Origin of the sequence: Sorangium sp. So ce381 (assembly GCF_051473845.1) — a bacterium.
GTDB classification, from domain to species: domain Bacteria; phylum Myxococcota_A; class Polyangia; order Polyangiales; family Polyangiaceae; genus Sorangium; species Sorangium atrum.
In genome coordinates, this window is sequence record NZ_CP150336.1 from 10492501 (window position 1) to 10723186 (window position 230686).

The window sequence follows — 230686 nt, forward strand, 5'->3', positions numbered from 1 at the left end:
ACGACCCCAGCCGCTCAGCTCGTTGAACGAGCTGGCCTCCTGGGGCTTCGCCGTCGGGCCACCGCCGAAGCGGCGCGTCCCGAACAGGGCGCGCTTTCTACGTCCCATCGCCGGGATGCGCAAGAACTTTTTTTAGGGAGCGCTCGGGTTGCCTGGAGAGTCGCCTCGGAGGCCGGGCAGCCCAGGCTCGCCGCCCACGGCGCCTGGGGCGAGCGGCGACGCTCGCCTCCCCGTCCGCGCCGTCAGTCCAGGAACTGCACGCCGGTCGCTTCGAGCTCGATCTTCGCGACCCGGCCCGTCTGCTTCTCGGCTTCGCCGCGGCAGTTGTCCTTGGCGCCGCACGCGGCGCCTTCCTCGGCCTCGCCCGCGACCATCTTGCCCTGGACGACCGCCCGGTGACCGGAGGCGTCCTTCGGGACGAAGAAGCTGTGGCCCGCCATCTTGATGTGGGCGCTGCCCGATTCGTCGGCGATCTCCATCCAGCAGCCCATCGACTTGCACACGGCCGAGACGACCCCCTCGGTCCGGACTGTCTTTCCGCTGAACTTGCCCGGCTCCTGCAGGAGCGCCGGCAGCGGCGTGGTCGAGCTCTCCGTGATGGGCGCGCCAAACTGCTTCTTCTCGAGCCGCGCGATCCCGGAGGCCGACGCCTGCATCGGCGATGCGCCCTCGGCGGTCGCGGGAGGCGCAGCCCCGGGAGCCGGCTCGGCGTCGGGCCTGCGCTCGGCGGAACAGCCGAGCTGCGCAAGGACCAGGAAGAACAGGGAGGCGATGGGCTTTGCTCGCATGGGGACGAGTTTGCCCGACCCGACGGGCCCCTGCCACCGGCCCAGGGAGGAGCACCCCGGCGGCGGCGGAGCGCGCCCGGCGGCCCCGCAGCAGCCGGCGGGGGCGCGAGCGCAGCTGGCGGCTCGGCCGCTCCCCAAAGCCTGCTACAAGGGCGGGCATGCGAACCGCTCGCGCCCGCGTGGGACGAGGCACGGCGGCGTGCACGGTCGCGCTCGCCTTCGCCTCGACCGCGCACGCCGAGGAGCCCTCGAGCGCCGCGACCTCCGAGGATGCCGCTCCGGCCGAGCAGCCACCGGGACCTCCGCGGCCGCCGCTGCCGCCCGCGCCACCCCGGACCCGCTTGCCGTGGGCCAGGCACATCGAGATCGGCCCGGACATCGCCCTCGTCAACCGGTTCGGCTCGAACGACGCCGCGGGCCAGCCGACGGGGATTCGCCTGAAGCCCGCGGTCGGCGTCGGGGTCCACGCGCGCTGGGAGATCTTCGACTACCTGCGCTTCTCCGCCTTCTTCGTGCACGCCGAGCACGATCTCGCGCTCCAGACAGGCGCGCTCGCGCAGCCCGGCCCGATCACGGCGGAGCCACGCGAGGACGGCGCGCCCACGGTGCGCTCCCTCGCGCTGGGCGCCCGCCTCGCGCCCACGCTCCCGCTCGGCGAGCGCGGCCGCTCGTGGCTGTCGGTCGGCGTCGGCTACGACCGGTTCGACTTCGACCGCATGCGGGTCTCCGACCCCGGGGGGGAGTTCACCGTCCGCGAGCGCGGCGCCTCGTACGTCGAGATCCCGCTGGGGCTCGGGGTGTCGTTCGACGTCATTCCCCGCTGGCTCACGATCGAGCTGGAGACCTCGGGCGCCTTCGTGCTCGGCCGGGGCGGCGACGCCACCCGGGAAGGCCAGGCCATCGACGCCCAGGGGCGGCGGCGCACCATCGGCGCGCTGCCGCAGACCCGAGGCTCGTTCGTCCAGACCCTCGGGCTCTCCCTCGTGCTGTGATCGCCGCGCCGCGCGGCGAGCTCAGCTGAGCGCCAGCATGCGATCGATCGGGACGCGCGCGCGCTCGCGCAGCTCGGGCGCCATCTCGAGGCGCGGGGCGAGATCGCGCAGCGCGAGATAGACCTTCTCGAGCGTGTTGAGCCGCATGAAGGGGCACTCGTTGCAGGCGCAGTTGCCCTCGGGCGGCCCCTCGATGAACTCCTTCTGCGGCGACGCCTTGCGCATCTGGTGCACGATGCCGCTCTCGGTCGCGACGATGTACTTCCGGGCGTCGTCCGCGGTGGTGTACTTGAGCAGCGCGGTCGTCGAGCCGATGTAATCGGACATCCGCAGGATCGGCTCCTCGCACTCCGGGTGCGCGATGAGCTTCGCGTCCGGGTGGCGCTCGCGCAGCGCGACGATCTTGCGCAGGCTGAAGGTCTCGTGAACGACGCAGCTGCCCTGCCACAGGCGCATCGGGCGGCCCGTCCGCTCGACGAGCCAGCGCCCGAGGTTCTTGTCGGGCGCGAAGAGGATCTCCTGCCCCTCGGGGATCGCGCGGACGATCTTCTCCGCGTTCGACGACGTGCAGATGTAGTCGCTCTCCGCCTTCACCTCGGCGGAGCAGTTGATGTACGAGATCGCGACCGCGCCGGGGTACCGGGCGCGCCAGGCGCGGAAGCGGTCGACAGGGCAGCCGTCGGCGAGCGAGCAGCCCGCCGCGAGGTCGGGGACGACGACGATGCGCTCGGGGTTCAGGATCTTCGCCGTCTCGGCCATGAAATGCACGCCGGCGAACAGGATGACGTCCGCGGTCGTCTTCTTCGCCTGCTGGGCCAGCTGCAGCGAGTCTCCGAGGAAGTCTGCGAGATCCTGGATGTCGCCGTCCTGGTAGTAGTGGGCCAGGAGGACGGCGTTCCTCTCCCGCTTCAGGCGGCTGATCTCGTCGTGCAGATCCAGGCGCGGATCGATGGCGGCAGGCTGGGGCGCGGCGCTCGTCATGGCTACCTAAGGTAGGCACCGCGCGGCGCGCTGACCAGGGCCCCGAGCCGCGCGGAGCTCGCGGGCGCTCCACGTCGCATCGCGCATCTCGCGTATCTTGCGCATCTCGCGCAGCCCGCGCGGCGCTCGGCGCCCGCCGGCACCCCAGAGCCCGCCGCGTCCGTCGTTGACAACGGCCGGCACCGGTTCACGATCGAGGCCCGCGGTGGGCCTGGGGAGGAGCTCTCGTCGTGGGCGGCCACCCATGTCCCTCCTGATCCCCGTCGCCCTGCTCGCCCTCGTCGTGCCGCTCGTCGTGGCGCTCCTGCGCGCAAATGAGCTATTTTGCGTGCGCGTCGAGGGGCGCAACGTCCGGCTGCTCCGGGGCCGGATGCCGCAGCGGCTGCTCGACGACATCACGGACGTCCTCCGCGCAGCGCCGGTCGGGCGGGGCGCGGTGCGGGTCGTCGTCGAGGACCGGCGCGCCCGGGTCCACGTGGAAGGGGATATCTCTCCCGAGCAGGCTCAGCAGCTGAGGAACACCGTCTCCATGTGGCCGGTTCCGAAGATCCGCGCGGCCCCGAAGCGCCGCGCGGGCGCATGACCCCTCCGCGCCGACATTTCCACCCTAGCGAGTCAGTCCCGCATGGCCGACGACAAACCCCGAGACAATCCGCCGACCTCCAAGCTGGGGCGCCTCGCGCGCCTCGCCGGCCTCGCGCCCCGCACGATCCCGTTCGCCATCGAGGGCGCGAAGCGCGTCCTCGGCGCGACCCGGACCGAGGAGGAGGAGGCCGAAGCGCGGCGGAGGATGGCCCAGGAGGTCAAGAAGACCGCCGAGGCGATGCTGAAGACGCTGGGCGAGATGAAGGGCCTGCCGCTCAAGTTCGGCCAGATGGCGAGCTACATCGACGGGCTCGCGCCGCCGGGATACGAGGAGAAGTTCCAGGCCACGCTGAAGAAGCTGCTCGACAAGGCGCCGCCCCTGTCGCCGGAGGCCGCGGAGCAGATGATCCGCGAGGAGCTCGGCGCCCCGCCCGAGCACGTGTTCGCGGCGTGGGAGCGGGAGCCGTTCGCGGCGGCGAGCATCGGACAGGTGCACCGGGCCACGACGAGGTCGGGGGAGCGGGTCGCGGTGAAGGTGCAGTACCCCGGCATGGACAGGGCCATCGAGAACGACCTGAAGAGCGTCTCGATGCTCGAGGCGATGATGGCGCCCCTCGCCAAGAAGCTGCACGCCCGGCAGACCGTCGACGAGCTCCGCAAGGTCTTCCTGTCCGAGCTCGACTATGCGCGCGAGGCCGAGATGGCGGACCTGTTCCGGCGCATGAACGCCGGGGACGAGGACGTCTACATCCCTCGCATCCACCACAGCCTCACCACGAGGCGCGTCCTCACGCTCGAGCTCGTCGACGGCATGAGCTACGCCGAGTTCTGCGAGCGCGGCAGCCAGGAGGCGAAGAACCGCGCGGGCCTCTCCATCTGGCGCTTCACCTTCCGCTCGATGCTCCGGTACGGCTGGCTCTACGCCGACCCGCACCCGGGCAACTACCGCTTCCACGAGGATGGCCGCGTCACGATCCTCGATTTCGGCTGCGTGAAGCAGCTCCCGCCCGACCTCGTGGAGGGCATGAAGCGCTACATGCGCGCGGCCATGGACGCGGACTGGAAGGAGTTCGACCGGGCGTGCGTGGAGGTGCTCGGCTACGACCCGGCCGACGAGAGCTGGGATCTCTACCGGAGCTACACGATGGAGCTCATGGTCCCGCTGTGCACGCACGGGACCTGGAAGTGCTCCCCGGAGAAGGCGCGCGAGACCGTGGCGTACCTGACCCGCGGCATCCGGGGGCTCGCCCTCAAGGAGGGAGAGAAGATGCCCACCATCCCCCACGTGCCGAAGATGCCGCAGGACTTCACGTTCGTGAATCGCCTGCAGTGGGGGCTCGCGTCCGTGCTGGCGGGGCTCCGGACCGAGGCGGCGTTCCGGCGGACCATCGATCCCTGGGTGCGCGACGGGGTGCACCCTGTCCCCGATTGAGCGAGGATCGCTGGTAGGCTCGTCGGCGCGGAGAGGCGCGCCGAGGTCGCTTCCGCCGCGGCTCTCACCTTGACCTCGATCCCGCACGCTGTGACATTCGATCGGGGCATGGACGACGAGAGGGCGGCCTGCGAAAGGCGCGTAGGAACGACCCTGCGGGGCAAATGGACGATCGATCGCCTCGTCGGGATCGGCGGGATGGCCGCCGTCTATGCCGCGACCCACAAGATCGGGCGGCGCGAGGCGATCAAGATCCTCCACCCCGAGGTGGCGCGCTCGAAGGACCTGCGCGCCCGGTTCGAGCGCGAGGCGCAGGCCGTCAATCGGTTCCAGCACCCCGGCGTCGTCGAGATCCGCGACATCGACGTGACCGAGGACGGCGCGCCGTTCCTCGTGATGGAGCTCCTGGACGGCGAGTCGCTCGCCGACCGGCTCCAGCGGCTCGGCAACATCGAGATGGGGGAGATGCTGCGGCTCATGGATGAGCTGCTCGACGTGCTCGGAGCCGCGCACGGGCAGGGGATCATCCACCGCGACATCAAGCTCGACAACCTCTTCGTCGAGAAGACAGGGCGCCTCAAGGTGCTCGACTTCGGCATCGCGCGCATGCGCGACGGCGTGAAGACGGCGATGCGAACCCGGACGGGCGCGACGCTCGGGACGGTCTCGTACATGGCCCCGGAGCAGGTGCGCGGCATCTCGGTCGACCACAGGGCGGACCTCTTCGCCGTCGGCGCGACCATGTTCCGGGTGATCGCGAAGCGGCGCATCCACGAGGCGCGCACGGAGTCCGAGCTGCTCGTGAAGATGGCGACCATGGCGGCGCCGCCGCTCGCGAGCGTCGCGCCGGAGACGCCGCACGGGCTGTGCCTCGTCGTGGACCGGGCGCTCGCGTTCGATCGCGACCGGCGCTACCCGGACGCCCGCACGATGCAGGCCGACGTGCGCGCGCTCCTGCATGGAGCGGCGCCGCCGCACGCGTCGGCGCGCCTCGCAGCGGGCGACGTGCCGTCGGCGGGCGCGCCGCAGCTCTCCCCGATGCTCCTGGCGGCGGCCGCCTCGTCGGACGCGCAGGCCGAGCCTCCGCCGCGGCCCGCGGCCCCGTCGGGCGCGAGGTGGAACGAGATGGGCTCGGCGCCCGCGATCGGATCGGAGCTCGGCCCAGGCAACAGCGGGGCGTCCTCGTGGGAGGCCGCCACGATGGCGGCGCCCGGAGCTCCGCGCGGGAGCGCCATGGATGCGGCCCAGGCGCACGGAGGCCACCCCGGCATGGCGCAGGCCGTCCCCGGCGCTCCGAATGGACCGCCGTCGGCCCTGTACAACACCGGAGCCGGCCACGCCGGAGCGCACGGCGCGCCCCACAGCGCGCCCGTCTCGCTCCACAGCACTGGCTCGGGCCTGCACAACGCCGGCCCGGCTTACGGCGCGCCCGCCCCGGCGCACGGCGCCAGCGCTCCCCACAGCGCGCCTGCCTCGCTCCACAACACAGGCTCGGGTCTGCACAACGTCGGCCCGGCCTACGGCGCGCCCGCCCCGGCGCACGGCGCCAGCGCGCCCCACAGCGCAGCGGTCTCGCTCCACAACACAGGCTCGGGCCTGCACAACACCGGACCGGCCTACGGCGCGCTCGCCCCGGCGCACGGCGCCAGCGCGCCCCACGGCCCGCCTGCCTCGCTCCACAACACAGGCTCCGGCCTGCACAACACCGGACCGGCCTACGGCGCGCCCGCCTCGCGGCACAGCGCCGGCGTGCCGCACGGCGCGCCCGCCTCGCTCCACAACACAGGCTCGTCGCTGCACAACACCGGCTCGGCCTACGGCGCGCCCGCGCCGCAGCACAGCGCCAGCGCGCCCTACGGCGAGCAGCCGGCCGCCGCGTGGGCGCCGCGCCACGCTCAGCCGAGGCTGCCGCCGAAGCTCGTGATCCCGCTCGCGCTCGGCGGCGTGGCGCTCGTGATCGTGAGCGTGCTCGCGGTCTGGATGGCGCTCCGCGACGAATCCCAGAACGACGCGGTCCGGCACGATCTGCTGCCGGCCCAGAGCGCGAGCGCCGGGCCGACCCAGCTCTCCCCGTCGTCGGAGAGCACCGACGAATCGCGGAGCAACGCGAACGAGCCAGGAGCGCGGAGCAACGTGAACGAGCCAGAGACGATGCGCCCGGACGCGCCGAACGCTCCGGCGAGCGCGCCGCCCGCGAGCACGTTCATCATCGACTTGACCAAGAAGAAGCAGCGGACGAGAAAATCACGCCAGGACTGAAGCCAGATCGCCGAACATGGAGCTCCGCCCCCTCATGGTGACGAGGACAACCCCGCGCGCGCGATCGATGCTCGTCGGGTCTGCGCTGGTGCTCACGCTCTCGGGAGCGTGCTCGGACCCGGTGCCGATCGGCCCACGTCCCGACGCCGGCGGCGACGGTGGAGGCGGCGACGGTGGAGGCGCGCCGCTCTGCAGCGTCGGCGACGTGCAGCCCTGCTATCCCGGCCCGGCAGACACCGAGGGTGTCGGCGTGTGCGCGGCGGGCGTGCGGAGGTGCCAGCCAGACGGCCAGAGCTTCGGCGAGTGCGAAGGCGCCGTGGTCCCGAGGCCCGAGGACTGCAGCACCACCGTGGACGACGACTGCGACGGCGCGACGAACGAGCCCGACGCAGGGTGCGTGTGCACCCCGGGCCAGATCAAGACTTGCTACAGCGGCCCCGAGGGGACGAGCGGCGTGGGGCTCTGCGCGGTGGGGCTGCAGATGTGCGACCTCTCGGGCACGTCATGGCGGCCATGCGGCGGCCAGGTCACCCCGCAACGAGAGACGTGCACGGACGACACCGACGAGGACTGCGACGGCTTCGCCTGCAGCACGCCGCTCTGGGCCGCCCTCTACGGTGACCAGAACACCCAGAGCGCGACCAGCGTCGGCGTCGACGCGCAGGGAAACATCTATATCGGCGGCACCTTCTCGGGGACCATCAACCTGACCGGCAAGGAGACGGGCGCCCTCGTCAGCATCGGCACCTCCGACGTGTACGTCGCGAGCTTCGACCCCTCCGGACAGCACCGCTGGAGCGTGAGGTTCGGCGGCAGCGGCGCCGAGACGCTCAACGCGCTCGCGGTCACGCCCGAGGGCAACCTCGTGCTCGGCGGGACGTTCTACGGCTCGTTCACGTTCGGCGGGACGACGCTGAGCAGCGTCAACGCGCTCGACACCTTCGTGGTCACGATGAGCGGAGAGAAGGGCGAGCAAGGCTGGGCTCGCCAGCTCGGCGACGCGGCGGATCAGACGCTGCGCTCGATCGCGGTGGACCCCGCCGGAAACATCGTGATCGCCGGCTACTTCAGCGGATCGTTGCTCTGCGCGGCGTCGCCCGTCCCGGGCGGCGACCCGATCTGCGCCACCAGCAAAGGCGGCACCGACATCTTCGTGCGGAAGTACGATCCGCTCGGCGCCGTCGTGTGGACGAGGATCTATGGAGACGACAAGAACCAGTTCGCGACCAGCGCCGCCGTCGGCAACGACGGCAGCGTGTTCGTCACGGGCCGGTACAACGGCACCCTGACCGTCGGCTCCCGGCAGGTGAAGAACACCGGGCTCGGGCCGAACCTGTTCGTCCTGAAGCTCGACAGCGGCGGGAACGGCGCCTGGCTCTCGGACTATGGAGACACGGCGTCGCAGGCGGGCACCGGGATCGCCGTCGCTCCCTCGGGCGCGGTGCTCGTGACCGGGACGTACATGGGCGAGCTCAACTTCGGACCGGCCGGCACGCTCCCCGCCAACGATGTGCAGACGGCGTTCGTGGCGTCGCTCGCCCCCGACGGCGTGCCCGTGTGGGCGCGGTGGTTCGCCGGAGACGGCACGCAGGACAGCACGTCGATCGCCACGGACACGGAGAACGGCGTGGTGGTGACCGGCTCGGTCCAGGGCGTCGTCGACCTCGGCGGCGGGCCGCTGCCCGGCGGCGGCGGCTTCGACGCCTTCGTGGCGAAGCTCGACGCCGATGGCAACCATCTCTGGGGGAAGGTGCTCGGCGCCGCCGGCAACCAGAAGTCGAACGCGGCGGCCATCGCGCCGAGCACGAAGGTCATCGCGCTCTGCGGCACCGCCGAGGGGAAGATCGACTTCGGCCTCGGCGAGCACACGGCGAACGGCACCGACGCGTTCGTCGTGCTCCTGTCGCCGTAGACCGGAGCCGGCGCCCCGGTCACGGGGCGCCGCGAGCGCCCGCAGGGACGAGGTCGACGCGGCCGAGCTCCTCGTTGGTCGCCGCGATCGCGGCGCGGATCGGCTCGCCGACGCCGTAGCGACGGCTCGCGCCGACCAGCGCCTGGGCGGCGACGTCGATCCGATAAGGGCCGCCCGGCAGCGCCTCCAGCGCGATCGTGCCCGTCGCGCCGGACTCGAGCATCTGGACGACGAGGCCGAACGGCTTGATGGAGACGATGTTGCCCTCGATCTCCTCGCCGACGCGGGAGGCGAACAGGCGCGCGACGAGCATGCGGTGCCGCTCCGTCTCGGCCTTGGCGGCGCTGCGCGCGCGCGCGTTCAGGTGGTGGGCGAGCGACGCGAGCGCCTCGGCGTCGACGCGCTGGTCGCGGTGGCCCTGGAGGTAGCGCTTGACCACGCGGTGCACGGCGAGGTCGGCGTAACGGCGGATCGGGGACGTGAAGTGCAGGTACAGCGGGGCGCCGAGGCCGAAATGCAGGCCTCCGGCGGCCGTGTACCGGGCAGGGCCGAGCGCCTTGCCGAGCACGGTGCGGATGCCCGGCGCGAGCTCGGAGCCCCTGTACTGCGCCTCGAACGCCGCGAGGCCGAGGGGGCTCAGGCGCGCGCCGAAGCCGGCCTCGACGCCGAAGTTGTGCGCGAACTGCTCGAGCGCGCGGATGCGATCCTCGGTCGGCTCGTCATGGACACGAAAGATGCAGGGGAGCCCGCGCGCCACGAGCCAGCTGGCCACGGCCTCGTTCGCCGCCACCATCAGCCGCTCGATGAGGCGGTGCGCGCCCGTGTCGGAGCGCGGCGAGACGCCGGTCGGCTCGCGCGTCTCGGCGTCCAGCGTCACGTACGCCTCCTCGCGATCGAGCTCGACGCCGCCGCGCGCCGCGCGGACCGTCGACAGCCGCGCGGCCGCGGTGCGGAGCCAGCGCACGACCGGCCGGGCCGCCTCGGGGATGCCGGCGGAGCGGCCCGTCGTCAGGAACTCCTCGACGGCGTCGTACGAGAGGCGGGCGTGCGAGCGGATCACGCTCTCGTGGAGATCGATCGACCGGATGCCCCCCTCGGGGTCGATGCGCAGCTCGACCGTGACCGCGAGCCGGTCGACCCCCGGGAGCAGGCTCGCCGCCTCGCTGGAGATCGCGTCGGGGAGCATCGGGATGACGCGGCCGGCCAGGTAGACGCTCGTGCCCCGGGCGCGGGCCTCGAGATCGAGCGGCGAGCCCTCGGGGACGAACGCGTCCACGTCGGCGATCGAGACGAGGACGCGGAGCGCCCCGTCGGGCCCGGCGGGCAGCACGGAGACGGCGTCGTCGATGTCCGTGGTGACGGGCGCGTCGATCGTGACGGTGATGACGTCGCGCAGATCGCGGCGGCCGCGCGCGAGCTCGCGCTCGACCGACACCGCCGCCACCGCCGCGCGCGACGCCTCGAGGACCTCGCCCGGGAACACGGCGCGCACGCCGTTGCGGGCGAGGCAACGCTCGATGCCGAGGTCGGCGCTCGACGAGACGACGCGCGCCGGGACGACCGCCGCGCCCTCGATGACGGCGACCACCGCGGCGCCCTCGGGGAGGTCGTCGGCGCTGCCCGGCTTGAACGGCCAGTCCGTGTTGGAGACGAGGCGATCGACCCGGAGGTGCGGCCGCTTCGCGTGCGATACGACCGTCCCGAAGAGCTCGGCGCGATCGCGCTGGACGAGGGCGAGCTGCGACGCGCTGAAGCGGCCCGGCTCCGCCTCGACGACGACCGCGTCGACGACGTCGCCGTCGAGGAACGGGTTCAGATCGGGCGGCGCGATGAAGGCGGTCGCCGAGCCGAGGGCAGCCCAGCCCGGCCTGCCCGGCCCCCCCGCCTTCTCCGGAGAGGCCTCGATGTTCAGGAACCCGAAGCCACGGGGGTTGACCGAGATGCGTCCACGAACGGGTGCGTGCATAGGCGCGGAAGGTACGCCAGATCCCGGCGCTTTCGAGCACAAGCTGCCCGCCGAGCCCGCATTGATGTCACAGAATTATTGCAACACGGTAAACAAGCAGCGGCGCGACGCCGTTGCCTCGCGCGCTGCATGCGGAGATGCACTCGGGGCCCAGGGTGCCTCGCGCGGCGCTGCGACGACGTGCGGGCGGCATCGCGGTTCCACGTGCGCCGGGACCCCGTGCGTGGGCGCGACGCCAAGGCAAAAGTGCCTCCGTGGACGGTCCGCGGCGCCGGATCGGCTTATACTCGGCACATCGTGGAAGACGCAGGGGACATCATCGAGCTAGCGCGTGTGATGCCTCGGGACCGCTTCGTCCGCCAGGTGACGAACCTGCTCCTCGTGGTGTCCGAGGCTGGTCCGGACAACCAGCAGATCGCATTCCGGACGGTCGCCGCATCGCCGGCGGCGCACCGGAAACCGCCGCCTCCGCCCGGTCCAGCGAGCGAGGTGTTCCAGCTCGTCAAGGCGAAGGGCAATCCCTATCTCGACCAGATCTCGGTGGGCCGCACGCGCAATTGCGACGTGGTGCTGCGCCACCCCTCGGTGTCCAAGCTGCACGCGCACTTCCGGCGGAACGAGCAGGGGCAGCTCGTGCTCATCGACAACGGCTCGCAGAACGGGACCCGCGTGAACGGCAAGGTGCTCTCCGAGAGCGAGCCGCAGGAGGTCGCGGTGGGCGACGTGATCCAGTTCGGCCGGCTCACGACGTCGCTGCTCGATGCGGCGGCCCTCTTCGACCTCGTGCGCGAGCAGGCGCGCCTCGCGAGGGATCAGGCGAACCGGTGAGCGCCGCGCGCGGCGGCGCTCAGAACCGGTACCCCACGGAGACGTTCGGAAAGAACATCGTGAACGTGCCGTGGGCGAGCTCTTCGAACACGACCTTCTTGCCCGGCGCGCAGTCGACCGTGGGGTGCGCCGCGTCGCACTCGGCGGCCCCGACCACGTAGGTGTTGCCGGTCTCGAGCGGCGGGCCGTCGACGAGGAAGAAGCCGACGCCGAGGCCCGCGCTGGCGCTGAGGCGCCCGAGCTTCAGCCGCAGCCTCAGCTCGGGCATCGCGAACGGGGCGGCGGCGCGGACGGCCCTGCCCGCGTTCTGCACGGCCACGCCGACGGTCCTCTCCGCGTCGGATGCCGTGCCGGTCACCTCGTCGCTCATCTCGGCCAGCACCACGCCGAGCCCGAGCGCGCCGCCGACGTCGAGCCACGACGACAGCCCGTAATAATAGCTGCCGCCGACGATCACCGTCACGCCGGCCATGCCGATGTCGTCGTGAAAGCTGTAGCGGATGGGGAGCCTGCCGTTGCCCCCGCCCGGAGCGGCGTACGTCGCGTCGAGCGAGCGATCGAGCGTCGTGCGGAGGCTCAGGTACCCGGCCGTGAGCTCGATGGCGGCGCCGATCGGGAACTGGTAGCTGCCGCGCACGCCGGCCAGGACGCCAGACGGGCGCGAGATGCCCGAGCAGCTGTAGCTCTCGCAGCTCCGCTCGGCGTCGCTCTCGAGCGACGAGGCGAAGGCATAACCACCGGTCGCCTCCAGCCGGAAGATGCCGACCCTCCGACCCCAGCGCGGGTGCGCGTCGTCGATGGCGAGCGGCAGGACGATGTCGCCCGTCGTCGTCCTGTCGACGGTCGCGCGGAGCGTGCGCGCGAAATAGCCCGGCTCATGCGCCTCGAAGGTGTGGCGCCCGAGCGGCAGGGCCCCGCGCCACTGCCCCTTGCCGACCGGGACGCCGTTGATGGTCAGCTCCGCGCTCAGCGGCTGGGCGACGACGCGGACCTCCTCGCCGAGCGGCCCCGCCTCGACCGTGGCGACGGCGAGCTGCCCAGCGATGACGCTCGCCTCGCGGGGCGCAGAGCCGAAATTGCCCTTGCGCACCGAGTAGAAATGCGGGCCAGGCGCGAGCGCGCCCTCCCACGGCAGCTGGCCGATCAGCGCGCCGTCGATGGTGAGATCGGCGCCGACGAGCCGCTCGTCCTCGATCTTCAGCCGGCCCGTGCTCGCGAGAGGATCGAGCTTCGCGTCCACCGACGTGGTCTCGGCGACGCGGACGGTCAGGATCCGCTCGAACGTGTGCCAGCCGTCCTTGACCACGCGGAGCGTGTGATCCCCGGGGAGCAGCCGGACCGGGCCAGCGAGGGGGAGCCGGCCGCGCGACCTCCCGTCGATGAGCACCAGGCCGTCGACGTTCGACGAGACGACGACGCTGCCGATCCGCGCTCGCAGCGTGGCGATCGCGGACGCGACGCTCCGGCGCTCCGGCTCGCCGAGCTCCGCGCGGAGCTCCGTGAGCAGCGTCTCGTAGAGCTCGAGCGCCTCGTCGTAACGCCCGAGCTGATCGAGACAGAACGCGGCGTTGAGGGTGTTGGGCACCGACGCGACGACCTGGCGCGATCTCAGGTAGAGCTCGAGCGCGCGCTGGAAGTCGCCGATCTTGCGCAGCTCGTTCCCTTCTTGAAAGAGCGCCTTGGCCCGGGCGAGCGCCTCGTCGGTCGACGTGGGCGACGCGGGCGACGCGGGCGCTGTGGCAGGCGGCTCGGGTGGCGCGCCCGGGACAGCCGCTGGCGGGGGCTGCGCGCGGGCCGGAGACGCAGGCGCCGCGCTCGCCACGACGAGCGCGTACGCCGCAAGGCAGCGCCGCAGGGCGCGATGGGCGCGCGACATCGGTCTCACCACCGGTCGACCGGCACCACCGCGGTCGGAGCCGGCGGAGCCGCAGGCGCCCCCGTGGCGGAGGGCGTGGCAGGGTTTGCCACGGGAAGAGCGCCGCGCGGAGCGCGGGTCTTCCTGTCACGGCGCGGGGCAGGCTCGGAGGCCGCGACCGACGCAGAGGCCGGCGCGGGCGGCTGGAGATCGATGCGATCGGGGCGGATCGTGCCGTCGCTCAGCATGAACACCGTCCCCTTCGTGGTCGCTTCGCCTCGGGTCACCTCGATCTCGAACGTGTCGCCGGCGTTGCCCGTCAGGTCGAGCCGGCCATCGCTCACCGAGCGCGCCGCGCCGTTGACCCGCGCCGTCGCATCCTTCGGGAGCGTCACGACGGCGGTGAAGGACGCGGGCGCCGGCGCAGGCGCGGGCGCCACCGCGACGGGCAGCGCGGGCTCGCTCGGCGCGGCTGGCGACGCGCCCCGCTCGTCGCCCGTCGAGGCGCGAAGCGCGAGGCCGCCGCCGATCGCGGCCAGGGCGATCATCGTGACCGCCGCCCCGACGAAGCGCCGCCGTGTCGCGCCGGAAGGCGCGTTCACCGCGGTGAAGGAGCTGCCGCCGATGGAGCGCTCCTCCCCGTCGACCGATCGCGAGAGCCTGGACTCGCGCAGCGCGGAGATCGGGGTGGCGCCGGCGCGCCGCTCGGGGTCGATGCCCCGCAGCTGCTCCAGCGTGACGGCGCCGGAGCCCTCCGCGTGCGGCTCGAGCGCGGCGATGAGCTCCTCCATGCTCTGCCAGCGCTCCGCAGGATCCCGCTGGAGGCCGCGGTGCACGACGGCCGCGAGCGCCGGGGAGACCCACGGCGCGGCCCCGGAGAGCGGCGGCACGCGCTCGGTGCAGATCGCGAGCAGGAGCTCGGCGAGCGAGGCGTCGGGATCCCAGGGGCAGCTCCCGCAGAGCGCCTGGTAGAGCGAGACCGAGAGGCTCCAGATGTCGGAGCGGTGATCGACGTCCTTCGCCATCTTCGCCTGCTCGGGAGACATGTAGATGGGCGACCCGAGCACGCCGCCGGCGCGCGTGAGCTCGTGCGAGACGCCGTCCCCCGTGCGCTTCGCGATGCCGAAATCGCACACCTTGACCACGATCCTGCGATCGCTCGACGACGGCGGGCGGATGGATCCGGACGGGCGCCGGCCCGACGGCGGCGGGCGGACCGAGCCGGACGAGCGCCGGACCGACGGCGGCCCCGCAGCGAGCGAGCCGCGCTGGGTGGACGGCGGCGCCGACGCGAGCGGGCCGCGCCGGGTCGACGGCGGCGCGATCGAGGTCGACGGGCGCTGGGCCGCGCCCTCGAACGGCGCGTGCAGGAAGAGGTTCGCCGGCTTGATGTCCCGGTGCACGATCCCCTCGGCGTGCGCGGCCGCGAGCCCGCGCGCGGCCTGGATGAACACGCGCACGACGGGCTCCGGCTCCAGCGGCCCGCGCATCCTGAGGAGCTTGGCGAGGTCGACGCCGTGCAGGAGCTCCATGACGATGAACGGCGTCGCGAGCGTGAGGTCCATGCCGAGCTCGAACGTCTTGACCACGTGCGGGCTCTGGATCGCGGTCACCGCGCGCGCCTCGCGGATGAAGCGGCGCACGGCGTGGTCGTCCTGCCCGACGGCGCTCTTGAAGATGACCTTGGCCGCCACCCGCCGCCCTTCGGGCGACTCCGCCTCGTAGACGGCGCCCATCCCGCCGCGCCCGATCAGCCGGCGCACCGCGTACCGGCCGCCGAGCTCGCGGCCGACCAGCGGATCGGTCTCGGCGCCGGCGCGCTCGGCGATGGCCTCGCGCAGCTCGGGATCGAGCGGCGTCAGCATGTCGATGGTGATGCGCTCCTCGCTGCCCGACGCGGCGCGCAGCGCCTCGGCGAACGCCTCGATCGACGGGTAGCGCCGGTCCACGTCGCTGTGCAGCGCGAGCGAGAGCGCGGTCGCGAGGCGCGCCTCGATCCACGGGGCGCGGTCCTGGATCGACGGGAACTGCGCCAGGGACGGCGCCGGCGCGTCCGCCGCCGTGTCCGCCGGGCCGAGCTCGGCGGTGTCCGCCGTGACGTCGAGCTCGGCCCACGGCGAGACGCCGCAGAGCATCTCGTAGAGCGTCGCCGCGAGGCCGAACACGTCGCCCCGCACGTCCGCGGAGCGGTCCCGCGGCCCCGACTCCTCGCGCAGAGGACCGGTGCTCCTCGCCGCCTTGCCGGGGGCGGAGGTGGCCGTGTCACAGCCCTTCGAGAGCCCGAAGCCGAAGACGCGGACGAGGATCTCTCCGCTCGCGAGGTGCTCCAGGAAGATGCGCGGCGGCCGCACGTCGCGGTAGACGAGGCCCGCGGCGTGCCCCGCCGAGAGCCCCGCGGCGGCCTGGAGCGCGATCCGCACGGCGACCTCGGGCGCGAGCGGCCCCGTCTCGGCGAGCAGGGCGGCGACGTCGGTCCCGTCGAGCAGCGGCATCACGAGGTAGGCGAGATCGCGCTCGAGGTCGTGGCCGGCATCGACGATCGGGACGACATGCGCGTTGTCGAGCTTCGCGGTGACGCTCGCCTCGCGGGTGAGCCGTGAGAGCGTGTCCTCGGTGACGACCTCGGGCCGCAAGACCTTCAGCGCGACGCGGCGACCCGAGGGGCCCCGGGCCTCGAACACGACACCGAAGCCCTGCGCGGAGAGGACGCGGACGATCCGATATCCGCCGGTGAGCGCGCCCCCCACGAGCGCCGTCGGATCCGCCAGAGGTGCTGTCCGGCCCATGTCCTCAAGCATACGACGGCCCATCGCGCCCCACAAAGCATGAGTGCCACGCGACCTCGGAGGCGCGCTGCGCGAGGGCGCCGCACCGCCGCGGAGCGCCGGCCACGCACCTACAACGACGCCACGCGCGCCGCGCCGCGGCGCGACCGCCGAATGTAGGCGCGACAACCGCAGATAATGCGATGAACGGACCGCCGTATACGCAAGAACACGGGGGGACACGCGAGGACACGCAAGAACACGGGGGGATACGCGGGTATACGCAAGAACACGCGGGGACACGCAAGAACACGGGGGGATACGCGAGGACACGGGAGGTCACGCAGTAAGCCCTTTGAATCATGGAATATTTATCTAATTTGTCTTGCCGATCGAAAGCTCGCGAGTTTAGATTCCCATCATCCGATTCACAGCCGCTCGGTCAGGATCTGAGCAGGACTGGTTGATCTCAAGCGCGCACCCCGATGTGCGCCTCCCCCGCCGGGGGAGCTGGAGGCACCATGACCCTGCGATCCCTCGGGCGCGCGCTCGCCGCCCTGACGGCCTTTCTCGTCCTCACGCTCGTCCTGGCGCGGCCGGCGCACGCCAAGGGCCCTTCCGTCGATGAGCGGCTCGCCAAGGTGCTCGCCCGGCACGGCTTCACCGGAGAGATCGAGTCGACGCTGGAGTCGCGGCTCGGGCGGAAGCTCGACAAGAAGCTCGCGAAGCTCGGGCGTGACCTGTTCTTCGACAGCCTCCTCGGCCTGAACGACGACAACTCGTGCTCAGGATGCCACGCGCCGACTGCGGGCTTCGCCGACACGCAGTCGATCGCCATCGGCATCGACAATAACGGCGTCGTCGGGCCGCACCGCACAGGGCCGCGCAACCAGCGCCGTGCCCCCACCATCATCAACACGGCCTTCTATCCCACGCTGATGTGGAACTCTCGGTTCTTCGCCGTGTCCGGCGACCCCTTCGACAACAGCCAGGGGTTCTCGTTCACCGCGCCGGAGGGGACGTCGCTCTCTTCCCTGCCGCACCTGCTCAACGCCCAGGCGTTCATCCCGCCGACCGAGGTCACCGAGATGACCGGGTACGAGGCGCCGCCGTCGCACGATGTCGTGCGCGAAGAGGTCACGGAGCGCGTGAACGACGTGAAGGCGTACCGCAAGCGGTTCGCCAAGAGCTTCCCGGCGGTGAAGCGAGGGCACGACGTCACCTACGAGATGATCGCGGCCGCCATCGCCGAGTTCGAGATGTCGCTCACGTTCGCCGACGCGCCCATCGACAGGTTCGCCCGCGGCCGCCGGAGCGCGATGACGCTGGAGCAGAAGCGCGGCGCGCTGCTCTTCTTCGGCGAGGCGGGGTGCGTCCGGTGCCACGCGGTGTCGGGGGAGTCGAACGAGATGTTCAGCGACTTCCAGCAGCACGCGATCGGCGTGCCGCAGATCGCGCCGACCGACGATCCGGCGCACTCGAACGTGGTCTTCGACGGCCCGAACGCCGATGAGGACTTCGGCCTGGAGCAGGTCACGGGCAATCCGGCCGATCGGTACAAGTTCAGGACCGCGCCGCTGCGCAACGTCGCCCTCCAGCCCACGTTCTTCCACAACGGCTCGTTCACGTCGCTGGAAGGCGCCATCCGCCACCACCTCGACGTCTACACGTCGGCCACGGAGTACACGAACAAGCACCTCGACCGCGATCTGCGGGGCCAGATGGGCCCGCTCGCCCCGGTCCTCGCCGCCGTCGACCCGCTGCTGGAGCAGCCGATCGACCTCACGGAGGAGGAGATCAGCTGGCTCTGCGCCTTCGTGGGAGAAGCGCTGCTCGACCCGCGCGCCACGCCGAAGCGGCTCGAGGCGCTCATCCCGGAGGAGCTCCCGAGCGGGCGCGAGGTCCACCGCTTCGAGTGACCGCGGGCCCGGCAGGCGGCGCTCACCCGGTCGAGCGCCCGCCGGCACCTCGGCTCAGCTGCGGTCGAGGCAGCTGCTCAGCGACTCCTTCTGGATGCTGCACTCCTCGTCGTATTTCGCGGGATCGCAGCTGTCCTCGGCGTGGTTGCGACACTCGAGGTACGACTCCCAGGCGTCGTGACAACCAGCCTCCTCGGCGGCCTCCGTATCGGCGCTGCACATCGCGAGGCAGCTCTGCTCCGTCGTGGCGTCCCCCGGGCACTCCACGGCTTGCTCGCAGAGCTCAGGGCAACCCTCCTCCTCGCCGTGCTCGTCGCTGCAGCCCAGGGCGATAAGGGAGAGCACCATCATTGTCATTACCTTCATCTGCCCAACGTATCACGAGAGCGACGCCGCGCGCCGGCGGGGCCCAGGTGGGCGCCAGTAGGCGGCCGCCTGGGCGGCGCGCCGGCTCGCTCCGGCGACAGCTCCCGGGAGGGCGCAGATCAAGGCAGCAGCCGGGAGAGGAGGCTCCACTTCGCCGAACGACCGGACTTCATGGCGAGGACCGTGGTCACGCCGATCACGCCCGCCGTGAGGGCGATGTTGAGCGGCCCCATGACGCCGAGGAGCCGCTGCCGCGCCGTGGCCTTCGCGGGCGAGCGCGGCGCCGGCGCTTCGTCTTCCTTGAGGAGGGGCACCGCGCGGTCGGGCGCCTCTTCGCGCATCTGCTGTCCGCCCACCATGCTGGCGATGCTCGTGGCGAGCGTCGCGCCCAGGAGGATGTCCTTCAAGCGCACGAGATCGCGGGTCTCACGGTCGATCGATCGCCCCGAGATCACCGTCCGCCCGATGAACCACGTGGCCGCGGCGGTGCCGAGCGAGATCGCATTGACGAGGTTGTACCGCTGCCAGGCGTCAGAGAGCACCTTGCCCCGCTCGGCCTCGGAATGGATATCCTTGACCGCCTGGCGCAACGCCAGCCGACCGAAGAGGGGACCGCCGAACCCCGCGGCCAGACCGAGCTCATGAAGCACCCATGCAGACGTCGAGAGAGTAGCCATGTCGTTCCACCTCATCGCGACGCACCAAGCAAGATCGTGCCCAGGGCTTGACTGCGCGCCATGATCCACGTCGTCGCAGGCGCGCCGTCTCGGCAGCGCGCCGGCGTCCGCGAGGTCGGGCCTGGCTCGGCCCTCACGAGAACGGCGTTTGCCCGGCGGGAGCTCAGGTCGACAGGTACGTCGCGCCGCCGCGCAGCACGGCATTCCCGCGAGCGCCGCTGAACTCTCGTCCGGCGGATGAACCACGCTCGTCGACGAGCGCGGCGGCGGCGGGACGGAGCACGTCGGCCACGGCCTGCTGCCGCAGCCGGTGGAGCTCGTCGGCGGCGAGGAACCCGTGGGAGGGCGGGAGATCGCTGTCTGCGATGCCCGGCGCTCCGGCGCTCACTTGATCGAGCGCGCGCGAGAAGGCCCCGGCGACGCGCTCTCGAAGGCGCGCGCCGCCCGTCGTGACGGCCCAGCGGACGAACGCCCAGGCGAGCTCTGCGTGGCGCGCCTCGTCGCGCGCGATCGCCTGGAGCGCCATGCGCACCGCCGGCGGCTGCGCCGCCTGCGCCGCGATCTCCGCCTCGATGGCCGAGAGGGTCTCTCCGACGCAGCCCTCCACGACGGTCGCCAGGGTGAGGGCCTCGAGCGAGCCGAGGTCGTCGAGCGCGCCGTGCAGGGGCAGCGGGCCGACGCCCACCGGCTCCCCCGCGTACGCCGACGCGATCGCGAGCGCGAGGCGCGCGTGCCGCACCTCGTCGAGCGCCGCGCGGTGCGCCGCTTCGAGCAGCTGGGGAGGGGCGCCCTGCGCCATCAGCGCGAGCGCGAAGCGGCCGAAGGAGGCGACCGAGGCGTGCTCGTTCTGACCGCGCTCGGCCCAGCGCCGGGCGAGCTCGCGGCGCTCCGCGGGCGCGAGCTCGCTCAGGTCGGTGTCGGCGAGCGCGCGCTCGAAGCGCCGCACGTCGGTCTGCGACCACGCGCTCGGGGCGTGCGCGAGCGGCGCGACGCGGGGCTCGCCCCGGACGAGGAGAGGTCGCCCTTCACACGAGATGGAACCGACCAGGTAGCAGCAGCTCGCCGGATCCGACGCGGTTCGGTTCGCGTAGGGGCCCTGGATCCACCCGGCCGCGCCCTCTCCCTCGGCGCTGCACGTGCACGTCCCCGAGCCGGGCGGCAGGTCGTCGAGGTGCGGCGCAGCCTCGGTGGCCGCAGGGCAGGCGCCGCCGACCGGCGCCGTGCAGTGCACCTCGTAACAGCACTGGCCGTAATAGCCACCATCGTGAAACGGCCCAACGCAGGTCGGATCCGGATAGGGATCGAGCGGCGCCGAGGCGTCGGGAGGATCGACTTCGCCACCTCCGCCGGCCCCCGATGTCACGCCTCCCGTCGAGCTCGAGCTGGAGCTCACCCCCGATGCCGCGCCTCCCGTCGAGCTCGAGCTGGAGCTCACCCCCGACGTCGCGCCTTCAGGCGCGCTGGAGCTGGAGCCGGACTCGACATGCGTGCCGCAGCCCGACACCAGCGCGAGGCTCGCGCCCCACTGGGACGCGACCAGGATTCGAAGCAGGAAGTTTCGCATGGACGGCGACAAGCAAGGCATGTACCGGGCGAACATACGTGATTTCGGCCGCCGAGCGAGCCCGCCGTGCCAGCGTGTGCCATCGCCCCGCCGTCAGGCATGCGGCCTCGGCCCTCGCCGCCGGTCGACTTTCCATCTGGTCGTGGTCCTGGATACCGGGTCTCGATGTCACCAAACCACCCGGTCCGCCGGGCAGATCTGGAGCGGTGCGAGGGCACGTCCATACCGATGAGGCCTCATGCGGATCGTTCTCGATAGCTCCGTCGCCATCGCCTCGATGAAGCCCGCAGAGCCCGGGCACGCGGACGCGCTCGCCTTTCTCGAGCGCGCCCGCGCCGCCGTGGCCGCGGACACGGCGCGCGTGCTCGCGCCGCCCGAGCTATGGCTCGAGGTGTACGTCGCCGAGCAACGGCTCGCGGCGTCGCGGCGGGCCGCGCCCGCGGCCACGAGCCCGCTGGGAGGCCTCGCGATCGAGCTGGTCGCGCCCGAGGACGCGGGCGCCATCACGGAGTTCCTCGCCCAGCTGACGAGGCGCATGCGCGGCCGCAGGCCCTTCGCCAACGCGACCGACCTCGTGTATCTGTGGGCCGCCCGCCGCGCGGATGCGACCGTGGTGACGCTCGACGAAGGGCTCCTCAAGTACCACGGTGTCGTCTGCGATGTGACAAGGCCGCAGCACGTTCGGCTCGGATTCGGATAACGCGTTGCAGCGAGCGGCAATGCGCTTCGCGACACCCGCTGTCCTCGAAAACGTCAAAAAAAACAGCCGTGCCGGATGACCGGATGGCAATGGCGCAAGTTTACACTCCGCGCATATGCACTTGTCGCACCCGGCGAGGGCAGCTATCCCTGAGCGTCGCAGCGGAGCGCGCGGAGCTCGCGAGCCTGAGCTGCGCGGCGAGGCGCATGCGAAGTACATCGCTTATTTCACCGGTCCTCTCGGTGAGCTTGGCCCTCTTGACCACCCTGGCTGCGCCGCAGGCCCACGCCCGCCGCGCCGGGCTTGCGGTGGAGGGGTGCAACGGCTGCCACACCGGCGGCGCGGAGCCAAATATCACCATCGACTATAGCCCCAAGAACCCGGCGGCCGGCGAGACGGTGACTCTGCAGGTGCAGATCCGGTCTGCCAACATCAACGCCGGGGGCATCTATCTCCTCACCGAAACAGGCCGGCTCTCCCCCATCAACGGTCAAGGCACCAAGCTCATCGACGAGCACCAGCTCGTCCACGACGCGCCGAAGCGAGCGAGCGGAGGGGTCGTCCGCTTCGACGCGCAGTGGATCGCGCCGGGCGCGCCGGGCGGGGTCGTCGTCAAGGTGTGGGCCCTCGCTGCCAACGGCGACAACGGCCCGCGCGGAGACGGCGCTTCGTCCGCCGACACAGCGTTTGCCTACGGATGCGCCGGGACGACGTATTACCTCGATCGCGACGCCGACGGCTACGGCGACTCCAGCGCGCCCAGGGTCGATTGCACCCGGCCGGCCGATCACGCCGAGCGCGGCGGCGATTGCGACGACTACAGCGTCAACATCCATCCCGGTCAGGAAGAGGCGTGCAACGAGATCGACGACGACTGCGACGGAGAGATCGACGAGGAGCTCGAGGTCACGACGCAGTATGAAGACGCCGACGGCGACGGTTACGGCTCGTTCTTCGGCGCGACCGTCACGGCGAAGTGCCCCCCCGAGGGGTACGCGCCGAGCTCCAACGACTGCAACGACAGATCCCCCGACGTCCACCCGGACGCGCCCGAGATATGCAATCTCGCCGACGACGACTGCGATGGCCGGATCGACGAGGGCGTGCGCGAGGTGTGCGGCGTCGGGATGTGCGCGCGGGAAGCGAGCGCGTGCACCCCTGGGTCGTGCACGCCCGGCGAACCGACCGCCGAGGTGTGCAACGCGCTCGACGACGACTGCGACGGCGAGGTCGACGAGGACCCAGGCCTCTGCGCGCCCGGCGAGGGCTGCCCGAGCGGCACGTGCAGCAGCGGGACCGGCGGCGGCACGGCCGGGAGCGGCGGCAGCACCGGCAGCGCGGGAGGCGCCGGCAGCGCCGTTGCCTCCGCGGGCTCCGCGGGCGGCGGCGCGCCGGACGAGGGAGGAGCGGAGAGCGGCGGTTGCGCCGTCGACGCCGGCGCCCCCGGCGGCGGGTCTCCGTGGCGGCTGCTCACGCTCGCCTCGCCGTTCGCCCTCCTCGCGTTGCGGCGCCTGCGGAAGAGTGGCACCCTACGGTAAGCCTTCCTTCCGAGCCTGAGGTCGACACGCATGCTCTACCGCCGCTTCGGTCGCACCGAGATCAAGATACCTGTCCTCTCGTGCGGAGGGATGCGGTACCAGCAATCCTGGAACGACAAGGACCCCATCTCGCCCGCGAGCCAGCGCAACATCGAGGCGTGCATCGAGCGGGCGATCGAGCTTGGAATCAATCATATCGAGACCGCGCGAGGGTACGGCACGAGCGAGGAGCAGCTCGGGAAGATCCTGCCGACCCTGCCGCGCGAGCGGATCATCGTCCAGACGAAGGTCAGCCCCGAGGCGGATCCAGCGAAGTTCCTTGCGACGTTCGAGCGGTCGATGAAGCTCCTCCGGCTCGATCACGTCGACCTGTTCGCGCTCCACGGCGTGAACGACGAGACGCGCCTCTCGTGGTCGCTGCGCAAAGGCGGCTGCCTGGACGCTGCGCTCGAGCTGAAGCGGCAAGGCCGCGTGCGCGCGGTGGGGTTCTCGACGCACGCGGCGCCGCGCGTGATCACCGCCATGGTGCAGGACGGCCGATGCGATTACGTCAACCTGCACTGGTACTACGTGAATCAGCTCGCCTGGCCGGCCATCCAGGCTGCGGCCGAGCAGGACATGGGGGTCTTCATCATCAGCCCCACCGACAAGGGAGGCAGGCTGTACGAGCCGAGCGACAAGCTCGTGCGGCTCTGCGACCCGCTCTCGCCGATCGTGTTCAATGACCTCTTCTGCCTCGCTCGTCCCGAGGTCCACACGATCAGCGTCGGGGCGGCGCGCCCGTCCGACTTCGACGAGCACATGAAGGCCTTGCCGCTGCTCGACGGCGAGGGCGCCGCGCAGGCCGCGCTGGCGCCGATCCTGCGCCGGATCGACGAAGAGCTCGAGCGGGTGCTCGGCCGGGCGTGGCTCGAGACATGGCACGTCGGCCTCCCCGACTGGGAAGCCGTCCCCGGGCAAGTCAACATCCGCGAGATCCTGCGGCTGTACAACTTCGCCCGCGCGCTCGACATGACGGCCTACGGCAAGATGCGGTACAACCTCCTCGGCGGCGGCGGCCACTGGTTCCCGGGGAACCGCGCCGATCGCGTGCGGGAGCTCGACCTCGCGCAGGCCCTCGCGGGCGCGCCGCAGCGGCACCGCATCCCCGAGGTCCTGGCGGAGGCGCACGCGCTGCTCGCAGGGCAAGAGGTGAGGCGCCTCGGCAAACACTGAGCCTGAGCTTCGCGCGAGCGCGGCGAGCGGCTCCGCGGCGGGTGAGCCCGGCGCGCGCCTGCGTCGGCCACGGAGGCGAGCCCCCGCGTTGCAAAAGCGGGAACGGCCGACAGCGCACGGTTCTTGCCGCGTCCTGTCCTTGTTCGACATCCTCCCCTGGTGGGTCGGGGACAGTCGTTCCAAGGAGGTCTCTCATGCGCATTCACGGTACGGGGACGATGGCGCTCCTCTGCGCGCTCGCGTTCGCGGCAGGGGCGGGCTGCAATTCCGGCGGAGGGGACAGCGGAAGCGGCGGAGCGAGCGCAGGCACCGGCGGTGCGGGTGCCGGCACCGGCGGCGCGAGCGCGGGCACCGGCGGCGCGGGTGCTGGCAGCGGCGGCGCGGACGCCGGCAGCGGCGGCGCGGGTGGTGGCACGGGCGGCGCTGGCACCGGCGGCGGGGCGGAGGAGCTGAGGTGGTATCTCACATGCGGCGATCCGGTATGCAGCGGGCACCGGCCTCGCGACGGGGTGAAGCCGTGCACCGACGAGAAGGAGGGGGCCCCGTGCGCCGAGCCGGACGCGACATGCGATCCCGCGAACGACTGCAACGCGCAGCTGCTCTGCACCGGCGACGATCCTACGCAGCGTCCTGGGGGTTGCCCCAGATCCCGCGCCCGGTACAAACACGATATCCGGTACCTGCCGGAGACCGAGCTCGCGCGCGTGCGCGACGAGCTCGTCGCCACGCCGCTCGCGACCTGGCGTTACAACCACGAGGGCGGGCACGGCCGGGAGCATCTCGGGTTCATCATCGACGACAATCCGGCGAGCCCGGCGGTCGCGAGCGACGGCGACCACGTCGACCTGTACGGATACACGAGCATGGCCGTGGCAGCGATCCAGATGCAGCAGAAGCAGATCGCCGCCCTCCAGCGCGAGCTCGCGGCGCTCCGCAAGGAGCTCGACTCGACGCGGCAGGCGGCACGCCCGCCGGCGTCCAAGGCGGCCGGCCGGGCCCCACGATAGAACAGCTGGAGGCGCCGGGCGCTGGGGTCAGTCGTCTTCGAACGCGTGCCGCCGGAGCTCCGCGTCGATCCGCACCACCGACCGGGCGTGCGCGCGGCGCGCGTCGGCGAACACGGCCGGGTGAGCGCAGGCCGCGAGGATCTCGAGCGACTCCACGATGCGGGGACCAGGGCGATTGAAGAAGGCGTTGCCGTCGGCGACGTACACGCGGCCTTGCGCCACGGCCCGATACGTCGCCCAGGGCAGCACGCGGGGGAGGAGGTCGAGCTCATCGAGCGTGCGCTCGAGGGTGAAGCCGCACGGCTTGATCATCACCACGTCGGGATCGAGCGCGGCGAGAGCGGCCGGCGAGAGCGTCGGCGCGTGCTCACCGGGTCGCGTCACGAGGGGTTCCCCGCCTGCAAGGGCGATGAGCTCCGGCATCCACGTGCCGCCGATCATGACAGGATCGATCCACTCGACCGCGAGCACGCGCGGCCTGCCCGGCGCCGCGGCCGCGCGCGCGGCGGTGGCGGCGACGCGCGCGCGCAGCCGGTCGACGAGCGCCTCGCCGCCTGCCGCGCGGCCGATCCCCTCGGCGACGCGGCGAACGTCGGCCCAGATGTCGTCGAGCCGCGTCGGGTGCAGGTTGATGATGCGCACGTCCTGACGCGCAAGGCGCGCGACGGCCGCGCGGACGTCGTCGAACGAGACCGCGCAGACGTCGCAGAGGTCCTGCGTCACGATCACGTCCGGCCGCGCCTCGCGGAGGGCGTCCAGATCGATGTCATAGACCGCGAGCGCGTCCCGGAGGACGTCGCGGACCGCGGCGTCGATCTCCCGGCTGGAGCGCGCCGGCCTGAGCCGTGGGCGCGTGAGCACGGGGAGGCCGGTCAGCCCCTCGGGGAAGTCGCACTCGTGAGAGACACCGACGAGCTCGCTCTGCGCGCCCAGCGCGCAGACGATCTCGGTCGCGGACGGCAGCAGGGAGGCGATGCGCATGCGCGGTATTCTATCTCCTGGCGATCCCCGCGGGGCGCGGCGGGCACAATGCTCGTGAAGACAGGAGGTCCCCATGAGACTGCAAGGCAAGATCGCGCTGGTCACAGGGAGCAGCCGGGGCATTGGCCGCAGCATCGCTGTCCGGTTCGCCCGGGAAGGCGCCGACGTGGCGCTCACGTACCACAAGAGCAAGGAGGGCGCCGAGGAGGCCCTCGCCGAGGTCGAGGCCGCTGGGAGGCGAGGTCATCTGTTCGCCGTCGACGTCGCCTCCGTCCAGAGCGTGCAAGGGCTCATCCAGGAGGTCGTCGCGCGCTTCGGCCGGCTGGACGTGCTTGTCAACAATGCTGGGATGGAGAAGCGGGCGCCGTTCTGGGAGGTGACCGAGGAGGACTACGATGCGGTCATGAACACCAACCTCAAAGCGGTGTTCTTCGGGAGCCAGGCGATGGTCCGTCACCTGCGCGAGGCGGGGCGCCCCGGCAAGATCATCAACATCAGCTCGGTTCATGAGGATCTTCCATTTCCCCACTTCGCTTCGTACTGCGCCAGCAAGGGCGGCGTCCGCATGCTCACGCGCACGCTCGCCGTGGAGCTGCGCGGCACCGGGATCACCGTGAATGCCATCGCGCCGGGCGCGATCGAGACGGCGATCAACGCCGCTCTGCTCAAGGATCGCGACAAGCTGAGCGCGCTGCTCGCTCAGATCCCGCTGGGCCGCCTGGGAAAGCCAGAGGACGTGGCCGGGCTCGCCGTGTTCCTCGCCTCGGCGGACGCCGATTACGTGACCGGCTCGACGTACTTCGTCGATGGCGGGCTGACGTGGAACTACGAGGAGCAGTAGGCGAGGCACAGCCCCTCGCCGAGGAGCGGCGTCGTTAGACCGCCTGAGTCGAGAAAAGTTTCCGACAGGATGCAATGCAGCGAGGCCGAGGCCGGCGCATGCCGCTGCGATGCCTCGGCGCGGAACGTCTTTTGCCCAGGTGGAGAGGTGTAGCCCGCCACGACACATCGCATTTTTGCGTCACGCGGCCAGCTCCTTGTGGCACCATGCGCGCATGACGGAGATCAAGACCTATACAGGTGGCTGTCACTGCGGGAAGGTTCGTTATGAGGTCAAGGTGGACCTGAGCAATCCCGTGGTCATGTGCAACTGCTCGCGCTGTTCGAAGCTGGGCGCGATGCTGGCCTTCGCGCCGGTGGACCAGCTCACGCTCAAGGAGGGTGGCGACGTCCTCACCGACTACCAGTTCAACAAGAAGGTCATTCACCACGTGTTCTGCTCGGTCTGCGGCGTCGAGTCGTTCGCGCGGGGAGTCGGTCCCAACGGACAGGAGATGTGCGCCATCAACGTCCGCTGCCTGGACGACGTCGATATCGACGCGCTCAAGACGATGAAATTCGACGGGAAGAGCCTGTAGTCGCGCCCCTGTTCCGCCCGAATTCATCCCCGGTTCGGGGAACGACCCGTCCGGTAGCTGAGCCGGAGAAGGTTACTCGGCCGGCTCCTCTTCCCCCAACCGATCGAGCTCGCCCCAGAGCTCGTCCAGGTCGACCACCAGCCCGTCGCACCCTGGCACCGCCTCGACGCGCCCGACCGCGGCTGCCTGCGCCCACACGTAGCGCCCGTCCGGCCCGAGCTCGTAGATCTCCAGCATCCTCGTCGCCGGATCGAGCAGCCAGTACCAGCGCACGCCGAACGCCGCATACTCGCGCAGCTTCTCGATGCGATCGCGGTGGACATCGCGCGGCCGCGGCGAGACCACCTCGATCATCACGTCCGGCGGGCGCCGCATGGGCCCGCGCCGCGGCGGGGGCCTCTGCCCGGGCAGCACCATGGAGACGTCCGGCTTGCGCCCGCTGCCCTTGCGGAGGAGGTACTTGAGCTCCGAGCCGGCCACGAAGCCCCCGCGGGCCGCAGCCCACGCGCCGAGCACCCGGATGAGCCACATGACGGCGGTCTCGTGGATCCAGTCCGGCACCTCTTCCTCCACGAGCACGCCATCGACGAGCTCGCCCGGCTCGTCCTCGGCGAGCTCCAGCCACGCCTCATCGCTGAGGCTGTCCGAGCTGTCCCGAGCAACGGCGGCGCCAGCCATCACGGCTCATGAGGATAGCACGCTTGCCCCCGCCGACGGCAGCAGCGCTCCCCTCCCCGGCTGCCCGCTTCCACCCCGTCACCCCGGCTCCGCCGCCGCCCCCGGCGGCGCGGTCGGCTCGGCCTTCTTCGGCTGCTTCTTCCGGCGGCTCTCCAGCCACGCCCTGCGCTTCTCGACCCACTTGGCGAGATCCTTCGCCAGCCAGCCGCCCTTCTGCCGCCCCACGATCTCCCGCAGCAGCAGCGCGGCCTGGCCGTGGCCGATGCGCATCGCGAACAGATCGTCCATCACGATCTTCGCCCACCGCGTCCGGCGCACCGAGTCCATGTGATCGACGAACTGCTCTATCCGGAGCAGCACCTTCGTCCCGACCCCCGTCTTGCCCGTCACCACGAGCGCCGCCGTCTTCTCCTTGTCGAGCGCCTCGAGCCTGCGGATCGCCCCGTCGATCAGGTTCGCGTGCTCCGCCCACCCGGCGCCGCCCTGCTCCTTCGCCGCGCGCGTCGCGGCGAGCGCCTCGCGCAGATCGATCAGGCCGAAGTCCGAGTACGAAAGGAAGAACGTCAGCACCTCGCGCCGCGCCGACGCGTTGCTCTGCATCCGCTCGATCGCGGTCCTCACGCGATCCATCGAGAGCCACCGGTAGACGAAGTCGAGCCCGGTCCCCTTGATGTTCTGCGACCCCATCAGCCGCGCGTCGAACCCCGGCGGGATCTCGCGCGTGATGAAGTCGATCACCTTGTCCCCCTTCGCGTCGGCGTTCCACAGGACCGCGATGCGCTCGAGGCACAGCTCGCGGAACGCCACCCGGAACGCCTGGTTGGCCTCGGCGTCCGCGCCCCGCGAAAGCGCCGCCTCCACCTCCGCGCGCGCCTTGTCGCGGCGGGCGAGCCGCCGCGACAGCCGCGCCGCGTGGTGGATGATGTCCGGGCGGATGTCGTCCTCCCCCGCCGGCGGCGCGTGCGCCTCCAGGGCCTGCTTCACCGCCGCCTCGATCGCCTCGGGCTCCCCCTTCTTCCCGGCCACCCCGGGGCCGCCCACGATCGCCGCCGCCGCCGCCTCGTCGATCGCCGGCAGCGCGCGCAGCATCCGGGTGAGATCCTCCTCGAAGGCGCCCGCCCGCGCCGGGATGCCGACCTTCTTCATCTGCTCGTCGAAGCGCTCGAGCGCGCGCTCCTTGCCCCCGTCGCCCGTGATCACCATGTCCCGGAGCCGCGCGTCGAGCCCCTCCGTGATGAACTGCATCATCCCGCCGAGGTTCGAGTTGATCAGCACCACGTGATCGACCCCGATGTCCTCCACGATGATCTGCGCGAACACGCGCGACCGCGCGACCCGGTCCGCGCGGTTGTTCACCACCATCACCGTCGCCTTGCCGGGCGTCGCGTCCATGTCGTGCTTGTCGAACGCGAGACGCGTCCAGTTCGACATGAACCCGGCGCGCTCGTTCGCGCTCATCCCGTTCGAGAACGTGAGCTTCCGCCCCCGGTACTGCACCGTCGGGTACGTCTTCAGGACGCCGAGATCGAGGATCACGTGATCCGCGATCTCGACGAGCGCGAACTCGCGATCGACGCCGAAATGGTCCGCGAGCGCCAGCACCAGCGCCACGTTGCGCGGGTGCTCCTGGTACGGGAGCCGATCCAGGAGGTCGACCGGCAGCAGGTCCGCGTCGATCGGCGGGATCGCGACGAGGTTCGTCCCCTTCCGCTGCGCCTGGTCCTTGAGCAGCGGGAGCATCTGCTCCTCCGTCGTGAACGACAGCCCGTCCGTGGGCATGAAGCGCGCGATCACCCGGGCGACGTCCTCGCCCCCGGGGCCCTGGATGTCCTCGTGATCCGGGTAGGCGTTCGTCAGCGTCGTGATCTCGTCGCGCATCCACTCGGAGCAGAGCGTGTCCACGAAGAGCGGCTGGAGCGCCATGCACTCCCACAGGAACACCTGGGCGCGGAGGTTCCGCCCGGCCGTGAGGATGTTCCGCTGCTCCCAGATCGTCGCCTTGTCGTACGGGCGGTAGATGAAGATCTCCTGCGCCGGCAGGTCGCGCATGGCGTGGATGAACATCGCCTCGCAGCCGGTCGTCTTCACGACGACGTCGTAGCGGAGCGCGTGGAACAGCGCGGCCTTGAGCCGCTCCGAGCCGCTCTTGCCGCGCGTCCCCCAGCCGCCGATCGTGAGCGGGATGCCCCGGCGGGCGCGCTCGATCTGCGCCGCGATCCACGCGGCACGCAGCACCATGTACGCGAGGACGAGGAACACGATCCACGCGAGCTGCGTCGGGACGTTGCCCGCCGGCGAGACGAGGTACGAGAAGAAGCCGTCGATCCAGACGGGCACCGACGGACCGGCGAGCCAGTCGCGGCCGCTCTGGAGCGCTGAAGGCAGCGCGACCGCGAGGTACTTGACCGGCAGGTGCGGCTCGATCGCGTAGGGGCGCCCCTCGACCTCGCCCCCGGTGTCGCCGAGCGCGACCGTGAAGCCGAGCTCGCCCGTCATCAGCGTGAACTTCTTCTGCTCGGCCGGCTCCTGCGCCACGAGCGCGCGCATGCGGGCCTGGGCGTAGCGGTCGTAGCGCAGCGTGAGCAGGGCGCGGGCGCGCAGCCGGTGCGCGAGCTTGGCCGGGCCGCGCACCGTGACCGTGCCGCGCGCCGTGATGAGGCGGATCTCGCGCTGGGTCAGGCTGGCGGCGGAGAGCAGGTCGTCGATGCGCGGGACGAACGGCCCCCAGCCGCCGACGGGCGGGTACACGTGGCGCTCGCCCGGCACGCGCGTCGGCGTGACCTCCGCCATGCCGACCGGCGGCGCGACGAGCTCGCCCGCGAACAGGCGGCCGCTCGTGTGGATCCACCCCTTGCGCTTGTCCGGCATCGGCGTGCGCATCTCGTGGACGAGCCGCCAGAGGCGGAAGCCGCGCGGCTCGCCGCGCGTCAGCAGGTACCGTCCCCGGCCGCGGCGCCGCAGCGTGTACGTCATGTCGCCGCGCGACGCGACCGCGAGCGCGCGCTCGACGTCCCTGGGCTCGGCGTCGGCCGGGAGCTCGACCGGCGCGCTCTCGCCCTCCAGGAGCTCCGACGCCGCGGCGAGGAGCGTCTGGCGGATGTGCTCGGCGACCGGGCGGCTCTCGACCTCGAGCAGCCGCAGCGCGGCGGCGGCCTCGTCCGACAGGTCCGGCGAGATCGCCGGGCGGCTCGCGAACTCGGCGAGCAGCTCGACGAACGTCCCCGGAGGCAGCGGGGCATAGGGCCCGGCGCAGAGCGTGCGCACCGCCTCGAGGGCCGCGCGGGACGCGAGCGGCGGACCGGGCTTCGCGAGGGCGAACCGGACGGCGCGCTCGGCGAACGGGGCGGCGTCCGCGTGGTCGGTCGCGTGCCGCGAGAGCTCCCGCAGCGCGTACCCGCGGACGCGAGGCGACCCGTCGCCCTCGGCGAGCTCGACGAGCGCCGTGAGGGCCTCCGCGCCGCCGAGCTCGACGAGTTGGCGCACGAGCTCCTGGCGGACGTGCTCGCTCGGGTCGTCGCGGGCGAGCAGCGCGATGGCGAGCGGGTCCACGCTCGCGGGCGCCACGCGGGCAGGCGGCGCGCCGGCCGCGGGATCGGCGCTGAGCCGGGGCGCCGAGTCGGGCGCGGGCGCGTCGGGCGGCTCGGCACCCTCGGAGCCCTCGCGGGCGCCTCCGGAGGCGGCGGCGGTCTCCGGCGCGATGCTCGACCGGCTGGCGCGGCTGGCCTGCGCGCCGCTCCAGCGGCGCGGGTCCCGCGCGGCGCCGGCGATGCGCCCCGCGCGGTCGAGCGGGATCACCGGGGCGGACGGGCGCGCCGCCGCGCCGAGCAGGCGCAGGGCGTTGCGGCGGAGGATGGGGCCGTCCTTGTCGGCGGCGTCCCGCGCGCGCAGGCGCTCGGCCAGCAGGGAGAACGCCTCGTCGGGGAACAGGAGGACGCCGATCTCGAGGGCGGCGATCTGCACCCAGCGGGACGCGTTGACCCCGCGCGACCACGCGAGCACGGAGCGGGCCGCGTCGAGCCCGAGGTGTCCGAGCCGCTCGCGCGCCGGGAGGCGGTGCAGCAGGGCGACGGCGGCGAGCAGCGCGGCCCGGCGGACGGGCGCGGGGCGGCTCGGCTCGGCGTGCGCCATGGCGAGCCGGAGGACGCCGCCGTCGCGGGCCACGTGCAGCGCGTCGGACGGGTCGTCGAGGTGCTGCGCGAGGTGGGTGAGGGCATGGTAAGCGACCTCGATCTCGTCGAGGCGGTCGGCGATGGCGGTGGCGAAGCGCTCCTGGGCCGCCTCGAGGTCGAGGTTGCGGCCGAGCGCCGAGAGATCGCCGGCCTGCTCGACGCGCGCCACGGCCCAGCCGAGCAGGGAGGCCGCGCCGCTCCTCTCGCTCTGCTTGCGCTCTCGCGCCCAGACGCGGAGCTGCCGGGCGAGGAGCTCGCGCCGCTCGGCGGGGGTGGCGGCCGACTGGTAGGCGAGCACGAGCGCGGACTCGGCGCTGCGCAGCCGATCGACCTCGGCGGCCGCGCCGTCCGCGCACCGGGCGAGCGCTGCGAGCAGCGCGGGCCTCGGGTACTCCTCGTCGCCCAGGTCGGCCGTGACGCGGGCGACGACCGTGGCGATGGCGCGCGGGCGCAGGCGCACCTCGATCTGAGGGAGGCTGTCCTCGATGACCTCCGGGATCGACCGCGGCGCGGAGGTCCAGGAGTCAGGCGCCTCGCGCGAGCTCACGGCGCCTCCGGGGTCGGGGCGGAGCCCCGAGGGAACTGGAGCGCGCGCCGCCTGTTCAGGGCGTGCCCTCCGCGAACGTGTCGCAGTCCTCGACGCGGCCGCCCTGCATGCCGCGCTTGAACCAGGTGACCCGCTGCGCCGACGAGCCGTGCGTCCACGTCTCCGGGTTGACCCTGCCGGTCGCGGCCTTCTGCAGCCGGTCGTCGCCGATCGCGGACGCGGCCCGGAGGGCCTCCTCGACGTCGCCCGCCTCGAGCAGGTCGCGCTTCGCCGTGGAGTGGGCCCACACGCCGGCGAAGCAGTCCGCCTGGAGCTCCATCTTCACGGAGAGCGCGTTCTTCTCGCCCGGGCGCGCGGCCTGCAGCTGGCGCAGGCGGCGCTCGGTCCCGAGCACGTTCTGCACGTGGTGGCCGATCTCGTGGGCGAGCACGTAGGCCTGGGCGAAGTCGCCTGGCGCGCCGAACCGCGCCTTGAGCTCGCGGTAGAAGCCGAGGTCGATGTACGCCGTCCGATCCGCCGGGCAGTAGAACGGGCCCATCGCCGCCTCGCCGATACCGCAGCCCGACCTCACGGAGTCGGTGAACACCGTCAGCTGGGGCGCCGGATAGCGCTGCCCCATCTGGCTGAACACCTGCGTCCACACGGCCTCGGTGTCATCGAGGACGAAGGAGACGAAGTCGACGAGCCGCTCCTCCTCGGGCGAGCTAGCGCGCCCGCTCTGCGCGCCGGGGGTCGCGGCCCCCTGACCGAGCCCCGACAGGAGATCCTTGCCGAAGACCAGCGAGAGCACGAGCAGGATCACCGTCCCGCCGACACCGAGCTTCGCTCCGCCGGATGCGCCGCGGAGGTCTCGGAGGTTCGCACTGCGTTTCCCAGGTGTCCAGCGCATGACCAGCGCATGTATAGCGTGGACTGCGCATCGGGTGGTACCTTAGCTTTCGGTCAGGACGTGAGGGTATTGCTCGCCTGGCGGTGCCGGCCTGGTCTCGCGGCGCGCGAGCGAGCGAATCGCCCCCTGCGCCTTGACACGAAGAACACGAGGCCTCTCTCGGCGTCTCCCGAGAAGACACCTCTCTGCGCCTTCAGGCGTCCTGGCGGTATCTCTCCTCGACTCGCCCGGTGCTCCGGGCAGCGCTCCGCTCCCAGAGCCCCAGCGCGCGCGCACACGGCAGCACCACCTGGGCGAGCGCCGCGCCCTGCAGCGCGCGCACGTCGGCCCCGCCGAGGTGGCCGTGCGCCGCGAGCGCCGCGGCGCGGCCGCCGCCCGGCTCGGCCCCCGGCGGGGGCGGACGCTGCAGCGACGCCGCGGCGGCCTCGAACACCTCGGCCACGGCGCGGCGGACCGGCTCGCCGCCGGCCCCGATCGCCCACGCCACCGTCAGCCAGGCGAGCTCGGCGTGCCGGGACTCGTCCTCCGCGATCACCTGGAGCGCCGCCCGCACCGCAGAATCCTCGGCGCGGGCGCGCTTCTCCGCCGCGATCACCGCGGCCACGGTCTCGCCAACGCAGCCCTCCTCCGCGGCGGCGCGCGCCAGCGCCGCGAGATCCGCGGCGATCGGCACCGCCGGCGGCATGGGGAACGCCGATGGTCCGACGGGGGCGCCCCGGTAGGCGGCCGCGAGCGAGAACCCGAGGCGGGCGTGGCCGACCTCGTCGAGCGCGGCGATGTGGGCGGCCTCGACCAGCGACGACGGCGCGCCGTGCGCCATGAGATCCAGCGCGAAGCGCGCGAACGACGCCACCGACGCGTGCTCCTCGAGCGCGCTCCGGAGCCAGCCGCCGGCGAGCGTCTCCCGCTCCTCGTCCGTCAGCTCCGCCAGCGAAGGCTGCTGCCCCCCCGCGCCGCTCGCCGTCGCACGGCCGAGCCATCCGGCCTCCGCCTCCCGCGGCGCCGCGGTCACCCGGTGCCCCTCGAGCGTGAACGGCCGGCCCTCCGCGATGCAGGTATCGCTCAGATCCTCGGCTTTCACCTCGTAGCAGCACGCGCCGTCGCGCAGCTCTCCGTCGCTCTCCACCGACACGATCCTGTCTTCGCATTTCCAGTAGACGAGCTGGAGCTCCTCCCACGCCTGCCGGCGGTCCAGGCATGCTCCGAGGTCCTCGGACCACTCGAAGCACCGGATGTCGGCGGGCTCGGCTTCGGGCTCCCCGCAGCCCGCAGCTGCGACGAAGAGGGCAGCGGCCGTCGAGGGGCCGGCGCACAGGAGGAGACGAGCGATGAGCGTTCGTCGAAAGGATCGGTCGAGCAGCATGGCGTGCACCTCCAGCCCATGCCTGCTGCCTCATGAGCGCTGCGAGGAGCCTGGAACAGGGCGGCTTGTGCGGGCCTCTATCGCAAGCCATGTACCACCGCCGGTCGCAGCGCGATCGCGTCGAGACCGGCGGTTTCTGCGGGAAGCGCGGCACACCTCCCCTCGATCGTCGCGCCGCAGCGCTGACACACTCCGGCACTCCCCGGCCCGGGCGCGGGCGTGACCGCGCCCGGACCTGCGCGACGGCGCCGCCTACCGGGGGCTCACGTTGGTCGTGAACGACGCGTTCCGCAGGAGGCGCCGCTGGCCGAGCGGCGTCGTGAAGCCGTTTTCCTTGTGGAAGGTCGAGCCGACCCCGCCGCAGCTCGGATCGTCCCCGGCCCACCGCTCCGGGCAATGCGCCATGATGTAGTCGCGATCCGGATTGCTGCCGCCGGGGCCCTTCCACCGGGTGTGCTTGACGCAGGCGGCGCCGTCCGCCGTCCACTCGGCCTCGAGGCTCATGCCGGAGCCCACCGTCTCGGTCTGGATGCCGAGCGCATCCCAGACGTCGATCGCCGTCCCGGTCTGCGTGTGCGGCACGCCGTCGCCGCAGTAGTCCGCGCGCACCATGCGGATGCACGCTTGATGGAAGTACGAGAGATCCCTGTCCTCGCAGCCGCTCGCATTGCACTCCGCCTCGGCCACCCATTCCCTGTAGCCCCACTCGGCGCACTTCCCGATCGCGGCGCCCTGACAGGCGAACGTGAACATGCCCCCGTCGTCCGAGTGAGCCCCCGTCACCGCGTCCCACGTCCCCTTCACCGGGATCGCGTCGAGGCCCTCGCCGCAGATGTTCACCCAGACCCCGGGGCCGGCGTTGTACTTCACCGTGTAGTACAGGAGCCCGTCGCGCTCGACGACGTTCGTGATGCGGACGGCGACCGACGACCCATCGTCCAGGACCGCCTCGATGTCCGCGCCGATGAAGTCGGCCCCGGCGACCGGCGCGCCGTCGCCATCGCGCGTCCCGACCAGCGTCGTCGCGTCCAGCGAGACCCCGTTGAAGCGGACCCCGTTGAAGCGGACCCCGTTGAACCGAACCCCGTTGAAGCGGACCCCGTTGAGGTTCATGCCGTTGAGCCTGCTCATCGCGAACGAGCTCTCCGCCAACATTTCCTCGTCCTCGCCGCCGTCGATCTCCGCGACGCAGCCGGCGCCGACCGACAGGAGCAAGACCATCGACCCTGCCAGGAACCCTCGCTTCAACATGATCGCCTCCGAGCGCTGCCGCTAAAGCCGTGACGCCTTGCGCATCGACGGTCTTCCCTCCGGCGGTCGAGCCCGATCGCGCGAGCGATGAACCCCGCGGCGGTCCGAGCGCCGCGGGCCTCGTCGCCTTCACGGTGGTGGAGGGAACGAGGCACAGATGCGGAGCCCGATCACCGGGTCGAGGAAGGTGCCATCAACGACGGTCCGGTTGTCACTTCGGACCGAGGTTTGATCATAGATATAAGCACCACCTCGCAACAGCACTTTGTCGGTCTCGATCGAAGAGATGGCCCACTCCAGCACGTTTCCCGCCATATCATCGACCCCGAACGGACTACGTGAGGCAGGGTGCGAGCCCACCTCATCCGGCCCCATCGTGGAGCTCTCCTTGCCGTAGGTCTCATCGAAGTTGGCGTCGCCGGGAGACAGCCTGTCCCCGTGCGGGAAGATGCGGCTGTCGGCGCCCCGCGCCGCGCGCTCCCACTCGTAGTCGGTGCAGAGGCGGGCTCCGCGGACGCGGCCTGTCCTGTGGAGCCACGCGGCATACTCGGTGGCCTGAGCGAAGGAGATGCCCGTGACGGGGAAACGAAGCCAGTCCTGCTGCGCGCGGACCGCCCGCGATGGATACACGAGCGGCTCTCCTGCCCGCGCGGTATACGCCTGCACCGTGGGCTGGATCGTGAGCTGCCACACACCATTTGGCAGACGGCGCAGCCCCAGGGCGCCAGTCATGGCGCCATTGCCCGCCTGGATGGACGAGCTGCCGCGGGACTCCTTCGGGAGCGCCTGGATGTAGTCGAGCCACTCCTGGAACGTCGTCTCGTGTCGCGCGATGAGGTACGCGCCTGTGCGGATCTCGTGGAGAGGGACGGTGGAGAGGAACGCCCACCGGTACATGTCGTCGAGGGCGGCGCCGAAGAGGAACCGCCCCGGCGGGATGTAGATGTACCCGGGAGGAACGTCCCCGGCGTGCGGCAGCGGGATGGAGAGCTTCAATGACTCTCCGCGTTGGACCAGGAACGGATAACGCACGATGGTGCGATTCCGCGCCTCGCAGGTGAGCAGGTAGGAGCCCTGCGCGAGCGCGATGCTCGCGAAGGGCGTCGTCCCGAGGAGGCGCTGTCCGACCAGCTGCCGGCGCCCCTCCGCGTCGCTCTCGTACCGCTCCAGCGTGATGTCCGCGCCCGTGGGATCGGTCTCGATGGCGACCTCCGCGGGCGCGTTCCATCGCTGCCGGCGCTCGCCGTCGGGATCGTACGTCGTCATGCGCTGGAGCAGCTCGTCGCGCAGCGAGGCGTGGCCGCGCGCGTCCGCGGCGAGCGCGCGCTCGTAGAGCACGTCGCCGAGCCGCGCGCGCGCGTCGTTGCGGGCGCCGTCGAGCGTGAGCGCCGCCTCCAGCTTCTGGCTCACCTGCAGCTGCAGCCGCTCGGCCTCGGCGGCGCGCCGCTGCGCGCGCTCCCAGAGCGCCTCCCCCTCGTCACGGAGCCGGCGATCGAACGCGGAGAGCGCCTCCGTGCGGAGCGCATCGGCCTCGGCGCGCTCGATCGCCGCGGCGGACGAGGTGAGCGCGGCCTCGTGGATCTTCCTGTCCGCCCGCGCGGCGAGCTGGCGCGCCGCCCTGAGCTCCAGCGTGCCATAGAGCATCGCGGCGACGAGCGGGACGCCCACGACGAGGGCCCACCGGACCGCGCGCTGCGTCAGGACGGCGCGCCGCGACGCCCTCAGGAACGCCGCCTCGCGCGGCGGCAGGTCGGCCGGGTCGAGGCCCCTCGCCTCCTTGAGCTGGCGCGCGCTGAAGAGCGCGTCGCGGCGCCGGCCGAGCCGCTCCCACTCGGCGGCCGAGGCCTCGAGGCGCTGGCGCGTCGCGCGCTGCTCGCGCTGCTCCTCGAGCCAGTGGCGCAGCGTCCCCCAGCCGTGGATCAGGGCCTCGTGGGCGATCTCGTAGACCGTCCCCTGCTCGCCTTCGCGGGCGAACAGGAGGCGGCCCTGGACGAGCGCGTCGAGCGCCGCCCGCGCCGCCCCGTCGCCGCCCTTCTCCGCGAGCTCGCCCTCGGCGCGCCGCGCCCGCGTGCCCTGCGGGGTGATGAGCGCGCCGAGCAGCCGCCGCGCGGCCGCGTGGACCTCGGGCGGCATGCGGCCGAGCACGCGATCGGCGTGGCGGGCGAGCGCGCCCTCGACCCCGCCGATCTGCGCGAGATCGGCGCTGCTGAGCGGCGCGTCGGGCGCGGCGCGGGCGTCCCAGAGCTCGGCGAGCGCGAACTGGAGGAGCGGCAGCCCGCCCTCGGCGCGCGCGGTGGACTCGACGAGCGCGTCGACGACCGCGTCGGACTCGAACGCGACGCCCTTGGCCCGCGCCGGCCCGGTGATGGCCTCGCGGAGCTTGTCCGCCGACATCGGGCGGAGCAGGTAGAGCGCGCGCTCGATGTCGTCGCCCAGGCCGGAGATGCCGGCGACGCGCGCGAGGAAGTCGCCGCGCACCGTGGCGAGCAGGCGCAGGGAGGGCGAGCGCGCCGCGAAGGCGCTGAGCACCTCGCCGACGAGCGCCGCCTCTCCCGGGCTGCTCAGCGTCGCGAGCTCCTCCATCTGGTCGATGAACAGCACGAGCCCGCCGCGCTCCCCGAGCCGCGCGCGGAGGTCCCGTGCGAGGGAGCCCGGCGCGGCGCGCACGGCCTCGGCGATGCGCTCGGCGGGGGCGCCGAGGACCGGCTCGAGCGCGGCGGCCAGCGCGGCGAGCGGGTGCCGGCCCGGCACCATCATGGCCGTCTGGAAGGCGCGCCCGCCGCCGAGGGCGCCCTCGAGCACGAGCGAGAGCACGCCGGCCCGGCAGAGCGAGGACTTGCCCGAGCCCGAGTCGCCGGCCACGACGATCATGGGCTCGGAGCGGAGCCGGTCGAGGATCGTCCCCGTCTCGGAGCTGCGCCCGTAGAACACGGCGCGGTGCTCGAGATCGAAGACGAGGAGCCCGCGGTAGGGGTTGCCCTCCGGGGCGACGGAGGCGTGGCGGCTCCTGGCGAGCAGCTGTTCGAGCGCGTCGCGCAGCTCGTCGCCCGAGGCGAAGCGGTCGGCCGGGTCGATCTCGAGGCACCGCTCGATGACGGCCGCGAGCCGCGGGTCGACGCCCGGCGCGAGGGCGGCGAGGGGCCGGGGCGCCTCGCTCTGGACGACGAGCGGGAGCTCGCCCATCGGCACGTCGTGGTGCGGCGGGACGCCGGCGCAGAGCTCGAAGAGCAGCGCGCCGAGCGAGTACACGTCCGAGCGGCGCGTCGCGAGCTCGTCGCGCCACAGCTCGGGCGGCAGGTAGTGGGGCGTGCCGCCGCCGACGCTCGTCGTCGCGTCGAGCAGCCGCGCCGCCATCTCGGCCGCCTCGCGGAACTCGCCCTCGAGCGGCTCGTCGCCGGGCGCGATCACCGCGTCCGTATCGCCCTGCGCCCCTCCCAGGGCCTCGCCGCCAGAGAGCGCATCCGCGCCGAGCGAGTCGGATCGCCCTCCGGGGCTGTCGGATCGGGCCCCGGGCATGTCCGATCGCCCTCCGGGCATGTCGGATCGCCCTCCAGGGATGTCGGATCGCCCTCCAGGGACGTCGAATCGCGCTCCAGGGACGTCGAATCGCGCTCCAGGGACGTCGAATCGCGCTCCAGGGATGTCGGATCGCCCTCCAGGGATGTCGGATCGCGCCCCGCGCGTGTCGGGCCGCGCGGCCGGCTCGAGGAGCTTGGCGAGGCCGAAGTCGAGGAGCTTCGCCTCGCCCTCCGCGGTGAGCACGGCGTTGGCCGGCTTGATGTCGAGGTGCAGCACGCCCCGGCGGTGGGCGGCGGCGAGGCCCCGCGCGAGGCCCGCCCCGAGCTCGAGCACGCGGCGCGAGGGCATCGGCACGTCGACGCGGTCGAGGCTCTGGCCGCGGACGAACTCCGAGACGACGAACAGCCGCCCCCGGAGCTCGCCCACGCGGAAGACGGCGACGACGTTCGGGTGGTGGATGCGGGCGGCCGCGCGCGCCTCGGCGAGCAGCCGCGCGCGCACCTCGGCGTCCGCGGTCGCCGCGCGGATGAACTTCACCGCGACCATGCGGTCGAGCAGCGTGTCGTGCGCGAGGTAGACATCGCCCATGCCGCCGCTGCCGAGCTTCTGGAGGAGCCGGTACTCCTCGAACCGGCTCGGCGGGTGGAAGCTCGACGGGCCGGGGCTCTCCGGGCCGAAGCTCGACGGGCCGAGGCTCTCCGGGCCGAAGCTCGACGGCGGCAGGACGTCGCCCGCCCGCGACTGCGTCTCTACGCCGCCGGGGCCCAGGATCGCCTGCGAGAGGGTTGGAGCAATCTTCTCTTTCACGAGGGTCCGCCCCGCGCCGGGCGCGCGGCGAATATACTCGAGCTGAGCGTTCCCCGTGTGGTCTGCCCGACGCCACGCTGCGCGGCGGCTGCCGGACCTTCCCCGAGAAGACCACCGGGCAGTTCGTGACCGAGGTGCTGACCGGCGCGGGCATCCCCACCGCGGCAAGCGCGCCTGTCAGGCGTCGTGGACCAGGTCGGCTCTGTCGCTCGCCATCAGTGCCCTCGGACCAATAACCACTCTGGTCGGCAGAAATAGAGAGTTCATTCCGGCAGGACACGCGTAATTGCGCGAGCCTGGGTGCGCCGAGGCTCCGGAGACTCACCACGACCGGCGCGCTTTCGGGCGGCTCAGCGCAATCCATGACGGCGTGGAAGCGCGGCGGCGAGACGCTCGCGACCAGCCGGCCCCCTGGGCACGGCTCGACGGGCTGGCCAACGGGTACGGAGATCTGCTCTGTTACGGTGTTGCGGCTGTTGTCTACACCGGCCACGGCGACCTCGCATGGCCAGGAGCGATCTCGGGGTGGCAGCGAACATGCGCAGATCTCCGTGGAATGACGCCGGGCTCCCCCGCGGAGCCCGGGCCTGGGGGCCATGAGCGACGTCGACGTCCGGCTCGCCTGCGAGCCGCTGGGGGAGTGCGTCGTGCTGGAGCTCGCGGGGCGCGAGGCCATGGATGCCCTCTCGTCGTGGGAAGTGCGCGTCGCCGTCCCCGACGAGGTGGATCTGGCGGCGCTCCTCCGCGCCCCGGCGACGCTCGCGCTCGTCGACCCTGCCGAGGGCTCCGAGCGGCTCGTCCGCCTCCTCGTCGTCGAGGCGAGCTGCGATCTCCGCCGCGGCCGGGAGCGGATCTACGCGCTCCGCCTCTCGGATCCCCCATGGCTCCTCACGCTGCGCGGCGGCTACCGGGTCTTCCTCGAGAAGACCACCGAGCAGGTCGTGACCGAGGTGCTGGCGGGCGCGGGCATCCCCGCGGCGGCGATCGAGCCGCGGCTCGCGGGCGCGTACCCGGTGCGGCCCCAGTGCGTCCAGTACGCCGAGGCGGAGTGGGCGTTCATCGAGCGCCTGCTCGCCGACGAGGGGATCTCGTACTGGTTCGACACCACGGCCGAGGGCGAGCACCGCGTCGTCCTCGGCGACGGCGACGGCTCGCACGACGGGATCGAGGGCGGCGCGGCGCTCCCCTACGCCGGGCCCCGCGGGGCGAAGCTCGGCGCGCGCGCCCTCTCGTCGCTCGAGTGGGAGGAGCGGGCCGTGGCCGATCGGGTCACCGTGCGGGACTTCGACGTGCGGCACCCGGACGTTTACATCGACGGCCACGCCGGCGAGGGCGAGCTCGCGTGGCTCGAGGTCCCGGCCGGCGTCCCCACGGCCGAGGCCGCGAAGGCGCGGGCCAGGCGGCGGCTGGAGCAGCTGCAGCGCGACAAGGTCGCCGTCACGGGGGAGAGCGACTGCATCCGCCTCGGGCCAGGGCGCCTCGTGGAGATCACGGGCGCGGGCGCGGACCTCTTCGAGCAGCGGATGCTCGTCGCCGAGCTCTCCCACCGCTACGCGCGGCCGAGCCGCGACGGCGGCGCGGCCACGCCCTACGGAAACCGGATCGCGCTCAGGCCGACGAAGGCCGCGGACGGCGGAGCTCACCCGCCCTTCCGGCCCGCGATCCGCCCGGCGCCCGCGGTGGAGCACATCGACGGCGCGGTGATCACGGGGCCGCCGGGCGAGGAGATCCACGTCGACGATCTCGGCCGGATCAAGCTCCGCTTCCTCTGGGATCGCTCCGGGATCACGGACGACCGCGCCTCGCACTGGATCCGCTGCCTCCAGCACCCGCTCGGCGCCTCGATGTTCCTGCCCCGCGTCGGCTGGGAGGTCCACGTCGGCTACCTCGACGGCTCGCCGGATCGCCCCTTCGTCCTCGGCCGCGCCTACAACGCGACCGCGGTCGCGCCGTTCCCGCTCCCCGCGGCGTCGGCGACGACCGCGCTCCAGTCCTGGACCACGCCGAGGAGCGGCGAGACCCAGGGGATCACGATGGTCGACGACGCGGGCGCGGAGGCGCTCTCGATCCACGCCTCGCGGGATCTCTCGGTCAAGGTCGGCGGCCCGGAGACGACGCGGATCGACGGCGACGACGCGCAGGTCGTCGGCCTGTCGCTCACCAGCAACGTGCTCGGGAGCCACGCCGCGCGCGTCGGGGCGACCCAGCGCGTCGACGTGGGGCAGGAGATGCTGCTCTCGGTCGACGGGGCGAGCTCCGAGCTCGTCGGCGGGGCGGAGCTCGTCGACGTCACCGGCAACCGCGCCGTGCTGGCCAGCGGATCGTGCGTCGAGGTCGTGGGCGGCGGCTACGCGCTGCTCTGCAACCAGTCCAACGTCAACGTCAGCGGCGGCTGCGCCCGGGTGGTGCTCGGGACGACGTCGATCGCGAGCGGCCTCGGCGTCACCGAGTCCGTCGCGGCGGCGCGCACCTACGCCTGCCGCGGGTCCCGGACGATCCGCTGCAGCAGCTACGCCGAGTCGATCAACGGCGGCAAGCGGAGCCAGGCGGGCGCGGTGCACGAGCGGGCCGCGGGGAACGTCGGCGTCAAGGCGTCGATGGGCACGATCACGGCCGGGAAGGTCTCGATCGGCGCGGGCGGGAAGGTCTCGATCAGCGCGCCGGTGGTGACGATCCAGGCCAGCGGCAGCATCGCGGCGGGCACGATGACGCTGGGCGGCGGCAAGCTGAAGACGACCGGCGGCGTCACCCACGTGGACGGCGGCACGACCCGGCGCGCCAGCGGAAAGGCGGGCAAGTGAGCGAGCGACCCATCCTGCTCGAGATCCCCGGCGTGGACGCCGAGCTCCGCGTCCACGCGTGCCAGGTCGAGGAGCGCGCCTGCGCCCCGACGGTGGCCCACGCGCGCTGCGCCGCCTTCGTGGGCGGCGAGCCCGCCGAGCTCGCGGCGCTCGATCTGATCGGCCGCGCAGCGACGCTCACGCTGCGCTTCCACGGCGTCGAGCGGCGCTTCGCGCTCGCTGTGGAGGCCGTCGAGGAGCGCGACGCCCACGCGCGCGTGACCCTCGCCTCGCCGGTCGCCCGGCTCGACGAGACGCGCGACTACCGGATCTTCGTCGACGAGAGCGCCACCGAGATCGCGGCGCGCGTCCTCGGCGATCACGGCGTCCGCCTCGACCTCCGCGCCCGCCGCGCGGCGGCGAAGCGGCCCCACTGCGCGCAGGTCTTCGAGAGCGACCTCGGCTTCTGCGCCCGCCTCCTCGCCGAGGAGGGCATGAGCTGGTTCCCGGACGACGGCGATCCCGCGCTCCTCCACGTCGCCGACGCGCCCGAGACGTTCCTCGACACGGGCGCGGCGATCCCGTGGCGCGACGAGGCGGGGCTCGTCCCCGGGCGAGCCCTCTACGCGGCGCGGGTCCGGAAGCGGGTGGCGGTCGAGAAGGTCGCGCTCAAGGCGTACGACTTCACGCGGCCGATGCTCGATCTGAGCGGCGCGTCGGGCGAGGGCGCGCTCGAGTGGTACGAGGTCCCGGGCGCCCTCGACGATCCGGACGCGGGCCGCGAGCTCGCGGCGATCCGCCTCGCCGAGCGCCGGGCCGGGGCGACCTCGCTCGAGGGCGAGGCCACGGCGCCGGAGCTCCGCGCCGGCGAGATCGTCGAGGTGACAAGCCCGCCCGAGGAGCTCGGCGACGCGCGCTGGCTCGTGCTCGCCGTCGTGCACGAGGCGAGGGCGGAGGGGGGTCCGGAGGAGCTCGCTTACCGCGCTCGCTTCGAGGCGGTCCCGGCGCGCGACGGCTTCCGCCCGGCGCGCCGCGCCCCCGCGCCTCGCGGCGGCGCCGGGACCGCGGTGGTCACCGGGCCGCCGGGCAAGGAGATCGCCCTCGACGAGCACGGCCGCAGCCGCCTCCGGCTCCGCTGGGATCGCCAGGGCACGCGCGACACGCGCGACACGCGCGACACGTCGGACGACCGGAGCTCCGGCTTCGCCCGCGTGATCCAGCCGCAGCTCTCGGGCGCGATGCTGAACCCGCGGGTCGGCTGGGAGGAGCTCGTCGGCTTCAGCGACCGGGGCGGGGAGATCCCCGTGATCCTCGGCCGGATGGTCAACGCAGTCCAGGCGCCGCCCGCCCCGCTGCCCGCGAAGAAGGTCGAGACCCGCCTCGGCACGCGGGCGACCCCGGGCGGCTCGGGCGGCAGCGGCGTCGGGATCAGCGACGAGGCCGGGAACGAGCGCCTCGGGCTCGACACGTCGGGCGACTACCGGGAGCGGACCGAGAACGACAAGCGGACCGAGATCGCCGGGCGATCCGAGCGCGTGGTCGGCGGCGCACGGACGGTCGAGGTCAAGGAGCGGCGGGTCGAGAAGGTGGCGGGCGCGCTGTCGCTCGAGGTGGGCGGCGAGCGCAAGGTGGCGGTCGACTCGAACTACGGGCTGAAGGCGGCCTCCGAGGCGATCACCGTGGGGGGCGCCCGCGTGATCCGCGCCGGCGGCGACTACCTCACCGTGACGCCGAGCTTCGTCCGGATGGTGGGCGGCGCGAAGGAGGAGGTCGGCGTCGAGCACCAGAGCGTGTTCGTCAAGGGCGCTTCGACGCTGCTCGTCGGCGGCTCGGTGAGCACCACCGCCGGCCCGTCGGAGTCGGTGGGCGTGGCCGGCGCGGCGATCGTGAAGGTCTCGGGCGCGCAGACGATCGACGCCGGCTCCTACGGCCTCACCGTGCGGGGGCTCTACGCCGAGAGCTTCGGCTCGCGCAGCGTCGCCGCGGGAGGCGACGTCGCGGAGAGCTTCGGCAAGGTGACGACCACCTCGCGGGGCGCCGCCGACATCGCCGGCGCCGAGGTCGCCGTCGAGGCGGCCGCGAAGCTCACGATCAAGGCGCAGGGGGTGACGATCACGATGACCCCTGGATCCATCACCATCTCGGGCAAGCTCGAGGGTCCGACGTCGAGCGTGGAGGAAGGGGTTCATCACTATGGCTAGGTCGCGCACGGTCCAGCAATCGACCGCCCGCCCCGCGCGGGGCGAGGCGAAGCCCCTCGGCCCCGGGCTCCACCCGGGGGTCGTGGAGATGATCGCCGCGCGCGGCGAGGAGGAGAGCGGCGCGCGCCCCGCGTTCCAGGTGCGCTCGAGCGACGGGCGCCGGCTCCTCGCGACGCTCGCCGCCGGCGTCTCGCCCGCGTTCATCGAGGAGTGCATGCGCGAGGGCCGCACCGTCGTGCTCGCGGACGCGCCCGGGGGCGTCGCCATCCTGGGCGCGCTCCAGACGGCCTCGGCGCCGGCGCCGGACGCGCACGGGACGCTGGCGCTCGACGCCCGCCACCTCCGGCTCCGCGCCAGGGAGACGCTGGAGCTCGAGGTGCCGGGATCGAGCCTCCGGATCGAGCCCGGCGGCGCGGTGCGGATCGAGGGCGACCGGCTGGTGATCGACATGGCGGCGCTCGTGCGGATCTTCTCGGCGCGGGTGGAGCTGCCGTGAGCGGCGTCGCGCTGACGATCGAGGGCGATCCGGATCTCTCGCCGTCGCGCGTCCGCGGCGTGGAGCGGCTCGGGGAGGCCTCGACGTTCGAGATCGATCTCCACGGCCCGAGGGACGCGCTCGTCGCCCCCGGGAGCGTGCTCCGCAAGGCAGGGCGGCTCGCCCTCGACGCCTCCGCGGGGAGCAGGACGTTCCTCGGCGTCGTCGCCCGGTTCGCCGTGATCGCGAGCGATCACGAGCACCTGCGTGCTTACCGGCTCACGCTCGCGTCGCGCTTCGCCCTGCTCGGGCTCACCCGGAGGGCGCGCACGTTCCAGGAGATGACGGCGCCGGAGATCGTCGAGCAGGTGGTGCGAGGGGGCGGCTACAGGACCGTGCGCAAGCGGCTCGCGGCGTCCTACCCGAAGCGCCGCTACGTCGTGCAGTACCAGGAGAGCGACGCGGCGTTCGTCCGGCGGATCTGCGAGGAGCACGGGCTGTATTTCCGGTTCGAGGACGACGGCGAGGGCGAGGTGTTCGTCCTCGAGGACGACTCCGCCTCCGCCGAGGACGCCTACCCGGGCGGGGTCGCGCTGGTCACGCGCAGCACGCTGGACGAGCCGGGGCCCGTCGCGGTGGACGCGGCGCGGCGGCTCCGGCGCGCGGCCGGCAAGGTCGTCCTCCGCGATCACAGCCCCGATCAGCCCCGGCTCGCGCTCGAGGCCGAGGCCTCGGGGGGCGTCGAGGCGGAGCGGGACGTGGAGGTCTACGAGGCGCCCGGCGGCTTCGCTTCGCCGGCGGAGGGCGCGGAGCGCGCGCGGATCCGGCTCGAGTCGCTGCGGGCCGAGGCCGCGCGCCTGTCGTTCGACAGCAACGCGCTGGCGCTCTCGCCCGGCGCGCGCTGCCGCCTCGTGGAGGCGCCGGACCACCACGGCGTCGTCCAGGCCGGGGGCGACTTCGTGGTGACCGACGTGGCGCTGCGCTGGGACGCGGGCGACGGGGTCTTCCGCGCCAGCGTCGGGGCGATCCCGGCCAGCGTGCCCTTCCGCCTGCCGAAGGTCACGCCGAGGCCGCGCATCGCCGGGGTGCAGTCGGCCTGGGTCACCGGGGAGCGCGGGCAGGAGATCCACCCCGACGCGCTCGGCCGCGTCCACCTCCGCTTCCACTGGGATCTGCACGGCGAGGACGACCAGCGGAGCAGCCTGCCCGTGCGGGTGGCGCAGCCGCACCTGCCGGATCCGATGCTCCTGCCGCGCGTGGGCTGGGAGGTCTTCGTGATGTTCGAGGACGGCGATCCGGATCGCCCCGTGGTGCTCGGGCGCTCGTACAACGAGAAGCAGCGGCCGCCGCTCGCGCTGCCCGCGAACAAGACGGTGACCTCGATCGCGACCGACAGCTCCCCCGGCGCGGGGGCGAGGACGGCGATCCAGATGGACGACGCCGCCGGCCGCGAGCACGTCCTCGTGCACGCGCCCTTCGCCAAGGAGACGACGGTCGGGGGCGATCACGAGGCGCAGACGCTGAAGAACGAAGATCTCCAGGTCGGCGCTGCCCTGCAGGCCGAGGTCGGGGGCGACGAGTCGACCTCGGTGCACCTCGGGTACATCGGCGGCTACGGCTCCCGCAGCGTGACGGTGGGCGCCGCGCAGCGCCAGAGCGCGGGGGGCAACTTCGTGAGCGAGGTCGGCGCCGAGACGGCCGTGGTGGGGGGGATGCTCGTGGAGCAGGCCGGCGACCCCGTGAAGGGCGCGGCCAACCTCGCCGCGTCCGCGCTGCTGTCGAAGGTGAGCGCGCGGGGCGTCGCCGGGCAGATCGCGGCGTCCGCGATGGGCGCGTCGCGCGCGGCCTACGAGGGCTACCAGGCGAAGGGCGCGGAGGGCGCGCTCGCCGCGATCAAGGACAGCGCGGCGGGCAGCGCGATGTCGCTGCTGCCGGGGGGCGAGGCGATCCTGGCGGCGGTGAAGGGGTCGTCGAGCCCGATGCCGTGGGATCATGGCCGGCCCGCGCAGGGCGAGGCGGCGCCGGGCGGCGGGGCCGCGGGCGCGAGCGGCGCAGGCGGCGGCCCGGCGGGCCCCGGCCCGGGCCACCGCAGCGTCGTCGCGAGCGGGTCGTACACCGAGGCGGTGGGCGCCCTCTACGCGCTGACCACGCCGGGCCCCGTCTCGTGGGTGACCGCCGGCCCCGCGACGACCGTGATCAACGGGAGCCACACGAGCAGCGCCGCGAGCGCCGGCCTCACGGTGGGCGGCGGCCTCGGCGAGTGGCTCGGATCGCTGAACATCGGCAGCCGGGGGGCGATCACCCGGAGCGTCGCGGGGGCCATGACCTCGGACGTGAAGGGCGCGCTGAGGATCAGCGCGGGCGGCTCGTACACGCTCACCGCGAAGAGCGCGCTCACGCTCGAGGTGAGCGGGAACCTGAAGCTCGGCGGCAGCCCGATCACCTTCCGGTGCGGGGCGTCCGAGATCTCGGCGACGCCGGCGGGCGTCACGATCAAGTCCCCCTCGATCACCATCACCGGGAGCTCGAAGCAGTCGGGCTCGCTCACGCACCGATGAAGCTCACCGTGCTCGGCCTCGGCCTGGTCTCGCCCGCCGGCGCCTCGGCGCGCGATCACGTCTTCTTCCCGCGCGCCGGAGCGCCGCCGCCCCCGCCGTCGCCGTTCATCGGGCCCGACGGGCGCCGGATCGACGCGCGCTACTGCCCGTGGATCAGGCCCTCGCAGGCCGACGGGGGCCGCCTCCTCGCGCTCGCGCGGGGCGCCGTCGCCGAGGCCCTCGCGGCGCTGCCGGGGGGCGACAGCGCGGGGATCCCGCGCTTCGTCGTGACGCCGGCGCCACGGCCGGGGCTGCCCGAGGGAGCGCTGTCGGAGCTGGCCCGCGCGCTCGGCCCCGCGGCGCAGCGCTTCACCGGGGCGGCGGGCGCGTTCGCGGCGCTGGCGCGGATCGCGGAGCTGCTCGCGGGCGGCGCGGGCGGCGCCGCGCTCCTCGTGGGCGTCGACTCGTTCGCCGGGGTGGACGCGCTCGCCGAGCGGCGGCGGAGGCCGGAGAGCCCGTGGCTGCTCGCGCCGCCGCCGCCGTCCGAGGGCGCGGGGGCGCTGCTCGTGGCCTCCGCGGAGCAGGCGTCGCGGTGGGGGGTGGCGGGCGTGGGAGAGATCGTGGCGAGCCGGCACGCGCCGGGGCGCGCGACCGACGAGGACGACGAGCCCGTCGACGCGGCGGCGATGACGGCGCTCCTGCGCGGCTTGCCCGCCGCTGCCGGGCCGATCCAGGCCGTCTTCGGGCAGGGACGTGTCGGCGCGCTCCGGTGCCGCGAGTGGCAGTTCACGACGGCGCGGTGCGCGGAGCGGCTGTCGCCGAGCTATTTCGATCGCTGCCTCGAAGCGGAGATCGGCGAGCTCGGGGCCGCGGCGGGCGTGATGGGGCTCGCGTGCGCGTTCGCGACGCTCCGGCACGGCGCGGCGCCGGCCGAGGCCGGGAGGTCGTTCGTGGCTTGGGCGATCTCCCGCGATGGCACCCGCGGGATCGCGCTCGGGGCCGCGCCGCGCACGGGAGCGGGCAAGGTCGCGGCGGGAGCGGAGGGGGCGCTTCCGGTGATGATGCCGCTCTCGGGGGCGGTGATCGCGCGGGGGGTCGAGCGCGAGGCGTTCGTCCCGCCGCCGGCTGAGGTGGAGGAGCCGGGAGACGAGGCGTGGATCGAGGAGGGCGCCGGGGGGGCGGGCGCGGCGAGCAGCGGGGCGGCGAACGACGTGGCACCGGCGCTCCCGGAGCTGCCGCGCGAGAGCGCCCCCGCGCCGGCGGTGCGGCTCGACGCGGGGCGCGTGATCGAGGTCACGCTGGCGGGGTTCTACTCGTCGATCGTGGATCACTGCGCGGAGCTCGTGGCCGCGCTCGCTCGGGATCGCGTCGAGGGGCGGCGCTCGTGGCTTCCGGAGACGGAGGCGCGGATGCTCCGGCAGATCGACGCGATCGTGGCCGCGGGGCCTCGGGCGCTGATCGAGGTTGCGGCCTTCTGGGAGCGCTGGGTGGACGACCCGTGGAAGTCGTTCGCGGGCGCGATCTCGCTCGCCGCCTTCGCGGGCGACGACGCGCTCGCCGCGATCCACCGGGCGGCGCACCTGCTTCCGCAGGACGCCGAGGACCATGCGATCGCCGTGGCCGAGGCGCTCGCGCTGGTCGAGCGGCCTGGGCTCGCGGGGCTGGCGCGGGCGCTGTCGGCGTCGGCGCACCCGATCGCGCGGGCTGCCGGCGTGAACCTGCGCTCGATGCGCGGCGAGCTGCCGGCCGAGGCGCTCGGCGCCGCGCTCGCCGACGAGCACGACGCGGTGGTCCGCGCCGGGATCTGGGGCTGTGAGCGGCTACCTCAGGCGCAGCGTGCGCGCTTCGTCGAGCGCTTGCGGGGGCTGTGTGGAAGGGCATCCCCCGACGTGGCCTGGTCGGCGGCGCGGCTGCTCGTGCTCGGCGGCGAGGTGGAGCTGGTGCGCGACGAGGCGCTGTGCGCACGGGTCGGCCTGCGCGCAGCAGAGCTGTTCGCGCTGGCCGGTGAGCCGGGCGACTGGCCCCGGCTTGAGAGCCTGCTCGGCCGCCACCGGGCGACGCGCGGGGCGCTCTCCGCCGTGGCGCGCTTCGGCTGCCCGGCGAGCGCCGGGTGGATGATCCAGCAGCTCGACGACGAGGCGCTCGCGGATGATGCGGCGGAGGCGCTGCGCACGCTGTTCGGGCCGATCGTTGCAGAGACGCGGGAGCTGGAGGCCGGGGCCTGGCGGGATGCGATCGCGGCGCTGCGGCTCGATCCGAGGGGGCGTTACCGCGGGGGGCGCGAGTTCTCGATCGCAGAGGCCGTGGAGGAGTGCGCGTCGGGGAGGCTGTCGCGCCTCGCCGTGGAGACGCGGGTCGACGAGCTGCGCGCGCGGCTGAGGCTGCCGCACGCGGTCGACATGAGCGGGTTCTGGGCGAGGGCGGAGGCGAACCTGGTGGCGTTTCTGAAGGTGGCGCGGAGCCGGGGCTGAGGACCGGGGCGAGCGGGAGAGGAGAGAGAGCGCCATGGCGACGATCAATTACAAATATATTGCGACGACACGGAGCAATCATTTCTGTCCCGGCTTCGTGCCCGCCCTGAGCCATGCGCCGCCGGTGCCTCCCGTCGGTCCGGTTCCAACCCCGTTCCCGTACGTCGCGCTCTCGTCGAGCGCGACGGATACAGGCGAGCGGATCGAGATTGGCGGCGCGCCGGTGCTCCTGGATGGCAGCACGATGAATGTCCAGGCGCCAGGTAACGCCCCTTGCCAGGGGACCGGGGGAGACGCCGTGACGCACGTCGTGAACAAGGCGTGCAATGTCTTCACCTCGTCAACGACGGTAGTATCGGGCGATCGTGGGATTGCCTGTACCGGCGACCATGTGTGGCTCAACGCAGCTGGCGCATCCTCAGACATCGCTCAGATCAGCGGGGTGCTCCTGGCGGCGGACATCATCCAGGCCACCACTCACTCCGGCGCCACCGTGAACGTGATGGTGGTGCTCGATCCGATCTCCGTTGCATCCGGCGCGATGGTCGACGAGAGCATCGACATCTCGATTCCGGGGCTGATCCCCATCGAATGGAAGCGCCTCTACAGTTCCGCGTGCATCGGCGAGCACACGCCGCTCGGGCGCGGCGGCTGGACGCATTCGTATCACCAGTGGATCGAGCTCGCCGGTGATACGTTACACCTTCGTGACGCCGACGGCGCGACGATCACGGTGCGCGATACGAAGCCACGCGAGCCAGCCTTCCACCGCGGCAAACGCCTCGTGTTCACCCGCGACAGCCGGGGCGGAGCCACGGTCTTCTCGCTCGACACGCGGCTCACCCGCACCTTTCGCCCGAGCGGCGGCGGACGCGCAGTCCTCCATGAGATCACCAACGAATCCGGGCACAAGGTTATACTCGAGTACGAGGTGGAGCGGCTCGCGCGGGTCGTCGACACCGCGCGCCGCACGATCACCCTCAAGCACGATGGCAACGGCCACCTCGTGCGTCTCGATGTCTTCCCGCCTGGCGGCGAAGGGCGCGCACCGATCCACGCGGTCTCGTTCGCATACAACGATGCAGGCGAGCTCGCGCAGGTGACCGATGCGTTAGGCCATACCGAGACGTACGGCTATGACGAGCAGCGCCGCCTCACTCGGAAGACGCTTCCGACCGGTCTCTCTTTCCACTACCTCTACGATGCCGAGACAGGTCGCTGCATCCGCTCCTGGGGCGACGGCGATCTCCATGCCGGCGATCTCACCTACGATCTCGACCAGGGGATCACGCACTTCACCGGCAACCCCGAACCCCGCGTCTTCAAGTGGCAGCCCGAAGACGGCTCGGTGGTGCGGGAGGCCTCGACCGACGGCCTCTCCGTGCGCGATCTCGAGTTCGATGCCGATGGTCTGCTCCTCAAGGCCAAAAACGCGGCAGGTGACACGCTGACGCTCACCCGTGACCCGCGAGGAAACATCACGCGGATGGCTGACCCACTCGGCCCGCTCGTCGAGCTTGACTATGCGGAGGATCTGCTCGTGCAGCGCCGCGTGGGTGGCGTGCGCACCGATTTCGGCTATGACCACCGGAATCGGCTTATCTCGATAAAGTACGCTTCCGGCGCCTTTCTCGCGCTGAAGTACGATGAACAGGGGCGCCTCGCCGAGGTGCACGGACCGGACGGGCTTCGCGGCGCCTTCATCTACGACGAGCAGCACAACGCCATTGAGGAGCACACGCCTCGCGGAGGGATCCGCCGCTGGCGCCACGACGCGCTCGGGCGCCCGGTCGCCTACGTCGATCCTTTGGGAAGGGTGACTCGCCGTGAGCTCGACGCCCTCGGCCGGCCGGTCGCGCTGCACTTACCGGACGGGACCTCCCTGCGCTTCGAGCACGATGCGCTCGGCCGCCTGACCCGCCGCACGGATGCGCTCGGGCGCGTCGAAGCGTTCCGCTACGCCGGCCTGAAATCTCCCATCGAGGCGATCCTGCCCGATGGCTCGGTCTGGTCCTTATCGTATGACCTCAACGAGCGCCTGCAGCAGGTGATGAATCCGAAGGGCGAGACCTTCGATTTCCGCTACGATCGCGCCGGCAACCTCCGCGAACACCGTTCATATGACGGCCGCGTCTCCCGCGCGCAGCACGGCAAGAACGGCCGCCTCGTGCGCGTGGAGAACCCTGACGGCACCTTCCGCGCGCTCCGGTATGACGGGGCAGGCAGGCTCGTCGCGGAGGAGACGCCGCACGGAGCGATCAGGGTCGAGACGCCCGAGGACCGCGTCGTCGAATACATCGTCGACGATCCGAGCGGCGAGATCCGTCTCTCCGTCGAGCACGACACGCTCGGCCGCGTGGTAGGAGAGACTCAAAATGGCCGGACGATCCGCTACGAATACGACAGTCAGAACCGCTGCGTCGCTCGCCACCTCCCGACGGGGCACGTGACCCGTTATGCCTACGATGAGGAAGGCAACGTCTCGTCGCTCGATCACGACGGCTATCGCGTGGAGATCCAGCGCGATCTCGCCGGTTCGGTGGTCCGCAAGGTCTTCGTTGGTGCGGGCGTGGAGGCGCGGCGCGAGCTCGACCCGATGGCGCGCCCCATCCGAGACTGGGTCGGCGTCGCCGAGCGCACGCTCGTGGATCGCCGCTACGCTTACGATCCCTGCGGCGCGCTCGTCGAGCGCAACGATCGGCGCTGGGGGCTCACACGCTACGGCTACGATCGGCTCGGGATGCTGCTCGAGGTGAGCTCTCCGAAGGGGCGCGAGTCCTTCGTGTACGACGCGGGAGGCTCGCTGAAGCCCGCGAGCTCGGCCTGGGAGACGGGGCCGGGCGGACTCTTGTTACGCACCGAGGAGGCCACCTACGCCTACGACAGCGCGAACCGGCGAATTCGCGAGGCACGATCGGACGGCGAGACGCAGTACCTTTGGGACTGTCGCGGCCAGCTCCGCGAAGCCCAGCTCTGCGACGGCACGCGTGTGCTCTTCAGCTACGATGCGTTCAGCCGCAGGATCAGGAAGGAGATCATCCCGCCCTCCTCACCGGGCGCGCTGGCGATGGCGGAGGCGCCGAAACCCCGCGTGGTCGAGTACCTATGGGACGGCCTCTGCCTCGCTGCAGAGCTCGACTCCGAGCGCGGCGTGCGCATCTTCGTGCATGAGCCGGGGACGATGTGCCCGCTTCTCCAGCAGGAGGGCGCCGCGGTCCATGCGGTCATCACCGATCATCTCGGCACCCCGACCGAGCTCATCGGCGTGAAGGGTGACGTCGCGTGGTCAGCGCGCCACGCGGCCTTCGGCCTCATCGTCGAGACCGCGCGACGTGAGGGCGACTCATCCGTGGCGTCTCCCTTCCGGCTGCTCGGCCAATACCACGACGAGGAGACCGGGCTCTGTTATGTCCGCTACCGCTACTTCGACCCGAAGACCGCGCGCTTCTTGACGCCGGATCCGCTCGAGCTGCTCGGAAGCCGCAACCTGTTCGCCTTCGACGGCAGCCCCACCACCCATGTCGATCCGCTGGGACTCTCCTGCGTCATCATCGGCAACCCGGCGCATGACAAGTTCATCGCCGTGTGCATGACCGAGGTCAAGCCGGACCCGAGCAAGTACGTGATCGCGGTGCACGGGACCGCCCACCACGTGGCGGTGCGAGACGCGAACGGGATGACGACCCACCATACGCCGCGCCAGCTCTTGGAGATGATCGGCGCTGTCGGGAACTACAACAGCGCAGGAAACATCGTCCTCAACTCGTGCAACGTGGGTCGCATGCCAGACGGCGTGGCCCAGCAGATATCCCTCTCCTTTCCGAACCGGTACGTTTACGGTCCGAGTGATGTCGTCTGGAACCTCGGCCTCTACATCGGACCTCCAGTCGGAGTCGCCAATAGCGCGACCTATGTACCCAAGCCTGGCAAGCCTGAACCTCCGCCAGACTACACGCGCCCCGGACAGTGGAACTCGTTCTACAATGGCATGCCCCGTCAGGGCAACCGACACGACCAATACACGACGCTGCCGCGCCCGATCAACCCGGGCTCAAGAACGCAGCCGCTCGACATCAAGCCAGGCTCGAACACGCAGCCGCTCGACGTTGCGCGGCCGGACAATGGACTGCCCTTTCGACGCCCTCCGTCGGGCTAATGGGTTTTCAATGAATCTGTGAGCATATCCATCATCAATCCTGCGTCATCCGCGGAGCAAATCACAGATACCGCGGAGCTCGCTCGCGGACATGTCCGAGAGCCATCTCAACGCCCGCGAGCTAGACAGATGCATGGTAAAGGACGGCGCGATGCACGTCGTCAATAGCGAAGTCGGCGGCGAGCCACAGCTCATCGTTCTCGCTGGCCATAAGCTGATACGGAGGACAGCCACCGACCCTCGCAGCATCAAGCTCAAACAGAGAAGTGCCGCTGTACCTCGTATGAAACGGCACCGAAACACTCTCCCAGTCCCCTCCCGCCGCCAGACGATAAATGCGCACTGGCATGGAGTGCGCCAGCGCGCACAGAAAGACTTGCCCCGAGGATGTGGTCAAGATGCCTCGCACGTTGTGGCTCTCACGGAAGGGCGGCAGCAACTTCCATTCCCCCTGAACACGATGTGCGATAAATTTCTCCGACGACGTCAGCATACCTGAGGCGAAGAGCCCGTTCGACCGATAGTCGATGAAGATCGCCGCGCTCTGCTCATCCACTCCGGGTGGCCACTCGAACCGCTCCGGCTCGTGCTCTCCTCGCCGAAAGATCCACCAGCCAGGCTCATACTGCGGGGATTTTATGATGCGAAGGATGACCTCGCCGGCCCTGGTCACATAAGGACTGTATGCAAAAATACCCTGAGTGAGCACGGGATCGATCGGCGTGTCCGCGCCGTCCGCCCATCTGAACCTGCCGTCGGATCCCGTGACGATCACCCCGTCAGCCCACTCACCAACCCACTCGTTCTCGGGGTGTTCCACCCAGCAGCCAGAGGCGTCGTCCCAACGAACCACCACATTCCTGCTGACTTGGATCCAGAGCGTGGCACCAGGCATCGGCCCCTCGATGGCGCGCATCCCCGGCCCTGCATAGACAAGAGCCCAGACCTGGTCAGGCCATCGGCCCACCATGCTGGTAATCTGCGGTCGGACGGACGGCTTCGGCATGAGCTGCGGCTGAGCGTCCGGAGCACCCGGCAACTCCAGCTTCCGAATCTCGTGGAGATGGCCGTCCTGGGCCCGCGCGACGTGAAACCCGGTAGAGGCGAGGATCGCCCCATGCAGCCTGTGCAACCGGATGGGCTGCGGCGATGATGCGATGGCCTTGAACATACCGTGCTCGACTCCTCCTCCCTCGCTCCCTCACCGCTTCCCGCGACCCCGCTCTCCCGCCGCGACCAGCTCCCGCATCCACTTCATCCGCAGCCCCGGCTCCGCCGCGAACCTTGCCTGCCACGCCGCGTCCTCGGCGCCCTTCGCCTCGCGGGTGAGCCCGTAGCGCGCGATAGCCTCCGTCGCCGTCGCGGGGCTCGCCGCGATCTCCGCGAGCATCGCAGCGTAGTCTTCCAGCGAGAGCCGGGGACCATCGGCCGCCGGCGAGCGCGCGCTGCCGCCCGACGACGGCGCGCCGCCCGACGACGGCGCGGCGCCCGACGACGGCGCCCCGGGCGACGAGACGAACGGGAGCGCCGGCTTCGCGGCCTCGAACATCACTGGCGCCGTCCCGACGCCGGGCGTCCCGGCAATCGACTCGTCCAACGCCCCTTCACGCAACGGCGGCAGCCCCACAGCCGGCAACCCGGAGCTCACCGCGACGCGCTCCCCCACGCGCGACCCGAACGGCAGCGCCGGCCGGCTCGGCGCCGGGAACACCGGCGCCGTCTCGGCGATCTCCTTCGGCGCGAGCACCGGCTTCGGGAGCTCCGGCGCGGCCAGCGACGGCAAAAGCGCGGGCCTCGCCGCCGGTGCCGGCGCAGGCGGCTCCGCCCTCTCCGCGCCCCCCGGCTGCTTCACGAACGGCAAGATCAGCTTCGATAGATCCCGCGGCAAATCCGCCGTCTCGCCCCGCACCGCCACCACGGCCCGCGCCTTCTTCACGGCCGCCGCCCCGCCGCCACGCGGCCTCCGCGTCGCCGCCCTCAGCGCCGGCGCCTCAGGCCGCACCTCCGGCGCCGGCCCGGGCGCGGCGGCGAGGATCGCCGTCGCCTCGGCGCGCACGCCCCCCTCCGCCACGATCCGCTCCTGCCAGGCGCCCAGCAGCCGGAACACGTCGCCCTCGCCGAGCCCGCGCGCCTCGAGGAAACCGAGCGGATCCTGCGACGCCGTGAACGCGCGGAAGAAATCGAGCCAGGCGCGCAGGTCCGTGTCGAGCGGAGGCACCTTGCGCTCCACGTGCGCCTGCGCCGCGAGGCGGTGCTCGTCGCACGCCGCGATCAGCGCCCCGTCCCCCATCGCGCTCTCGGCGAGGCGCGCGGACCAGGCCTCCTCCGCCGACGGCCAGGCTCCGGCGGCGATCGCGGCGTGCTCCAGGCTCGCCTCGAGCGAGACGCCCTCGGCCGTGTACGCCAGCACCGCCGCATAGGCCGAGAGCGGCACGCCCGCGATCTCGGGATCCACAGGCCCCCCGGAGCCGCCCGCCGCGTCACCCATCGCCGCGCACCACGACCTCGCGCAGCACCCGCCGGCCACGGCCTATCGGGAAGACCGCGCGCGCCACGAGCTCCACCCGCCGGGCCTCGGGCTGGATCAGCACCGTGTCGATCGGCGGCCGCACGACCACGCGCTCGCCCGTGTCGTAACGCGCGCTCGCCACCACCGGAAACCCCGGCAGCGCGAAGACGACCGGCTCGAGCGACATGCCGGCGATTCCCACCGGATCCCCGGGCGCGAGGTGCTCCTCGAACTGGAGCGAAGGGTGGGCGACGTTGCCGAAGCGGATGTCCTGATCTTCAGGAGGGAGCGGCATCCGCGTCGCCTTCCACCGCTCGTCGAACGTGCCAGCGTGCTCGAGGCGCGGCGACCAGTGCATCATGATCGCGCCGAAGCCCACCGGCGCATGGCGATCCGACGCGGACGCGTGGGGCCGCTCCGGGTGCTCGATCTGCGGAGCCCTCGTGTCCACGAGGTCCGCCGCGCTCCTCGCCGCGCCGACGCCGGCCGGGTTCCGGAGATCGACCACCGAGAGATCCTCCGACATGCCGCCATACGCCCGCTCGTAGACGATCGGCACGCGCTCGAACGGCGCAGCAGGCCCGATCCCGACGCCGAGGACGCCCTTGAAGAAGAAGCGCTGCCCGTGGACGCGCAGGGGCGTCAGCCGCTGCCTGACCCGCACCGCGACGTCGAGCACCCTCACCTTCTCGGGGGCGATCGCGTCGCCGGTCACCACCACGTCCGTGCCCAGCTTGGCGACGCCGAGATCCGACGGGAAGCGGAGGCTGCTCCGCGGACTCTCGGGCTCCCAGGGCTCGTCGGCGACACGGACCGGCGCGGGGTCGTCGGCGAGCCTCGAGCCCCCGCTCCGATCGAGGACGAACGTGCCCTTGACGATGGCGACCAGGACATCGTTGCCCTCGCGATCGAGGAGCGGCACGGGCTGGACGGCGAAGGGGGTCTGGTTCGCGATGCTCACGGGCGAGGATCCGACGGTGGGTCTCGCATCCTATACGCAGACACGCCGCGATCCCGGAAGATCGCTTCAGGGGAGCCGGCGCTCAGCGCCCGGTCATGTAGAACGTGCCGAGGCACATCTCGTCGGTCGTGCCCTCTCCCCAGACGACATCCCTGGGGACCCGCGGCTGTCCGTCGATGATCGGCTGCTTCTCGGGCGTGTTGTCCCAGTGGCACTCGATCGACAGCTTGTCGCCCGGCTCGAGCACCTTGGGCTCGGCGAGCTTGTAGTTTCCCTGCCAGTGGAAGTCCCAGCGCGGGATGTCGAGCACGCACTCCGAGCCGCCGCCGGCGCGCTCGATCTCGAGGCGCGCGCGCGTGCCGAGCGTATGCATGTGGAGGCCCACCCAGTGGATCTCGATCGGCGCGTTGCCCGCGAGCGCCCGGGAGGGATCGGCCCCCCAGCGGTGGACTACGTCGCTCTCAAGGGCAGGGATCATCATCGAGTCGCCGCTGAGCCAGGCCGGGTTCGCCCAGGGCTGCATCGTGCCCTCCCGCTCGACAGAGCTCTCCAGCGTCACGTCGATCGCGGTGCGATCCGGCAGCTTGCCCGCCGTCAGCGTGTTGTAGTGGACCTGCATGATGAGCCTTGAGCCAGGCTCGATCCGGGTGCCCGCACCCGGCGGGAAGATCATGCTCCCACCGCCGGGCACCCAGCCGCCGAGCCAGCGCGGCTTGAGCCCAGGGCCGCCGTAGCAGGGATATCCCGGGCCCGGGTCGGACGCGTCGAGGGCGTCGAGCTCCGCGAGCTGATCGGGCGCCGCGATGAAGGCGATCACGTGGTGGACGACGCGCTGCTCGCCGGGCCTGATCCCGAAGCCGGTGACGTAACGCGTGGCCTCCTCCGGCCAGTCGATCACGAAGCAGCGGTACTCGTCGGGCCCCGTCTGCGGGGTGTACTCGACCGGCATCTCGAGCGTCCGGTCCACCCGCGCGAGCGCGCCGCTCGCCGGCGGCTCGATCGGCGGGCCCTCGTCCGCCGGGTCGCCCAGGGCCGCACCGCCGTCGACCCACGCCGAGATGGTCTGGATCTGCTGCTCGGACAGGGAGCGGTCGCCCACGTACTCGGCGCAGGCGTTGTCGGCCGGCCAGGGGGGCATCGTGCGCTCGACGACGGCCCGCTTGATGGACGCGGCCCAGGGCGCCGCGGTCTCGTGGCGCTCGAGCGAGAACGGCGCGACGCCGCCGTCGCTGTGGCACCCCACGCACCGCGCGTCGAAGATGGGTTTGACGTCCCGGTAGTACGAGACGGCGGCCTGGACGCCGCCGCCCGCCGCGGCCCCGGCGTCATCGCCGCCGCAGGCGGAGAGGGCGGCCAGCGCCGCCGCAAGCCATGCCCATGAGCCCGTGGTCCCCGCGCACCTCGTCATAGAACACCTGCCCCGCGTCAGCGGCGCTCCTGGACCCCGCCGCCCGCGGGCTCGCGCTGGAGGAAGAACGCGATGACCTCGGCGAGCTCGTCGCGCGCGGCCACGAGGAGCACCGTGGCGCCCCCCGCGACGACGGAGGAGCCGCGCGGCGCCTCGACGCGGCCATCCGGGCGGTAGACGCCGGCGAAGACGCACGACGAAGGGAAGCTCGCGCTGCCCGCGATGGTGCTCACCGTGCGGCCCGCGACCACCGAGTCGACCGGGATGTCGAGCTCGAACGCGACCGACTCGCCGGTGCCGAGCACCATCGCGTGGCGGACGCCAGAGTGCTCGATCGCGGTGGCCATCGCGCCGATGAAGACGTCGATCTCGGAGAGGATCCGGTCGACGCCCGCGCGGACGTACACGCTCCGGTAGGCGGGGTCCCGCATGCGCACCATCACGCGCTTGGCCCCCGCGGCCTGCGCGAGGAGCGCCACGGCGAGGTTGTCAGCGTCGCGGCGGAGCATCGCCACCACCACGTCGGCGCGCGCCACCTCGGCCTCCTGGAGGAGCCCGGCGTCGGTCGCGTCGCCCACGAGCGAGACGAGGCCGTGCCGCTCGAAGGCGCTGTTGGCGATCGACTCGTCGCGATCGACGATCGTCACGTCGTGGCCCGTCTTCGCGAGGTGGACCGCGACGCTGAGCCCTGCGCGCCCGGCGCCCGCGATGAGAACGCGCATGTCAGCTCTCTCCTTCGTGCTCGTGAGGGTGCGCGGCGTGTCCGCCGGGGAGCTCCACCATGGCCCTGTCGATCCGGTTCACGTGGGCGTGCGCGGTGTCGGCGGCGATGAGGCCGCGCCTCGCCGCGTCGAGCACCGCCGCCTTCTGCGCCGAGAGGAGGGCGAGATCGGTGAGGTGGTCGCGGACCACCTCGCCCTGCGGCGTCTGGAGCGCCACCTCCGCCTGGATGACCTGCCGCTGGAACGAGGCGCGGCGCTCGGCGTGCTCCTTGCGTGACACGAGGCCCGCCGCGAGCAGATCGTCGAGCTCGGACTGGCCGCGCCGCGCCGCGATGAGCGTGGCCTTCGCGGCGTCGAGCACGCTGTCCGCCGTCGGGATCGCGACCCCGAGGACCTTGAGCAGCCGCGCGAACGGCAGCGCCTGCGCGACCAGCGTGACGAAGGTCACGCCGAAGACGATCGTGATCAGGCGGTCGCGGTACGGCAGGCTGCTCGGGAGGCTGAGGACCGCCGCCATCGACAGCGCGCCCTTGATGTTGCCGACCAGCATCACGTGCTGCCAGCGGAAGGGCACGACCTCGCCCGTGAGCGCCCGGAGCACGCCGAAGCAGCCGTAGACGGCCACCGCCCTGCCCCCGTGCAGGGCGATCAGCGCGAGGCCGATGGACGCCGCCTCGCGCACGAGCATATCCGCCTGGATCTGCATGCCGACGAGCTCGAAGAGCACCACGTTGAGGCAGAAGCCGCTCGTCTCCCAGAAGCCCTGGAGCGCGAGCACGCGCGAGGGCTCGAGGATGCGGCGCGCGGCCTTGCCGACGATCACGCCGAGGACCACGACGGCGATGACCGGCGAGGCGTGGAGCCGCTCGGCGAGCAGGGCCGTGGCGAAGACGAGCACGATGGAGGCGAGGATCGCGGTCAGGTGATCCGGCGTGCGGCGGAGGAGGGACGCGCCGACGGCGCCGAGCGCGCCCCCGACGGCCGCGCCGCCGGCCATGGCCAGGGCGAGGGCGCGGAAGGACTCGGCGCCGTCGAAGGTGCCGCTCACGAGGACCTGCGACGCGAGCACCACGAGCACGAGCGCGGTGCCGTCGTTGAAGAGGCTCTCGCCTTCCATGATGGCCGCCAGCCGGTGCGGCACGCGGACGCTGCGGAACGCGAGCAGCACGCTCACGGTGTCGGTGATCGAGAGCAGCGCGCCGAGGAGGAGCGCCGCGGCGAACGGGAGCGCGAGCAGCTGCGTCGCCACCGCGGCGGTGCCGAGCAGCGAGATGAGCACGCCAGGCACGGCGAGCGCGAGGATCGGCCGGCTCGCGCCCCTCAGGCTGTCCGCGTCGGCGAACAGGGCGCCCTCGAACACGAGCACCGGGAGGAACGCGATGAGGATGACCTCCGGGTCCATCGGCGCCTTCGGGAGCACGTCGACGACGACGAGCAGCAGCCCCACGAGCACGAGCGCGACGTTGTAGGGAATCGCGACGCGCTTCGCGCCGATCGCGACGCCCGAGCCGACGGCCAGGACGAGGAGCAGGCTCTCGAGCCGCTCCCTCACGGGGCACCTCGCGGCGGCGGCGCGAGCACGAGGGAGGGCGACCGCGGCGGGCGCGTCGCGATGTGCACGGAGTCCGCGTGAGAGCTCACCGTAGATCCTGCGCTACCTGATCGCCTCCGGAATCGCAAGATGCGAGAGCGCGTCGCCGGGCGGCCGAGCGAGAGGCGCACGCGCGCACGCGCGCACGCGACGCCGCGCGCGTGCGCCTCTCGCTCGGCCGCCCGGGAAGAGGTGCGATATCGATAGATCACACGACACGACACCGGCGACATCATCGCTTCCTCGTCGTGGAGCGATCCCCGAAACCGGCTCTCAGCGCTCTCGATGCGCTTCTGTCAGCCTGCCGGCAGCTGAACGCAGAACCGGCTCCCCCGCCCCCCGTTGTCCGTCACGTCGATCCTGCCGCCGTGTGCCTCGACGACCAGCCGGCAGAACGTCAGCCCGAGGCCGCGGCCGGCCGAAGTGATCGCGCCCCCGTCGGCGAGCCGCGCGTACTTGTCGAAGATGCGGTCGCGCAGGTGGACCGGGATCCCCAGGCCCTCGTCGCACACGTTGAGCTCGACCCAGCCCGGGCCGAGCCACCGCGCCTCGAGGCGCACCGCGCCGTGCGGCGGGCTGTGGCGAAGCGCGTTGTCGACGAGGTTCAGCAGGACGCGCCGCACGAGCTCCTCATCGGCGCGGAGAAGGCAGCTCGGCATGGCGGGGCAGAGCTCGATGCGCTGCCCGCGCGACGCAGCGAGCGGCTCCAGGATCTCGGCGACACCTTCGAACAGCGACGCAGGGTCGAGCTCGGTGAGCCGCAGGACGAACATCCCATGCTGGCGGCTCGCGACGTCGAGCAGGTTCAGCGCGGTGCGCTGGATGACCTCGGCCGAGGTGAGGACGGCATTCCATCGGCGCCGCTCCGGCTCCGGAAGATCCTGCTTCTTCAGGCGTGCCTGCGCGGCGAGGATGATGCCGGCGGCGGGACTCCTGAGATCGTGCGCGAGGAACTCGCTCAGCGCCTCGTTCTGCCGCTGGAGCTCCTCCAGGGCCTGTTGCCTCTCCGCGAGATCGCGGTTCGCCGCCTCGACCTCGCGCGCCCGCGCCTTGCCCTTCTCCAGGCCGTCGTGGAGCGCGACGTTCTCCAGGGCCACGGCGGCGCTGCCGGCGAGCGCCTGGAGCAGCGTCACCTCGCTCTGCGCGATCTCACGTTTGGAGCTCCAGTAGGTCCCGATCGCCCCGAGAGGAGCGCGCGCGCGGATCGGCACCATCGCCATGCTCCGCACGTAGGTCGGCCGATAAGCGTCGATCGGGACGCGGGGATCGCGCGTGATGTCGCCGATGACCGCCGGCTTCCGATTCAGCATCACCCAGCCGCTGACGCACGCCGACATCGGAAACCGTTTCCCCTGCCAGAGCGGGGCGATCGAGTCCTCCTGCGCATAGTAACAGAGGTCACCGTCGCGGAGCACGAAGGACGCGCCGTCGGCGCCCGTGAGGTCGCGGGCGGCCCGATCGACAATCTGCATGATCGTCTGGAGGTCGCGGGCCAGCGAGAGGTCCTGCACGACGCTGATGAGGCGATCGCAAGGATGGAGTTGTCGGAAACTCGGGTCCGAGTCAGCGAGTCTCTCGTGGCCCTCGGGTTCCATTCCGTACGATGTCTAACGCGCGCTGGCGCGCACGACAAGGCGAGCGCGACGCGTCAAACGACGTTCCCCGGCGCGGGCGGCCGCCAGCGCCCGCGCGCCCGCCTCGCGCTCGGCGGCCGTGCGGCGGCGGCCGCTCTCCACGCGGCGAGCCCGAGGCCGACCTCTCGATGGATCACGCGCGTCTCCGAGCGCCGCGCCCGCTCGCGTCCTCGCACAAACAGCAGAACCCACCTTCCGCCACAACCGCTGTCGGCCATCGCTTCATGCCGAGCGCCGAGGGGCGATGTGGTGGGGCGGCGGGCCCTCGCCGTCGGGCCGGGTCGCGCGCGCCTCGATCCGCCGCGGCGCGTCTAGCGATGAGGCTGGCGCCTCGGCGCCCCCAAATGATATCACCAGGTTACGGTTCGCCATGGTGCCAGGCTCGATGACCCCAGCGCCGAGGATCAGAGCAGCATCCCACCTCTTCGCACCCGGTGTCCTGACGGCGCTCACAGCGCGTTTGTTCACCCACCGTGAGAGGCGTGGGGCTGGCGCGCCGAGGATCGTCGCTTCTGGCCTCTTGCAAGGACTCAATGGACGACAGGCTCGCTTCGCTCTCATGTAAGACACTGCTTGACGGCACACCCACACCGCTGGCGTTGCTCTCCAGCGCCGGCGAGGTGGTCGCCTGCAACGCGGCCTGGGAGAGCTGCGTTGGCCCGTCCGGGCGGCTCCTCGAGCGCGTTCACGAGGACGATCGGGGAGAGCTGTCGGCCCGGATCACGGGCGCGCGCGCCGCCGCGGTCAGCGTCTCCGCCGCGGCGCGCGTCGTGGGCGCCCGCGGGGAGATCGTCCCGCTGCACTGGACGCTGTGGCGCGCCGACGACACGGCGCTCTGGGCCGCCGTGAAGCCCGATCGCGGGGCGTGGGAGGCTCAGGCGCGCATCCTCGTCGACGTGTTCCAGACGATGGATGCGATCGTCTGGTGGTGCGATCGGGCGGGCACGCTCCACGTCTCCGACGGCAACGGGCTCGAGAGCATGGGGCTCAAGCGACATCAGCTCGTCGGAATGAACATGTTCGATCTCTACGGCGCGGACGCGGAGATCATGGGCCTGTGCAACCGCGTCCTCGAGGGGGAGCCCGTCCGCACGGACACCGTGGCCGGGGGCGTGCACTGGATCGTGCACTACGCGCCCCGCCGGAACGATGACGGCGAGATCGTGGGCGTCCAGACGTTCGGCATCAACCTGGCCGACGACGTCAGGCTCGCGGTGAAGGGGGAGCTGCTCCGCGCTTGCATCGACAGCATGCCCATCGCCATCCTGGCGTTCGACAGGACCGGCAGCTGCGTGATCGCGCAGGGCGGGGCGCTCGCGCAGATCGGTTGTACGGAGCGAGGCGAGCTGGGCAAGCACATGCGCGAGCTGTGCGGCGACACCGAGGATGTTCGCGCGGCCTTCGAGCAGGCCCTCTCCGGGGAGATCGCGCAGGTCGAGCAGGTCCGGCGAGACAGGATCTGGCGGACCAGGTTCGTTCCCCAGAAAGACGTCCTCGGGGAGACCACCGGCGTCGGCGCCATCTGCGAGGACATCACGCAGCAGCTCCGCGTCGAGCAGCAGCTCCGGGAGCAGCTGCGGTTGACGCAGGATCAGCAGGAGTCGATCGCGCGGCTGTCGAGCCCCATCATCGAGGTCTGGCAGGACGTGCTCATCGTCCCCTTGATCGGCTCTGTCGACGCGGATCGCGCGGCGATGGTGATGGAGTCGCTGCTCGCGAGCGTGGTGGAGAAGCAATCCGCCTTCGCCATCCTCGACCTCACCGGGCTCGATTCGGTCGACACGACGACGGCGCAGCACCTCATCAAGATCATCAATGGATTGACGCTGCTCGGCTGCAAGGGCGTGGTCACCGGCATCCGCCCGCCGGTCGCGCAGACGATGGTCGGCCTCGGCTTCGATCTGTCGCAGGTCAAGACGCTGCGCAGCCTGAAGGAGGCGCTGCGCTGGTGCATGGGCGCGCGGCGCGGCGGAAGCGCCGCGCCGCGCCGCCTGGAGCGCGGCTGAGGCGCGCGCCGGCCGCACCGCGTGGAGGGCGGTGCGGCGCGGCGCTGGCTCGACTCAGTCGATGCGGTGGCGACTCAGTGGCTCGTCGGATCCGCGGGATCCGTGCCCGCGTCGCACTCATCGCCGTCGAGGAACCCGTCGCCGTCGCGGTCGATGCCGATGCGCGTGCCCGAGCCCGGCGGCACGCAGGTGTACGTCACCGGGTGCCCGGTGAGCGCGGCGAGCGAGCGCAGGACGAGATCGCTCAAGGGCGGGGCCGCGGCGCGCGCCGTGGTGAACTGGCCACCTCCGATATAGAGCAGGCCTGTCTCCTCGAGGAGGAACGGGAGCTTCGCCACGAGGTCGCACTCCCCGGCCTCGGCGCGCTGGCGGAGCAGGTCGATGCGCGGCCAGGCCGCCGTGGCGTTGAGCGAGCCGAGCGTGACCTGCTGCCCGACGATGGGGGCGAGGTTCGTGTCGAACGCCAGCATGAACTCCACGGCCTGCTCGCGGAGGAGCTCCCCGGGCGCGCCGGGCGGGAAGCCGTTCGGCGAGAACTCGCTCTGCTCGAAGCCGATCGCCTGGTGGAAGCGGAACAGCGTGTCCATCACGCCGTCGTGCATGAACCCGAAGCCGCGGATCTGGTCCCCCTTGAAGTCGTTGTCTCCCGGGTGGAAGAGGCTCAGGACCGGGGCCATGCCGAACATGCCGATCTTCTGGTACATGTTCCGCAGGTGCGGGATCTTGAAGCTCTGGCCGTTCTCCTGGCCGATGCTCGCGCCGTCCGTCCCGAAGAAGCCGGGGAAATCGCTGGCACCGGCGTTCCCGTCCGGGTCGAGGGTATGGCAGGAATTGCACGAGAAGGTCCCTGCGCCGCCTTCGCGGAAGAAGTGATCGCGCCCGGCCTGTTGATCGGCGTTCAGCGAGTTGTCGAGGTTCCGGATCGGGTTCGGCGGATACGAGAGCTGGAGGATGAAGTCCGTGAACGCCTCCATGTCCTCGTCGGGGATCGGCGCGTGCCGGCCGAGCAGGTTGGTGAAGCCGCCCTGGAACTTCTTGAACCCCGCGCGCTCGTCGAAGGCCCCGCTGTCCGGCTGCGCGGTGGACGCGTCGTTGCCGCCCGTGCGGTCGCCGCGCCAGTGCATCGGGCCGTGGTTGGCCATGCCGCGCAGGCTCTGGGTCGTCATGGGCCCTTTCATGGGCTTCAGCGAGGTATCGGCGGGGAACGGCGGGTTGATGTTCGTGAACGGCCCAGGGTTCGTCACGGTCTCCCCGTCGGGGTTGCCGAGGTCCCATGCCAGGCTATCGAGGTCGCCGAAGACGTGGCAGCTCGCGCACGACGAGTCGCCGTGGGCCGACGAGAAGCTCGCGTCATGGAGGAACCTCCGCCCGCGGACCACGCTCTCCGGCTCGGGGTTGTGGAGGGCGATGTGGGCCGTCTCGGCGTGCGTGGACGTGTTGACGACGGAGATGGAGTTGTCGAAGCGCGTGAGCACGTACAGCCGGCCGCGCGGCTGATCGAGCGCGAGCCCGCTCGGCCCGCCGCCGGTGACCTGGATCTGGCTCGCGAGGCTCGGCGTGAAGGTGTCATTCTCGATCTGGGCCGTCTGGAAGACGCCGACCTTGCTCGACCCGAACGCGGCGACGTAGAGCTTCGATCCGTCGCTCGTCACCGCCATGTCGACCGGCGTGGCCAGGCTCTTCGCGTTCTCGGCGTTGGGCACCGGAGCGCAGCAGGTCGAGTAATCGATGTGCTTGTTCAGGTGCCGCGGCAGGACCGAGCCGCCGCTGCCGAGCACGGAGATCCGGCTCTCGTGCAGGTGTCCACGGACGCTCGTGCCCGCGAAGGTGCCCGGGCCCTCGAAGCGATCGAGGTTGAACGCCTCGGTGTTGGAGACGTAGACCTTCCCGTTCGCCGGGTTGACGACCATGTTGTAGAGGACGGTCCCGACGCCGGTGAAGAAGCCGGCGCTGCCGGGCCGCTGGACAGGGGGATTGGCCGTGGCGTCGATGACGAAGACGTCCTTGTCCGGCAGCGAGAACATGACCGAGTCGTCCCAGGGGTTGCCCCCGGCGTCGACCCAGTGGGCGCCGTTGTGCTGGACGATGAGCGACGTCGTCAGCTGCGGCTCCCCGAGGTGGTTGGTGAACGGCGGCAGCATGCCGCCTTCGTCCTCCACGATCGCGCGGTGCACGGCGGTCGTGCGGTTGCCGGTGTGGAAGCCGGCGGCGTACACCGAGGCCCCGTCCGGGCTGACCGCGAGCGCCCGCGGCGTGTCGGTGAAGAAGGAGAGGATCGTGAGGGGCGTGCCCCCGAGCGACGGTTGGGTCGCGACGGCGTTCGCGTTGAACACCCAGACGTCGGCGCGGCCGACCCCGGGCGTCGTCAGCTGCGGATCGAACGGGGCGTTCTGGCCCCGGTGGGCGGCGGTGATGAACGCGCGCGAACGCCCGGGACCAGCGAAGACGATGTCCCGCGGCTCGTCCCCGACGAGGAGCGTGCGCACGACCCGCGGCCGCAAGGGGAACGAGACGTCGACGACGCTGACGCTATCGGAGAGGTGATTGACGACCCACACCTCGCCGTCGTTGCGCGCCGCGACGGCGACGGGCTCGAGGCCCACGCTCACGGAAGAGATGTGCGTCAGACCACCCGACGAGACGTAGAAGATCTCCAGGCGGCCGTCGGGTGTATTGGCCGCGAAGAGCAGGTTACGACTTGGTGAGAGCGCGAGCGGTCGGACCTGACCGCTCTCGAAGAGGGTGTACGACGGAGCCGCCTCCGCGGGGGGTCCGACAGCGAGGCAAACGAGCGTGGCAGCGGTGAAGAGCAGGCGATTCTGGGAGCGCAGTGCACGATGTGGGCGCATACCGACCTCCTTGCCAGGGGGCTTTGGCAAAAGGACTCCTCAGTGTAGAAGTGCACGGTTATCCTTGAGGAATCAAGAACTTCCTGATGTCGTTAGCGTGCTCCCTGTTGCGCAGCCAACAAGGGTGACGTCGTGATGCGGCCGTGTCGCATTTGTCGAGTGTCTCGCCGCGTGTCGCGTCGTGTGGCTCGTCGCGTGTATGCGCGAACTGCCTACACAGTGGCCGCGTCAACGACTGTGGTGTTCACCAGCGGAGGCTCCGGCGCGCCGTGAGCGCAGCTCGCCGCGAGGACCGCCAAGGAGAAGGAGAGCGGCGCCGCGCGCGCCGCGAGACTGGCAAGGAGGTCGTCTCGCAGGGGTCGAACGACCGGTGGATTCCTGTTGCTGGCGGCATCCATCGCCGCCGCGCGGAGCGCCTGGACCGCCGGCGCGGCTCGAGACTAGGATCGTCCCCCGTACACATCGAGCCTCGGGAGATCGCCATGTGCCGGAACATCAGGACGCTGTTCAACTTCGAGCCGCCGGCGACGGAGGAGGAGATCCGGGCGGCGTCGCTGCAGTTCGTGCGGAAGCTGAGCGGCTTCAACCGGCCGTCGCAGGCCAACGAAGCGGCCTTCGCGCAGGCCGTGGACGACGTCGCGGCCGCCGCGCGCGTTCTGATGGCGTCGCTGTCCACGACCGCCGCGCCGCGGGACCGCGAGGTCGAGGCGGTCAAGGCGCGCGAGCGCTCGCGGCTGCGCTTCAGCCGGGGCTGAGGCGCGGGGCCGCCGCGCCGTCCGGGCGCGCATACGCCCGGGAGAGCGCGCCGAGCGCGGCGTTCCCCGGCGCGCGCTCGCCCGCGCCGCGCTCGGCCGGCCCTCGGGCTATCGTGTCGTGCCGCGCGCCTTGCGCGCCATTGCGCGCCCCTTGCCCTCGCGGCGAGGGCTCGGCGCGGAGGGCTCTCCTTGCCGTGATTGCGCCGTCTGCAGTGATTGCGGTGATTGCCCTGCCCGCGCTTCCCGGGCTCGCCGCTCTGGCAAGCACACGACGCGCGCGGCGATGGTCATGCCCTCGAGGAAGGCCTCGTGCGTCGCGGCGCCGTACTTCAGGCCACGCGCCGAGGAGACCAGGGTGTCCGCCAGCTGGCGCCCGGTGACCCCCGCGGGCTCGTAGGCGGCCGCGAGCCCGGAGGCGCGCAATGCCTCGGCCACGGCCTCGACGAACCGCCCCTCGTGCTCGGCGACGAGGGGGCCGACGAGCTCGTTCGCGGCGGTCGAGAGATCCGCCGCGTCGGCCCCGAGCGCGCCAACGAACCGGCCGATCCACGCGTCGAACGCGGCCACGAGCCGGTCCTCCAGGGGGCGCTCCGCGTCGGCGAGCGCGGCGGCGGCGGCGGCGAGCGCTGTGTCGAGGAAGTACCCCACGGACGCGCGGAAGAGCTCCTCCTTCGTGGCGAAGTGGAGGTAGAGGCCCTGCCGCGAGACGCCCGCCGCGCGCGCGACCTCGTCCATCGACGTCTTCCGGAAGCCGAAGCGCAGGAACACCGTGAGCGCCGCGTCCATCAGCTTGCGGCGGCGCAGATCCTCGGCGGGTCTGTCGGTGGAGCGCGGCTCGCCCTCGTTCACGATGGTCAGCATTGACAATTGAAGACCATATTGTCAACAGGAACCTTGACGGTGCGCAGGTGGACTGCCAATAACGTCGAGTGCGCCAGCCCGCCTCCCCGGCCGATCCTCCCGCGCTCTCCCCCTCCCGCGCCGGCCGGGGGGTGAAGATCGGCGTGGTCGCCGCGGCCGCCACGCTCCTCGTCGTCGCTCAGCGCATGGGGCTGTTCGAGCTCTTCGGAGAGCCCGCGCGCATCAAGCAGGCGCTGCTCTCGCTCGGGCCGTGGGGGTATGTCGCGTTCGTCCTGGCGTACGCCGCGCTCCAGCCGTTCGGCGTGCCGGGCACGGTGTTCATCCTGGCGGCGCCGCTCATCTGGCCCTGGCCGGTGGCGTTCGCGCTCTCGATGGCGGGCACCATGGCGGCGAGCGTCGTGGGCTTCTCGTTCGCGCGCTTCGTCGCCCGCGACTGGGTCTCTGCGCGGGTGCCGGCGCGCTTCCGCGCCTACGACGAGGCCCTGAAGCGGCGGGCGTTCCCGACGGTGTTCTTGCTCCGCCTCGTCCTCTGGATGCCGCCCATGCTCCACGTCTTCTTCGGCCTCTCCGGGGTGCGCTTCTGGACGCATTTCTGGGGCTCGCTGGCCGGGTACACCCTGCCGCTCCTGGCGACTGCCTATTTCGGTCAACGGGTCTTCGACGCCCTGCGCGACGCGCCCCCGTCGGCGTGGGCCGGAATGGGCGCCGCCGCGGTGGCCGTCATGGTCCTCCTGTGGCTCGCCAGGCGCTGCTCCAGGCGCGACGTCGTCCCCTCATGACAGATCTCGGCATCGCGACAGGCGCTGTCTCGCGCAAACATGCGCGCCGCTTGCTCGCCGATGGCACCGCAGGATAGCGTCCGCCAATGGCGCGAATCCACCTGATCATCGGCCCCGTGGGCGCAGGGAAATCGACGTTCGCACAGCGGCTCTACCGGGATCACGCCGCCCTCCGGTTGAACCTGGATGAATGGATGGCGCGGCTGTTCCGCCCCGACCGGCCCGACACGGGGATCATCGAATGGTATCACGAGCGCACCGCGCGCTGCATCGAGCAGATCTGGAGCCTGACGAGGAGCTCGATCGACGTGGGCACGAACGTCGTGCTGGAGATCGGCCTGATCCGCCGGCGCGACCGCGAGCGGCTGTACAAGCGGGTGGACGCTGCGGGGTACGAGCTCACCGTCTATGTGCTCGACGCGCCCCGCGAGCTGCGTCGCGAGCGGGTCGAGCAGCGCAACCTCGAGAAGGGCGAGACGTTCTCCATGGTGGTTCCACCGGACATGTTCGAGCTGGCGAGCGACATGTGGGAGCCGCCCGAGGAGCCCGAGCGCAGCGGGCACGACATGCGGTTCATCGACACCACGGGCGGCTGATCCGAGCACGAGAGTCCCGGCCGCCGCCGAACCGTTCCACCCCGTGTCCGGCCCGGACGGCGACGGCGCTGCTCGAAGCTGCCGAGTCGAGTCGATGAACCGGAATCGACGAAATTTCCTCGCGTCACCGCGCGCCGCTGGGCGCTGTCCAGGCCCTCGCGCGTTGAAAGCCCGCCGTCGGAGGCTATGCACCAGGCATGCGTGAGCGTCGCCCCAGCCAGACGGCATCCATCGTCGCCCTCCTCCGGGCGCTCGCAGACCAGGGCCTGACCGATGTCCCGGGCTTCGAGGATCCGGTCGCCCACCGGCTGCTGTCGCGCGGGTGGAGCGCCGCGCTGGAGCTGTTCGCGCGCCGGCTCCGGGGCCTGGACCCGGCGAAGCGCGCGCGCGCCCTCGCCCGGCTCTCCGCGGTCCCGCTGCGCGTGATGGCCATCGACATCGAGCTCGAGCGCGCGGTGGAGCTCGGGTGCCGCCAGGTCGCGTGCCTGGGGGCGGGGCTCGACACGCGCGCCTTCCGGATGAAGGCGCTCTCGGCGACCCGCTTCTTCGAGATCGATCACCCGGCGACGCAGGCCTTCAAGCGGCGCAAGGCGGCGGGGCTGTCGCCGCTCGTGGAGCAGCTGACCTACGTGCCCGTCAACTTCGAGCGCGACGCGCTCGCCGCGTGCCTCTCGGCGGCCGGCCATCGACCCGACGAGCCCACCGCGTGGATCTGGGAAGGGGTCGTGATGTACCTGTCGGACGAGGCGCTCCGGTCGACGCTGCGGGCGCTCGCCGACGCCTCGGCGCCGGGCAGCGTCCTCCTCGTGAACTACATGGAACCCCCCGCGCCGCGCCGCGTGCAGCGCGTCCTCCGCCTGCTCACGTGGCTCTGGAGCGAGCCGCTCATCGGCCTGCGCCGGCGCGAGGTGATGCTCGCGGAGGTCGAGCGGGCCGGGTTCCGCGTGGTGCGCGACACGGGCGCGGCGGACTGGGCCCGGCAGCTCGGCGCCCCGTTCGCGCCGTCCAACCCGGCCGCGAACACGCGGCTCCTCGTCGCCGAGCGGCCCGGCCCGGGCGCTGCCCCGCCGCCCGTCCGCCCGCCGAGCTGACCCGGTCGGCGGCGCGCCTCAGCCCCCGCGCCTCAGCTCCACGTCGCGGAGCGCCGAGGGTGGCGAGTCTCGATGGCCTCGGCGTGCCCCCGCAGCCCGCGCGCGGCCGGGAGGTTGCCATGCTCCTCGAAGACGTCGGCCAGGGAGAGCCCGAGCACGACGATCTGCTGGGGCTTCTCCAGCGCGCCGACGGCCGGGGCCACGGAGCCCAGCAGCTCGAACGCCCGCCGCCACGCCATCGCCGCGGCGTCCGGCATGTCGGCGTTGAGCGCCGCGTGGCCAGAGCAGCGGTGCATGTCCGCCGCGAACTCGTGGCTCCCGCGGCGGTTCGCGAGCTCTCCGGCGCGCGCGTACGCCTCCGACGCGTCCAGGAAGCGGCGCTGCTTGCTGTGCAGGCTGCCGAGCGAGGCGTAAGCCTCGGGGATGATCGCGAGCAGGCCGCGCCGCTCCGCCTCCTTCAGCGCGGCGACGAACACCCGATGCCCCTCCTCGACCACGCCCGCCGCGATCATCGAGCGCGCGCGCTGCATGGCGATGTGGACGGCCTCCTCGCCCAGCCCCCGGCTCGCCAGCATCTCCTCGGCCTGTTGCTGGAGCCGCGCAGCCTCGGCGTGCCGCCCCGCATGAAAACACGTGTCCGCCTCGTGCAGGAGGCGCCGCGCGGGGAGGAGCTCCGGGGCGCGGAGGGGCGAGTCGGCGGCGATGCGCAGCTCCAGATCGGCGGGGAGGCGCCGCCCGCGCGCCGAGAGATCGGTGAGCACGCGCTCGAGATCGGCGATGGCCGGGCCGTCGGCCTCCGGCCACACGACGCGGGACGCGCCCTCGCCGAGGCGCGCGAGCAGGTCGCCGACGCTCGAGTGGACAGGGTCGACCAGGACCCAGCGCACGAGCGCGAGGTCGGGGCAATGCGCGAGCCAGAAGAGGTCGCGGGCATAGGCGCGCGGGTCGTCGATGTGCTGTGGCGCCAGCACGACGACCGCGGTCCCGTCCGGGGCGCTGGCGGCGACGTGCGCCGCGAGGGCGCTGGCGAAGGTGTCGAGCGGCTCGCGCAGCGGGCCCTGCTCGGGCGTCGCGAGCGCCGCCGGGGCGCCGAGCTCACGGGACAGCGAGCGCTCTCGGGCCGCCCAGCCGCGGCTGGGTCCGTAGACCGGATCTGCCAGGACCCACACGGGACGGGGCGCCGGGCCCGCCTCGCCGAGCGCCCGCAGCAGCGCCAGCGTGTGCCCGTGGACGTGTGCCGGCACGATCACGTGCAGCAGTCGGGCTCGCTCGCCCGTGAAGATGGCGCTGAGCGCGCTGGCGAAGTCGTGGATCATGTCGCGGTTCCGGGCGGATTCTTGCTCCGATCGCCGCGGAGGCCAAGCGGAGGCGCCAGCGTCGCGAGGCGGGGCCTCCCCTGCGCCTGCGCCACGGGCCCCCTCCCGCCCGGGGATCCCTGGCGGGCGGCCAACGCGCGTCGCAGGACGCCACGGTCGAGGCGATGTGTCTCAGGGGGAGCGATCCCCGGGATCCGTGGATGTGGTGACGAGGAGCACGCGCGGGCGCTCGGCGCGGTTTGGCCCGGGCATTGCTGACCAACATGGCCAACGGACATCGTTGACTGAAGGCAGGATGAAGCTGGGAGCTGGACGAGACAGCTAGAAGCCAGCGCAGAGAGTCGTCGAGAAACCGCCGGGCGCGCCGAGGGGGCAGAGCCGCTGGGCGTGGTCGAGCGCGGAGGAGAGGATACCGTGAAAACAGGGATTCGGTCGCTGCTCCTGGGCAGCATGGTCATCGGTTGCGTCGGTGTGATCGGTTGCGGAGGCAGCAAGCCTCAGCCGGAGGGACCGGCCGAGAAGGCGGGCGAGGCCGTGGACGACGCTGCGCGCGACGTCAAGGACGAGGCGAAGGACGCGGCGGAGTCAACGGGCGACGCCGCCGAGAAGGCAGGGGACAAGATCGAGGAGAAGACGGACAAGTAGCCCGAGGCGATCTCGGGCTGTTCGCGCGGTGAGGGGCGAGCCCGCGCGCTCGTCCCTCACCGCGCGTCGAACCATGAACAAGGCTGGCCGGAGCGCCTCGCGCGCGAGATCGCCCGGCCGGCGATGAAACCCGGACGACCCCGGCCGCGTCGAGGCGCGGCGCACCATGGAGGCAGGAAGATGAAAGCGACGTCATTGCTCGAGAAGCAGCATCGCAAGGTGGAGTCCCTCTTCAAGCAGCTGGAGAGCGGCAGATCGGATCCTGCGCTCGTCCTCGCCGAGCTCGCGAACGAGCTCGCCGCGCACATGGCGATCGAGCAGGAGACGTTCTATCCCGCCGTGCAGCAGATCAAGGAGGACGTGATCCTCGAGAGCTTCGAGGAGCACGCCATCGCCGAGCTCGCGCTGAAGCGGCTGCTCTCGACCTCCCCGGAGGATCTCTCGTTCAAGGCGCGGGTGACGACGCTGAAGGAGCTCATCCAGCACCACGTCGAGGAGGAGGAAGGGGAGCTCTTCCCGGCGGTCGAGAAGGTTGTGGACGAGAAGCGCCTCACCGAGCTCGGCAAATCGATGAAGGCGGAGTTCGAGCAGCGGCTGGCCGAGGGCTACGAGACGCTGCTGCCGGCGGGCTACAAGAAGACGTCCGCGGACAAGGCGAGCCACACGATCCACGAGGGCCACGCGAACGGCGCGGCCCGGGCCTGACGAGGCCTTGCTCGAGGGGAGAGGTCGAGCGGCGATCCGGCGGTGAGACATGGAAGACGCGATCGGCTGGGTCAGCTCTGGCATCCTCGTCCTGACGGTCGGCAATCAGGTCTACAAGCAGTGGAAGAGCAAGACGAGCCAGGGCGTCTCCAGGTGGCTCTTCGTCGGCCAGCTGGCCGCGTCGATCGGGTTCGTCATCTACAGCTGGATGCTCGAGAGCTGGGTCTTCGTGGCGACGAACTCGCTCATGGTCGCGAACGCGCTCGCCGGCGCGACGATCGTCTATCTCCAGCGGAGGCGCGGCGCGCCTCGATCGGCGGAAGCGGAAGACGATGCCAGGGCCCGGCGGGCGTTCAAGCTTCCGCGCGCCGCCGGCCCGCGAGGGCGGCACCTGAGAGGCGGCCGCCGCTCGCTGGCGTGCGGTGTCCTGTCTCGCACGAGTGGAATTCGAAGCAAACGAACACAACTCCATGCGACACGCGCGCTTCTCTCCGCACAGGCGCGCGGGAAGCCCGCCAATCGAGCCTGAACCGCTCAAGCATGCAAAAGTGAAGCAGGATCGGTCGATGTTGAGCATGCGTCGAATGCCCCATAGACTCGACGGATGCTTACCACTTGGACGCCTTCATGCGCCGTCGCGCTCGCCGCGACGTTGATCGGTTCTGTGCTGTCGGGCTGCGTCGGTGAGGTGGGCGACGCGTCGATCGATGGCGAAGGCGGCGGGCCGTCGAGCGGCGCCGGGGTCGAGGTCCACAACGGAGACTCCGGCAGCGGGCCGAGCACCAGCAGCGGCGGCTCGGCCACGGCGGGCGCCGGTGGCGCCGGAAGCTCGTCTGCGCAGGGCGCCGGTGGCTCGGCCACGGCAGGCGCCGGCGGCGCCGGAAGCTCGTCTGCGCAGGGCGCCGGCGGCTCGGCGACGGCAGGCGCTGGCGGCGCCGGCGGCTCGGCCACGGCAGGCGCCGGCGGCGCTGGCGGCTCGGCCACGGCAGGCGCCGGCGGCTCGTCCGCCGAGGGTGCCGGCGGCTCCTCTGCGCAGGGCACCGGTGGCTCGGCCACGGCCGGCACCGGTGGCTCGAGCGGCGAGGGCTCCGGGAGCGGCGCCGGCGGCTCGGGCGGCGCCGCGGGCGCGGCGCAGCTGTGCGTCGATACGATCAACGAGCACCGCGCCACGCTCGGCTTGCCGCCCCTCGCGCGCTGGGTCGAGGCGGAGTCGTGCTCCGATAAAGAGGCCGAGTCCGATGGGAACACCGGCGAGTTTCACGGCGCGTTCGGCGCTTGCGACGAGAATGCCCAGAACGAGTGCCCCGGGTGGGGAGGCCCGCCGGACTCGATGATCGTCCCATGTTTGCAGCTCATGTGGGACGAAGGGCCGGGCGAGGATTTCGAGAAGCACGGCCACTACATCAACATGAGCAGCACCCGGTACACGAAGGTGGCTTGCGGGTTCCACACCTTCGCTGACGGCAGCGTGTGGGCGGTGCAGAACTTCCGATGACGGACCGGAAGCATCCGTCGAATTTTCCGGAGAATTGAACAGGGAGGCGAGTCCGTCGCGCTACTTCCGCGCGCTCGGGTCGATACCGTCCGCGCGCATCTTCTCTGCGGCGGCCGGTCCGGCGACCGTGCCGACCGGGTGCGTGTACCAGCCGTTCGGGTCGGCCTTGCCCGGCTCCTCGCGGACCTTCAGGACCGTGAACATCCCGCCCATGTCGATGTACGAGAAGGGCCCGTCGCCCCCCTTCATCGGCAGGCTGTTCGGGGGGATCGGCATGGGCATCTCGCCCATGCCGCCCATGCCCGTCGTCCCCATGGTCATGTAGTCGGGCATCACGCGCCTCATACGTCGGTCGAGCGTGCGCGTATCGGCGCCGACCATATTCGGCAGCCCGTGACCCATTTGCATCATCACATGGTGGGTCATGTGGCAGTGCACGGCCCAGTCGCCCGGCTCCTCGGGCACGAACTCGATGACCCGCGTGCTGCCCACCGGCACCAGGACCGTGGTCTCCGGGTACTGCGCGGACGCGGGGACATACCCGCCGTCCGTCGCCGTGACCTGGAACGAGAGCCCATGCAGGTGGATCGGGTGGTGGTCCATCGGCCCCAGGTTCCCGAGGCGGACGCGCACGCGCTCGCCGCGGCCGACCACGAGCGGCGCCGTCGCCGGGAACGCCTTGCCGTTGAAGGTGAGCACGTTGAAGTCGCTCATCGCGTTCGGGTCCGGCCGGCGCGCTCCCGGCCTGATCAGCCACTCGTGCGTCATGAGCACGAAGTCCCTGTCCACGCGCGGCCCACGAGGCTTCTTCGGATGCACGATGAACATCCCCACGCCGCCGAGCGCGATCTGGGTCATCTCGTCGAAATGGGAATGGTACATGTACGTCCCCGGGTACCGGACCACGAACTCGTAGACGTATGTTTCCCCGGGCGGGATCGGACGCTGGTTGAGCCCCGACACTCCGTCCATCCCGTTCGGGAGCACGAGCCCATGCCAGTGCACCGACGTCGGCTCTGGCAGGCGGTTCGTGACGTAGATCCGGAGCCGGTCCCCCTCGACGGCCTCGATCGTCGGCCCGGGCGTGCTCCCGTTGTAACCCCACGCCTCGGTCTTCAACCCGGGCGCGAGCTCGTGCTGGATCGGCTCGGCGATGAGGTGCCCCACCTTGACCCCATCCACGACCCGCCAGGGGAGCGTGCTGCCGTTGGGCGTCACGACCGCAGGCTGATTCCCTGCCCCCGCGATCCGGGCGCCGGCGGGCTGCCCCGCGGCCTGCTCGGGGCGCTCCTGCGCATGGGCCAGCCCTCGCGTGAGGAGGGCAGCGCCGGCGGCGAGGCCGCCCACGTGGATGAAAGAACGTCGATCCATCTCAGTGTCCTCCTCCGCTCTCTGCGGCTCCGGACATCGGAGCAGGAGCGATCGTGCCCATCACCTCCACGCGACGCCCGGCCAGGATGGCGTCGAAGGCGGCGCGTGAGGTCCAGTAGTCGCGCAACGCGTCCACCTGCGCGAGCTCCGCGTCGAGCTGCTCCCGGCGGGCCTGGAGCAGCTCGAAGACCCCAGCCTGCATCGCGTTGTACTGGAGCAGCGTCTGCTCCAGGACGCGCGTCCGGGCCGGGACGAGGACACGCTGGTGATGCAGGGCGCGCGCGTGCGCCGACGCCAGCCGGTTCTGCGCTGCACGGACCGCCGAACGCACGTCGATGGCGCGCCCGTGGTACCGCTCGAGCAGGCTGTCGAACTCCGCCGTATGCGCCATCGTGGCGCCCTGCTTCCGATCGAAGAGCGGCAGCGTGAGCCGGAGCCCGGCGCCGACCCGCCATGCCTCGTCCTCCCGCTCGCCGCGCACGCCGACGGACAGGTCCGGCAACCACCCCGCCGTGCGCGCGAGGCCGGCGCGGCCGGCCGCGGCCTCGAGCCGGCTGCGCAGCTCAGCGAGCTCGAGGCTCGCGGAGAGGGCGCGCGCCTCAGGCCGCGGCGGCATGGCGAGCTTCTCGGGCGCATGAGGGATCTCGTCCGCGATACGCCAGGAGGTCTCCGCCCCGGAGAGCCCGAGCAGCCGCTGGAGCTGCTCGCGCCGGTCGAGGAGCTCCAGCTCGATCCCGGCGACGGCGACGCGGGCAGCCTCATACCCCGCCTCCTGCGTCGCGACGTCGAGCTCCGGCACGTTGCCCGCCTCGAAGAGCGCCCGGGCGGCGTCGCGGGCAGCCGCGAACGCATCCAGGGCCCTGTTCGCTAGGGCGAGGCGCTGCTGGGTCGCCTGCGCGGCATAGAACGCCGCCCGAACGGAGTAGCCGAGCTCGACCACCGCGCCCGCAGCGCGGTAGCGCGCGGCCTCGTGATCCGCCCGCGCCGCCCGCTCGCCGAGCGGTGCCAGGATGGCCGAGGTCAGATCGAACTCGACCCCGAGCTCGACGCGCGTGTGCTCGAGCGTCCCCTGCCGCGGCGTCACCTGCACCTCGAGCTCGGGGTTCGGCAAGACACCTGCTTGCACCAGGTTGCCCCGGGCCACACCGACCTCGCGGAGCGTGGCGCGGAGCTCGCGGTTGTTGAGCAGCGCGACCCGCACGGCGGCGTCCGCGGTGAGCGGTCGCGAGAGCAGCGGCCGCGCGTCGCTGGTGGTCGCCGGCTCGACCTCCTCCGAAGCGGTGCTCGACGGAAGGTCCAGACGAGACAGCTCGCGGATGCGGCCGAGATCGGAGGCCGCCGACGGGGCGGCGCAGCCGGCCGCTGCGGAGAGCGAGAGCCCCGCGGCGAGCAGGCGTGCGCGCCAGGGATCAATGCGCATGGCTCGGCTCCGAGGTGCTGGGCGGCGTGTGGCCGTGAGGGTGGCTGTGATCGCCGCCGGTGGGCTGGGGATCAGCGGCACCGGCGGACTTGGAATCAGCGCCACCGCTCTCGATGCTTGATGTGTTTGTCAGAGCGTTCCACCACGACATGGTCGTTCCTCCTGAAGAGCTCATCGCCGGGAGCTCGGTCACCCAGGTACACAGGTCGTCAGCGCGCGCCTGGTTCCAGGCGGACGGCCGTGAGCGCTCTGCTTCCGGGCTGCACCTCGCAGACGCGGGGAGCCCGGCGGCATTACACCGCCGGCTCGATCCGCCGGACTGATATCAAGGCGCTCCGGCGCAGACCCCGTGCTCCCGGGCGACACTCCCGCATTCATCGGGCGCCGCACCGGCGAGGTCGGCCTGGGCGCCGCCCGCGCTGTCCCGGGCGCGCGCCAGGCGCTCAGCGGAACCGCGGCCGAACTTCAGGAACACCGCCGGCGTGACGACGATGTCGAGCAGCGTCGACGAGAGCAGGCCGCCGAGGATCACGACCGCGACGGGCTGCAGGATCTCTTTGCCCGGCTGGCCCTTGGACAGCGCGATGGGCACGAGCGCCAGGGCGGCGGTGAGCGCGGTCATCAGCACCGGAACGAGGCGTTCCAGCGAGCCGCGGACGATCATGGCCTCACCGAACGACTCGCCCTCTTCCTTCATGAGGTGGATGTAGTGCGAGATCATCATGATGCCGTTGCGCGAGGCGATGCCGCACAGCGTGATGAACCCGACGAGGGTCGCGACCGAAAGGACCCCGCCGGTGAGCACGACGGCGAGCACCGAGCCGACCAGAGCGAGCGGGATGTTCAAGAGGATCTGGAGGGCCACGGTCCACGAGCGGAACTGGGAGTAGAGGACCACCAGCATCCCGGCGAGGCTCGCGATCGAGAGCCATCCGATCAGCCGCGACGCCGAGCGCTGGCTCTCGAACTGCCCGCCGTACGTCGCGTAGTAGCCCGGCGGCTTCGGGATCGCGTCCACGGCGCGCTGGAGTTTGCTCACGACCTGCTCCAGATCGCGCCCCGCCACGTTGGCCGAGACCACGATGCGCCGCTGCGTGTCGTCGCGGCTGATCTGGTTCGGCCCCATGCTCTCCGTCACGTCGGCGAGGTCGGCCAGCGGCACCTTCGCGCCGCTGGGCGTATCGACGAGCGTGCGCCGCAAGGCGTCGATGTCCTCGCGGAGCTCCGGCGGGTACCGCAGCACCACATCGATGGTCCGCTGCCCCTCCAGAAGCTGTGTGACGGTACCGCCCGCGAGGGCGAGCTCGAGCATCTCCGAGAGCTGCCCCGCGTTGACCCCGAGCTGCGCCGCGCGCTCCCGGTTCACCTTGATGGCGATCTGCGGGATGAGCACCTGCTGCTCGATCTGCAGATCCTTCACCCCGGCGACGCCCTGAATCGCGTCGCGCGCCGCCTTCCCGAGGCGCCGCAGCTCGCCGAGATCCTCTCCGAAGATCTTCACGGCCACCTGTGCACGGACGCCCGAGAGCAGGTGGTCGAGCCGGTGCGAGATCGGCTGGCCTACGTTGATCGCAACGCCGGGGATCTTGTCGAGTTGGTCGCGGATGTCGCCGAGGATCGCCTCCCGCTCACGCCCGGACGCCCTGAGGTCGACATCGATTTCGCTGTAGTGGACCCCCTCCGCGTGCTCGTCCAGCTCGGCTCGGCCGGTCCGCCGCCCGGTCGACACGACCTCGGGGACCTCGTGGATCAGCTGCTCGGCGAGCGTGCCGAGGCGGCTCGACTCGGCGAGCGACGTGCCCGGCCTGGCGATGACGTTCACCGTGAGCGTCCCCTCGTTGAAGGGCGGGAGGAACTCGCCGCCCAGGAACGGCACCGCCGCCGCGGCGGCAAGGACCAGCGCGCCTGCCGCCGCCATCACGGCCCCGGGGTGCCGCAGCGACGCCGCGAGCACGCGCCGGTCCGTGGCCTTGAGCTTGCGCACCAGCCAGCCGTCCTCGTGGCTCATGCGCTTCATCGACGGCAAGAGATAGGAGCAGAGCGCGGGAGTGACCGTCAGGGATACAACCAGCGATGCAAGGATCGACACGATGTAGGCGACCCCGAGCGGAGCGAAGAGCCGCCCCTCGATGCCGCTCATGGCGAACAGGGGAACGAAGACCAGGACGACCAGGATCGTCGCGAAGACGATGGAGCTCCGGACCTCGCTCGACGCGTCGCGGATGACGTCCATCGCCGGCCGCGGCGAGGCGAGCGCCCTGTTCTCGCGCAGGCGCCGGAACACGTTCTCCACGTCCACGATGGCGTCGTCGACGAGCTCGCCGATCGCCACCGCGAGACCGCCGAGCGTCATCGTGTTGACCGACAGGTCGAAGGCCCGGAACACGAGCGCGCTCACGATGAACGAGAGCGGGATGGCGGTCAGCGTGATCGCGGTCGTCCGGAAGTTGAGCAGGAACAGGAAGAGGACGATCGTGACCAGGATCGCGCCGTCGCGCAGCGCCTCGACCACGTTGTGGACCGCGCCCTGGATGAAGGTCGCCTGCCGGAAGAGGTGCGGGTTGATGGTGACGCCCGCGGGCATCGACCTCTGCAGCTCGGCCACGGCCTTGTCGATGCTGCCGGTGAGCGCGACGGTGTCGGCCCCCGGCTGCTTCTGCACCGAGAGGATCACGGCGGGCTTGCCGTCGATCGACCCGTCGCCGCGCTTGATGCGCGCGGCCTCTTGCACCGTGGCGACCTGCGCCAGGGTCACCGGCGTCCCGCTCCGCATGGCGATGACGGTCGCGGCGATGTCCGCTTCGGTCCGGGCGCGGCCGAGCGTCCGCACGAGGAACTCCAGCCCCCGCCGGTCGACGTAACCGCCGGTGGTGTTGGCGTTCGCGCCGCTCAGGGCGCGCGAGATCTCGTCGAGCGACACCGCCGCGGCCGCGAGCTTGGCCGGGTCGACGGTGACCTGGATCTGGCGGACCTCGCCGCCGATGGGGATCACCTGCGCGACCCCCGGGATCGTGAGCAGCCGCGGCCGGATCACCCAGTCGGCCTGGGTCCGGAGGGTCATGGGAGAGACCCCATCGCCCTGCACCCCGATCAGCAGGATCTCCCCCATGATCGAGGCGACGGGCCCCATCTGCGGCGTGACGCCCTTCGGGAGCTGCTCCGTCACCGTGGCGAGGCGCTCGGCGACGAGCTGTCGGTCACGGTAGATGTCCGTGGACCAGTCGAACTCGACGTACACGACGCTCAGCCCGACGCCCGAGGTAGAGCGCACGCGCTCGACCCCGGGCGCGCCGTTCATCACCCGCTCGAGGGGCACCGTGACCAGCGTCTCCACTTCCTCGGGCGCCAGCCCGGGAGCCTCGGTCATGAGGGTGACCGTCGGCCGATTCAGATCAGGAAAGACGTCGATCGGGAGCTTCAGGAGCGAGTACGTCCCGTAGACGAGCACCAGCGCCGCCGCGGCGATGACGAAGAGGCGGTTCCTGAGAGAGAAGCGGATCAGGTAGTCGAACATCGTCTCTGCTAGCCCCCGGCGGCGAGGAGGACGGCCATGGCGCCGTCGACGACCACGCGCTCTCCCGCCGTCACGCCCGCCGTGATCCCGATCGCGCCGGCGGACTTCGGCCCGATCGCGACCGCGCGCAGCTCGAACCCCTCGGGGCCGGTCTTCACGACGACCGTGGGCGTGCCGCTGCGATCGAGCAGCGCCGAACCCGGGACCACGACGCTCTCGACGGGCGCGCTCCCTGCCATGCTGATGTTGACGAGCGCGCCGACGCGCGCGCGCCGGTCCTTGTTGTCGAACTCGAAGAGCGCCTGGACGGTGCGGGTCGCCGGGTCGACAAGCGACGCGACGGCGAGGCGTCTGGCCTCGAAGCGCGCTGCGGGATCCGTGACGAGCGTCACCTCCGCGCGATCGCCCGCGAGGCGCGCTGCGTCCGCCTCCGGGATGCGCACGTCGACCCAGAGCGTCGCGAGATCGACGACGCGCCAGAGCTCGGTCCCCTCCGCGACCTGGGCGCCCGGGCTCACGCGGCCGGAGACCACCGTGCCGTCGATCGTCGCGCTGAGCCTCTGCGCGCCCGCCCCGCCCGAGAGCACCCCGACGTCCGCCCGGGCGCGCGCGACCTCGGCCCTGGCGACTTCCACGTCAACCTCGGCGGCCTGGATGTCCTTTTCGGCGACGATCCCCTTGAGCTCGCGGCGTCGTGCGAGCTCGCGTTCGGCCAGGCCGAGTCGCGCCTCGGCGGCGGCGACCCGGGACGCGGCGTCGCTGCGCGACAGCCCGAGCTGCGCGCTCTCCGCGCCGCCCAGGCTCGGCCGGAGCGTCGCGAGGAGCTGCCCCTTCTTCACGTCGTCGCCGAGCCGGAGGAAGCCGCCCTCGGGCGGGAAGAGGCGGCCGGACGTCGGGGCCACGACGGCGAGCTCGCCCGCGGGGCGCGCGACCACGGCGCCGATCTGCCCGAGGCTCGTGGCCAGCGCGCCGCGCTTCGCGCGCTCGGTGCGCAGCCCGAGCAGGAACTGGGTCTCGATCGGCACCCGGGCCACGTTCGGGTCTGCCGCGGCGCTGGCTGCGGGCTTTGCGGGCGCGCTGTGGTCCTCGCCGCCGTGCGCGTCGGCGCGCTCCCCGAGGCCCGTGACCGCGAGGGCCGAGGCGAGGGCGAGCGCGGCGGTGATGGACAGGGATCGGGCGCGGCTCACGAGGCCCCCTGCGGGAGCGCGGAGGGATCCTCGGGGCGACGGGTAGCGGCGGGCGGCTTCCGCCTCGAGCGACGCCCGAGCGCATACCCGATCCCGCCGCTGAGCACGGCCAGCGCTCCTGCGGCCGCCGCCAGACCGCCGAGGGGCACCTCTCGTCCCGGCGTCGTCCCGGTCGGCGCGGCGGCGGGCTCGATGGCGCCGAAGCGCAGATCCCCGACGAGCACGAGGTCGAAGGCGTCCCCGGCCTCGACCGACACGACCCCGTTGGCCGTTGCTCCTTCCGGGGCCGCGGGGAGCGCGACCTCATAAACGCCGGCGGCTGCCGTCTTCCCCGCGTCCGCGGCGAACGTCAGCCCTCCCTTCAGCTCGAGGCGGACACGCGCGCCTTCGACCGGCGCGCTGGAGTCGGCCCGAGCGACGTAGAGGCGCGCGGGCAACGGTCCTTCTGCCTTCTTGGCCGGGTACTTGATGACGACCGAGAACACCGCCGTTTCCCCGGACACGACGTGCTCTGTCCCGGTGCTCGCGGCGGTCGGCGCGGCGGGCGCCGCATGATCCTCGCCGCCGTGCGCGGAGGCGCGCGGGGCCGACGTGTAGATGGCAAGCGCCACGGCGCAGGCGAGGTGCTTCTTGTGCATCACGGTTCTTCTCCGAGCGCGCGGGACAGCTCCGCGCGGGCTTTCAGGTAGGCGGCGCGCGCCTCGAGGATCTGGACGCGCGCGCGGGCGACGCGCTCGGCGCGGGCGAGGGTGTCGAACAGATCGATCTGCCCTGCTGCGTAGCCCTTCTCGACCATCGCCTGCGCCTCGTCGAGCCGGGGAGCGATGGCCTGCCACCGCGCGAGGGCCGCCCAGCTCGCGTCAACCGCGGACTTCGCGCGTGTGACCGCTGCGCTGATCTGCCTGGCAGCGATCGCGCCCCGCTCGCTGGCGGAGCTCGCGTCGGCGAGCGCGCGGGCTCGCTCGGCCTGGTTCCGGTCGAAGAACGGCAGCGGCACGGAGAGCGTGATCTGAAGCTGCGTGCGCTCGTGCCGGACAGCGGTCGCCCCGTCCGGGCTCGGCAGCGCCGCGTCGCGCCCCTCCCGCTGGACCTCGACCCCGAGGCCCAGGGTGGGCTCCGGGAGCGCGCCGCGTGCGGCGAACGCGCGCCGTGCCTCGGCCTCTCCCGTCCGAGCCCGCCAGAGCCCAACCTCGGGCCGGCGGCGGAGCGCGGCGGCCACGAGCACGTCGCGGCCGCGGGCGTCTGGCGGCCGGACCGGCGCCTCCGCGACGCGGAGGGACGAGGGCTCCGCGGCGGCGATGAGCACCCCTAGCCGCGCCTGCGCGCGCGCGAGCTCGGCCTTCGCGCCGGCGAGCTCGGTCGTCGCACCGGCGCTCTCGGCGCTGGCCAGGATCGCGTCGAGATCCGACCGCTCACCGGCGCGGGAGGCCGCCGCGGTGCCAGCGGCAATGCGCTCGAAAACCCGGTCGAGCTCGGTCCAGACGGCGAGCACGCGCTGCGCTCGCTCGAGCTCGATGAACGCCTCGGCCGCCTCGGCGAGCCCGTCGAGCTTCAGCACCGCCCCCTCCAGCTCCGCGACGGCGACCTTCTGCTGGCCGGCGCGCGCCGCTGTGGCCGCGACCCCGACGACGTCGAGCCCTTGCTCGATGCCGACCGAGAAGGTCCGGTCCTCCGGGTGTCCGAACGGGGCGCCGAGATCGACGCCCCCCCTGAGCACGGGGTTCGTGCGGGGCCAGCGCCCCGCGCTGACGGCCTCCGCGCGTGCAGCGCGCGCGCCCTGCTTCGCCTCCACGGTCGCGGGGGACCGCGCGGCGGCGCGCGCCTTCACCTGGGCCCACGTCAGCGTCTCGCCGCGGGCGCCCGACGCGGGCACGAGCGTCAGCGTTGCAGCGAGGGCCGCGAACATCGCGCATCGGGTCCGGTGCGGCCGCCGGATCGTCATCTCAGTGCCCCTCGTGCCCCGTATGGCCGTCGTGTCCCTCGTGGCCGTCGTGCCCCGCCCCCGCAGGACCCTCGAGGTGGAACGCGAGCCGGAGCGAGGTCGCGGTCCCTCCGGCCGGCGTGATGCTGAGCACCCCATCCACGTGGTCCTGCTTGACCGGATCGATCTTGCCCCGCAGCACATCGGCCTTCTCGTCGTAGGCGAGCTGGGTCTCCTTCGCTCCCGCGACGACGGGGCGGAGGCTCGCCGTGACGCCCTTCGCGGAGCGAGGCTTCTCGGCCGAATCCAGCATCCAGACCGTGACGTCGCCGGTCTTCTCGAGCTTCACCTCGACATGACCCCCTGCGAGCGACTGGACGACGCCGCCATGCGGCGAGCCGTGGGCATGGTCGCCGGCCGGATGGTCGGTGGGCGCGTCGGCGAAGGCCGCCGTCCCGCTGGCCGGCACCGTGAGCGTCATCTTCATGGGCGCGCCGCGGACCTTCAGGTCCCATGTGTAATCCCCGTTGTCCGGCGCCGGGCCCTTGGCCGAGAGCGAGCCCTTCGCCTCGTTCGGCGCGAGCGTCAGGATCTGCTTCTCCCCCTTGCCCTTGGGCTCGATCGTGATGGTGCCGGTGACGTCCTTCGGCGGGATCGGCGTCCGGACCGCGTCGCTGACGTAGAGATCGATGGCGCCGTCGGCCCCGACCACGACCTCGACGTGGTTGTCGCCCTCCATCGTGACCAGGCCTCCGTGGCGAGGGTTGTGATCCGCGTGGGGGCGCGTGCTCGCGGCTCGGTCCTGGGGCGTCGGCGCAGGGGGCGGCGCCGCGGCCGGAGCCTGCGTCGGGGCGGCCTGTTCGTGATCGTGGCCAGGTGTCTCCTTCGTGGAGCAGGCCACAAGCGGGATCGAGACGAGCAGAGAGAGAAGGATTTGGCGCATCGTGCTTTCCTGGAGCCGAGGTTCTTGCCCTGGCGAGCACGGGCCTGAGCAATGAGCGCGCCATGCGGTCGCGCGCCGGGATCCCGGGTTTCTGCGCGGCGTCCGGTCCTCGCGGTGACCTCGACGGTCACGATCCTGTGACCGCTTCGGTCACAAACTGTCCCCCCGCCGGGGCGGGTACCGCGTCGGCCGGGCCTGATCGGCGGCTCATCACGCCAGTCAGCGCTCGATTGCGGCCCCGGTACGCGGCTTGCGAGGATGCGCCCGTCCATGGCTCCGCCTCCCGCTCCACAGCGCCCGTATCGACTCCGCCGCCGGCTGCTCCTGGTCATCAGCGTCCTCGTCGCCCTGGTCGCCGTGAGCGGCGTCGCCACCGTGCTCACGGGCCTCGCGTCCCGTCGCGCGATCCTGGAGGCCCACGACCTCGAGGTGGCCTCCCGCCGGGCTGCGCTCCTCAGCGTCACCGCGCGCGAGCAGTACATCCACGAGGCCCACACGATCATCCTGCGCGACCGGTCCCACGTCGCGCACCACGACGCCTGGGTGAGCGAGCTCGGCGCGAAGCTCGCCGAGCTACGCCCCGGCCTCGACGCCGAGACGGCCACGAAGCTCGACGACATCGGGAAGGCGAGCCGCGAGCTCAGCCAGCTCTTCTCCACGGCCATCCTCCCCGCCATCGATCGGCAGGACTGGCACGAGGTCCACCACGCGCACGACCGCGCGAACGCGCTCGTCGACCGGATGACGGAGCATGCGGACAGCCTGGCGCGCCACTTCGACGAGCGCGCCATGGCCGCGGAGCGCCGGGCCGAGCAGTTCATCCGGTTCGCTTTGATCCTCGCGACGGCCGTCTGCGCGCTCGCCGCGGCGCTCGCCTTGATCGCCGGGCGCAAGCTCTGGCGCTCCTTCTCGACCCCGCTCTCCTCGCTCGAGCGCGTCGCCGGGCGCGTCACCGCTGGAGATCGCAGCGCCCGCGTCGAGCCGGTGGCGGCCGTGGAGCTCGTGGCGGTCGCCGACGCGTTCAACCGCATGCTGGACGCGCTGTCGCGCACCGAAGCCGAGCTGGTCGCCTCGGAGCGGCTCGCGGCGATCGGCCGCGTCGCCGCGGGCGTCGCGCACGAGATCAACAACCCCATCGCCGTGATCCGCGGCTACGTGAAGACGATGGCGAAGGAGGCGGAGAAGCCCGAGCTCCGCGAGGAGCTCTCGATCCTCGACGAGGAAGCGGCGGCCTGCCAGCGGATCGCGGAGGAGCTGCTCATGTACGCGCGCTCTCCGATCCTCTCGCCGCGCCCCGTGCAGGCCGAGGAGCTCCTCAGGGACGCGGCCTCGCACTGCGACGGCGGGCCGGGGCGGCGCGACCAGGTCCCGCTCGTGGACGCCGAGCCGTCCTTCATCAACGTGGATCCGCTCCGCATCCGGCAGGTGATCGTCAACCTCGTGACCAACGCGCGCGAGGCGACCTCTGGAACCTCGGAAGGTGACGAGATCGTCGTGCGCGGAAGGCAGCAGGACGATGGCTACCGGATCGAGGTCCTGGACCGGGGAGCCGGTATTCCCGAGGAGGCGCGCGAGCGCCTCTTCGAGCCGTTCTTCACGACCCGCCGCGACGGCACCGGCCTCGGCCTCGCGGTCTGCTATGGTCTCGTGACCGCACACGGCGGGAGCATCCGGGCGGAGCCCAGATCAGGCGGCGGGTCCCAGTTCGTGATCGACTTGCCGGGCGTCCTCATCGAAGAAGCAAGGGAGAGCCAAGAGCGCGCATGAAGCCGACAGTGCTCGTCGTCGACGACAAGGCGAACATGCTGGCGCTCCTCTCGAAGGTGCTCGGCAAGAGCGCCAAGGTCCTGACGGCGCGGGGCGTGCGAACGGCGCTCCAGATCCTTGAAACCGAGCCGGTCACAACCGTCGTCTGCGATCTGCGCATGAACGATGGGGACGGCCTCGAGGTGCTCCGGGCGGTGCGCGCGCGCTGGCCCGGAGTGCCCTTCATCCTGATGACCGCGTATGCGTCGGTCCCGACCGCGGTCCAGGCCATGCGCGAGGGCGCCTATGACTACGTGACGAAGCCGTTCGACCCGGACGAGCTGCGCGCGTTGGTCGAGCGGGCCATGGCGCAAGCCGTGGTGCTGAAGGGCGCGCAGGACGCGCAGGACGCACAGGGCTTTGCGGGCATGACGGGGCGTTCACCCGCCATGCGGGCGCTCTACCAGCTCATCGAGCGCGTGGCGCCGACGGACGCGACCGTGCTCATCCTGGGCGAGACGGGCACCGGGAAGGAGCTCGTGGCGCGTGCGATCCATGAGCACTCGTCCCGCGCGTCGCACCGCCCGATTGCCGTCAACTGCGCGGCCATCCCCCGTTCGCTCATCGAGAGCGAGCTGTTCGGCCACGCGCGCGGCTCGTTCACGGGCGCGGCCACGGACCGCGCGGGCCTCTTCGAGGAGGCGCACGGGAGCACGCTGTTTCTTGATGAGCTCGGTGAGCTCAGGCCGACCGTGCAAGCGAAATTGACGCGCGTGCTCGAGGAGCGCGCGGTCCGGCGCATCGGAGAGGCGCGCGAACGCAAGATCGACGTCCGGCTGATCGCCGCGACGCACCGGGACCTCCGGGCGATGGTGAAGACGGGCGCCTTCCGCGAGGATCTCTGGTTCCGCCTGAACGTCTGCGTCATCGAGCTGCCCCCGCTACGGGAGCGCGCGGACGACATCCCGCTCCTCGCACAGCGCTTCCTCGCGGAGCGTGCCCCGCAGTCGCGCTCCAATGCGACGCGCTTCTCCGCGGCGGCGATGAGCGCGCTCCAGACCTACCGCTGGCCGGGCAACGCGCGCGAGCTCAAGAGCGCGGTGGAGCGCGCGGTGGTGATCGAGACGTCGGGCGAGATCCGCCTGGAGTCGCTCCCGCCCGAGGTACAGGGGGCGAGCCCGCTCAGGCTGACGAGCGCGAGCGACGTCGATCTCGCGCAGCTCTCGTACCGTGAAGCTGTCGACGCCTCCCGCGAGGAGACGAACCGGCGCTACCTCGAGGCCGTCATGCGCCGGTTCCAGGGTGACGTCACACAGGCCGCCGCGCACGCGGGCGTGGAGCGGGAGAGCTTCTACCGGCTGCTGCGGCGCTGTGGGCTCTCCGCGGATGACTTCCGGGAGGAGCGCCGGGGCGCGGCAGACGGTACGAAGAACTGAGCTCAGCAGCGCCCAGCGGCGCTGGCTCACCCAGCCAGGACGAGCGCCCGAAGCATTGACCGCGGCACGACAGGGCAGAGGCGGGTCATGCGGAGCGCTACATGCCAGCACGCACAGGCCAGGGATGAACGCCGCCTACGAGTTCAGCGGCCGGCGACATGAAGAAGCCTTGGGATCGAGCGACCGGACGTCGGCTGTATGGCGCTCCGGCGGTGGGACGAGGCGTGTTCGTTCCGACGGTGTGACCAGGACGATTCCGCTGGAGCTCTTGTACATGTGACCGGATCGGATACACTTCAGCGGTTCCGATCGAAATCACGGTCACAGCAAGGAGACTCAACCATGGCGCGCTCTACGTTCGCTTATCTCGCTGCGCTCGGTATTGCTGCTGCTCTCGCCGCCTGTGGTGACTCGAGCACGGAGGATGCTTCCAGTACCACGACCGCGGGGGCGGGTGGGATGGGCGGAATGGGCGGGATGGATGGTGCGGGCGGCAGCACGAGCGCCACCGGCGGCGGTGGGGGAGAGACCGCGGCCCCGGAGGCGCCGGTCCTCGAGATGGTGATGCCGATGGACGGCGTGCTCCACGTCGAGTGGTCGACGCCCGCTCCCTGCGACGAGATCGAGGGCGAGCGCAAGGACACCATGCATGAGTACGAGGTTGCCTTCACGGTCGCCGGTACGAAGACGAGCCGCATGGACGCAGGTGCCTTCGAGGATCTCGAGTACACCTACCGGCTCCGCTGCAAGGTCGGCGAAGTCTACTCCGACTACTCGAACGAGATGTCCGGGAACCCCACCGAGGAGTAGCCACCCGATGAGGTTCCCCCTTCTTGTTCGGCTGAGCTCCGCGCTGCTGATCGTGGCGGCCAGCTGTGGTGGATCGGACGAAAAGGGCTCGGGCTCTCAGGGGGACATCCCTCCCGCTGATGCCTGGGTCGAACCTGCGCCCGTGACGGACACGAACCCCGATCCGACGATCGTGGAGGTCGATCTCGAGGCAGGAGAGGCAGAGAAGAGCTTCCTCGAGGGTAAGACCACCGCGGTCCTGGCCTACAACGGCACGGTCCCCGGACCGCTGATCGAGGCGAACGTGGGCGACACGCTGATCGTCCACTTCAAGAACAGCCTGCCGGAGGAGACGACGATCCACTGGCACGGCATCCGGCTGCCAAACGACATGGACGGCGCGCCGGCGGTGCAGCGACCGATCGCGGCCGGGGACACCTTCACCTATCGGTTCACGCTGCGGGACGCGGGGTTCTTCTGGTTCCACCCGCACGTGATGGAAGAGGAGCAGATCCGAAAGGGCCTCTTCGGCGTGATCCGGGTGCGCGGCCAGGACGAGCCCGGGGTGGACGACGAGAAGATCGTCGTGCTGAGCGACGCGCTTCTCAAGGAGGACGGGCGCTTCGACGACGAAGTCGATGACGACATGATCATGCTCGGCCGCGAGGGCAACGTGCTGCTCGTCAACGGCAGGACGATGCCCTCGCTCGAGCTCGAGCCGGGCGCGCTGACGCGGCTCCGGATCGTCAACGTCGCGAACGGCCGCTTCTTCAACCTCGCGCTTCCCAATCACACGTTCCGCGTGATCGGCACGGATGGCGGGCTGATCCCGAAGCCGTACGACGCCGAGCGGCTGCTGGTCGCGCCGGGCGAGCGCTACGACGTGCTCCTGATCGGCCAGGGGGAGCCGGGGGCGGAGATCGTCCTGACCAACGAGGCCTATGCGCGCGGGCACGACACCGGGGAGGCGGCGCCGATGCCGCTCGCCACGGTGCGCATCGGCGAAGGACCCGCGCTCTCCGGTCGCACGCTGCCGGACTCGGGCCCCGCGATCGAGCGGCTGCCCGGGGGGGCGGCGGACACGACGATCACGTTCGATGAGAGGTATATCCAGGGAGTGCTCAAGTTCCTCGTCGATGGCAACGCCTACCCGGATGTGCCGCCGATCGAGGTGGAGCGCGGCTCGACGCACGTCTTCGATCTGAAGAACGACGCAGAGATGGACCACCCGTTCCATCTGCACGGCTTCTTCTTCCAGGTCCTGGCCAGGGACGGCGTCCCCGTGGCCGAAGACGCGCTCGCCAACAAGGACACGCTGATCCTGCCTCAGCTGTCGACGACCACGGTCGTGGCCCGCTTCGACGAGCCCGGTGACTGGATGTACCACTGCCACATCCTCGAGCACGCCGCGCGCGGGATGATGGGCGAGCTCGTCGTCAGCCCCTGAGGCCGACGAGGGTACCCGGGAGCGTCCGGTGTAAGCCGGAATGTAAGAAGTCCGAGCCTCGAGCGTCGGCGGGCAGGGAGCCGAACCATGAACCACGATCATCACCACGAGCATGGCCACCCTCGTCCCGCCGGCCTCGAGCGGACGAAGGACCTGGCTCTCGAGCCGATCGAGCCGGTCCAGGCGGCGACGCGCGTCGAGTACGTCTGCCCGATGCACCCCGAGGTCGTGCGCACGGAGCCGGGCTCCTGCCCGATCTGCGGGATGGCCCTCGAGCCGCGCACGGTGACGCTCGATGACGCGCCGAACCCGGAGCTCGCGGACATGTCCCGCCGCTTCTGGACCAGCGTCCCGCTGAGCCTCGTCGTCCTCGTGCTGGGGATGTCCGAGATGCTCCCGGGCCAGCCGGTGCAGCACCTCCTCGGCCGATGGCTCGTCTGGCTCGAGCTCGCCCTCGCCACGCCCGTGGTGCTCTGGTGTGGCGCTCCGTTCTTCGAGCGCGGGTGGGCCTCGATCAAGAGCCGGCACCTCAACATGTTCACCCTGATCGCCATCGGCACAGGGGCCGCCTACGCGTACAGCGTCGTGGCGACGCTGGCGCCGGGGATCTTCCCCGACGCGCTGCGCCACGGCGGCGCAGTTCCGGTCTACTTCGAGGCGGCGAGCGTCATCGTCTCTCTCGTGTTGCTCGGCCAGGTCCTCGAGCTCCGCGCCCGCAGCCGGACGAGCAGCGCGCTCAAGGCGCTCCTCGGCCTCGCCCCCAAGACCGCCAGGCGTATCGGCGCGGACGGCCGCGAAGAGGACGTCGCTCTCGAGCTCGTGCAGCCAGGCGACCGGCTGCGCGTGCGGCCGGGAGAGAAGGTGCCTGTCGACGGCGAGGTCCTCGAGGGGAGCAGCGCGGTCGACGAGTCGATGGTCACGGGCGAGCCCATCCCGGTCGAGAAGACGCCCGGCGCCCGCGTGGTCGGCGGCACCGTCAACGGCACAGGCGGCTTCGTGATGCGGGCCGATCGCGTCGGGCGCGACACCCTGCTCGCCCGGATCGTCCAGATGGTGGGTGAGGCCCAGCGCAGCCGCGCGCCCATCCAGCGCCTCGCGGACGCCGTCGCCGCGTACTTCGTGCCCGCCGTGATCGCGATCGCGGCGCTGACCTTCGTGGTCTGGCTGCTCGTCGGGCCGGAGCCGCGGTTCTCGCACGCGCTCGTCAACGCGGTGGCTGTGCTCATCATCGCCTGCCCGTGCGCGCTCGGCCTCGCCACACCGATATCGATCATGGTCGGGACGGGGCGCGGCGCGACGGCCGGTATCCTGATCAAGAACGCAGAGGCGCTCGAGACCTTCGAGAAGGTCGACACCCTCGTCGTCGACAAGACCGGCACGCTCACCGAGGGCAAGCCGAAGCTCGCCTCCATGGCGACGCTGGGCGACCTCCCGCCGAACGAGATCCTCAGGCTCGCGGCGAGCCTGGAGCGCGGGAGCGAGCACCCGCTCGCGAGCGCGATCGTCGCGGGGGCCCTCGAGCAGGAGCTCGAGCTCCTGCCGGCAGAAGGGTTCCGGTCGATCACGGGCAAGGGCGTGGTGGGCACGGTGGCCGGGCGCTCGGTCGCGCTCGGCAACCTCAAGCTCTTCGAGGAGCTCGGTATCCCGCCGGACGATCTCCCGCGTCGAGCCGAGGAGCGCCGACAAGAGGGCCAGACGGCGATGCTCGTGGCGGTGGATGGCAAGGCGGCCGGCATCGTCGGCGTGGCCGACCCGGTGCGTGCCTCGACCAGCGAGGCCGTCCGTCTCCTCCGCGAGGAGGGCATTCGCCTCATCATGCTCACCGGCGACAGCCGCACGACCGCGGAGGCGGTCGCCAGGAAGCTCGGCATCGAGCACGTCGAGGCCGAGGTGCTGCCCGACCAGAAGGCCGCGGTCGTGAAGCGCCTCCAGGCCGAAGGCCGCATCGTGGCGATGACGGGCGACGGTATCAACGACGCGCCCGCGCTCGCCCAGGCGCACGTCGGCGTCGCCATGGGCACCGGGACCGACGTCGCCATCGAGAGCGCCGGGATCACGCTCGTGCGCGGCGATCTCCGCGGTCTCCTGCGCGCGCGGAAGCTCAGCCGGGCGACGATGCGCAACATTCGGCAAAACCTGTTCTTTGCGTTCGTCTACAACGCGCTCGGCGTGCCGGTCGCGGCGGGCGTCCTCTATCCCGTCCTCGGGCTGCTCCTTAGCCCCATGATCGCCAGCGCCGCGATGAGCCTGAGCTCGGTGTCGGTCATCGGCAATGCCCTCCGGCTGCGCCGGGTCGAGCTCTGATCGAGCCGCCGACGTCGGCGCTCCGACACCTCACAGAACCCGGCGCCGGCCGGGCCCTTGCAGAGCAGGCATGCACCCGTGTGACGCGCACCCGCCCGAGTTGCGGCCGGTCGGCGGACGGACAGGAAGAGCTGCTAGATCTGCGCGGCGCCGGGCTTCTCAGCGCCCTGGAATGCCTGCCGACTGGCAACGTCTCCACGTACGGATAGGTCAGCGTCGGAACGGCAGGGCCAGCACCCGCCAGAACTGCTGCGACGGTGGATAGCCCGCGGAGCTGTCGACGCCCAGGCGGCGCGGGGCCGCGTCCGGCCGGTACACGAATGTCCCGAAGACCAGATCCCACAGCGGAAGTACGGTCCCGAAGTTCCGGGCCTGGTCGATGTCGGCGCTGTGATGGTAGCGGTGCAGCTCGGTGCCGATGAACGCGTAATTCAGGAACCCGGCGCGGATGTCGACGTTGAAGTGCGATACCATCGTCTGGAGATCGATGAGCACCATCGCCGCGAAGACGGCCTGCGGCGACAGCCCCAAGATCAGCAGGGTCGACTGGATCAGCACCGCCGAGATGAGCGCGTTGAGGGGGTGAAACACGCCGTGCATCACCACGTACACGCGATCCGGAAGGTGATGGGCCAGGTGGACCTTCCACAAGAAGCGCCCCAGGGCGCCGTTGCCCTCGTGGCTGAGGCGGTGGAACCAGTACTGCAGCAGCTCGAAGACCACGAGGAAGATCGCCACGCTGGAGAGCACGGAGGCACTGGCGAGCGGGCCCTGATGCCGCTCGCTGAGCCACAGGGCCAGGGTGCCGAAGCCGGTCCGCACCACCGCGATGGTGACGCCCGAGGCCAGCAGGTACTTGAGGTCGCGCCAGAAGCTCTGGCGGGTCATGCCCCAGTCTGGCGACAGCGGCAGCAGGCGCTCGACGGTGATGAGCAAGACGATCAGGCCGAAGAGGTAGCCCCACAGGGCGCGCCTCAGGTCCCAGCCCTGCGCCACGGCGGCGTAGATGATGTACAAGGTCACCGCCAGCAGCAGCGGGTACAGCAGGCGGCTCGTCATCCAGATCAGCGTTCCTCGCATGCGATGGATGCTGAGGTCGGGCGCCTGTTCCACCTAGCGACACGGACCGCGGATTGAACGTTAATGAACAAGAGCGCGAAAAAGTCCGGAAACGAGGACAGGGACGGGGACGGCGACAGGACGCGGGCCGCCGGCAAGATCGCGGATCGGCGCGTGCAGAAGACCCGGAAGCTGCTCTCGGACGCCCTGGTCTCGCTGATCCTGGAGAAGGGCTATGATGAGGTGTCCATCCAGGACATCATCGATCGAGCCAACGTCGGGCGGTCCACGTTCTACTCGCACTACGAGAACAAGGAGCAGCTGCTGCTGTTCGGGCACGAGCACCTGCGAGCGCTGTTCCTGCGGGATGCGGGACGTCCGCTCGACTTCCTGCCGTTTTACCGCCACCTCGCCGAGATGCACGAGCTGGTGCGCAAGCTCCTGTCCGCGGAGAAGAGCGAGCGGGTGCTGACGCGCTCCCTGGAGGACATCCTTCAGGGCAGCATCTGCCGCCTGTACGCTCCGCGGCTGGCGCCGGAGGAGGGGGCCCTGTTCATGCTCCGCTCCGAGGCGGCGGCGGCGGCGCTGGTGCGGTTGATGACGAGCTGGATCCACAAGGGAATGCCGTGCTCACCGGAGCGGATGGCGGAGGAGAGCACGGCGCTGCTGCAGCGGGTCCTCGCGTACGAGCGGGCCGCGGCGAGCGGACGGACGCGGAAGGAGTGAGGCGCAACCGCGCCCTCGGCGGCGAAACAGGCGGAAGCTACGGAGATCAAACCTGTTCCGGCGACCGTTCGTCATCGACCGGGGTTTCCGGCGGGATCCCTGGAGGAGCTCATCAGGGCTCGCCATACAGCTCCGCCGCCCCCGCCTTGTCGAGCGACGTCAGCACGTAGTCGCCCCCGTTGGTGCCCTCGCACCGGCTCTCCGCGTTGTAGTGCATCACCGACCCCGGATCATAAGGCGTGAGCGCCCGCCAGCCGGGGCGTTCGGTGCAGGCGCCGTTGCCCTCCGGCCGGGTGTGCTCGTGCCGGAAGCCGAGGACGTGCCCGAGCTCGTGCCGGAGGACCCCGGTCAGGGTCTTCGAGGCGGAGCGAGCGACGTTCTCCAGATCGATGAAGACCTCGTGATACCCCCGCGCGACCATGCTCGGAAGGAAAGCCCGCCCGTTGTACGTGGTGCCGCTGGCGGGGACCACCTCGAACAGCACGGGATGCTCCCCGGACTCGCAGGCCTCGTCCTGGTCGGACTCGTAGACGAAGCGCACGGCGGCGGCGCTCGCCCAGCTGGACTCGGCCGACCGCGCCGCGGCGACCACCGCGTCGTGATCGTCGCCGAAGCGCGGAGAGACGCAATACGTCAGGTTCATCTTCTCCTCGTCGCTCCAGCGGTCATCGCTCCCGTCGTCGCGCGTGTTGACGATGAGCGCCCCCGCTTGCTGGCGCTCGGCGGAGAGCTCCTTCAGGGTCACGTCGTCGTGGACGCCGATGTCGCCGTCGACGAGATAAGCGCCGTCGTTCGGATCGCGCGGGAGGCTGGCCTTCCATTCATCGAAGAGCTGGTAAGTATCACCGACGGGCTCGCCCGCATCGGGCGACGGGTCGGCGACGCAGCCCGCCGCCGCGAGGACGGAGGAGGCGGACAAAACGAGGAGAGAACGGTGAATAGATGGAGGGATGATCATGGTGAGCTCCTTGCTCGGGCCGATCCTTGTCAACTACCCATGACTCCGCAAGCGCCCTGCCAGGGCTTCAAGGCCGCCGCGAGGACGAAAGTCCCCGTGCCAGGTTCGATCGCCCCGAGGGAGGAGCGAAGCGGCCGCCTCGTTGTGCCTTCCACGGTCACAGACGATCTGTCATGCGGCGTCAGTTTTCGTCGATCGAAGCACGGCTCGGCGCCCCTGAGTTGTGACCTGTGGGGTCACGGCGCGGTGACCGTAGGGGTCACCGGGACGGCCGCAGCGCGCCCCCTGGTGAATGCCGAGGCTGGCCGACGTCCTCGCGCGCCCGCTCGGGTGCCGGCTGAACACGAGTGCTGCCAATCAGCAGGACGAGCCCTGCGATGAACAGCGCGATCGCGCCGTACTGGCCGGGCGTCAGGCCGGCGTAGCGCACGTCGACGATACGGAGGAAATCGAGCAGAAACCGGACGGGCGCGTACAGCACGGCCAGGAGCCACGCGAAGAAGCCCGGCGGCCGCGATCTCTGCCCCAGCGCCGCGATCACCGCCGTGACGGGGATCATGTACAGCACCTCCTCGAGGCCGAGGTCGTGCCATATGAGCCCATCCGTGTACTGCTGGCCGAGGAAGAAGGTCGTGACCTTGCCGGGATGATCGAAGGCCAGGAAACAGCCGAGCCGATCCACGGTCCAGCCGAACGGGAGGGCGAAGGCGATGGCGTCCACAGAGCGCCACGCAGGGCCCCCGAGCCGGGCGCGGTGACGAATGCGACCAGAACGCCGAATGAATAGACGTGCAGCGGGCCGAGCTCGAGGGTGGGCTGGAGGGCGCCGTGATGATGGCCATGACGGCCCAGGAGCGGGCCGAGCACGCCGAGATCGAGACGCTCGCCTCCGGCATCATCGAGGCGCAGCAGCGGGAGATCGAGCAGATGAAGGCGTGGCGAGCGGAGTGGTATCCAGAAGAGTAGCAGCCCGCCTGCTCCCGGCGTTCCGGCCTCCAGGCGTCGCCCTGGCCGGTCTCAGGGCACGCTCTGGTGCCCCGCGCCGGCTGCCCCGCCCGGCCGCATCTGCGCGACCTGCTTGCACGCGGCGGCGCAGCGGCGGCATTCGTCGGCGCAGGCCTTCATCTGCGCGTCACCCGTGAACTTGTCACAGCTCTGGGCGCAGAGCTCGCAGATGCTCGCGCACGCGGCCGTGACCTGGTTCTGTTGCGGCGAGCCGCGCATCAGGAACGTCGCGGTCGCCTCGCAGATCTGGGCGCAATCCTGCAAGAGCTGCATGTGGGAAGGCTCCGCGTGCGAGCCTCCCATATGGAGGCAGTACTGGATCGACTGGACGCAGATCGACTCGCAGCTCTGCGTCTCGCCGGCCGTGTTCACGAAAGCCGTGCTCAGAGTGAACGCCTTGTGAGCCATGTGTCCCTCCCTTATTCCGATGATGCTTCTCGATGCCTCGTGAGCTCATCTCGTGCGCGCACAGGATGAGCCCGACTGACAGGGCGAGAGACTTGTCGAATTCACCAGGTCCGTCATGTCAGAGCGCTCCGCATTCGCGGCTCGGATGGAGGCTGAACGAGCGCCGACGCCGCGCATGCGTCGTGCCATTCTGCTTGCCCGTGCGTCTGGGCTGCTCACAGGGCGATGCTTGGAACAGATTTGGGTGGATGGGATTCGAGCGGGGCGATGGGATTGATGTGACCTGTACGGTCACTTTCATCTATCCGGCCGACCAGGTTGTCGCTCTCCGCAGCCGGTGCGCTGGCACGAGCACGCGCTTGCGCCAGCTGGAGGGCTCGCTCACCGTCAGCCAGGGACCGCTTCCGTCCGCTGCTCACCTCTTCGGTGCGACGGCGATGGTGCCCTTGTGATGCCGAGCGCTATCGAGAGAATCGCGTGCGCGATCTTCATGAGAGGATCTCCTTTGAGGTTCTGGGTGGAAGACGCGCGGGTCTCCGCCGCATTACGGTCGGGCGCGGATTTCAGCTCGCGTGCCGGAAACGGCGGAGCCGGAGGGAGCTGAGGAGCACCGAGACGCTCGAAAGGCTCATGGCCGCGCTCGCCAGGACCGGCGACAGGAGCCAGCCGGTCAGCGGGTAGAGCGCGCCGGCGGCGATCGGGATGCCGACCACGTTGTAGATGAACGCCCAGAAGAGGTTCTGGCGGATGGTCCGCAGCGTCGCGCGCGAGAGCCCGAGCGCCGTGGGCAGGGCGGCGATGCCGCCGCGGAGCAGCGCCACGTCGGCCGCGGCGACCGCGATGTCGGTGCCGCTCGCGACCGCGATCCCCACGTGGGCGCCGGCCAGGGCGGGCGCGTCGTTGATGCCGTCGCCGACCATGGCGACGATGCGCCCGCGGTCCCGCTCCTCGCGCACGATGCGCGCCTTGTCTTCGGGGCGGACCTCGGCGAAGACCTCGTCAATCCCGAGCTGCTGCGCCACCGAGCGCGCCGTCGCCTCGCGGTCCCCTGTCACCATGGCGACGCGCACGCCGAGCTGGCGCAACGCGGCGACGGCCTCCTTGGCTTCGGGGGTCGGCAGGTCGGCGACGGCGACCAGGCCGGCGAGGCGGCCCTCGACGGCGACGAACGACGGGGTGTTTCCGTACCGGGCGAGGCCCTGGGCGAGCTCCTCGAGCGGCGTGGCGTCGATCCCGAGCTCGGCGAGGTACCGGGCCGTGCCGATGCACACTTCCCGGCCGTCGATGCGGGCGACCACGCCGCGTCCGGCGTCGGCGCGGAAGTCCTCGGGCGCGCAGAGCGGGAGGTTGCGGGCGCGCGCGCCCTCGACCAGCGCCCTCGCGACCGGGTGCTCGCTGCCGAGCTCCGCTGATCCGACGAGGCGCAGGAGCTCGTCCTCGGAGACCTCGGCCAGCGCCTTCACGGCCGCGAGCTGCGGGCGTCCGGCCGTGAGCGTGCCCGTCTTGTCGACGAGGACGGTATCGACGCGGCTGGCGGCCTCGAGCGCCGTACCGCCCTTCACGAGCACGCCGAGCTCGGCGCCGCGTCCGGTGCCCACGGCCACGGCGGCAGGTGTCGCGAGGCCCAGAGCGCAAGGGCAGGCGATCACGAGGACGGCGACGAACCGCTCGACCGCGGCAGCGAACCCCGCCGCGCTCGGATCCATCGCGACCCAGACGACGAACGCGAGCGTGGCGATGCCGAGGACGACCGGGACGAAGATGCCGCTCACGGTATCGGCGAGGCGCGCGATCGGCGCCTTCGAGCCCTGCGCCTGCTCGACCGCCTCGACGATGTGGGCGAGCGCGGTGTCGGCGCCGGTCTTCGTGATCCGGACCGTGAGCTGCCCGCTCTGGTTCAGCGTGCCGCCGAACACTGCCGCTCCGGTGCTCTTGTCGATGGGGAGGCTCTCGCCCGTGAGCATCGACTCATCGATGGCCGAGGTGCCCGAGACGACCTCGCCGTCGCTCGGCATCCGCTCTCCCGGCCGAACGCGGACGAGATCGCCGGGCGAGAGATCCGCGGCCGGGATCTCCTCTTCCACATCGCCGCGCAGGCGCCGCGCCGTCCTGGGCTGGAGCGCGACGAGCCCACGCACCGCGTCGGTGAGGCGCTTGCGGGCGCGTGTCTCGAGGAGCTTGCCGAGCAGGACGAAGCTGATGATGGCCCCGACGGCCTCGAAGTAGACATGCGGCCGCATGCCGTGCTCGGCGTGGGGAAAGAGCTGCGGGGCGACGACGGCGATCGCGGAATAGACCCATGCGGCGCCGGTGCCGAGGGCCACGAGCGTGTTCATGTCGGCCGCCCGGTGACGGAGCGCGGCCCAGGCGAGCCGGAAGAACCTGCGGCCCGGACCGACGACCACCGCGGTCGCGAGGGCGAGCTGGACGAACCGGCCGATCGTGCCGTCCGCTCCCGGGATGCGGCCGTGCGACATCCCGAGGACGAGCAGCGGGACGGACAGGACGAGCGAGATCACGAAGTCCCGCCAGAGGACGCGCCGCTCGCCGTCGAGGCTCTCCTCGGCGGCGGCTGCTCGATCGGCAGGAGCAACGGTGGGGCTGCCCGGCGCGGCGCTGCTCTCCGGGACGCTGTAGCCCGCGCTCTCGATGGCGGCGACGAGGGTCTTGGTGGACGCGGCCGACGGATCGAACGTGACTGTGGCCGTGCGGGTCACGAGGTTGACCTTCGCGTCGCTGACGCCGGGGATCGCGAGCAAGGCCCGCTCGATGCGCCGGACGCAGGCGGCGCAGGTCATGCCCTCGACAGGCAGATCGATGCGGCAGATGGCGCCGTCGCCGGTGTCCTGGGGGGCGGGAATGGAAACGGATGCGGTCGACATGATCACCTCTCTGTCGACCTGCACAGACGCGGAGCCACCCAGCGTATTACGGCGAGAGCGCTGGAGTCACCGCGCACCTGGCTGCGCGGCCGGCATGTCCGGGGCACAGAGAGCTCCGCACGGCTCCCGACGAACGCGGCGGCTCCTGCGGTGTAATGAACCCCGATGGCGGCGTCTTCAGGGATGAGCGGCCCGCGGGTCGCCGAAAGGAAGACGTCATGAAAGAGACCACGCTCCAGGTGGACGGGATGAGCTGCCCGTCCTGCATTCGCCACATCGACAGCGCGCTGCGCGAGCTCGACGGCGTCGACAAGGTCGACGTGCGCCTGCGCGAGGGCACCGTCGTGGTGCAGCACGACGCCGCGAGCGCGCCCGTGGATGCCCTCGTCGAGGCTGTACGCGGGGCCGGCTACGACGTGCGCCCCCGCGCCGCCTGAACCCCTGCTGCGCCCGGGGCTCGTGACCGGCTGAAGAGGTTCCTGGAGGCGGCCCCGAGCGCTGAGGAGGGCGCCTGGCGCTTTCCGGCCTCGGGGCGACTGAGCGCGGGCGGCGTGAGCCGCGCGCGGCGCTCGTGCCGTAGCTGCCAGGACTGCTGCTCGGCCCCCGCAACGGGCCGAGACCAACGCGTCTCGCTCCTTCCATCTTCCATCGACCATCGACCATCGACCATCGACGCGTCGAAGCGCTGGAAACGCGGCTCAATCAGGATGGTCTCAAGGACGACGAAGATGGGGAATATATCCTCGGTGAACGGCTTGCAGAGCGAGCGGCGACGGCTATTGCTCAGCTCAAGCCGAACGGCGGTGTCCTGGTGAACCGCTACCTGCCGAGTGAAAGGCACCCCTGATGTCGCTGCAATTGGCTCAATCGAAGCTGATCGTCGCCCTCTCGGCCCTCGCCGCCGGTGCCCTCTTCGCCCCTCTCGTGGGGCGCGCCGTGCGCCCCCTGGCGCTCCTCGCCGTCAAGGGCGGCATTGTCGCGCAACGGGAGCTCGTGGGCATCGTGGAGGGGCTCCGCGAGGAGCTGCAGGACATCGTCGCCGAGGCAAAGGCTCAGCTTGGCGATCTGTCCGAGCCGACCTCGGGCGACGACGGGCATGCTCATGACCATGCCCACGCACACCAGCGGGCAGGCGCGTGAGCCTTGCTGGAGCGAGCGCACATCCTCCCAGCACGAAGCGGGACGCTCGCTTGCGTCTGCGCTCCGTCGTCGGGGGGCGGATGCGGTGGGAAGCGCGGGGCCTGAAGAGCAATCCCCGCTATGCCGCCGCCGTCGAGTCCGCGCTGCAGGAAGAAGCGGGCATCGAGGAGGTCCAGGCCAATCCCGTGACGGGGCGCCTGCTCCTGCGCTGCGATCCCGGGCTCACCCCGACCGCTATCCAGGCGAAGCTCTGCGTCGCCCTCTCGTCTCCCCCGCTGGAGGACGACGCCTACCGGCAGTGGCGGGAGGAGCGGGCGGCCACACGCGAGGCGCGCCAGGGAGGCGGGCATCACCAGCACGAGGACCACGAGCACGGGGATCTCGACGCGCAGGTGCGTAACCTCGTCCTCGGCGGCTCTGTCCTCCTCGGCCTCGGCGTCAAGAGGCTCGCGTTCGGCGCCGGCGCGCTGGCGTCGAGTCCGATCGTCGGCGGCATCAACATCGCCGCCACGCTGATCTCGGGGTATCCCTTCCTGAAGGGGTGGTGGCGCTCGATCTCCGGCCAGACGGGGATGAACACCGACACGCTCGTCGGGTCGGCCACGATCGCCAGCCTCCTCCTGCGCGAGAACGTCACCGCGCTGACCGTGCTGTGGCTCCTCAACCTGGGCGAGTACTTGCAGGCGCTGACGTTGAGGCGCACGGAGCGAGCGATCCGCGATCTTCTCGAGATGCCGGACGAGGAGATCTGGCAAGTCCTCGGTGAGCAGGAGGTGCGCCGCCCCGTAGCAGAGCTCCAGCCAGGAGACCTGATCGCGGTCTACGCGGGCAAGCGCATCCCCGTCGACGGCGTCATCGTGGAGGGCCAGGGCACGATCAACGAGGCTCCCATCACCGGCGAGAGCGTGCCCGTGATGAAGGTGCGCGGAGATACCGTCTACGCTGGCACCGTGCTCCTCTCCGGCGGCCTGCGCGCGCGTGTGGAGCGGGTCGGCAGCGATACGGCCGTCGGGCGCCTCATCCAGCGCGTGGAGCAGGCGCGCGAGCTGCAAGCCCCTATCCACACGGTGGGGGAGCGGTTCTCCAGGCGGTTCGTTCCTGCCTCGTTCGCCTTGTCGATCGCGGTCCTCGCCTTGACGGGCGACGCGACCAGGGCGCTGACCATGCTGTTGATCGCATGCCCGTGCGCGGCGGGTCTCGCGACGCCCACCGCGGTGAGCGCGGCGATCGGGAACGGTGCGCGTCGCGGTGTGCTCATCAAGGGCGGCACCCACCTCGAGGCCGCGGCGAAGCTGGATGTGATCGTCTTCGATAAAACGGGGACACTGACGCAGGGAGTTCCCTCCGTGCAGCGGGTGATCTCGCTCGTGGACGACTACACCGCCGAGCAGGTCCTCTCGCTCGCGGCGACCGGCGAGCTGCACTCCCAGCACCCGCTGGCGCTGGCGGTGGTGGGCCACGCGGCGGAGCGTGAGATCACGGTCCAGCCCCACGACGCATGCGAGATCCTTGTCGGGCGGGGGATGCGCGCGGACTGGCAGAACAACATCGTGCTGGTGGGCAACCGCCGGCTCATGCAGCAGTTCGACATCGCGGTGTCTGCCGAGGCCGAGGCCCTTTACGCGGAGCACGCGGCCGAGGGCGAGACCGAGATGTACGTGGCCCACCAGGGTCGCCTCGTCGGGCTGATCGGCGTGCGCGACAAGCTCCGTCCGGACGTGGCGTCGTCGCTGGCGCAGCTCCGCCGGGAGGGCGTGCAGCGGATCGCCATGTTGACGGGTGATATCGAGGAGTCAGCCCGCGCGGTCGCCGGCGCGGCGGGGCTCACGGAGTGGCGTGCCCAGCTGCTGCCCGAGCAGAAGTACGAGTGGATCCGCGACCTGAAGGCGGCGGGGCTCCACGTCGCGATGGTGGGCGATGGCATCAATGACGCGCCGGCGCTCGCGCTGGCCGACGTCGGTATCGCCATGGGCACGGCCGGCTCCGATGTCGCGATCGAAGCGGCGGACATCGCGCTGGCGGCCGACAACATCGCCGGCGTCGTCACGACGCTGCGGCTCAGCCGCCAGGCGCTCGACGTCATCCGCCAGAACTACGGCATCGCGCTGGGCGTCAACGCAGGGGGCCTGGTGGTCGGGGCGATGGGGGCGCTCAACCCGTTCATCGCGGCGGTGCTCCACAACCTGAGCACGCTCCTCGTCGTGTTCAACTCGGCGCGCCTCATCGGTTACGAGCCGACGCTCCCCGCCGGCGCGAGCGCGGCCACCGCGCGACCGAGGCGCGCGTCGCGGAGGAGCGCGAGGCCCGCGCCCGGTCCGCCGGACGCGGAGCGCGGCGCCCCGTGCGTGCCTCGCAGCGCGCCGGCTACCGCAGGGTCCTGAGCGCCGGTCGCGTGGCTGCGGCCCGCGTGCTGGGGGCGTGCTGCTCAGGCCCGCACCGCGATGGCTGGCATCCGGGCGGATCGGCCACTGCCCGGCGGTTCTGCCGGCTCGATATCCTCTGTCTCGCCGCGCATCTCCCGATCCGTACGGTTTTGGTCTTCCTGTGTCGGCCTTTTGCGGCAACACATGCACACAGGCCTACGGCACACGCTTCGCTCTCGATGCATGGCTGGATCGCGCTGGGAACCAAGACCACTCCAGGGCGACAGAGGAGAAGTCGATGAGCAAGTGGATCATGGGAGCTGCAACGATGATGGCTGCCCTGGCAACGGGGTGCGCCGTCGAAGCCGGGGATGCGGACGATGGTGACGCGGACCAGGCGGGTCTCGAGGCGTCGGGACCGACGTCGGAGCAGTACGGTGAGGAGAGGGACGGAAGCGGGTTGACCGCGGCGAGCGGGGCGCGCAGCTGGTACGGGCGTCCAGGCGGAGGCTGCAGGCCGAGCTACCCCGGTCGCCGGCCCTGGGGAAACGGCTACAACGCCCCTTGGGGCTGGGGCGGTGGTTACTGGGGTGGCGGTGGCCGCCCGCCCTTCGGTGGTTACTATGGCGGCCGCCCGCCGTATGGGTGTCACGGCGGGAATCCGTGGCGATGGTGACAGGGTGTTCTCCACGCGGGCATCGCCGGATCAACGCTCCTGAGACATGCCTGTCCCGGGCCCATGCTAAGCCAAGCGCGTCCCTGAAGTTCACGCGCCGCCGGCGCTCAGAGGCGAGGCTGCGCGGCGCGCCGGGGGCCGTAGCTGCGCAGCAGCACGAGCGCCGCCAGCAGGACCAGCCCGGCGACACTGAATCCGGACGGCAAGCGTCGCACCCAGGCCTCCTCGTCGATGCCTAGCACCCCGAGCGCCAGGCCGAGCAGCCCTCCTGCGGCCTCGGCGGCGCGGCTCGCGGGCGTCACCGCGCGGCTCGCGATCGCCTCATGAGACACCGCGTGGACGAGGAGCCCTGCGATCGTGGCGAGCACCCAGGGTTCAGCGCTCTCGAAGCGATGCTGGCCGATGAGCCGCGGCGTCAAGGCACCGAGGACGGTGGCGAGCGCAATGCCTGTGAGCGCCGCGCACGTGACGCGTACGCCATCGGCCCCCGCTCTGGCCTCGCGCGTCAGCAGGGAGACCACCATGGCGAGCGGCACCGTGTGCGCCGCGAGGGCCAGCACGACCGGCGTGGACAGCAGCCCGGCCCTGGCGAGCGATGAGACGGCCGCGCCATCGCCAAACTGGTGCACGAGCACCGCCGCGTAGCCCAGCGCGAGCGCCATCCTCGGCGCATGACGGGCACAGTCCTCCCCGACGATGAGGCGCTCCATCACCATCGGCGCCAGCAATCCGGCCGCAGCCGGTAGCAGCGCGCGCCAGCCCAGCTCGCCGAGCGCCTCGGGCAGAAGGTGGAGAAGCGCGATCGACGCCGCGGCGACGACCGCGAATGTCCGTATCGCAGGCATGGCGCCGCTGTCCCAGCCGCGAAGCACCGCCAGGAGCCCGCCCAGTGCGACCGCGAGCACGAGGAGAACGATACCGAGTGTGAGCGACATGAGTGCCCCCCCAGCGCCGATTCATTGTGCATCGCAGCCGGGATGGGAAGCGCGGGACGAGCGCCGATGGCGCCGTGTCAGGAGAGCGCCGTCCGAGGCGTAGACGAGCCGCCCTCGATGGCGGTTGAGCCGGCCTGGTGCCGGTCGGGGCGGAGGAGTATAGGCGCTTGTTCTGGACGGGTCATGAGCAACGATTCAGTGGTCGTGGCCATCGCCCTCCCCGTGATCGTGGCCATCGCCCTCCTCGCATTCCTCGCCCTCATGGCAGTTGTCGCCGCCGCAGCCGGCGGCGCTGGCGGCGCTGGCGGCGCTGGCGGCCGACGCCATGCCGACGAGCGCTGCCAGCACGAAAGAATAACGATGTCGCTCAAGCATGGGGATCTCCTCTCTCGATGATGCGTTCGGCCAGGGGAGACGCCAGCGCGGCAACCGCCTCTCTCGCATGAAACAAGCGGTAGAGGGTCGGCAGGATCAGAAGCGTGAGGGCCGTCGACGAGAGGATGCCCCCGATAACGACCGTCGCGAGCGGCCGCTGCACCTCGGAGCCGGTGCCGGTCGCGAGCGCCATCGGGACGAAGCCGAGGGCCGCGACGAGCGCCGTCATGAGCACGGGGCGGAGCCGCGCGATCGAGCCGTGGAAGACGGCATCGTCGAGCGACTCGCCCTGATGGCGCATGTTCTCGATGAAGGTCACCATCACCAGCCCGTTGAGCACCGCGACGCCCGAGAGGGCGATGAACCCGATCGCCGCGGAGATCGAGACGGGCAGCCCGCGGATCCAGAGCGCGAAGATGCCTCCGGTCAGCGCGAGCGGCACGCCGGTGAAGATCAACAAGGCGTTCTTCAGCGTCCCGAAGGACAGGAAGAGCAACCCGAAGATGAGCCCGAGCGCGACCGGCACGACCAGGGCGAGCCGCTGGCGTGCGGCGATGAGGTTCTCGAACTGCCCGCCCCACGCGGTCCAGTAGCCGGCCGGGAGCTTCACCTCCGCGTCGATCCGCTGCTGCGCCTCGGCCACGAAGCTCCCGAGATCCCGCCCGCGCACGTTCGCCTGCACCACGACCCGGCGTTTGCCGTTCTCCCGGCTCACCTGGTTGGGCCCCTCCTCGACGGCGATCTTCGCCACCGAGCCGAGCGGAACGAACGCCGCGTGCTGCTCCGGCCGGTCCGTCGCCGAGGCGGTTCGCGTGGCGGCTTCCGGGCGGTCCGCTTCCGGGAGCGGAACGGGCAGGTTCTGGAGCGCGCGGATGTCGCCGCGGATCGCGTCGGGGAGGCGGATGACGAGGTCGAAGCGCTTGTCTCCCTCGAACACCTCGCCCGCGCTGATGCCCCCGACCGCCGCCTCGATCACCGCGTGCACGTCGGCGATGTTGAGCCCGTAGCGGGCGGCGGCGTCCCGGTCGACGTCGATGGTGAGCACCGGCAGGCCGGTGACCTGCTCGACCTTGACGTCGGCGGCGCCGGGCGTCTTTCCGAGGATGCCGCCGATCTTCTGCGCCTGCTTGAGCATGACGTCGAGGTCGTCGCCGAAGACCTTGACGGCGACGTCGCTCCGCACGCCCGAGATGAGCTCGTTGAACCGGAGCTCGATGGGCTGACTGAACTCGTAGTTCTGCCCGGGAAGGTCCTTGATCACCTCCTCGATCGCCTCCGCGAGCTCCTCCTGCGTCTTCGCCTTCTTCCACTCTCTCCGCGGCTTCAACATCAGGTAGGTGTCGGAGACGTTCGGGCCCATCGGATCCGTCGCGACCTCGGCCGTCCCGGTCCTGGCGAAGATGTGCTCAATTTCGTCGGGGAACCGCTCCTTGAGCACGCGCTCGAGCTGCATCTGCATCTCGACGCTCGTGGTGATCCCGATGGACGGGATCCTCGCCGGCTGGAGCGCGAGGGCGCCCTCGCTCAGCTTGGGCGCGAACTCGCTGCCGAGCCGCGTCGCGACGAGCCCCGAGACCGCGAGCAGGGCGAGCGCGCCAATCACCACCGCGCTGCGGTGGGCGAGGGCCCAGCCGATGATCCGCTCGTAGCCGCGCTTCGCGTGCCGGAAGAGGAAGTTCTCCTTCTCGGACACCTTGCCGGTCAGGAGGAGCGCCACGAGCGCGGGGATGAACGTCATCGACAGGATCGTGGCGCCGGCGAGCGCGAGGACCACCGTCTCCGCCATCGGCCGGAACATCTTCCCCTCGATGCCCGTGAGCGTCAGGATCGGCAGATAGACGATGGCGATGATGAGCTCGCCGAAGATCGTCGCCTTCCGGACCTCCTGCGACGCCTCGTACGCCAGCTCGATCCGCTCCTCGCGGGTGAGCACCCGCCCGAGCCGGTGCTGCTCCTCGGCGAAGCGCCGGACGCAGTTCTCGACGATGATCACCGAGCCATCGACGATGAGGCCGAAGTCGATCGCCCCGAGGCTCATCAGGTTGCCGCTGATCTTGCCCTCGACCATGCCGGTGATGGCGATGAGCATCGAGAAGGGAATGGCGAGCGCGGCGATGAGCGCGGCGCGGACGTTGCCGAGCAGGAGGAACAGGACGACGACGACCAGCGCCGCGCCCTCGAGCAGGCTCCGCTGCACGGTGCTCAAGGTCGCCTCGACCAGGTAGGTGCGGTCATAGACGGTCTTGGCCGTGACCCCTTCGGGGAGCGACTTGTTGACCGACTGCATCCGCTCGCTCACGCGCTGCGAGACGGATCGGCTGTTCTCGCCGACGAGCATGATGGCCGTGCCGATGACGACCTCGCGCCCGTCCTCGGTCGCGGCGCCGGTCCGGAGCTCACGGCCCACGCCCACCTCGGCGACGTCCCCGACGCGGATCGGGACCCCGTCGTGATGGCCGACGAGGATGCGACGGATGTCGTCCTCGCCTTGAACGAGCCCTGTCGCGCGGATCAGGTACTGCTCGCCCTTGTGCTCGATGTAGCCGCCGCCCGCGTTGGCGTTGTTGCGCGCGACGGCCTCCAGCACGTCGCGGAACGACAGGCCGTAGCCGACGAGCTTCGCCGGATCGGGCGAGACCTGATAGAGCTGTTCATAACCACCGATCGAGTTGATCTCGGTCACGCCCGGCACCGTGCGGAGCTGCGGGCGAACGATCCAGTCCTGGATGGTGCGCAGATCGGTGAGCTCGTAGGGTTTGCCGTCGGGCCGCCGGGCCTCGGGCGAGGCCTCGAGCGTCCACATGTAGATCTCGCCGAGCCCGGTCGCGATCGGGCCCATCTGCGGCTCGCCGAGGCCCGGCGGCAGGCTCTCCTTGGCCGCCGCGAGGCGCTCGCCCACGAGCTGGCGCGCCCAGAAGATGTCGGTGCCGTCCTTGAAGATGACGGTCACCTGCGACAGGCCGTAACGCGAGAGCGACCGGACCTGTTCGACGCTGGGGATGCCGCCCATCGCCCACTCGATGGGGAAGGTGACGCGCCGCTCGACCTCGACGGGCGACAGCGCCTTGACCGAGGTGTTGATCTGCACCTGGACGTTGGTGATGTCGGGCACCGCGTCGATCGGCAGACGGTTGAAGTTGTAGGCGCCGAGCGCCCCGACGGCGAGCGTGAGGACCACCACGAGCCAGCGATGGCGGACGGAGAACGCGAGGATCTTCGCGAGGAGGGTGAGCATCGTTTCCTCCTCAGTGCGCGTGGTCGTGGCCTGCCTCGGATTTCCCGAGCTCGGCCTTGAGGATGAAGCTGTTCTTGCCGACGTAGCGCTCCCCCGCGGCGATGCCGTCCAGCACCTCCACGAGCTCGGCGCCCTGCGCGCCTGGAGCCTTCCCCTGGCGGCCAGGCTTGATGGCGCGGGCCTCGAACGCGTCGCCCTCCTGGACGAACACGACGTCTTTCCCCTCGACCCTTTGCACGCCCTCGTACGAGACGACGACCGGCGCGTCGACCCGATCGACGGCCACGTCGGCGGTCACGAACAGGCCGGGCCGCCATGCGGCGCCGGGGTTCTTCAGCACGACGCGCGCCGTCGCCGAGCGCGTCTTCTCGCCGACGACCGGGCCGACATACGTGATCTCGCCGTCCGCGGGCTCCTCGATGCCCTCCGCCCGCACGCGGGCGGTCTGGCCGGCGCGGACGCGGGCGAGATCCTTCGCGTACACAGTGACGTTGACCCAGATCGTCGAGAGATCGGCGACGACGAACGTCTGCGTGTCGTCCTTGAGCACCTCGCCGACGTTGATGTGCTTCTCGATGATCGTGCCGTCCATCGGCGCGATGAGCGCGTACGCGCCCCCCTTGGCCCCGGAGCCGGCGCCGGACGACGCCTGGAGCTTCTGGGCGGCGCTGCGATGCTCGATCTTCGCCTCGGCGAGCGCCTGCTTCGCGGCGAGGAACTCCTTCTCGGCGGCGATCTTCTCCTTCCAGAGCGCCTCTTCGCGGTTGAAGTTGGCCTCCGCGAGCTCGAGCCGCTCCTTCGCGGTCAGGAGCTCCCGCTGGAGCTCCGCGAACTCGCGGCTATCGAGGATCGCGAGCACGTCGCCCTTCTTCACGGTGTCGCCGAGCTGCTTCCTCACCTCGCGCGCCGTGCCGGAGACCCGAGGCGTGACGTGGGCGAGGGCCTCGGCGTTGAGCGCCACTTCTCCCGGGAGCGACACGGTCTCCGCGACCTGGCCCGGGCCGGCAGCCAGGATCTCGAGCCGCGCGTTGTCGAGCGCCTCGGGCGACAGCTTGATCTTGCCCTCCTCGTGCTCGCCCTCTTCGTGCTCTCCCTCGCCGTGTTTGCCCTCGCCGTGTTCGCCGTGGCCGTGTTCGCCATGGCCATGGGCCGCCTCTGCCGGCTCGCCGTGGTCGTGTCCCTCGTGCTCGTCGGCGCCGTGGTCGTGAACCGCGTGGTCGATGAGCAGCGCCCCCTTCACCGCCGCGGCGAGGAGCAGCAGAAATCCCCCGGCCAGCGCCGCGATCTTCGCGCGCGTGAGCTCGATCTTCACCTTGGCGGCGCTCATTGCGGAGACCTCCCCGCCGCGACCAGGAGCTCGATCTTGGCGTTCGCGTGGGCGTGTTCGGCGTCGAGGAGCGCCGCCTGGGCATCGAGCGCCTCGCGGCGCACGAGCAGGGCGCTCGCGAGGTCGTTCTCCCCGAGCTCGTACCCCCTCGTCGACAGCGCCACGGCCTGCGTCGAGAGACCCGCGGCGGGCGCGAGGTGGGCGAGCGCGCTCCTCGTCGCCTCGTAGCGCGCGTAGAGCCCCTGGATCTCCCCCGCCGCGCTGGCCCGGCTCGCTGCGAGGCGGGCGGTCGCGGCGTCGACCTCGGCCGCGGCCGTCGCTACCCCTGCCCGGTTCGCGTTCAGGATCGGCACCGGCAGGGCGAGGCCGATCATCCCGATGTTCGCCTGGTCGTCCCGCTCGTACTGGGCGAGCACGTTGAGCGTCGGCCATCGTCCGGCCTGCTCTCGACCCGATCTGGCCCTGGCCGCCTCCACCGTGGCCAGGGCGGCGCGCACGTCGGCCCGCTGATCGGCCTCGCGGAGCAGCGTCGCGAGCGGCGGCGGGGCCTCCTCGGGCACCAGCGCGCCCGTGACCGCGCCGTCCTTCGACGCCTGGCCCAGCATCGACCGGAGCCCCAGCAGATCGGCCTCGCGCGTTCCCCGGGCGGTCGCCTCGGCGGCGGCGTCGCGCCCCTCCTGGAGGCGCGCGAGCGCCACGTCGAGCTCCGGCACCTCCCCCGCCCTCTTGCGCTTCTCCGACGCGGCGACGAGCCGCTGGGCGAGCGCGCGGCGCTCGGCCGCGAGGGCGACCTGCGCCTCGTCGCGCAGCACGAGCGCGTGCTGGAGGAGCGCGGCCAGCAGGAGGCGCCGCTGCGCCTCGTCGGCGGTCGCCAGCGCGGCGCGCTGCTCCGCCTTCGCGGCCTCGACGCGCGTGCCGCGCCGGCCGCCCAGCTCCAGCGGCCACGACAGCGAGGCCACGGCGGCGGCCGGCCTGCCCCCATCGGGGTTGAATCGGATCCCTCCCATCCCGGACAGGACCGGATTTTCGAGCGAGATGACCCCGGCGGCGGTGACGGCGGCTCCGGCGACCGCAGCCTCGGAAGCGGCGGCGCGCGCGGCCGGCGCAGCGCGCACGAGCTCGGCGATCCGAGCGCGCGTGAGCGGGGCCTCGGCGGCGGCCGCCGCCTCCGGCATCAAGAGGTGGAGAGCAGTCGAGGAAATGACCAACAGACGACGTAAATGCGTACGGAACATGGACGGCAGCCCTCGAGCGCTTCGAGCGCTCGCGCGAAGAACCGCGGTTCTGCCCGGTCAGGATCGCGCGAGGGGGCCGAGCCACGCCCGCGCGGCGCAGAGGCGCTCACGCGCGCCCGCGCTGCGGCCGTGCTCGTGGATGCGAACCTGACGCGGGCGCCTCAAGCGCGCGGGCGTCGGGGTGGCCGTTCGAGGCGGTGGGTGAGGGATCGCCCTGGCATCTCCGGCGGCGTCGATGCGACGATCTCGAAGGCTTCGAGGAGCACGTAGGGCAGCACCTCGGCCAGGGGCAGGGTCATCGGGATGCGCCCGCAAGCGCAGTCGTGGCAGCTCGGCGGACACTCGCGGTGCGGGCGGTCCGGCGCCTCGTCGTGACTCTCTTCCGCCGAGGACGACGCGAGCATCGGGTGCTCGCAGGCGATCGCAATGCCGAGCGCCTGGAGGGTGTGGCCCTGCGCGATGAGGCCGACGACCAAGAACACCGGGAGCACGGCGCAGATCCAGCGAAGGATCGCGCTGCGTGGACGGTGGGGTCGCCGGACGCGGGACATCTGCTGCGAGATTGGAGGAAAGCGGGGCAACCGTCAAGGAAGCCCCTGCTTCGCCGGGGAGATGCGAGGCGGCGCGGTTCAACGGTTTACCCACGGCTTACCCACGTTGCCACCGGCCTGGAGAGATCTCAGGGGAAATAGCTCGAGGGCATCTGCGCCTGTCCGAGGGGCGCCGTCGACCTGGAAGGGAGCCGGAACATGCGCAGCACCTCCGCGACGAACGCCCGTGGATCCTGCGTGATGTAGAAGTGATCGCCAGCCAGCGCGCGCTGCTCGACCCGACCTTCCAGCCAGTGCTTCCACGCCTCCACCTCGTCCTGACGAGCTTCATCGTCGGCGGATCCGTGGAGCAAGAGCGTCGGCGTCCGGAGACGCCTGGTACAGCGATCCAGCGCGAGGCGGTAGCTCTCCGAGGCAAGGAAGTCGCCGCGCAGCATCGGCATGAACACCTCTCTGAGCTGCGCGTCGGTGCGGAATTCCGCGGGACATCCTCCCAGGCGGATCAGCTCCTCGACGAACCCTTCGTCATCGAGCGGGCTGAGCATGCGGCGTGGGATCAGATGGGGAGCGTGGCAAGCGGACAGGACGAGGCCGGCGGGCGCCCGGCCCCACTGCTCGAGCAAGCAGCACGCCTCGAACGCGATCTGCGCCCCCACGCTGTGGCCTATCAGAAGCCACTGGCCGCTCGGGGGCTCCGCGCACAGCTCGTGCGCCAGCTCGGACGCGCTGTGCTGAACGCTCTTCATGCCGGGCTCGTGCAGGCGATGGTCGCGCCCCGGGTAGGTCACGAGGGACGCCGAGACGTCCACATGCGACAGCGCCTTCCAGCTGCGGAAGGCCGTTTGGCTCGCACCACCAAAGGGGCACAGGATCAGGTGCGGGCTGGACTGCGCAGACGCGCTCAAGATGCGGCGCAAACTTCGGGTAGATCTGTTCATGGTCACTCGGGTCGGTGTTGATGTCTCGAGGAACGATCGGCATCTGAACCGAGGCAAAGCCGTCCACTAGGTGGACATGGCGGGCGAGGCGCCACAGACCTGATTGGCCAGGGCCCGCTTGTTGACCTTGCCCACGCTCGTCTGCGGAAAGCTCTCCAGGACCTTCAAACGATCGGGAAGCTTGAACGCGGCCACCCCCAGACGGCTGAGATAGGCGTTCACCTCGGCGAGCGTGGGCGCCTCGCCGCGCGCGATGATGCAGGCACAGGTGCGCTCCCCCAGGGTGGCGTCCGGGACGCCGACGATGGCGACGTCACGGATCGCCGGGTGAGCCATGAGGTAGTTCTCGAGCTCCTCGACCGGGACCTTCTCCCCTCCCCGGTTGATCACGTCCTTGCTCCGGCCTTCCACCACCAGATGTCCGCTGGCGAGCCGCCGCACCAGGTCCCCGCTCCGATAGAAGCCGTCGGCGGTGAACGCCCGACGATTGTACTCCTCCGCGCGATAATATCCTCGGATTGTATAAGGACCGCGGACCTGCAGCTCACCGACCTCGCCGTCCGCCACCTCGACATCCGAGGCGTCGACGATCCTCACCTCGTCGTCCTCGGCGACCGGCCGGCCTTGCGTGTTGATCACGGCGGACTCTCCGTCGTCGAGCCGCGTGAAGTTGAGCAGCCCTTCTGCCATGCCGTAGACCTGCTGGAGCCCGCAGCCGAGGACGGGTCGTACGCGCGCCGCCGTCTCGGCCTTGAGGCGAGCGCCCCCCGCCTGGATCCACTTCAAGCTGCTCAGATCGGCCTGCACCCACTCCGCCGCCTCGAGCCACAGCAGGACGAGCGGCGGGATGAGGGCGGTCACCGTGATCTTCTCCTGTTCGATCAGTCGAAACGCCGCCTCGGGGCTCGGGTCCTTGCAGAACACCACCGTACCGCCGGCGTACAGGGTGCCGAGGGCGCCTGGGCACCCCAGGGCGAAGTTGTGCGCGATGGGGAGGCTCACCAGGTACCGGGTGCTCGCGTCCAGGGCTGTCACATCGGCGCTGAGGCGGACATTGCAGACATAGTCGTCGTGGGTGCGCGGGATCAGCTTGGGAGCGCCGGTTGTGCCTCCCGACAGCAAGAGCAGGGCCACATCGCGCGCGTCCGGCCCGGCCATGATCTCCGCCGGCGCGTCCATCTCGGAGAGCGGCACGAACTCCTCCGCATCGCCCACCACGAGGACATGCCGGAGGCTCGCCACCCGCTTGCATACCGAACGGGCGAGCGCCCGGTAATCGAAGCCGACATGCATGTCGGCGATCACGTACGCGACCGCCTGGGAGAGCTCTGCCAGATGCACGATCTCCGTCGCTCGATGCGCCGGCAGCGCCAGCACCGGGATGGCCCCCATCCGGAACAGCGCGAAGCACAGGGGCAGAAACTCGGCGATGTTGGGCAGCTGAACCAGGACGCGCTGCTCCGCCGCGATGCCGAGCCGGCGCAGCCCCGCGGCCATGCGATCCGCGCGCTCGTCGAGCTCATGGTACGTCCAGCGACGCGCTCCGTCGACGACGGCCACGCGCGCCGGCGTTGCTCGGGCCCGCGTGCGCAGCATCTCTCCGAGGCGCTCGCCTCGCCAGTACCCCGCTCCCCGATAACGATCCACGAATTCAGCGGGCCAATCGACACATCCACTCAACATAGGAGCTCCCTCGCTTCCACCGACGTTCGTCGGCGCTCACTGTCCTGCGCTTCGGTGCGCGCGGCTCGGGTCAGCGTTCGGGCGGGCGGGCAGCACGGCCGCGCCGTGCAGGAGGGTCGGGTCGAGATCGGCGGTCAGGCCGGCGATCTCGATGGCGCGGACCCCCGTCACCTCGGCGGGATCGAGCGCGAACGTCGGGTCGTCACCGACGATCCGGCGCACCGCCTCTCGATGCTCCGCGCGGACACCCATGCGCACCCGGCTGAGCCTTCTGGCCCCGTTCGGATGGCGGTTCTCCCTTGGATGTTGAGGCGGGTCGTACGGGGTCACGATGAACGGGAGACGATCGTTCGCCGGATAGGCAAATTTGAAGCGGATCTCCTGGCCATCGGGCTTCGTCCGTCGCCACCCGATGGCTCTGCCGACGGGGACCCCTGCTCCCCGCAGCGCGGCGAGCTCGCGGTCGAGAGCGTGCGTGTCCACCACGACCGCCACGTCGCAGAAGCCCTCGCCGCCCTCCGACCAGCGGATCATCCGCCGGCCCGAGCCGCGCCCCGCCATCAGCTCGATCGGCCATTTGAACCACCTCGCGCTGCGCGGCGTCGTGAGCAGCTCGACGATGGGGCCTTCCGTGAACCAGATGTGCGCGTGCTGGGCCTTCCTCTCGGGCGTCGCATAATCGACCTTGAACCCGAGCTCTCTGTAGTCGCGCACGGCTTGATGAATGTCGCGCACCCATACCAATACGTGGCTGCAAGAAGTCGCCATGTTCCGTTCTCCCGAGCGCCAGGCGCTCGTTCAATGCGCGCCGCTCCCGGCCGCATCGAAGGCGGCAGCGCGCGCCGCCGCGCGCAGCTCGTCGACAGGGAGCGGCTCCGGGGTCTCCGGACGGATGAGCTCGGGCATCCCGATCCGCTCCGTCAGATCACGCCACGCGAGCGTCACGCCCAGGGCCCACTGGCCGCTGCGGACACGGCGGGCCGGATCGGCGATGTCGCCGCACAGGTCGTGCAAGGCGACGACGACCGCGTCGGGCCACGTCCGCGCGAACACGTCGTGATAGCTGCGCGTGTTCTGGTCGCCCAGGATCGACGTGCTCTCCACGGCGAGGCGGTCGGTGCCGGGGCCGCTCATGATCAGGCGCCCGGTCGGATCGCGCGGCGAGTGCATGCGCGGATTCCAGAGGACGGGGCCGTGGGTGTCGGCCAGGGTCAGCACGCCGGCGTCGCATCCGAGCGAGATGCGGTGCATGAGCAGGGAGTGATTGTCTGGATCCTCGGGGTGGACGTGGTTCTGCACGCGGAGCGTCACGGGCACGCCGCCGATGGTCGCGCTCAGGCTCTGGAACGGCTGGCCCGCGGCCGGCGAGGGCCGGTCGCCTCGCGGCCCGCATTCCGAGAACGACCATGGGCGCAAATCGCCTGCCGCGCGGCCGATCACGTCGAGCAACGGATAGGCGACCTGGCTGTTGCAAGCGGCGTCGATGAACTGGATGCGCTGGCGCTTCCTGATGTACTCGGCCGCCGCAAGGAACTGCCGGATCGGACGCACGTTCGGGTACAGCGTGTTGACCGCGTACGCCGCGCCTCCCCGCTTTGCGGCCTTCAGGCACCCGGTGATCTCCGCGGCGTGAACGGGGTGTTCCTGCAGCACGTGGATCCCGCGCTCGAGCAGCGACTTGGCCAGATCGGAGCCTGGGCCGCCGGTCGCCCCCGAGCGAACCACCACACAGACGATGTCGATGTCGCCGGGGATGTCCTCCACCCGGGTGTAGAGCGGCGCGCCGTAGCGCTCGGCGCACTTCCTGGAGAACTCGCTGCCGCGCCCGAGCACGCCGGCGAGCGTGAACGAGTCCCGCGCCGACGCGACCGCATCGAGGTAGATGCGCCCGAAGGCGGTGCCGGCGACGACGACGCGCTTCTTCTTGCCGCCGCCGGCGCTCACCAGGTCACCTGCATCGTGAGCGGCCCGCGGAAGAACGTCGCGGTCTTCCACTGGACGTCGGCGTGGAGGCGCAGATCCGGCAAGCGGGTCACGAGCGCTCTCAGCGCTTCCTGGAGCTCGACCCGGGCCAGCGACGCGCCGATGCAATAATGCATCCCACAGCCAAACGCGAAGTGCGCCCGCGCGTCTCGATCGAAGTCGAGCCGGTGTGGATCGGAGAACTTGCGGGGGTCGTGGTTGGCCGCGCCGACCGACGCAAACACGGGCTCCCCCGCGCGCACCAGCGTCTCGCCCACCTGGACGTCCTCGGTGGCGTAGTGCGGAAACATCGCAGCGGACGCGACCGGCACGAAACGGAGCAGCTCCTCGACCGCCGGCGCCACGAGGCCAGGATCCGATTTGAGGCGCGCGAGCTGCTCCTGATGGGTCAGGAGCGTGTAGATGAAGTTCGGGATCTGCGAGGACGTGGCCTCGTACCCCGCGATCAGGATGGCGATGCAGAGCTGGACCAGCTCGCGCTCGTTCAGGCGGTCGTCCACGTCGTGGGCCTCGATGAGCGCGCTCATCAGGTCGTCGCCCGGCTCGGCCCGGCGCAGGCGGATCAGCCCCATGATGTACTGGGACAGCTCGCCGAGGTTCCGCTGCGTCTGCTCGGCGGTCTGCGTGTTGGTCGAGAGCAGGGAGTCGTTCCACTCCTTGAACTTGGACTGATCCGCCACCGGAACGCCCAGGAGCTCGCAGATCACGGACATCGGGATCGGCAGCGCGTAGTCCCGTACGAGATCGGCAGGGGGACCTTTGGCCACCATCCTGTCGATCAGCTCGTTGGCGAGGTCGCGGACGTGCGGGCGCAGCTGCTCCACGCGCCGGTTGGTGAACGCCTGGGTGACCAGGTTGCGGATGCGGGTCAGCTCGGGCGGGTCCATCATGACGATCCCGCCGGCGATGCGCGGGAGCGCCCTCGGAGCGTCCGCGCGCTTCGTGGCCTCCTCGCGGCTGAACCTCCGGTCGGACAGCACGAAGCGGACGTCCTCGTAGCGGGTCGCGAGCCACGCCGGCTCACCGTAAGGCAGCTTGACCTTGAGCAGACCCGGCGTTTGCTGAGCGCGGGAGTACGCGGAGGCGAGCGCGATGCCGTCGAAGAGGTTGAACGGATACTGGATGGGGGGATTCGTCGCGGTAGTCATTGCGTTCGTCCTTGTGATGCCGCCGCCGGAAGCGGGCGGGAATCGAAGCGCCGGCGGCGCGCGGCCCAGTCCCGCAGCCGCTCGCGGTCGAGCGCGCCGCCTGCGGCGAGCGGCAGTTCATCCACGATCTCGATCCTGGCGGCGGCTCCCAGGCTCTCGCCGAGATGCTCGGAGAGGCGCTCCGAGGTCAGCAGCGTCCGATCCGTCTTGGTCCGGGCTGCGAACACACGATGGCCGAGCCGCTCCAGCGGGTGGCCGTCCCGGGGCAGCCCGAGGACGCGCTGCAGGCCAGCGCCGTCCAGCGCTGCGTTCCACTGAGGCAGCGAGAGGAAGGTCGACTCCGTCTCGGCCCTGCCGTCGCTGGCGTCGTCCAGCATGAAGGCCTGGGACGCCATCACCCAGAACTCTTCGACCGTGGGCTCGGTCAGGACGAGCCAGCCGCCGGGGCCGAGCAGCTCGTTGAGCCAGCGGAGGGATGCGTCCGTGTTCCGCGCGGCGTTGAGAACGCCCCCGCCGATGATCACATCGAACGAGTTCGGGGTAAAGCCCTGGTCTCTCGGCGCAACGTTGATGTCGTAGAGGCCGAAGCGCACGCACCGGTGCCCGGCGAGCCGCGGGGCAGCCTGATCAAGGAAGTACCTGGAGACGTCGGTGTAGAGGTAGTCGACCTCGGCGCCCGAGAGCTCCGGCAAGAGCGACTCGGAGGTCGCCCCCGTGCCGGCGCCGACCTCGAGCAGCCGGACCGGCCGCTGCCCGGGCCATTCCCTGGCAATCCTGCTCACGAGGAGGCTGACGGCGCGGTGCTGGTACCGGGCCGCGATGCTCTCGCGATACAAGGCCCTGGCGAGATCGGTGCGCCCTTCCGGGAACAAGAGGTGGACGGCCCGCACCGCGCCGGAGATCAGGTCGGGCAATCGGTCGGAATTGCGGACCGCGTAGTCGATCGTGCCGGTCGCGCCGACCGTGGCCAGCCACTCGCCCTTCAGCTCGTCCCATGCGCGCGCCAGCGCGGCGTCCGAGTGGTCGCCGATCGGGCCCACGGCGCTCAGCAGGTCGCCGTCCCGGCGCAGCAGCTTCTGCTCCGTGAGCACCCTGAGCCAGCGGCGGATGAGCGGCCGATGCGCGGCGGCGACCCGCGCCCGCGCGAGCACCTCGTCCACGGTGTGCGCGGCGGCCGTGTCGGTAAAAAGGCCGCTGCGGCCCAGCGCGTTGAGCATCGACAGCAGCGCTGTTCGTCCGAGGCGCTCCACGGCCGCGATCGCCCGGTTCACGTCGGTCCCGGCGAGCTCGGCGTCCAGCGCGGCGGTCACGTTGGCAATCAGGCGCTGTCCGCTCGCGTCCCCGTCGGCGTCGTCGCGGGCACGCTTCGCGGGGATGGCAAAGATCGCCCAGCCATCGCCGTCGGAGGGGATCACCGCCGCCGCCGCCACGCTCGGATGGCTCATCACGAGCTCCGTGATGCGCGTCGCTTCTTGCTCGGCTCTGCGCAGCTCGCGCTCCACCGGTACGAGCCCGGCTTCACCGGCGATCCTGTCCACGAGCTCTGCGCCGAAGACGCGCCGCACGGCCGCAGACGACTCGGCGGACAGCGCTCCACCGGCGCCTGCGCCGGCGTCGTACACGATGCGCCGCAGCGCCCCGAGATCGGCGATCGCGGCCGCCGGGTGAGCCAGGAGGCCGCGCAGCAGCGCCGCTGACACGATGGCGCAGTCCGGGGCCGCTCGCTCGAGGAACGAAAGGGCCTTGGCCGGGCTCGCGGCGCTCGCGTCCACCACGAGATGGTGGACGGCGGCGCCGGCGCTCCAGCTCGCGAACGCCGCATCCCCGCCGAACCCGGCCAGCGGCGAGAGCACCGCCGTGCGCGCAGGCGAAGGGCCGAGCGCGTCGCGCAGGGCAGCCACCGACTCGCAGAACACGGCCCTCGACCACACGAACGATCCGCGAACCACGGAGAACGGCGCGTCGTCCGCCAGGCGGGGCTCGCAGGCGCCCGCCCCGTCGAGCGCGGGCAGGTCGGCGTCGGTGATCCTCAGGACATCGCCGCCGTCGCTCGCTGGCTGCTCGGCGGAGAACCGCGCGCCGAGCAGCATCGCGGCCAGCCGGACGGGCAGGGCCTGCGGCGCGTCTCCGGCGCTCCAGCTCAGCGAGCGGCCCGCGACGGCTCCGCGCTGGCGCAGCGCCGTGACGGCGCGGTACGTGCGGTCGAGGACCTCTGCTCCGGTCCACGCTCGCCCGCTCGACATCAGCGCCGCTCGACTCCCGAGGCGCTCCAGCCCATCGATGATCTGTCTGACTGTCATGGCACCTCGTCCGGTGGTCGTCAGCCGGCGGTAGCGAAGAAGAGGCGCTGGCCTGCCACGGCCAGCGGTGATTCGAGCGAAGGAAGGGCGAACCGCGGCACGAAGGCTGCGGCCAGGAGCTCCTCATTCCAGCCAGGCGCGTCGACGAACACCTGATCGGTCCCGGCGCGCCGGTCCTCGCTGCCCAGCAGCGGCGAGCCGGCCGGGGGAGACAGCAGGAATTGCATCGCCGTGAGGATCGCGCCGTTCTCTCGTGTGGAGTCCGTGAAGATGAGCCATCCGCCGGGAGCGAGCGCGCGCCGGATGCGGCGCAGCGTCCGGCCCGTATGCGCGGCGTTGTGGAGGACATTGCCCGCGAGCACGACGTCCGCTGTGTGCGGCTCCACCCCCTGCGCCGTGAAATCGACGTTGATGTCGAGCACGGCAGTGCGCACCCCGCGACGGCGGCCGAACCGCTCCTGCGCCGCGGCCGTGAAGGCACGCGCGATGTCCGTGAACAGATAGTCGACCGGCGCTCCGTCGAGGGCCCGCAGCGCGGCTGTCGTGGTGAGGCCGGCGCCTCCGCCGAGCTCGAGCACGCGCAGCGGCCGGTGCCGCAGCTCCGCGCAGCGGCGCACGAGGTGAGCGCCGGCGGCGCTCAGGTAAGCGGTGAAGACGTTGTCCTGGTAGGCGGCGATGGAGGAGAGGTCCTGCCGCTCGCGAAACAGGAGCTGCTGAATCGAGAGCTCGTCGCGCACGAGCGCGTGCAGGCGGAGCAGAGCAGCCTGGTGGACTTCCGCCATCGCCGGCGGGAAGCCGAGCGAGGCATACGCGTCGGGCAGGTCGGCGGCCGCGCCGGCGTCCCGCAGGGCCCTTCGCCACACGTACCTATCCCCCACGTTGCCGAGCACACCGTGGTCGCACAGCGCGGCGAGCCACCGCCGGACGAGCCATGCGTGTCGCGGCGCCGCGCCCAGCGCGCAGACGATCTCCTCCGCGGTGCGCGCTTCACCTCCCGGATGCACGGCGCCGCTCGCCACGAGCAGCTCCCCCAGGGCCCGCAGGCTGATCGCCTCGAGTCGCTGCATCGCTCCCGGGAGGTGCGCCAGGGGATCTCTCCCCGGCGCTGGTTCCAGCATCCGAGTGAGCCTCAGCCCAGCCTCGTGTGTCTCATCGCCCGTCGGCACGCGGGGAGCCTCACCGTCGGCGTCATCGGCGGCGGCCTCCACCGCCGCAGCGGCCAGATCCGCGGCGGGGACGACCTCCGCGTCAGGGCGCGCCGTGGCCGCGCCGAGCGCGGCGAGGATGTCGTGCCGGAGGCGACATAACGTGAGCTGAACCTGAGCCTCGCTGACGGCGGCGCCCGGGCTCTCCACCGCGTTGGCGAACGCCGCCAGCTCACCGCGGGTCGCGCGCAACCAGCTCACCGTCTCGCGCTCGGCCGGCGCGTCCGTTCCGCCGAGCAGCACGCCAGACCCCGCGGAGCGCGCGGTCCAGAGGACGTCCCCGTGAACCCCGGTCAACCTCAGCTCGCCGGCGTTGCTGCCCAAGGCGATCTCGATGACGCTCTGCGCCTCTGACGACACCTCGTTGCGCACGCCCAGGACAATGGGAACACCCGCGAGGCTGCCTCCGAGAACGACAAGCCCGCTCCCGAGCGGCGTCGGCTCACGGACCTGCCAGGGGCGCAGGGCGCCGAGCGCGTCTCCCAGGAGGCGGAGCAGCGCCTGGATCGACGCTCTCGTGCAGGTCGCAGCGACGTACTTGATCGGCGTGCGCGCGCGCAATGCCTGCGCTGCGCCGAGGAACCGCCGGGATGCCGGCGTGGCGGAGGCGACCGCTGCCACCCGGAAGGCGGCTCGGCCAAGGCGCGCTTGCCGCAGGCACGCGGCGAGCTCATCGTGCTCGAGCGGCGCCTCCGCCAGCACGGCGCTGCCGCGCCGCAGGAGCTCGACAGCGCGCTCGGTCACCGGCACGCCGTGCCCGGTCGCCGATACCCAGCAGCTCACGCCGGCACCGAGGGGTGCCTGATCCGGCCGGGTCCAGAGCGCTATCCTGGCCTGATCGGCGAACCTCCGGGCGCCGTCGCTGTCGTCGGCGAGCTGGCCAAGGAGACGAAAACGCCCGTTCAAACGCTGGAGCGCGGCCAGGTGCAGAGGACCGAACCCGGCGCCGCACAGCACGAGAGGGATGCCGGCGGTCACAGGGAGCCCTCCTCGGTAGCGCCGAGCGCGTCGATCGACGAATCCAGCAGATCGAGCGCGATCACCGCGCCGCTCTCGCGAAGGCGACCGACGGTCGACAGGGGCTCGAGCGCCGCCGCCGCGAAGTGGCGCCCAGCGGGCACCTGGCCCTGGTCCACCGCCAGCGTGGCGAGCGCGGCCATCGTCCCTGTGAGCTCGGCGTTGCGCCGTCCGCGCACGACCAGCGTGCGCGTGACCGGGGCGCCGTCTCGCAGTCCGTCGAGCTGCGCGACGAGAAGGACGTGAGGCTCCCGTCCAGCGAGGTCGAGCACGCTGGCCCGGCATAACGCCGCGACCGCCTCGCGGCGCTCGAGGCTGCGCACGCGATCGAAGGCCGTGAGGATGTGCTGGCCGGTGATGACGGTATACCAGTCTCCTCGAACGAGCCTGAGCGACTCCGCGAGCCGCTCTCCTTCGGTGTTGAGGTAAGGCAACAAGGTCGCCGGGCCGGGGAAGAACGGGACTTCCACGTTGCGCGTCCGGGTCAGCACCCCGGAGCGACGTCCCTCTCGCCATGCCGCGAGCGGCTCGCTCACCCCGTCCGCGGCCGCCTGGAGATAGTCGTCCGCTGCGACCTCGGTAAAGCGGTCCAGCACGCCGAAATGGCTGCGCAGCCCATGAACCTGGCTGAAAGCCCGCTGCGCCGCCCATCGCGGCAAGAGCGCGGTGAGGCCAGGCTGCAGCCCCGCCGAGAGCACGGCCACGCGCCGGCGGGTGCGGTACTCCTCGTCGTCCAGGAGCGCGTACAGCGCATCGTCGCCGGCGGCGTCCACGTAGTCGGCGCCCGCGTCCACGGCTGCCCTCGCCGCGCGGTCCGCGATGGCGTGGGATGGACCGGCGCAGTTGAGCACGATCCGACAACCACCGACGAAGCGACGCAACGATGCGTCGTCCCGAAAATCGACCGCCTGGTGCTCGACCGCTCCCGCGGACAGCTCACTCGCGAAGCGGCGGGCCGCTTCGAGGTTGCGCCCGCCGATCCGCAGCGGCCCGAGGCCGAGCGACAGGAGCCGCCGGGCCGCTTGCGCGCCGACGTCGCCATAACCTCCCAAGATGCCTATCGTCATCCTGCAGCCTCCACCAGCCGCCATCCGTGGGCGCGGCGCCGCTCGTTCCAGAACGCCGTGTAGCGCCCGTTGCGCGCCAGGAGCTCCTGATGCGTCCCCGCTTCGACGATGCGGCCGCCGTCGAGCACGAGGATCTGATCCGCGGACACGATGGTCGGCAGCCGGTGCGCGATGACCAGAAGGGTCGACCGGCGCATCAGTGTCCGCATCGCGCTCTGGACGTAGCGCTCGTTCTCCGGGTCGAGCGCCGCCGTCGCCTCGTCCAGCAGCACGATCGGAGCGTTCTTGAGCACCGCTCGGGCGACCGACACCCGCTGGCGCTCCCCGCCGGACAGCGACGCTCCGCCCTCGCCGACGCGGGTCTTCAGGCCCTGCGGGAGGCGCTCGATGATCTCGTCCACGCCGGCCAGGCGGGCGGCCTCGCGCACCTCCGCGTCCGTGGCGTCCAGCCGGCCCACCCGGATGTTCGCCTCCAGCGTGTCATCGAACAGATAGACGTCCTGCATGACCAGCGACAGCTGCGCCATCAGGTCTTCCGTGGAGAGCTCGCGGACATCCACGCCGCCCACCCGCACCGAGCCCGCGTCGACGTCGAAGAACCGCGCGATCAGCCGTGTTATCGTGGTCTTCCCGGAGCCGGATGCGCCGATGATCGCCGTCATCGTCCTCGGCGCTATCCGGAAAGACACGTCACGGAGCACCGGAGCGCCCGGCTGATAGCCGAACAGGGCATCGGAGAGCTCGATCTCCCCCGGCGCCGCGACGGGCCTGGACCGCTCCGGCTCGGGGAGCGGCGCCTCATCGAAGATGGCGGACAGCCGCTCCAGATCGTTGCCTGCCATCCGCAAGAGCCCGCTCCGCCCCGCGGCCTCGGCCAGCGGCCCCACGAACCTGGCGGCCAGCGCCAGCAGCGCGATGAGCTCGATGGGATCGATCGACCGATCGAGCGCGCGCACCACGCCGACGGCGATCAGCGCGGCGAACGCGAGCTGCACCGACAGCCCGCCCGCCAGCAACCTGGGGAAGGTCTGGCGCAGCATCGACCCGCCCGCGGCGCGCTGCGCGTCGATCGCCGCCTCCAGCGGCGCATAACCCCCCGTGGCCCGACCGAAGGCGCGCAGCACCTGCTGGTTGCGCGCGAACTCGACGACCCGGTTGCTGGCGAGCGCCCCCGCGGCGTCGACCTGCTCCTCGGTGCGGCCGATCCACGCCGACGACCAGCGGTGCGTCAGGTAGATCAGCGGCGTGCAGGCGATGGCCGTCAGGCCGAGCTGCCAGTCGAAGAACAGCATGGCGACGGCGATCGTCGCGGGCGTCAGGATGCCGCTCACCACCGGGGTCAGGAGGTGGGCAAACACGTTGGTGACCATCATGGTGCCGCCCGTCGCGCTCCGTGAGAGACGGCCGACCTTCTCCGAGGAGAACCAGCCGATCGGCAGGCGGGCTACGTGGTTGCCGAGCCGGTCGTGCAGCGTGGTCAGGACGACCAGCGCGAGCGCAAAGCCCTTCATCGTCTGCTGGTAACGGGCGACGCACGTCACCGCGACGACCGCGGCCAGGAGGAGCAGCCAGCGCAGCGCCTCGCCCAGGTCCCCGCTGAGCAGCGCCTTGAGGACCGGGACGAGGAACGCCATCGCCACCCCCTGAACGACGGAGTAGACGATGAGCCAGCCGAAATAGACGTGCAGCGCCCTTGCGTGCTGCGGTCCCAGGATCTTGGTCAGTTGGCGGATCATGAGGCTACCCCCACCGCTGCGCCGGCAGCCGCCATGTCGCTCTCGGCGTAAGCACGCCACATCCTGGCGTAGAGCCCGTCCGCGGCGAGCAGCGCGGCATGCGTGCCGCGCTCGCGCACGCGGCCCTCGTCGAGCACGACGATCTGGTCGACGCCGGTGATCGTCGCCAGGCGGTGCGCGATGACGATCACGGTGCGCCCGCGCGCGACCGCGGACAGCGCGTCCTGGATCTGCGCTTCTGACTCCGGATCCGCGTGCGCCGTCGCCTCGTCCAGGATCAGCACCGCGGTGTCCGCGAGCAGCGTGCGCGCGATGGACAGCCGCTGCGCCTCGCCCCCGGACAGAATGGCGTCCTCGCCGATCACGGACCGATATCCCCTGGGAAGCGCGACGATCCGGTCGTGGATCTGCGCGGCGCGCGCGGCCGCGACGACCTCTGCGTCGCTGGCCTCGGGCCGGCCGAGGCGCAGGTTGTCGGCGACCGTTCCATGCACCAGCTGCACGTCCTGCAGGACGAATCCGACGTTCCGGTACAGCACGTCCGGCGCGATGTTCCGGATATCCACGCCGCCGAGCAGGACAGCGCCGCCGGTCACGTCGTAAAACCGGGGCACCAGCTTTGCCAGCGTGGACTTCCCCGCGCCCGAGGTCCCGACGAGCGCGGTCACCGTGCCAGGCCTGCAAGCGAAGCTCACGTCGGAGAGCACGCTCCTCGAGCCGTCGTAGCTGAACGAGACGTGATCGAACTGCACCTCTGCCCCGCGCGGCGCCTGCGGCGTCGTCGTGATGGGCAATGACGGCTCATCGAGCAGCGAGGCGACGCGCTCCGCCGCCGCCACGGCCTTGCGCTGGGCCGTGAGCCCCTGGTTCAGCGTGAGCACCGTCTGCGGGATGACCACGGCGACCAGGGTCTCGGCGAGCAGGTCGATGGGGCTCACCCAGCCCTCTCGGATGAACCAGGCGCCGACCGTCAGGCTCACCAGCATGATCACAGGCACAGAGAGGGCCATCGAGGTCAGCGCCTCGAGCCGGAGCAGCGGCCGCACCCAGCCGGCGTATCGGTCGCTGAAGTCGCTGACGGCGCGCTGATAGCTCTGGTGAGCGCGGCCCGTCTGGCCGAACGCCTTCACGACCGCGATGCCGTGTACGAACTCGACGATCGCGGCGCTCACCCTGCCGAAGCTCGCGTCGAGCTGCATCATCTTCTCGGCGAAGCCCCGCATCATCCATGCGTAAGCGGCCATGTAGATCGGCAGGGTGGCGATCGCGAGCAACGCCAGCCGAAAGTCCAGCCAGAGCAGGTACAGGAGGCCGCCGAGCGGAAGGACGATCGCCGAGACGAGCTCGACATCGTGGTGCGCGACGAGGTGATGCAAGTCGTCGAGGTCGTCCTGGACCGCTTTGCGGACCACCCCTGACATCTTGTCGGAGTACCACCCCAGCGGCACCTCGCCCAGCTTGCGCACCAGCGCGCGCCGCAGGATGGCCTGAAGCCGATGGTCGGCCAGGTGAGTCACCCACAGCGCCGTTCCGGTGCAGGTCCATCCGACGCCGAGCCCGACCACGATGATCAGCGCGATCCCGGCCACCTTCGCGCTGTCAATCGGGCCTGACGCGACGAGGATCCGCGCGAGCTCGGCGATCCCGATGAACGGGACGAGCGTCGTCAGCGCCCCGACGCCGCCCAGCAAGATCCCGAGCCGCGTGAGCCCTGCTATCGGGCGGCGCAGCTCGCGGAGCGCCGCGTCCTTCTGCTGATTCTCTCGATTCTCGCTCATGTGTTGCGCAACGATGCTGCGAGGTGCTCGGCCACGACATTCACATGCGGCGGCTCGATGACGCTGAAATGGTTGCCGGGAACGTCGATCAGCTTGAACTCGCCGAGGCAGACGCCTTCCCAGAACGGCGCCGTCAAATGCCCGACGCCTGCGGTGATGCCGAACGATTGCTCCTCGTCGCACCGCAGGAACGTCATATCGCCGACGTAAGGCTCGGGATCGAAGCGCGCGGCGCGCATGCTGTGCCTGCAGGTCCGGAACAGCGCCGGGATGAGCTCGGGTCCGACGGGCACCCCGGCCTGAGCGGCCGCCGCCTTCGCATAGCTGGCCAGGCGCTCGTCCTGACTGCGCGCGGACTGCCTGCGCACCGCGGCGGCGACCGATTCCAGCCCGGGGTCTCCGCCGAGCCTGGCCATTGCGCCGGCCGGTATCTTGCGATCATACTCGACCATCAATTTCTCGATGGCCCGGTACACGTCGGCGCTGTCGACGTCTTCGCCGAAGACGGCCTTCACCGGATCCAGGTTCAAATTCGGGGCAAAGATCGCCTCGAACGCGAGCTCCTCGTCGGTCTCGATGAACATCGGGATGCTATCGACGAGCGCCAGGTCCACCGACATGCCGCGCTCGAGCAGCCGCCGGGCCACCTCGGTCGCGAGCAGCCCGCCGAGGCAGTAGCCGATGAGCTGAAACCGCGTGAAACCTTCGTCGATGAGCCGCTGCGCGTAATCGTCGGACACGCGCGCGACGAGCTCCTTCGGGGGGATCGCGAGGTACAGCTCGGGGTCGGCGACGGCGAAGCCCAGGACAGGCCCCAGATTCTGCGCGGCGAGCGCCCGCCCGAGGTGCTGGAAGTAATCCATGGTGCCCAGCGCCGCGTGGAACATCACACGCGCCGGCCCGTCCCCGCCGCCGAACGAGAGGATCAACGAGTTGCTGCCCTCCCGGCGCTGCGCGATCTGCGCGGTCTTACCTCCGCTGGCGGACGCCTCCGCGCTCGGCGCGTGCGCTGCGCCGTCTTGCCTGCGCAACGCGCGCGCGAGCGCGTCGACCGTCGGCTCGTTGAGCATCTGCCGCAGGAGCGTGTCGTAGGCGAACGGCGCCGCTTCCGGCACCTCCTCGCGCAGTCGACCTGCCACCCTGGCGAGGATCAGCGAGTCGGCGCCGCGATCGTAGAAGTTCTCGTCCTTGCCGATCCGCGCGATTCCGAGCGCGCTCGCCCAGAGCGCACACAGCCGGCCCTCCAGCTCGTCCAGCGTCGCGTCGGCCTCCTTCCCGGCGCTGTCGATGAACGCCGCGGGCCGCAGCGAGGCGAGCGCCTTGCGGTTGACCTTGCCGTTCGCCGTGAGCGGCAGCCGGTCGACGACCTGCAGATGAGCAGGCACCATGTGCGCTGGCAGCCGCTGCCCGAGGAAGCTCGTGAGCTCGTCCGTCCTGACCCGGGCCCGGTCGGTCTTGAAGCGCGCAGCGAACATGTGCATGCCATACGCCGCCATCGGATGATCGTCGTCCGGCAGGCAGAGCACCAGCTCACCGCCGCTCTTCGCGATCAGGCCTTGCCATTGCTGGGTGGACAGGAACTTGGTGGCGCCGCGCTCCCGGTCTGCGCCCGCGGGGTCCATCATGAAGCCCTGGGTGAGCAGGACGTGCGGGTGATCGGCGGTAGGCTCGGTGAACACGAGCCACCCCGATGGCCCGAGCAGCTCCACCGCGGCCGCCACCGCAGCTTCGACGTTGCGGGTGCTGTTCAGCATTCCGGCGCACAGCACGACGTCCACGGAGTTCGGCAGCAGGCCCTGAGCGCGGTAGTCCTCGTTCAGGTCGAGCTGTCCGAATCGGACCCAGGGGCGCTCCCGGAACCGCTCGCGCGCATCGGCCAGGAAGAAGGCTGTCAGGTCCGTGAACAGGTAGTCGACGTCATGGCCGTCGAGCATCGGGATCACCACGCCGCTGGTCGCGCCCGTGCCGGCGCCGATCTCGAGCACCCGCAGGGGGGCGCTGTCCGTATGCGCGGCGGCGATCCGGTACAGCAGCGCTGCGACCGCGTGGTTGTTGTAACGCGCGATCGCGTCATCGCGGTACACCGAGAGCGCGACGTCGTGCTTTCCTTGCGGAAACAGCAGCTCGAACGGGTTCTGCTGGTTCTCGAGCAAGGCGTGCAGCCGCTCCACGTGCGCTCTGTGGTACTGGACGAACTCGGGCGTACACAGCCCGGACGACGTCGCCAGCTCCTCGAACCACCGCCAGGCGTCGTGGACCGCCGTCGCGTCGGCGACCCTGCGCTGCGCATAACGATAACGACGGCTCTCCTCGTGGTACGTGAGCCATCCAGCCTCCGAAAGGAGCCCCAGCCAGCGGCGAACGAGCCAGTGATGGCGGTCGTGAACGCGCGCCTCGCGCAGGATCTCCTCGGCCGAGTGCGCGTCGCGCGGACCGGCGAAGAGCCCGCGCTCGGCAAGCGCGTTCATCATGGACGCGAACGAGGCGTCGTGAAGCGCTCGAATCGCCTCGGTCACCTGGGCCGCGGTCACGCCGCTGACCTCCTTGTCGGCGAACTGCCGCGCCGCAGACACCAGACGGGCCTGCGACGTCGCCAGATCATCGTCCGTGGGCGCGCCGCGCCGCGCGAGCTCGACGAAGCCGAGCAGCGCGCGATCCGTGAGATCCTTGCCGGCCACGACGGCCGCCGCGGCGCCGACCGCCGGATGCGCGAGCAGCGCGGCCTCGATCTCGCCGAGCTCGATCCGGTGCCCGCGAATCTTGACCTGGCTGTCCTCGCGGCCGAGGAACTCGATGGATCCGCCGGGGAGATAGCGCCCGAGATCTCCGGTCCTGTAGAGGCGCTGGCCATCGACGGGGTGGTTGAAGAAGCGCGCGGCCGTGAGCTCCGGATCGCCCAGGTACCCCGCTGCGAGGCCGTGCCCGGTGATGTACAGCTCTCCAGCGACCCACACCGGCGCGTCGCGGAGCGACGCGTCGAGGACGCGGAAGCCCTGGTTGGCGAGCGGCACCCCGTAGGGGATGCTCGTCCACGCCGGATCGACCCGCTCGATGCGATGGTAATTCGACCAGATGGCCGCCTCGGTCGCGCCCCCGAGCCCGATGAGCGTCAGGTCAGGAATGAACCGGCGGATCTGGTCGGGCAGCGTGACAGGGATCCAGTCCCCGGACAGCAGCGCCATGCGCAACGAGCGGATCGCGACAGGCTCTGTCTGCAGGTAGCTCGCCAGCATCTGAAGCTGCGCAGGCACGGAGTTCCACAGGGTCACCTCGTGCTTCACGAGCAGGTCCGCCCAGTGGGAGGGGTCGGCGCCGCGGTCGGGATCCGGGAGCACGAGCGTCCCGCCGAGGGCGAGGGTTCCGAAGATGTCGTACACGGACAGGTCGAAGCCAAGTTGCGCGAGGCCCAGCACCCGGTCCGAACCGGTCACCCCGAAGCGACGGTTGATGTCGTCGATCGTGTTCAGCGCCGCTCGGTGGGTGATCATGACCCCCTTCGGGTCACCCGTGGAGCCGGACGTGTAGATCACGTACGCCAGCGCGTCGGGGTCGCCCGTCGCAGCTTCCGGGAAGCTCTGCGCAGGCGCCTGCGTGTCCACGTCGATCACGCGCAGGCCGTCCGGCAGCTTGGCCGCCGCGGAGATCCACGACTGGGTCAGGACCTGTCGCACCGCCGCGTTCGACAGCACCTTCTCGATGCGAAGCCGTGGCTGCGTGGCGTCCAGCGGCAGGTAGGTCCCGCCGGCGAGCAGCACGCCCAGCACCGCGACGACCTGCTCGATCCCCTTGTTCATGACGACGGCGACCCGGTCGCCCGCGGTACAGCCGCCGTCTCGCAGCGCCTGCGCGACCGACGCCGCCCGCATCGCGAGGTCGCGGTACGTCAAGCTGCCCGCATGGCCGATCACCGCCACCGCTCCGGGGTCGCGGGCGGCCTGCTCCAGAAACCCTCGGTGCAAGAGGGAGTCCGGCAGCGGACAGCCGGTCTGATTGACGCGCTCGCGCTCCTGCGCCTGCCATGCGGGCAACGCGACCGGCTCGACGGCCTCCCACGCCTCGGAGCGCTCCGCGAGATCCTCCAGCAGCCGCTGCAGCGCGCCGAACATGTCGTCGATGAGGCCGTCCGGGAAGATGCCCTGACGCACGTCCCAGTTGACCTCGAGCCCGTCCGCGTCATCCATGACCTGACAATCGAGGTAGACCTGCGGGGTTTGCGTGACGCCATGGCCGAAGCGCCGCCCGCTGCTGGGCCGTCGCCGCGAGCCGAGGCCGATGGCGCTGGTGAAGACGACCGGCATCAGCGCGGCCTCCCGCCCGCGCCGGCGGGTCATCTCGCGCAGCACCTCGACCCCCGTGAACAGCCGGTGGTCGAGATCGGCGAACATCTGATCGCCGAGCCGCGCAGCCCATTCCTTGAAGCTGCGCCCGGACGCCGCCTGCACGTCCATGAGGCTGACGGACGTGAAGTCTCCGACGATCCGGTCGACGTGCGGGTGCAGCGGCAGACGGTTGAGCAGCGTGAGGTTGAGGCTGAACCGTTGACGACGGCTCCAGCGCTGGAGCACCGCCGCATAGGCGCCCAGCACGGCGATCGAGGCCGTGAGCCCTCGCTCGCCGGCCCGCTGCCGGAGGCGCTCCCAGCGCTCGGCGGACAGGCGGCTGTGGTAGCGGCGGAAGCGCACGGGTCCAGCTTCCGCGGCCGATGGAAGCATCGGCAGCTCGGGCGCGGCGGGCAGATCGTTGACGCGCGCGAGCCAGTACTGGCGGTCACGCTGGTAACGCCCGGTCTCGCGCAGCCGCCGCTCCGCGAAGATGTAATCGCGAAAGCGCAGGTCCAGCGGTCGCAGCTCGTCGCTGCGACCGGCGAGGATGAGATCGAGCTCCTCGAAGAAGATCCCGGCGCTCGCCCAGTCGGCGATCAGCGAGTCCAGCGAGAAGTGCACCACGTCGCCGCCGCTGGTGCGGGTATGCCGCAGCTCGAACAGCGGCCATACGGTGGTCTCGTACATCCGGTGGTCCATCTCGGCGCGGATGCCGCATAGCGCGCGCTCCACCTCGGCGGCGGACGCGCCGCGGAGGTCCGTCGACTGGATGTGGTACCGAGGTACCGTGGGCAGGACGCGCTGGTAGCCGTCCTGCTCGATCACGGCGCGCAGCATCTCATGCCGCTCGATCAGCAGGTTCCAGGCGTCGGAGAGGCGCGCGGGGTCGAGCTCTGGATACGTCACCTCCAGGTACCCGTGGCAGGCGACGCCGCCATAACCGAAGGAGCTCTGGCGCCCCAGCAGGTAGGCCGTCTGCACGTCGGTGAGCGGGAACGGCTCATGACGCGCCTGCTCGTCCGCGACGACGACCACCCCCTGGTTCGCTGCCAGAAAATCGATGATCTGCGCCTTGTGCGTGCGCAGCACCGTCATCTTGTCTTCCGTGAGCAAACCTTTGGGCGCACGGAACCGGAGCTGCCCCGATTCCGTCCACAGATCGACACCCAGCGTCTTCAGCTCTTCGATGATCCCGGCAACGGGCATGGATGGTTGCTCCTGTAGCTTGTTGACGACAAGCGTCACATCAGACGATGAACTCACCGGCGAGGCGCTCTCCCGCGCGCGGCTCCGGCGTCCGCTCCGGCGGCGCGCCGTCGCCCGATCTCGCGGGCGGGGCGCCGCCGCCGCGGACGCCGCTAGAGCACGCCCTCCTCGATCTCCTGGCGGGCCTCCTGCTCGGCGGCGAGCGCCGCTGCGACCTCGCGCAGCGTCGGTCCGTTGAACAGGCGCCTCAGAGGCAACATGATGGCGTGGCGCTGATTCACCGCTTCGATGAAGCGCGTCGCGAGCAGGCTGTCGCCGCCCAGCTGGAAGAAGCTCTGATGGCGGCCGACGTTGCCGACGGCCAGGAGCTCGCTCCAGAGCGCCGCGACGGCATGCTCCCATTCACCCTGCGGGGGCTCGACCTCCCGGACGTCGGGTTCGGCTTCCGCCGAGATCCTCCTGATGATCTCGGCATGGTTGACCTTGCCGTTCGCGCTGAGCGGCAGCTCGGCCAGCACCAGGATCCTCTCTGGCACCATGTGGAGCGGGAGGGTCATGGTGACATGGTCGCGCAGCTGCTCCGCGCTGAGCTCCGCCGCGGCGTCCGGGCGGCGGCCATTCAGGCCATCGATCATCGCGCCTCGCGCTTCCTCCACGGCAGCAGGGACCACCGCGGCGGCGAGGCGTCCGGAGGCCGCCACGGCCACCGCGTCCCGCACGCCGGGGTGCGATCGCAGAGCGGCTTCCACCTCGCCGAGCTCGATGCGATGCCCGCGGATCTTGACCTGAGTGTCGGTGCGACCGAGGAACTCCAGCGCTCCGTCGGGCCAGTAACGCCCGACGTCGCCGGTGCGATACCACCGCGCGCCCTCTCCGACGAACTTGCGAGCCGTCAGGTCCGGTGCGGCGCAGTAGCCGCGCGCCACCCCGAGACCGCCGATCCACAGCTCGCCTGGCACCCAGTCCGGGCAGTCGCGGCCATGCGCGTCCACCACGCGGAAGAGCTGGTTGCGCAAGGGATAGCCGTAGGGGATCGAGCGCCACGACGGCTGGACCACGTCCACCTCGAAGAAGTTGGACCAGATGGAGGCCTCGGTGGCGCCGCCGAGCGCGATGAACCGACACCCGGGCCGCTGCGCGGCGAGCCGCCCAGGCAAATCCGTCTTGATCCAGTCGCCCGAGACGAGCGCCAGGCGGATGGCGCCCGGCGGCTCCGCGGCGCTGCCGACGATGAGCAGCATGTCGAGCAAGGTCGGAACGCTGTTCCAGATCGTCACCTCGTGTCGACACACCAGCTCATGCCAGCGCCTCGCGTCGCGCCGCGATTCCTCCTCGATCAAGACCAGCGAGCCGCCGGCGGACAGCAGACCGAAGATATCGTAGACGGACAGATCGAAATCGAGCGCGGACACGGCCAGGACGCGGTCTTCCGCGCCGACGCCGAAGCGTTGATTGATGTCCAGCACCGTGTTCAGCGCGGCGCGATGGGTGATTTCAACGCCCTTCGGCTCGCCGGTCGATCCGGAGGTGAAGATGATGTAAGCGAGCTGCTCTGCGTCGGTCGCTGCCGGGCTCGGCGCGGGCGCGGACGCCATCGCCTGTCCAAACACGCACGGACGAACGCCCTCCGGCCAGCACCTCGGCTCCGAGCCGGTGACGACGACGCGGACCCCTGCCTGACCCAGCATCCGATCGCGGCGCGCATCGGGTTGATCCACCCCGACAGGCAGGTAGGCGGCTCCGGCCGCCAGCACCCCCAGCACCGCGGCGATCTGATCGGGCCCCTTGGGCAGGTTCACGGCGACGACATCGCCTGTCGCCACGCCGCGCTGTGCCAGCGCGGCCGAGAGGCGCAGCGCGCGCGACGCGAGCTCGCCGTAGCTCATCGCGTCGGCCTCGCCCCAGCGCAATGCGATCCGTTGCGGCTGCTCGCGCGCCAGGTCGAAGAACGCGCGGTGCAGGCTCCGCCGTGGGCTCTCTCCCGAGGTCGCGTTGACGAGCGCGCGCACGAGCCGCTGCGGCTCGGGCATGAGATCGGGCACAGGCAGGTGCCATTCGGAGCTGCTCAGCCAGCTCAGCTCGCGCAGGTACGCGTCGAACATCGTGGCGATCAGGCCCGCCGGGAACAGGTCCTCGACCACATCCCAGTTCAGGGCGATGCCGCCCTCGGCCTCTATCACCTGATGGTCGAGCCACACCTGCGGGGTCTGCGTCAGGCCCCACACCTGCTTCCTGAAGGGGCCGCTGGCCGGCGCAGCGGTGCCCCCGGGGACGCCGAGGGCGCTCGTGAACACCACCGGCATGGTCAGGCTCGGCGCGCCGCTCAACCTGCCCAGCTCGCGAACGAGCGAGATGCTCGAGACGTCGCGATGGTCCAGCGCGTCGCCGAGCTCCTTCTGGACACGCCGGGCTCGCGTCACCCAGCTCTCGCCGGCGGCGGGCCGGTATCCGATCAACGTGAGCGACGTGAAATCGCCCATGACCGTGTGGATGTCGGGGTGTACCTCGCGGCGATCGAACAGCGTCAGGTTGAGCGTGAGGTCGGGCCGGCTGCACCAGCGGCTGAGCACCTCGGCGAACGCCGTGAGCAGGACCGTGGACGGCGTGACGCCGTGCTCGCCTGCGCGCTCGACGATGCGGCGCCATCGGCTCGCGTCGACGCTGCCCTCGTGGCGCGTGAAGCGCGGGCGCCCTACCTCGGCCGGGTCTCTGACGAGCGGCAGCTGCGGCGCCGGCGGCAGCTCTGGCAGCTTCTTCGCCCAGTACGCCCGCGCGGCGGCGAGCGCCTCCGATCCCGGCGTGCACGTCAGCACATAGTCGCGGAAGGACAGCCCGATCGGCGGCAAAGCAGCGTCCGGCGCCTCGTAAAGCGCGGTGAGCTCCGAGTAGAAGGTGAGGATACTGAGCGCGTCGAGGATGAGGTTGTCCAGGCTGATGCCGAGGCGCGTCCGGTCGCCCGACCGCACCGCCCGCATGCCGAACAGCGGCCATCGCGTCGGGTCGAAGACCCGGTGCGAGCAGTCGCGCCGCAGCTCCTCGTACGCCTGAGCCGGGTCTTCGCCGCCGTCGACGACCTCTATCGTGAACCGCGGCACGTCCGCGAGGATGCGTTGCTGGCCCTGCTCATCGAAGACCGCGCGCAACATCTCGTGCCGCCGCACCAGGACGTTGACGGCCGCCTCCAGCCGCGGCACGTCGAGGTCGACGACGTCGTACTCGCGATAGAACTGGCAGGCGACGCCCCCGAGCGTGAAGCTCTCGTCACGACCCAGCCAGTAGGCCCGCTGCACCTCGGTCGGCGGGAAGGGCAGGTGACGGTTCTCCGGATCGGCGACCAGCGTAGGCGGCGCCGGAGCGCCCGCGCCGAGCGACAACGTGGCAGCGAACTCGGCCAGCGTCGGATGGGCGAACAGATCGGCCAGCTTGACGCCGTCGAGGCCGACGTCGCGCAGCCGGCGCACCAGGCGTGTCGCCAGGAGGGAATCGCCGCCCGCGGCGAAGAAGTTGTCCTCGCGGCCCACCTCCGGCACCTTGAGCAGCTCGGCCCAGACCTCGGCGACCCGGCGTTCCACCTCGCCCACCGGCGCGGTCACGGTCGCCTTGGCCTGAAGGGCCATGGTGTTCACCGTTCGCTGCAAGGCTTTGCGATCGATCTTGCCGTTGGGCGTGAGCGGCAAGCTCCTGCAGCGCCACAGGTGATCCGGCACCATCACGGCGGGCAGGCGGCTCACAAGGAACTCACGCAGATCTGCGAGCTCCGGCGGCGGCTGCCGCAGATCGATGATCTCGCCTGCCTCGGGCACATCGATCCTCGGATCGTCCGAGGTGATGGCCACATAGAGCCCACGTTCACCCAGCACCGCGACGGCCTGGCTGACGCCGGGATAACCTCCGACCGCGGCCTCGATCTCGCCGAGCTCGATGCGGTGCCCGCGCAGCTTCACCTGGAAGTCGGCGCGCCCGAGGAACTCCACGCTGCCGTCGGCCCAGTAACGCGCGCGGTCGCCGGTGCGGTACCAGCGCGTCCCGTCCACCAGGAGAAACTTGTTCGCCGTTTTCTCGCGGTCGCCACGATAGCCGCGGGCCACGCCGGCGCCGCCGATCCACAGCTCGCCCGGGACGAAGTCGGGACAGTCGCGCCCCAGAGGATCGACGACGCGCAGCTGCACGTTGCCAAGGGGCTTTCCATACGGCACCGACTTCCAGTGCGAAGGCACCTCGGTGACCTCGCAGATCGTGGAGTGGATCGCGGTCTCGGTGGTGCCGCCCAGCGCGATGAAGCGGCAGCGCGGAGCGCGCTGCGCAAGGCGCCCCGGCAGATCGAGGGTCACCCAGTCGCCGCCCAGGAGCACCGCACGGAGCGCCAGCGGACCGGGACCGTCGCCGGCGGCCGCGAGCGTCACATCGAGCAGGGCCGGCACGCAGTTGAGGACGGTCACGCGATGGCTGCGCAGCAATTCGACCCAGACCGCTGCGTCGCGACGCGCCCACTCCTCGACGCAGACCACGGCGCCGCCGACCGACAGCGGCGCGAAGATATCGTACACCGACAGATCGAACTCGAGCGCGGACAGCGCGAGCGTCCGGTCGGCCACGCCCAGCGAGAGGCGCTGGTTCAGATCATCGATGGTGTTCATCGCTGCGGCGTGGGTGATCTCCACGCCTTTCGGCTCGCCCGTCGAACCCGATGTGAACAGGATGTACGCGAGATCCGAGTCCTCGCCGGCCAGCGGCTCCGCCAGCGACGCCTGCCCCTCCGGGACGCTATCGAGCACGAGGGCGGCGCCAGCGGCGTCGAGGATGCGCTGACGGCGCAGCGCGGGTTGATCCACGCTGATCGGCAGGTACGTTGCGCCGGCGGCCAGCACGCCCAGCACGGCGACGATCTGGCTCGGCCCCTTGGGCAGCTGGATCGCCACCACGTCGCCTGCGCTCACGCCGCGCTCGCGCAGGTAGCCCGCCACGCGCAGCGCGCGCTGCCGGAGCTCCCCGTACGAGATCCTGCCGCCTTCTCCCCAGAGGAGAGCAGGCGCCTCTGGCTGTCGCTTCGCGAGCTCGAAGAAGCCGTCGTGAAGGCGCTTGCCCGAGACGGCCGTCCTTGTGGCGTTCGCGGCGACGCGCACCTTCAGCTGCTCTGCCGGGAGCAGCGCAGGCACGGGCTGCCGCCAGGCTTCCTCATACGACAGCAGGCGCTCCAGCAGGCGGCCGTGCGCGTCGAACATCGCGTCCAGCACGCCTGGCGCAAAGGCATCTTCACGCGCATCCAGGTTGACCAGCAAGCCGCCGTCGAGCTCCGTGACCTGCGCGTCCAGCCACACCTGCGGCCCCTGGGAGATGATCCAGGACGCCCTCCCGAAGAGCTGCTTCACCACCTCCGGAAACAGCTCGCCCAGGCCGAGCGCGCTCGTGTACACGACAGGCGCCAGCACCTGCTCGCCTCGCAGCCGAGAGAGGTCGCGCAGCACCTCGACCCCCGAATACCCCACGTGCTCGGCGTCTGCATGGAACTGGGCCTGCAGGCGCTGCGCGCGTTCAGCGAAGGTGCCGGGCGCCGCGCCGTCCCAGGCCAGGAGCACCGAGGAGGTGAAGTCGCCCACCAGCATCCCCACGTCGGGGTGCAAGGGCTCGCGGTCGAACATCGGCAGGTTCATCAAGAACCGCGGCTCCGCGCTCCAGGCGGTCAGCGTCTCCGCGAACACCGCCGCCATCGCCATGGCCGGCGTGAGGCCGTGGCGCGCCGCCAGCGACGTGAAGGCGCGCACCTGCTCCGGAGCGAGCCAGCGATGACGCCGCACCACCGTCGTGGCGCCCACGTTCACGTGGTAGGGCGCGGCGGGCAGCTCCGGCGCAGCGGGTAGGTCGCTCAGGCGAGCTTGCCAGTACGCTCGGTCGGCGTTCCGCGACCGCTGGCCCTTGACGCTCGCGCGGCTGGCCTCGCGCTCCGCCAAATAGCGCGGATAGCTGGTGTTGATCGGAGGCAGCGGCTGCGATCCGGCGTAGAGGTGCGCCAGGTCGGCCAGCAGCACCCGCAGGCTGAGCGCGTCGGCGGCCACCATGTCCAGGTTCACATGCAGGCGCGTCCCGCCCGCGCGGATCGCGTCCGGCAGGAGCGAGATCTGGAGTTCGAACACCTCGCCGGCAGCCAGGTCCAGCGTCCGATGCGACAGCGTCCGGCGCAGCTCGGCGAGCGCCTCTTGCGCCGCCTCGGCCGACAGGGCGCGCAGATCGTGGACCTTCAGCCCACGCCCGCGGCTGTCGGGCAGGATCTGCTGCCGGCCATCGCTCAGGATCTGCACGCGCAACATGCCATGCCGCCCGAGCAGCGCTCGTACGGCGGACTCCAGCCGCGCGGGGTCGACCCCCTCGCTGTCGAACTCGTTGTAGAAATGCGCGGCGACGCCGCCCAGCTGCTGGCCTTGCTCGCGTCCGACCCAGTACGCGTGCTGCATCAGCGCGAGCTCGAAGGGCGCCGCCTCGTCGATGGTGGTCGCGGCGGGCGAACGCTCGTCGCGTTCGCCCTTGGTACAGCTTCGCTCTCCTATCAGCGCCTTCCAGGCGGACACCCGCGGGTTCGCCGCGAGCTCGGCGAAGTCGACCTCGATGCCTTGCCGCCGCCACCTGCCGGCGAGGCGCATCATCGTGATCGAGTCCATCCCGAGCTCGATCAGGTTGCTGTCTTCACGGACCGTCTCGGCCACCACGCCGAGCACGCTCGCGACCGTATCCCTCAGATCCGAAGAGGCGACTTCGTCGTGCATTCGCTGTGTCTGTTCGTGCATTGGCTGACTCGTGAGAAGGAAAGCTCAAGTCCGGAACACCATGTCCCCTGCGTCACACCGGCTCGCTGGCGAACTCCGGAGGCACCAGGTGGCGCGCCACGCTCTGGAGCTTCTCGCAGGTCTCCTCCAGCTCTCGCTCGGGCGTCGACTCCGCGACGATCCCGGCGCCCGCGCGCAGCCAGACGCTGCTCCCCCTCTGGAAGATCGTCCGCAGCACCAGCGCCGCATCCATCGCTCCGTCGTGATCCAGCGTCAGGACCGCGCCGGAGTAGAGGCCCCGGCTCTCCGCCTCGTGCCTCCGGATCCAGTCGACCGCCTCCCTCTTGGGGATCCCCGACGCGGTGATGGCGGGGAAGAGCACCTGGAACGCCGTCCAGGCCGTGTTGCCCGCCTCGAGCATGCCCGAGAGCCGTGAGGCGAGGTGCTGAACGGTCCCGCGGCGGGATATCGCCATGAACTCGTTCACGGTCACGCTCCCCTGCTTGCAGACGCGGCTGAGCTCCTCGAACGCCAGCTTCACCGACATCGCGTGCTCGGCGAGCTCCTTCGAATTGCTGAGCAGCTCGGCCCGCAGGCGCGCGTTCTCCTCGTCGTCCGAGACGAGCGCCCGGGTCCCGGCGAGCGGCTGCGTCATCACCTGCCCTTCGGCGGTCACCTCGAGCACGGTCTCCGGGCTGAATCCGGCGAACTTCAGGTCGCGGCAGTTGACCACGAACGATCGGGCCGGGGTGTTCTGCCGCCGCCCGGCGACGTACGTCGCGATCAAGTCGACGGGCGTGGCGACCGGGACGACGCGCGACGCGATGACCTTGTGGAGCTTGCGCGCCGCGATCTCGTTCGTCGCCGCGGCCACCAGCTCCTTGTACTTCGCTGCGCCGGTCGTCTCGAGCAGCCTCGCGGGGAGCACCTCCGGCGACGGGACGGGGGGGAGAGCGGCGACGTCGGTCATCCCGCGCGCATGGCGGCGGTTCGAGGAGGCGAGGACGTCCACCATCCGCTCGAGCTCGCCCGAGGTCAGCGCTCGAACCAGCGCCGTGCCGCGCTGGAGGCGGATCTCGACCTCTGGAATGGTCAGGTGTAGCAGGGGCTCTGTGCCGAGGTTCGCCTCGATGCCGTGCAGCAGGTACGCGAACTCGAACGAAGCCGTGCCGTACGCGCGCCAGCCACGGACCGGGATCGACGCGAGCGCCGCCTCGACCGCGGCGAGGCAGTCCCCGCCGGGACAGCTCTGCTTTCCTGTCGCATCGAGGCGGTGCACGCCGTGTACGTCTGCAGCGAGCTCGAAGGCCGCGCCGAGGGCGACGCTCCATTCGCCGTCGCGCTCGTACACGAAGTACGTCGTGTGCGAGCCCGACCTGGCGAGCGCCGCCGCGAGATCGATGGGGTCTGCGCTGATCGAGACGCGGCGCTCGAGGTAGTGCCGTTGATGAGACGTGTTCATGCTCGCTCCGCACGTGAGTGATGCGATCCCGGGCTCCCTGCGCCTCGATTTCTTCGAGGAGAGCCGAAGATGGCACATCCGCCCTGTCGCCCCGCATCGCCCCTGTTGTTTTTACACAACCGTTGCTTTTGCAACATAGTTAACCCCTGGTACGAGAGGCCGCACAAGAGACGTCAGTCGCAGGAGGAGCACGTGAGCTCTTCAGCCCACGTCCCACTCGCTACACACAGCACTCAAGGCGCGAGCCACGGCAGTGTTCGCGCCCCCGATTCGCGCTCGGGTGGCGAGCCTTCGAATCGGGAACAGGCGTCACGGTAAACACGTCGACCGAGCGGCAGATGGTCGAAGCGTTCCTCTTCGCGCGCCTTCCAGCATCGACCCGCAGGCCCTGCGAGGGTTCGCAGGCCCGTGCGGTCGCACCCCATCCAGACGAGCTTCTCGTCACAACATGACAATACGGCAGCGCCCGCCCCCGCGATCTGCGGGTCGGAGCTCACGCCGACCTGTCATTGACAGCTATCGCAAATGTACCCCTCCCGCCTCGCGACACCATGCCCGTGGAGCGTGGCCTCGCGAGCGCCGATAGGCACGACGATGAGTCGCCTACATGTTGAATCTGCGTACATCTTTCATATACATATGAATTGCATTAGCGTCAAGCCGAGCGGACGGCGAATTCGTGCGACGGACACGATCGCGCTCCGGAGGCGCTTCCGCGCTGAATTTGAGCGGATCTGAAGGAATTCGACCGCTCAGATCAGAATCGAAAGTCTAACGAAATGAGTCGATGATGCGCTCGTCAGGCGCCTCCCTACGCAGCGCTCGCCAGCGCGGCCAACGAGTCCTCCATGCGCAGCGAAACATGTTCGTTACACAGCCCTCATTCTCGTGACGCGCAGAGATGCGCAGGCGCGGCGCGGGCTCGCGCCATCAATGCGGGCCTGCCTTCCACGCGTTGTCCCGCGGCGAGCGTTCGAATGAGGGCCACGCGTCGAAGACGACGAACCGGGCATCGCTCTCCAATCTTGCCGGCACGCGGGTCATCCGCGCCGGCGTCTCCTCATCGTAGAAGCGTTGAACGATCTCGAACGTGCTGGAGACGGGCTGCCAGCCGCCCCTCTCCCACTGCGAGCGCTCGCCGCGAACCTCCAGCCCGCCGCCGTCGGCCATCGCGACGGTCACGTCCGAGGCGGAAGGAGGGCCCAGGAGGCGGTCGGCCATGCTCTGGCCTGCTGCTCGCGCGAGCGCGCCTCGGACCGGTTCTCCGGAGCGCACCATGTCGGCGACCCGCGTCGCTGCGTGCAACGCCTCGGCGTCTCCGGCGGCCTGCGCCCATGCGAGGGTCTCCAACGGGGCGTATGCCATGACCCATGGGGCCGCGCCGTCATCGGCCAGACCCGACACGGGCGCGTCGAGGGCGCCGAGCGCATCCGCGACATCATCGCTGCGGCGATCCAGGAGCGCGAGCCACGCGTCACCGCCATCGGACCGCCGCACGCATTCGAGCCCGATCCACCCTGCAACGCCGTTGATGAGCCACCGCGCCCCGGGCTCCGCGCGCAGATCGGCGCGGTCCGCGAGCGAGCGCGCGGCGAGCGCCTCGGCCACCGCGGCCCGTCGCGTCAGGCGGCCGACGCCGGACGCGGCCACGTCCCAGCCGTCGCCTTCCGGCAGCCACAGGACCGCGCCATGCGCCCCGATCTCGCCGAGGTCGCGAGGCGCCTGCACGACCGTCGTCACCTCCGGGATGGACCCGAGCCGCGCGTGAACACACTCGCCCATCGCCTGGACGTCCTCCAGGACCTCACGCGCCGTATCGGCGTGAGACGGGCCATGCCACGCCGTGATGCCCTCCCACCGCAGCTGCCTCAGCTCCGCTCCCCTGGGAAGCCACGCCACCGCGAAGTCGAGGCCTTGTGTCGTGCTCCCCTCCACAGGCGTGCTCACGCCTTGCTCGGAGAACGACACCGACCAGCGCCAAAGGCCCGCCGGCGCCACCGCGAGGGCGGGTACCAATGCGTTCCTGTCGAGCGCGCCGGGGCGCTCCGCGAGCCCCAGCTCGCGGCGTGTGGACGGAGATCGCAGCGCTCGCTCTCCGTCGTGTCCGAGCCGCGGGACGAGATCGGCTGCGCGCGCCCACACGCCAGAGCCGTCCAGCCACGGCGCCTCCCCCTCGGCAAACCAGCGAGGCGAGGCGATCGAGATCTCGAGCTCGACGTCGCACCCGCTTTGCGCGCAGCTGCCCAGGTCGACCATGAAGTGCTCGTTCGCCGTGACGACCTCACGAGGGGCGCCGTCGACCCGTACGCTGTCGACGTCCATCCCGGTGCGCAGGCTCCCGTGCAGCTTCGCCGCGCTGGCCCGTACTCCCCGCAGCTTCCAGCGGACGAGGGCGGAGCGCGCGGACGGCGCGATCTTCGCCTCGACCTCGCCGCCCTCCACGGAGAACGCCGACGCTTCCGGCCAGAAACGGGCTTCCCAGGCCGCGTCGGCGGCGTTCTCCTCGCTCTTCGATGCGAAGCCGCTCTGCACCACGATCTGCTCGCGCAAGATCGTCGCTGAGCAAGCGATCACAAAGAGGCTGAGAGCCGCCAGGGCTCCCGCGCCCTGGGTGAGCTGCCGCGCTGCCCCGCGCCATCGTTCGATCCTCCTCAGGGCCGTGCCGCGCGGGTAGGCGAGCCACGCCAGGGCGACGGCGAGGCCGACGCAGCCGAGCTTGAGCACGCCCATCTCGAGCACGGGCACGATCCACGGCGACCACCCCGAAAGCTCGGAGAGGGCAACATGCACCGGGATCCCTACCTGCGCTGGCGGATACGAGACGATGTCGATCTCGTGATTCACGAGCGCGATGAACGCAGCCAGCATCGATGCGGCGTAACCCGTACCGGGCGAACGCACGAGCGCGTGGACGAGGAACGTGATCGCGCCGAGCTCCAGCAGAGCGGGCGCGGCGATCAGCGCGTTCACGAGCAGCGCATTCCACGGCTCGAAGCTGCCAGGTACGGTGACACCTGTCACGATCCACGCCGACAGCGTCGGCGCCAGGGCCATGACCGTCGTCAACAGGAGGGCGGCGAGGGCCCGGCCAACCACGCGTGTGCCGAGCGGCGCCAGCGTCGCGTCGATCACCTCGTCGAACCCGGATTGCTGATCTCGACGAGCGAGCGCCCCCACGAACCCCGCCACGGCGAACACGGAGAACACGTAGCAAAGGCGGATGAGGAACGGCGCGAGCAGCGCAGGCCGTGGGACGAGCGGCCCCTCGGCGTGCCCGATCACATGGTAGAAGGCCCCTGCCACGTTCATGAGGGTCCAGAGCGCGATCGCGGTGCGGAACGCCCACCCTCGGGTCGTCAGCGAGAGGTGCCACCGAGCCTCGGACAGCGTCGCGCGGAGCCACGATGGCGCCGTGACCGGCGGCAGCGCCGCGGCGGCGGGCGCGGCGGCACGATAGGTCGCCTCGCCGTTCGGCGACGGCTTGCCGGCGCGCCCGTTCACGAGCGCCTCGCGCCCTTGCCGCACGAGCGCGAACGCCAGGATCGCGAGGGGGACCAGACCCCAGAAGAGCCGATTGATGAGGAGCGGCGCGGTCATGGCCAGCTGCGCCGTCGCCTTTTCGTGCGGCGTCCAGCGCTTCGTCTGCGCCTCCGCCTCCCCGAAGCCGCTCACATCGACCACGGTCGCGATGTCCGTGTGCAGGTCACCGCCCCGCAGGACGATCATGGCCACCATCCAGATCAAGATGACCACCGCCGCCACGGCGAACGGCCCGGCCGTGCTCCGGGTCCGGAGCGCCGCGGTCAGGTAGAGCGCCCCGAGGCCGATGGCCGACGGCACCACGAAGAGCGCCCATGACGACGCGATCGCCAGGATCGGCGTCGACCCCACTGCCTCTTTGGGGAACACCCCGAGCGCGGCGAGCGCGGGGACGAGCAGAAACCCGAGCGAGCTCGCCGAGCCCAGGATGCAAGCGAGCCCGACCGCGCCGACGTAGCGCGAGATCAGCAGCCCGCGAAGCGACACGGGCGCGGAGAGGACCAGCTCGTGGAGCCCCGCCGCGCGATCCCGCGTGACGACCTGCGCGAAGATCCACGCCCACGCGAAGATGAGCCAGAACGATTGCCCAGAGGTCATCAGGAAGACCACATGCGGGCTGTTGCGCGCGACGTCCGCCCCGCCCATGTCGCGCAGGTACTCCGCGCTCGAGAGCATGATGAACAGATAGCCGACGAGGCCGACAAACATGAGCGGGACGAGCGAGGTACGCAGCCCCGCCCGCAGCTCGTGCCACGCCTCGACGGCGTAGATGCGCGTCGAGCTCATGCGGCCTCCGCCTGTCGCGATCCGGCCAGCAGGTAATGATAGGCGTCGTCGAGCTTGGGCGCGTGAGCGACGAAGCCGTCGCCGGGCGACACGTCGCGCACCACGACGGCGCGAGTGCCGCTCGGCGTGGGCGAGACGTTCAGCGCGTCGTCGGGGATCGGCTCGCCCCGCGCGTACGTCCGGGTCCACAGGCGGCCCGCGAGCGGCGCGGTCAGCTCGGCCGGCGCTCCTTCGGCGACCACGCGCCCCCGGTTGACGATCGACAGCCGCCCGCAGAGGTTCTCCACGTCATCCACGATGTGCGTCGAGAGCAACACCACGGCCTCCGCGGCGACCTCCGCGAGCACGCGATGAAAGTGGTTGCGCTCGGCCGGGTCGAGGCCGGCGGTCGGCTCGTCCACGATGAGGAGCTGCGGAGATCCCACGAGCGCGAGCGCGATGCCGAACCGCCGCAGCATCCCCCCGGAGTAGGTCGCGACCTCGCGGTGGCCGACGTCGCTCAGGTTGACGCGCGCGAGCAGCGTCGAGATCTCCGCGTCGCGCTCGCGCCGGTCCGTGCGCCCCTTCAGCCAGGCGAACCGCTCGAGCAGAGACCGCCCCGTCACCCCCGGGTACGCGCCGATCTGCTGCGGAAGGTACCCGAGGCGGCGACGGAGGCGGTCAGGAGACGCAATGACGTCGATCCCGTTGAACGTGATCGTCCCCGCGTCCGGCGTCTGGAGCGTGGCGAGGGTGCGCATCAGCGTGCTCTTGCCCGCGCCGTTTGGACCCAGGAGCCCGTAGAGCCCCGGTCCGACGTTCAAGTGGACGCCGTTCAGCGCTCGAACGCCGTTGGCGTACGTCTTCGTCAACCCCTTCACGATCAGCCCGTTCGAGTCTGACATTGGATCCCTCCGCATCTGGTTCACCGCACGCGCAAGACACCCCACGTGGCGCCAGGCATCGTCAGCGCGCGCGCGGGCGCGCCCTCCCCGGTCGTCCGCACCAGCGTGGTCGAGCCGAAGCCTGCCGTTGACTCGTTCACGTAAGCTTGATCGTCCACCTCGAACACCTTGATGCCGCCGGCGAGCGGCTGGCGATCGAGGGGCTCGGCCGAGCCTGGATCGTCGAGCTCGATGCGCCACGTCTGCCAGCCCTGCGCCGAGAAAGCCTCGAGATGGGTGGCGTCAGCGCTGGGCGAGTAGAGGCCGCTGTCCAGCACGCGCAGATACGCCACGCCGTCGGAGCCAGGGACCAGGCCGCCGGTCGGGCCGCCGGTCACGTCGTTGAGCGCCACGACGCTGGTGTCGAGCTCGTCCTGGCCTGCCGCCATGCGCGCCATGCACGGCGCAGGAGCTCTCTCCGGGTCGACCATGAAGATCGAGGCGACATAGGGATCGGACGCCCAATGGATGTCTCCGCTCGGCGACTTCACCGTGTAGTAGAGGCCTCCGCAAGGGGCGCCCTTCACCTCGATCGAGCCGTCGGTCGGATCGAAGAAGAGGACCTTCGACTCGCTGGCCACGCGATCGAACGCCGCGCTCGTGCCGTACAGCGGAGCGACGAGCCGGCCGCCGTGCTCACGAAAGCCGGGCTCCCCGAGGAACGTGTAGTCCGCGGAGTCGATCCGCGCGTCAGACACGTCGATGCTCCGGGTGATCTCCATGGCAGCGAGATCGAGCTCGAGCGCCTGCCCCGAGACGAGGTCGAAGAGAAACCCTCGGTCCGGGCCGTCGAACACCATCCTCTCCCCGAGGAGGAACGAGATCCCGGCGGCGCCCAGCCCGAGCCGGGCTTCGAGCTCCGGTTTGCCGCCGGCCACGCCGTATTTCGAGACGGTGAGCTCCTCCGAGCTCACGACATAGAAGACCTCGGTCCGCGGGACTCCCCAGATAGAGCCTCTCCCGGGAAGCTCGGTGGCCTCGCCCAGGCTGACGGATCCTCCGCTCAGGTCGTCCACCACCCAGACGAACATGGTGCTGTTCGTGAAATCATTGTCCTCGACGCGGCTGGCGACGGCATAGCGGGGACCGCCGTCGTCTGGCCCCTCGACGCCGCTCTCCCCGGGGTCGCTGCCGCAGCCAGCCATGAGCGGCAGGCACACGAGGCACGCCGTCGCGAGCGGCCATCGAGCGCCCCATTTCACGCATCGTTCATTGGGCGGCCGCCCTTCCCCGCCGCGCCAGGCGCTCGGGCGAGCGGCGGCCTCCGCATCGAGGAGCCTGGTGGTACATGAAGAGTTCATCTCTCGCTTCCTTTCTCGCGTCGGGCTTCGCTAGGGCGCGCCTGTGGATCGCGGATGTCGCGTGAACCTCACGCGGATGGGCGGCGACGTCGCCGTGATGGGCTGTCCCCCCTCGTCGGCGGCCGGCACGAACCGCTGCCTGCGGGCGCACGCGAGCGACATCTGGCCAAAGCCGTATCCCGGGTCCGAGAGGAGCTCCGCCGAGGCGACGGTGCCGTCCGAACGAACGACCGTGCGGATGACCACCGTTTGCTCGTCCACCGAGAGCGCATCCGCTTCGCGCGGCCAGGGGCAGTTCCACTCCCGCGCGGGCTGCCCGACGGGCCTTGCGCGCGAGGGGCCCCCCTGCCGGCGCTCCGGAGGAGCGCTCTGGTCCACACGCGCGGCGCTCACCGCCTGCGCGCTCGTCCCCGCAGAGGAGGTGACGCCTCCGGCATAACGCTCTCCGCGGCCAACGGCGATGTCGAACCCGGTGAAATCGAGCGGCGCAGCAGCGTTTTCCGCCAGGGCGACCTGCCCTGCCTGCGCGGGCGAAGGAGGCGCGGCGGGAGCGGCAGGCGCCCGAGGAGCGGCAGGAGCGGCCGCGCGCGCGAGCGAGCGCTCGGCGGCCCTGGGCGCCGGAGCTTCCTCTCGCGGCGAGGGGCTCGGCGGCGGCGGAGGTGGGGCCAGATCGACCACGTGCTCCACCTGCAGCGGCGGGCGCGCCTCGCGCTGGCTCGCCGTCGTGTCGTCCGGTCCCAGGCGGAGCGCGATGATCCCGACCGTGCCCTGCATGACGGCTGCGGGCATGAGCGCGAGCACGAGCGCTCTGGCCGAATGTTCCTTGACGGCCCCCAGGATGATCCCGGCGGTGCTGTCGGCCGCGAATGCGCGGGCTCGTCCCCTCGCGCGCCGGGGCTGAGCGTGGGCGCGCGCCGCGTCGAGGACGATACCGGCGACGCTCTCGGGGTGGAATTCCGATCGAATCATGGGTGTCCGGTCCTCTCCACCGCGTGGGCCTCGGCCTCCGGGCGGACAGCGCCGAAGGCGACGCGCGCGATCCCCGCGGCTTTCAGCGTGTCGAGCACCGTCATCACGCGGCCGTGCGAGACGGCGCGGTCGGCCTGGATCACGGCCCGGAGCTGCGGATCGCGCGACAGGGCCGCCCGCGCGCGTTCGCGGAGCGCCGCATCGTCGATCGCAGCTCCGTCGACCTGCACCGGCCCCTCCGCGGGCAGCACCACGCTCAGCACCGCCTGGACCTCTTCGCTCTGCGACGCGTGCGGCAGATCCAGCGGGACGGCGGGCGCGACGACGATCTTGGCGGTGACGATGAAGATGATCAAGAGGACCAGCGTGATGTCGACGAGCGGCGTCACGTTGATCCCTTCGATGATCCCGCCGCGGCGGGATCTCGCGCTCTGCCCGGCGCTCGCCATGGCTAGGCCGCCTCCGGGCGGGACGCCTCGCCATTCATCGGCGTGTCGATCGAAACGCCGCCGTGGACCGCACGCGCGGAGTCGACACGAGAGGACTGCGCGGCCTCTCCGGTCGCCAGGTAGGCGAGCACCAGGTTCGAGAGCGTCTCGGCGTCGTCGAGCAGCGCGGCGACCCGACGCTGCAGGTAGTTGTAAGCGGCCACGGCCGGCAGCGCGACGCCGATGCCCACGGCCGTCGCCACGAGCGCTTCCGCGATCGCCGCCATGACCGCGGCGGAGGCGACCTGGCTCGCGGCCCCGCCGCCCGCCGCCCCCGTGGCCTGGCCGAGCTGCTCGAACGCCAGGATCACGCCGATGACGGTGCCAAAGAGGCCGACGAAGGGCGCGTTGTTGCCGAGGGTCCCGAGGTACGCGAGCCGCGTCTCGAGCGCCTTCCGCTCGGCGGACATCGCGCTCTGCATCCCCTTGTCCGCCGCGGCCGACCCGCGCGGCGCGAGCCTCAGACCCGCGCGGGCGACGATCGCCCCGACCGATCGCATCGGCCGGAGCGCATCGAGCGCCGCGGCGACCGAGCCGTTCGACAGGTGGGCGTCGAGCTCGGCGGCGAGCGCTCGCACGTCGTCGTCCTTCGAGCGGAAGTAGAGCCAGCGCTCGATCGCGATCGCGATGCTGCCCCCCGAGAGCGCGAACAGGAGCCACAGGACCCAGGACGCGCCGGACTGAACGAGCAGGTTCTTGACGGCTACAACGGTGTGCATCTCATCTCCTCGGGTTCGTGTGCTGCGCGAGCCGCAGGGTCTGTTGATTCGTCGTTTGGCCGTTCATCCCATCACCTGCCTCTCGAGCTCAGAGCTCCGCCGTGGTCTTGACGTAAAAGCTCCTTCCCGGGCGCGGCGTGCCGAAAAAGTCGAACACACGCTCATCCGTGAGGTTCTGCATCTCGAGCGCCGTGCTCAGGCTCGCGCGGCCGCGCCGGACGACGTACCCGAGCCCGGCCGAGTGCACGAGCTGCGAGGGGATCACCTGCTTGGACTCACGCCGGCCGAGGCTCTCCCACGTGCGGAAGTACTCGTGTACGTAGCGGCTGTTCCACGTGAGCGCGACCTCGTCCTCCGCGGCAAAGACGCGGCGAAACAGGAGGCGCGCTGAGCCGTTGGCGAAGAGGTACGGGCGGTTCGGGATGCGATCTCCCTCGAAGGCGCCGAACGCCCCCTCGCTCGATGTGTTGCGGAAATCGAGGTAGGTGACGTTGCCGTCGAGCGCGAGGTGCTCCCCGGGCGAGGTCCATCCGACGGAGCCTTCGACGCCGAGCGACCGCGCGCCGTGGACGTTCTCGTAGCTCTGGTCCCGATCGTTGCCGAGGAGCACGATCAGCCGGTCCGCTGCGCGCAGGAAGCCATTGCCCGTCGCGCGAAAGGCGCCCGCCGGCGTCCCGCGGGCGTCGAGGGTGAGCCCGAGGTTGGCGTTGTGGCTGATCTCGGGATCGAGCCCGAGGTTGGCCGCGATGAACGTGTTGTCGCCGAACACCTCGTCTGGGCTGGGCAGCCGCGTCGCCCACTCGTAGGAGGCCTTCCCGTAGAGCCAGGGCGTGAGCCTGTACCGGAGCGCGTCGCCGACACCGAAGCGGTGGGTGCTCCGGTCGCGGTCGCGCGCGGGATCACCGGCGACCGGGCTCTCGCTCGCGACGCGCTGCACGTACTGCTTGACGAAAAGAAGATTGTCGAGCCGGTCCTCGAACAGGTCGAGGTCGTACTCCAGGCCGTTCACCAGCGCGAGCACGCTGCGGCGGTCGGCGAGCGGATCGGGGCTATCCGGGTCGCTTTGCCGGCGCTCATCGCCCGTCCGCGTCACGTAGGTGGGCGCGGTGGCCAGGCGGACGGCGTGCGACGGCTGGATGCGCCATTCCACGTTGAGGCGCGCGAAGGCGGAATGGTCCCAGAAGACCTGGTCGTGGGGGACGACGTCCGTCTCGCCAGGCTCGGCGCCCTCGGGGTCGCAGCGTCCCATCCAGTCGTAGTCGCAGCGCGCGACGTCGAGGAAGCGCCCTCGGACGTAGGCATAGCCGCCCACCGCGTCGAGCGACACGCCGCGCCCCAGCGGCTGTTCGTAACGAAGGTTCACGCCTGCCGAGGTCTCCCCGTACGTCACGCCGCCGTACGGGACCCTCATGACGAGCTTGTGCTGGTACTCCTTGTCGTAATCGGTCACAAAGGCGCGCAGTCGCAAGCGCCGCGCCCACGGCCGATCGACGACCCCGAGCTCCACGTGGCCTCCCGCGCTGCGGTAGGCGTCGTGAAAGCGGTAGACGCGCGCCGGCGAGAAGCGCCCGCGCTCGTCCTCGACCTCGGTGTCGACGGGGTAGTCGTTCTTCGCAAAGTCGAAGAAGCCGCTCGCGCGAGCGAACAGGCCGCTCGGCCTGTGCAGATGGCTGCCGGCGAGCGCCGCTCGGTGGGTGTCGAACGAGCCCACCTCGTAGGACGCGCCCGCGCGCGACGCGCAGAGGTCCTGATCGGTGATCAGGTCGACCGCCCCGCCGAGGGCGTCGGCGCCGAGGCGCACGGGGACCACGCCGCTGTAGATCTCGACGCGCTCGACGAGACCAACTGGCACGTTCGAGACGCCGAAGGGATAGCCGGCCAGCTCGAGCGGCACGCCGTCGAGGAAGAACCGCACCTGATCGCCCGTCAGCCCGTTCAGCGAAAAGCGCGTGGCCGAGCCGAGGCCTCCCTCGCGGCGCACGCCGACCCCCTGCGTGCGCGCGAGCACCTCGCCCATGTCCGAGGTCTCCCGCTTGACACGGTCCGTCTCGACGACCGTCACGGCCTCGGCCGATTGCCGGCGCCGCTCGGCTTCCGACGGCCCGCGCACGGTCACCTCGATCGGGGCCTCCTCGCCGGATTGCACGAGCCGCACGGCGATCTCGGCGACGTGCGCTCCGGCGATCTCGGTCTCGACCTCGGCCCGGCCTACGCCGCTCGCCTCGGCGATCACGACGCACGGCCCAGGCGCGAGGCCCTCTAGCTGGAAGCGGCCCTCGCCGTCGGTGCGCGTTCGCTCGGCACTGCCATCCTGCTGCCGCACGAGCACCTCGGCGCCGGCGACGCCGAGCGCGCTCGCGCCGGGCAAGAGCACGCGCCCGCGGAGCGCGCCGCTCGCAGGCGCCTTCGGGAGGTGAAACTCGTAGGCGTAGAGGATCCGGGAGGCGACCGGGGTGTCCCCCCGTCGAGCCGGCGAAAACAGGAAGCGCCGCGCTGCAGCCTGCGCCGCCTCGTCGAAGCCGTGCCCCGCGGCCTGCGCCACGTCCGCCGCCGACACCCGCCCATCCGCCTCGATGCTGAGCCTCAGCACGACGGTCCCCTGGAGGCCCTGCGCGAGGGCGGCCGCCGGGTAATCGGCCTCGACGAACGAATGGAGGACCGGCGGGTGATTCTCCGGCGCCTCTCGGGGTTCATCGGCGGCGGCCCGAGGCGCTCCGCCGTCCGGCGCGGCGTCCCCGGGCGGCTCCGCCGGCGAAGCCGCGCCAGCGTCCTGCGCGCGCGCGGCCCCGCCCGCGAGCAGAGCCCCTGCCGCGACGAGGGCGGCGGCACCGGCGCTCCTTCGCGCCCGGGACGGGCGCGCTGCGCCTCGACGCGCTGGAGCCTCGGTGTTCATGCGGCGACATCTATAGCAACCAGGAACCTTTTGCAACAGTTTTGCATGTGTACTCAGGATGCTGTTCATGGCCGCGCGCGCGGCGATCCGCGCGGGCTCTCTGGGCGGGCAAGGGAGAAGGGGACATCGCGCGCCGGGAGGGCGCCGCGCGCGTGCGTCGGCCGGTGCGTGCTGCTGCCTGGCGATCACCGGGTGATCGCCGCGGGCCGGCGGGAGATCTCGGAGGCCGGGCCGGGCTCAGCCGGCGGGCGCTTCCCTGAGCGCGGCGCGCGTCTCGACGTCGCGCCCGTCGAGCCTGCGGAACTCTCGATTCACCATGAAGAGCACGAGGAAGGACATCGCCACGTCGATCGCCGTGGTCCCCCAGTAGACCCCGCTCACCCCGACGAGCCGCGGGAGGAGCCACATCAAGGGAACGAAGAGCACCACCTGCCTCAGGAGGGCGACCACGCTCGCGAGCTTTGCCCTCTCCAAACAGGGGAACAGCACCAGCGCGTTGAAGACATACGGCAGGAGGGGCAGCACGACGATGTAGATCCGGAAATCGAGCAGCTGCTGCGCGGTGAACTCGGACCCTGGCAGCAGGAAGCCGAGGACCGCGTTCGGGGCGACCATCATCGCGAGCCAGAACGGCAGGACGAACGCGACCCCGGCGAGCCCGAAGAGGCTGAAGGCCCGCTTCACCCTGGCGTAGCGCTGCGCCCCGTAGTTGATCCCTTCCACCGGCTGCAAGGCGCGCATCAGCCCGAGCATGGGGGTCAGCATGAACAGGAAGATGCGGTTGCAGGCGGCGTAGAAGGCGACGTCGTTCTCCGTTCCCTGCCCCGAGACCGCGTTGTAGACGACGACGTTCTGGGCGATGCCCATGATGGTCAAGATCATGCCCGGCATGCCCAGGGAGACGATCTGCTTCCGGATGGCCGGATCGATGCGGATCGTGCGCCAGGCCGTGTCGAAGGAGGCGCGCCCCCTCGCGAAATACAGGAGCCCCACGGCCGAGTACACGAACATCGCCGCGTTGGTGGCCCAGGCCGCGCCTTGCACGCCCCAGCCGAACGTGTCGATGAACAGGGGCTTCAGGATGACATCCACCAGCAAGCCGAGGGAGATCATCCACGCCGCGGTCTTCATCTTGCCTTCGCCGCGCACCGTCATGTTCACGGCCAGACCGTGCACCCAGAACACCGAGCCGAGCGCCGTCACCTTGAAGTACTCGGTGCCGTACGCAAGGATCTCCCCTGTGCCGCCCATCATGCGCACCAGCGGCTCTGCGAACACGTAGGCGAGCACGGTGTAAGGCAAGCTGAGGAGCAGCGACAGCCCGTTCACGCTGCCCAGCAGGCTGTGGAGCTTGCTCTTGTCGCCGGCGCCCAGGTAGATGCTGAGCGCCGTGCCCGCGCCGGTCCCGACCAGGCTGCCGAGGCCGAGCGTCATCTGGGACAAGGGATAGGCGATGCCGACGCCGGCCAGGGCGCTCTTGTTCATCAGCTGCCCCACGAACACGGCGTCCAGGAAGGCGTTGAGCCCGTAGAGCACCATGGCCAGCACCGCCGGCCAAGAGAGCTCCCACATCACTCTCGTCAGCTTCCCCTCGAGGATGAACTGCTTCTGCGTATCTCTATCGTTCATGGCACAGATCTCCGTCGATTCGGTCTCATCGACTCCACACGGCTGACACCGCGCCGCCCTCCACGCGCGCAACTGCAACGCAGCTGGAAGAAATCTGCTTTCATGACATCCACATCGAGAGCGCAGACGTGAGCGTCCGCAGGCGCCAGGGTGCCCACGAAGCCACCCCCTCGGACGAACGCTATCCGACAGGCAGCCCCAGGGCACACCGCGCCCCTGCTCCTCCCTCTCCAGCGTGCTTGCCATCTCCTAGCATGCGAGCTGGCACAGATGCAATTGATTTTTATTTTCATCGTTCACGCGACCGGCGGAAGCAGCATTTCGACCCCGGTTCGCAGGGATTTTCTGCCGCTCGGCCGCGGAGCGCGCGGCGGTCGGCCCGCGTTGCCCTGGGGCGATCGCGGGGCGCCGGCGTCACGCCGCGCGAGGATCCTCGGCCCGGGCTGCGCGCCGTAGTACATAGCTACGAGCACATCCCTGGAAGGAGCGCGCGATGGCAAAGCTCATGGTCTACGAGACGTTCTCCAAGTCGGATATCGAGGCGCTGCTCGACGCCGGCGTCATCGTCAATCTCGCGTTCGACGCGTCGCACCCGAAGCAGGAGAAGACGGTCCACCTCGAGCTGCTCATCGACGCCACCCAGGAGGCGATCCTGCGGCTCAGGAGCCGCCACAACGAGACGTACATCAAGCTGAAGGGCGCGCTGATGCAGGGCGCGGGCACCTACAAGCTCGAGTGCCACACCTTCGATCAGGACATCGTCAACAGCTCGCCGAAGTCCTATGAAATCCGTCAGAACCGCGCGATCGTGCGGTACGGCGACATCGGTACCATCATCCAGGACATCGGCTGGTGGTGAGCGCCGGCGCGGGGTGGCCGGCCGGCGTCGGAATCGGAATCGGTGGCCGCCTCCGTATCAAGGCAGCGAATGCCGCTTCAGCGTGGCCCACCCGATCTCGGGGCTCCCCCAGGTCATGCCGCCTCCCTCCGTGGTGCACAGCGTCACCTCTGCGCCGTTTGCGCAGCTCGAGTACGTCGAGCAACCGTCGCTGTCCGCCGCGCTCGGTGATCCCGTGCACCGGTTCAGCTCGGCCCACCTCTCGAAGGTGCCGACGGCTCCGAGGAAGGTGATGTTCGCGCCGTTCGGCGCCTGCTGAGGCCCGCCCTCGTAAGGCACCAGCAAGTCCGCGGTACCCCGGAACGAGATCTCGGTCACCGGCCTCGACGGCTGGCAGGGCTGCTCCGACTCAACGAGAAGGTCGAAGGCGCTGGGAGCGACCGCGGCAAAGACGTCGGCGGCGTTGCAGGCCAGGTGGTAGGCCATCCCGCCGCCGTTCGCGACGCCGACGGCATAGACCCGCTTGAGGTCGACACACGCCTCCTTCTGGACCGCCTGGACCAGGGCACGCGCGAACCCCACGTCGTCGACGTCGCGCGACGTCGTGCAACACGGACCGATGTTCCACGCGCCGTCGATGCCCTGCGGCCACGCGACGATGAACCCCTCGGTCTCGGCGAGCTCGCGGTACCCAGAGGCCTCGGCCTCCTCCGCCGGGCTCCCGCCCAGCGTGTGGTAATCGAGCACCAGCGCCATGGGGCCAGCCCCCGTGTAGTTTGCAGGGAGGCGAACGACGTAGCTGCGGGTGGTGTCCCCGACCGTCACCGTGCGCTCGTTGTCGCCGGGCGAAAGCGTGGTCGCCGGGCAGGCGGTCGCCGTCTCGCCGTCGCCGGGCGTCCGGCAGAAGCCGCCCTGACAGCGGAACGGCGCGCCGAGCGGCTCGCAGTCGGCGTCGCCGCTGCAGGAAATATCGCAGAACGCAGCGCTCTCGGACGCGTCGCAGGCCGCCTCGGCAGGCCGCTCCGCCACGGCCACGCACTCGGCGCCGAAGACGAGCGCCGTGCACTCGCGGGCGGCCGAGCAGGCGCGCGTGCAGACGCCGCAGATGCAGGAGAGGCCGTCCGCGCAGCTGGCATCACAGCTCCTGAGAAAGTTGGTCTCGCTCCCGGTCTGAGGGCCGATGTCCCTGCAGGCCGAGCCGAGGAGCGCCCCGCCCGTCACGCTCGCGATGAGGCACGCCGTCACGACCACCCTAGATCTCATCGCCGCCCCCGCTGTCCTGCTGGATCAAGCACTGTCCGATGTACAGGACGACCTGCGTGTACCTGTCCGGCCTCTCGTGCGCCGCGTTGTAGGCTTCGACCTGCTCGCGCAGCTCGACCAGCTGGGCACGCAGGCGCCCCAGCGTCTCGTAAGCCCGCTGTTCGTGAGGATGGCCGGGCCACAGGTCGAGGGTATAGGTGCTCCCCCCGACGCGGTCGCCGAGGCCGGGCGCGGAGCGATCCTCGCGCAGCCGGCACAGGATGGTCTTCACCATCGCCTGGAAGTGATCGAAGATCGCCGCTTCCCACCCGACAGGCGAGCCCAGCAGCACGTAGAGGCTCCCGGCGCTGTATGTCGCGCCCGCGCCCTCCCCGGTCCGCTCGACGCGCGCCGATTCCACGAGACGCCCCAGGGCCGCGTCGAGCTCCGCGCGCTCGATGTGCGTCCGCTGCAGCAGCTCGTCGCGCGCGAGCGGGCCCTCCCGATAGATGATCGCCCAGACCAGCTCGTCGACGCCTTCCCCGGAGCGGAGCGCGCGCAGCGCGCCCAGCTCGTCGTCGGACACCGCGCGATACACCACCTGAGCCCCCTGCCCCGCCTGGAAGATCAGGCGGCTCTCGCAGAGGTCGAAGAGCACCCCGCGGAGCAGGACGTCATCCTCACCGGCGAACGCCCTCAAGATCTCGGCCCGCGGCGTGATCCCCCGGCGGCGGATGTGGTCAAGCACAGCCTCCCAGAGCGAACGGCCGCGCTCGACCGAGCTCTCCGTGATCCGCCGGACCCGGCGCTGGTAGGTTCGGAGCCCCATGCCGAACATGTCGGCGCCCACCTTGCGGCTGACCCCTTGCCGCTCGAGCTCGGTGACCAGGTCCTGGAACACCTGGTCTGCGAGCTGGGCCAGAGGGGCACGCCAGCCGCCCGAGGTCGCCAGCTGGGCGATGAGGACGGTGGTCTGACGAACGATGGCATGAATCAGCTCTACCGTCATAAATTGATGAGTATCGACGAGAAGCCTCGTCGCTCGCCGCAGAGTAACGTCGCGCCGGCCATCAGGGGAGTGACAAACCTGACACCCGCCGAGCCTCGGGCGTGGGGAGGGGCAACGAGCCGCAGACCACGGGGCCCGCAGGGTCGCTGTGGTGTGAGGGAAGCCGCTTCCCTACGTGGACAATGGACCTGAGGTAGCGACGCTGCGGAGCCGCGGACTCATCGAGCCGCTCGGCCTCGGGTCTCCCTCAACCCACGCACCGTCAGCACCAGCTCCTCCAGCGTGTCGACGATGCGGTCGGCGCCCGCAGCCTCCAGCTCCGCGCGCGACCCATAACCCCACGTCACCCCGATCGCCACGAGGCCGTGCGCCTTGGCGCCGAGGACATCGTGTTCGCGGTCGCCGATCATGCAGACGTCGGCGGGGGTGAGCGACTCGCGCTCGAGCGCGTGCGCGATGAGCTCGGCCTTGGTCGAGCGCTCGCCGGACAGCTCGGCGCCGTAGACGCGGGGCACGTGCGACCGAAGGCCGAAGTGGTCGATGATGCGCTCGGCATAGACGGCCGCCTTGCTGGTGACGAGGCAGAGGCCGTGGCCCGCCTGGCAGAGCTGCGCGAGCGCCTCTGGCACACCGGGATACACGCTGTTCTCGAACAGGCCGAGCGTGCCGAAGCGCTCGCGATAGACGCGCACGGCCTCCTCGATGCGGACGCTGTCGCGCGTCGCCAGGATCTCGGCGAACGCCTCGCGCAGCGGCGGACCGATGAAGCGGCGCACCTCGGCGAGGCTGAGCGAGCCGTGCCCGAGCACATGGGCCGCGTGCACGAAGCAAGCAGCGATGCCAGGGGCCGGATCCGTCAAGGTGCCGTCGAGATCCAGAAACAACGTGCGCATGGCGGCGCACGTAGGGCACCGAGGGGGGCGGCGGCAAGGGTCGCGAGGAGGAGCACGGGCGACGCGTCGGAGCCCGCGCGTCCGGCGCGCCCCGCGAAGCCGCTGCGATGCGGTCCCCTGCGCCGGCAGTCGACGAGCGGGGGATGACAGATCTGTCCAAGGGGGGCGACGACGATCTAGCCGTCTATTCGAGGGGATCGCAGCGGCAATAGAACAAGGACGGTCGGACGCGAGCCGAGAGCCCGCGCAGGTCCTGACCGATGCCCCCTAACCGAAGGTGACGACGATGAATTATCCTGCTCTTTCCTCCCGATTGGTGGTCCGCTGCGCTCTTGGGATGGCCGTGCTCTGCCTCGGAGCTTGCAGCTCAGAGAGTGACATGAACGACGGTTCGGAGTCGGAGAGCGCCGCAACCGGAGGGACGACGAGCACCAGCGGTTCCACGACCGGAAGCTCGACGAGCGCTGGGACAGGTGCTGGAACCTCCAGCTCCGTCGGGGTGACCACCGGGACGACCGGAGCGGGAGGAGCCCCGAGCGGCGGCACCGGCGGCGCATCCGGCACCGGCGGAGGTGGCACCGGCGGCGCAGATCCGAGCGGACCGGCGTCGGTGGGCAGCACGAGCACCGGCGGCGATCCCGGGACGGGCGGCGGGGATGACGGCCTGCCTCCAACAGGCAACAACTCGGTTGCGTACACTGGCTGCTCGATGGCCAACAACATCGGCACTGGCTACAAGCGCGTCGGCGGCAAGATCATGTGGAACTCGGACAATTATCAAACGGGCGCCATGGTGGTCCAGAACTGGACCAACCCCAGCAGCTCTTCCTGGCAGCTCTTCGACCAGAAGATGGCGTCGATCGGAGGGAAAGACGTCGTCAAAGCCATCATGGTCCAGATCTGCATCTTGTCCCAGAGGGCGACCGACAAGGAGCTCCGTGACATGGTCAACGCGGCGCGCCAGCACGTCAACCCGGGCACGCACATCTACATCGTGGGTCAGCCGGTCTACAACGCGGGACACGATTGCTTCATCGCGGGGACGGGCGGCGCCGACTGGACCGACATGAAGGCGCAAGAGCTGGCCAAGGACCCGACCATCAACGAGAACATGAGCTACCTCGGGAAGTTCATCCTCAACAACGACGCGGGCGAGGTCAGCGACGGCTGCCACGCCAGCAGCCCGAAGGGCGAGAACGTGCTGGGAGAGCAGGCGAAGGCGTTCTTCGGGGGCTGATCGGGGCGCAGGCCCAACGAGACCGAGCTGCGATGTCGACGGGCGCGCGCCACGCGTGGTGGCGCGCGCTGCGGCGGCGGAACCGGTGACCTATGATTTCGCTTGCCCCTCCTTACCACGCCGTCTGCATCGCGTTGTTCGGGCTGCTGCTCTCGGCAGGTTGCACCTGCGGGCACGAGGAGAGGACCGCGGCGGACGAGGCGATCGCGAAGGACCGAAGCAGCGGCCGCGCGGGCGCCTGGGCTGGAACGGCGCCAAGTTGCGCCGGGCTGCCGGCGACCTGCGGGCCCTCGGGGAACGAGGACTGCTGCGAGAGCTTGCTGGTCCCCGGCGGAACTTTCGCTCGAAGCTACGACGGCGTGGACTATCTGGACCGGAGCTACCCGGCGACGGTGAGCGACTTCTACCTCGACAAGTACGAGATCACCGTGGGTCGGTTCCGGGGGTTCGTGAACGCAGGCATGGGCACGCAGGCCAGCCCGCCTGCGGATGGCGCGGGCGCACATCCAAAGATCCCAGGCTCTGGCTGGAGCTCGGCGTGGAACACCAAGTTGCCGCCGAACACGGCCGCCCTAAGAAACGCCCTGGATTGCTTTGTCCATAGGAGCTGGACGGACACGGCGGGGAGCGACGAAGATAAGCCGATCAACTGCCTGGACTGGTACGCGGCGTTCGCGTTCTGTGCGTGGGACGGGGGACGGCTGGCGACAGAGGCGGAGTGGAACTACGCGGCCTCCGGGGGCAGCGAGCACAGGTACTATCCGTGGTCGAAGCCAGCGACCTCCACGGCGATCGATGACAGCTACGCGGTCTACTGCGGCGGCACCTGCAGCCTGCAGAACGTCGGATCGAAGTCGCCCAGAGGCGACGGGAGGTGGGGGCAGTCCGACCTCGGCGGGAACGCGTGGGAATGGACGTTGGACTGGGACCCGGTCCAGTACCCGATGCCATGTCATGACTGCGCCGCCGTGACAGCTGGCTCCTACCGGGCCTTCCGGAGCGGCAGCAACGACGACCTCGCCCCGACCCTTCGGTCAGCCACCCGCCACGTCTACTACCCCGAGCTCCGAGGCAACATCGGGTCGCGTTGCGCCAGAACCCCTTAGCCTGTCGGTCACCGGCACGCCATGTCACGGTCGCCATCACGCTCTGGCCATGACGCCGCACACCGCCGCGGCCGCCTGCGCTACGCGAGGGGTCGAGGCTGGGCCGGGCGGCTGGGCGCGTAGGCTCGAAGGAATGCGCGCACCCCCTCGACGAGGACCTCTCGCATGCGGGCGTCATTCGGGGCGATCGCCGGTCCGAACCCGCTGGCGGCGAGCATGAAGGTCAGCGCGATGAAATGATCGGCCGCCTGCCGGGGGTTCGGCGCGTCGAGCAGCCCTGCACGCGCAAATTCGGCGAACCGCTCCGCGATCGCCTCTTCCGGAGCGTTCATCATCCAGTGGTCGCGACCGCGCAGCTGGGACAGCTGAGCGGACTCCATCGTCACCAGCCGCAGGAGGGCAAGGTAGTCCACCGAGCCGAGCATCTCGGTCACGACCCGCGCCGAGAAGGTGATCAAGGCGTCCTCCAGGTCCGTCACGTGCGTCAAGGTGTCCTCGATGGCCCGCCGGATCGCCGCCATGAGCAGATCACCCGTGGACTCGACGACGGCCAGCAAGAGAGCCTGTTTGTCGCCGAAATAGTCATACACCGTCCTCTTGGAGACGCCTGCGCGAGCGGCGACGGCATCGACGCTCGAGCGGTCGAACCCGTCGGCCAGGAACAACTCCCGGGCCGCCACGAGGATGGCGGATCGCTTTTGCGCGGACCCTTCACGAAGAGCCTTTTGTGCGCCGGTGGAGGACATGCACCTCCAGGTATAGCCCATTTCGGCCTCTTTTTGCCCTGGCCTTTGTACACTACACGGTGTAGTGTAGTCGACGTCAGAGCTCCCTGGGCCGAGTGGATCGCGGTCGGCAGCTGCTTGCCCTGCCTCGTGGCGGCGGGCGGGTCGCGCCGATCTCTCGCGGATGCGCCCTCCGCCGCTGCGAGCTCACACCGAAGGAAGGCGGACACATGGCGACTTCGCGGAACAAGAAGATCCTGATCTCCGGCGCGAGCATCGCCGGCCCCGTGCTCGCATACTGGCTTCACAGGTACGGCTTCCAGGTCACGGTGGTGGAGAAGGCCGGCGCTGTGCGAAGCGGCGGCTACCCCATCGACATCCGGGGCACCGCGATCGACGTCGTGAAGCGCATGGGCGTGCTCTCGCGCATCGCAGCCGCGCACATCGACTCACGCAAAATCACGTTCGTCGACGGCGACGGCGCGCTCCTCGGGTCGATCCGGCCCGAGGCGCTCACCGGCGGCAAGGAAGGCCGGGATCTGGAGCTGCCTCGCGGAGAGCTCACGACGGTGCTCTACGACGCCGTCCGAGATGACGTCGAGTTCCGCTTCGGCGACTCCATCACCGCCTTGAACGAGCACGGCGGCGGCGTCGATGTGCGCTTCCAGAGCGGCCTGCAACGCCCCTTCGACCTGGTCATCGGCGCTGACGGATTGCATTCGAACACACGGCGGCTCGCCTTCGGGCCCGAGGCGCAGTACCACCGTTACCTCGGCTACTGCTTCGCAGGTTTCACCATCCCCAACACCCTCGGGTTCTCTCACGAGGCGTTCATCAGCAACACGCCCGGGAAGGCGGCCGTGCTGTTCGCGGCCGGCGACAGCGATCGCCTGCACGCCTTCCTGACCTTCGCCCGTCCCCAGCCTCCCTTCTCGGAGTTCGCCGACATCGAGGCGCAGCGGAGGTTGACCGCCAGTGTCTTCGCCGGCGCCCGCTGGGAAGTACCGCGGATGCTCGCCGCTCTGCAGGAGGCCACCGATGTCTTCTTCGACGTCGTCAGCCAGATCCACATGCCTCGATGGTCGAAGGGAAGGGTCGCCCTCGTGGGAGACGCGGCCCACGCTCCGTCGTTCTTGTCGGGCCAAGGGACGAGCACCGCCATGGTCGGCGCCTATGTCCTGGCGGGGGAGCTGGCGACCCATTCCGACTTCACCGCCGCCTTCGCCTCGTACGAGCGCGTCATGAGGCCGTTCGTCGAGGTGAACCAGGCGCTCGCCGGCGGCGGCGCGGCCAGCCTGATCCCCGCCACATCGCGAGCGCTGTGGATCCGGAATCAAGCGCTCCGGGTGACACCCTGGCTGGCGCGCACGGGGCTCGCCGGTCGCAAGGGCCGGAGGGCCTCGACGGCGCTCACCCTCCCCCTCTATGGCGTCCAGGCCAGCGGATAGCCCGCGAGTCGCCGAGCGGAACGCTGGTGCTAAGAATTTAGCACGCGATGCTTGCTAATTTTTTAGCACCGGGCTACGGATGGACGCCATGCCGAAGCCGCCGCTCACGCGCCGAGAGCGCGAGATCATGGAGATTTTGTACCGCCTGCGCCGCGCGACCGCCCACGAGGTGAAGGACAACCTCGCGGATCCGCCGAGCTACTCCGCGGTCCGCGCGCTGCTGCGCCTGCTGGAGGAGCGCGGGCACGTCAAGCACGTCGAGGAAGGGCAACGCTACGTCTACACGCCGGTCGCGGCCCCGAGCGAGGCTCGCAGGAGCGCGCTGGCGCAGGTCGTGCGGACGTTTTTTGGAGGCTCGGTCGAGCAAGCGGTCACCGCGCTGGTCGACACGTCGAAGTCCAAGTTATCGCGGGAAGAGCTGGATCGCATCGCCCAGGTGATCGAGCGCGCCAAGAAGGAAGGGGGTTGAGATGAGCCCGATCGAGATGAGTCCGCTGCCGTTCCTCGTCGATGCCGCGCGAGGCGCCGTGCTCCTCGGGCTCGCCCTCGCGGTGATGCCGCTGCTCCGCCGCGCGCCGGCCTCCACACGCCGGCTCGTGCTGGTGCTCGGGCTCGCGGCCGCGGCCCTGGTGCCGGTCGCCTCGCGGCTCGTTCCGGCGTGGCGGGTGCTGCCAGTGGCCGAGCTTGGCGCCGCGGACGCGAGTAGACCCTTCGCCGAGCCCATCGGGGATGCCATTGCCCCGCCCTCCGTCGAGCCTGTCTCCCACGCCGTGGTGCAGGCTCCGTCCACGCAGGTCGCCCTGGCAAAGCAGTCCTTTCCGTGGGGCCCGGTGCTCCTTGCCGTGTGGGCGCTCGGGGCGTCTGCGGTGCTCGCTCGCCTCGCCCATGGCCTCGCCAAGGCGCGTGGGATCGCCCGGCGCGCAACCCCGCTCTCGTTGCCCGGGATCACGGCGACCCTCGGCGAGGCGCGCATGAAGGCCCGCGTTTGCGTCAGCTCCGAGATCGATGTGCCGGCGGTGACCGGGGTCTTTTCGGCGGTGGTGCTGGTGCCGCGGGAGGCGCTCGAGTGGAGCCAGGCGCGCTGGCGGGCCGTGCTGCTGCACGAGCTGGCGCACGTCCGGCAGCGCGATTGTCTTGCCCAGATCGTGGGGCAGCTCGCCTGTGCAATGCACTGGTTCAACCCGCTTGTGTGGCTCGCGGCGCGCAGGCTTCGCATGGAGCGCGAGCTCTCGGCGGACGAGCGGGTCCTGGCGAGCGGGACGCGGCCGACCGAATATGCCGAGCACCTGCTGGCCATTGCGACGAGCGCCGCGCGGCTCCGTGAGGTGCCGCCGGGCGGGGCGCTCGGGATGGCGGAGCCCTCGCAGCTCTTTGCGCGGGTCGAGGCCATCGTGCGACCGCACGCCGGGTCTCTGCGCACGTCGGCGGCGCGGGGCGTTGCCATCACCGCGTCGGCGGCGGCGCTGCTCGGGGTGGTGGCGTGCGTCACCGCCGGCAAGGAAGGACCTGTCGCGGCCGTGGCGGCCAATCCGTCCGGGAGCTCGGCGTCGGTCGCTTCTGCACCGGCGGGCGCGTCCATTCCCACCTCTGCCTCCGCCGTTGCTGTCGCCACGCCGGCCTCTCTGGCCGATCTGACCGCGGAGGTCGCCTCCGTGCTGGGCGCCCCGGCCGATCGCCTGGAGCTCACGATCGATCGCGACATCCAAACGATCGTCGATGAAGAGCTGAAGCGGATGGAGGACGAATGGCACCCTGTCGCCGCCACCGCGATCGTGCTCGATCCAAGAACCGGCGAGGTGCTGGCCATCCATGATCCGCGCACCGCCGCGGCGCCGCGCGTGAGCGGCTCGACCATGAAGTCGCTCACCATCGCGGCCGCTCTCGACGAGGGGGCCATCGCGGTGACCGACAGGTTCTTCTGCGACAAGGGAGCGCGGAGCTATGGCAAGGAGATCCTCCGCGACGCGAGCCCGAACGAGTGGCTCGCGGTGCCGCAGATCCTCGCGCTCTCGTCGAACATCGGGGCCTCGCGGATCTTCGACAAGCTGGGCGGCGAGGCGCTCGGGCGCTGGCTCCGGCGCTTTCATCTCGGCGAGGCGATGCGCATCCAGCTCCGCGGCGCGCCCGTCGGCGAGGTCCCTCCGGTCATCGCGGACGGCTCGCTCCGCGGCGGGGCCCTGGCATCGGGCCATGGCGGCGCGATGGCCAGCCCGCTGCAGATGGCCGCCGCTTACGCCGCGATCGCCAATGACGGCGTGTTCAATGCGCCGACGCTCGCCCGGCGCGCGCGGGGCGCGGACGGCAGCGTCCGCTTCGAGCACCACCCGGAGAACGAGCGCGTGCTCCGCCCGGAGACGGCGCGGGCGGTGATGGGCATGCTGGAGCGCGCCGTGAGCGACGAGCAGGCGACGGGCAAAGCGGCGCGTGTGCAAGGGGTGCGGGTCGCCGGGAAGACCGGCACCACGGACGAGGAATCGGCGACGGGCGAGCCGCGTGCTTACGCGAGCTTCATCGGGGTCGCGCCGGCCGAGCAGCCGCGCTTCGTCATCCTCGTCGGCGCGGTGATCGCCACGGAAAACGCGACGGGCGGCAAGGTGGCGGGGCCGGTGTTCGCGCGCATCACCGCGCGGGCGCTCGGGCGCTGATTCGAGCGCGCCCACGTCGAGGCTCGCGCGCCGCCGCCCTCTCCCCGGCTACGCGATCCGCTCCTCCCAGTCGATCCGGTACGCGTGCGCGCGCTCCTGCGCGGCGGCGCCGATCCGCAAGAACAGCGGCAGCGCCCGGTCGCGCAGCCACCCCGCGACGGGCCCCGAGACCGCCTTGCGGCTGCCGTTGCGGCGCGCCTGGCGGACGATCGCCTCGACCCGCGGCCGCCGCAGCCGCTCGAACGCCGCGAACGCTCGCTCCGGCTCAGGCTCGTCCCGCAGGCACCTCGCGAGGAGCATCCCGTCCTCCATGGCCAGCGAGGCGCCCTGGCCGGCGTGCGGCGTCGCCGCGTGCGCCGCGTCCCCGATCAGGCAGACCCGACCGGCGTGCCAGCGCGGCATCGTCAGGATGTCGTGCAGCAGCCACGGACCGAGCACCTCGGGCGTCGCGCGCACCACGTCCGCGATCCAGCCTGGATCGCCCTCGTGGAGCGCGAGGATGCGCTCGCGGAGCGGCCCCGGCGCGGCGGCGCCCTCCGGCGCGGGCTCCCCGCTGTTGTGGAACCACCAGACCTCGCCCTCCGGCGCCGCGAACGCGCCGAAGAACGCGCGCCGGCCAAAGACCATCACGCTCCAGCCAGGCTGGAGCGGCGCGCCGGGGCAGCGCGCGAAGCCGCCGAAATCGACGAGGCCTGTGTAGCCCGGCGCCGGCGCGCCGGGCAGCGCCGCCGCCCGCGTGCGCGATCGGACGCCGTCGCACCCGATGAGCACGTCGCCGCGCGCCTCGCCGCCGCCCTCGAAGCGCGCCACGACCTCGCGCGGATCCGAGCAGTCCACCCCCTCGAGCCGCATGCCGTACCGGATCGCGACGCCCCGCCGGGCCGCCTCCTCCGCGAGCGCCGCGTGCAGCGCGCCGCGCCGGATCATCACGAGCCCCGCGCCGAACCGGCGCGCCGCGTCGCGCTGATCGATCACGCCGATGCCCCGCCCGCGAGCGTTCTCGAACCGGATCCCGTCGCACACCGCGCCCCGCGCCTGCACCGCGCGCGCGACGCCCAGATCTGCGAGCACGTTCATCCCGTTCGGCGCGACGCCCAGGAACGCGCCCTCCTGCTCCAGAGGGGCCGCGCGCGCCTCGAAGATCGTCGCCTCCACGCCGATGCGCTGAAGGAACATCCCGAGCACCGGGCCCGCGATGCCCCCTCCGATGAGCACCACCCGCCGCACACCTCTCTGTGTCATCTCGCCACCTCCAACCTCGATCCCGGGCCAGCATGGGTGGGACTGACGCTCATTGCCAGTGATGATTCGTGATGGTAATCGTCATCGTTCGTGAACTTGTCGACGCTCGATCTCAACCTGCTGCTCGTCCTGCACGCGGTGCTCGAGGAGCGGAGCGCGGCGCGGGCGGCGCGGCGGCTCCGCGTCACGCCGTCGGCCGTGAGCAACTCGCTCGCGCGGCTGCGCGCGCAGCTCGGCGACCCGCTCGTCGTGCGCAGCGGGCGCGGCCTCGTCCCCACGCCCCGCGCGCAGCAGATCGCGCCGCGGCTCCGGGCAGCGTTCGGCGAGATCGCCGGCGCGATCGAGGGGGATCGCGCGTTCGACCCGCGGGCGACCACGCGCGCGTTCACGCTCGCGCTCTCGGACCTCGACCAGATCTGCAGCTTGCCGGCGATCGCGCGCGCGTGCGCGGCCGAGATGCCGCGCGCGACCCTCCGCGTCGTGAGCGTCGACCACCTCGAGGCGACCGGGGGGCTCGGCGGCGGCGACGTCGACGCGACGATCGCGCCCGCGCACCCGCTCCCGCCGGGCCACCACGCCGCGGACCTCTTCGAGCAGGACAGTGTGTTCGTGGTCCGCCGCGGTCACCCGTGCGCCCGCCGCCGGCTCACGCGCGAGGCGTTCAACTCGCTGCGCCACATCGACATCCACATCGCGCTCGGGCGCGGCGGCATCGGCAACCGCGCCGCCGTGGAGGCGCTCGCGGCCCAGGGGCTGCACCGCGAGATCGCCGCCGCCGTCCCGACCTTCTCCGCCGCCGCGGTCATCGCCGCGAACACCGACCTCGTCGCCGCCATGCCGCGCCGCATCGCCGAGGCGCTCGCGCGCCTCGCGCCGCTCACCCTCCTCGAGCCGCCCGTGGCCGCGCTCGTCTTCCGCATGCAGCTCGTCTGGCACGAGCGGACCCACGAGGACGAGGGTGCCCGCTGCTTCCGGGAGCTCGTCATCGCCGCGCTCCGCGACGGCCCGCGGGCGCGCGGCCGCGCGGCGGCGGGCACGAGGAAGAGGCCCAGTGGACCTCGGGATTCGAGGCCTACGCCCCGCTCACCAGCAAGGTGATGATGCGGGTGCGCGGAAGGCCGCGGGTCACCGGCAGGGCCACCGGCCGCCGTCGAGGTCGAGCGGCATCTCCATGCTGTTGAAGCCCCAGGCGTTCGCCTGTTCGCAGAAGAGCGACCTGTCGGTCATGTGACCGGAGAACGGATCGTCGTACTCCACCTCGAACACGGCCTTGCCGTTCGCCAGGAAGGAATCGACGAGGATCTCGCACTCTTCATACTCGAAGCACTGCTCGTTCAGCGTCCAGTCGAAGTGGGGCCACAGGTCCTCCGCCTGCTCGATGTCGCCCTTGAGCCCCACGGACATGCCCATCTCGTGGGCGAGATCCGCGATGAACACGTTGTAGGCGATCTGGTCTTCATAGGTGAGGGGGAACCCGGAGTCGTTGGCGTAACCGTCGACCTCGTCGGGCTCGATGGCGTCAAAGCCCTTGTCCTTGCAGACCTGGAACCGAGCCTGCATGATCGGCCCGAGGACATCGATCTGCCGGATGTCGAGCCAGAACGAGCCCTCCCAGTGGTAGTCCGGGTTGCCTTTGACCGACTCCGGGAAGTCGCCGGCGTCTGGCCGGTAGTCCTCGAACGCGCCGACGTCGACGTAGCAGATGACCTTGGCGCCCATCGCGTGGAGCGCGGCCACCGTCTCGGCCGGCGTGTACTCCCAGTCGATGTCGTAGACCGTGGGAGGCGGCGACTCGATGGGCGCTCCCGTGGGATCGACAAGGCCCATGTCCCTGGGGTCGTCCAGGTCCAGGGGGTGGTCGATCATCCAGTGCCACGACGTCTCGAGCGCCGGGATCCAGATGCCGGGCTCCCCGCCTGCGGACGTCGACGAGGTCGACGTCGATGAGGTGGACGTCGACGCCTGCGTGCTCGAGCTGTCGGGCGGGTCCGGGCGCGAGCCCCCTGCCCCGCCCGGATCCACGCCGGCGTCGCCGCACGCGGCGTGCAGTGCCGCGAGGACGAAGATCAACGACTTGAACACCGTGGGCCTCGATCGATTCATGATGGCGCTCCTCCATCGCTCCGGAGCTCGCCGCCCCGGCTGGGCGCGGCGATGTTCACCCGGCATGCTGCGTCCAGGGGTGTCCTGTGCTTCCGGGTCATCTCCGCCTGGTCAAGAAAGTTGCCAGTGGACGAACCTTGAGCTCGTGAAGCTTCGCAGGCATCGCTTCCACCGATCGATGTCACGCCAGGCTACAGGCAAACCATGCTGGGTCAAGCTCTCCAGGACGGAGAGCGCTTCGAAGTCCGCGGTCGCGAGCGACCGAGGGCCCGCTCGCGCCTTCGTCCGGTGTAGAGGTCGCACGGTCCTGCGCTGGTCTCCTTGACAAGGTGGTGCAGCCGTCGGCTACGCTACCTTTCCCCGATGCGGGGCACGAGGGGGTGGGGTCACGGCGGGCTCCCAGGACCGCGAGGCAATCCATGAGCATGTATTACTCTCATCTTCTCGTCCCGCTCGATCCGGGTCTGGTCTTCAAGGCGGAGGCGATCACGGCGTTTCTCGAAGCCGCAATGAGTGCTGGGTTCGTCGGGAAGAACCCCGAGCGGTTTGTGCGGACGGACCCCGAGCCCGTTGGGTCCTTCGTGTTCACCATGTCCCGCGGGATGCCCAAGACCGGCAAGTACCGCGGGCGCAATCCGGGCTCGTGGATGCGTCCCGACTCCGCGGAGGAGCTCTGCCATTCCCTGGAGAATGATGACAACGTTCAAGCCACGATCTGGAGCGAGTTCCGACCGGAGCGACCGCCTCTGCTTGCGCTCGAAGCGCTTCAAGGCGGGGCGCGGTTCGACATGACGCAAGCGCAGTTCGACGACGTCTACTACGTCGCGATCACATGCCATCGCACCCAGGTGCCCGTGTCGATGTCCGCCGACCGCGACTCCGACGATGCGGCGCTCGAATTCGGGGCGCACATGGATCTGGTGGACGTTCCGCCGGTTGCTATCGCCAATTACCCATACAAGGCCGGGCACATGGAGATCGCTGGAATCGCCGCCGCTCGATCATGGGTGAGCATCACCTTTGGCAACTACGTTTTTCCGCCTGCGCGGCTCTTCGAAGACCTGTTCTCGCGCGAGGGAGGTCTTCCATTTGCCGTGCCCGACTTCACGGCGCTCGCGGAGCGATGCCTCGGCTGCGATCTCCGCCAAACGTGCCATTGGTGCTGATGAGCCCCGACGAACTCGCCACGTGCAGCTGGCCCGACCTCCCGCCGAGGTATGCGACAGCGCTCCGCGCGGTCGTCGCGTTTGTATTCGAGACCTTCCAGCCGCGGGCGATCGTCACCGCGGGGTCGGTCGTCCGCGGCGCGGGTGATCGAACCAGCGATCTCGACATCTTCGTTATACAGGAGCGTCCGTACAAGCAGCGTCTACAGCGGTGGTTCGGCGACGTTCCGGTCGAGATCTTCGTCAACCCAGCGCGCGCAATTCGAGCGTACTTCGCCAGCGAGCATGAGCGCGGTCGCCCCTCCGCGGCGCACATGATTGCCACCGGCTTCCCCGTGTTCGGCGGCCAGGCGATCGAGGGCCTGCGGGAGGAGGCCGCCGAGTGGCTGAAGAAGCGCGCCGTGCTCGCTCCGGATGAGGACGCGTTCGCTCGTTATGCAGCGGCGACACTCCTGGAGGACGGCGAGGACATCGTGGAGCGCGATCCCGCCATGGCCAGCGCGCTGCTCGGTGAGGCGGTCATGGCGATGCTCCGGTACCACCTCCGCGCCGAGCGCGGGACTGTGCCAGGGGACAAGAGCCTGCTGCTCGAGGTCGAACGCAGCGACCATGAAATCGCCGAGGCGGCGCGTCGCTTCTTCGGGGTCTCCACGATCGAGGAGCGCCAGCTCGCAGCGCGAGCGCTGGCTGACCGCACCATCCGTGCACGGGGCTTCTTCGAGTGGGACTCCGAAAGGATCCCCGTGCCGGACGACTGACACGGAGCGCCGCTCAACGAGGGCTTGCGGACCGAAGCGCGGGTGCGCTGCGCACACCGACACGCGGCAGAAGCCGAGGCGTTCGGCGGGCGGGCGTTGCGCCAAGGTGAGTCCGGTATTTGCCGTCAAACGGTGGGCACAGTGCCCCCGTCGATCAGGTACTCGCTCCCATGGATGGACGCCGCCCTGTCGGAGGCAAGGAACGCGACGAGCTCCGCGACTTCTTCGGGCCATGCGGGACGCCCGATGGGGATACCACCGAGCGCGTTCATGATGCCCTGACGGGCCGTGTCTTCATCCGTACCGGCGTTGTCGGCAAGGCGCTTCACCAGGGCGTCGGCTGCCGTCGTGCGGATCCATCCCGGGGCGATCGAGTTCACGCGGACGCCCTTCGGTCCCAGCTCCTTGGAGAGCGCCTTGCTGTACGTGGACAACGCGGCTTTCGCGGACGCGTACGCGATCGTCGCGTCGTGGAGCGGGAGCCGGCGCTGGATGGACGAAACGTGGAGGACGACCCCCGCGCCTCGCGCGATCATGTTCGGGAGGAGCGCGCGATCGAGACGCACGGCGGCCATGAGGTTGAGCGACAGCTCGTCGCTCCAGATGTCCTCGGTGAGCGACGCGAAGCCGCCGCCCGGCGCAGAGGAGCCGCCGACGGTGTGGACCAGGATGTCGATCCCGCCAAGCTCGCCCAGGACCGTGCGGACGACGGCGTCCACACCCGCTACCGTGGCAAGATCGGCCTGTACGAAGACGTTCGGCGACTGGCCTGCCGGGAGCGCAGAACGCGCCGTGGTCGCGGTCACGGCGCCCCCTGCGCCGAGGCGGCGGACGATGGCCTCGCCCGCCCCCTTGGTGCCGCCTGTGACGAGCACGCGCTTGCCGGCGAACTCCTCCGGATCGATCGAGAATTTTCGGGGCGTGTTCACTTGCATGGGCGATGGTTCCTCCTGGGGGACGATGACCCGAGGCCCAGCACGTGGACCCCTCACACGCAAAGTTGGGCTAGGCTCATCGGGTGGCAAGAACGCACAAAAAGGTGGGGTACGCACCCGAAGGTGAGTATGACGAGCCGGCCACCCCCGAGATCGCCGCCGAGCGTGTCGAGCAGGCCCTCCAGCTCGTCAAGGGGCGCTGGAAGCTGGTGATCCTGTTCCGCCTCTTCGGAGGGAAGGTGCAGCGCTTCTCGGAGCTCGAACGCTCCATCCCTGGCGTCTCGCAGAAGATGCTGATCCAGCAGCTCCGGGAGATGGAGCGGGACGGGATGGTCTGGCGCGTCACGCACCCCGAGGTGCCGCCCCGGGTCGAGTACGGGCTCACCGAGTGGGGACAAGCGCTCTGCCCGGCGCTCGACGCGCTGCTGCGATGGGCAGCCAAGCGCAGCGCATCCTCTCCCGTCGATGCGCGTTCGTGATGGCCGCCCCGGTGGAGCGCAACGGCCGGCGCTCGACCTGTGTTCGACATCAAGGGCAACAATCTTGGACCTGAACCATTTCATCCCACTTGCGAAGCTGCGGCAGGCAGGAACAGCCCCATGACGACCTGGATCAGCGGAGTCTGCGAAACGAACGGCATCAACATCCACTATCTCCGAACCGGAGGCGCCAAGGTTCCCGTCGTCCTGCTCCATGGATTGATGGGGAGCGGCGCCTGCTGGACTCCCCTGGCGCGGGCGCTCGAAGGTGAGTTCGACGTCGTCATGCCCGACGCCCGAGGGCACGGCGGTTCGAGCGCGCCGCACCACGGATACCGGTACGACGATCACGCGAGCGACGTCGTGGGCCTCATCCGCGGCCTGGAGCTCTCCCGTCCGGTTCTGCTTGGCCACTCGATGGGCGGCATGACCGCCGCGGTGGTGGCGAGTCGAGGGGCGGGGATCCTCCGCGGCCTCATCCTTGTCGACCCGACGTTCTTGAGCCCCGAGCGCCAACGCGAGGTGTACGACAGCGACGTCGCCGATCAACACCGCCAGGTCCTCGGCTTGCAGAAGTCTGACCTCGTTGCGAAGGCCCGAGCCCGAGACCCGCGTCGCTCGCCCGAGATCATCGAGCTGCAAGCCGAGGCGAGGCTAAAGACCCGCATGGAAGCGTTCGACGTTCTCACGCCGCCCAACCCCGCGTATCGCGAGGTGGTGAGCGCGATCGACGTCCCGAGCCTGCTCGTCATCGGTGACGACAGCCCCGTCGTCACGCTCGAGATGGCGACGGAGCTGCGGAGCCTCAACCCACGCGTACGGATCGAGCAGGTACAGGACGCCGGCCACGGCCTTCCATTTCAACAACCCGAGCGCCTGGGAGAGGTGGTGCTGTCGTTCTTGCGTGAGCTGGCGTAGCTGCTGCGGTCACTCCGGCTCGCCCTCGGCGAGCGCGACCGGCTGGTGGTTCTCGGTCAGCACGCCGCGCCCGTGCCACACCATCAGCACCGCATAGAGCGCCGCGAGCACGCGAAAGCCGCTGAACAGGCCGAAGCGCTGCCCGAGCGAGCCGCCCGCCACCGCGCCGATCAGGCCCCCGGCCGGCCCCGAGAGCGAGAACAGACCGCCCACCCGGCCGCGGCCGAGCTCGGCGGTGAGCGCCGCGAAGCGATTGACGCTCGTGAGGTGCTGCACGCCCAGCCCGAGCCCGAGCAGGACCGCCCCGATCCACAGCGACGCGACGCCGAGGGGGAAAGCGAGCAGGAGCTCGGTCGCGAGCAGCAGCGAGAAGGCGATCGCGTAGCGGGCAGCGTCGCGCAGCGGCGACAGGGCGCCCCCGGCGAGGAGCAAGGTCAGCACGAAGACGGCGCCCTGGAGGGTCACGAGGCTCGCGGCTTGCGGCACCGAGAGGTCGAACTCGCGAATCGCGATCAACACAACGAACACGGCGAAGTAGGACATCGCCATCTGACCGCACAGCTCGATGAGCATGCTCTGGCGCAGCTCGCGGCGAGACAGGATGATCCCGACCTGTCCGCGCAGGCGCTCGAGGAGCGGCGTGGCCGAGCGCCCGCGGCCGGGGGGAGCCCCGGAGAGCACACGATCGCCGACGAAGACCGTCGCCAGCAGCCCGAGTCCGGTCACCACGAACACGCCTGTGTAGCCGAGCAGGCCCAGGAGCTGCGCGCCGAGCATCGGGCCCACGAAGAACATGCCGAGCGAGTGGGACGCGCGCTGCCAGCCTGCCTTGCGCGGGCCGAGGCGAGGAAGCAGGTGAAGGAACTCGGTCTGGGTCGCGACCATGCGAAACGGGTTGAGCAGCCCGAAGAGGACCACGCCGGCGATGAGCTGCCAGGGCCGATCCATGTGGGTGAAGCCGATCAGGTACAGCGCCGCGCCCGCGAGGCCGCCGAAGCGGAACAGCGGCCGGCTGCCGTGGCGGTCGATCAAGCCTCCGACCGGCATCGAGAGCAGCAGCATGCCGGTGAACTGCAGGCCGCCGACCAGGCCGATCTGCCAGGGGGAGGCGTGGAGCGAGGCGGCATACAGCGGCAGGACCACCTTGGCCACGCCGTTGCTCGAGCCCGCGAGCAGCCCGAGCACCATGAAGCCGAGGAGATAACGCTGGGGGAGAGGCGGCGAAGAGGTCATCAGGCGAACCGAGGCGAGCGGCCGATCGATCGGCGCGGTCGTCCGCTGTGCCGAATCGGGTGGCGCTGCCGCGCGGGCGCCCTGCAAACCACGCTCCCGAGCCGGAGCAGGCCCATGGCGACCGCTGGCTGCTGCGCCAGCAGCACATGCGCAGCACGCGCCTGCTGCTGGCGCAGCAGGGAGCATCCGGTACTGCGGAGACACGTCGTCCGGAGCGGAGGTTCGCGCAGCCTGTCGAGGAGCCGGTAGCTCATCCAGTCGGCCTGGGCGTCGGGGTGGCCGCCGCCGCGGCTGGCGCTCATGAAGCTCATGAGATAGCCGCCAGCGCGGCTGAGCGGCCAGGGCGAGACTTCAGCCCGGTCTGACCCGCTTGGCCGCAGGCCGGCTCGTACAGCGGGCGATCCACGCGTTCACGTTCGCGAAAGGCGAGAGGTCCACGCCGAAGCGGGCCAGGAACGGCAGCGCCGTCACGAGCGACACGTCGGCGAGCGAGAACTGGTTGCCCACGAGGTACTCCTTGCCCTCGAGCGCGCGGTCGAGGATCTCGATCCCGTTCGTGAGGTCCTGCTTCGCGCCCTCGGCGACCTTGGGGTTGCGCTCGTCGGCGGGGAAGCGCTCCAGGGTGTTGCGCAGGAGCCGCGTCGTCGCCTCGAACAGCGTGACGTTGCCCCAGGCCATCCACTTGAACGCCTCGGCGCGGTCGGCGATGAGTGCCGGGAAGAGGCCCTTGTCCACGCCGAAGCGCTCGCCGAGGTAGAGCAGGATCGCGAGCCCCTCGAAGATCGGCTTCCCCTCCGCGACCAGCAGCGGGACCTTGCCGTTCGGGTTGAGCGCGAGGTACTCGGGCTTGCGCTGATCTCCCGCCGCGAGGTCGAGCTTGACCTTCTCGTAGGGGACGCCGAGCTCCTCGAGCGCCCAGTGCACCCGGTCTGCGCTCGTCATGGGGGCGTAATAGAATTTGAGGTCGGACATGCGGCGAGCAGAACCCCGCCGCGCGCGGGCCGCAAGCGGGCTTCGTTCGTCGCGCATGACGCCGCCCGCGCCGGGTGTTCGACGCCTTCTCCTCCGCCGAGATCCGTGCGGCCTACTGCGCGGCCTTCGGATCCATCCACAGCACCTCCCAGTGGTGCCCGTCGAGGTCCTCGAAGCTCCGGCTGTACATGAACCCGTGGTCCTGCGGCGGGTCCGGCTCCTTGCCGCCGCCGGCGAGCGCCTTCTCCACCATCGCATCCACCTCGGTGCGGCTCTCGCACGTGATCCCGAAGGCCCCCTCCACGTGCGTCGCGGTGTCGCAGATCTCCCTCTTGGTGAACGTCTTGAAGAACGGCTCGACGAGCAGCATCGCGTAGGCGTGCTCGCCGATGAGCATGCAGGCGGCCTGCTCGCCCGTGAACTTCGGGTTGAACGTGAAGCCGAGGGCCTTGAAGAACGCCGTGGTGCGCTCGAGGTTCTTGATGGGCAGGCTGACGAAGAGCTTGTGGGACATGAGGTTGGCCTCCTTTTGCTCCATGGACGCCTCGCCCGAGGAGAACTCATCGGTCGCTCGAAAAAATTTTCGCGCCCTGCTCCGGCAGCTCCAAGGGCAGGCCAAACGCCGGGAACAGGCGCTCGGGCAGACGGGCGTCGCCGGCGAAGACGACGGCGTAGCGACCGCTGGGCGTGACGATGACGTGGGCCTTGAGCGGGACTTCCAGCTCCGCGGAGAGGTGGCGCAGCTCCAAGGTCGTCGCTTCGTCCTCGCGGGTCGGCGTCGGGTCGCCGCTCGGGTGGTTATGGGCCAGGACGAAGCTGTGGGCGGCGTCGGTCAGCAGCTCGGCCGCCGTCTCGGCGGGGACGTCGAGGGGGCTGCGGCTCATCGGGCTCATCGGGGCCACCTGCGAGAGCGGGTGAGCGCGCGGGCGAAGAGGAGGCGCGCCGTGAGCCGGCTGCGAGCAGCGGGTCGCCCAGAGCTGGCTGCGGCACACCCCTACGGCCTGCTAAGGGGCCCCCCGAGCGGTTCTCTACCTTACTTCCGCGTAGAAAGACATTCCACCGTCGCCTAGCATCAGGGCGCGGAGGCGACTCATGTCGAAGAGCAATCTTCCAGGCAGGCTCGGAGCGCTCCTTGTCTTCGGCATCGTCAGCGCGATCATGATACCGGCATGCACGATCCGAATCGGGAAAGGCGGGGAAAGGGAGGACAACTGGCCCACGCCTGACGAGACGCAGCCCACGCCTGACGAGGCGCAGCCCGCGCCGATGGACGATGGCGTCGAGGGTGGCATGACGTTTACTCCGGAAGAGGAGGCTGCGATCGATGCGGCACGCAGCGCAGACCCAAGGGAACTTGCCTTGGTGAATGCAAGGGCAGCTTATGCAGCTTACGCGCTCTCTGGCCTCACCGAGCTGCAGTTCACCGATCCAGCCGTGGTTGACCAGCAGGCACTTGAACAGTTTATTCATCAGAACACAGAGCTGGCCTGGCAGCTGGCCCAAGAATGGGTCGCATCCATCGACCCGACCTTGCTGTCCACCGGGTACCCGATCAAGGTCGAGTGCATGGATCCACCGCTTCGATGCCAGTCGAGCGTGAAGTGCTCATTCGCCAAGATATGCGTACTGAACGACTGCGGCGATGGTCGTTGCAGGACGTGCCCTGACGTCTGGAACCTTGGCAACCTGATCATCGACGGATGGTGCACTTATACCTGCTACGACGCTGCTGACGTTGTCGGCGCTGCCATCACACTGAAGCCCGCCATCGGAAGCAGCATGGTCCCCTGGATTCAGCTCTGTCGACCGGAGTGATCGAGAGACTCGCCATGAATGCTGATGACGCCTCGAAGCGCGCTGCCAGGGTGGCGCAAGTTGTCTCAGGAGCCCTGAACCTGGCAGGCTTGCTCGCGTCGACGCGCGCAGCGCGCAAAGCCGGCGCGATGCCGTCACGCGAGCACGTCCTGGAGCTCCTGAGCGAGCTCCTGACCGCCATCGGCCAGGGCCCCGAACCAGGGCTCAGCGCCGGTGGGCGGCCGCTGGACATAGCGCCACAGGTAGAAAGACTCCTCGCGTCATGCCAGGGCTGGTCGCCATCGGCGGAGATCCCGTCCGAAATCCAGCGCGCCGCGCGTGACATGCTCGCTGCGTTCGCGGTCCCGGAGCCGCCCGGAGGGTGGGACGGCTGGGAAGGCGCACCGCCTGAAGCGCCGCCTGGCCCGGAAGACCCCGACCCGCGCCTGCCACCGACTGCGGCAGAGCTGGCAGCGATGCCCGATACGATCACCTTCGCCGCAGCCATCGTGTGGTGCGGCTATCTCGCCTCGCCCAAGATGGTCGCGAAGATCCCTCCCGCGGATCTGCGGCGCCCGGCGCTCGCGCATATCGACAGCTTGCTCGCGACCTTCCGGCCTGTTCGCCGGAATCACCCGGAGACCCGCGCATGGTGGCGAGCGCTGCTCGATCGCCTGGAGAGCTTCCGATCGCTCTGCGAGGCATGGGACGGCACCGAAGCACCGTCCATGGGGTTGCAAGAGGCCGCGCGGGCGGTCCTCATGCAACTCAATCACATGTCGAGCTCCGAGGAGCTTGAGGCGCTCGATGAGGAGGTAAACCCTTTTTACCTCCGCTCTCCCAGCCCACGTGACGCGTAGGCTCTACGAGCCGGTGCTACGCGGGCGGGTGCCAGCCCACCTCGGCCCAGCGCCGGCGTCCGGTGACGATGCGTGGAGGGCGCGCGCTACGGAGAAGCGACCGCGTGCCCGCGCCATCGCAGGAGCGCCGCAGCGTGCGCCTTCCGGAGCATGAACAGGTCGCTGTCGTGGCGAAGACGCGCGAGCTCGATGCGCTCCCCTGGCGTGAGGGGTTCGTGGGCGTTCCGGTCGAGCAGCTCGTCGTGGCGCGCGAGCTCTGCTTCGGACCTGTGGCTCTTTGCGATTTGCCAGAGCGCCTGGTCGTCCATCTTGTCCAGGCAGGCGAGGTCGACCTGGAACTCCGGGGGCGCGTCGTCCCAGGCGGGAGGGCTGCCGAGGCTCAGCGCCCGCAGCATCACGGCTTCGAGCGGCTGTCGGGTCGCGAGCGCAGTCCCCCTCAGCCGCTGGTAGAGCGCCTCGGGGAGAGCGAGGGTGACGGTGGCGGTCGACATCGCGCTGGGGTGGACGCGGGAGGCAAGCCCGCTTCGCCGTCGAGCCTAGCACGAGGAGCACCCCCGCTCCTCCCCTCCCCGGCCAACCGCGATGACGAGGGCGAACGCGCGGCGGGGCTGCTGGCCGGGGCGCTGCGCTGGAGGTGGCGGGCTGGATGCGCAGGGGCGCAGCGCGCCGCCGCAGGGGCGCAGGGGCGCAAGCGCCCCGCGAGGGTAACGAGCGCGCCCCGGCGCGCGCGGGCGGCGTGGTAGCGGCGGCCGAGCTCGAAGGCGGCGGCCAGCCGGGTCGCGTCGAACAGCGCGATCTGGGTGCGCTCGGCCAGCGCCGCGGGCGAGAGGCGGCCGAGGGAGGGGAGAGCGGCCGTGCCAAGGAGGCGCAGCCCGACGCCGGGGGTGACCCGACCCAGGTTGCGGTAGCCGGCTTGCGCAGCCGGCGTGGCTTCGTTCTCGCAGGTCGACGTCGGTCAGTATCAGGGGGATCGGCGCGCACGGATCGCAGCGATCTCACCGAGATCGAGCAGATCTTTGGCACGACCGGCCGCGCGCTTGGCGCGTTCCAGGGCGTCCAGCCCCAGGATTCGAACCGTGGAGCCGTAGAGCTGGATTTCCTCCGACCCTTTCACAACGTCGTCGAAGCCACCCACTCCGGGCACTTCGCCCAGCAAGTCTATGGCGCCAATATCCGTGCTCAGCGTGAAGTTGAGCCCGCTCCATAACGTCTGGTCATCCCAGAAGAAGGGCAACTCGGGAGGGAAACCCCGAAGGGTAGGATGGAACGGAGCCAGGGAGCGTGCGAGGCGCCGCAAGTTCTCGCGATCGCGCGAGTAGCACATATCGATGTCGTTCGTCGTGCGGCTCGACCCTTGAATTACCAGCGCGAGCCCGCCATGATCACGAAATCGACACGCTCACCGACGAGCGCTTCAACGACGCGCCGAAAGTCGGTGACCATGGGCTGCCTTCGCTTCCTCGATGAACTCCAGTGCCTTCCGCATCCGCTCGACTCTCTCGGTGGGAGTCAAGCGCAGGTTCTCGGCGATGAGCGATGCATCAACGCCGGAGGGGACTCTTTCGAGTATCCGCTGATCCCAGCTCTTCTCGGCGTCGGAGGGTTCAGCCGCTGTTTGTTCGGCTTGGCGATCATGCATCGGCGTCGGGCTCCTGACCGACTGTACCACGGTGGTGATCCCCGACGATAGCGAGCGAGCATGGCTCCCGAGGCCGGCCGGCTGTCGTCTTCCTGAGCGCGTACGCCAGTCGCAGTCTTCCCGCCTTGGACGTCGCAGCGGTCGGGTGGCTCCCGCCGCCCGACCTCGCGAGCGCCTTTCTCGCGCGCCATCCAGGTCGAGGTCACACGTCCGGCGCGCGATGCCGGGCCCCCGGTGCGGACGCCGGCGCGCCGGCCGTCGCCGGAGGCGATGCGTGAGTGCGGGTCGACCTCGATGCGGTGCCCTGGGTCGGGTCCCGCGGTGGCACCGTGTGCTCCAGCGCCTCGTGCCGCTGCCTGAGGCCTACGGCGCTGCCGGCCGGGGCCATGCGCTGGAAGCTTGCTCTGGATGCGCAGGGGCGCAGCTCGCCGCCGCAGGGGCGCAGGGGGCGCAAGCGCCCCGCGAGGGTCTACTCGTAGACGGCGGCGTAGCGGCCGCTGGGCGTGACGATGACGTGAGCCGTGAGCGGGACTTGCAGCTCCGAGCCGAGGTGGCGCAGCTCCAGGGTCATCGCTTCGTCCTCGCGGGTCGGCGTCGGGTCGCCGCTCGGGTGGTTATGGGCCAGGACGAAGCTGTGGGCGGCCATGTCCAGCGCCGTGCGCAGGACCGTGGAGCGGCCGACGTGGAGAGCGTCGTCGGAGCCGCGGGCGAGCAGGCGCGTCTCGCGGACGCGGCCGTGGGCGTCGAGCGCGGCGACCCAGAGCTCCTCGTGGACCAGGGACGCCAGCCTCGGGCCGAAGTAACGCGCCACGCGGGCGGCGTCGGTGAGGAGCGCGCCCCGGCGCGCGCGGGCGGCGTGGTAGCGGCGGCCGAGCTCGAAGGCGGCGGCGAGCCGGGTCGCGTCGAACAGCGCGATCTGGGTGCGCTCCGCCAGCGCCGCGGGCGAGAGGCGACCGAGCGAGGGGAGAGCGGCCGTGCCGAGGATGCGCGCCCCGACGCCGGGTAGGCCGAGCACCATCTCGAGGAGGGCGGCCTCGGTCGCGGTCGGCAGCTCGGCCGCCGTCTCGGCGGGGGCGTCGATGGGGGCGCGGCTCATCGGGCTCATCGGGGCGACCTCCGAGAGCGGGTGAGGGCGCGGGCGAAGAGGCGGCGCGCGAGGCGGAGGCGGGTGGCGACCGTTGGGCGCAGGAGCGAGAGGGAGGCGGCGATCTCGTGCGAGGAAAGGCCGGTGGCGGCGAGCGACAGGAGCTCGCGCAGCTCGGGGCGGAGACGGTGGAAGTGGAAGGCGCGGAGGAGGCCGCGGGCGACGAGGCGGGCCTCCGGAGAGGGGGCGGCGAAGGCGGAGAGGCGGTCAGGGTCGACCGCGGGGAGTTCGTGGCGGCGGTGGGCCTTATCGCGGTAGTGCGAGGCCTGCCGTGAGGCGATGCCGGCGAGCCAGGGGCGAAGGGAGTCGCCGGGAGGAAGCGCGGGGGACGGGCGGAAGCGGCCGGCGCGCATGCTGCGCCAGGCGCCGAGGACGGTGTCCTGGGTGAGGTCGTCGAGTTCGACGGGGAGAACGCCGCGGGTGCGGAGGGTGCGGCGGACGAAGGTGGTGTGATCGAGAATTGTGGCCACGTCCAAGTAGACGGCGGGCCGCGCGGCGTGAGCCCCGCCTCTGCCAGGCCATCGCCCAAACGGGCGTGGAGCGCCGGAACGGACGCGGCGGCAGGAGGGAGGATTGATCTCTTGGCCCTGTCCAGGGCGTGAACGTACTGTTCCCATGTCGGACCTCGTTCGAGCGGGGTTCGGCCACGCCGCCCGGGGGTGTTACCAGCACCCGCGGGCGGCACTATTCGCGGTCCTGCAACCCTACGGGCTGCCGGCAGGAAGCGTCAACGAAAAGCACGGCCGGGCCGCGTTATTCTGGACTGGGCAAAGGTGTACGCACGATCTGGTGCGCACCCTCACCCTGGACACCATTCTGGTCTACATCGCCGCGAACCTTCGGCGTTTGCGCCAGAGGCGCGGCATGACCCAGGAGGGCCTCGCGGAGGCTGCTGAGCTCGATCTCCGGACGCTGCAGGACATCGAAAGCATGCGGCAGAGCGTGAGCTTGGGTGCGCTCGTTCGGCTCGCGAACGCGCTCGACGTTTCACCGGCGGCTCTCCTCCGGCCTGCGGAGATGCCGGAGATCAAGCGCGGCCGGCCGCGCAAGCGTCCCGCCGGCACCTGACCGCCACTCCCCCGTGCCCCCATCTCGACAGCCCTCGGCCATCCGCGCGCTTGGCGTAGATTTAACGGTCCGGGGCGTGCCCGCACGCGCCCGCGCCGGTCTCCTTGACTGTTGACGCTCAGGCTGGCCGATGGTCCGCCGAGCAGGCAGCTTGATGGCCATCGAGGGCGTGCGCGGTTGCGGTCAAGGAGAGCGATGGCCATCGTTCGGACGCGCGCCGCAGGGCAGCTCGCAATGGCCATCATGGTTGGTGGCCGTCGGCGCCGGCGAGGTGTTTCTTCGCCAGCGCCGAGGGGGCGCCCGTCGTGTCGGTCAGCGTCAGCTGCCGTCCGTCCCCAGGTCGCCGACGATGCGCGCCATCACGTCACGCTCGACGAGTTTCTTCTTCCGTCGCGCCGCCTCGCGCAGCGCGGCGGTGGCCATGCGGTCGATCTCGCGCAGGCTGGAGCCAGCCGCCTCGTGGAGCAGCGTCAGAGCGTCCGCGGTGAAGACGTCGCGGTCGGCGCCAGCACGGCTCATCCGTAGCCGCACGTACTCGCCGGTATCGTCGGGGACCATCGCACCGATCGAGAGACGCCGCTCGATGCGCGAGTACAGCGAGCGATTTTTGCGCAGCTCAAGCCGGTCTTGAAGGTCAGAGAGCCCTACCAGGATCAGCGACAATAGTGCGCGGCTGTCCCATTCATAGTTCGGTGGGCGGCCGGCGCCGTGCCCGGCTTGCGCCGGGTCGGTTTCCGGCCGCCCCCGTCCAAACCCGGCGTGCACCTTTCGTTATGCACCGGGCTCTCCCTCCATGTTTGTGGCGAAGTACGGTTCGCGCATCCACCCCAGCTTGTATTGCTCGACGCGCACGGTGGACGTGTCGAAAGGGCTGACTCCTCCATCCGTCCATCGCACGCCTCGTCCCCCCGACCTGCGCTGCCCGTACTGCAGGATCAAGCGCTTCAGGGAGATGCGGTGCTTCTTACGAAGCCATCGGGCGATCGTCCACCACACGTAATGGTCGAGGAAGTTGAAAACCTTCTTCGCTCCCCACGCGTGCCGGTAGAAGTTCGCCCAACCCCGCAGGATGGGGTTGAGCCTCTGGAGCTGACCCCGCAGCGAAGAGCCCGTTGATCTCTTCTTGAAGAGCTGCTTGATCTTCTCCCGGAGGCGCTGGCTGCGCTCCTTCGGCACGAGGCTCGCGCTCACCTGCCGGCGATGTCCGGGGTGGCGTCGGACGAGGACATGGTGCCCGAGGAAGCTCATCGGCTTCGTGACAGGGGTCACGAGCGTTTTTGCCTCTGCAAGCTCCAGCCCAAGCTCGGCTTTCAGGAAGCTGGCCAGTGCAGCCTTCTCCTCGTTCGCGACCCGCTCGGCATCCGCATGCTGCTGCGGGCCGGGCGGGGCGGCAACGAGGATGATGAAGTCATCCGCGTACCGGATGGGGACGAGGATAGGGAGGCCGCGCCGCCGGTCGGTGGCGCGTCTCTCGTTTGCTCGTCGAGTGATCCCCGCAGGATCGGTTTGTATCGTCGGGGTGCGGCGTGGCCACACATGACGCTCATACCGCTCCTCAATCGCGCTGAGCGCGATATTCGCCAGCAATGGCGACAGGATCCCACCTTGGGGAGTGCCGGCTTCCGTTCGGGAGAACTGCTCCTCGGAAAGGACGCCAGCCTTGAGGAATGCCGCGATCAGTCTCGTCACCTTGACATCGCCAATGCGTCGGCGGACCCGGTTCATTAGCGCGTGGTGCCCGATGTGATCGAAGCAGCCCTTGATGTCTCCTTCGATGGCCCATTGGTACGGAAGCCGATGCTCGATCCCGCCCTTGCGTACAGGCCTCGGTCGCAACAGCATCCGTAGATGCTCGAGAGCGCCGTGGACCCCGCGGCCGGGGCGGAAACCATACGAGACGGGAAAGAAGTCCGCCTCGAAGATCGGCTCAAGGATGCTCTTCAACGCTGCTTGCACGACGCGATCCTTGACGGTGGGAATTCCCAGGGCTCGGTACTTCCCTGGGGCGCCTGCCTTGGGGATCCGCACCCGTCGGACAGGGCTCGGGCGGAAGCGGTGATTTTTGAGCTCCTCGCGCAGTGTCTGCACGAAGGACTCGCTGCCACCGCTCGTTCGTCCGAGCTTGACCACCGTGACACCGTCGACGCCCGCCGTGCGACTCCCGCGGTTGCGGGCGACGCGGTGGAAGGCGCATCGCAAGGAGCGAGGATCTGTAATGAATCCCCACAGCTTGCGAAAGACGTAGTCCAGATCGTCTCTACCTCGCCGGTGAAGCTCGCGCTGGACGCTCCGGAGCCAGTCCTGATCGGACTGAGGCGCCGCATACACGGCTTTCTCCGGCGCCATGCGCGTTTCACCCATGGACTGCCTCCCTTCGCCATGTGCGCGGCTCTCCCGCGCTCCGACTACTACGGAGGCTCCGCCCCCCGGACGAGACATTGCCAGACCTGGTGGCTTGCTGGCGCTTCCGCCAGCGCTCGGCTCGGGGTTCCCGTGTTCACTGCCCTGACCCATGGTGCTGTAGGTGGTCGGCTTTGCCCCTGGCAGCGCGGACCGCATCCCCGTTCGAGGCTGGGGGGCGGCGTGCCCATGCCGGGCACACCCAGATGCTTTCAACTGGCTACCGGGCTCTGGCTGCAAACCCGCACGAGGCGGGGCATCCTTCCGTACAGAGGGTTCTAACACCGACTTCGATTTGCTTGGACGACGGTCCATGCAGTTCTCACCTTGGCACCTGTGGTCACCGGCCTCGGTCGCCGAAGCTTCCTTCGCCGGCTGTTTACGCCGCTCGGCTGTTGCAGGCCCCCGTTCCAGTCTCCGGGGACGTTCGCGGCGCCCTTCTTCACCCAGCTCGGCCTGGGCGAGGGGGACCCCTTGCGGTCCCCGGTCTTGGCAGCGCCTCACGGCGCACATTTAACAATATGTGGAGATGATCGAGCGTGTCTTGGTGGAGCAGGTGCGCTTCGTCCAGCAAGAAAACCGGGTGGATGCGCTCGCGGCCGAGGGTCTCGATATGGGCGCTGACAGCGTAGAAGACGGCCGCTGCGGTCGCCGCGGGGTTGAGGCCGAGGGCATGGCAGAGCTGGCGATAGAAGTCGCGGCGGCCGAGCGTAGCGTTGTGGCAGTAGGTCAGCCGGAAGCCTGCCTGAGGCAGCCGATGACGCACGGCCCGCAGCACACACGTCTTGCCGGCGCCGGGCTCGCCGACCAGCAGCACTTGGGCGTGCTCGTGCACGGCCTCGCACACCTCCTCGACGAGCTGCTCCTTGGAGGGCGGCAGCCACAGGTCGCCGTCCTGGATCTCCTTGGAGAAGGGGGCGGCGGAGAGGGTGAAGAAGCGGACGTAAGACTCGCTCACGTTGCACCTCCACGCTCGCTCGTGTCCTCGCCAGAGCCCGTGGACAGGCCGAGCGTCCGCGCGGGGTTGAAGTCCACCGGGCGTGTCGGCTTGTCCACCGCAGGCCCGCCGCACGGCAGCCGCTTGCGCCGCGCATTGCGCTGCGGATCGACCGGATGCAGTACCAGGCGCTTGCCCTCGTGCTCGACCCACGGCGGCTCGCCGGGCGCGACGAAGCACCGGGCGACGGAGACGATCTGGCCGGCGAGGTAGCCTTGATCGAGCTGCCAGGCGACGCCGTCGACGGAGATGATGTTGTCACCTGAGACGCGGCGCCGGGTGCGCTCGGTGAGTGCGACGCGCAGTGCCTTTTCGTCGACGACGCCCTCTGCGGCGGGGCGAGCAGCATAGACCTTCGCCGGGGTCTTGCCGAGCAGGCCCGCGTGCGGCGCCGGGTGATAGCGCCTGTCGAGGAAGGAGCGGAGCGTCGTGTTGATGTCGACCAGCGACGCCATGGCGCCGAGATAGTTGAGACACCCTTCGCGCAGCGTGCGCCAGAAACGCTCCATCTTGCCGCGCGCCTGCGGGTCATAGGGCTTTGCATGCAGCAGCGTGATGCCGAGCCTCGCGCACGCGGTCTTGAGGACGTCGCCGCGGTAGGTGGAGCCGTTATCGAGGTAGAGCGCGTCGGGCTTGCCGTGGCGGCGCAGGGCGTCGACGGTCATGCCGAGCATGTCGACCTCCTCCTCGGTCGTGTGCGCCTCGAGGGCGATGACGTAGCGAGAGGCGTCGTCGAGCAGCCCATGGATGCGGATCGGCATCGCTTTGCCGCCGACGGTGCAGCCCGTCACGTGGCAGACGTCGCCGTGCCAGAGCGCGCCGGGACGCTCGGCTTGCCAGCGCAGCCGCGTCTTGGGCTCCCCCTCGGCGCGCGCGGCGCGGCGGCGAAGGCTGTACGCCGCATACAATCGCCGCACGGTGGGCTCGGAGACCTTGCCCGCCTCAAGCCGCCCCTCGTCGACGAGCGTCTTGAGGATGAGTGGCACCGAGGCGTCGGGGTGCTCGCGCCGGATGTCGAGCAGCAGACTGCGCAGCTCCTCCGACAGCTCCTGCGCGAAGCCGCGATCGCTGCGTGGCTGCGGGCGTAACCCGTCGAGGCCAGCGGAGCGATACGCATACAGCCAGCGCTCGAGCGTGGGCACGGCGTAGGTGCGCGTGCTGTGCGCGCCCGGCGGTCGAAACCGCTGCTCGCTCAGGGCGCGCAGCTCGGCGGCGAGCTGGCCGTGGGTGAGCACGCGGTGCATGAGAGGGCCGATGACCGTGGCGCGATAGATCGCCACGGTCTCGGCGTGATCGGTGGGGCCGAGGGCCATTGCAAGGGGTCCTTTCTGCGCCTTGCCGGCGCGCGGTCCTTGTCCGGGATCGGCGACGTTTTCGGCAGCGATCCTCTCAGGTGGGCGCTACGATTCGGGCTCCGAAGGGGCAGATGCCGTCACGCCGCGTGCGCGGCGCCGAAGAAGGCGCGGTGCTCGATCGGCAGCGCCCGGGTCGTCGGGTCCGCGCTCGCCACAAGCGCTACCGCGGCGCGGCCTGCGCGCTGGCGGAGCGAAGCGGCTGGAACGGGGTCGGGGGCTTCAGCAAAGAGGCGTCGTTGCGCGACATCGCGCACCCATCTGCGCAGCGTGGTCCAGCCGGTGACGGCGCTGTCGCCGACGATCCCCGCGGGGGCCACGCGGCGCCGGACCTCGGCCGCGGTCGCGAGCACAAGGCCCCAGAGCGCGAGGGCGAAGCCGATGGCGGAGGCGCTGTACAGGCGCCGGCCGAGCACGCCGCGAGGAACCACGAGGAGCACGGCGCCGCACGAGACGCAGCGATAGCGGCGGGCGGTCACCGTGAGCATCTCGGGCGGCTGATCCGGCCCTGACGGGCCCCAGACCTGCCGCTCGCGCTTGCCGTGGCCCTGGAGGCGAATGGCGCCGCCGAGGGGGCAGCTCGCGACGCCGCAGGCTGGGCACCGAGCAGGTCGCGCTTCGACGACCGTCGGCGTTTGCTGCTGCCAGCGCTTGATGTCGATGGCGCTCTGGACGACACTGCGACCGCTTCGATTCCTGGGCACGGGAACCGGAGCACGACGAGGAGACTGTCGGCCAAGATCAGGTCTCCTCGTCGCCTATTTTGTGGCCGGCCCCGCGCCGCTGCTCCGCTCCTCGGGTGGACCTACCCCGCCGTGAGTCGGGCGTGCGAGCAACGATAGCTGGAAATCTTCGATGGCTGAACGGAAGGGGCTGCGATCGGGCATCAGCGGCATCTTCGGACGACGCGAATGTGCTCGGAGGGGTCCATGGTGAGAATTTTGAGCAGCTGACCGGAATGCACGGCGCCGCCACTCTCCGGACACCATCGCCCTCGTTGCCCGTGCAGAGCGAGCACGCTCCATGATGGCCAGCTTCGCCGGGCAGGGCTCCTCGCCATCAAGAAGCATGCTCGATAAGAGGAGCTTCGGCATCAACGAGAGTGCGCGGCAATACCTGGTCGTCCCAGCTGATGCCGCCCGTGCCCGGTGGCCCCAGCGTGACGGTGACGCCCTCGACCGTGAGCCGGTCCTCGTCGAGGCAGGCGATGCCGATCGAGTCGCCGCCGCGCCCCGGGCCGCCATAACCGCCCTCGCCGCCATCGCCCCCCGGCGCCCCCGTTGTAGGAATGGGCCGAGCGGTCCTCCAGCACGCCGCCCGGTGCGCCCCGGCCGCCTCGTCCGCCTCGCTGGGACTCGCCGCCGTCGCCGCCCTGGCCGCCGTCGATCTTCTCGATCTCGCTGTCGCGCACGGTCACTCTGGCGTGCAGCGCGACGATGCCGACGCTCGGGTAGCCGTTCTCGCCCCCTGGCCGTCGCAGCCGTCGGCCCCGCCCGGGCCTCCCCCGGCCCCCCTTGGACGCCGCGCCGCACACGCCGAGCCCGCCCCTGCGGCCGCCGCCTCCGCCGCCGCCCTGGCCCGGCGTGCCCCAGCCGCCGTCGCCGGCCCAGTCCGCTTCCCAGCCGGCCTCGCTGATGCGCCCGATGCCCTGGCCGGGAGCGCCGACGGTGCCTCGCGTGCCGTAGGTCCCATAGGCGCCGTCCGTGCAGCCCACGTCGGCCACGTCCCCGCGTCCTCGCCGTCCGTAGTTGCTGGGGTTCGGCGTCGAGGTCGGCTCGCCGTCGCGCCCGTCCTCCGCGCCGCCGGGCAATCCGTCGCCGCCCTTGCCGCCGACGCCGGTCCTCCCGGGGACTGCTTCCTACGCAACACTGCACCCGCAAGGCTGCTGCCTGCGGAACAGGCGCGGCGGCACATCACGCTTCCGCCACCTCGCCGTGCCTCGTTGAGAGCAACCCCTTGCTCCACGCGCGCTCGACGCGACGGACCGCGCGACCGCGTCGCCACGGCGGGATGGGGCCATGCCCCGAGCTCTGCGGCCCTACAAGAATTTCCCGAGTCACCGGACTGGAACGGCGCATGCTCAGGGCGAGCCGCGAGCTGGCGTCCAGGCTCGTTCAAGACTGCGAGAAGAGTGCCATGTCCGCCCTCATTGCCGAACAACAGACCTACCCTCTGCCGCTGCAGCTGGATGTACGACCGCTGACGCCCGTGATCGGGGCGGAGATCCACGGAGTCGACCTGCGCAAGCCGCTGGCCCCTGCCACGGTGCAGGCAATCGAGCAAACCCTGCTCCAATGGAAGGTGATCTTCTTCCGCGAGCAGGACATCTCCAACGAACAGCTGCTCACCTTCGGCCGCACCTTCGGCCCGCTGACGCCGGCCCACCCGATCGCGCTGGGGCTCCCTGAGCACCCGGAGATCTGGGAACGAAAGGCCGCCGAGTACAAGGAGAACCACCGGTCGGACCTCTCCATCCCCACCGCCAAGCCGCCGCGCGACTACAAGGGCTGGCACATCGACATCACCTTCGTCGCCAACCCGAACAGGTACTCCATCCTGCGCGGCGTGGAGATCCCGCCGTACGGCGGCGACACGCTCTGGAGCAACCTCGAGTGCGCCTACGACGGCCTGTCGCCCACGATCAAGGCGCTCGTCGACGGGCTCCAGGCCGTCCACCGCACGAGCAGCTACGATAGCGGAGAGCCCAGGCCGGGCCGCAAGGCCGCAGGCCCGTTCGCCGCGCTTCACCCGCTCGTGCGCGTGCACCCGCGGACCGGCCGCAAATCGCTGTTCGTCAACCCGGGGACGACGAGCCACATCGTGGGCCTGCGAGAGCGCGAGAGCCAGGCGCTCCTCGATATGCTGGCCGACGAGGTGACGCGGCCCGAGTACGCGGTGCGCTTCCGCTGGACGCCCAACGCGATCGCCGTTTGGGACAACCAGGCCACCGCCCACGCCGGCCCCATCGACTACGCCCACTTCGACCTGCCGCGCGTCGTCCGCCGCATCACCGTCGCAGGCGAGCTGCCCCAGGGGCCCGACGGGTTCCGCTCGCGGCCGCTCGAAGACGAGCTGTTCGGCGTGCTCGGTTGACGCCGCGCCGCACACGCCGAGCCCGCCCCAGCGGCCGCCGGCCTTGGCCCGGCGTGCCCCAGCCGCCATCGCCGGCCCAATCCCCTTCCCAGCCGGCCTCGCTAATACGCCCGATGCCCTGGCCGCGTGCTCCGACGGTGCCTCGCGCGCCATAGATCCCGTAGTCGCCGTCCGTGCAGCCCACCTCGGCCATCTCCGCGCGTCCTCGCCGACCGTAGTTGCTGGGGTTCGGCGTCGGGGTCGGCTCGTCGTCGCGTCCGTCCTCCGCGCCGCCGGGCAATCCGTCACCGCCCTTGCCGCCGACGCTCGGGAGCCCGCCCTCGCACGGGTTCACCACGGCAGCCCCGCCGGCCACGGTCTCCGCCGAGCACCATTCCCGCCCTACATCCCTCGGGTGCACGGCTCGGCCCGGGCAAGTCCTCGCCTTGATGCCCCCACCCGGCGGCGGGGCGAAGCCAGCCTCGGAGGAGGCTCGACCGCGGTGTTCGACTGGACGAGCATCGCGATCGGCTCCGATGAAATTATGCCCATGTCGACGATTCTCGATACCCGACCTGGAGCACCGCGTTCGGGTGCACGGCGTGCGCGCGACGGATCGGCTGCTCGCCGACCTCCGACAGGCCGAGGAAGCGGCCCTCCTCGCGCACGAGGTCGTGCCATGGCGCCGCCGAGGTCCTCGGTGGGCACGGCGGGGTCCGCGCGGTGCTGGTAGAGTAGGTCGATGTGGCGGTGGCGAGGCAGGCGCACATTGTCACAGGAGCCCTGAACCTGGCGGGCTTGCTCGACCCGCGCCCGCCGTCGACCACCGCGTACCTGGCAGCGATGCCCGATGCGGTCACCTTCGCGGCAGCCATGGTGTGGTGCGGCTATCTCGCCTCGCCCAGGATGATCGCGAAGATCCCTCCGGCGGACCTGCGGCGCCCAGCGCTCGCACATATCGACAGCTTGCTTGCAGGGACCTGCGCGCGGCCCCCAACCTGGGTCGGGCTCCCTCCCCACGAACTAGCCTATGACGATCGGTGGCCCGAGTTTGCTCTGGACATGCCAGGCATAGGTGTGCTCTCATACGTTTTCGGTCCTAAACGCAATGGGCGGGGCGATGCTATGGACTCGAATGGCACCGCTTCCGGGAGGAGATGATAGCATGTTGATGTGTTCCGGCGGGGTGACGCAATCATACCATGTATTAAAAATGGTGTTTGGGTTCGCCAGCGTGGTCGATGGTTGCGGCGGGACGCTCAACACGCAAGGCGCATATCACGCCGCTCTCCAACGTCTTGAGGAGAGCGCCACCGCAATCGGTGCCCACGGTGTCCTGTTCATTGGATTTCAGAATCGGGTGGCGAGCGCTCAGGGATGCACCGGACCGAAGCAGGCATTCGAGGTGTTCGCATGGGGAACAGCGGTAACGTTCTGAGTATAATCGACCGACTGCTGGGCCTTCTCGCGGTGGTTGCGATCCGCGGTTACAAGATCTTTTTATCCAGGTGGACTGGACGACACTGTCTATTCAGTCCAACGTGCTCGACCCGTTCCATGGTTTTCTTTCGTGAACTGGGTTATGCTGCCGGTCTCGCCGCCACGAAGCGCCATCTCGAAGATTGCTGCGGCGAATACTCCATTCGATTGGAAGCGGACGGCAGCATTAAGCTGATTGCGAAGTCCGGTAGGTCTTTCCCGCAACACGAGCTGGCGGCTCACGTCACCGCGCGCTTACCTCGCGTCACGTGACGTTATCTGCTCTTAGCATGCAAGTCGGGCATGCTCGAGCGGCTTGGCGCCTACATGTCGCTTCCCAACAAACCGCTGTAACGGACGGCGCTTCGCGCTACCGCTGATCGACCGTCTCGTTAGCGAGACGTACGCCGCCCACCTTGAGCCAGACGGCCTCCTATGCCGCCCCCGAAGCCATACTCCATCGCGCGCGCCGAGCTCATCGCACAGCAGTTCGGCAGGTTCGCGACCCAGCACGTTCACCAGCTGGCGGGACATCATGCAAATCTTGCATTCTGGATCGCCGAAGCGGCGGCGGCGGTCCGAACCATTGACGAGTATCAGCAACGATTTCGACAACTCCGCGACGCTCAGGTCTCGTGGGTGCAGCAGCACGACACAAAGATCACGAGATACTGCCCAGTCTGCCGCGGCGCATGTGAATTCGGTCCGCAGGCCCCGAACCGTCCGCATCGTGTCCGATCAGAAGATCTCGCCGCCGCACGTGAGGCCGTTCGAAAAGCGGTCCGGCAGTTTCTGGTTCGGCTCTATCACGCGGGATTCGTCTCCGAAGCCGAGGTCCGCCGGTCGGCTGATCTCGTCGGCGCCTCGATCGAGCCGGAGGACCTGGAGCGAGGTGACGAAGCTCGTTAACCTGGCGTTGCACGGGCGGAGCGGCGTCCCAGTGTGAACGTGACGCCCTGCCTGTGTGCTGTCGTCGATTCCCCGTGCTGCGTAGAAACCCGCGCCGGAGGTGTCGATGGACGAGAATACACCCTGACCACAAATGACGCCGTTGTTGCTTTCTTCCTCGGTATCGCGGAGATCTCCCGACGGCTGCCGAACGGCGGCAGCTCCCCGCGCCAGGTGTAGCCCCGTCCTCAGACCACAACCGGTGATCGACCCCCGCGGTCCAGCCCCCTCTCGGAGCATGGTGCCCCGGGAGGCGGGTCAGCCGGGCGCCCCCTTCTTCTTCGCCTCCACGGCCTTCTCGATCTCATCCTCGATCACACGCTCCATCCTGTCCTCGAAAGCGCGGCCAAAGATGTACGGCACGGCCATGGGGAAACCCGTCGCTCCGGGCTCTCCATCGCACCACGTGACAGGAAGCCCAGCCTTCTTGAGGGACTGACGAGCCGTCTCGAACGCGAGCTGTAACGCCTGGACCGCATCCACACCGTAGGCCGAGTCTCGGACGGGATCTGGAATTCCCTGAATATCTACCGGACAGGCCCAGTCACCGGACGCCTTCTGCACCGGCTTGCCGATGGTCACGGTCACCATCCGGCCGGGCTCGCCTACGACCGAGAGGCGTCGTTCTGCGATGGGTTCGAGCGGGGTGTCGTCCTGCATAGGACGCACCTTGCGGCCCCTTCCTGCGGGGTGTCAAGCGGACGTCCTCTTCACGTACCGTAGTGCCAGTAACACCAGCCGAGACACGCGACCAATCCCCCCTTCGCTGCCGCCCAGCAACCGGCCCTCAAGCGAGGATCCGGTGGTAGCTGGGAGCAAAATTGCTCCATCGCCTGCTGTCCGTTCCGACATGCCCGGTTGCACTCGTCCAGGGAGTCAGGCAGTTCGACCTCGTCGCTGGCCGCTTCAGGTTCGTCCACCTCTGGCGATGCTCCACATCCCATCGCCGTCGCCAGACGTGTGGCTCCGAGAAGACCCAGCACGCACAGCAGCCGTCTCATGTGCTTCCCCCGAGGAGCACGTGGAGCCCGGCCCCTGAGCACGTCAAGGACGACCTTGCCGGGTCGCTCCTCATACGATTTGCACTTGAATCGACACTTGGATAGGCTGGAATGCTTGTTGAGCAAACATCCAACGTCATACTTTCTGGCGTTAGACGGCTTGTGTCATTGCTCTCATCCGGCGAAGCGTCTCATCGAGGAGTGGATCCTCCGGGCGAATTCTCTTCGCCAGACGGCGAAGAAGTACGACCTGCTCACCGCGACCGGCGAACTCAACTTTCACCGCACGGAAAGCCTATGTCCCTGGCCTGCTCAGCGTCAGGATGGGCTCTACCGAACGGATACCCCCCGGACCCGCGCCTGCCGCCGACCGCGGTGTACCTGGCAGCGATGCGCGATGCGGTCACCTTCGCGGCAGCCATGGTGTGGTGCGGCTATCTCGCCTCGCTCAGGATGATCGCGAAGATCCCGCCGGCGGATCTGCGGCCCGCAGCGGCCAAGGTGGGGCCCGAGGGAACATGTCGAGTGTGGTGGTATACGACGAGGCGAATGGTCCGCTCGTACAGATCCACATCTCGGGTCTCGTGACGGGGCCGTGACGATCCGCCGAGCGCCCCAGTGTCAACGTGGGCCAGGTGGGAGACCCCACCTCGGTCGTCAGGAACGGGTCCTTGCCGCTCAGCCCGAGCTGGGCCTTCGCCGCGTGCCCGGCGGCCGGGCCTTCGCCGCCACCGGCCGTGTTTCGCGTGCCTGGGTCGCGTAGGCACCAAGCTGCGCGACGAGGTGCTCGAAGACGAGGCGGACGCGGCGCACGGCGCGCAGATCCTCGTGCATGACGACCCAGGCGTCCAGGTGGAAGGCGAGCGCGGGCAGCACGCGCACGAGCGGCACCGGCCGCCGGCTGAGCGGGAGCTGGCACACCCCGATGCCGAGGCCGGCGCGCACCGCGGCGAGCTTCGCGATGTCGCTGTCGCTGCGGAACGCATAATCGCGCGGCGTGGTGACGAGCCCGGCGGCGGCGAGCGCGTCGATGATGGCGCGGGAGCCGTCGGCGCCGATGAGGGCGTGGCCCTGCACGAGCCCTGCGAGCGACGTCGGGGCAGCGTGCGCGGCGAGGTACGCCTTGGTGGCGAAGAGGCCGAGCTCGACGCGCCCGGCGCAGCGCCTCACCAGGCCGGCCTGCGTCGGCTCCGCCATGCGCACGGCGACATCGGCGTCGCGGCGCAGGAGATCCTCGGTGCGATTCGTGGCGACGAGCTCGATCTGAAGGCGCGGATGAGCAACGAGGAGCGGGGCGAGCATTGGGGGAAGCACCTCGACGCCGACGACCTCGCTGCACGTGACGCGCACGGTGCCGCGGTCGGCATCGGTGGGGCTCGACACGGCGCGCACGAGGGCGCGCGCGCTCGCGGCGATGGACTCGGCGTAGGGCAGCGTGGCGAGCGCGAGCTCGGTCGGCACCAGGCCGTTCGGCGCGCGGGTGAAGAGCACGACGCCGAGCTGCGACTCGAGCTGCTCGATCTGGCGGCGCACGGTGGGCTGCGCGACGTCGAGGGCACGCGCGGCGGCGGAGAGGCTGCCGGTGCGCATGACGGCAAGGAAGGCACCGTAGAGGTCCCACGAGGGCTCGGCTGGGCTCATCAAAAGATGATGAGCGGATGGACACATTTGTACAATGTTCATGAGCCCCCGCAGCGACCATGCTCTCCACGTCGCCGGCCCCCGCGCCCGCGAGTTCACGGAGACGGCGCGCACCACGCGAGGATGGGGTCCACAGGACGGATACCCGGCGCCGGTACGCACGACGAGGAGAACGACCATGACCACCGCCGCGATGCTCCCTGCGCTCGACCTTGCTCCTTCTACCCGCCGCCCCGCGCCGCAGCCCACCTGCGAGGTCTCGGCGGGCGGGGCCAGGGGCATGCCGCGCGCGCTCCTGCGCCTCGAGGGCGCGCTCGTGCTCGGAGCAGCGCTGCTCGCCTACGCGCACCTGGGCGGGAGCTGGGGATGGTTCGCGGCGCTGTTCCTGCTGCCCGACCTGTCGCTGCTCGGCTACCTTGCGGGCCCGCGGGTGGGCGCGGTGGCCTACAACGCGGGGCACAGCCATCTGGCTCCCGCGCTGCTCGCGGCCGCGTCGGTCGCGCTTGGCTCGCCGGCGCTGCTGCTCGGCGCGGCGATCTGGGTCGGGCACATCGGCTTCGATCGGATGCTGGGCTATGGGCTCAAGTACGGGACGGCGTTCGGCGACACGCACCTCGGCCGCGTGGGCGCGAAGCGCTCTTTCAGTCAATGATGGTCTCAACGGTCGCCGACCTGAAGACGGCTGCGCCCGGGCCGCCTCGTCTTCTTCCGCGAGCAGGACATCTCCAACGAACAGCTGCTCACCTTCGGCCGCTCCTTCGGCCCGCTGACGCCGGCCCACCCGCAGACCGTGCCGACGATGGCCGCCTGTCAAGGCGGATCGATATCTCCGTGAAGCCCGGAGCAGCATCGCAGCAATCGTGAATTCCTGGGAGCGGGACGGGGATGAGTGCGGGCTTGGAGTAGAACGGGGGGAAGCGCACCGGCTGGAGTTCGCGTAGGATCGCAATATATGACGACCGTCGAGATGCGAACGCGCGCACGCAGCTGCCTCCTCGCTGGTGCGCTCGGCGATGCATGGGGCGGTCCGTACGAGGGCCTTGCCGGGCCGGTACAGCCCGTCTTTCCAGAGGCTCCGCGGCTCTCCGATGACACCTGGCTGACCCTCGCCACGTGCGAGGCCATCGTGCTGAGCCGAGGACGCGTGCAGCCGGAGCGTATCGCCGAGCGCTTTCGTCACGGGTTCGAGGCTGGCCGCATCTCCGGCGTAGGCTCTGCGACGCTCAAGGCGCTTCGCGATCTCGCCGCTGGTGCCCACTGGGCTCTTGCTGGAGCTCGCGGTGAGTTCGCCTCAGGCTCGGGTGCTGCCATGCGCGCGGCGCCGTTGTCGTTCTTCCTGGACCCGAGCGTCGAGGCGGACCGTCGAACGATCCGTGACGTCTCACGGATCACACACCACAGCGACGAGGCCTACGCCGGTGCGCTCGCCGTCGTCGTCGCACTACGACATTGCGCGTCCAATGGGACTGTTCCGCAGGATCTCCTCTCCGTGGTCGCGGCCGATCTGCCGGACACGGCGGTTCGCGATCGTCTGCTTGATATCGCCGACTTTCGAGGCTCACCGAGCGAAGCCGCTGTCCGGTTCGGGTGCTCCGGCCATGTGGTTGAGGCCGTACCGATGGCCCTGTTCGTCGCAGCGGCGACCACGGACGAGCCCATCGGGGCGGTCATCGCGACCGCCGTCTCGCTGGGCGGTGACACCGATACCATCGCGGCCATCGGCGCCCAGATCGCCGCCGTCGGGGGACGGCCGCTCCCGGATGATCTCGTCGCGAGGCTCCCCGAGCTTCCGCAGATCACTCCGATACTCAACCGGTTCGTAACCCTGCTGAAATGACGACCGGGGCCGGGCTCGGCGAACAAGCGGCTGCAGCCGACGAGGCCGGCGGCGTGGATGACCGGAGCCTTGCGACAGATCGGACGGGCGTGGCACGATGGGACGTCGGCATCGGCGGGCTTCGCGGCTCACCCGCGAGCCGTTAGACAGCGCAGGGCAGGCGAGATAGGCCGCTTGAAGGGGGGAGACAGTGGCCTGCGCGCGAAGGGCGTGTCACCTTCTCCCGGGAGGCCCGTCAGACAATCGAAGGCATCGAAGGAGCCAGGTGCGATGAGAAAACCGGAGCTGGTGAGGTTCGAGATTGAAGGTGCCGAGATGGCGGTCCGCCTGGCGGGCGATCGGGAGAAGCCGGCGATTCTCCTGATCCACGGCTTTCCGAGCTCCTCGGAATCGTTCCGGAACGTGATCGGCACCCTCGCGCGAGACTGCTTCGTGATCGCCCCGGACCTTCCGGGGTTCGGCGGCTCCGGGCCGGTCGAGCGCCCCTCATTCTCGCGTTTCGCGGACATGATCGACGGACTGCTCGCGCGGCTCGGAGCCGGGGCCTTCCACCTCTACCTCCACGATTATGGAACGGCGGTAGGACTTCATCTCGCCACGCGCGCGCCGCGCAGGATACGCAGCCTCATCGTCCAGAATGCCAATGCCCATGAGAGCGGGATGGGGCCGCAATGGTCGGCGACCAGGGCCTATTGGGACGATCCTACGCCGGAGCGGGAAGCCGAGGCGACCGCGCACCTGACCTTCGAGGGGACGCGCGACCAATATGTGGGCGGCGTGCCCCGGGACATCGCCGAGCGCATCGATCCCAGGCTGTGGGAGGAGGACTGGCGGATCATGTCGCTCCCCGGCCGGCTCGAGGCGCAGCGTGCGCTGGTGCTCGACTATCGCAGCCATGTCGCGCGATTCGGGGAGATCGCCGATTATCTCGCTCGCTGGCAACCCCCGGCGCTGATGCTGTGGGGGCGGCACGATATCTTCTTCGATCTCGAGGAGACCCTCTCCTGGATGAAGGCGCTCCCGCGTATGGAGGCGCACATCCTCGACGGCCCGCATTTCCTGCTGGAGACCCATCCGGCCGAATGTGCCGCGTTGATGAGCGCCTTCGTCGGGCGCGTGGAGGGGTTGCGTTAGGACGCGTGCACCGTGAGCTCGTACAGGAGAGCCTCCTCGCGTTGGTCCTCGCCGAGAGCGTTCGTAGTAATTGTACGACGCGCTGCGACGAGCTTGCGCTCGCCGCCGAAGCGCCGGTATCTTCGGCGAGCGGAGGCGGTAGGGCGCGATGCGATCGGTCGTCGTTTTCCTGAGGGACACGATAGAGTCTGCGGTCACGGCGTACCTCGACGCCGCCTACCCGGAGCAGCGGGAGCCGTGGGTCGTGTTCGTGGCCGGTGACGCCTGCCTGTACATCAACCTGTACCGGCACGGCCCTCGTGAGCACGAGCCGGAGGACTGGGCCGATATCGTGCAGAGGCTCGGCGGCGAGCCGGCGGCCTGCGTGATCGCCGACGTGTCCGGGCGGCACCCCGGCGACGAGCAGGTGGCCGGGTTCGTGGCCGGGCTGCTGTCCCGGTTCAGCGGGGCGGCGATGGACGACTACACCCCGCACCTGTGGTCGCTGGACGAGCTACGGGGCGGGCACCGGGTTCGTGGGCACCCGTTCTTTGACTACAAAGGGTGGTTCGCGGAGAAGAGCTGACAGGGCCGAGCCATCCGCTGCACCTCACCAGGCGGGCCTGTAGGCTCTTCCAGATTCGTGGCTCCCCCGCCCGCCCGCCGGGCAGGTGGGCTTGTGCGTTCGCTGTCATCAGGTGCATTCGTGTCGAAAGTTGATCTCAAGAGCGAGCTCAAACATCTCTACCAGGCATCCGCGAAGGAGGTGGTTCAGGTTGAAGTGCCAACACTTCAGTTCCTCATGATCGACGGCCAGGGCGACCCCAACACTTCACAGCAGTATGCCGAGGCCGTGGAAGCGCTGTTCTCCGTTGCCTACACGACGAAGTTCATGATGAAGAAGGGGGAGCGAGGGATCGACTATGCGGTGATGCCTCTCGAAGGCCTCTGGTGGTCGGATGACATGTCCGTCTTCACCTCCAACGATAGGTCGAGGTGGAAATGGACGATGATGATCATGCAGCCTCATTTCGTGGAGGAGGCGATGATCCAGGCGGCCATGGTAGAAGTGAGGCGAAAGAAGGCGCTCCCCGCGGTGGACGCGCTCAGGCTGGAGAGCTTCACCGAAGGATCATGCGCTCAGGTACTTCACATTGGCCCCTTCACTGAAGAAGGGCCGACCATTCAGCGAGTCCATGATTTCATTGGTGCGCGATCGGCGCTTGCAGGGAAGCACCACGAGGTGTATCTGAGCGACATACGTCGCGCCGATCCGGCCAGGTGGAAGACCATCATCCGCCAACCCATGGTGCGATAGCCAACAGATCGTTCGAGCCGACGCCGCTTCGCGGCGCGGCTCGACTCAGGCGCCAGGTCGCAGAAACACAGTCTCCCTCACCACAACCCGTCCTCGGAGGTTCCATGAAGCGAGTCACTGGAATTGGCGGCATCTTCTTCAAGGCCAAAGACGCTCCGGCGCTGCAGGCCTGGTACAAGCGGCACCTCGGGATCGATGTCCAAGAATGGGGTGGCACGGCCTTTACCTGGACCGACGGTGAAGGCAAGCCGGTCGCCGGAACGACCGTCTGGTCCATTGCTTCGGCGCAAAGCGACCAGTTTGCGCCCGGCGCTGCGACGTTCATGGTCAATTACCGGGTCGAGGATCTCCACGCCCTCGTCAAGGTCTTGCGCGAAGAAGGCTGCAACGTCCTCGAGAAGATTGACGATTCCGAGTACGGGAAGTTTGCCTGGGTCATCGATCCAGAAGGAAACAAGGTGGAGCTCTGGCAGCCGCCTGCCGGCCAATGACCCGGGGCAATCGGCCTCAGCAGCCCTCTCGCGCCGCGGCGCTCGCCTTCTGAAGGAGCTGCAAGACCCGCCCTCGCCGCGCGTCTCCACTGATGATCTGCTGCTCGCCACGGCATGGCGCGGATGGCCGCGGTGCTCGCCGTGCTGCCCGGCTACCTGGCACACGAGGACGTGCTCGCAGGGCGGCTGGTACGGCTGGTTCCGGGCTGGAAGCAGACCGTCGGAACCCTCTTCTTCGTCTACCCGCCGGCCCAGCACGTGCCGCGCAAAGTGACGGCCCTGCGCGACTACCTCGTGGACGTCATCGCCCAGCGGCCCCTCGCGCTCGCAGAGGGATGAGCGCTGTCGATGCCGCTCAGCGGACTACGCGCGGCTCCTGGACGCGGCATGGACACCTGTATACGCTCGTCGAATGAACGACTTGTTCGGCACCGACTCGAACGATCTGTTCCCGCCCGCCGACCGGGCGAAGATCGAGGCGCTCACGGAGGATCCGGACGCGAAGGTGGGCTACGAGCTGACCAAGGGGATGCTGGTCTGGTCGGATGAGAAGCCGCGCGACGTCGAGCTGTCCACGTTTGACAAGATGATGATGCTCCTGTCCTATCGATCCATGATGTACCGGCCGGAAGGGTTCCGAGATAGCCAGGACGAGTTCGTTCGTGACTGGTTCGCGGCATGCCGCGCGACATGGGAGAGGGCGAGGGCCAGCGGCCTCCGGTGGATCGGCTTCGCGCCGTCCCGCACCGATCCCGCGAACCTCGCGCTGCTCCTCGAGCTCGAAAAGGTCGAATTCTCGGACATGTAGCCCAGCGGGTGCTCCCGCGGGCCTTCTGCTCGACGGCCTTCAAGACCTTTCCCACGTCCCCTCGTGGGGCCCACCTTGCATCTTCGATGGCCGACATGGCCATTCGCTCACGCTGCCGAGAGACAGAAGGGGGTCCAGTGCGCCGGGTGTCGTGGGCCGCTGGCGTGGCGGGTAGAGCGTCAGGAAGAATTACTGTCGGCTTGACAGGGCCTGGGGAGCTCACGGCTCTTCACCGGCGAGCGGCGGGCCTGCGCGCGCCGGCTCACGCTTGCTACGCGCCAAAGGAGCCCACGCCGTCGCGGAGCAGCGCGAAGCCGCGCTTGGCGATGCGGCCGAGCGCGGCGCGGATCTTCTTGTCGGGCTCGCTGCGGAGCAGCCGCGCGCGGTGCTCTCGGATGATCGTCCACTCGAGCGCCGTGATGAGCGCCGCGATGATCTGAGGAGCGGGGTCGTCGCCGCGCGCGCCCACCGCCTCGCGCAGCGCGTCCGCGAGGAGCTCCTCGCTGCGATCGAAGAGCGCGCGCTCGCGCGCCTTGAGCGCAGGGCTCGCCTCGATCGTGGCGAGGAACGGCAGGACCCTCGCGCCCTCGTAGACCGACATCGCCCCCTTCTCGCGCAGGCCCCGCTCGAGCGCCGCGAGCACGGGCTCGCCCGGGCGGCGCGCTCGGACCATGCGCGCGGGCTCTCCTCCGACCTCCTCGCCGCGATCGAAGAAGAGATCCTCCTTCGTCGCGAAGTAGTTGAAGATCGTGTTCACCGAGACGCCCGCGGCCTCCGCCACCTCGGCGACGGTCACGCGATCGAAGCCGCGCTCGATGAACAGGCGCGTGGCGACGTCCGAGATCGCGAGCCGCGTCGCCTGCTTCTTCCGCTCGCGCAGGCCGGCCGGCGGCGGGGGCGCCTCCGGCTCGGCGCGCTTCTGCGCCGGGGCGCGCTTGGTCGCCGGGATCTTGCGGTCTCTTGAAGATTGGTGTGACATAAAATTTGCACTCACTATAAATTTGGATCTACTCTCAGTATGTACCAGCCGGAGGCGAGGCTCATGACGCAAATGACGCAAATGACGCAAATCGACGGTGACGAGGTGGAGCGGGTGAAGGTGCTCATCGTGGGCGGCGGCGTCGTCGGCCTGTCCGCGTCGCTCTTCCTCGCGCAGCACGGCGTGCCTTCCCTGCTCGTCGAGCGCCACGCCGGGACGAGCATCCACCCCCGGGCGCGCGGCGTGAGCGGACGGACGATGGAGCTCCTCCGCGGGCTCGGGCTCGAGGCCGCGGCGCGAAAGGCCGGAGAGGCGATCGCGCCGAGCATGGGCGTCTACAAGGGGCGGACGCTCTCCGAGGTGATGGCGTCGCGCCGCTCGAACGGGCTCGTCATCCGCTGGCTCCGCGAGCGGATGATGCGCGGCGAGGGATCGCCCAAGAGCCCGACCTCGCCCTGCCGGGTCACGCAGGACCACCTGGAGCCCGTGCTCCTCGAGGCGGCCAGGGCGCGCGGCGTCGACGCGCGCTTCTCGACCGAGCTCGTCGAGCTCACGCAGGACGCCGAGGGCGTGACGGCGACCCTCCTCGATCGAGGGAGCGGGGCGCGGCGGCGAGCTCGCGCCGACTACGTGATCGCGGCCGACGGCGCGCGGAGCCCGGTGCGGACCTCCCTCGGCGTCGGCCAGAGCGGCCGCGGCGTCCTCACGCACCAACTCAACCTCTACTTTCGCGCCGATCTCACCGAGCTCGTCCGCGGGCGGGAGTTCAGCATGTGCCTCGTCGAGGACGGCGATCTCCGTGGGCTCTTCGCGTCGGTCAACAACACCGATCTCTGGGTCCTCCACGTCCCGTTCGATCCCGAGAAGGGCGAGCGCGCCGAGGACTTCGGGCGCGAGCGCTGCGCGGAGATCATCCGCCGCGCCGCGGGCATCCCGGATCTCGCGGTGGAGCTCAAGGGCGTGATGCCCTGGCAGTCCGCCGTGCGCGTCGCCGACGGGTTCCGCCACGGGCGCGTCTTCCTCGCGGGCGACGCAGCGCACGTGATGCCGCCGTGGGGCGGCTTCGGCGCGAACACGGGCATTCAGGACGCGCACAACCTCGCGTGGAAGCTCGCGGCCGTGCTCGCGGGGCGCGCGGGCGAAGGGCTGCTCGACACGTACGACGTCGAGCGGCGGCCCGTCGCGCGCGCCGTCGCCGACATCGCGGGGGACATGAACGACGAGCGCGGGCTCATGACCGGCAGGTCCGGGCTCGCGATGCTCTGGACCATGCGGCGCGCCTTCCCGTACTTCGTGGTCGGGTACGGCTACGCCTCTGAGGCTGTGATCCTCGATCCGGGCGCGCCTCCCGGCCCGGGCGCGACAGATCTCCGGGGGCGCCCGGGCACGCGCGCGCCGCACGTGTGGCTCTCGCGGCAGGACGCGCGCATCTCGACGCTCGATCTCTTCGGGCGCGACTTCGTGCTGCTGGCGGCCGAGGGCGGCGACGCGTGGTGCGAGGCGGCGCGCAAGCTCGCGCGCCGGACGGGGATCCCGCTCTCCGCGCACCGCGTCGGCGGCGACGTGGAGGATCCGAGCGGCGCGCTCGGCGGCGCCTACGGGATAGGGCGCGACGGCGCCGTCCTTGTCCGGCCTGACGGCTTCATCGCCTTCCGCGCGCGGACGGCGAGGGCGGCGCCGGAGGACGTCCTCGCCGACGCGCTCGCGCGAATCCTCGTCGCACCGGCTCTGCGGGCCGCAGGCCGTGGCGTGAGCGCGGCTCCCTGGATGCATGGATGAGTTGCTACGATTCCGCGGGGGCGAACCGTCGCGAGTTTCCGGCGCAATCGACCGAGCTCCGGTCATCCGGCCTCACCTTCGAAGGCACGGATAGTCGGCCCATGACGAGGTCGCGTTCGAGGCGTGGCGTGGCCACGAATCACGCGCGGGAGACGGCGCTGTGGCTGCGTCTCCTTATCCCTCGGCCCCCTGGACGCGCGTCGTCGCTCGCGGCATGAATACGGCGTCTGCCTCGAGCATCAGAGGCGGCATGGCAAGACCGTTCGAGTCCATCGGTTCGACTTCCGGGCTTCACCGGCGTGCCTCCGCCGCCCTGCTCCTCGCCGCCTTCGGCCCCACGAATGAATGCGGTCCGAGCGGGCCCGGCAGCAGCAGCAGCGGCGGCGGCGCGGGCGGCGGCGGGTACAGCTCCGCAACCACAGGAGACGGCGGCGGCGGCTCCGCTGCCACGGGCGGCGGCGGCTCCGCTGGCCACGGCGGCGGCGGCTCCGCTGCGACGGGCAGCGGCGGCTCCGCTGGCCACGGCGGCGGCGGCTCCGCTGCGACGGGCAGCGGCGGCTCCGCTGGCCACGGCGGCGGCGACGAGAGCACCTCGACCGGGAGCGGCGGCTCCCCGGCAACATGCGTGCCGGGATCCATCGTCGCGTGCTACGCCGGCCCCGAGGGGACCAACGGCGTCGGGCGCTGTACGGCCGGGACGCAGACCTGTCGTCCTGACGGCTTCGGCTACGGGCCCTGCACGGGTGAGATCACCCCTGCTGCGGAGCTCTGCGCCACGCCGCAGGACGAGAGCTGCGACGGCGACCCCCATTGCCCGCAACCGGCCGCCTGGGCGCGCGGGTTCGGCATCGAGCCCACCTATCCCACATCGACCATCGCCGTCGACGCCATGGGGAATTACTACATGCTCGGCGCCTTCAAAGGAACGGTCGACTTCGGCACCGGCCCTCTGACCAGCGCCGGTGACAGCGACGTCTTCCTTCTCAAGCTCGACCCCTCGGGCGCGCCGCTCTGGAGCAAGCGCTTCGGCACCCCCTTGCGCGAGACAGGAGATACCCTGGCCATCGATGGGAACGGCAACGTCCTGATCGCCGGCAACTACGAGGACGACTTCTCTGGCATTGGCATGGAGCTCGACTTCGGCGGGTGCGCCCTGCCGCCTCCGCCCGATCGTTCCGGGCAATTCATGGCGAAGCTCGACCCCGACGGCAATCACATCTGGAGCGATGGATTCCGCTTCTGGCCTTCGCATCCTACCTGGGCGACGAAGGTGGCCATCGATGCTCTCGGCGACGCGTACCTCGCCATCGGGCTGGAGGACGCGACAGCGGTGGTGAAGCTGGACGCGATGGGCAATGTCCTCTGGAGGCGTAGCACTCCGGGCAGCCCGAGCTTCCACATGAACCTCGCGCTCGACAGCGCCGGCAACGTGGTGACAGTGAATGAAGCAGGCATCGACGGCGACTACATTGCCCTCTACACGTACGTCTCGAAGCTCTCTCCGGATGGGGATTTGCTCTGGTCCCGGAGATTGGACGACTACGGCTTCCGTGGCAAGGTGGCGGTCAACTCGGCGGGCGAGATCCTCGTGTTGGTCGCGGGAGCTCTCATCAAGCTGGATCAGGACGGCGACGAAGTGTTCACCCAGCCCGCCCGCCACACCGGCAACATCGCGGTCGACCCTGCCGACAACATCTTCCTCGGCGGGCGTGGGCTCACGATGCTCGACCCGAGCGGCACCGAGCTCTGGACGCGCGACTTCGCGGCCTCGGTAGCGGACATAGCCATCTCCCCGAACGGCGCGGTCGCCGTCACCGGCGTCGTGAGTGGCGCTGTGGACTTCGGGACCGGCCCGATCGCGTATACAGAAGGCTGGGATATCTATGCTGCCACATTCAATCCGCCGGCGAGCGGCGACAACGGCGAGGGAGGCGGCAGCGGCGACGGCGACGGCGGCAGCGGCGGCGGAGACCCGTCCGAGACGTGCGTGCCGGGCTCGGTCATCGCGTGCTACTCCGGCCCTGCCGGGACCAGGGGCGTCGGCCCCTGCGCTGCGGGGACGCAGACCTGCCGGCCCAACGGCCTTGGCTTCGGCGCCTGCGTGGGCGAGGTGACGCCTGCCGACGAGCTCTGCTCCACGCCGGAGGACGAGAACTGCGACGGCGACCCCCATTGCCCCATGCTGTCGTGGGCGCGCGGGTTCGGCAGCACCGGCGCCGACGAGGGCCTGAACATCGCGAGCGATGCCGCAGGCAACTACTATGTCGCCGGCACCTTCACAGGGACCGTCGACTTCGGCGCGGGCCCTCTGACCTCCCCGTTCAGAAGCCACTTCCTGCTCAAGCTCGATCCATCGGGCGCGCCGCTCTGGAGCGAGCGCCTGACGAGCGGCCACCCGCTCGTCATGGCCGTCGATGGCAACGGCGACCTCCTGCTCGCCGGCACCTACTCGGGTGGCGCCGACAGGGTGTTGAACCAGTGCCTCCCCCCCTTCGAACCGGGCCACAATACCGTGGGCTTCGTGGCCAAGCTCGACCGCGATGGCAAGGCCATCTGGAGTCAAGCGCCCATCTACACGTCGGACGCGATCGAAAGCTACAGCGTTCCCGAGCGCATCGCCGTCGATGCGCTCGGCAACACCTACCTGGTCTACGCCGACCTTTGGGCGAACGGTGCCTATCTGTTAAAGCTGAGCCCTGGCGGCGATGTCCTCTGGAAACACAGGATCACGCCCCCTCCCGACGAGGAGGACTATTTCACCACCCTGGAATACCACGCCGATCTCGCGATCGACAGCGCGGGCAACGCGCTGACCGTGACCGCACCGCAGGCCGACGCAGGGTATCTCACGGTCAGCAAGTTCGACCCGACCGGCGCCGTGCTCTGGAGCCGCCCGTTCGCGCCGGATCCGTCGATCGCCCCTGGCGGCGCGTGGAAGGCGGACTGGTCGGTGGCCGTCGATGCGGCTGACGAGGTCTTCGTGGCCGGCACCACGGACGGGACCGTCGATCTCGGCGGCGGCGTGCTGCCCGCCGGCCCCGCGCTCCTCAAGCTGGACGCCGCGGGTGCCCACGTGTTCAGCGACTCGATCCCCTTCGACGACGCGCTCGCGGTCGATTCCGCTGGTAACATCGTCGTCGCCGGAGACGGGCTCGCCAGGCTCGACCCGAGCGGCGCCGAGCTCTGGACCCTCAGCTTCGGCGTCAGCGCACATGGCATCACGATCTCGCCGAGCGGCGTGATCGCCCTGACAGGGGCTGCGAGCGCGGCGGTCGACTTCGGGACCGGCCCCATCCCCCACGCCGGCGGCTCCGACATCTTCGTCGCGACGTTCAATCCCTGAAACCCATGGGGGGAAGGGCGCCATGTCGAGGCGCCCCGAGCGCGGCGCTACGCGCGGGCGAGGGTCCCGTCCGCGCCGAGGACGTCGGTCAGAACTGCTTGAAGAACTTCCACGACTCGATGGGAATCCAATTCGGATTGCCGTCGATGTTCGTGTGCCCGCCGCCGAAGGTGCACACCCGCGTCGGATGTTCCGGATCGCAATCCTGGAAATCGAAGCAGCTGTACGCGCCGTTTGAAGTCGGGATGTTGTTCGGGATCGTGCAGCCGTTGTCTTCGGCTTTTTCGAGGGCGATGAACTTGGCCCCTCTCTTTTGACCTTCGTTGTTCACCCAGGGGCAAGTCCCGTCGCTCATGCCCGTCGTGTGCATCCAAGCGATGGGCTTATGTGTCTTTTCAGGCAACCAGATGTTGTAGTTGGCCGGGGCGATGCCCACGGCCGCACGGATCTCCGCTTGATGGTTCGTCGACAGCGAATAGGTGATCATCCCTCCGAAGCTGAAGCCGGTCGCGAACACGCGGGTCGTGTCGTAGCAGACACTTTCATTCATGAGCTTCATGATGTCGTCGAACAGCGCGTGGTCCTTCTCTTGCCACGTTGCACCGTCCGAGGAGGGGGCCACGAAGATGGCTTGCTCTCCGTCGGCCTCCAGCTGCGGTTTGAGAAAGTAGAAGTCTTGCCCCTTGACGTCCTGGTAGCGGCTGCCGATCCAATGCGAGGTGTAGAACAGCCGGTAGGGCTTGTTCATGTCGTAGTTGCGGGGCATATCGACGTAGTACACGCGATTTTGGCCCGAACTCGAGATCGTATACTCCTTGCTCGTCAGCGTGGTTGCCTTGCCGCACCCCGCGCTCCGCACAGGCGCGTTCCCCAGGGGAATGGCTCCTTCGGGCCAGCCACCCGTGCCATTACCGCCGCTGCCGGTCGGCTCAGCCCCGCCATTCCCGCCGCTGCTGTCACCACCAGTCCCGGCCGCGGTGGTGCCGCTGGAGGTCGCAACGCCGCTGCCGCTGGAGGTCGCAACGCCGCTCCCGCTCGCGCTGCCGCTGGAGGTCGCAACGCCGCTGCCGCTCACGCTACCAACGGAACTGGTCGCCGTCGCTCCGCCCCCTCCGTCGTTGTTCGAGTCGGACTCGGCGGGGGCGCACGAAATCGCGACCCAACTCGCAAGGGTGACACCAAAGGCGAGTCGGCTGAACGTTTGATGTTGCATCACAGGTCTCCTACGTACCGGAATCAGGTGAAAAGGAAACAAAACGATTCGAGCGTATCAAGGGCGACTCGCCACGCTCGCTTCCGCGACGACTGAGCGACCAGGATCGGTGTAAAAATCGACCGAATGGATCAGATTGACGGAGAGCTCGGCGCTCAGGAGGACCCGAGCAACCCGAAACAAAAGGATGGCCCTCGACTGGACTGTGAACGTTCACATTGCCGGTGTCAATTCCAATCGACCGGCCCTCGGGTATCTTCGGGCCCGAGGGAGGACATGGCTGGCAGGGCTCCTTCGGAGCGCCGCGTTAAGAGGGGTGGGCGCCGGACTGCCCGACCACAATCGTACTGCCGGCGTGTCATGTTGCCGCGGCCGATGCGGAAACCGTGCCGCCATGGTCACTGAGCCCCGGAACATCGTCCCTCCCGGGGCTCGCCCTACCACGGATCAGCCCGCCCTTGCGCTCCGAGGCGCCCGATGGTGCGGCGACCTTGCAGGAAGGCTCCAGTCCTACAGGGTGAGAGACGCTCGAATCTCCCGGTATCGGTTCCGCTCAGGGTCGCATCGGCGCTGGATATTTCCTGCGTGACTGCATGCTCCTGCTGCGTTCGCCGTCCTCGCGCTCATCGGCTGCTCCACGCGGCCGCAAACCCTACGAGACGACGTCGCTCACCTTGGCCCTCGACCCGCCGCGATTGGAGCCACGTGGCCGACGCCAACAGCTGCCTGTTCATGCAGGGCGGGGCCTACGACGAGGCGCACGATCGGGTGGTGGTGCTCAGCGGTCTCGCGGCCGACCACGTCGGCGCCGACCGCTCGCGGAGCACGAGCACGCGTCGCCGTGGTCGTCGGGCGCCACGTACACGCTCGCGGGGGCGCGCGGGCCGCCGACGTCGTTGCCGCCGCCGCTGCCACGGTTGCCGGCGCCGCCGTTGCCCCACCATCCGATGCGAGACGGCACATCGATGCCTCGACAGCGCTGCATGCAACTGCACCATACCCCTGCTTCCTGGCGCGGCTCGCTGCTGGCCACCGCCGGAGTGCGCCCATGCATGCAGGCAAAAATCTCAGTTCACAAGGCTTCAATCATGGCCGCAACGTAAAGAACGTGTTTCCAGCCAACGTACGAAATCTCGCGAATCTGGGCCCTGGACTTCCAGTCCCTGCGGCTCTCCACCCGAACAAGCCTGTTGAACTTGGGTCCCGGATGGCGACCCGCAACCGAGCCACATCAATCGCATTCTGTATAAAATTTCGAAAATCCGACTGCATTCGATCGTTGTCGTTGTTCGCGATATTGATCATCTGCTGCAGCCGACGACGAACCCCCGGATCGTGGTTCGGATAATCGGAGAACCCATCAAACTGATTGGCGGCGCGAATGATGTCGATCAAATTTCTCGCCCCGGGTGCCCCGAACTGAGAAGGATCGCTCGCCAATCGATTCTCCAGAACCCGTTGCATCCACCCCATACTGTCCAATGTTTCTGTGGCCAGGTAGTCTGCGTGGGAAGGACCGCGGGCCTCCGACATCAACAGTCTGGCGACAGCTCCAGCTTCAGTGGCAGGATCCGGCAATTCTATCGCAACGTCGACCACAACCCTTAGTGTCGCCTGGATTCCGGACCGTGTCTCCGCAGTCACCGTTACAGGGCCGCTACCTGATGTTGTAGCAAGGGCTTTGAGGTAAAACGAAAAATTGCCAACGGCGCGTATGCGAGGTGTGCCGTCGACGCTAATTACATCAGGATCACTGCTCGTTATTCTGGGAACACCATCCGGGCGTGGAACATCGGCGATCCCGAGGCTGGCCGAAGAGTTCCCTTCGGTGCTCGATATGTGAATCGTCACAGCCGTAACATCTGTTCCATGTCGCCGAAAACGCATATATCACCTTCATATAGCGCAAGGCCCGAATCGACGCTTTGCTTCTGCATCACTCTCCAGGCCTGTGCAAGGCCAGGATCTCGCCGGAAACATGACCGTCCGTAGCGCAAGCGCCCGATCGACGCCAGCGTGATCGTCGGCGCAGCGCCGGTTCCCTGTCCCCCTTCGCGACGAAGGAGGAAGCTCGAGCGCCGCGTCGGGAGGTGGACGAGCTCGCCCTCGAAGGAGGCGACCTCGTCGCTCCACGAGGTAGAGCGATTCGAAGCCGCGCGCCTCCACGGCGCGCGCCAGCTCTACGATGCCGATACCGCGATCGATGACGAAGTGGGTAATGCCGCGGCGGATAGGCTCTCTTACCACGTCGCCGTAGCGCACAGCGCAGGAAGAGGACGCGGCGCTCGCCGAGGCGCTCCGCTCAATCCTTCGGGGCGCTCTACGCCCCAGGCATCTTGAGGCCGCGCTCGTCCATCACGGCTTTGTTGCGCGCCTCGCTCTTCGCGTACGCCGGGCGGGCTTTGACCCGCTCGGCATATCCGGTGAAGCTCGGGCGCGGCTCGAGCATCTTGAAGTCGAGCATGTACGCGATGGTGCCGCCGAAGATGACGTCGGCCATCGAGAACTCCTTGCCGAGGACGAAGTCACGGCCGGAGATGGCCGATTCCATCGTCGCGATCATGTCGTCGTAGTTGCCCCAACCGGCGGCGCCGGCGCGGAACTCCCAGTTGCCGGCCTTGGCCATCGAGCCGGGCTCGATGACCGAGGGGGCGAAGAGCGACCAGCGAAAATAAGTGCCGCGCGCCGCGTCGTCGAGCTTCGGCGCGAGGCGGCCCGGGGCATAACGATCCGCGAGATAGAGGCCGATCGCCGCGGATTCGGTGACGACGGTGTCGCCGTCGACGAGCAAGGGCAGCTTGCCCATCGGATTGAGCTTCGTGACGTCCTCCTTCTTCTGATCGCCGGCCATGATGTCGACGAACTTGAGCTCGTACTCGGCGCCGACTTCCTCGAGCATCCACACCGTGTTGGCGGCGCGCGAGAACGGGTGGTGGTAAAGAACGATGGCCATGGTGGTGTCTCTTTCTCCGTTCGTTTCCGCCGGTCGGTCGGCGGCGCGGCGGAGGCTACCAGAGGCCGGCCCCGTTGGGCGCGGCGCCAGGTGCGGCAGATTTGAATTCCTCTGCCCGCAGCGTTCATGGCTCGCGCCTCGGCGCGTGGCGACCTCGACCGCTACCCGGCGACGCGGCGGCGAAGGGCGCCCCGATGGGCGGCACCGGAGCCGCCCTCGGCGGCGAAACAGGCGGAAAACGATGGCGATCGCCGCTATTTTCGGCGGCCGCTCGTCATCGGCCGTTTTTTCTGACGGGGTTTCTGAGAGGCGGAACCAGCACTGAAAGCCCATTGACCCTTGCGAGCTGGGTCGATGCGGAGTCGTGTTCCGATCGAGAGTCCTAGTCCGATGGGAACACCGGCGCGGCGCACGCGTCGTCCGGCGAGAGGGCGCGCGCCCCGGGCGACGGAAACGGCATCTCCAGGACAGGCATCGGCTGGTGGTGAGGGCGGCGCCTCAGGCGCGCCTCGCTCCGGTGCCCATGCGGACACGCCCAGGCTCTCGCGCTCGGCGCGTGCTGCCTCGGCCCCTCCGCGGCGCGCGCCGGCGCCAACCGGGCAGCCTGCTTCAGGGCTCTTCCCACGAGGGCTCGACGGCCGACCGCTCGCGCTCGATGCGCCCGCTCCCCTCCTCCTGCCGCTCGCGGAACGGCGTCGACGCCGGGGGGAAGTCGCGGAGACCGCGGCGGGCCGTGTAGTCGTAGCGGAGGAAGGCCAAGCCCGAGGCGCGCGGCGACGTCTCGGCTGGGCTCGGGACGTCGAACAGGAACGTCCCCTCCACGCCCAGCGAGACGCGGTGCCCGCGCGCGAGCCAGCTCCAGAACGTGAGCCCCGCGGTGAACGCGTCGCGCAGGAAGGCCTCGTCGCGCGCCTCGTTCACCGGCCGGTAGCTCGCGAGCCAGCCGAGCTGGATCCACGGCCACAGCCCCCGGCCGGGGAGCAGGTCGAGGTCGAGCGTCGCGTCGATGCGGTCGAGCGCCGACGGCACCGGGCTCAGGCGCAGCGACGTGCCCGCCGTGACGAGCGCGTCGACGAACGGCCGGTACCGCAGGCGCGCCCCGAGCGAGGCCTGCGTGTCGTGCTTGGCGCCGTAGGACGTGTAGACGTCCTTGTCGGCGCCGCTGAAGCCCCGCAGCGACTCGTCGACCGCGAGCCACGTGAAGCCCGCCCACGGCGAGAGCGTGAGCTCGCCGAGCGGGATGGACCAGAACGCGGTCGCGGCCGCCCTGGCGCCCATGGCGTCGCTGGCGTCCGGCTGGAACACCACGCGGCCGCTCAGCGAACCGCCGGGGACCCAGCCGCTCGAGCTCAGGTCGAAGCGCGCCTCCGCGCCGAAGCTCTCCGGCCCGTCGCGCAGGCGGCCGAACCCCGCGGCCGCGATCCAGGCGCGCCGCTCGATCAGCTCGCGGTGCACGTCGAGGCCGAGCTCGAGGAAGCGGACCGGAAGACGGAAGTCCTCCTCGGTGAGCTCGCTGTCGACGAGGCGCGCGTAGCCGCCGACGGAGAGCGGCCCCGGGTCCGGGTCCTCCCCCACCGGGGGCGCCGGGCGGAGCAGCTCGTCCGCGGGCGCGAGCGGCGCGGGCGCGGGCGGCGGAGCGGGCGGCGGCACGCGGGGGCGGGGCGCGCCGCGCGCGACGGCGAGCTCGACGCGGAGCAGCGCCCTGCCGCCGGGCGAGGCGACGCGCAGCACGTGCGGGCCCTCGGGGAGAACGGCGACGCGCGACTCGACCTCGCCGCCGAGCCAGAAGAACGGCTCGCGCGTGACGCCCAGGCGGCGCGCGGCGCGGTCCTCGGAGGCGTCGAGCGCGAGGGAGCCCTCCTCCACCGCGCCGCCGCCGGCCTCGCCGCCGGCCTCGCCGCCGGCACCGTCGAGCGGCGCCACCGAGAAGCGCAGCCGGCCGGAGGGCGTGACCGCGGCGACCTCGGGATGGCAGGCCGGATCCCCGCCGTCCACGGGCGCGGCGCGCGCGCGGGGCGACGCGCACTCGTAGGCGGCGCGGGCGCGGATGCGCACCACGGTCGGGCCGACGAACGCGAGCTCCAGCGGGCGCGCGGGGTCGATGTCGTTCCATGTCGACAGGACGCGGCCCGAGAAGGGCTGCGCCGCGCCGGCCGCGGTGGCGCGGATCCAGCCGAGGACGCTCCGGTCCGCCGGAGGCCGCGCCTCGATGCGGTGGCTGCCCCGCGGCACCTGCACGACGCAGCGGTCCGCCGTCGGCGCGAGCGCCGCGGAGCACGCGACCGGCTCGCCGTCGAGCGCGATCGAGAACGCGCAGGGGGTCTCCTCGCGGTCGAGCGCCCGGCAGACGCCGTCGAGAACGATCGCGCCCGGCGCGGCGCGGTCGAGCCGGAACTCGGCGCGCGCGCCGTCGGTGATGAGGAGCGACGCCTCCGGCGCGTCGACGAGCGCGCGCCGCACCCGCACGCGGAGCGGCAGATCGCGATCGGCCCTGGCCCGGATCTCGAGCGTCGCCGTGCCGGCCGTGGCGTCGGCGCGCGGCGGCACGGCCCAGCCGGTCACCGGGGCCAGCCGCGCGAGGGCGGCCGGCGGGAGCTGGACAGGCGGCGACGGCGCGCCCGGCGCGGCGCCGGCGGGAGGAGCGATGGCCGGGCCCTGCGCGGCGTTCCCCGAGGCTGCGGGCGCGGCGCCCTGCCGACCTGCGGAGGCCTCGCGGGCGGCCTCCTGCACGGCGAGCTCGGCGAGCACGAGGGCGCGCAGCGTGAGCCGTCGATCGGGCGCCGGGGAGGCGGAAGCCACGTCGGTCGCCAGGTTCGCGGCCCGGGAGAGCGCCGCGGCGGACCGGTGGGCGAGCCCGATCCGGGTGAAGGCGTCGGCGGCGATCTGCACCTCGCTGGAGCGCTCGGCGAGGAGGCCGAGCAGCAGCGCGTCCGCGCCCGCGCTGTCGCCCGCAGGGCCCGCGAGCAGCGCGACGCCGCGCCGCGGATCGCCGTTGGCGCGCGCGCCGCGCGCGGCCGCGAGGGGCGCGCGGTCGTCGGGCAGCGGGAGCGGCGGCACGCGCGCGGGCAGGCCGAGCGGGACCGTCACCGGGCTGCCCGGCGGCAGGGAGAAGACGGTGCTCGGCGGCGCGCCCGCGGTCGACGCGCCGGGAAGCTGCGCCGCGTCCCAGGGATCCTCCTCGGCGGGGCGGTCGAGCGCGGCGAGCGCCGGGAAGCCGAGGGCGTCGAGCGCCGCGGCGCGCTGCGCGTGGAGCGCCGCGTGGGCGGGCGAGGGGGCGGCGCGGAGGGCGCGCGTGGCGCCCCGGATCTGCTCGAGCGTGCCGTCGACGGGCGCGCCGTCCGGCGGGCGCACCGGCGTGACGGCGCGCGGCGCGCCGGGCGCGGCGGGGTGCAGGCGCACCGAGGCGCGGAGGAGCGCCGGCGCGTCGGTCTCGACGCGCAGCTCGCGCGCGCCGGCGGGGACCGGGACGTCGATCGAGCCCGTGGCGCCGGCGCGCACCCAGGCCTCGTGGACGGCGGCGCCTGCGCGCACGCGGAGCACGCGCGCGGGGCCATCGGCTGGGGGCGATGGGCCTTGCGCTCCGGGCGCCATCGCTGCGGCTCCAGGTGCCGGTGCTGCGGCGCCCTGCGCGCCGGGCGCCGGCGCAGCGGCGCCTTGCGCTCCGGACGCCAGCGCCGCCTCGCCCATCACGGCGGGCGGCGCGATGACGACGCGGGCCACCGTGGCGCGCTCCGGGTCGGGGAGCGCGAAGGTCGCTGCGCCGTCGACCCAGGCCCACTGCACGATCTCGCGCAGCGACGCGCACGGGGCGCGCCCGCTGCGCGGGATGCGCGCGAGCGCCGGCGGAGCACCCGCCGGCCGCTGGAAGGTGCGCGCCCCGGGCGCCACGGCGACGACCGACGTGAGCCCGGCGCCGCCATGCACCGCGGCCGGCGTGCCGTCGATGAGCACCGACGACTCGGGGACCACCTGGTTCGAGGCGCTCCGCAAGAGCACCCGCGCATGGGCCCCCGGCGGCGCCTCGACGTCGATCCGCGCCCGCTCGGCGTCGAGGACCGTCCAGCGAAGCCCGGACTCCGCGTCCACCTCGCAGAAGCCGTCCGCGGCGGCGCGTCCCGACGCGCCGCCTTCCGCGGGCGGCAGCGCGTCGCGAGGCTGCGCGATCGAGCTCCACGCGGCCACGCCATCGGGGATGTCGAGCGCGTCCCACGGGGCCTCGCGCGCCCAGGCGGTGCGCGCGAGCGGCGCCGCGCTCTCGACGTCGCCATGGCCGAGCGCATAGCGCTCCGCGAGCGGCGCCCCCGCTGGCCGGCGGCCGTCGCGCGGCGGCGACATCGCCGCGCCCAGCGCGGACACGGCCGCGATGTCGTCCGGGTGCGCGCGGCCTCCGCCGCGATCGCGCGGTGCCCCTGCCCCGGGCCCAGCGGGCCCGGACCAGGGCGCATCCGCGGCGCCCGGTTCCGCGTGCGCCGCGGCGAGCCGCGCGAGGATGGCGCGCTGAAGCGACGTGGCGCCCGCCGCCGCGCGGCCCTGCGCCGCCGCATCGCCTTGCGCCGCGGCAGAGGCCTGCGCGGCCGTGTAGGCCTGCGCCGCGCGCGCGAACGCCGCGCCGGAGGAGGGCGCCCACCGCACCGACTCCGCGAGGACGAGCGCCCGGAGCGGCGGCGGCACGGCCTTCCGCGCGGCGAGGTCGAGCGCGGCCTTCGCGGCGGCCGGCGCGAAGGCCCGGTCTGCGGCGGCGAGGAGCCGCGGCGCCTCGGCGTGGACCGGCGCGCGATCGCCGGCGCCGACCAGATCGCGCCGCGCCGCGCGATCCAGCAGGGCGGCGCGGTCGCGCTGCGGCGCGAGGAGCTCGGCGACGCCGGCGCGTTGCTGGTAGCCGCTGGCGGCGACGGCGACCTCCCCCTCGACGACGTCGACCGTCGCCGCGCGCGCATCGACCGGCAGCGGCACCCGGATCCACCGCGGCTCGCTCCAGCGCACGGCGTCCGCGAGCCGCGACCCGGTGCGGACGACGAGCTCCCGGACGACGGCGCCGCCGGCGCGCACCACGACGCGCGTGGTCCCGTAGGCGCGCGCCCGGAGGGCGATGCGCAGCACGTCCGCGCCGGGCGCGCGGAGCTCCAGCCGCGCCCCGGCGCCGAGCGAGCGCCATGGCGTGGCGCGCTCGACGGCCGGGAGATCGGGGCTTTCGCGGCCTCCGCGCGGCTCGACGCCGCGCGCCACGAAGTACGGCTCGACGAGCGGCCGGAGGAGAAGCGACTCCTCGAGATAGCGCGCGGTGAGCCATGCGGCCGCGGCCGGGTCGAGGCGCGCGGAGGGCGCGCCCGCCGCGGCCGGGGCGGCGAGCGCCGCGCGCGCGGCGTCGACCCAGCGGAGCAGCGCGCCCGCCTCGCCCGGCGCGGCGGCCGGCGCGGGCTCGCGGCCGCCGAGCCATGCGGCGACGTCCTCGTCGAGGCGATACCAGGCCAGCGGCGCGCGCTCCCGTGCGGCGACCCGCACGACGACCGGCGTGCTCCCGGCGCCGCGCGCGGCGGCCGCGCGCACGACGACGAAGCGCGCGCTCGACCACGTCGGCACCGCGACGTCGCGCGCGCCGGCCCTGAGGGGAGGCAGCGGCATCCAGGTGATCACATCGGGCACGCTCCCGACGCCCGAGCCGAGGCCGATCCCCGCGACGTCGCCGCGCAGCTCCAGCCGGTCGCCTGGGTCCACGGGCACGAGGAGCAGCTGCCCCGCGGCGAGCGCGACGGGCCCGGTGGGGTCGGCTGCGACGGGCGCGGCGCGCGCCTCGTCCGGAGCCGGGGCGCCCTGCTGCGGGCCGTTGCTCCACGCCACGACGCGGACGCTGGCGGGCGCCACCCAGGCGAGAGGCTCTGCGGCGGCCGCTTCGCGTGCGCCCAGAACGCCGTGGGCGACTCCGAGGGCGAGCACGAGCGCCGCGGCGAGCAGCGCACGGCGGGCGGCGGCCCCGGGGAAGGCGTCGAGATCCACGGCGATTATCCTTGCACCATGCCCACTTACGCCCCGCGCGCCGTAAGCTACCGGGCTACCCGATTTCCGGGTTCGAGCGCAAGCGCGCGATCGGCAAGGGGGGCCTGCGTTCCCGGGAACCGGTCCGGACCGCCCGCGGGACCCGGAGACGCTCCCGGGCGACCGGTCCGACCGTCTCCGGAACGCCGGAAACGCTCCCGGTCGACCGGTCCGACAGCCCCGGAGCACCGGAAATGGTTCCTGAAAGCAATCGAATCGACGACACCACAGGCCTCTACGTCATCCAGCCACCGGAAGAGCTCTCCCTCTCCCCCGCATTCGATGACACGCATCCGTTCAGGAAGAAGATGTCGCGGCGGATCGAGGAACGGAAGACCCATTTCGACGCGTGGAACAATGTGCAGCGCAAGAATCGAGAAACAGTTCAAGGAGAAAACTCCGAATATTTCTCGATCATCGGCATCAACGGTGCGACGGGAGGCGCTGCGCGGAGGGGATAATCTCGATGGGCCGCCTCTCTGAGACATCGGCCAACACGTTCTCGGCGACCGCGCTCTGCCGCTCTCGCGTGTGAGCACCGGCGGCAGGCCCGTGCGTTCGACCGCGTAGCGTCGTCGCCCCTCTACTCGCCCCGCGCGCAGCGGAAACCGTAGAAAGACAGCGTCCGCTCCGGCAGCTCGCCGATACGGTACGTCGGGCTGAGCGTCTCCTCGGTGTGGGAGAACGCCCCTCCGCGGGAGCCCCTCCCGTAGCCTCCGTCGGTCAGCGCCGCGCAGTTGTTGCACGTCTCCGTCAGATCGGCATGGTAGTCGAGGACCCACTCGAACAAGCTCCCCGCCAGATCGGCTTGCCCCCATTTCCCGTCGCCCGCCGGGGATTTCGACCCGACAGACGGGATCGGGCACACAGTCGTCGTGGTATCGCAGCCGTACACCGCCAGCTCCTGGCTCGGGGCCTCGTCTCCCCACGGATAGGCGCGCTGCTCGTTCCCCCCGACCGCGGCGTAGTTCCACTCCGCCTCTGTGGGCAGCCGGCCCTCGTCCCAGGCGCAGAAGGCGAACGCGAGATACCAGCTCGCGCAGTTGATCGGCGCTGCCTCGTTGCCGGCGGGCTCGTCGGTCCACGTCCGAAAATTGGGGTCGCATTCCAGCGAGGCCCGCAGCTCGTCCTGCCCCGCGGGCAAGCTCGCATCCCACGCCGCATCCCAGCCGCTGCCCTGGATGAGCGGATGGGCGCCCGCTCCCGCCTTCGGCCTGGTCGCCGGGTAGCCCGCGACGAACTGCCGGAACCGACCCACCGTCACCTCGAAGCGATCGAGCTGGAAGTCGGCGACCGTGGCCGGATAACGCGCGTCGTTCAGGCGGTTGAACTGGCCGCCCACCACCACGCCCGCCGTGGGCTCCACGTCAGGGATGCACGCGCCCGCCGCGACCAGCGGGATCGCCATCACCGAGAGAGCTCTGAAGAACACCACGCGTCTTGCCTCGACCGTTCGCATCAGAAGCTCCCGGAGATGCTGGCGCCAGCGCCGGACGGCGCTATCCACGGGAGCGCGACGGCCGCCGGCGCCTCTTCGCCGCCCGATCGGACGATCCCATAGGCCGCCACCCCCATCGCCACGAGCCCCGCGGCGCCCAGGCCGACGAAGAGGCCGAAATCGCGGTTCTTGCGCGCGTTGTCGGACGCGAAATCATAGCCGGGATCGCAGTACGTCCCGCCGGCGACATCGCGGCAGCTCTCGCGCAATGCGCTGATCGCGGAGAGGTCGTCGATCAGGAACCCGACCGACGCGCCGGCGAGAGCGATCCCCGCGGCTCCGGAGATCCAGGCCCAGGTCGGGGCGCCCCCGCCTCGCGCCTCGTTCGCCTTGGTGGGCGGCTTCGTGGCGCCGGCCGCGGCCGCGGCCGTGGCCGCGGGTCGCAGCGTGAGCTCGACCGTCGTCGTCTCGCCCTCCGCGAGCGTGATCGAGCGGGTCTCTGCCTCGTGCCCGGGGGCGGTCGCGCGGATCTCGTGCGGGCCAGGATCGACCGGCAGGGGCTCTCCGAGCGCGGCCGCCGGGAGCGCCGTGCCGTCGCGCAGCACCTCCATGCCGGCAGGCGCGCCCTTGACCACGATCACGAGCTTCGGTACGCGCGGCTCGAGGGCCGCGATCCCCTTGTTCGCGACCTCCTCCAGGCTTCGTCGCCGCTGCTCCCCGGCCGTCTCGCGGTTCAGGACGAGGGCCCGGTGGTAATCGTACCACGCCGTCGCGAGCTTGCCCTCGCGCTCGCGGCAACGCGCGATGTTGATCTGGGTGCTCGCCGAGGGGTTGAGCGCGAGGCTCGCCTCGAACTTCGGGCACCCCGCCGCGTCGTCCCCCTTGTCGACGAGCGCGCGCCCGGCCTTGAAGAGCGCCTCCGCGGCCACCGGGTCGCGCCCGGGCTCCTGCGCGTGCGCCGCCGCGCCGCCGAGCGCGACCGCGACAGCAGACGCGAGGCCGGCGAAGGCGCGCGCGCCTCGCGCGCGGCCAGCACCACGACGGGTGTCGGCGAGGCGAAGGATGGGCACCGCAACAAGGCATTTCCCGAGCGGGCTCGTCGTCGTTTCCGCCATGTGTGCTCGTTCCGCTGCAGCGCACCGGGTGGGCGCGCGGGGAGACCCTACAACAAAAAGGGCGACACGACCAACCCGTCAATGAGCGCGCGCATGGTTCGGCTTGACGAGGAGAGCCCCTTCCGCTGCCATCCGCACCGCTCGACGTAGCTCCCACGCAGCTGTGCGGCGCGCGGCGCGTGTACACCCGGACGCGACGGACCGCGGCAGCGGCGGCCATGGCGACATCGCAGGCGCGTGCGAAGAGGCACCGTGCCAGTTCATCCTTGCCGGCGATAAACGCTTTCAGGTGGCCCATTTGGCTGCACACCGGCAGGGATTGGTCAGCCGACGCCGCTGCTCTCGGCGGGCCGGTTCCACGCCCTTGAGCCGGATGCCGGCTCAGTTTGACTTCGTCGACACCGCACCGGCACGAGCCGCTGGCGCCGCCCGCTTCGCATGGCCGGCTCGACCTCCGAGAACCGCTGGCCCGCGGGACTCATGTGCTGTAGGCTCTGCCACAAGGGCGCCGGAAATGATCACCCGCATCGAGATAGACGGGTTCAAGTCCTTTCAGGGCTTCGCCCTCGATCTCGAGCCGTTCTCTGTTCTGATCGGCCCGAACGGAGCCGGAAAGTCGAACCTGCTCGACGCGCTCTCGCTGCTTGCGCGCCTCGCGGGTAGCCCGCTCGCCGCGGCCGTCGGAGAGGGGAGAGGGCGCATCCGCGAGCAGTTCCGTCGCCGAGACGAAGAGCCGGCCACGACGGTCGAACGCGGCTTCGGTGCCCTCGCCAGCATGGCGCTCGCGCTCGAGGTGATCCTGCCGCATTCCACGGTGAGGGTCGGCCTGCGCGACGTTCCGCTCCAGATGACGCGGCTCCGTTATGAGGTGAACATCGAGCTTCAGCAGCTCAGCTCCATGAGAGAGCGGCTGACGGTCGTCCGCGAGGTGCTGCGGTCGATGACGTCGGGCGAGGACACATGGCTGGAGCGCCATCCGACTTTTGCGTCGCGCATACGCCATGGCGACGGCAGCGCGCTCATGGAATACGAGCGAGCTCTGACCGTGGCGGATCCGAGCGCGCCCCAGTTCTCGATGACAGCGACCGTGCAGTATGTTCCCGAGGCAACGTTTCTCTCGGAGCCAGAGATGCAGGCTCGCTCGCCGCACCTGCGCGCCGTCGCCGAGGAGCTCAGCGGCCTGCGCGTCATGCACCTGGAAGCCCAACGGATCCGTGAGCCGAGCGAGCCTGGCGCACCAGCGGGGCTCTCGGCAGACGGCGCCAACCTGGCGGCTACGCTGGCGGCGCAGAGCCCCGGCGCGATCGCCGAGATCCGGGCGGACGTTGCGAGCCTCGTACCTGGAGTCCGCACCTTCGAGGTCGTCGTCGAGGGCGACACGCTCGTCGTGCAGATGGAAACGTCCGATGGCCAGCGCCTCCCCTCGCGTGTCCTCTCCGACGGGACGCTGCGCATCCTGGCGCTCTCAACAGCGCTCCGCGCAGACGCCTCGAGCGCGTTGATCGCGATCGAAGAGCCGGAGAACGGGCTCCACCCTGCACGCGTACGGACGCTCATCGAGCGGATCCTGGAGGCGACGCAGCGCCCCGTCGCCAGCGACACCGAATCGGCTGCCGCTGGCACTACGCAGGTGCTGATCACCAGCCACTCTCCAGTCGTCCTCGCGGCCCTGATGGATCACCCGGAGTGCATCATGGCGCTCGACCTGGTACGGCTGGGCAGCGGGCTCCGGCATACACGGGTACGCGGGGTTGCGCCTGCCGGTGTCATCGATCGCGAACGGTACATCTCCACAGCAGAGCTCCGGCGCATCCTGGAGACGGCCAGCCCCGCGGAGCTCGCGGAGGCATGACGTATCTGTGTGCAGGGCTCTTCGCCGAGGGAAAAACGGACTATGCGTTGCTGCTGCCGCTCCTCGATCAGCTGATCCCCGCGCTCGCCGCCAAGGTGCTTCCCGAGGTGCCCATGATCGGCCCGAGCGTGGGAATCGACGCCCCGGCCCGCACGTCACGGCGGCGCGACGTCCGGATCGCAGCATCCATCCGCACGTATTGGGAGCAATGTACGCTCTTCGTCATCCATGCGGATGGATCGGGCGATTCCGAGCGGACGCTGCGCGAGCAGATCGAGCCTGGGCTGGAGCTGGCCCGGGCAGAATTTGCCGATCTGGCGGCCGCAGCGTGCGTTCCTGTGCGCGAGATCGAGGCATGGCTCCTCGTCGACGCGCTGCCATTCCAGAAGCTTCTGCCGCCGATGTCGCCGCTTCTGTTACCGGCCGATCCAGAGAGCGTGCTCGATCCAAAACGCGCGCTCGACGAGGTCCTCACGGCGAGCGGCGGCGGTCGCCTCTGCGGTGCCGATCTCTACGATTTCTTCGGCGCCAACATCGACCCTCGGACGCTACACCGGCTGCCTGCGTTCCGCCGGTTCGAGGAGCAGCTCGCCGCAGCGATTCTCGCGGCTGCGCGGCCCCGAGCCGCGCACGCCTGATCGAGCCACGAGCGGCCGACAGCGCCACTACCGAGGTCCCTGGAAAACTCACTCTTCCAGGTCGCCTTGAACGTGACGCCCCGTGCGCGGCGCCTCACGGGGTGCGGCAACCAAGCGCCACGGCGCCCCCCGCTCCTCCTCACGGATCGTCCTCCACCCACAGCCTCGGCCCGTCGTCCCGCCCCGGCGCCTTCTGCCCGACCAGCACCGCCCCCACCCAGACCGCCTTCGCCGGCTCCCCCGTATCGCCCGGCTGCGGCCCCAGCAGCGACAGCCTCACCACCCGCTCCCCCGGCGCCAGGTCGTCCCCCAGCCGGATCACCCCGCGCCCCACGCCATCCGTGCCGCGCTTCTCCGTCGCCGCCTCCCACAGCGTCGCGCGCGTCAGGTCGCCGCCGCGGCCCGCCAGCACGCCGTCCGGGATCGTCACGCGCCGGAAGAACGCCGCCTCCCGCGACGCCGGCTTCGCCCCCTCGATCCGGTACCGGATCCGGTAGTCCGCGTTCTCCCCGGGCGTCACCACGAACAGCACCAGGTGCAGCGTCTCGCCCGCCTCCTGCTTGAACTCGTACGTCATCGGCCGGGCGCGCGTCAGCTCGAACACGTCGCGCCGGCGCACGATCGCCCCGCCGTTCGCCGGCGGCGCGTCCGTGTACGCCACCCCCGCCTCGCCCAGCCCCTCGACCTCGACCCGGCGCGCGCCCGCCGGCGCCGCCACCCGCAGCGACCCGGACAGCGCCACGATCGGCTCCTTCAGCGCCACCTCGCCGTCCACGCGCACCGCCACCTCCTTGCCGAGCGACGCGCGCGCGGCCCGGTAGATCACCGACAGCCGCCCGGCCCGCGCCCCCGCCCCGTCCACCCGCACGTCCTTCGCCACGAGCAGCGGCGTCCACGCGTCGCCCGGCGACGGCTCCCCCGCCGACTGCCACGCCGGCATCAGCAGCCGCCGGCGCACCGGCGCGTGCTCCGGGACGAGCACCCGCTCCGGCCGATCCGCGTCCGACCTCGCGCCCTCCCCCGCCCGCTCGATCCGCACCTGCTCGCGCAGATCCGAGAAGCGCTCCTTCCGCTCCAGATCGTCGAGGTTGAACGCGCGGACGTCCGTCCACGTGCTGACGTCGAACGGCGCGTAGCGCCACGTCTCGTCCTCGGCCAGCGTGACCCGGTACGGCAGCCGGTACAGCGTCTCGTTCACGCCCGGCTCGATCGCGCGCAGCCGCAGGCGCGTCCTCGCGTCGCCCGTGATCTCGATCCGCTCCACCCCCGCCGGCGGCCGGAGGATCGCGAGCCGCGGCTCGGACGCGTCGAACCCCTCGTTCCACCACTCGAACCGCGATCGCGGGAGCGTCACCTTGAGCTCGGCCCGCTCCGACGGCCCAGGGCCCCACCGCGCCACCACCGTCGCTTCGCCCTGGTTCGCGCCCCCGCTCGCGTCGATCTGCGTCCGGAACAGCAGCCCGAGGAGCTCTTGCCCGGGCGCGATGCGCGCGATGACCGGGTCGCTCGGATCCAGCGCCAGGTAACGCACGATCCGCACGTCCGGCGGCGTCTGCAGCCGCGTAGGAGCCGCCGCCGGCGCCGCCGCGGGCGCGGACGGAGCGGGCGGCTCCTCGGCGGCCCCCGGCGGGAGCGCCCCCGGCGCAGCGCCGGGGCCCCCCTCGCCCGCGGGCAAGGGCATCGCCGGGTGGACGATCTCGCCGATCTGCTGCATCGCCTGCGCCTCCGACGCGCTGAACCGCACGCCGAAATCCGGGCCGACGCCGTCGATCACCACCGTCCGGATGTCCTCCCGCACGAGCCGCACCGTGGCCCGCCCGAGCGGGCCGAGCGCGACGCTCGTGGACCCGCTCGCGCCGTCGCCGACCCGCACCGTGCGGCCCGGCGGGCCCTCGATGTCGAGCGACAGCGGGCCGCGGAAGTTCAGCGCGGCCGCGCGGCGCTCGCCGATCACGAACTCGGACGCGCCGCGCCCCTCGGCGCGCGGGTACGGCATCCGGAACCGCCGCAAGAGCAGCCGCGACATCTCGTAGTCGATCCCCTCGCGGCCCCCCGCCTCGAGCCGCCGCGCCCAGCCCCGGAGCAGCGCCTTCCGCGCCGGCTCCGGCAGATCGGCGAAGCCGAGCGCCGACGCCCGGAGCCCGAGCTGCCGCCGCTCCTCCGCGTCGAGGCTCTGCTCGTAGACCGCGCGCGACGCCTCGCTGCGCTGGTAGCGCCCCTCCAGCCGCGACAGGATCGTCAGCTCGCTCGGCACGCGCGCGCCGTCGCTCCCCACCGCGGGCTTCGCCCGGAGCCGCACCTGCCCGCCCTGCGGGAGCACGTCGTGCGTGATGAGCAGCGTCGAGCGCGGATCGGTCACCGCGCCCCCGCCGCTCGCGAGCCGCGCCGCGTACTCGCCCTCGCCGAGCGGCCGATCCGGATCGCAGCTGACCCGGCTCTCCAGATCGATCGCGTGCCGCGCGACCTCCTCGCCCCGCTCGTTCACGAACGCCGCGATGAACCCGTACGGGTAGCGCCGCGCCGAGTCGCAGGCGTCGGCCCTCACGCTCCCCCAGGTCGTCACCTCCACCGCGTCGATCTCGGCCGGGACCTTGATCACGAGGTCCCGCTCCGGCTCGATGTGGTAGGCGAGGATCTCGTCCTCGGCCGGCAGCGAGCCGCCCAGCGGCGGCGCGCTCGACAGCTGCGAGAGCGCGAACGCCGTCACCCCGAGCAGCGCCATCGCGATGAGCCACCGCGGGTTCAGCGCCCTGCGCGGGGCGCCGTCGCGGGCGCGGAACCCCGCCGTCGCCATGCGCGCCCGGGACGCCGGCCGCGCCGCGTGGGAGCGCGGCGGCGCAGGTGCCCCGTGGCCCGCCGGCTCGCGGCGCTTCGCCGGGGCGGTCACGGGGCCACCCGCTGCGGCGCCGCCCCGGGCCCGGCCGCCTCGACCCGGAGCGCGCTCGTGCCGACGGTGACCGCGCGCCGCAGCCGCGAACCGCCGGGCACGGCCGCGCCCGGCACCGCGACGAGCGCGCCGTCGATCGGCAGCAGCTGCGCCTCCCCCGGCCGCGCCGCGATCACCCACGGGCGCCCCGTGATCACGTCGCGCCCGATCTCCACATGGCATTGCGCCTCGCCCCGCGGCGCGGCCGGCGCGCTCCCGCGCAGCGCGGCCGCCGCCGCGGCGCGCGCCGCGGCCGCCACCCCTGCCCGAGGCGCCACCGCCACCGCCGCCCGCGACGCGTCCGCCCCTGCCCGCGGCGCGTCCGCCACGCCCGCCCGCGGCGCGTCCGCCGGCGCCGGAGCGCCCCCCGGCCCCGCCGTCTGCGTCGAGAAGTGCGCCCTCAGGTAGTACGGGTTCCGCTCGGTCGTGTAGCGCCGGAAGGGCTCTATCGCTGCGGAGAGATCGCACTCTGCAGTCACGCCCCGGGTCGGGCAGAGCTCGTCCCCGCTCGCGCCTGCGCCGGCGGTCCCCGCGCACGACGCGAGCGCCTGGGCGCGCGCCGCCACGTCGGCCGGCTCGGGCGTCACGCCGAGCCGCGCGAGCCGCGCCTCGAGGCGCGTCTCCCCCTGCCCCGGCTCCACGAAGCGCCGGAGCTCGAAGAAGCGCCGGATCGCGCTGCCCAGGTACACGATCGCGAACCGCCCCTCGGCGAACCGCTTCGCGTAGGCCATCGCCATGTCCGTCGCGCCGCTGAACGGCACCTGCTCGCGCGTGCCGTCGAAGATCCCCACGCGCAGCTCGAGATCGCGCAGCGTCTCCAGCAGCGGCCCCGCGAACGTCGGCACGTGCCCCGGCCGCAACACCTCGTACCCGAACGAGATCACCGCGTCCCGCTCGTAGGTCCGATCCGCCTCGATCGCCTGCACCGACAGCGCATTGCCGCCGTCTCCGACCCAGACCTCGTGCGCCCGCTGAAAGTAGCTGCGCAGCCCCTCGGCGCGCCGCACGTCGGCGGCCCCGCTCGGCTCCGCCGTGGGCACCGCCCCGGCGAGCAGCAGCGACTGCGCCGAGAGCGCGTCGGCGAGCGCGAGCCCCGCGCCGAACGCCCCGATCTGCCACCGCGGCGCGGGCACCTCGACGAGCATCGCGCCCGTCAGCGGCGACCTGACCGCCTCCGTCGAGGGCGCCGTGGGCAAGATGTCGCCGCTCGACGCAGCACGCGGCAGCGTGGACTGATGTGTCAGCACGAGCCACGCCGGGTTCCCGCGCCGCTCCGGGCCGCCCTCGTCCGGCCCGGGCTCCGCGATGCCCCACGCCGCCGGCGCCTCGGCGGTGCCGCCGATGCGCACCTCGCGGAAGCCGAGGCGCCCGAGGATCGCCCGCTCCCACGCGGTCGGCGGCGCCGCGCCGGACGCGCCGCCGGGGCGCGTCGCCGCCGCGATCAACCGCGGCGCCACCACGGCGTCGAACAGCCTGAGCTCCTCGAGCGACGGCGGACGGAAGCGGCCCGGCTGGACCTCGGTCAAGGACACCATCCGCTTCGCGAGCTCCTCCTCCAGCGTCCCGGTCCAGCGCACGGCCTCCGGCGCGCCCAGCGAGCGCGCGCCGACCGCCTCGGCGACCTCGCGCGGCACGTGCAGGCGCGGCGCGTCGCCGAGGGGCGTGGACGGCTCCGCCGCCTGGCGGAACGTCATCGCCGTCTCGGCGCCGAGCCCCAGGCCGATCGACACCACGGGCAGCCCCGCCGGCGAGCCGACGACGCTGAGCTCCGGCCCGTCGCCGCCGCCCGGCTCGACGATGAGCACCTGGGGGTCTTCCATGGCGTCGATCATCGCGGCCACGAACGCCTCGTCGTGGCGCCGGATCGCCCCGTGGCGCGACAGGAGCACGACCCCCGCCGCGTCGAGCAGCCCCGCGACCCGGAGCGCCACCGCCGGCAGCGCCGAGCCGAGCTCGGTGGGCGCCGCCAGCACCAGCCACTCGGGCGCGGACGTCGGGCTCCTGCCGACGCGCTTGCGGATCGCCGCCCGCGGCACGCCCGGCGCGTCGTCCGGATCGTCGAACCGCGGGCTCAGCACGTACCACGGCCGCTCGCCGTCGCCTTCCCGCGCCACCGACACCCGCGCGCGCTCCGCCGCGCCGAGCAGCTCGTCCGCCGGCCGCCCGTCGCGCAGCACGCTGCGCGCGAGCCGGTGGGCGATCCGCCGCGACTCGATGTCGGCGGCGATCGCGGCCGCCCTCGGGCGTGGGCCGGGCCGGGGCGCCGTGTCCGCCAGCACGAGCGACAGCGCGGCGCTCTCGATGCGCGGCACCGGCCTCGCCGCGGCCGCGGGCGGCGGCGGCGCGCCTCCCCAGCCGAGCGCCACGAGCGCGTAACCGACGCCGTTGCCGACGAGGAACGCGGTGAACGACACCTGGATCGTCGGCATGATCACGATGCCGACGTGCTCCTTGTTCCACATCTTCACGGCGAGCAGGCTCGGGAGCAGGTAACCGAAGCCGAAGTAGTCGACCATCTGCAGCCCCGGCGCGTACCGCACCATGGCGAAGCCGATCGCCATCTTCACGAGGAAGCCGAGCACGTACACGAAGATCATCCGCCGCGGCCCCACGAGCAGCATCCGGGAGAACGGGCGGACCGAGGTGATCCAGCGCGAGAGGTAGAAGACGGCCAGCGCCTCGATCGTCGTCGTGAGCAGCTTCGTCGGCTCGTACCACGCCACGGCGAGCAGGCCGGGCACGAGGATGCCGTTGTAGTCCCACCCGTAACGGACGTTGTTGCGCGCGCCCATCAGCGCGCCGATGACCAGGATGATGTGGGCCTTCGGCAGCTCGAGGAACTCGAGCGACAGGCTCTCGTTGAGCACCTGGAAGCGGGAGACCGAGAGGTTCGTCGTCCGGAGCAGCACGCCGAGCACGAGCGCCGTCAGCGCCGTCACGACCGCGAGCCGCGGCGCCGCGCGCAGGAAGCCGCTGTTCCAGAAGGCGTTCGCGATGAGCGGCACCAGCACGAGCCCGATGCTGTAGAGCTCCCGCGAGTGCACGAAGTCGTAGCGCGCCGAGACCTCGGGCACGACGAAGCCCTCGACGAAGAGCCGCACGATCACCGCGCCGACGATGAACAGGTAGAACCGCTCGCGCCCGAACGCCGTGGACCACGCGCCGGTCCGGGTGACCCAGCGGCCGATCAGCGCGACGAACAGGTACGTCACGATCGACTCCGCGATGATGAACACCGCGGTGACCGGGGCCGCGAAGAACACCGTCGCGAGGTAGCCGGGCACGACGAGCCCCGCGTACGTCCAGCCGAGCGTCTCGGTGAAGAACGTCCCGAAGACGAGGCCGATCAGGACCGCGGTGTGGAGGCTCCGATCGAGCCCGTTCGGTGGAAAGAGCGGCAGGTTCTCGAGCATGCGGCGGGACGGCGGCGGCGGGGCGGGTCGGCGCGCGCCGCCGCCCGGCGCGGTTGCCAGCGCGGGCGCGCTACGGCAGCGTGGTGGCCAGGCCGATCGCGCTCGGCGCGCCCCAGCCCGTCGGGTAGTCCCAGCCGGGCCCCGCGGCAAAGAACTCCGTCTCGCCGCGCACGACGTCGCGGAACGTCGCCTGCACCGCGGGGGTCGTGTAGAGGATCGAGTTGAGGAACCCGGCGCGCGGCAGGCCCTGCTCGGCGCGGTAGCTGTTCACCACGGCGATGAGCCCCGCGAAGCAGGGCGAGGCGAACGACGTCCCGCCGTACCGCCGCCACTCGCCGAGGTAGTAGACCCAGTACGGGGTCGGCGAGCTCCCGGCGTGCATGGCGACGTCCGCGACCGCCCGCTTGCCCCCGGACCCCTCGACGACGCCGACCTGCCAGGAGGGGATCGGGAACGAGAGCGTCGGGCCGGAGCCGGAGCCGGACCAGGCGCGCTCGTCCTCGACCTCGCCGTCCGCGCCGAGCGAGAGCGACGTCCCGCCGACCCCGGTCACGTACGGGCTCGCCGAGGGCGTGTCGGTCTGCGCCGAGTCGCCGGTCGCCGCGACCACGGTGATCCCGAGCGCCGCGGCCATCTGCGCCGAGCGGTGGTACTGGAGGCGCACGGCCGGCGGCTCGGAGTCCTCGCGGTGGGCGAACGAGTCCGTGATGACCGACACCTCGCCGCGGCCGACGGCCTCGTTGAACGTGTAGACCATCGACGTGTTGCGCGCGTC

166 protein-coding genes and 2 pseudogenes (1 of these 168 cut by a window edge) are annotated in these 230686 nt (G+C 70.9%); 69 read left to right on the forward strand and 99 right to left on the reverse strand.

Annotation, left to right across the window (positions count from 1 at the left end; genetic code table 11):
- Positions 1 to 242: 242 nt before the first annotated feature.
- On the reverse strand, positions 243 to 788 hold the full coding sequence (locus tag WMF29_RS39395; RefSeq protein WP_437325226.1) for a DUF4920 domain-containing protein: 546 nt from the start codon (positions 786 to 788) through the stop codon (positions 243 to 245).
- 158 nt (positions 789 to 946) lie between these two features.
- On the opposite strand from WMF29_RS39395, the gene WMF29_RS39400 reads away from it, so the two are divergent.
- On the forward strand, positions 947 to 1780 hold the full coding sequence (locus tag WMF29_RS39400) for a hypothetical protein (protein WP_437325227.1): 834 nt from the start codon (positions 947 to 949) through the stop codon (positions 1778 to 1780).
- 21 nt (positions 1781 to 1801) lie between these two features.
- On the opposite strand, the gene nadA is transcribed toward WMF29_RS39400, so the two are convergent.
- Positions 1802 to 2761: a quinolinate synthase NadA gene (nadA, locus tag WMF29_RS39405; RefSeq protein WP_272102679.1), complete on the reverse strand. Its 960-nt coding sequence runs from the start codon at positions 2759 to 2761 to the stop codon at positions 1802 to 1804.
- 244 nt (positions 2762 to 3005) lie between these two features.
- Between nadA and WMF29_RS39410 the strand changes: the two genes are divergently transcribed.
- The 4 genes from WMF29_RS39410 to WMF29_RS39425 all read left to right on the forward strand — a co-directional run bounded on the left by WMF29_RS39410 (position 3006) and on the right by WMF29_RS39425 (position 8949).
- Positions 3006 to 3344 carry a DUF3634 family protein gene (locus WMF29_RS39410; RefSeq protein WP_272102678.1) on the forward strand — a complete coding sequence of 113 codons (339 nt, stop codon included), beginning with the start codon at positions 3006 to 3008 and terminating at the stop codon, positions 3342 to 3344.
- Positions 3345 to 3386: 42 nt separating this feature from the next.
- A complete protein-coding gene (locus WMF29_RS39415; protein WP_437325228.1) occupies positions 3387 to 4778 on the forward strand; it encodes an ABC1 kinase family protein in 1392 nt (463 codons plus the stop codon).
- Positions 4779 to 4886: 108 nt separating this feature from the next.
- Positions 4887 to 7037, forward strand: coding sequence for a protein kinase domain-containing protein (locus WMF29_RS39420; RefSeq protein ID WP_437325229.1), 2151 nt, complete (start codon positions 4887 to 4889; stop codon positions 7035 to 7037).
- A 16-nt stretch (positions 7038 to 7053) separates the two neighbouring features.
- On the forward strand, positions 7054 to 8949 hold the full coding sequence (locus WMF29_RS39425) for a hypothetical protein (protein WP_437325230.1): 1896 nt from the start codon (positions 7054 to 7056) through the stop codon (positions 8947 to 8949).
- Between the two features lie 19 nt (positions 8950 to 8968).
- Here WMF29_RS39425 and WMF29_RS39430 read toward each other — a convergent pair whose 3' ends face one another.
- Positions 8969 to 10915 (reverse strand): ribonuclease R family protein, encoded by a 1947-nt coding sequence (locus WMF29_RS39430; protein WP_437325231.1) that lies wholly within the window; start codon positions 10913 to 10915, stop codon positions 8969 to 8971.
- A 297-nt stretch (positions 10916 to 11212) separates the two neighbouring features.
- Here WMF29_RS39430 and WMF29_RS39435 point away from each other — a divergent pair, with 297 nt between their 5' ends.
- Complete coding sequence (locus WMF29_RS39435) at positions 11213 to 11743, forward strand: FHA domain-containing protein (protein ID WP_437325232.1); 531 nt, start codon at positions 11213 to 11215, stop codon at positions 11741 to 11743.
- A gap of 19 nt (positions 11744 to 11762) precedes the next feature.
- Here the strand turns inward: WMF29_RS39435 and WMF29_RS39440 are convergent, their stop codons facing one another.
- Entirely contained in the window at positions 11763 to 13619 is a 1857-nt protein-coding gene (locus tag WMF29_RS39440) for a PEGA domain-containing protein (RefSeq protein WP_437325233.1), read from the reverse strand.
- A gap of 5 nt (positions 13620 to 13624) precedes the next feature.
- The gene (locus WMF29_RS39445; RefSeq protein WP_437325234.1) at positions 13625 to 16384 is read right to left on the reverse strand and encodes a serine/threonine-protein kinase; all 2760 of its coding nucleotides are present in this window, start codon (positions 16382 to 16384) and stop codon (positions 13625 to 13627) included.
- Positions 16385 to 16884: 500 nt separating this feature from the next.
- Here WMF29_RS39445 and WMF29_RS39450 point away from each other — a divergent pair, with 500 nt between their 5' ends.
- Positions 16885 to 18282 carry a cytochrome-c peroxidase gene (locus WMF29_RS39450; protein WP_437325235.1) on the forward strand — a complete coding sequence of 466 codons (1398 nt, stop codon included), beginning with the start codon at positions 16885 to 16887 and terminating at the stop codon, positions 18280 to 18282.
- Between the two features lie 54 nt (positions 18283 to 18336).
- Here WMF29_RS39450 and WMF29_RS39455 read toward each other — a convergent pair whose 3' ends face one another.
- The 3 genes from WMF29_RS39455 to WMF29_RS39465 form a co-directional block, all read right to left on the reverse strand.
- On the reverse strand, positions 18337 to 18648 hold the full coding sequence (locus WMF29_RS39455) for a hypothetical protein (RefSeq protein ID WP_437325236.1): 312 nt from the start codon (positions 18646 to 18648) through the stop codon (positions 18337 to 18339).
- 119 nt (positions 18649 to 18767) lie between these two features.
- On the reverse strand, positions 18768 to 19325 hold the full coding sequence (locus WMF29_RS39460) for a hypothetical protein (protein WP_437325237.1): 558 nt from the start codon (positions 19323 to 19325) through the stop codon (positions 18768 to 18770).
- 163 nt (positions 19326 to 19488) lie between these two features.
- Positions 19489 to 20889: a hypothetical protein gene (locus WMF29_RS39465; RefSeq protein ID WP_437325238.1), complete on the reverse strand. Its 1401-nt coding sequence runs from the start codon at positions 20887 to 20889 to the stop codon at positions 19489 to 19491.
- Between the two features lie 238 nt (positions 20890 to 21127).
- Between WMF29_RS39465 and WMF29_RS39470 the strand changes: the two genes are divergently transcribed.
- The 4 genes from WMF29_RS39470 to WMF29_RS39485 all read left to right on the forward strand — a co-directional run bounded on the left by WMF29_RS39470 (position 21128) and on the right by WMF29_RS39485 (position 25349).
- Complete coding sequence (locus WMF29_RS39470) at positions 21128 to 21589, forward strand: PIN domain-containing protein (RefSeq protein ID WP_437325239.1); 462 nt, start codon at positions 21128 to 21130, stop codon at positions 21587 to 21589.
- 257 nt (positions 21590 to 21846) lie between these two features.
- Positions 21847 to 23127 (forward strand): putative metal-binding motif-containing protein, encoded by a 1281-nt coding sequence (locus tag WMF29_RS39475; RefSeq protein WP_437325240.1) that lies wholly within the window; start codon positions 21847 to 21849, stop codon positions 23125 to 23127.
- Positions 23128 to 23157: 30 nt separating this feature from the next.
- On the forward strand, positions 23158 to 24342 hold the full coding sequence (locus WMF29_RS39480) for an aldo/keto reductase (protein WP_437325241.1): 1185 nt from the start codon (positions 23158 to 23160) through the stop codon (positions 24340 to 24342).
- Positions 24343 to 24536: 194 nt separating this feature from the next.
- Positions 24537 to 25349 (forward strand): hypothetical protein, encoded by an 813-nt coding sequence (locus tag WMF29_RS39485; protein ID WP_437325242.1) that lies wholly within the window; start codon positions 24537 to 24539, stop codon positions 25347 to 25349.
- A gap of 27 nt (positions 25350 to 25376) precedes the next feature.
- Here the strand turns inward: WMF29_RS39485 and WMF29_RS39490 are convergent, their stop codons facing one another.
- Positions 25377 to 26330, reverse strand: coding sequence for an ABC transporter substrate-binding protein (locus WMF29_RS39490; RefSeq protein WP_437325243.1), 954 nt, complete (start codon positions 26328 to 26330; stop codon positions 25377 to 25379).
- Between the two features lie 73 nt (positions 26331 to 26403).
- Between WMF29_RS39490 and WMF29_RS39495 the strand changes: the two genes are divergently transcribed.
- Positions 26404 to 27171 carry an SDR family NAD(P)-dependent oxidoreductase gene (locus WMF29_RS39495; RefSeq protein ID WP_437325244.1) on the forward strand — a complete coding sequence of 256 codons (768 nt, stop codon included), beginning with the start codon at positions 26404 to 26406 and terminating at the stop codon, positions 27169 to 27171.
- A gap of 214 nt (positions 27172 to 27385) precedes the next feature.
- The gene (locus WMF29_RS39500) at positions 27386 to 27748 is read left to right on the forward strand and encodes a GFA family protein (protein WP_437325245.1); all 363 of its coding nucleotides are present in this window, start codon (positions 27386 to 27388) and stop codon (positions 27746 to 27748) included.
- 72 nt (positions 27749 to 27820) lie between these two features.
- Here the strand turns inward: WMF29_RS39500 and WMF29_RS39505 are convergent, their stop codons facing one another.
- The 6 genes from WMF29_RS39505 to WMF29_RS39530 all read right to left on the reverse strand — a co-directional run bounded on the left by WMF29_RS39505 (position 27821) and on the right by WMF29_RS39530 (position 40971).
- Positions 27821 to 28426 carry a Uma2 family endonuclease gene (locus WMF29_RS39505; RefSeq protein ID WP_437331213.1) on the reverse strand — a complete coding sequence of 202 codons (606 nt, stop codon included), beginning with the start codon at positions 28424 to 28426 and terminating at the stop codon, positions 27821 to 27823.
- Positions 28427 to 28504: 78 nt separating this feature from the next.
- Positions 28505 to 33142 carry a capsule biosynthesis protein CapB gene (locus WMF29_RS39510; protein ID WP_437325246.1) on the reverse strand — a complete coding sequence of 1546 codons (4638 nt, stop codon included), beginning with the start codon at positions 33140 to 33142 and terminating at the stop codon, positions 28505 to 28507.
- Between the two features lie 55 nt (positions 33143 to 33197).
- Positions 33198 to 34031 carry a KPN_02809 family neutral zinc metallopeptidase gene (gene ypfJ, locus WMF29_RS39515; RefSeq protein WP_437325247.1) on the reverse strand — a complete coding sequence of 278 codons (834 nt, stop codon included), beginning with the start codon at positions 34029 to 34031 and terminating at the stop codon, positions 33198 to 33200.
- A gap of 193 nt (positions 34032 to 34224) precedes the next feature.
- Positions 34225 to 35394 carry a hypothetical protein gene (locus WMF29_RS39520; RefSeq protein WP_437325248.1) on the reverse strand — a complete coding sequence of 390 codons (1170 nt, stop codon included), beginning with the start codon at positions 35392 to 35394 and terminating at the stop codon, positions 34225 to 34227.
- A 252-nt stretch (positions 35395 to 35646) separates the two neighbouring features.
- Positions 35647 to 36645: an ADYC domain-containing protein gene (locus tag WMF29_RS39525; RefSeq protein ID WP_437325249.1), complete on the reverse strand. Its 999-nt coding sequence runs from the start codon at positions 36643 to 36645 to the stop codon at positions 35647 to 35649.
- Positions 36646 to 36774: 129 nt separating this feature from the next.
- Entirely contained in the window at positions 36775 to 40971 is a 4197-nt protein-coding gene (locus WMF29_RS39530) for an nSTAND1 domain-containing NTPase (protein ID WP_437325250.1), read from the reverse strand.
- A 596-nt stretch (positions 40972 to 41567) separates the two neighbouring features.
- Here WMF29_RS39530 and WMF29_RS39535 point away from each other — a divergent pair.
- The 6 genes from WMF29_RS39535 to WMF29_RS39560 are packed head-to-tail and all read left to right on the forward strand — an operon-like array spanning position 41568 to position 55591.
- Positions 41568 to 43772: a type VI secretion system Vgr family protein gene (locus WMF29_RS39535; protein WP_437325251.1), complete on the forward strand. Its 2205-nt coding sequence runs from the start codon at positions 41568 to 41570 to the stop codon at positions 43770 to 43772.
- Positions 43769 to 45952, forward strand: coding sequence for a type VI secretion system Vgr family protein (locus WMF29_RS39540; protein WP_437325252.1), 2184 nt, complete (start codon positions 43769 to 43771; stop codon positions 45950 to 45952). Before WMF29_RS39535 ends, WMF29_RS39540 begins: the two co-directional genes overlap by 4 nt.
- Positions 45945 to 46448 (forward strand): hypothetical protein, encoded by a 504-nt coding sequence (locus WMF29_RS39545; protein ID WP_437325253.1) that lies wholly within the window; start codon positions 45945 to 45947, stop codon positions 46446 to 46448. The genes WMF29_RS39540 and WMF29_RS39545 overlap by 8 nt, the downstream gene beginning before the upstream one ends.
- Positions 46445 to 48985 carry a type VI secretion system Vgr family protein gene (locus WMF29_RS39550; protein ID WP_437325254.1) on the forward strand — a complete coding sequence of 847 codons (2541 nt, stop codon included), beginning with the start codon at positions 46445 to 46447 and terminating at the stop codon, positions 48983 to 48985. Before WMF29_RS39545 ends, WMF29_RS39550 begins: the two co-directional genes overlap by 4 nt.
- Positions 48982 to 51435 (forward strand): hypothetical protein, encoded by a 2454-nt coding sequence (locus WMF29_RS39555; protein WP_437325255.1) that lies wholly within the window; start codon positions 48982 to 48984, stop codon positions 51433 to 51435. The genes WMF29_RS39550 and WMF29_RS39555 overlap by 4 nt, the downstream gene beginning before the upstream one ends.
- A 34-nt stretch (positions 51436 to 51469) precedes the next feature.
- On the forward strand, positions 51470 to 55591 hold the full coding sequence (locus WMF29_RS39560; RefSeq protein WP_437325256.1) for an RHS repeat-associated core domain-containing protein: 4122 nt from the start codon (positions 51470 to 51472) through the stop codon (positions 55589 to 55591).
- Positions 55592 to 55712: 121 nt separating this feature from the next.
- Here WMF29_RS39560 and WMF29_RS39565 read toward each other — a convergent pair whose 3' ends face one another.
- The 7 genes from WMF29_RS39565 to WMF29_RS39595 form a co-directional block, all read right to left on the reverse strand.
- Positions 55713 to 56762 (reverse strand): hypothetical protein, encoded by a 1050-nt coding sequence (locus WMF29_RS39565; RefSeq protein WP_437325257.1) that lies wholly within the window; start codon positions 56760 to 56762, stop codon positions 55713 to 55715.
- A gap of 30 nt (positions 56763 to 56792) precedes the next feature.
- On the reverse strand, positions 56793 to 58079 hold the full coding sequence (locus WMF29_RS39570; protein WP_437325258.1) for a hypothetical protein: 1287 nt from the start codon (positions 58077 to 58079) through the stop codon (positions 56793 to 56795).
- The gene (locus WMF29_RS39575) at positions 58072 to 59061 is read right to left on the reverse strand and encodes a DUF2169 family type VI secretion system accessory protein (protein ID WP_437325259.1); all 990 of its coding nucleotides are present in this window, start codon (positions 59059 to 59061) and stop codon (positions 58072 to 58074) included. Before WMF29_RS39575 ends, WMF29_RS39570 begins: the two co-directional genes overlap by 8 nt.
- 82 nt (positions 59062 to 59143) lie before the next feature.
- Positions 59144 to 60469 carry a monooxygenase gene (locus tag WMF29_RS39580; RefSeq protein ID WP_437325260.1) on the reverse strand — a complete coding sequence of 442 codons (1326 nt, stop codon included), beginning with the start codon at positions 60467 to 60469 and terminating at the stop codon, positions 59144 to 59146.
- A gap of 17 nt (positions 60470 to 60486) precedes the next feature.
- Positions 60487 to 61191, reverse strand: a complete 705-nt coding sequence (locus WMF29_RS39585; RefSeq protein ID WP_437325261.1) for a potassium channel family protein — start codon at positions 61189 to 61191, stop codon at positions 60487 to 60489.
- A 1-nt stretch (position 61192) separates the two neighbouring features.
- Positions 61193 to 62743: a cation:proton antiporter gene (locus WMF29_RS39590; RefSeq protein ID WP_272102636.1), complete on the reverse strand. Its 1551-nt coding sequence runs from the start codon at positions 62741 to 62743 to the stop codon at positions 61193 to 61195.
- A 335-nt stretch (positions 62744 to 63078) separates the two neighbouring features.
- Entirely contained in the window at positions 63079 to 64377 is a 1299-nt protein-coding gene (locus tag WMF29_RS39595) for an ATP-binding protein (RefSeq protein WP_437325262.1), read from the reverse strand.
- A 638-nt stretch (positions 64378 to 65015) separates the two neighbouring features.
- Here WMF29_RS39595 and WMF29_RS39600 point away from each other — a divergent pair.
- Positions 65016 to 66422 (forward strand): PAS domain-containing protein, encoded by a 1407-nt coding sequence (locus tag WMF29_RS39600; RefSeq protein WP_437325263.1) that lies wholly within the window; start codon positions 65016 to 65018, stop codon positions 66420 to 66422.
- 74 nt (positions 66423 to 66496) lie between these two features.
- Here the strand turns inward: WMF29_RS39600 and WMF29_RS39605 are convergent, their stop codons facing one another.
- Complete coding sequence (locus WMF29_RS39605; RefSeq protein ID WP_437325264.1) at positions 66497 to 69271, reverse strand: hypothetical protein; 2775 nt, start codon at positions 69269 to 69271, stop codon at positions 66497 to 66499.
- A gap of 482 nt (positions 69272 to 69753) precedes the next feature.
- Between WMF29_RS39605 and WMF29_RS39610 the strand changes: the two genes are divergently transcribed.
- Complete coding sequence (locus tag WMF29_RS39610) at positions 69754 to 70026, forward strand: DUF2277 domain-containing protein (RefSeq protein WP_272102630.1); 273 nt, start codon at positions 69754 to 69756, stop codon at positions 70024 to 70026.
- A gap of 108 nt (positions 70027 to 70134) precedes the next feature.
- Here the strand turns inward: WMF29_RS39610 and WMF29_RS39615 are convergent, their stop codons facing one another.
- Positions 70135 to 70887 (reverse strand): TetR/AcrR family transcriptional regulator, encoded by a 753-nt coding sequence (locus tag WMF29_RS39615; RefSeq protein ID WP_437325265.1) that lies wholly within the window; start codon positions 70885 to 70887, stop codon positions 70135 to 70137.
- A 68-nt stretch (positions 70888 to 70955) separates the two neighbouring features.
- Here WMF29_RS39615 and WMF29_RS39620 point away from each other — a divergent pair, with 68 nt between their 5' ends.
- From WMF29_RS39620 to WMF29_RS39630, 3 genes are all read left to right on the forward strand, one after another.
- A complete protein-coding gene (locus WMF29_RS39620) occupies positions 70956 to 71666 on the forward strand; it encodes a TVP38/TMEM64 family protein (protein WP_437325266.1) in 711 nt (236 codons plus the stop codon).
- An 86-nt stretch (positions 71667 to 71752) separates the two neighbouring features.
- Entirely contained in the window at positions 71753 to 72262 is a 510-nt protein-coding gene (locus WMF29_RS39625; RefSeq protein ID WP_437325267.1) for an AAA family ATPase, read from the forward strand.
- 197 nt (positions 72263 to 72459) lie between these two features.
- On the forward strand, positions 72460 to 73353 hold the full coding sequence (locus WMF29_RS39630; protein ID WP_437325268.1) for a class I SAM-dependent methyltransferase: 894 nt from the start codon (positions 72460 to 72462) through the stop codon (positions 73351 to 73353).
- Positions 73354 to 73385: 32 nt separating this feature from the next.
- Here the strand turns inward: WMF29_RS39630 and WMF29_RS39635 are convergent, their stop codons facing one another.
- Entirely contained in the window at positions 73386 to 74669 is a 1284-nt protein-coding gene (locus WMF29_RS39635) for a hypothetical protein (protein WP_437325269.1), read from the reverse strand.
- A 414-nt stretch (positions 74670 to 75083) separates the two neighbouring features.
- On the opposite strand from WMF29_RS39635, the gene WMF29_RS39640 reads away from it, so the two are divergent.
- From WMF29_RS39640 to WMF29_RS39655, 4 genes are all read left to right on the forward strand, one after another.
- The gene (locus tag WMF29_RS39640) at positions 75084 to 75314 is read left to right on the forward strand and encodes a hypothetical protein (RefSeq protein ID WP_272102623.1); all 231 of its coding nucleotides are present in this window, start codon (positions 75084 to 75086) and stop codon (positions 75312 to 75314) included.
- A gap of 180 nt (positions 75315 to 75494) precedes the next feature.
- Complete coding sequence (locus WMF29_RS39645) at positions 75495 to 76019, forward strand: hemerythrin domain-containing protein (RefSeq protein ID WP_437325270.1); 525 nt, start codon at positions 75495 to 75497, stop codon at positions 76017 to 76019.
- A gap of 49 nt (positions 76020 to 76068) precedes the next feature.
- Positions 76069 to 76548, forward strand: coding sequence for a hypothetical protein (locus tag WMF29_RS39650; RefSeq protein ID WP_437325271.1), 480 nt, complete (start codon positions 76069 to 76071; stop codon positions 76546 to 76548).
- A 75-nt stretch (positions 76549 to 76623) separates the two neighbouring features.
- Positions 76624 to 77514, forward strand: coding sequence for a CAP domain-containing protein (locus tag WMF29_RS39655; protein ID WP_437325272.1), 891 nt, complete (start codon positions 76624 to 76626; stop codon positions 77512 to 77514).
- A 60-nt stretch (positions 77515 to 77574) separates the two neighbouring features.
- Here WMF29_RS39655 and WMF29_RS39660 read toward each other — a convergent pair whose 3' ends face one another.
- From WMF29_RS39660 to WMF29_RS39690, 7 genes are all read right to left on the reverse strand, one after another.
- Positions 77575 to 78885: a multicopper oxidase family protein gene (locus WMF29_RS39660; RefSeq protein ID WP_437325273.1), complete on the reverse strand. Its 1311-nt coding sequence runs from the start codon at positions 78883 to 78885 to the stop codon at positions 77575 to 77577.
- Between the two features lies 1 nt (position 78886).
- The gene (locus WMF29_RS39665) at positions 78887 to 80305 is read right to left on the reverse strand and encodes a TolC family protein (protein WP_437325274.1); all 1419 of its coding nucleotides are present in this window, start codon (positions 80303 to 80305) and stop codon (positions 78887 to 78889) included.
- Positions 80306 to 80630: 325 nt separating this feature from the next.
- A complete protein-coding gene (locus WMF29_RS39670) occupies positions 80631 to 83819 on the reverse strand; it encodes an efflux RND transporter permease subunit (RefSeq protein ID WP_437325275.1) in 3189 nt (1062 codons plus the stop codon).
- Positions 83820 to 83827: 8 nt separating this feature from the next.
- The gene (locus WMF29_RS39675; RefSeq protein ID WP_437325276.1) at positions 83828 to 85006 is read right to left on the reverse strand and encodes an efflux RND transporter periplasmic adaptor subunit; all 1179 of its coding nucleotides are present in this window, start codon (positions 85004 to 85006) and stop codon (positions 83828 to 83830) included.
- Complete coding sequence (locus WMF29_RS39680; protein WP_437325277.1) at positions 85003 to 85644, reverse strand: hypothetical protein; 642 nt, start codon at positions 85642 to 85644, stop codon at positions 85003 to 85005. The genes WMF29_RS39675 and WMF29_RS39680 overlap by 4 nt, the downstream gene beginning before the upstream one ends.
- Positions 85644 to 86948 carry a TolC family protein gene (locus WMF29_RS39685; protein ID WP_437325278.1) on the reverse strand — a complete coding sequence of 435 codons (1305 nt, stop codon included), beginning with the start codon at positions 86946 to 86948 and terminating at the stop codon, positions 85644 to 85646. Before WMF29_RS39685 ends, WMF29_RS39680 begins: the two co-directional genes overlap by 1 nt.
- Position 86949: 1 nt before the next feature.
- Entirely contained in the window at positions 86950 to 87870 is a 921-nt protein-coding gene (locus WMF29_RS39690; RefSeq protein ID WP_437325279.1) for a hypothetical protein, read from the reverse strand.
- A gap of 270 nt (positions 87871 to 88140) precedes the next feature.
- Between WMF29_RS39690 and WMF29_RS39695 the strand changes: the two genes are divergently transcribed.
- The 5 genes from WMF29_RS39695 (at position 88141) to WMF29_RS39715 (ending at position 95592) form a co-directional block, all read left to right on the forward strand.
- Positions 88141 to 89637, forward strand: a complete 1497-nt coding sequence (locus WMF29_RS39695; RefSeq protein WP_437325280.1) for a sensor histidine kinase — start codon at positions 88141 to 88143, stop codon at positions 89635 to 89637.
- A complete protein-coding gene (locus WMF29_RS39700; protein WP_437325281.1) occupies positions 89634 to 91052 on the forward strand; it encodes a sigma-54-dependent transcriptional regulator in 1419 nt (472 codons plus the stop codon). Before WMF29_RS39695 ends, WMF29_RS39700 begins: the two co-directional genes overlap by 4 nt.
- A 342-nt stretch (positions 91053 to 91394) precedes the next feature.
- The gene (locus tag WMF29_RS39705; RefSeq protein WP_437325282.1) at positions 91395 to 91862 is read left to right on the forward strand and encodes a hypothetical protein; all 468 of its coding nucleotides are present in this window, start codon (positions 91395 to 91397) and stop codon (positions 91860 to 91862) included.
- A gap of 7 nt (positions 91863 to 91869) precedes the next feature.
- Positions 91870 to 93288: a multicopper oxidase family protein gene (locus tag WMF29_RS39710; protein ID WP_437325283.1), complete on the forward strand. Its 1419-nt coding sequence runs from the start codon at positions 91870 to 91872 to the stop codon at positions 93286 to 93288.
- An 87-nt stretch (positions 93289 to 93375) separates the two neighbouring features.
- The gene (locus tag WMF29_RS39715) at positions 93376 to 95592 is read left to right on the forward strand and encodes a copper-transporting P-type ATPase (protein WP_437325284.1); all 2217 of its coding nucleotides are present in this window, start codon (positions 93376 to 93378) and stop codon (positions 95590 to 95592) included.
- Positions 95593 to 95802: 210 nt separating this feature from the next.
- Here WMF29_RS39715 and WMF29_RS39720 read toward each other — a convergent pair whose 3' ends face one another.
- Positions 95803 to 96705 carry a sterol desaturase family protein gene (locus WMF29_RS39720; RefSeq protein WP_437325285.1) on the reverse strand — a complete coding sequence of 301 codons (903 nt, stop codon included), beginning with the start codon at positions 96703 to 96705 and terminating at the stop codon, positions 95803 to 95805.
- A gap of 30 nt (positions 96706 to 96735) precedes the next feature.
- Here WMF29_RS39720 and WMF29_RS39725 point away from each other — a divergent pair, with 30 nt between their 5' ends.
- Entirely contained in the window at positions 96736 to 97377 is a 642-nt protein-coding gene (locus WMF29_RS39725) for a TetR/AcrR family transcriptional regulator (RefSeq protein ID WP_437325286.1), read from the forward strand.
- A 112-nt stretch (positions 97378 to 97489) separates the two neighbouring features.
- Here WMF29_RS39725 and WMF29_RS39730 read toward each other — a convergent pair whose 3' ends face one another.
- Both WMF29_RS39730 and WMF29_RS39735 read right to left on the reverse strand, forming a co-directional pair.
- Complete coding sequence (locus tag WMF29_RS39730) at positions 97490 to 98335, reverse strand: hypothetical protein (protein WP_437325287.1); 846 nt, start codon at positions 98333 to 98335, stop codon at positions 97490 to 97492.
- Between the two features lie 259 nt (positions 98336 to 98594).
- Positions 98595 to 99116 (reverse strand): prolipoprotein diacylglyceryl transferase family protein, encoded by a 522-nt coding sequence (locus WMF29_RS39735; RefSeq protein WP_437331214.1) that lies wholly within the window; start codon positions 99114 to 99116, stop codon positions 98595 to 98597.
- Between the two features lie 8 nt (positions 99117 to 99124).
- On the opposite strand from WMF29_RS39735, the gene WMF29_RS39740 reads away from it, so the two are divergent.
- Positions 99125 to 99301: a DUF305 domain-containing protein gene (locus WMF29_RS39740; protein WP_437325288.1), complete on the forward strand. Its 177-nt coding sequence runs from the start codon at positions 99125 to 99127 to the stop codon at positions 99299 to 99301.
- A 51-nt stretch (positions 99302 to 99352) separates the two neighbouring features.
- Here the strand turns inward: WMF29_RS39740 and WMF29_RS39745 are convergent, their stop codons facing one another.
- Together WMF29_RS39745 and WMF29_RS39750 are read right to left on the reverse strand one after the other, a co-directional pair.
- On the reverse strand, positions 99353 to 99748 hold the full coding sequence (locus tag WMF29_RS39745) for a four-helix bundle copper-binding protein (protein ID WP_437325289.1): 396 nt from the start codon (positions 99746 to 99748) through the stop codon (positions 99353 to 99355).
- A gap of 563 nt (positions 99749 to 100311) precedes the next feature.
- The gene (locus WMF29_RS39750; protein ID WP_437325290.1) at positions 100312 to 102630 is read right to left on the reverse strand and encodes a heavy metal translocating P-type ATPase; all 2319 of its coding nucleotides are present in this window, start codon (positions 102628 to 102630) and stop codon (positions 100312 to 100314) included.
- A 218-nt stretch (positions 102631 to 102848) separates the two neighbouring features.
- Here WMF29_RS39750 and WMF29_RS39755 point away from each other — a divergent pair, with 218 nt between their 5' ends.
- The 3 genes from WMF29_RS39755 to WMF29_RS39765 all read left to right on the forward strand — a co-directional run bounded on the left by WMF29_RS39755 (position 102849) and on the right by WMF29_RS39765 (position 106151).
- Positions 102849 to 103067 (forward strand): heavy-metal-associated domain-containing protein, encoded by a 219-nt coding sequence (locus WMF29_RS39755; protein WP_437325291.1) that lies wholly within the window; start codon positions 102849 to 102851, stop codon positions 103065 to 103067.
- 409 nt (positions 103068 to 103476) lie between these two features.
- Positions 103477 to 103770, forward strand: coding sequence for a hypothetical protein (locus tag WMF29_RS39760; RefSeq protein ID WP_437325292.1), 294 nt, complete (start codon positions 103477 to 103479; stop codon positions 103768 to 103770).
- A gap of 50 nt (positions 103771 to 103820) precedes the next feature.
- A complete protein-coding gene (locus WMF29_RS39765; RefSeq protein ID WP_437325293.1) occupies positions 103821 to 106151 on the forward strand; it encodes a heavy metal translocating P-type ATPase in 2331 nt (776 codons plus the stop codon).
- 765 nt (positions 106152 to 106916) lie between these two features.
- On the opposite strand, the gene WMF29_RS39770 is transcribed toward WMF29_RS39765, so the two are convergent.
- The 27 genes from WMF29_RS39770 to WMF29_RS39900 all read right to left on the reverse strand — a co-directional run bounded on the left by WMF29_RS39770 (position 106917) and on the right by WMF29_RS39900 (position 156318).
- Positions 106917 to 107744 (reverse strand): hypothetical protein, encoded by an 828-nt coding sequence (locus tag WMF29_RS39770; protein ID WP_437325294.1) that lies wholly within the window; start codon positions 107742 to 107744, stop codon positions 106917 to 106919.
- Between the two features lie 195 nt (positions 107745 to 107939).
- Complete coding sequence (locus WMF29_RS39775) at positions 107940 to 108119, reverse strand: hypothetical protein (RefSeq protein ID WP_437325295.1); 180 nt, start codon at positions 108117 to 108119, stop codon at positions 107940 to 107942.
- Positions 108112 to 111354, reverse strand: a complete 3243-nt coding sequence (locus WMF29_RS39780) for an efflux RND transporter permease subunit (protein WP_437325296.1) — start codon at positions 111352 to 111354, stop codon at positions 108112 to 108114. Before WMF29_RS39780 ends, WMF29_RS39775 begins: the two co-directional genes overlap by 8 nt.
- 10 nt (positions 111355 to 111364) lie before the next feature.
- Positions 111365 to 112681 carry an efflux RND transporter periplasmic adaptor subunit gene (locus WMF29_RS39785; RefSeq protein ID WP_437325297.1) on the reverse strand — a complete coding sequence of 439 codons (1317 nt, stop codon included), beginning with the start codon at positions 112679 to 112681 and terminating at the stop codon, positions 111365 to 111367.
- Positions 112678 to 113856 carry a TolC family protein gene (locus tag WMF29_RS39790; protein ID WP_437331215.1) on the reverse strand — a complete coding sequence of 393 codons (1179 nt, stop codon included), beginning with the start codon at positions 113854 to 113856 and terminating at the stop codon, positions 112678 to 112680. The genes WMF29_RS39785 and WMF29_RS39790 overlap by 4 nt, the downstream gene beginning before the upstream one ends.
- 221 nt (positions 113857 to 114077) lie before the next feature.
- On the reverse strand, positions 114078 to 114407 hold the full coding sequence (locus WMF29_RS39795) for a hypothetical protein (RefSeq protein WP_272102588.1): 330 nt from the start codon (positions 114405 to 114407) through the stop codon (positions 114078 to 114080).
- Between the two features lie 188 nt (positions 114408 to 114595).
- A complete protein-coding gene (locus WMF29_RS39800; protein ID WP_437325298.1) occupies positions 114596 to 115405 on the reverse strand; it encodes a thioesterase II family protein in 810 nt (269 codons plus the stop codon).
- A 66-nt stretch (positions 115406 to 115471) separates the two neighbouring features.
- Entirely contained in the window at positions 115472 to 117088 is a 1617-nt protein-coding gene (locus WMF29_RS39805; protein WP_437325299.1) for a (2,3-dihydroxybenzoyl)adenylate synthase, read from the reverse strand.
- A 36-nt stretch (positions 117089 to 117124) separates the two neighbouring features.
- A complete protein-coding gene (locus tag WMF29_RS39810; protein WP_437325300.1) occupies positions 117125 to 117856 on the reverse strand; it encodes a VOC family protein in 732 nt (243 codons plus the stop codon).
- A gap of 30 nt (positions 117857 to 117886) precedes the next feature.
- Entirely contained in the window at positions 117887 to 119032 is a 1146-nt protein-coding gene (locus WMF29_RS39815; protein ID WP_437325301.1) for a Gfo/Idh/MocA family oxidoreductase, read from the reverse strand.
- Positions 119029 to 120219 carry a cytochrome P450 gene (locus WMF29_RS39820; protein ID WP_437325302.1) on the reverse strand — a complete coding sequence of 397 codons (1191 nt, stop codon included), beginning with the start codon at positions 120217 to 120219 and terminating at the stop codon, positions 119029 to 119031. Before WMF29_RS39820 ends, WMF29_RS39815 begins: the two co-directional genes overlap by 4 nt.
- Complete coding sequence (locus WMF29_RS39825; RefSeq protein ID WP_437325303.1) at positions 120216 to 122519, reverse strand: methyltransferase; 2304 nt, start codon at positions 122517 to 122519, stop codon at positions 120216 to 120218. The genes WMF29_RS39820 and WMF29_RS39825 overlap by 4 nt, the downstream gene beginning before the upstream one ends.
- A gap of 20 nt (positions 122520 to 122539) precedes the next feature.
- Positions 122540 to 124702 (reverse strand): methyltransferase, encoded by a 2163-nt coding sequence (locus WMF29_RS39830; RefSeq protein ID WP_437325304.1) that lies wholly within the window; start codon positions 124700 to 124702, stop codon positions 122540 to 122542.
- Complete coding sequence (locus tag WMF29_RS39835; RefSeq protein WP_437325305.1) at positions 124699 to 125808, reverse strand: saccharopine dehydrogenase NADP-binding domain-containing protein; 1110 nt, start codon at positions 125806 to 125808, stop codon at positions 124699 to 124701. Before WMF29_RS39835 ends, WMF29_RS39830 begins: the two co-directional genes overlap by 4 nt.
- Positions 125805 to 127544 carry an ABC transporter ATP-binding protein gene (locus WMF29_RS39840; protein WP_437325306.1) on the reverse strand — a complete coding sequence of 580 codons (1740 nt, stop codon included), beginning with the start codon at positions 127542 to 127544 and terminating at the stop codon, positions 125805 to 125807. The genes WMF29_RS39835 and WMF29_RS39840 overlap by 4 nt, the downstream gene beginning before the upstream one ends.
- On the reverse strand, positions 127541 to 129322 hold the full coding sequence (locus tag WMF29_RS39845; protein ID WP_437325307.1) for an ABC transporter ATP-binding protein: 1782 nt from the start codon (positions 129320 to 129322) through the stop codon (positions 127541 to 127543). The genes WMF29_RS39840 and WMF29_RS39845 overlap by 4 nt, the downstream gene beginning before the upstream one ends.
- Positions 129319 to 134850 carry an amino acid adenylation domain-containing protein gene (locus WMF29_RS39850; RefSeq protein WP_437325308.1) on the reverse strand — a complete coding sequence of 1844 codons (5532 nt, stop codon included), beginning with the start codon at positions 134848 to 134850 and terminating at the stop codon, positions 129319 to 129321. The genes WMF29_RS39845 and WMF29_RS39850 overlap by 4 nt, the downstream gene beginning before the upstream one ends.
- Before the next feature lie 152 nt (positions 134851 to 135002).
- Positions 135003 to 141608 (reverse strand): amino acid adenylation domain-containing protein, encoded by a 6606-nt coding sequence (locus WMF29_RS39855; RefSeq protein ID WP_437325309.1) that lies wholly within the window; start codon positions 141606 to 141608, stop codon positions 135003 to 135005.
- Positions 141609 to 141681: 73 nt separating this feature from the next.
- The gene (locus tag WMF29_RS39860) at positions 141682 to 143070 is read right to left on the reverse strand and encodes a salicylate synthase (protein WP_437325310.1); all 1389 of its coding nucleotides are present in this window, start codon (positions 143068 to 143070) and stop codon (positions 141682 to 141684) included.
- 930 nt (positions 143071 to 144000) lie between these two features.
- A complete protein-coding gene (locus WMF29_RS39865; protein WP_437325311.1) occupies positions 144001 to 147396 on the reverse strand; it encodes an ABC transporter permease in 3396 nt (1131 codons plus the stop codon).
- Positions 147393 to 148280, reverse strand: a complete 888-nt coding sequence (locus WMF29_RS39870; RefSeq protein WP_437325312.1) for an ABC transporter ATP-binding protein — start codon at positions 148278 to 148280, stop codon at positions 147393 to 147395. The genes WMF29_RS39865 and WMF29_RS39870 overlap by 4 nt, the downstream gene beginning before the upstream one ends.
- Before the next feature lie 20 nt (positions 148281 to 148300).
- Positions 148301 to 149521 (reverse strand): hypothetical protein, encoded by a 1221-nt coding sequence (locus WMF29_RS39875; protein WP_437325313.1) that lies wholly within the window; start codon positions 149519 to 149521, stop codon positions 148301 to 148303.
- 129 nt (positions 149522 to 149650) lie between these two features.
- Positions 149651 to 150589, reverse strand: coding sequence for an energy transducer TonB (locus tag WMF29_RS39880; RefSeq protein ID WP_437325314.1), 939 nt, complete (start codon positions 150587 to 150589; stop codon positions 149651 to 149653).
- A complete protein-coding gene (locus WMF29_RS39885) occupies positions 150586 to 151038 on the reverse strand; it encodes an ExbD/TolR family protein (protein ID WP_437325315.1) in 453 nt (150 codons plus the stop codon). The genes WMF29_RS39880 and WMF29_RS39885 overlap by 4 nt, the downstream gene beginning before the upstream one ends.
- Positions 151039 to 151040: 2 nt before the next feature.
- Positions 151041 to 151796 (reverse strand): MotA/TolQ/ExbB proton channel family protein, encoded by a 756-nt coding sequence (locus tag WMF29_RS39890; protein ID WP_437325316.1) that lies wholly within the window; start codon positions 151794 to 151796, stop codon positions 151041 to 151043.
- Positions 151797 to 151884: 88 nt separating this feature from the next.
- The gene (mxcH, locus tag WMF29_RS39895) at positions 151885 to 154689 is read right to left on the reverse strand and encodes a TonB-dependent siderophore myxochelin receptor MxcH (RefSeq protein ID WP_437325317.1); all 2805 of its coding nucleotides are present in this window, start codon (positions 154687 to 154689) and stop codon (positions 151885 to 151887) included.
- A gap of 237 nt (positions 154690 to 154926) precedes the next feature.
- Positions 154927 to 156318 (reverse strand): MATE family efflux transporter, encoded by a 1392-nt coding sequence (locus WMF29_RS39900; RefSeq protein WP_437325318.1) that lies wholly within the window; start codon positions 156316 to 156318, stop codon positions 154927 to 154929.
- A gap of 493 nt (positions 156319 to 156811) precedes the next feature.
- Here WMF29_RS39900 and WMF29_RS39905 point away from each other — a divergent pair, with 493 nt between their 5' ends.
- A complete protein-coding gene (locus tag WMF29_RS39905) occupies positions 156812 to 157177 on the forward strand; it encodes a hypothetical protein (protein ID WP_437325319.1) in 366 nt (121 codons plus the stop codon).
- 57 nt (positions 157178 to 157234) lie between these two features.
- Here WMF29_RS39905 and WMF29_RS39910 read toward each other — a convergent pair whose 3' ends face one another.
- The 3 genes from WMF29_RS39910 to WMF29_RS39920 all read right to left on the reverse strand — a co-directional run bounded on the left by WMF29_RS39910 (position 157235) and on the right by WMF29_RS39920 (position 160300).
- Entirely contained in the window at positions 157235 to 158419 is a 1185-nt protein-coding gene (locus tag WMF29_RS39910; protein ID WP_437325320.1) for an alpha/beta hydrolase family esterase, read from the reverse strand.
- Positions 158409 to 159407, reverse strand: a complete 999-nt coding sequence (locus WMF29_RS39915; protein WP_437325321.1) for a hypothetical protein — start codon at positions 159405 to 159407, stop codon at positions 158409 to 158411. Before WMF29_RS39915 ends, WMF29_RS39910 begins: the two co-directional genes overlap by 11 nt.
- 218 nt (positions 159408 to 159625) lie before the next feature.
- Positions 159626 to 160300 carry an HAD hydrolase-like protein gene (locus WMF29_RS39920; protein WP_437325322.1) on the reverse strand — a complete coding sequence of 225 codons (675 nt, stop codon included), beginning with the start codon at positions 160298 to 160300 and terminating at the stop codon, positions 159626 to 159628.
- A gap of 379 nt (positions 160301 to 160679) precedes the next feature.
- On the opposite strand from WMF29_RS39920, the gene WMF29_RS39925 reads away from it, so the two are divergent.
- Positions 160680 to 161537, forward strand: coding sequence for a hypothetical protein (locus WMF29_RS39925; RefSeq protein WP_437325323.1), 858 nt, complete (start codon positions 160680 to 160682; stop codon positions 161535 to 161537).
- Between the two features lie 92 nt (positions 161538 to 161629).
- On the forward strand, positions 161630 to 162643 hold the full coding sequence (locus WMF29_RS39930; RefSeq protein ID WP_437325324.1) for a formylglycine-generating enzyme family protein: 1014 nt from the start codon (positions 161630 to 161632) through the stop codon (positions 162641 to 162643).
- Between the two features lie 80 nt (positions 162644 to 162723).
- Here the strand turns inward: WMF29_RS39930 and WMF29_RS39935 are convergent, their stop codons facing one another.
- Positions 162724 to 163389 carry a TetR/AcrR family transcriptional regulator gene (locus tag WMF29_RS39935; RefSeq protein WP_437325325.1) on the reverse strand — a complete coding sequence of 222 codons (666 nt, stop codon included), beginning with the start codon at positions 163387 to 163389 and terminating at the stop codon, positions 162724 to 162726.
- Positions 163390 to 163598: 209 nt separating this feature from the next.
- On the opposite strand from WMF29_RS39935, the gene WMF29_RS39940 reads away from it, so the two are divergent.
- The 3 genes from WMF29_RS39940 to WMF29_RS39950 all read left to right on the forward strand — a co-directional run bounded on the left by WMF29_RS39940 (position 163599) and on the right by WMF29_RS39950 (position 167461).
- Entirely contained in the window at positions 163599 to 164816 is a 1218-nt protein-coding gene (locus WMF29_RS39940) for an FAD-dependent monooxygenase (RefSeq protein WP_437325326.1), read from the forward strand.
- Between the two features lie 88 nt (positions 164817 to 164904).
- Complete coding sequence (locus WMF29_RS39945) at positions 164905 to 165285, forward strand: BlaI/MecI/CopY family transcriptional regulator (protein WP_437325327.1); 381 nt, start codon at positions 164905 to 164907, stop codon at positions 165283 to 165285.
- Position 165286: 1 nt separating this feature from the next.
- The gene (locus WMF29_RS39950) at positions 165287 to 167461 is read left to right on the forward strand and encodes a penicillin-binding transpeptidase domain-containing protein (RefSeq protein WP_437325328.1); all 2175 of its coding nucleotides are present in this window, start codon (positions 165287 to 165289) and stop codon (positions 167459 to 167461) included.
- A gap of 48 nt (positions 167462 to 167509) precedes the next feature.
- Here WMF29_RS39950 and WMF29_RS39955 read toward each other — a convergent pair whose 3' ends face one another.
- Entirely contained in the window at positions 167510 to 168703 is a 1194-nt protein-coding gene (locus tag WMF29_RS39955) for an FAD-dependent oxidoreductase (protein ID WP_437325329.1), read from the reverse strand.
- A gap of 90 nt (positions 168704 to 168793) precedes the next feature.
- On the opposite strand from WMF29_RS39955, the gene WMF29_RS39960 reads away from it, so the two are divergent.
- The gene (locus WMF29_RS39960) at positions 168794 to 169801 is read left to right on the forward strand and encodes a LysR family transcriptional regulator (RefSeq protein ID WP_437325330.1); all 1008 of its coding nucleotides are present in this window, start codon (positions 168794 to 168796) and stop codon (positions 169799 to 169801) included.
- Between the two features lie 27 nt (positions 169802 to 169828).
- Here WMF29_RS39960 and WMF29_RS39965 read toward each other — a convergent pair whose 3' ends face one another.
- Positions 169829 to 170806 (reverse strand): endo alpha-1,4 polygalactosaminidase, encoded by a 978-nt coding sequence (locus WMF29_RS39965; RefSeq protein WP_437325331.1) that lies wholly within the window; start codon positions 170804 to 170806, stop codon positions 169829 to 169831.
- Between the two features lie 419 nt (positions 170807 to 171225).
- On the opposite strand from WMF29_RS39965, the gene WMF29_RS39970 reads away from it, so the two are divergent.
- Positions 171226 to 171972, forward strand: coding sequence for a hypothetical protein (locus tag WMF29_RS39970; RefSeq protein WP_437325332.1), 747 nt, complete (start codon positions 171226 to 171228; stop codon positions 171970 to 171972).
- Positions 171972 to 172730 (forward strand): nucleotidyltransferase domain-containing protein, encoded by a 759-nt coding sequence (locus tag WMF29_RS39975; protein ID WP_437325333.1) that lies wholly within the window; start codon positions 171972 to 171974, stop codon positions 172728 to 172730. The genes WMF29_RS39970 and WMF29_RS39975 overlap by 1 nt, the downstream gene beginning before the upstream one ends.
- A 125-nt stretch (positions 172731 to 172855) precedes the next feature.
- Here the strand turns inward: WMF29_RS39975 and WMF29_RS39980 are convergent, their stop codons facing one another.
- A complete protein-coding gene (locus WMF29_RS39980) occupies positions 172856 to 173665 on the reverse strand; it encodes an SDR family oxidoreductase (protein ID WP_437325334.1) in 810 nt (269 codons plus the stop codon).
- An 83-nt stretch (positions 173666 to 173748) separates the two neighbouring features.
- Here WMF29_RS39980 and WMF29_RS39985 point away from each other — a divergent pair, with 83 nt between their 5' ends.
- Together WMF29_RS39985 and WMF29_RS39990 are read left to right on the forward strand one after the other, a co-directional pair.
- Complete coding sequence (locus tag WMF29_RS39985) at positions 173749 to 174144, forward strand: winged helix-turn-helix transcriptional regulator (RefSeq protein ID WP_437325335.1); 396 nt, start codon at positions 173749 to 173751, stop codon at positions 174142 to 174144.
- Positions 174145 to 174264: 120 nt separating this feature from the next.
- On the forward strand, positions 174265 to 175062 hold the full coding sequence (locus WMF29_RS39990) for an alpha/beta fold hydrolase (protein WP_437325336.1): 798 nt from the start codon (positions 174265 to 174267) through the stop codon (positions 175060 to 175062).
- A gap of 9 nt (positions 175063 to 175071) precedes the next feature.
- Here WMF29_RS39990 and WMF29_RS39995 read toward each other — a convergent pair whose 3' ends face one another.
- From WMF29_RS39995 to WMF29_RS40015, 5 genes and pseudogenes are all read right to left on the reverse strand, one after another.
- Positions 175072 to 176295, reverse strand: coding sequence for an MFS transporter (locus WMF29_RS39995; RefSeq protein ID WP_437325337.1), 1224 nt, complete (start codon positions 176293 to 176295; stop codon positions 175072 to 175074).
- Positions 176295 to 176597, reverse strand: a complete 303-nt coding sequence (locus WMF29_RS40000; protein ID WP_437325338.1) for a hypothetical protein — start codon at positions 176595 to 176597, stop codon at positions 176295 to 176297. Before WMF29_RS40000 ends, WMF29_RS39995 begins: the two co-directional genes overlap by 1 nt.
- 49 nt (positions 176598 to 176646) lie before the next feature.
- A complete protein-coding gene (locus WMF29_RS40005) occupies positions 176647 to 177267 on the reverse strand; it encodes a glutathione S-transferase family protein (protein ID WP_437325339.1) in 621 nt (206 codons plus the stop codon).
- A gap of 112 nt (positions 177268 to 177379) precedes the next feature.
- Positions 177380 to 177781, reverse strand: coding sequence for a VOC family protein (locus WMF29_RS40010; protein WP_437325340.1), 402 nt, complete (start codon positions 177779 to 177781; stop codon positions 177380 to 177382).
- Positions 177782 to 177929: 148 nt separating this feature from the next.
- A pseudogene (locus tag WMF29_RS40015) lies at positions 177930 to 178151 on the reverse strand (JAB domain-containing protein); the annotation flags it as partial.
- A 208-nt stretch (positions 178152 to 178359) separates the two neighbouring features.
- On the opposite strand from WMF29_RS40015, the gene WMF29_RS40020 reads away from it, so the two are divergent.
- Complete coding sequence (locus WMF29_RS40020; RefSeq protein WP_437325341.1) at positions 178360 to 179082, forward strand: hypothetical protein; 723 nt, start codon at positions 178360 to 178362, stop codon at positions 179080 to 179082.
- A gap of 14 nt (positions 179083 to 179096) precedes the next feature.
- A complete protein-coding gene (locus tag WMF29_RS40025) occupies positions 179097 to 179921 on the forward strand; it encodes a hypothetical protein (RefSeq protein ID WP_437325342.1) in 825 nt (274 codons plus the stop codon).
- Between the two features lie 86 nt (positions 179922 to 180007).
- Here WMF29_RS40025 and WMF29_RS40030 read toward each other — a convergent pair whose 3' ends face one another.
- The 6 genes and pseudogenes from WMF29_RS40030 to WMF29_RS40055 all read right to left on the reverse strand — a co-directional run bounded on the left by WMF29_RS40030 (position 180008) and on the right by WMF29_RS40055 (position 183174).
- Positions 180008 to 180412 carry a hypothetical protein gene (locus WMF29_RS40030; RefSeq protein ID WP_437325343.1) on the reverse strand — a complete coding sequence of 135 codons (405 nt, stop codon included), beginning with the start codon at positions 180410 to 180412 and terminating at the stop codon, positions 180008 to 180010.
- Positions 180413 to 180609: 197 nt separating this feature from the next.
- Positions 180610 to 180807 (reverse strand): annotated as a pseudogene (locus tag WMF29_RS40035) (JAB domain-containing protein); the annotation flags it as partial.
- Positions 180808 to 180882: 75 nt separating this feature from the next.
- Positions 180883 to 181155 carry a hypothetical protein gene (locus WMF29_RS40040; protein ID WP_437325344.1) on the reverse strand — a complete coding sequence of 91 codons (273 nt, stop codon included), beginning with the start codon at positions 181153 to 181155 and terminating at the stop codon, positions 180883 to 180885.
- Between the two features lie 180 nt (positions 181156 to 181335).
- Positions 181336 to 181560, reverse strand: coding sequence for a hypothetical protein (locus WMF29_RS40045; protein ID WP_437325345.1), 225 nt, complete (start codon positions 181558 to 181560; stop codon positions 181336 to 181338).
- Between the two features lie 469 nt (positions 181561 to 182029).
- The gene (locus WMF29_RS40050; RefSeq protein ID WP_437331216.1) at positions 182030 to 182656 is read right to left on the reverse strand and encodes a JAB domain-containing protein; all 627 of its coding nucleotides are present in this window, start codon (positions 182654 to 182656) and stop codon (positions 182030 to 182032) included.
- 5 nt (positions 182657 to 182661) lie between these two features.
- The gene (locus WMF29_RS40055; RefSeq protein ID WP_437325346.1) at positions 182662 to 183174 is read right to left on the reverse strand and encodes a sigma-70 family RNA polymerase sigma factor; all 513 of its coding nucleotides are present in this window, start codon (positions 183172 to 183174) and stop codon (positions 182662 to 182664) included.
- 145 nt (positions 183175 to 183319) lie between these two features.
- Here WMF29_RS40055 and WMF29_RS40060 point away from each other — a divergent pair, with 145 nt between their 5' ends.
- Complete coding sequence (locus tag WMF29_RS40060; RefSeq protein WP_437325347.1) at positions 183320 to 183772, forward strand: helix-turn-helix domain-containing protein; 453 nt, start codon at positions 183320 to 183322, stop codon at positions 183770 to 183772.
- 318 nt (positions 183773 to 184090) lie between these two features.
- Here the strand turns inward: WMF29_RS40060 and WMF29_RS40065 are convergent, their stop codons facing one another.
- The 5 genes from WMF29_RS40065 to WMF29_RS40085 form a co-directional block, all read right to left on the reverse strand.
- Positions 184091 to 184537, reverse strand: coding sequence for a hypothetical protein (locus WMF29_RS40065; RefSeq protein ID WP_437325348.1), 447 nt, complete (start codon positions 184535 to 184537; stop codon positions 184091 to 184093).
- A gap of 6 nt (positions 184538 to 184543) precedes the next feature.
- The gene (gene ltrA / locus WMF29_RS40070) at positions 184544 to 186133 is read right to left on the reverse strand and encodes a group II intron reverse transcriptase/maturase (RefSeq protein WP_437325349.1); all 1590 of its coding nucleotides are present in this window, start codon (positions 186131 to 186133) and stop codon (positions 184544 to 184546) included.
- 481 nt (positions 186134 to 186614) lie between these two features.
- Positions 186615 to 187130 (reverse strand): AAA family ATPase, encoded by a 516-nt coding sequence (locus tag WMF29_RS40075; protein WP_437325350.1) that lies wholly within the window; start codon positions 187128 to 187130, stop codon positions 186615 to 186617.
- Positions 187127 to 188482 carry a DDE-type integrase/transposase/recombinase gene (locus WMF29_RS40080; protein WP_437325351.1) on the reverse strand — a complete coding sequence of 452 codons (1356 nt, stop codon included), beginning with the start codon at positions 188480 to 188482 and terminating at the stop codon, positions 187127 to 187129. Before WMF29_RS40080 ends, WMF29_RS40075 begins: the two co-directional genes overlap by 4 nt.
- A 119-nt stretch (positions 188483 to 188601) precedes the next feature.
- Positions 188602 to 189225 carry a hypothetical protein gene (locus WMF29_RS40085; RefSeq protein WP_437325352.1) on the reverse strand — a complete coding sequence of 208 codons (624 nt, stop codon included), beginning with the start codon at positions 189223 to 189225 and terminating at the stop codon, positions 188602 to 188604.
- A gap of 1432 nt (positions 189226 to 190657) precedes the next feature.
- Here WMF29_RS40085 and WMF29_RS40090 point away from each other — a divergent pair.
- Positions 190658 to 191614: a TauD/TfdA dioxygenase family protein gene (locus WMF29_RS40090; protein ID WP_437325353.1), complete on the forward strand. Its 957-nt coding sequence runs from the start codon at positions 190658 to 190660 to the stop codon at positions 191612 to 191614.
- Between the two features lie 521 nt (positions 191615 to 192135).
- Here WMF29_RS40090 and WMF29_RS40095 read toward each other — a convergent pair.
- Positions 192136 to 192468, reverse strand: a complete 333-nt coding sequence (locus WMF29_RS40095; protein ID WP_437325354.1) for a hypothetical protein — start codon at positions 192466 to 192468, stop codon at positions 192136 to 192138.
- A gap of 290 nt (positions 192469 to 192758) precedes the next feature.
- Between WMF29_RS40095 and WMF29_RS40100 the strand changes: the two genes are divergently transcribed.
- The 3 genes from WMF29_RS40100 to WMF29_RS40110 all read left to right on the forward strand — a co-directional run bounded on the left by WMF29_RS40100 (position 192759) and on the right by WMF29_RS40110 (position 193981).
- Positions 192759 to 193031, forward strand: a complete 273-nt coding sequence (locus WMF29_RS40100) for a heavy metal-binding domain-containing protein (RefSeq protein ID WP_437325355.1) — start codon at positions 192759 to 192761, stop codon at positions 193029 to 193031.
- Complete coding sequence (gene yidD / locus WMF29_RS40105; protein ID WP_437325356.1) at positions 193007 to 193345, forward strand: membrane protein insertion efficiency factor YidD; 339 nt, start codon at positions 193007 to 193009, stop codon at positions 193343 to 193345. The genes WMF29_RS40100 and yidD overlap by 25 nt, the downstream gene beginning before the upstream one ends.
- A gap of 162 nt (positions 193346 to 193507) precedes the next feature.
- A complete protein-coding gene (locus WMF29_RS40110) occupies positions 193508 to 193981 on the forward strand; it encodes a hypothetical protein (RefSeq protein ID WP_437325357.1) in 474 nt (157 codons plus the stop codon).
- A 297-nt stretch (positions 193982 to 194278) separates the two neighbouring features.
- On the opposite strand, the gene WMF29_RS40115 is transcribed toward WMF29_RS40110, so the two are convergent.
- Both WMF29_RS40115 and WMF29_RS40120 read right to left on the reverse strand, forming a co-directional pair.
- On the reverse strand, positions 194279 to 194680 hold the full coding sequence (locus tag WMF29_RS40115) for a DUF6968 family protein (RefSeq protein ID WP_437325358.1): 402 nt from the start codon (positions 194678 to 194680) through the stop codon (positions 194279 to 194281).
- Between the two features lie 1019 nt (positions 194681 to 195699).
- The gene (locus tag WMF29_RS40120) at positions 195700 to 196662 is read right to left on the reverse strand and encodes a LysR family transcriptional regulator (RefSeq protein WP_437325359.1); all 963 of its coding nucleotides are present in this window, start codon (positions 196660 to 196662) and stop codon (positions 195700 to 195702) included.
- Positions 196663 to 196840: 178 nt separating this feature from the next.
- Here WMF29_RS40120 and WMF29_RS40125 point away from each other — a divergent pair, with 178 nt between their 5' ends.
- The 8 genes from WMF29_RS40125 (at position 196841) to WMF29_RS40160 (ending at position 202229) form a co-directional block, all read left to right on the forward strand.
- Complete coding sequence (locus tag WMF29_RS40125; protein ID WP_437325360.1) at positions 196841 to 197314, forward strand: DUF4260 family protein; 474 nt, start codon at positions 196841 to 196843, stop codon at positions 197312 to 197314.
- A 300-nt stretch (positions 197315 to 197614) separates the two neighbouring features.
- Positions 197615 to 198499, forward strand: coding sequence for an ADP-ribosylglycohydrolase family protein (locus WMF29_RS40130; RefSeq protein WP_437325361.1), 885 nt, complete (start codon positions 197615 to 197617; stop codon positions 198497 to 198499).
- A 270-nt stretch (positions 198500 to 198769) separates the two neighbouring features.
- Entirely contained in the window at positions 198770 to 199633 is an 864-nt protein-coding gene (locus WMF29_RS40135; RefSeq protein ID WP_437325362.1) for an alpha/beta fold hydrolase, read from the forward strand.
- Between the two features lie 148 nt (positions 199634 to 199781).
- On the forward strand, positions 199782 to 200198 hold the full coding sequence (locus tag WMF29_RS40140; protein WP_437325363.1) for a hypothetical protein: 417 nt from the start codon (positions 199782 to 199784) through the stop codon (positions 200196 to 200198).
- A gap of 120 nt (positions 200199 to 200318) precedes the next feature.
- The gene (locus tag WMF29_RS40145) at positions 200319 to 200930 is read left to right on the forward strand and encodes a GyrI-like domain-containing protein (RefSeq protein ID WP_437325364.1); all 612 of its coding nucleotides are present in this window, start codon (positions 200319 to 200321) and stop codon (positions 200928 to 200930) included.
- Between the two features lie 104 nt (positions 200931 to 201034).
- The gene (locus WMF29_RS40150) at positions 201035 to 201421 is read left to right on the forward strand and encodes a VOC family protein (RefSeq protein ID WP_437325365.1); all 387 of its coding nucleotides are present in this window, start codon (positions 201035 to 201037) and stop codon (positions 201419 to 201421) included.
- A gap of 114 nt (positions 201422 to 201535) precedes the next feature.
- Positions 201536 to 201760, forward strand: coding sequence for a LysR substrate-binding domain-containing protein (locus WMF29_RS40155; protein WP_437325366.1), 225 nt, complete (start codon positions 201536 to 201538; stop codon positions 201758 to 201760).
- Between the two features lie 73 nt (positions 201761 to 201833).
- Complete coding sequence (locus WMF29_RS40160) at positions 201834 to 202229, forward strand: hypothetical protein (protein ID WP_437325367.1); 396 nt, start codon at positions 201834 to 201836, stop codon at positions 202227 to 202229.
- 271 nt (positions 202230 to 202500) lie between these two features.
- Here WMF29_RS40160 and WMF29_RS40165 read toward each other — a convergent pair whose 3' ends face one another.
- The gene (locus tag WMF29_RS40165; protein WP_437325368.1) at positions 202501 to 203208 is read right to left on the reverse strand and encodes a TetR/AcrR family transcriptional regulator; all 708 of its coding nucleotides are present in this window, start codon (positions 203206 to 203208) and stop codon (positions 202501 to 202503) included.
- 81 nt (positions 203209 to 203289) lie between these two features.
- Here WMF29_RS40165 and WMF29_RS40170 point away from each other — a divergent pair, with 81 nt between their 5' ends.
- Positions 203290 to 204987 carry an FAD-dependent monooxygenase gene (locus tag WMF29_RS40170; protein WP_437325369.1) on the forward strand — a complete coding sequence of 566 codons (1698 nt, stop codon included), beginning with the start codon at positions 203290 to 203292 and terminating at the stop codon, positions 204985 to 204987.
- Between the two features lie 250 nt (positions 204988 to 205237).
- Positions 205238 to 208330, forward strand: coding sequence for a hypothetical protein (locus WMF29_RS40175; RefSeq protein ID WP_437325370.1), 3093 nt, complete (start codon positions 205238 to 205240; stop codon positions 208328 to 208330).
- Positions 208331 to 208418: 88 nt separating this feature from the next.
- Here WMF29_RS40175 and WMF29_RS40180 read toward each other — a convergent pair whose 3' ends face one another.
- The 3 genes from WMF29_RS40180 to WMF29_RS40190 form a co-directional block, all read right to left on the reverse strand.
- Positions 208419 to 209543, reverse strand: a complete 1125-nt coding sequence (locus WMF29_RS40180) for an alpha/beta hydrolase family esterase (protein WP_437325371.1) — start codon at positions 209541 to 209543, stop codon at positions 208419 to 208421.
- A gap of 2320 nt (positions 209544 to 211863) precedes the next feature.
- The gene (locus tag WMF29_RS40185) at positions 211864 to 212496 is read right to left on the reverse strand and encodes a glutathione S-transferase family protein (RefSeq protein ID WP_437325372.1); all 633 of its coding nucleotides are present in this window, start codon (positions 212494 to 212496) and stop codon (positions 211864 to 211866) included.
- Between the two features lie 609 nt (positions 212497 to 213105).
- Complete coding sequence (locus WMF29_RS40190) at positions 213106 to 218490, reverse strand: hypothetical protein (RefSeq protein ID WP_437325373.1); 5385 nt, start codon at positions 218488 to 218490, stop codon at positions 213106 to 213108.
- Between the two features lie 233 nt (positions 218491 to 218723).
- Here WMF29_RS40190 and WMF29_RS40195 point away from each other — a divergent pair, with 233 nt between their 5' ends.
- Positions 218724 to 218990 carry a hypothetical protein gene (locus WMF29_RS40195; RefSeq protein ID WP_437325374.1) on the forward strand — a complete coding sequence of 89 codons (267 nt, stop codon included), beginning with the start codon at positions 218724 to 218726 and terminating at the stop codon, positions 218988 to 218990.
- 122 nt (positions 218991 to 219112) lie between these two features.
- Here WMF29_RS40195 and WMF29_RS40200 read toward each other — a convergent pair whose 3' ends face one another.
- Positions 219113 to 219961 carry a formylglycine-generating enzyme family protein gene (locus WMF29_RS40200; RefSeq protein ID WP_437325375.1) on the reverse strand — a complete coding sequence of 283 codons (849 nt, stop codon included), beginning with the start codon at positions 219959 to 219961 and terminating at the stop codon, positions 219113 to 219115.
- 26 nt (positions 219962 to 219987) lie between these two features.
- Positions 219988 to 221082: a PEGA domain-containing protein gene (locus tag WMF29_RS40205; RefSeq protein ID WP_437325376.1), complete on the reverse strand. Its 1095-nt coding sequence runs from the start codon at positions 221080 to 221082 to the stop codon at positions 219988 to 219990.
- 163 nt (positions 221083 to 221245) lie between these two features.
- Here WMF29_RS40205 and WMF29_RS40210 point away from each other — a divergent pair, with 163 nt between their 5' ends.
- On the forward strand, positions 221246 to 222934 hold the full coding sequence (locus WMF29_RS40210; RefSeq protein WP_437325377.1) for an AAA family ATPase: 1689 nt from the start codon (positions 221246 to 221248) through the stop codon (positions 222932 to 222934).
- 47 nt (positions 222935 to 222981) lie between these two features.
- On the forward strand, positions 222982 to 223572 hold the full coding sequence (locus WMF29_RS40215) for a hypothetical protein (RefSeq protein ID WP_437325378.1): 591 nt from the start codon (positions 222982 to 222984) through the stop codon (positions 223570 to 223572).
- A gap of 139 nt (positions 223573 to 223711) precedes the next feature.
- On the opposite strand, the gene WMF29_RS40220 is transcribed toward WMF29_RS40215, so the two are convergent.
- From WMF29_RS40220 to WMF29_RS40230, 3 genes are all read right to left on the reverse strand, one after another.
- The gene (locus tag WMF29_RS40220; protein ID WP_437325379.1) at positions 223712 to 226459 is read right to left on the reverse strand and encodes a hypothetical protein; all 2748 of its coding nucleotides are present in this window, start codon (positions 226457 to 226459) and stop codon (positions 223712 to 223714) included.
- Entirely contained in the window at positions 226456 to 229911 is a 3456-nt protein-coding gene (locus WMF29_RS40225; protein ID WP_437325380.1) for a poly-gamma-glutamate biosynthesis protein PgsC/CapC, read from the reverse strand. Before WMF29_RS40225 ends, WMF29_RS40220 begins: the two co-directional genes overlap by 4 nt.
- Positions 229912 to 229981: 70 nt before the next feature.
- Positions 229982 to 230686, reverse strand: the 3' end of a protein-coding gene (locus tag WMF29_RS40230; protein ID WP_437325381.1) for a S53 family peptidase. The gene runs 1035 nt beyond the window's last position; the window shows 705 of its 1740 coding nt (coding positions 1036-1740); the start codon falls outside the window, past its right edge; the stop codon is at positions 229982 to 229984.

Excerpts from the sequence above, each read along its gene's own strand:
- WMF29_RS40225 (WP_437325380.1), bottom strand. The coding sequence starts at position 229,911 with ATGCTCGAGAACCTGCCGCTCTTTCCACCGAACGGGCTCGATCGGAGC.
- WMF29_RS39470 (WP_437325239.1), top strand. The coding sequence starts at position 21,128 with ATGCGGATCGTTCTCGATAGCTCCGTCGCCATCGCCTCGATGAAGCCC.
- WMF29_RS39460 (WP_437325237.1), bottom strand. The coding sequence starts at position 19,325 with ATGGCTACTCTCTCGACGTCTGCATGGGTGCTTCATGAGCTCGGTCTG.
- WMF29_RS39570 (WP_437325258.1), bottom strand. The coding sequence starts at position 58,079 with ATGGGTGACGCGGCGGGCGGCTCCGGGGGGCCTGTGGATCCCGAGATC.
- WMF29_RS40165 (WP_437325368.1), bottom strand. The coding sequence starts at position 203,208 with ATGTCACACCAATCTTCAAGAGACCGCAAGATCCCGGCGACCAAGCGC.
- WMF29_RS39920 (WP_437325322.1), bottom strand. The coding sequence starts at position 160,300 with ATGCGCACGTTGTTTCTGGATCTCGACGGCACCTTGACGGATCCGGCC.
- nadA (WP_272102679.1), bottom strand. The coding sequence starts at position 2,761 with ATGACGAGCGCCGCGCCCCAGCCTGCCGCCATCGATCCGCGCCTGGAT.
- WMF29_RS40195 (WP_437325374.1), top strand. The coding sequence starts at position 218,724 with ATGGTTCCTGAAAGCAATCGAATCGACGACACCACAGGCCTCTACGTC.
- WMF29_RS39630 (WP_437325268.1), top strand. The coding sequence starts at position 72,460 with ATGCGTGAGCGTCGCCCCAGCCAGACGGCATCCATCGTCGCCCTCCTC.
- WMF29_RS39480 (WP_437325241.1), top strand. The coding sequence starts at position 23,158 with ATGCTCTACCGCCGCTTCGGTCGCACCGAGATCAAGATACCTGTCCTC.
- WMF29_RS39580 (WP_437325260.1), bottom strand. The coding sequence starts at position 60,469 with ATGACGAGGTGCGCGGGGACCACGGGCTCATGGGCATGGCTTGCGGCG.
- WMF29_RS39535 (WP_437325251.1), top strand. The coding sequence starts at position 41,568 with ATGAGCGACGTCGACGTCCGGCTCGCCTGCGAGCCGCTGGGGGAGTGC.
- WMF29_RS39745 (WP_437325289.1), bottom strand. The coding sequence starts at position 99,748 with ATGGCTCACAAGGCGTTCACTCTGAGCACGGCTTTCGTGAACACGGCC.
- WMF29_RS39730 (WP_437325287.1), bottom strand. The coding sequence starts at position 98,335 with ATGATCATCCCTCCATCTATTCACCGTTCTCTCCTCGTTTTGTCCGCC.
- WMF29_RS39835 (WP_437325305.1), bottom strand. The coding sequence starts at position 125,808 with ATGACGATAGGCATCTTGGGAGGTTATGGCGACGTCGGCGCGCAAGCG.
- WMF29_RS39930 (WP_437325324.1), top strand. The coding sequence starts at position 161,630 with ATGATTTCGCTTGCCCCTCCTTACCACGCCGTCTGCATCGCGTTGTTC.
- WMF29_RS40150 (WP_437325365.1), top strand. The coding sequence starts at position 201,035 with ATGAAGCGAGTCACTGGAATTGGCGGCATCTTCTTCAAGGCCAAAGAC.
- WMF29_RS39685 (WP_437325278.1), bottom strand. The coding sequence starts at position 86,948 with ATGACGATCCGGCGGCCGCACCGGACCCGATGCGCGATGTTCGCGGCC.
- WMF29_RS39425 (WP_437325230.1), top strand. The coding sequence starts at position 7,054 with ATGGAGCTCCGCCCCCTCATGGTGACGAGGACAACCCCGCGCGCGCGA.
- WMF29_RS39775 (WP_437325295.1), bottom strand. The coding sequence starts at position 108,119 with ATGCTTGAGCGACATCGTTATTCTTTCGTGCTGGCAGCGCTCGTCGGC.
- WMF29_RS39770 (WP_437325294.1), bottom strand. The coding sequence starts at position 107,744 with ATGTCGCTCACACTCGGTATCGTTCTCCTCGTGCTCGCGGTCGCACTG.
- WMF29_RS39750 (WP_437325290.1), bottom strand. The coding sequence starts at position 102,630 with ATGTCGACCGCATCCGTTTCCATTCCCGCCCCCCAGGACACCGGCGAC.
- WMF29_RS39760 (WP_437325292.1), top strand. The coding sequence starts at position 103,477 with ATGTCGCTGCAATTGGCTCAATCGAAGCTGATCGTCGCCCTCTCGGCC.
- WMF29_RS39450 (WP_437325235.1), top strand. The coding sequence starts at position 16,885 with ATGACCCTGCGATCCCTCGGGCGCGCGCTCGCCGCCCTGACGGCCTTT.
- WMF29_RS39615 (WP_437325265.1), bottom strand. The coding sequence starts at position 70,887 with ATGCTGACCATCGTGAACGAGGGCGAGCCGCGCTCCACCGACAGACCC.
- WMF29_RS40110 (WP_437325357.1), top strand. The coding sequence starts at position 193,508 with ATGCCGCCCCCGAAGCCATACTCCATCGCGCGCGCCGAGCTCATCGCA.
- WMF29_RS39500 (WP_437325245.1), top strand. The coding sequence starts at position 27,386 with ATGACGGAGATCAAGACCTATACAGGTGGCTGTCACTGCGGGAAGGTT.
- WMF29_RS39490 (WP_437325243.1), bottom strand. The coding sequence starts at position 26,330 with ATGCGCATCGCCTCCCTGCTGCCGTCCGCGACCGAGATCGTCTGCGCG.
- WMF29_RS39420 (WP_437325229.1), top strand. The coding sequence starts at position 4,887 with ATGGACGACGAGAGGGCGGCCTGCGAAAGGCGCGTAGGAACGACCCTG.
- WMF29_RS39935 (WP_437325325.1), bottom strand. The coding sequence starts at position 163,389 with ATGTCCTCCACCGGCGCACAAAAGGCTCTTCGTGAAGGGTCCGCGCAA.
- WMF29_RS40140 (WP_437325363.1), top strand. The coding sequence starts at position 199,782 with ATGCGATCGGTCGTCGTTTTCCTGAGGGACACGATAGAGTCTGCGGTC.
- WMF29_RS39810 (WP_437325300.1), bottom strand. The coding sequence starts at position 117,856 with ATGGCGACTTCTTGCAGCCACGTATTGGTATGGGTGCGCGACATTCAT.
- WMF29_RS39670 (WP_437325275.1), bottom strand. The coding sequence starts at position 83,819 with ATGTTCGACTACCTGATCCGCTTCTCTCTCAGGAACCGCCTCTTCGTC.
- WMF29_RS39595 (WP_437325262.1), bottom strand. The coding sequence starts at position 64,377 with ATGGAACCCGAGGGCCACGAGAGACTCGCTGACTCGGACCCGAGTTTC.
- WMF29_RS39975 (WP_437325333.1), top strand. The coding sequence starts at position 171,972 with ATGAGCCCCGACGAACTCGCCACGTGCAGCTGGCCCGACCTCCCGCCG.
- WMF29_RS40180 (WP_437325371.1), bottom strand. The coding sequence starts at position 209,543 with ATGCAACATCAAACGTTCAGCCGACTCGCCTTTGGTGTCACCCTTGCG.
- WMF29_RS39655 (WP_437325272.1), top strand. The coding sequence starts at position 76,624 with ATGCTTACCACTTGGACGCCTTCATGCGCCGTCGCGCTCGCCGCGACG.
- WMF29_RS39905 (WP_437325319.1), top strand. The coding sequence starts at position 156,812 with ATGGCAAAGCTCATGGTCTACGAGACGTTCTCCAAGTCGGATATCGAG.
- WMF29_RS39970 (WP_437325332.1), top strand. The coding sequence starts at position 171,226 with ATGAGCATGTATTACTCTCATCTTCTCGTCCCGCTCGATCCGGGTCTG.
- WMF29_RS39495 (WP_437325244.1), top strand. The coding sequence starts at position 26,404 with ATGAGACTGCAAGGCAAGATCGCGCTGGTCACAGGGAGCAGCCGGGGC.
- WMF29_RS39410 (WP_272102678.1), top strand. The coding sequence starts at position 3,006 with ATGTCCCTCCTGATCCCCGTCGCCCTGCTCGCCCTCGTCGTGCCGCTC.
- WMF29_RS39805 (WP_437325299.1), bottom strand. The coding sequence starts at position 117,088 with ATGTTGAGTGGATGTGTCGATTGGCCCGCTGAATTCGTGGATCGTTAT.
- WMF29_RS39980 (WP_437325334.1), bottom strand. The coding sequence starts at position 173,665 with ATGCAAGTGAACACGCCCCGAAAATTCTCGATCGATCCGGAGGAGTTC.
- WMF29_RS39610 (WP_272102630.1), top strand. The coding sequence starts at position 69,754 with ATGTGCCGGAACATCAGGACGCTGTTCAACTTCGAGCCGCCGGCGACG.
- WMF29_RS40115 (WP_437325358.1), bottom strand. The coding sequence starts at position 194,680 with ATGCAGGACGACACCCCGCTCGAACCCATCGCAGAACGACGCCTCTCG.
- WMF29_RS40030 (WP_437325343.1), bottom strand. The coding sequence starts at position 180,412 with ATGTCGACCGCCACCGTCACCCTCGCTCTCCCCGAGGCGCTCTACCAG.
- WMF29_RS39520 (WP_437325248.1), bottom strand. The coding sequence starts at position 35,394 with ATGCTGCTCGACCGATCCTTTCGACGAACGCTCATCGCTCGTCTCCTC.
- WMF29_RS39825 (WP_437325303.1), bottom strand. The coding sequence starts at position 122,519 with ATGACAGTCAGACAGATCATCGATGGGCTGGAGCGCCTCGGGAGTCGA.
- WMF29_RS39605 (WP_437325264.1), bottom strand. The coding sequence starts at position 69,271 with ATGCGCCCACATCGTGCACTGCGCTCCCAGAATCGCCTGCTCTTCACC.
- WMF29_RS39545 (WP_437325253.1), top strand. The coding sequence starts at position 45,945 with ATGGCTAGGTCGCGCACGGTCCAGCAATCGACCGCCCGCCCCGCGCGG.
- WMF29_RS40045 (WP_437325345.1), bottom strand. The coding sequence starts at position 181,560 with ATGCATGATCGCCAAGCCGAACAAACAGCGGCTGAACCCTCCGACGCC.
- WMF29_RS40170 (WP_437325369.1), top strand. The coding sequence starts at position 203,290 with ATGACGCAAATCGACGGTGACGAGGTGGAGCGGGTGAAGGTGCTCATC.
- WMF29_RS40095 (WP_437325354.1), bottom strand. The coding sequence starts at position 192,468 with ATGGCTGCCGCGAAGGTGACCGCATCGGGCATCGCTGCCAGGTACGCG.
- WMF29_RS40185 (WP_437325372.1), bottom strand. The coding sequence starts at position 212,496 with ATGGCCATCGTTCTTTACCACCACCCGTTCTCGCGCGCCGCCAACACG.
- WMF29_RS40155 (WP_437325366.1), top strand. The coding sequence starts at position 201,536 with ATGGCGCGGATGGCCGCGGTGCTCGCCGTGCTGCCCGGCTACCTGGCA.
- WMF29_RS39755 (WP_437325291.1), top strand. The coding sequence starts at position 102,849 with ATGAAAGAGACCACGCTCCAGGTGGACGGGATGAGCTGCCCGTCCTGC.
- WMF29_RS39560 (WP_437325256.1), top strand. The coding sequence starts at position 51,470 with ATGGCGACGATCAATTACAAATATATTGCGACGACACGGAGCAATCAT.
- WMF29_RS39945 (WP_437325327.1), top strand. The coding sequence starts at position 164,905 with ATGCCGAAGCCGCCGCTCACGCGCCGAGAGCGCGAGATCATGGAGATT.
- WMF29_RS39635 (WP_437325269.1), bottom strand. The coding sequence starts at position 74,669 with ATGATCCACGACTTCGCCAGCGCGCTCAGCGCCATCTTCACGGGCGAG.
- WMF29_RS39465 (WP_437325238.1), bottom strand. The coding sequence starts at position 20,889 with ATGCGAAACTTCCTGCTTCGAATCCTGGTCGCGTCCCAGTGGGGCGCG.
- WMF29_RS39965 (WP_437325331.1), bottom strand. The coding sequence starts at position 170,806 with ATGAATCGATCGAGGCCCACGGTGTTCAAGTCGTTGATCTTCGTCCTC.
- WMF29_RS39995 (WP_437325337.1), bottom strand. The coding sequence starts at position 176,295 with ATGACCTCTTCGCCGCCTCTCCCCCAGCGTTATCTCCTCGGCTTCATG.
- WMF29_RS40160 (WP_437325367.1), top strand. The coding sequence starts at position 201,834 with ATGAACGACTTGTTCGGCACCGACTCGAACGATCTGTTCCCGCCCGCC.
- WMF29_RS39485 (WP_437325242.1), top strand. The coding sequence starts at position 24,537 with ATGCGCATTCACGGTACGGGGACGATGGCGCTCCTCTGCGCGCTCGCG.
- WMF29_RS39455 (WP_437325236.1), bottom strand. The coding sequence starts at position 18,648 with ATGAAGGTAATGACAATGATGGTGCTCTCCCTTATCGCCCTGGGCTGC.
- WMF29_RS39665 (WP_437325274.1), bottom strand. The coding sequence starts at position 80,305 with ATGCGCATTGATCCCTGGCGCGCACGCCTGCTCGCCGCGGGGCTCTCG.
- WMF29_RS39395 (WP_437325226.1), bottom strand. The coding sequence starts at position 788 with ATGCGAGCAAAGCCCATCGCCTCCCTGTTCTTCCTGGTCCTTGCGCAG.
- WMF29_RS39625 (WP_437325267.1), top strand. The coding sequence starts at position 71,753 with ATGGCGCGAATCCACCTGATCATCGGCCCCGTGGGCGCAGGGAAATCG.
- WMF29_RS39860 (WP_437325310.1), bottom strand. The coding sequence starts at position 143,070 with ATGAACACGTCTCATCAACGGCACTACCTCGAGCGCCGCGTCTCGATC.
- WMF29_RS39525 (WP_437325249.1), bottom strand. The coding sequence starts at position 36,645 with ATGTTGAAGCGAGGGTTCCTGGCAGGGTCGATGGTCTTGCTCCTGTCG.
- WMF29_RS39650 (WP_437325271.1), top strand. The coding sequence starts at position 76,069 with ATGGAAGACGCGATCGGCTGGGTCAGCTCTGGCATCCTCGTCCTGACG.
- yidD (WP_437325356.1), top strand. The coding sequence starts at position 193,007 with ATGGGGAACAGCGGTAACGTTCTGAGTATAATCGACCGACTGCTGGGC.
- WMF29_RS39780 (WP_437325296.1), bottom strand. The coding sequence starts at position 111,354 with ATGCTCACCCTCCTCGCGAAGATCCTCGCGTTCTCCGTCCGCCATCGC.
- WMF29_RS39680 (WP_437325277.1), bottom strand. The coding sequence starts at position 85,644 with ATGCACAAGAAGCACCTCGCCTGCGCCGTGGCGCTTGCCATCTACACG.
- WMF29_RS39505 (WP_437331213.1), bottom strand. The coding sequence starts at position 28,426 with ATGGCTGGCGCCGCCGTTGCTCGGGACAGCTCGGACAGCCTCAGCGAT.
- WMF29_RS39660 (WP_437325273.1), bottom strand. The coding sequence starts at position 78,885 with ATGGATCGACGTTCTTTCATCCACGTGGGCGGCCTCGCCGCCGGCGCT.
- WMF29_RS39955 (WP_437325329.1), bottom strand. The coding sequence starts at position 168,703 with ATGACACAGAGAGGTGTGCGGCGGGTGGTGCTCATCGGAGGGGGCATC.
- WMF29_RS40130 (WP_437325361.1), top strand. The coding sequence starts at position 197,615 with ATGACGACCGTCGAGATGCGAACGCGCGCACGCAGCTGCCTCCTCGCT.
- WMF29_RS39445 (WP_437325234.1), bottom strand. The coding sequence starts at position 16,384 with ATGGGCCGGACAGCACCTCTGGCGGATCCGACGGCGCTCGTGGGGGGC.
- WMF29_RS40090 (WP_437325353.1), top strand. The coding sequence starts at position 190,658 with ATGTCCGCCCTCATTGCCGAACAACAGACCTACCCTCTGCCGCTGCAG.
- WMF29_RS39990 (WP_437325336.1), top strand. The coding sequence starts at position 174,265 with ATGACGACCTGGATCAGCGGAGTCTGCGAAACGAACGGCATCAACATC.
- WMF29_RS39715 (WP_437325284.1), top strand. The coding sequence starts at position 93,376 with ATGAACCACGATCATCACCACGAGCATGGCCACCCTCGTCCCGCCGGC.
- WMF29_RS40175 (WP_437325370.1), top strand. The coding sequence starts at position 205,238 with ATGGCAAGACCGTTCGAGTCCATCGGTTCGACTTCCGGGCTTCACCGG.
- WMF29_RS39565 (WP_437325257.1), bottom strand. The coding sequence starts at position 56,762 with ATGTTCAAGGCCATCGCATCATCGCCGCAGCCCATCCGGTTGCACAGG.
- WMF29_RS39415 (WP_437325228.1), top strand. The coding sequence starts at position 3,387 with ATGGCCGACGACAAACCCCGAGACAATCCGCCGACCTCCAAGCTGGGG.
- WMF29_RS39850 (WP_437325308.1), bottom strand. The coding sequence starts at position 134,850 with ATGCCCGTTGCCGGGATCATCGAAGAGCTGAAGACGCTGGGTGTCGAT.
- WMF29_RS39880 (WP_437325314.1), bottom strand. The coding sequence starts at position 150,589 with ATGATTCGATCGGAATTCCACCCCGAGAGCGTCGCCGGTATCGTCCTC.
- WMF29_RS39925 (WP_437325323.1), top strand. The coding sequence starts at position 160,680 with ATGAACGACGGTTCGGAGTCGGAGAGCGCCGCAACCGGAGGGACGACG.
- WMF29_RS39400 (WP_437325227.1), top strand. The coding sequence starts at position 947 with ATGCGAACCGCTCGCGCCCGCGTGGGACGAGGCACGGCGGCGTGCACG.
- WMF29_RS39440 (WP_437325233.1), bottom strand. The coding sequence starts at position 13,619 with ATGTCGCGCGCCCATCGCGCCCTGCGGCGCTGCCTTGCGGCGTACGCG.
- WMF29_RS40020 (WP_437325341.1), top strand. The coding sequence starts at position 178,360 with ATGTCGAAGAGCAATCTTCCAGGCAGGCTCGGAGCGCTCCTTGTCTTC.
- WMF29_RS39555 (WP_437325255.1), top strand. The coding sequence starts at position 48,982 with ATGAAGCTCACCGTGCTCGGCCTCGGCCTGGTCTCGCCCGCCGGCGCC.
- WMF29_RS40205 (WP_437325376.1), bottom strand. The coding sequence starts at position 221,082 with ATGGCGGAAACGACGACGAGCCCGCTCGGGAAATGCCTTGTTGCGGTG.
- WMF29_RS39910 (WP_437325320.1), bottom strand. The coding sequence starts at position 158,419 with ATGAGATCTAGGGTGGTCGTGACGGCGTGCCTCATCGCGAGCGTGACG.
- WMF29_RS40005 (WP_437325339.1), bottom strand. The coding sequence starts at position 177,267 with ATGTCCGACCTCAAATTCTATTACGCCCCCATGACGAGCGCAGACCGG.
- WMF29_RS39725 (WP_437325286.1), top strand. The coding sequence starts at position 96,736 with ATGAACAAGAGCGCGAAAAAGTCCGGAAACGAGGACAGGGACGGGGAC.
- WMF29_RS40000 (WP_437325338.1), bottom strand. The coding sequence starts at position 176,597 with ATGAGCGCCAGCCGCGGCGGCGGCCACCCCGACGCCCAGGCCGACTGG.
- WMF29_RS40060 (WP_437325347.1), top strand. The coding sequence starts at position 183,320 with ATGTCGGACCTCGTTCGAGCGGGGTTCGGCCACGCCGCCCGGGGGTGT.
- WMF29_RS39645 (WP_437325270.1), top strand. The coding sequence starts at position 75,495 with ATGAAAGCGACGTCATTGCTCGAGAAGCAGCATCGCAAGGTGGAGTCC.
- WMF29_RS39845 (WP_437325307.1), bottom strand. The coding sequence starts at position 129,322 with ATGAGCGAGAATCGAGAGAATCAGCAGAAGGACGCGGCGCTCCGCGAG.
- WMF29_RS39705 (WP_437325282.1), top strand. The coding sequence starts at position 91,395 with ATGGCGCGCTCTACGTTCGCTTATCTCGCTGCGCTCGGTATTGCTGCT.
- WMF29_RS39820 (WP_437325302.1), bottom strand. The coding sequence starts at position 120,219 with ATGACTACCGCGACGAATCCCCCCATCCAGTATCCGTTCAACCTCTTC.
- WMF29_RS40125 (WP_437325360.1), top strand. The coding sequence starts at position 196,841 with ATGACCACCGCCGCGATGCTCCCTGCGCTCGACCTTGCTCCTTCTACC.
- WMF29_RS39865 (WP_437325311.1), bottom strand. The coding sequence starts at position 147,396 with ATGAGCTCGACGCGCATCTACGCCGTCGAGGCGTGGCACGAGCTGCGG.
- WMF29_RS40135 (WP_437325362.1), top strand. The coding sequence starts at position 198,770 with ATGAGAAAACCGGAGCTGGTGAGGTTCGAGATTGAAGGTGCCGAGATG.
- WMF29_RS39840 (WP_437325306.1), bottom strand. The coding sequence starts at position 127,544 with ATGATCCGCCAACTGACCAAGATCCTGGGACCGCAGCACGCAAGGGCG.
- WMF29_RS39430 (WP_437325231.1), bottom strand. The coding sequence starts at position 10,915 with ATGCACGCACCCGTTCGTGGACGCATCTCGGTCAACCCCCGTGGCTTC.
- WMF29_RS39940 (WP_437325326.1), top strand. The coding sequence starts at position 163,599 with ATGGCGACTTCGCGGAACAAGAAGATCCTGATCTCCGGCGCGAGCATC.
- WMF29_RS40010 (WP_437325340.1), bottom strand. The coding sequence starts at position 177,781 with ATGTCCCACAAGCTCTTCGTCAGCCTGCCCATCAAGAACCTCGAGCGC.
- WMF29_RS39710 (WP_437325283.1), top strand. The coding sequence starts at position 91,870 with ATGAGGTTCCCCCTTCTTGTTCGGCTGAGCTCCGCGCTGCTGATCGTG.
- WMF29_RS40025 (WP_437325342.1), top strand. The coding sequence starts at position 179,097 with ATGAATGCTGATGACGCCTCGAAGCGCGCTGCCAGGGTGGCGCAAGTT.
- WMF29_RS39855 (WP_437325309.1), bottom strand. The coding sequence starts at position 141,608 with ATGCACGACGAAGTCGCCTCTTCGGATCTGAGGGATACGGTCGCGAGC.
- WMF29_RS40100 (WP_437325355.1), top strand. The coding sequence starts at position 192,759 with ATGTTGATGTGTTCCGGCGGGGTGACGCAATCATACCATGTATTAAAA.
- WMF29_RS40120 (WP_437325359.1), bottom strand. The coding sequence starts at position 196,662 with ATGAGCCCAGCCGAGCCCTCGTGGGACCTCTACGGTGCCTTCCTTGCC.
- WMF29_RS39900 (WP_437325318.1), bottom strand. The coding sequence starts at position 156,318 with ATGAACGATAGAGATACGCAGAAGCAGTTCATCCTCGAGGGGAAGCTG.
- WMF29_RS40080 (WP_437325351.1), bottom strand. The coding sequence starts at position 188,482 with ATGGCCCTCGGCCCCACCGATCACGCCGAGACCGTGGCGATCTATCGC.
- WMF29_RS40050 (WP_437331216.1), bottom strand. The coding sequence starts at position 182,656 with ATGAGCCGCGCCCCCATCGACGCCCCCGCCGAGACGGCGGCCGAGCTG.
- WMF29_RS39790 (WP_437331215.1), bottom strand. The coding sequence starts at position 113,856 with ATGCCGGAGGCGGCGGCCGCCGCCGAGGCCCCGCTCACGCGCGCTCGG.
- WMF29_RS39890 (WP_437325316.1), bottom strand. The coding sequence starts at position 151,796 with ATGCACACCGTTGTAGCCGTCAAGAACCTGCTCGTTCAGTCCGGCGCG.
- WMF29_RS39885 (WP_437325315.1), bottom strand. The coding sequence starts at position 151,038 with ATGGCGAGCGCCGGGCAGAGCGCGAGATCCCGCCGCGGCGGGATCATC.
- WMF29_RS39690 (WP_437325279.1), bottom strand. The coding sequence starts at position 87,870 with ATGCGCCAAATCCTTCTCTCTCTGCTCGTCTCGATCCCGCTTGTGGCC.
- mxcH (WP_437325317.1), bottom strand. The coding sequence starts at position 154,689 with ATGAACACCGAGGCTCCAGCGCGTCGAGGCGCAGCGCGCCCGTCCCGG.
- WMF29_RS39950 (WP_437325328.1), top strand. The coding sequence starts at position 165,287 with ATGAGCCCGATCGAGATGAGTCCGCTGCCGTTCCTCGTCGATGCCGCG.
- WMF29_RS39915 (WP_437325321.1), bottom strand. The coding sequence starts at position 159,407 with ATGACGGTAGAGCTGATTCATGCCATCGTTCGTCAGACCACCGTCCTC.
- WMF29_RS39800 (WP_437325298.1), bottom strand. The coding sequence starts at position 115,405 with ATGAACAGATCTACCCGAAGTTTGCGCCGCATCTTGAGCGCGTCTGCG.
- ltrA (WP_437325349.1), bottom strand. The coding sequence starts at position 186,133 with ATGGGTGAAACGCGCATGGCGCCGGAGAAAGCCGTGTATGCGGCGCCT.
- WMF29_RS39785 (WP_437325297.1), bottom strand. The coding sequence starts at position 112,681 with ATGAGCGCCGCCAAGGTGAAGATCGAGCTCACGCGCGCGAAGATCGCG.
- ypfJ (WP_437325247.1), bottom strand. The coding sequence starts at position 34,031 with ATGCGCTGGACACCTGGGAAACGCAGTGCGAACCTCCGAGACCTCCGC.
- WMF29_RS39585 (WP_437325261.1), bottom strand. The coding sequence starts at position 61,191 with ATGCGCGTTCTCATCGCGGGCGCCGGGCGCGCAGGGCTCAGCGTCGCG.
- WMF29_RS39695 (WP_437325280.1), top strand. The coding sequence starts at position 88,141 with ATGGCTCCGCCTCCCGCTCCACAGCGCCCGTATCGACTCCGCCGCCGG.
- WMF29_RS39700 (WP_437325281.1), top strand. The coding sequence starts at position 89,634 with ATGAAGCCGACAGTGCTCGTCGTCGACGACAAGGCGAACATGCTGGCG.
- WMF29_RS39870 (WP_437325312.1), bottom strand. The coding sequence starts at position 148,280 with ATGTCAGACTCGAACGGGCTGATCGTGAAGGGGTTGACGAAGACGTAC.